The 228527-nt window shown below is 66.7% G+C and carries 212 protein-coding genes and 1 pseudogene (2 of these 213 cut by a window edge); 75 read left to right on the top strand and 138 right to left on the bottom strand.

Going from position 1 to position 228527, the window contains the following annotated elements; genetic code table 11:
* The 3 genes from FPY90_RS03680 to FPY90_RS03670 form a co-directional block, all read right to left on the bottom strand.
* Window positions 1–107, bottom strand: the 5' portion of a protein-coding gene (locus FPY90_RS03680) for an SPFH domain-containing protein (protein WP_071215003.1). Its footprint begins 829 nt before the window's first position; only the first 107 of its 936 coding nucleotides appear in the window; its start codon is at window positions 105–107; the stop codon falls past the left edge of the window.
* 59 nt (window positions 108–166) lie between these two features.
* The gene (locus FPY90_RS03675) at window positions 167–634 is read right to left on the bottom strand and encodes an NfeD family protein (RefSeq protein ID WP_071215004.1); all 468 of its coding nucleotides are present in this window, start codon (window positions 632–634) and stop codon (window positions 167–169) included.
* Window positions 635–795: 161 nt separating this feature from the next.
* The gene (locus FPY90_RS03670) at window positions 796–1668 is read right to left on the bottom strand and encodes a methyltransferase domain-containing protein (protein ID WP_498683890.1); all 873 of its coding nucleotides are present in this window, start codon (window positions 1666–1668) and stop codon (window positions 796–798) included.
* A 40-nt stretch (window positions 1669–1708) separates the two neighbouring features.
* Here FPY90_RS03670 and FPY90_RS03665 point away from each other — a divergent pair, with 40 nt between their 5' ends.
* On the top strand, window positions 1709–3748 hold the full coding sequence (locus FPY90_RS03665; protein WP_498683888.1) for a S9 family peptidase: 2040 nt from the start codon (window positions 1709–1711) through the stop codon (window positions 3746–3748).
* A 187-nt stretch (window positions 3749–3935) separates the two neighbouring features.
* Here the strand turns inward: FPY90_RS03665 and FPY90_RS03660 are convergent, their stop codons facing one another.
* Together FPY90_RS03660 and zapE are read right to left on the bottom strand one after the other, a co-directional pair.
* Entirely contained in the window at window positions 3936–4613 is a 678-nt protein-coding gene (locus FPY90_RS03660; protein WP_498683887.1) for a peptide deformylase, read from the bottom strand.
* Entirely contained in the window at window positions 4610–5791 is a 1182-nt protein-coding gene (zapE, locus tag FPY90_RS03655) for a cell division protein ZapE (RefSeq protein ID WP_498683886.1), read from the bottom strand. Before zapE ends, FPY90_RS03660 begins: the two co-directional genes overlap by 4 nt.
* A 969-nt stretch (window positions 5792–6760) precedes the next feature.
* Here zapE and FPY90_RS03650 point away from each other — a divergent pair.
* Window positions 6761–7207, top strand: a complete 447-nt coding sequence (locus FPY90_RS03650; protein WP_498683883.1) for a dihydrofolate reductase family protein — start codon at window positions 6761–6763, stop codon at window positions 7205–7207.
* A 1412-nt stretch (window positions 7208–8619) separates the two neighbouring features.
* Here the strand turns inward: FPY90_RS03650 and FPY90_RS03645 are convergent.
* Both FPY90_RS03645 and FPY90_RS03640 read right to left on the bottom strand, forming a co-directional pair.
* Window positions 8620–8871, bottom strand: a complete 252-nt coding sequence (locus tag FPY90_RS03645; protein WP_498683881.1) for a hypothetical protein — start codon at window positions 8869–8871, stop codon at window positions 8620–8622.
* A 661-nt stretch (window positions 8872–9532) separates the two neighbouring features.
* Window positions 9533–10372, bottom strand: a complete 840-nt coding sequence (locus tag FPY90_RS03640) for an EamA family transporter (protein WP_498683880.1) — start codon at window positions 10370–10372, stop codon at window positions 9533–9535.
* Window positions 10373–10487: 115 nt separating this feature from the next.
* Between FPY90_RS03640 and FPY90_RS03635 the strand changes: the two genes are divergently transcribed.
* From FPY90_RS03635 to FPY90_RS03620, 4 genes are all read left to right on the top strand, one after another.
* Window positions 10488–10988, top strand: a complete 501-nt coding sequence (locus FPY90_RS03635) for an Lrp/AsnC family transcriptional regulator (RefSeq protein ID WP_498683879.1) — start codon at window positions 10488–10490, stop codon at window positions 10986–10988.
* Between the two features lie 501 nt (window positions 10989–11489).
* On the top strand, window positions 11490–12629 hold the full coding sequence (locus FPY90_RS03630; protein WP_498683877.1) for a serine hydrolase domain-containing protein: 1140 nt from the start codon (window positions 11490–11492) through the stop codon (window positions 12627–12629).
* Between the two features lie 335 nt (window positions 12630–12964).
* Window positions 12965–14098 carry a glycosyltransferase family 4 protein gene (locus FPY90_RS03625; protein ID WP_498683876.1) on the top strand — a complete coding sequence of 378 codons (1134 nt, stop codon included), beginning with the start codon at window positions 12965–12967 and terminating at the stop codon, window positions 14096–14098.
* Window positions 14099–14418: 320 nt separating this feature from the next.
* On the top strand, window positions 14419–15216 hold the full coding sequence (locus FPY90_RS03620; protein ID WP_498683874.1) for an SGNH/GDSL hydrolase family protein: 798 nt from the start codon (window positions 14419–14421) through the stop codon (window positions 15214–15216).
* 173 nt (window positions 15217–15389) lie between these two features.
* On the opposite strand, the gene FPY90_RS03615 is transcribed toward FPY90_RS03620, so the two are convergent.
* Entirely contained in the window at window positions 15390–15908 is a 519-nt protein-coding gene (locus tag FPY90_RS03615) for a GNAT family N-acetyltransferase (RefSeq protein WP_498683873.1), read from the bottom strand.
* 362 nt (window positions 15909–16270) lie between these two features.
* The gene (locus FPY90_RS03610; protein WP_498683872.1) at window positions 16271–17617 is read right to left on the bottom strand and encodes a hypothetical protein; all 1347 of its coding nucleotides are present in this window, start codon (window positions 17615–17617) and stop codon (window positions 16271–16273) included.
* Window positions 17618–18194: 577 nt separating this feature from the next.
* On the opposite strand from FPY90_RS03610, the gene FPY90_RS03605 reads away from it, so the two are divergent.
* The 8 genes from FPY90_RS03605 (at window position 18195) to FPY90_RS03570 (ending at window position 24405) form a co-directional block, all read left to right on the top strand.
* Window positions 18195–18704, top strand: a complete 510-nt coding sequence (locus FPY90_RS03605) for a 2'-5' RNA ligase family protein (RefSeq protein WP_498683870.1) — start codon at window positions 18195–18197, stop codon at window positions 18702–18704.
* 631 nt (window positions 18705–19335) lie between these two features.
* Window positions 19336–19965, top strand: a complete 630-nt coding sequence (locus FPY90_RS03600) for a biotin transporter BioY (RefSeq protein WP_498683869.1) — start codon at window positions 19336–19338, stop codon at window positions 19963–19965.
* Window positions 19962–21047 carry an AMP-binding protein gene (locus FPY90_RS03595; protein ID WP_498683867.1) on the top strand — a complete coding sequence of 362 codons (1086 nt, stop codon included), beginning with the start codon at window positions 19962–19964 and terminating at the stop codon, window positions 21045–21047. The genes FPY90_RS03600 and FPY90_RS03595 overlap by 4 nt, the downstream gene beginning before the upstream one ends.
* A complete protein-coding gene (locus FPY90_RS03590; protein ID WP_498683866.1) occupies window positions 21037–22161 on the top strand; it encodes an acetyl-CoA C-acyltransferase in 1125 nt (374 codons plus the stop codon). Before FPY90_RS03595 ends, FPY90_RS03590 begins: the two co-directional genes overlap by 11 nt.
* Complete coding sequence (locus tag FPY90_RS03585) at window positions 22158–22850, top strand: energy-coupling factor ABC transporter ATP-binding protein (protein WP_498683864.1); 693 nt, start codon at window positions 22158–22160, stop codon at window positions 22848–22850. The genes FPY90_RS03590 and FPY90_RS03585 overlap by 4 nt, the downstream gene beginning before the upstream one ends.
* Window positions 22844–23455: an energy-coupling factor transporter transmembrane component T gene (locus FPY90_RS03580; protein ID WP_498683863.1), complete on the top strand. Its 612-nt coding sequence runs from the start codon at window positions 22844–22846 to the stop codon at window positions 23453–23455. Before FPY90_RS03585 ends, FPY90_RS03580 begins: the two co-directional genes overlap by 7 nt.
* Complete coding sequence (locus tag FPY90_RS03575; protein WP_071215021.1) at window positions 23452–23778, top strand: CHY zinc finger protein; 327 nt, start codon at window positions 23452–23454, stop codon at window positions 23776–23778. The genes FPY90_RS03580 and FPY90_RS03575 overlap by 4 nt, the downstream gene beginning before the upstream one ends.
* Window positions 23779–23910: 132 nt before the next feature.
* Complete coding sequence (locus FPY90_RS03570) at window positions 23911–24405, top strand: DUF2199 domain-containing protein (protein WP_498683861.1); 495 nt, start codon at window positions 23911–23913, stop codon at window positions 24403–24405.
* A 518-nt stretch (window positions 24406–24923) separates the two neighbouring features.
* Here FPY90_RS03570 and FPY90_RS03565 read toward each other — a convergent pair.
* The 3 genes from FPY90_RS03565 to FPY90_RS03555 all read right to left on the bottom strand — a co-directional run bounded on the left by FPY90_RS03565 (window position 24924) and on the right by FPY90_RS03555 (window position 28131).
* Window positions 24924–25610 carry a hypothetical protein gene (locus FPY90_RS03565; protein ID WP_498683859.1) on the bottom strand — a complete coding sequence of 229 codons (687 nt, stop codon included), beginning with the start codon at window positions 25608–25610 and terminating at the stop codon, window positions 24924–24926.
* A 216-nt stretch (window positions 25611–25826) separates the two neighbouring features.
* Entirely contained in the window at window positions 25827–26264 is a 438-nt protein-coding gene (locus FPY90_RS03560; protein WP_498683857.1) for a VOC family protein, read from the bottom strand.
* 94 nt (window positions 26265–26358) lie between these two features.
* A complete protein-coding gene (locus FPY90_RS03555) occupies window positions 26359–28131 on the bottom strand; it encodes an MFS transporter (protein ID WP_498683854.1) in 1773 nt (590 codons plus the stop codon).
* Between the two features lie 317 nt (window positions 28132–28448).
* Here FPY90_RS03555 and FPY90_RS03550 point away from each other — a divergent pair, with 317 nt between their 5' ends.
* The 4 genes from FPY90_RS03550 (at window position 28449) to FPY90_RS03535 (ending at window position 30909) form a co-directional block, all read left to right on the top strand.
* Window positions 28449–29327 (top strand): class II glutamine amidotransferase, encoded by an 879-nt coding sequence (locus FPY90_RS03550; protein ID WP_498683852.1) that lies wholly within the window; start codon window positions 28449–28451, stop codon window positions 29325–29327.
* A gap of 165 nt (window positions 29328–29492) precedes the next feature.
* Window positions 29493–30050 carry a dihydrofolate reductase family protein gene (locus FPY90_RS03545; RefSeq protein WP_071215038.1) on the top strand — a complete coding sequence of 186 codons (558 nt, stop codon included), beginning with the start codon at window positions 29493–29495 and terminating at the stop codon, window positions 30048–30050.
* A 139-nt stretch (window positions 30051–30189) separates the two neighbouring features.
* Window positions 30190–30573, top strand: a complete 384-nt coding sequence (locus tag FPY90_RS03540; RefSeq protein WP_498683850.1) for a DUF3054 domain-containing protein — start codon at window positions 30190–30192, stop codon at window positions 30571–30573.
* Between the two features lie 57 nt (window positions 30574–30630).
* On the top strand, window positions 30631–30909 hold the full coding sequence (locus FPY90_RS03535; RefSeq protein ID WP_307579894.1) for an Lrp/AsnC family transcriptional regulator: 279 nt from the start codon (window positions 30631–30633) through the stop codon (window positions 30907–30909).
* 442 nt (window positions 30910–31351) lie between these two features.
* On the opposite strand, the gene trpD is transcribed toward FPY90_RS03535, so the two are convergent.
* The gene (trpD, locus tag FPY90_RS03530; RefSeq protein WP_498683847.1) at window positions 31352–32302 is read right to left on the bottom strand and encodes an anthranilate phosphoribosyltransferase; all 951 of its coding nucleotides are present in this window, start codon (window positions 32300–32302) and stop codon (window positions 31352–31354) included.
* A 248-nt stretch (window positions 32303–32550) separates the two neighbouring features.
* On the opposite strand from trpD, the gene ctaE reads away from it, so the two are divergent.
* The 5 genes from ctaE (at window position 32551) to FPY90_RS03505 (ending at window position 37570) form a co-directional block, all read left to right on the top strand.
* On the top strand, window positions 32551–33189 hold the full coding sequence (ctaE, locus tag FPY90_RS03525) for an aa3-type cytochrome oxidase subunit III (RefSeq protein WP_071215042.1): 639 nt from the start codon (window positions 32551–32553) through the stop codon (window positions 33187–33189).
* A gap of 66 nt (window positions 33190–33255) precedes the next feature.
* Window positions 33256–34044 carry a cytochrome bc1 complex diheme cytochrome c subunit gene (gene qcrC / locus FPY90_RS03520; RefSeq protein ID WP_071215043.1) on the top strand — a complete coding sequence of 263 codons (789 nt, stop codon included), beginning with the start codon at window positions 33256–33258 and terminating at the stop codon, window positions 34042–34044.
* A gap of 69 nt (window positions 34045–34113) precedes the next feature.
* Window positions 34114–35157, top strand: coding sequence for a cytochrome bc1 complex Rieske iron-sulfur subunit (qcrA, locus tag FPY90_RS03515; RefSeq protein WP_083411255.1), 1044 nt, complete (start codon window positions 34114–34116; stop codon window positions 35155–35157).
* 3 nt (window positions 35158–35160) lie between these two features.
* The gene (gene qcrB, locus FPY90_RS03510) at window positions 35161–36837 is read left to right on the top strand and encodes a cytochrome bc1 complex cytochrome b subunit (protein ID WP_071215045.1); all 1677 of its coding nucleotides are present in this window, start codon (window positions 35161–35163) and stop codon (window positions 36835–36837) included.
* Between the two features lie 325 nt (window positions 36838–37162).
* Window positions 37163–37570 carry a VOC family protein gene (locus tag FPY90_RS03505; protein ID WP_498683845.1) on the top strand — a complete coding sequence of 136 codons (408 nt, stop codon included), beginning with the start codon at window positions 37163–37165 and terminating at the stop codon, window positions 37568–37570.
* Between the two features lie 201 nt (window positions 37571–37771).
* On the opposite strand, the gene FPY90_RS03500 is transcribed toward FPY90_RS03505, so the two are convergent.
* The 6 genes from FPY90_RS03500 to FPY90_RS03475 form a co-directional block, all read right to left on the bottom strand.
* On the bottom strand, window positions 37772–38557 hold the full coding sequence (locus tag FPY90_RS03500; protein WP_071215047.1) for a GntR family transcriptional regulator: 786 nt from the start codon (window positions 38555–38557) through the stop codon (window positions 37772–37774).
* Window positions 38558–38715: 158 nt separating this feature from the next.
* Window positions 38716–39117: a cytochrome c oxidase subunit 4 gene (locus FPY90_RS03495; RefSeq protein ID WP_071215048.1), complete on the bottom strand. Its 402-nt coding sequence runs from the start codon at window positions 39115–39117 to the stop codon at window positions 38716–38718.
* A 2-nt stretch (window positions 39118–39119) separates the two neighbouring features.
* The gene (gene ctaD / locus FPY90_RS03490) at window positions 39120–40838 is read right to left on the bottom strand and encodes an aa3-type cytochrome oxidase subunit I (RefSeq protein ID WP_071215049.1); all 1719 of its coding nucleotides are present in this window, start codon (window positions 40836–40838) and stop codon (window positions 39120–39122) included.
* Between the two features lie 6 nt (window positions 40839–40844).
* On the bottom strand, window positions 40845–41720 hold the full coding sequence (gene ctaC, locus FPY90_RS03485) for an aa3-type cytochrome oxidase subunit II (protein ID WP_071215050.1): 876 nt from the start codon (window positions 41718–41720) through the stop codon (window positions 40845–40847).
* Window positions 41721–41925: 205 nt separating this feature from the next.
* Entirely contained in the window at window positions 41926–42300 is a 375-nt protein-coding gene (locus tag FPY90_RS03480) for a HesB/IscA family protein (RefSeq protein WP_071215051.1), read from the bottom strand.
* A 109-nt stretch (window positions 42301–42409) separates the two neighbouring features.
* Window positions 42410–43819 carry a dipeptidase gene (locus FPY90_RS03475; RefSeq protein WP_498683842.1) on the bottom strand — a complete coding sequence of 470 codons (1410 nt, stop codon included), beginning with the start codon at window positions 43817–43819 and terminating at the stop codon, window positions 42410–42412.
* Window positions 43820–43988: 169 nt separating this feature from the next.
* Here FPY90_RS03475 and FPY90_RS03470 point away from each other — a divergent pair, with 169 nt between their 5' ends.
* On the top strand, window positions 43989–44471 hold the full coding sequence (locus tag FPY90_RS03470) for a DUF3043 domain-containing protein (RefSeq protein WP_498683840.1): 483 nt from the start codon (window positions 43989–43991) through the stop codon (window positions 44469–44471).
* 227 nt (window positions 44472–44698) lie between these two features.
* On the opposite strand, the gene FPY90_RS03465 is transcribed toward FPY90_RS03470, so the two are convergent.
* Window positions 44699–45790 carry a quinone-dependent dihydroorotate dehydrogenase gene (locus FPY90_RS03465; protein ID WP_498683839.1) on the bottom strand — a complete coding sequence of 364 codons (1092 nt, stop codon included), beginning with the start codon at window positions 45788–45790 and terminating at the stop codon, window positions 44699–44701.
* A 61-nt stretch (window positions 45791–45851) separates the two neighbouring features.
* Here FPY90_RS03465 and FPY90_RS03460 point away from each other — a divergent pair, with 61 nt between their 5' ends.
* A complete protein-coding gene (locus FPY90_RS03460; protein WP_498683838.1) occupies window positions 45852–47051 on the top strand; it encodes an alpha/beta hydrolase in 1200 nt (399 codons plus the stop codon).
* On the opposite strand, the gene FPY90_RS03455 is transcribed toward FPY90_RS03460, so the two are convergent.
* The 7 genes from FPY90_RS03455 to FPY90_RS03425 form a co-directional block, all read right to left on the bottom strand.
* Window positions 47048–47866, bottom strand: a complete 819-nt coding sequence (locus tag FPY90_RS03455; protein WP_498683837.1) for an isoprenyl transferase — start codon at window positions 47864–47866, stop codon at window positions 47048–47050. The genes FPY90_RS03460 and FPY90_RS03455 overlap by 4 nt on opposite strands.
* On the bottom strand, window positions 47863–48615 hold the full coding sequence (recO, locus tag FPY90_RS03450; protein ID WP_071215055.1) for a DNA repair protein RecO: 753 nt from the start codon (window positions 48613–48615) through the stop codon (window positions 47863–47865). The genes FPY90_RS03455 and recO overlap by 4 nt, the downstream gene beginning before the upstream one ends.
* Window positions 48616–48703: 88 nt before the next feature.
* Window positions 48704–50443, bottom strand: a complete 1740-nt coding sequence (gene leuA, locus FPY90_RS03445) for a 2-isopropylmalate synthase (protein ID WP_071215056.1) — start codon at window positions 50441–50443, stop codon at window positions 48704–48706.
* Between the two features lie 270 nt (window positions 50444–50713).
* Window positions 50714–51685, bottom strand: coding sequence for a GTPase Era (gene era / locus FPY90_RS03440; protein ID WP_071215057.1), 972 nt, complete (start codon window positions 51683–51685; stop codon window positions 50714–50716).
* Window positions 51682–52992, bottom strand: a complete 1311-nt coding sequence (locus tag FPY90_RS03435; protein ID WP_071215058.1) for a hemolysin family protein — start codon at window positions 52990–52992, stop codon at window positions 51682–51684. Before FPY90_RS03435 ends, era begins: the two co-directional genes overlap by 4 nt.
* Window positions 52992–53465 (bottom strand): rRNA maturation RNase YbeY, encoded by a 474-nt coding sequence (gene ybeY / locus FPY90_RS03430; protein WP_307579943.1) that lies wholly within the window; start codon window positions 53463–53465, stop codon window positions 52992–52994. The genes FPY90_RS03435 and ybeY overlap by 1 nt, the downstream gene beginning before the upstream one ends.
* Window positions 53462–54577, bottom strand: coding sequence for a PhoH family protein (locus FPY90_RS03425; RefSeq protein WP_083411257.1), 1116 nt, complete (start codon window positions 54575–54577; stop codon window positions 53462–53464). The genes ybeY and FPY90_RS03425 overlap by 4 nt, the downstream gene beginning before the upstream one ends.
* Window positions 54578–54974: 397 nt before the next feature.
* On the opposite strand from FPY90_RS03425, the gene FPY90_RS03420 reads away from it, so the two are divergent.
* Window positions 54975–55904: a GerMN domain-containing protein gene (locus FPY90_RS03420; RefSeq protein ID WP_498683834.1), complete on the top strand. Its 930-nt coding sequence runs from the start codon at window positions 54975–54977 to the stop codon at window positions 55902–55904.
* Between the two features lie 108 nt (window positions 55905–56012).
* On the opposite strand, the gene FPY90_RS03415 is transcribed toward FPY90_RS03420, so the two are convergent.
* The 3 genes from FPY90_RS03415 to hrcA are packed head-to-tail and all read right to left on the bottom strand — an operon-like array spanning window position 56013 to window position 59009.
* Window positions 56013–56816, bottom strand: coding sequence for a 16S rRNA (uracil(1498)-N(3))-methyltransferase (locus FPY90_RS03415; protein ID WP_071215061.1), 804 nt, complete (start codon window positions 56814–56816; stop codon window positions 56013–56015).
* Window positions 56813–57946: a molecular chaperone DnaJ gene (gene dnaJ, locus FPY90_RS03410; protein WP_071215062.1), complete on the bottom strand. Its 1134-nt coding sequence runs from the start codon at window positions 57944–57946 to the stop codon at window positions 56813–56815. The genes FPY90_RS03415 and dnaJ overlap by 4 nt, the downstream gene beginning before the upstream one ends.
* Window positions 57947–57995: 49 nt before the next feature.
* Window positions 57996–59009, bottom strand: coding sequence for a heat-inducible transcriptional repressor HrcA (gene hrcA / locus FPY90_RS03405; RefSeq protein ID WP_071215063.1), 1014 nt, complete (start codon window positions 59007–59009; stop codon window positions 57996–57998).
* A 280-nt stretch (window positions 59010–59289) separates the two neighbouring features.
* Between hrcA and FPY90_RS03400 the strand changes: the two genes are divergently transcribed.
* Window positions 59290–60144, top strand: coding sequence for a DUF3097 family protein (locus FPY90_RS03400; RefSeq protein ID WP_498683831.1), 855 nt, complete (start codon window positions 59290–59292; stop codon window positions 60142–60144).
* Window positions 60145–60363: 219 nt separating this feature from the next.
* Complete coding sequence (locus tag FPY90_RS03395) at window positions 60364–60777, top strand: DUF4870 domain-containing protein (protein WP_083411259.1); 414 nt, start codon at window positions 60364–60366, stop codon at window positions 60775–60777.
* A gap of 103 nt (window positions 60778–60880) precedes the next feature.
* Here the strand turns inward: FPY90_RS03395 and hemW are convergent, their stop codons facing one another.
* A complete protein-coding gene (gene hemW, locus FPY90_RS03390) occupies window positions 60881–62110 on the bottom strand; it encodes a radical SAM family heme chaperone HemW (protein ID WP_498683829.1) in 1230 nt (409 codons plus the stop codon).
* A 2-nt stretch (window positions 62111–62112) separates the two neighbouring features.
* Complete coding sequence (gene lepA, locus FPY90_RS03385) at window positions 62113–63957, bottom strand: translation elongation factor 4 (protein WP_498683827.1); 1845 nt, start codon at window positions 63955–63957, stop codon at window positions 62113–62115.
* A 134-nt stretch (window positions 63958–64091) separates the two neighbouring features.
* Between lepA and FPY90_RS03380 the strand changes: the two genes are divergently transcribed.
* Window positions 64092–64679, top strand: coding sequence for a type II toxin-antitoxin system PemK/MazF family toxin (locus tag FPY90_RS03380; protein WP_498683825.1), 588 nt, complete (start codon window positions 64092–64094; stop codon window positions 64677–64679).
* 24 nt (window positions 64680–64703) lie between these two features.
* On the opposite strand, the gene FPY90_RS03375 is transcribed toward FPY90_RS03380, so the two are convergent.
* The gene (locus tag FPY90_RS03375; RefSeq protein WP_498683823.1) at window positions 64704–65657 is read right to left on the bottom strand and encodes an AraC family transcriptional regulator; all 954 of its coding nucleotides are present in this window, start codon (window positions 65655–65657) and stop codon (window positions 64704–64706) included.
* A 384-nt stretch (window positions 65658–66041) separates the two neighbouring features.
* Between FPY90_RS03375 and FPY90_RS03370 the strand changes: the two genes are divergently transcribed.
* From FPY90_RS03370 to FPY90_RS03360, 3 genes are all read left to right on the top strand, one after another.
* Entirely contained in the window at window positions 66042–67886 is a 1845-nt protein-coding gene (locus FPY90_RS03370; RefSeq protein ID WP_498683821.1) for an FAD-dependent oxidoreductase, read from the top strand.
* 315 nt (window positions 67887–68201) lie between these two features.
* Window positions 68202–68462: a 30S ribosomal protein S20 gene (gene rpsT, locus FPY90_RS03365; RefSeq protein ID WP_071215068.1), complete on the top strand. Its 261-nt coding sequence runs from the start codon at window positions 68202–68204 to the stop codon at window positions 68460–68462.
* A gap of 200 nt (window positions 68463–68662) precedes the next feature.
* Window positions 68663–69445 (top strand): phosphatase PAP2 family protein, encoded by a 783-nt coding sequence (locus FPY90_RS03360; protein ID WP_498683817.1) that lies wholly within the window; start codon window positions 68663–68665, stop codon window positions 69443–69445.
* Window positions 69446–69481: 36 nt separating this feature from the next.
* Here the strand turns inward: FPY90_RS03360 and holA are convergent, their stop codons facing one another.
* From holA to FPY90_RS03345, 3 genes are all read right to left on the bottom strand, one after another.
* The gene (gene holA / locus FPY90_RS03355) at window positions 69482–70480 is read right to left on the bottom strand and encodes a DNA polymerase III subunit delta (protein WP_498683815.1); all 999 of its coding nucleotides are present in this window, start codon (window positions 70478–70480) and stop codon (window positions 69482–69484) included.
* 96 nt (window positions 70481–70576) lie between these two features.
* Complete coding sequence (locus FPY90_RS03350; protein WP_498683813.1) at window positions 70577–73048, bottom strand: ComEC/Rec2 family competence protein; 2472 nt, start codon at window positions 73046–73048, stop codon at window positions 70577–70579.
* A 576-nt stretch (window positions 73049–73624) separates the two neighbouring features.
* On the bottom strand, window positions 73625–74827 hold the full coding sequence (locus FPY90_RS03345; RefSeq protein WP_498683812.1) for a Fic family protein: 1203 nt from the start codon (window positions 74825–74827) through the stop codon (window positions 73625–73627).
* A gap of 681 nt (window positions 74828–75508) precedes the next feature.
* Between FPY90_RS03345 and FPY90_RS03340 the strand changes: the two genes are divergently transcribed.
* Window positions 75509–76000, top strand: coding sequence for a hypothetical protein (locus FPY90_RS03340; protein WP_498683810.1), 492 nt, complete (start codon window positions 75509–75511; stop codon window positions 75998–76000).
* Between the two features lie 615 nt (window positions 76001–76615).
* Here the strand turns inward: FPY90_RS03340 and FPY90_RS03335 are convergent.
* The 6 genes from FPY90_RS03335 to FPY90_RS03310 all read right to left on the bottom strand — a co-directional run bounded on the left by FPY90_RS03335 (window position 76616) and on the right by FPY90_RS03310 (window position 85516).
* Window positions 76616–77407 (bottom strand): ComEA family DNA-binding protein, encoded by a 792-nt coding sequence (locus FPY90_RS03335; protein ID WP_498683806.1) that lies wholly within the window; start codon window positions 77405–77407, stop codon window positions 76616–76618.
* A 118-nt stretch (window positions 77408–77525) separates the two neighbouring features.
* Complete coding sequence (locus tag FPY90_RS03330) at window positions 77526–78713, bottom strand: DegV family protein (RefSeq protein ID WP_498683804.1); 1188 nt, start codon at window positions 78711–78713, stop codon at window positions 77526–77528.
* Between the two features lie 25 nt (window positions 78714–78738).
* Window positions 78739–81255, bottom strand: a complete 2517-nt coding sequence (gene leuS / locus FPY90_RS03325) for a leucine--tRNA ligase (RefSeq protein WP_498683803.1) — start codon at window positions 81253–81255, stop codon at window positions 78739–78741.
* Window positions 81256–81486: 231 nt separating this feature from the next.
* Complete coding sequence (locus FPY90_RS03320) at window positions 81487–81999, bottom strand: hypothetical protein (protein WP_498683801.1); 513 nt, start codon at window positions 81997–81999, stop codon at window positions 81487–81489.
* A 195-nt stretch (window positions 82000–82194) separates the two neighbouring features.
* Complete coding sequence (glpK, locus tag FPY90_RS03315) at window positions 82195–83709, bottom strand: glycerol kinase GlpK (RefSeq protein WP_498683799.1); 1515 nt, start codon at window positions 83707–83709, stop codon at window positions 82195–82197.
* A 100-nt stretch (window positions 83710–83809) separates the two neighbouring features.
* Window positions 83810–85516, bottom strand: coding sequence for a glycerol-3-phosphate dehydrogenase/oxidase (locus FPY90_RS03310; RefSeq protein WP_498683797.1), 1707 nt, complete (start codon window positions 85514–85516; stop codon window positions 83810–83812).
* A gap of 195 nt (window positions 85517–85711) precedes the next feature.
* Here FPY90_RS03310 and FPY90_RS03305 point away from each other — a divergent pair, with 195 nt between their 5' ends.
* Window positions 85712–86773, top strand: a complete 1062-nt coding sequence (locus FPY90_RS03305; protein ID WP_498683795.1) for an alpha/beta fold hydrolase — start codon at window positions 85712–85714, stop codon at window positions 86771–86773.
* On the opposite strand, the gene FPY90_RS03300 is transcribed toward FPY90_RS03305, so the two are convergent.
* From FPY90_RS03300 to pyrR, 13 genes are all read right to left on the bottom strand, one after another.
* Complete coding sequence (locus tag FPY90_RS03300) at window positions 86770–88866, bottom strand: primosomal protein N' family DNA-binding protein (protein ID WP_498683793.1); 2097 nt, start codon at window positions 88864–88866, stop codon at window positions 86770–86772. The two genes, FPY90_RS03305 and FPY90_RS03300, sit on opposite strands and share 4 nt — an antisense overlap.
* Before the next feature lie 144 nt (window positions 88867–89010).
* Window positions 89011–90216, bottom strand: a complete 1206-nt coding sequence (metK, locus tag FPY90_RS03295) for a methionine adenosyltransferase (protein WP_071215079.1) — start codon at window positions 90214–90216, stop codon at window positions 89011–89013.
* 181 nt (window positions 90217–90397) lie between these two features.
* On the bottom strand, window positions 90398–91645 hold the full coding sequence (coaBC, locus tag FPY90_RS03290; RefSeq protein WP_498683790.1) for a bifunctional phosphopantothenoylcysteine decarboxylase/phosphopantothenate--cysteine ligase CoaBC: 1248 nt from the start codon (window positions 91643–91645) through the stop codon (window positions 90398–90400).
* A gap of 109 nt (window positions 91646–91754) precedes the next feature.
* Window positions 91755–92018, bottom strand: coding sequence for a DNA-directed RNA polymerase subunit omega (gene rpoZ, locus FPY90_RS03285; protein ID WP_071215081.1), 264 nt, complete (start codon window positions 92016–92018; stop codon window positions 91755–91757).
* 109 nt (window positions 92019–92127) lie between these two features.
* Window positions 92128–92706 (bottom strand): guanylate kinase, encoded by a 579-nt coding sequence (gene gmk, locus FPY90_RS03280; RefSeq protein WP_071215082.1) that lies wholly within the window; start codon window positions 92704–92706, stop codon window positions 92128–92130.
* Between the two features lie 11 nt (window positions 92707–92717).
* Window positions 92718–93122 carry an integration host factor, actinobacterial type gene (gene mihF / locus FPY90_RS03275; protein ID WP_344032252.1) on the bottom strand — a complete coding sequence of 135 codons (405 nt, stop codon included), beginning with the start codon at window positions 93120–93122 and terminating at the stop codon, window positions 92718–92720.
* Between the two features lie 334 nt (window positions 93123–93456).
* Entirely contained in the window at window positions 93457–94320 is an 864-nt protein-coding gene (pyrF, locus tag FPY90_RS03270; protein WP_498683787.1) for an orotidine-5'-phosphate decarboxylase, read from the bottom strand.
* Window positions 94313–97651, bottom strand: coding sequence for a carbamoyl-phosphate synthase large subunit (carB, locus tag FPY90_RS03265; RefSeq protein WP_498683785.1), 3339 nt, complete (start codon window positions 97649–97651; stop codon window positions 94313–94315). Before carB ends, pyrF begins: the two co-directional genes overlap by 8 nt.
* Window positions 97651–98850: a glutamine-hydrolyzing carbamoyl-phosphate synthase small subunit gene (gene carA, locus FPY90_RS03260; protein ID WP_071215086.1), complete on the bottom strand. Its 1200-nt coding sequence runs from the start codon at window positions 98848–98850 to the stop codon at window positions 97651–97653. The genes carB and carA overlap by 1 nt, the downstream gene beginning before the upstream one ends.
* Window positions 98847–99407 carry a PH-like domain-containing protein gene (locus FPY90_RS03255; RefSeq protein ID WP_498683783.1) on the bottom strand — a complete coding sequence of 187 codons (561 nt, stop codon included), beginning with the start codon at window positions 99405–99407 and terminating at the stop codon, window positions 98847–98849. The genes carA and FPY90_RS03255 overlap by 4 nt, the downstream gene beginning before the upstream one ends.
* The gene (locus tag FPY90_RS03250) at window positions 99408–100739 is read right to left on the bottom strand and encodes a dihydroorotase (RefSeq protein WP_498683782.1); all 1332 of its coding nucleotides are present in this window, start codon (window positions 100737–100739) and stop codon (window positions 99408–99410) included.
* 20 nt (window positions 100740–100759) lie between these two features.
* Window positions 100760–101764 (bottom strand): aspartate carbamoyltransferase catalytic subunit, encoded by a 1005-nt coding sequence (locus tag FPY90_RS03245; protein ID WP_071215089.1) that lies wholly within the window; start codon window positions 101762–101764, stop codon window positions 100760–100762.
* Window positions 101761–102351, bottom strand: a complete 591-nt coding sequence (gene pyrR / locus FPY90_RS03240; protein WP_071215090.1) for a bifunctional pyr operon transcriptional regulator/uracil phosphoribosyltransferase PyrR — start codon at window positions 102349–102351, stop codon at window positions 101761–101763. Before pyrR ends, FPY90_RS03245 begins: the two co-directional genes overlap by 4 nt.
* A gap of 94 nt (window positions 102352–102445) precedes the next feature.
* On the opposite strand from pyrR, the gene FPY90_RS03235 reads away from it, so the two are divergent.
* The gene (locus tag FPY90_RS03235; RefSeq protein WP_498683779.1) at window positions 102446–103681 is read left to right on the top strand and encodes a PrsW family intramembrane metalloprotease; all 1236 of its coding nucleotides are present in this window, start codon (window positions 102446–102448) and stop codon (window positions 103679–103681) included.
* A gap of 152 nt (window positions 103682–103833) precedes the next feature.
* Here FPY90_RS03235 and FPY90_RS03230 read toward each other — a convergent pair whose 3' ends face one another.
* From FPY90_RS03230 to FPY90_RS03150, 17 genes are all read right to left on the bottom strand, one after another.
* On the bottom strand, window positions 103834–103995 hold the full coding sequence (locus tag FPY90_RS03230; protein ID WP_498683777.1) for an MFS transporter small subunit: 162 nt from the start codon (window positions 103993–103995) through the stop codon (window positions 103834–103836).
* A complete protein-coding gene (locus FPY90_RS03225) occupies window positions 103996–105390 on the bottom strand; it encodes an OFA family MFS transporter (RefSeq protein WP_071215091.1) in 1395 nt (464 codons plus the stop codon).
* A gap of 277 nt (window positions 105391–105667) precedes the next feature.
* Entirely contained in the window at window positions 105668–106078 is a 411-nt protein-coding gene (gene nusB / locus FPY90_RS03220; protein WP_071215092.1) for a transcription antitermination factor NusB, read from the bottom strand.
* Window positions 106078–106638: an elongation factor P gene (gene efp, locus FPY90_RS03215; protein WP_071215093.1), complete on the bottom strand. Its 561-nt coding sequence runs from the start codon at window positions 106636–106638 to the stop codon at window positions 106078–106080. The genes nusB and efp overlap by 1 nt, the downstream gene beginning before the upstream one ends.
* 215 nt (window positions 106639–106853) lie before the next feature.
* On the bottom strand, window positions 106854–107456 hold the full coding sequence (locus FPY90_RS03210) for a tetratricopeptide repeat protein (protein WP_071215094.1): 603 nt from the start codon (window positions 107454–107456) through the stop codon (window positions 106854–106856).
* Complete coding sequence (gene aroB, locus FPY90_RS03205; RefSeq protein WP_071215095.1) at window positions 107453–108544, bottom strand: 3-dehydroquinate synthase; 1092 nt, start codon at window positions 108542–108544, stop codon at window positions 107453–107455. The genes FPY90_RS03210 and aroB overlap by 4 nt, the downstream gene beginning before the upstream one ends.
* Window positions 108545–108740: 196 nt before the next feature.
* A complete protein-coding gene (locus tag FPY90_RS03200; RefSeq protein ID WP_498683772.1) occupies window positions 108741–109292 on the bottom strand; it encodes a shikimate kinase in 552 nt (183 codons plus the stop codon).
* Window positions 109289–110491, bottom strand: a complete 1203-nt coding sequence (gene aroC / locus FPY90_RS03195; RefSeq protein WP_071215097.1) for a chorismate synthase — start codon at window positions 110489–110491, stop codon at window positions 109289–109291. Before aroC ends, FPY90_RS03200 begins: the two co-directional genes overlap by 4 nt.
* A gap of 32 nt (window positions 110492–110523) precedes the next feature.
* Window positions 110524–111447 carry a shikimate dehydrogenase family protein gene (locus tag FPY90_RS03190; protein WP_071215197.1) on the bottom strand — a complete coding sequence of 308 codons (924 nt, stop codon included), beginning with the start codon at window positions 111445–111447 and terminating at the stop codon, window positions 110524–110526.
* The gene (gene mltG, locus FPY90_RS03185; protein WP_498683770.1) at window positions 111444–113669 is read right to left on the bottom strand and encodes an endolytic transglycosylase MltG; all 2226 of its coding nucleotides are present in this window, start codon (window positions 113667–113669) and stop codon (window positions 111444–111446) included. The genes FPY90_RS03190 and mltG overlap by 4 nt, the downstream gene beginning before the upstream one ends.
* Before the next feature lie 172 nt (window positions 113670–113841).
* A complete protein-coding gene (ruvX, locus tag FPY90_RS03180) occupies window positions 113842–114366 on the bottom strand; it encodes a Holliday junction resolvase RuvX (protein WP_286135380.1) in 525 nt (174 codons plus the stop codon).
* A gap of 5 nt (window positions 114367–114371) precedes the next feature.
* On the bottom strand, window positions 114372–117053 hold the full coding sequence (alaS, locus tag FPY90_RS03175) for an alanine--tRNA ligase (RefSeq protein WP_498683769.1): 2682 nt from the start codon (window positions 117051–117053) through the stop codon (window positions 114372–114374).
* 146 nt (window positions 117054–117199) lie between these two features.
* A complete protein-coding gene (locus FPY90_RS03170) occupies window positions 117200–117433 on the bottom strand; it encodes a hypothetical protein (RefSeq protein WP_498683767.1) in 234 nt (77 codons plus the stop codon).
* Between the two features lie 130 nt (window positions 117434–117563).
* Window positions 117564–117935, bottom strand: a complete 372-nt coding sequence (locus FPY90_RS03165) for a DUF948 domain-containing protein (RefSeq protein WP_498683765.1) — start codon at window positions 117933–117935, stop codon at window positions 117564–117566.
* Between the two features lie 158 nt (window positions 117936–118093).
* Window positions 118094–118720 (bottom strand): 30S ribosomal protein S4, encoded by a 627-nt coding sequence (gene rpsD / locus FPY90_RS03160; RefSeq protein WP_071215103.1) that lies wholly within the window; start codon window positions 118718–118720, stop codon window positions 118094–118096.
* Between the two features lie 242 nt (window positions 118721–118962).
* Window positions 118963–120603, bottom strand: coding sequence for a replication-associated recombination protein A (locus FPY90_RS03155; protein WP_498683762.1), 1641 nt, complete (start codon window positions 120601–120603; stop codon window positions 118963–118965).
* A gap of 290 nt (window positions 120604–120893) precedes the next feature.
* Window positions 120894–122807, bottom strand: coding sequence for an HNH endonuclease signature motif containing protein (locus FPY90_RS03150; RefSeq protein ID WP_498683761.1), 1914 nt, complete (start codon window positions 122805–122807; stop codon window positions 120894–120896).
* A gap of 217 nt (window positions 122808–123024) precedes the next feature.
* Here FPY90_RS03150 and dtd point away from each other — a divergent pair, with 217 nt between their 5' ends.
* Window positions 123025–123465: a D-aminoacyl-tRNA deacylase gene (dtd, locus tag FPY90_RS03145; protein ID WP_071215105.1), complete on the top strand. Its 441-nt coding sequence runs from the start codon at window positions 123025–123027 to the stop codon at window positions 123463–123465.
* 28 nt (window positions 123466–123493) lie between these two features.
* On the opposite strand, the gene FPY90_RS03140 is transcribed toward dtd, so the two are convergent.
* The 4 genes from FPY90_RS03140 to hisS form a co-directional block, all read right to left on the bottom strand.
* A complete protein-coding gene (locus FPY90_RS03140) occupies window positions 123494–124606 on the bottom strand; it encodes a hypothetical protein (RefSeq protein ID WP_498683758.1) in 1113 nt (370 codons plus the stop codon).
* Between the two features lie 61 nt (window positions 124607–124667).
* Window positions 124668–124994: a PadR family transcriptional regulator gene (locus FPY90_RS03135; RefSeq protein ID WP_498683757.1), complete on the bottom strand. Its 327-nt coding sequence runs from the start codon at window positions 124992–124994 to the stop codon at window positions 124668–124670.
* A gap of 497 nt (window positions 124995–125491) precedes the next feature.
* On the bottom strand, window positions 125492–127294 hold the full coding sequence (gene aspS, locus FPY90_RS03130; RefSeq protein ID WP_498683756.1) for an aspartate--tRNA ligase: 1803 nt from the start codon (window positions 127292–127294) through the stop codon (window positions 125492–125494).
* A 210-nt stretch (window positions 127295–127504) separates the two neighbouring features.
* The gene (gene hisS, locus FPY90_RS03125; protein ID WP_498683754.1) at window positions 127505–128839 is read right to left on the bottom strand and encodes a histidine--tRNA ligase; all 1335 of its coding nucleotides are present in this window, start codon (window positions 128837–128839) and stop codon (window positions 127505–127507) included.
* 275 nt (window positions 128840–129114) lie between these two features.
* Between hisS and FPY90_RS03120 the strand changes: the two genes are divergently transcribed.
* Together FPY90_RS03120 and FPY90_RS03115 are read left to right on the top strand one after the other, a co-directional pair.
* A complete protein-coding gene (locus tag FPY90_RS03120) occupies window positions 129115–130806 on the top strand; it encodes a DUF349 domain-containing protein (RefSeq protein WP_498683752.1) in 1692 nt (563 codons plus the stop codon).
* Window positions 130807–130963: 157 nt separating this feature from the next.
* Window positions 130964–131626, top strand: a complete 663-nt coding sequence (locus FPY90_RS03115; RefSeq protein ID WP_071215111.1) for a type IV toxin-antitoxin system AbiEi family antitoxin — start codon at window positions 130964–130966, stop codon at window positions 131624–131626.
* A gap of 38 nt (window positions 131627–131664) precedes the next feature.
* Here FPY90_RS03115 and FPY90_RS03110 read toward each other — a convergent pair whose 3' ends face one another.
* The 10 genes from FPY90_RS03110 to FPY90_RS03065 form a co-directional block, all read right to left on the bottom strand.
* Window positions 131665–133956 carry a RelA/SpoT family protein gene (locus FPY90_RS03110; protein WP_083411265.1) on the bottom strand — a complete coding sequence of 764 codons (2292 nt, stop codon included), beginning with the start codon at window positions 133954–133956 and terminating at the stop codon, window positions 131665–131667.
* Between the two features lie 239 nt (window positions 133957–134195).
* On the bottom strand, window positions 134196–135179 hold the full coding sequence (secF, locus tag FPY90_RS03105; RefSeq protein WP_071215112.1) for a protein translocase subunit SecF: 984 nt from the start codon (window positions 135177–135179) through the stop codon (window positions 134196–134198).
* On the bottom strand, window positions 135172–136905 hold the full coding sequence (gene secD, locus FPY90_RS03100) for a protein translocase subunit SecD (protein WP_071215113.1): 1734 nt from the start codon (window positions 136903–136905) through the stop codon (window positions 135172–135174). The genes secF and secD overlap by 8 nt, the downstream gene beginning before the upstream one ends.
* Before the next feature lie 224 nt (window positions 136906–137129).
* Window positions 137130–137591: a preprotein translocase subunit YajC gene (gene yajC / locus FPY90_RS03095; RefSeq protein WP_286135381.1), complete on the bottom strand. Its 462-nt coding sequence runs from the start codon at window positions 137589–137591 to the stop codon at window positions 137130–137132.
* A gap of 173 nt (window positions 137592–137764) precedes the next feature.
* On the bottom strand, window positions 137765–138823 hold the full coding sequence (ruvB, locus tag FPY90_RS03090; RefSeq protein ID WP_498683747.1) for a Holliday junction branch migration DNA helicase RuvB: 1059 nt from the start codon (window positions 138821–138823) through the stop codon (window positions 137765–137767).
* A gap of 9 nt (window positions 138824–138832) precedes the next feature.
* Window positions 138833–139450 carry a Holliday junction branch migration protein RuvA gene (gene ruvA, locus FPY90_RS03085; RefSeq protein WP_071215115.1) on the bottom strand — a complete coding sequence of 206 codons (618 nt, stop codon included), beginning with the start codon at window positions 139448–139450 and terminating at the stop codon, window positions 138833–138835.
* 150 nt (window positions 139451–139600) lie between these two features.
* Complete coding sequence (ruvC, locus tag FPY90_RS03080) at window positions 139601–140209, bottom strand: crossover junction endodeoxyribonuclease RuvC (protein ID WP_071215116.1); 609 nt, start codon at window positions 140207–140209, stop codon at window positions 139601–139603.
* A gap of 7 nt (window positions 140210–140216) precedes the next feature.
* Window positions 140217–140972 carry a YebC/PmpR family DNA-binding transcriptional regulator gene (locus FPY90_RS03075; RefSeq protein ID WP_498683744.1) on the bottom strand — a complete coding sequence of 252 codons (756 nt, stop codon included), beginning with the start codon at window positions 140970–140972 and terminating at the stop codon, window positions 140217–140219.
* A 2-nt stretch (window positions 140973–140974) separates the two neighbouring features.
* Entirely contained in the window at window positions 140975–141685 is a 711-nt protein-coding gene (gene pdxT / locus FPY90_RS03070; RefSeq protein WP_498683742.1) for a pyridoxal 5'-phosphate synthase glutaminase subunit PdxT, read from the bottom strand.
* A gap of 98 nt (window positions 141686–141783) precedes the next feature.
* The gene (locus FPY90_RS03065) at window positions 141784–143037 is read right to left on the bottom strand and encodes a CapA family protein (RefSeq protein ID WP_498683740.1); all 1254 of its coding nucleotides are present in this window, start codon (window positions 143035–143037) and stop codon (window positions 141784–141786) included.
* 79 nt (window positions 143038–143116) lie between these two features.
* On the opposite strand from FPY90_RS03065, the gene FPY90_RS03060 reads away from it, so the two are divergent.
* A complete protein-coding gene (locus tag FPY90_RS03060) occupies window positions 143117–145138 on the top strand; it encodes a M3 family metallopeptidase (protein ID WP_498683738.1) in 2022 nt (673 codons plus the stop codon).
* Window positions 145135–145893 (top strand): GNAT family N-acetyltransferase, encoded by a 759-nt coding sequence (locus tag FPY90_RS03055; protein ID WP_071215121.1) that lies wholly within the window; start codon window positions 145135–145137, stop codon window positions 145891–145893. Before FPY90_RS03060 ends, FPY90_RS03055 begins: the two co-directional genes overlap by 4 nt.
* Window positions 145894–146172: 279 nt before the next feature.
* On the opposite strand, the gene pdxS is transcribed toward FPY90_RS03055, so the two are convergent.
* The 3 genes from pdxS to thrS all read right to left on the bottom strand — a co-directional run bounded on the left by pdxS (window position 146173) and on the right by thrS (window position 150214).
* Window positions 146173–147021, bottom strand: coding sequence for a pyridoxal 5'-phosphate synthase lyase subunit PdxS (pdxS, locus tag FPY90_RS03050; RefSeq protein ID WP_498685494.1), 849 nt, complete (start codon window positions 147019–147021; stop codon window positions 146173–146175).
* Between the two features lie 576 nt (window positions 147022–147597).
* Window positions 147598–148206: an HIT family protein gene (locus tag FPY90_RS03045; RefSeq protein ID WP_498683735.1), complete on the bottom strand. Its 609-nt coding sequence runs from the start codon at window positions 148204–148206 to the stop codon at window positions 147598–147600.
* A gap of 4 nt (window positions 148207–148210) precedes the next feature.
* Complete coding sequence (gene thrS / locus FPY90_RS03040; RefSeq protein ID WP_498683733.1) at window positions 148211–150214, bottom strand: threonine--tRNA ligase; 2004 nt, start codon at window positions 150212–150214, stop codon at window positions 148211–148213.
* A gap of 290 nt (window positions 150215–150504) precedes the next feature.
* On the opposite strand from thrS, the gene FPY90_RS03035 reads away from it, so the two are divergent.
* From FPY90_RS03035 to FPY90_RS03025, 3 genes and pseudogenes are all read left to right on the top strand, one after another.
* Complete coding sequence (locus FPY90_RS03035) at window positions 150505–151557, top strand: site-specific integrase (protein ID WP_498683728.1); 1053 nt, start codon at window positions 150505–150507, stop codon at window positions 151555–151557.
* Between the two features lie 39 nt (window positions 151558–151596).
* Window positions 151597–151891 (top strand): annotated as a pseudogene (locus tag FPY90_RS03030) (IS3-like element ISAar4 family transposase); the annotation flags it as partial.
* Window positions 151892–152041: 150 nt separating this feature from the next.
* The gene (locus tag FPY90_RS03025; RefSeq protein WP_071215126.1) at window positions 152042–152305 is read left to right on the top strand and encodes a DUF4190 domain-containing protein; all 264 of its coding nucleotides are present in this window, start codon (window positions 152042–152044) and stop codon (window positions 152303–152305) included.
* Between the two features lie 141 nt (window positions 152306–152446).
* On the opposite strand, the gene FPY90_RS03020 is transcribed toward FPY90_RS03025, so the two are convergent.
* From FPY90_RS03020 to FPY90_RS03010, 3 genes are read right to left on the bottom strand one after another with little or no spacing between them, the layout of a single operon-like run.
* Complete coding sequence (locus tag FPY90_RS03020) at window positions 152447–152875, bottom strand: hypothetical protein (protein ID WP_498683727.1); 429 nt, start codon at window positions 152873–152875, stop codon at window positions 152447–152449.
* Window positions 152872–153105: a PxKF domain-containing protein gene (locus FPY90_RS03015; protein WP_498685493.1), complete on the bottom strand. Its 234-nt coding sequence runs from the start codon at window positions 153103–153105 to the stop codon at window positions 152872–152874. Before FPY90_RS03015 ends, FPY90_RS03020 begins: the two co-directional genes overlap by 4 nt.
* A gap of 54 nt (window positions 153106–153159) precedes the next feature.
* Window positions 153160–153423: a nidogen-like domain-containing protein gene (locus FPY90_RS03010; RefSeq protein WP_498683725.1), complete on the bottom strand. Its 264-nt coding sequence runs from the start codon at window positions 153421–153423 to the stop codon at window positions 153160–153162.
* Window positions 153424–154380: 957 nt separating this feature from the next.
* Between FPY90_RS03010 and FPY90_RS03005 the strand changes: the two genes are divergently transcribed.
* Entirely contained in the window at window positions 154381–154833 is a 453-nt protein-coding gene (locus FPY90_RS03005) for a carboxymuconolactone decarboxylase family protein (protein ID WP_498683723.1), read from the top strand.
* On the opposite strand, the gene FPY90_RS03000 is transcribed toward FPY90_RS03005, so the two are convergent.
* Together FPY90_RS03000 and FPY90_RS02995 are read right to left on the bottom strand one after the other, a co-directional pair.
* Window positions 154830–155480: a response regulator gene (locus tag FPY90_RS03000; protein ID WP_498683722.1), complete on the bottom strand. Its 651-nt coding sequence runs from the start codon at window positions 155478–155480 to the stop codon at window positions 154830–154832. The two genes, FPY90_RS03005 and FPY90_RS03000, sit on opposite strands and share 4 nt — an antisense overlap.
* Entirely contained in the window at window positions 155471–157432 is a 1962-nt protein-coding gene (locus FPY90_RS02995; protein ID WP_498683720.1) for a sensor histidine kinase, read from the bottom strand. The genes FPY90_RS03000 and FPY90_RS02995 overlap by 10 nt, the downstream gene beginning before the upstream one ends.
* A gap of 149 nt (window positions 157433–157581) precedes the next feature.
* Between FPY90_RS02995 and FPY90_RS02990 the strand changes: the two genes are divergently transcribed.
* Window positions 157582–158322 (top strand): hypothetical protein, encoded by a 741-nt coding sequence (locus tag FPY90_RS02990; protein ID WP_071215132.1) that lies wholly within the window; start codon window positions 157582–157584, stop codon window positions 158320–158322.
* 72 nt (window positions 158323–158394) lie between these two features.
* On the opposite strand, the gene FPY90_RS02985 is transcribed toward FPY90_RS02990, so the two are convergent.
* From FPY90_RS02985 to FPY90_RS02925, 13 genes are all read right to left on the bottom strand, one after another.
* Window positions 158395–159591: a type II toxin-antitoxin system HipA family toxin gene (locus FPY90_RS02985; protein ID WP_498683718.1), complete on the bottom strand. Its 1197-nt coding sequence runs from the start codon at window positions 159589–159591 to the stop codon at window positions 158395–158397.
* Complete coding sequence (locus FPY90_RS02980; RefSeq protein WP_498683716.1) at window positions 159588–159833, bottom strand: helix-turn-helix transcriptional regulator; 246 nt, start codon at window positions 159831–159833, stop codon at window positions 159588–159590. Before FPY90_RS02980 ends, FPY90_RS02985 begins: the two co-directional genes overlap by 4 nt.
* 114 nt (window positions 159834–159947) lie before the next feature.
* Window positions 159948–160325, bottom strand: coding sequence for a glyoxalase superfamily protein (locus FPY90_RS02975; protein ID WP_071215201.1), 378 nt, complete (start codon window positions 160323–160325; stop codon window positions 159948–159950).
* A 109-nt stretch (window positions 160326–160434) separates the two neighbouring features.
* The gene (locus tag FPY90_RS02970; protein WP_498683714.1) at window positions 160435–162075 is read right to left on the bottom strand and encodes an ABC transporter permease; all 1641 of its coding nucleotides are present in this window, start codon (window positions 162073–162075) and stop codon (window positions 160435–160437) included.
* The gene (locus FPY90_RS02965) at window positions 162072–163028 is read right to left on the bottom strand and encodes an ABC transporter ATP-binding protein (protein ID WP_071215135.1); all 957 of its coding nucleotides are present in this window, start codon (window positions 163026–163028) and stop codon (window positions 162072–162074) included. The genes FPY90_RS02970 and FPY90_RS02965 overlap by 4 nt, the downstream gene beginning before the upstream one ends.
* 10 nt (window positions 163029–163038) lie before the next feature.
* A complete protein-coding gene (locus FPY90_RS02960; RefSeq protein WP_071215136.1) occupies window positions 163039–163713 on the bottom strand; it encodes a TetR/AcrR family transcriptional regulator in 675 nt (224 codons plus the stop codon).
* Window positions 163714–163999: 286 nt separating this feature from the next.
* The gene (locus tag FPY90_RS02955) at window positions 164000–164671 is read right to left on the bottom strand and encodes an alpha/beta fold hydrolase (RefSeq protein ID WP_071215202.1); all 672 of its coding nucleotides are present in this window, start codon (window positions 164669–164671) and stop codon (window positions 164000–164002) included.
* Window positions 164672–164723: 52 nt separating this feature from the next.
* Window positions 164724–165248, bottom strand: a complete 525-nt coding sequence (locus FPY90_RS02950; RefSeq protein WP_498683711.1) for a hypothetical protein — start codon at window positions 165246–165248, stop codon at window positions 164724–164726.
* Between the two features lie 87 nt (window positions 165249–165335).
* Complete coding sequence (locus FPY90_RS02945) at window positions 165336–167651, bottom strand: FdhF/YdeP family oxidoreductase (RefSeq protein WP_498683709.1); 2316 nt, start codon at window positions 167649–167651, stop codon at window positions 165336–165338.
* A 284-nt stretch (window positions 167652–167935) separates the two neighbouring features.
* Window positions 167936–168979, bottom strand: coding sequence for a GTP 3',8-cyclase MoaA (moaA, locus tag FPY90_RS02940; protein ID WP_498683708.1), 1044 nt, complete (start codon window positions 168977–168979; stop codon window positions 167936–167938).
* Window positions 168980–169416: 437 nt separating this feature from the next.
* Window positions 169417–172986, bottom strand: a complete 3570-nt coding sequence (locus FPY90_RS02935; RefSeq protein WP_498683706.1) for a DNA polymerase III subunit alpha — start codon at window positions 172984–172986, stop codon at window positions 169417–169419.
* Window positions 172987–173241: 255 nt separating this feature from the next.
* Window positions 173242–174606 carry a dihydrolipoyl dehydrogenase family protein gene (locus FPY90_RS02930; RefSeq protein ID WP_071215142.1) on the bottom strand — a complete coding sequence of 455 codons (1365 nt, stop codon included), beginning with the start codon at window positions 174604–174606 and terminating at the stop codon, window positions 173242–173244.
* Between the two features lie 141 nt (window positions 174607–174747).
* Window positions 174748–175059, bottom strand: coding sequence for a hypothetical protein (locus tag FPY90_RS02925; RefSeq protein WP_071215143.1), 312 nt, complete (start codon window positions 175057–175059; stop codon window positions 174748–174750).
* 205 nt (window positions 175060–175264) lie between these two features.
* Here FPY90_RS02925 and FPY90_RS02920 point away from each other — a divergent pair, with 205 nt between their 5' ends.
* Complete coding sequence (locus FPY90_RS02920) at window positions 175265–175705, top strand: VOC family protein (RefSeq protein ID WP_071215144.1); 441 nt, start codon at window positions 175265–175267, stop codon at window positions 175703–175705.
* 15 nt (window positions 175706–175720) lie between these two features.
* Window positions 175721–176443, top strand: a complete 723-nt coding sequence (locus FPY90_RS02915; RefSeq protein WP_071215145.1) for an AAA family ATPase — start codon at window positions 175721–175723, stop codon at window positions 176441–176443.
* A 50-nt stretch (window positions 176444–176493) separates the two neighbouring features.
* Here FPY90_RS02915 and FPY90_RS02910 read toward each other — a convergent pair whose 3' ends face one another.
* The 5 genes from FPY90_RS02910 to FPY90_RS02890 all read right to left on the bottom strand — a co-directional run bounded on the left by FPY90_RS02910 (window position 176494) and on the right by FPY90_RS02890 (window position 179655).
* A complete protein-coding gene (locus FPY90_RS02910; RefSeq protein ID WP_175475474.1) occupies window positions 176494–176667 on the bottom strand; it encodes a hypothetical protein in 174 nt (57 codons plus the stop codon).
* An 80-nt stretch (window positions 176668–176747) separates the two neighbouring features.
* Window positions 176748–177569 (bottom strand): DUF1206 domain-containing protein, encoded by an 822-nt coding sequence (locus tag FPY90_RS02905; protein WP_071215146.1) that lies wholly within the window; start codon window positions 177567–177569, stop codon window positions 176748–176750.
* A gap of 344 nt (window positions 177570–177913) precedes the next feature.
* Window positions 177914–178336 carry an alternative ribosome rescue aminoacyl-tRNA hydrolase ArfB gene (gene arfB / locus FPY90_RS02900; RefSeq protein ID WP_071215147.1) on the bottom strand — a complete coding sequence of 141 codons (423 nt, stop codon included), beginning with the start codon at window positions 178334–178336 and terminating at the stop codon, window positions 177914–177916.
* Between the two features lie 96 nt (window positions 178337–178432).
* Window positions 178433–178825 carry a VOC family protein gene (locus tag FPY90_RS02895; protein WP_071215148.1) on the bottom strand — a complete coding sequence of 131 codons (393 nt, stop codon included), beginning with the start codon at window positions 178823–178825 and terminating at the stop codon, window positions 178433–178435.
* A 425-nt stretch (window positions 178826–179250) separates the two neighbouring features.
* Window positions 179251–179655 (bottom strand): VOC family protein, encoded by a 405-nt coding sequence (locus tag FPY90_RS02890; RefSeq protein ID WP_071215149.1) that lies wholly within the window; start codon window positions 179653–179655, stop codon window positions 179251–179253.
* A 76-nt stretch (window positions 179656–179731) separates the two neighbouring features.
* Here FPY90_RS02890 and FPY90_RS02885 point away from each other — a divergent pair, with 76 nt between their 5' ends.
* Both FPY90_RS02885 and FPY90_RS02880 read left to right on the top strand, forming a co-directional pair.
* Window positions 179732–179977, top strand: coding sequence for an LbetaH domain-containing protein (locus FPY90_RS02885; RefSeq protein ID WP_071215150.1), 246 nt, complete (start codon window positions 179732–179734; stop codon window positions 179975–179977).
* A gap of 7 nt (window positions 179978–179984) precedes the next feature.
* Entirely contained in the window at window positions 179985–180527 is a 543-nt protein-coding gene (locus FPY90_RS02880) for a TetR/AcrR family transcriptional regulator (protein ID WP_071215151.1), read from the top strand.
* Here the strand turns inward: FPY90_RS02880 and FPY90_RS02875 are convergent.
* From FPY90_RS02875 to otnK, 7 genes are all read right to left on the bottom strand, one after another.
* Entirely contained in the window at window positions 180524–180937 is a 414-nt protein-coding gene (locus tag FPY90_RS02875; RefSeq protein ID WP_071215152.1) for a helix-turn-helix domain-containing protein, read from the bottom strand. The two genes, FPY90_RS02880 and FPY90_RS02875, sit on opposite strands and share 4 nt — an antisense overlap.
* A 147-nt stretch (window positions 180938–181084) precedes the next feature.
* Window positions 181085–181681 carry a 3-oxo-tetronate 4-phosphate decarboxylase gene (otnC, locus tag FPY90_RS02870; protein WP_498685491.1) on the bottom strand — a complete coding sequence of 199 codons (597 nt, stop codon included), beginning with the start codon at window positions 181679–181681 and terminating at the stop codon, window positions 181085–181087.
* Window positions 181682–181753: 72 nt separating this feature from the next.
* Window positions 181754–183205, bottom strand: a complete 1452-nt coding sequence (locus FPY90_RS02865; protein WP_498683700.1) for a GntP family permease — start codon at window positions 183203–183205, stop codon at window positions 181754–181756.
* A gap of 27 nt (window positions 183206–183232) precedes the next feature.
* Entirely contained in the window at window positions 183233–184195 is a 963-nt protein-coding gene (gene denD, locus FPY90_RS02860) for a D-erythronate dehydrogenase (protein WP_498683698.1), read from the bottom strand.
* Between the two features lie 14 nt (window positions 184196–184209).
* Window positions 184210–184956: a DeoR/GlpR family DNA-binding transcription regulator gene (locus tag FPY90_RS02855; protein ID WP_498683696.1), complete on the bottom strand. Its 747-nt coding sequence runs from the start codon at window positions 184954–184956 to the stop codon at window positions 184210–184212.
* A 32-nt stretch (window positions 184957–184988) separates the two neighbouring features.
* On the bottom strand, window positions 184989–185768 hold the full coding sequence (otnI, locus tag FPY90_RS02850; RefSeq protein ID WP_071215156.1) for a 2-oxo-tetronate isomerase: 780 nt from the start codon (window positions 185766–185768) through the stop codon (window positions 184989–184991).
* 17 nt (window positions 185769–185785) lie between these two features.
* The gene (otnK, locus tag FPY90_RS02845; RefSeq protein ID WP_071215157.1) at window positions 185786–187033 is read right to left on the bottom strand and encodes a 3-oxo-tetronate kinase; all 1248 of its coding nucleotides are present in this window, start codon (window positions 187031–187033) and stop codon (window positions 185786–185788) included.
* A 409-nt stretch (window positions 187034–187442) separates the two neighbouring features.
* On the opposite strand from otnK, the gene FPY90_RS02840 reads away from it, so the two are divergent.
* Both FPY90_RS02840 and FPY90_RS02835 read left to right on the top strand, forming a co-directional pair.
* Window positions 187443–188012: a winged helix-turn-helix domain-containing protein gene (locus FPY90_RS02840; protein WP_071215158.1), complete on the top strand. Its 570-nt coding sequence runs from the start codon at window positions 187443–187445 to the stop codon at window positions 188010–188012.
* Between the two features lie 138 nt (window positions 188013–188150).
* Window positions 188151–189290 (top strand): MFS transporter, encoded by a 1140-nt coding sequence (locus tag FPY90_RS02835; protein ID WP_071215159.1) that lies wholly within the window; start codon window positions 188151–188153, stop codon window positions 189288–189290.
* A gap of 12 nt (window positions 189291–189302) precedes the next feature.
* Here FPY90_RS02835 and FPY90_RS02830 read toward each other — a convergent pair whose 3' ends face one another.
* The 4 genes from FPY90_RS02830 to FPY90_RS02815 all read right to left on the bottom strand — a co-directional run bounded on the left by FPY90_RS02830 (window position 189303) and on the right by FPY90_RS02815 (window position 191763).
* Entirely contained in the window at window positions 189303–189872 is a 570-nt protein-coding gene (locus tag FPY90_RS02830; RefSeq protein ID WP_071215203.1) for a DapH/DapD/GlmU-related protein, read from the bottom strand.
* A gap of 132 nt (window positions 189873–190004) precedes the next feature.
* Window positions 190005–190427 carry a (R)-mandelonitrile lyase gene (locus tag FPY90_RS02825; RefSeq protein ID WP_286135391.1) on the bottom strand — a complete coding sequence of 141 codons (423 nt, stop codon included), beginning with the start codon at window positions 190425–190427 and terminating at the stop codon, window positions 190005–190007.
* A gap of 5 nt (window positions 190428–190432) precedes the next feature.
* Entirely contained in the window at window positions 190433–191329 is an 897-nt protein-coding gene (locus FPY90_RS02820; RefSeq protein ID WP_498683690.1) for a helix-turn-helix transcriptional regulator, read from the bottom strand.
* Between the two features lie 137 nt (window positions 191330–191466).
* Window positions 191467–191763, bottom strand: a complete 297-nt coding sequence (locus FPY90_RS02815) for a hypothetical protein (protein WP_071215205.1) — start codon at window positions 191761–191763, stop codon at window positions 191467–191469.
* A 133-nt stretch (window positions 191764–191896) separates the two neighbouring features.
* Between FPY90_RS02815 and FPY90_RS02810 the strand changes: the two genes are divergently transcribed.
* Together FPY90_RS02810 and FPY90_RS02805 are read left to right on the top strand one after the other, a co-directional pair.
* Window positions 191897–192967: a helix-turn-helix transcriptional regulator gene (locus FPY90_RS02810; RefSeq protein ID WP_071215161.1), complete on the top strand. Its 1071-nt coding sequence runs from the start codon at window positions 191897–191899 to the stop codon at window positions 192965–192967.
* A gap of 123 nt (window positions 192968–193090) precedes the next feature.
* A complete protein-coding gene (locus FPY90_RS02805) occupies window positions 193091–193942 on the top strand; it encodes a helix-turn-helix transcriptional regulator (RefSeq protein WP_498683686.1) in 852 nt (283 codons plus the stop codon).
* On the opposite strand, the gene FPY90_RS02800 is transcribed toward FPY90_RS02805, so the two are convergent.
* Together FPY90_RS02800 and FPY90_RS02795 are read right to left on the bottom strand one after the other, a co-directional pair.
* The gene (locus FPY90_RS02800; protein WP_071215163.1) at window positions 193879–194367 is read right to left on the bottom strand and encodes a hypothetical protein; all 489 of its coding nucleotides are present in this window, start codon (window positions 194365–194367) and stop codon (window positions 193879–193881) included. The two genes, FPY90_RS02805 and FPY90_RS02800, sit on opposite strands and share 64 nt — an antisense overlap.
* Window positions 194368–194485: 118 nt before the next feature.
* A complete protein-coding gene (locus FPY90_RS02795) occupies window positions 194486–195223 on the bottom strand; it encodes an SOS response-associated peptidase (protein ID WP_071215164.1) in 738 nt (245 codons plus the stop codon).
* A 538-nt stretch (window positions 195224–195761) separates the two neighbouring features.
* Here FPY90_RS02795 and FPY90_RS02790 point away from each other — a divergent pair.
* Entirely contained in the window at window positions 195762–196358 is a 597-nt protein-coding gene (locus FPY90_RS02790; protein WP_071215206.1) for a GNAT family N-acetyltransferase, read from the top strand.
* A gap of 128 nt (window positions 196359–196486) precedes the next feature.
* Here the strand turns inward: FPY90_RS02790 and FPY90_RS02785 are convergent, their stop codons facing one another.
* A complete protein-coding gene (locus FPY90_RS02785) occupies window positions 196487–197071 on the bottom strand; it encodes a hypothetical protein (protein WP_498683685.1) in 585 nt (194 codons plus the stop codon).
* 352 nt (window positions 197072–197423) lie between these two features.
* Between FPY90_RS02785 and FPY90_RS02780 the strand changes: the two genes are divergently transcribed.
* From FPY90_RS02780 to FPY90_RS02770, 3 genes are all read left to right on the top strand, one after another.
* Window positions 197424–198302, top strand: coding sequence for an arginase family protein (locus FPY90_RS02780; RefSeq protein WP_498683683.1), 879 nt, complete (start codon window positions 197424–197426; stop codon window positions 198300–198302).
* The gene (locus FPY90_RS02775) at window positions 198299–198967 is read left to right on the top strand and encodes a DUF459 domain-containing protein (protein ID WP_071215166.1); all 669 of its coding nucleotides are present in this window, start codon (window positions 198299–198301) and stop codon (window positions 198965–198967) included. Before FPY90_RS02780 ends, FPY90_RS02775 begins: the two co-directional genes overlap by 4 nt.
* Before the next feature lie 235 nt (window positions 198968–199202).
* Window positions 199203–199604 carry a hypothetical protein gene (locus FPY90_RS02770; protein ID WP_498683679.1) on the top strand — a complete coding sequence of 134 codons (402 nt, stop codon included), beginning with the start codon at window positions 199203–199205 and terminating at the stop codon, window positions 199602–199604.
* A 188-nt stretch (window positions 199605–199792) separates the two neighbouring features.
* Here the strand turns inward: FPY90_RS02770 and FPY90_RS02765 are convergent, their stop codons facing one another.
* Window positions 199793–200356, bottom strand: a complete 564-nt coding sequence (locus tag FPY90_RS02765; RefSeq protein WP_498683677.1) for a GNAT family N-acetyltransferase — start codon at window positions 200354–200356, stop codon at window positions 199793–199795.
* A gap of 867 nt (window positions 200357–201223) precedes the next feature.
* Complete coding sequence (locus FPY90_RS02760; RefSeq protein ID WP_498683675.1) at window positions 201224–201670, bottom strand: cytidine deaminase; 447 nt, start codon at window positions 201668–201670, stop codon at window positions 201224–201226.
* 425 nt (window positions 201671–202095) lie between these two features.
* Between FPY90_RS02760 and FPY90_RS02755 the strand changes: the two genes are divergently transcribed.
* The gene (locus FPY90_RS02755; protein WP_498683672.1) at window positions 202096–203421 is read left to right on the top strand and encodes a hypothetical protein; all 1326 of its coding nucleotides are present in this window, start codon (window positions 202096–202098) and stop codon (window positions 203419–203421) included.
* A 689-nt stretch (window positions 203422–204110) separates the two neighbouring features.
* A complete protein-coding gene (locus FPY90_RS02750; protein WP_498683671.1) occupies window positions 204111–204749 on the top strand; it encodes a LysE family translocator in 639 nt (212 codons plus the stop codon).
* A gap of 218 nt (window positions 204750–204967) precedes the next feature.
* Here FPY90_RS02750 and FPY90_RS02745 read toward each other — a convergent pair whose 3' ends face one another.
* Together FPY90_RS02745 and FPY90_RS02740 are read right to left on the bottom strand one after the other, a co-directional pair.
* Entirely contained in the window at window positions 204968–205474 is a 507-nt protein-coding gene (locus tag FPY90_RS02745; RefSeq protein ID WP_071215173.1) for a GNAT family N-acetyltransferase, read from the bottom strand.
* Between the two features lie 549 nt (window positions 205475–206023).
* On the bottom strand, window positions 206024–206755 hold the full coding sequence (locus FPY90_RS02740; RefSeq protein WP_071216502.1) for an alpha/beta fold hydrolase: 732 nt from the start codon (window positions 206753–206755) through the stop codon (window positions 206024–206026).
* A 109-nt stretch (window positions 206756–206864) separates the two neighbouring features.
* On the opposite strand from FPY90_RS02740, the gene FPY90_RS02735 reads away from it, so the two are divergent.
* The 5 genes from FPY90_RS02735 to FPY90_RS02715 all read left to right on the top strand — a co-directional run bounded on the left by FPY90_RS02735 (window position 206865) and on the right by FPY90_RS02715 (window position 210445).
* Window positions 206865–207527 (top strand): helix-turn-helix transcriptional regulator, encoded by a 663-nt coding sequence (locus tag FPY90_RS02735; protein ID WP_498685490.1) that lies wholly within the window; start codon window positions 206865–206867, stop codon window positions 207525–207527.
* Between the two features lie 207 nt (window positions 207528–207734).
* Entirely contained in the window at window positions 207735–207911 is a 177-nt protein-coding gene (locus FPY90_RS02730) for a hypothetical protein (protein ID WP_175475547.1), read from the top strand.
* A gap of 396 nt (window positions 207912–208307) precedes the next feature.
* Complete coding sequence (locus tag FPY90_RS02725; RefSeq protein ID WP_498683668.1) at window positions 208308–208877, top strand: dihydrofolate reductase family protein; 570 nt, start codon at window positions 208308–208310, stop codon at window positions 208875–208877.
* Between the two features lie 337 nt (window positions 208878–209214).
* Entirely contained in the window at window positions 209215–209751 is a 537-nt protein-coding gene (locus FPY90_RS02720; protein ID WP_083411494.1) for a GNAT family N-acetyltransferase, read from the top strand.
* A 316-nt stretch (window positions 209752–210067) separates the two neighbouring features.
* A complete protein-coding gene (locus tag FPY90_RS02715) occupies window positions 210068–210445 on the top strand; it encodes a RidA family protein (RefSeq protein WP_498683666.1) in 378 nt (125 codons plus the stop codon).
* Between the two features lie 453 nt (window positions 210446–210898).
* On the opposite strand, the gene FPY90_RS02710 is transcribed toward FPY90_RS02715, so the two are convergent.
* Window positions 210899–211168 (bottom strand): PhzF family phenazine biosynthesis protein, encoded by a 270-nt coding sequence (locus tag FPY90_RS02710; protein WP_498683664.1) that lies wholly within the window; start codon window positions 211166–211168, stop codon window positions 210899–210901.
* Between the two features lie 182 nt (window positions 211169–211350).
* Between FPY90_RS02710 and FPY90_RS02705 the strand changes: the two genes are divergently transcribed.
* From FPY90_RS02705 to FPY90_RS02685, 5 genes are all read left to right on the top strand, one after another.
* Window positions 211351–211848: a DUF1801 domain-containing protein gene (locus FPY90_RS02705; RefSeq protein WP_071216497.1), complete on the top strand. Its 498-nt coding sequence runs from the start codon at window positions 211351–211353 to the stop codon at window positions 211846–211848.
* A 192-nt stretch (window positions 211849–212040) separates the two neighbouring features.
* A complete protein-coding gene (locus FPY90_RS02700; RefSeq protein WP_071216496.1) occupies window positions 212041–212313 on the top strand; it encodes a glutaredoxin domain-containing protein in 273 nt (90 codons plus the stop codon).
* Window positions 212314–212420: 107 nt separating this feature from the next.
* A complete protein-coding gene (locus tag FPY90_RS02695; protein WP_498683662.1) occupies window positions 212421–213506 on the top strand; it encodes an S-(hydroxymethyl)mycothiol dehydrogenase in 1086 nt (361 codons plus the stop codon).
* Window positions 213506–214135 (top strand): MBL fold metallo-hydrolase, encoded by a 630-nt coding sequence (locus tag FPY90_RS02690; protein WP_071216494.1) that lies wholly within the window; start codon window positions 213506–213508, stop codon window positions 214133–214135. The genes FPY90_RS02695 and FPY90_RS02690 overlap by 1 nt, the downstream gene beginning before the upstream one ends.
* Before the next feature lie 112 nt (window positions 214136–214247).
* Window positions 214248–214484, top strand: a complete 237-nt coding sequence (locus tag FPY90_RS02685; RefSeq protein ID WP_071216493.1) for a hypothetical protein — start codon at window positions 214248–214250, stop codon at window positions 214482–214484.
* A gap of 78 nt (window positions 214485–214562) precedes the next feature.
* Here the strand turns inward: FPY90_RS02685 and FPY90_RS02680 are convergent, their stop codons facing one another.
* From FPY90_RS02680 to FPY90_RS02665, 4 genes are all read right to left on the bottom strand, one after another.
* A complete protein-coding gene (locus FPY90_RS02680; protein ID WP_498683659.1) occupies window positions 214563–215600 on the bottom strand; it encodes a phosphotransferase in 1038 nt (345 codons plus the stop codon).
* A gap of 223 nt (window positions 215601–215823) precedes the next feature.
* On the bottom strand, window positions 215824–216945 hold the full coding sequence (locus FPY90_RS02675) for a zinc-binding dehydrogenase (RefSeq protein WP_498683658.1): 1122 nt from the start codon (window positions 216943–216945) through the stop codon (window positions 215824–215826).
* A complete protein-coding gene (locus FPY90_RS02670) occupies window positions 216945–217727 on the bottom strand; it encodes an SDR family NAD(P)-dependent oxidoreductase (protein ID WP_498683657.1) in 783 nt (260 codons plus the stop codon). Before FPY90_RS02670 ends, FPY90_RS02675 begins: the two co-directional genes overlap by 1 nt.
* Window positions 217728–217835: 108 nt before the next feature.
* On the bottom strand, window positions 217836–220742 hold the full coding sequence (locus tag FPY90_RS02665; protein WP_498683656.1) for an FAD-binding and (Fe-S)-binding domain-containing protein: 2907 nt from the start codon (window positions 220740–220742) through the stop codon (window positions 217836–217838).
* Between the two features lie 123 nt (window positions 220743–220865).
* Here FPY90_RS02665 and FPY90_RS02660 point away from each other — a divergent pair, with 123 nt between their 5' ends.
* Window positions 220866–221594, top strand: a complete 729-nt coding sequence (locus FPY90_RS02660) for a GntR family transcriptional regulator (protein ID WP_071216489.1) — start codon at window positions 220866–220868, stop codon at window positions 221592–221594.
* 39 nt (window positions 221595–221633) lie between these two features.
* On the top strand, window positions 221634–221933 hold the full coding sequence (locus FPY90_RS02655; protein ID WP_139194979.1) for a hypothetical protein: 300 nt from the start codon (window positions 221634–221636) through the stop codon (window positions 221931–221933).
* A gap of 21 nt (window positions 221934–221954) precedes the next feature.
* Here FPY90_RS02655 and FPY90_RS02650 read toward each other — a convergent pair whose 3' ends face one another.
* The gene (locus FPY90_RS02650; protein WP_071216487.1) at window positions 221955–222692 is read right to left on the bottom strand and encodes a lipoate--protein ligase family protein; all 738 of its coding nucleotides are present in this window, start codon (window positions 222690–222692) and stop codon (window positions 221955–221957) included.
* 37 nt (window positions 222693–222729) lie between these two features.
* On the opposite strand from FPY90_RS02650, the gene FPY90_RS02645 reads away from it, so the two are divergent.
* On the top strand, window positions 222730–223341 hold the full coding sequence (locus tag FPY90_RS02645; protein ID WP_071216486.1) for a uridine kinase family protein: 612 nt from the start codon (window positions 222730–222732) through the stop codon (window positions 223339–223341).
* Here FPY90_RS02645 and FPY90_RS02640 read toward each other — a convergent pair.
* A complete protein-coding gene (locus FPY90_RS02640) occupies window positions 223338–223838 on the bottom strand; it encodes a hypothetical protein (RefSeq protein WP_071216485.1) in 501 nt (166 codons plus the stop codon). The genes FPY90_RS02645 and FPY90_RS02640 overlap by 4 nt on opposite strands.
* Before the next feature lie 397 nt (window positions 223839–224235).
* On the opposite strand from FPY90_RS02640, the gene FPY90_RS02635 reads away from it, so the two are divergent.
* Window positions 224236–224865, top strand: coding sequence for a hypothetical protein (locus FPY90_RS02635; protein ID WP_498683655.1), 630 nt, complete (start codon window positions 224236–224238; stop codon window positions 224863–224865).
* Window positions 224866–224965: 100 nt separating this feature from the next.
* A complete protein-coding gene (locus tag FPY90_RS02630; RefSeq protein ID WP_498683654.1) occupies window positions 224966–226603 on the top strand; it encodes a S53 family peptidase in 1638 nt (545 codons plus the stop codon).
* On the opposite strand, the gene FPY90_RS02625 is transcribed toward FPY90_RS02630, so the two are convergent.
* On the bottom strand, window positions 226572–227402 hold the full coding sequence (locus FPY90_RS02625) for a thioesterase family protein (RefSeq protein ID WP_083411492.1): 831 nt from the start codon (window positions 227400–227402) through the stop codon (window positions 226572–226574). The genes FPY90_RS02630 and FPY90_RS02625 overlap by 32 nt on opposite strands.
* A gap of 193 nt (window positions 227403–227595) precedes the next feature.
* Here FPY90_RS02625 and poxB point away from each other — a divergent pair, with 193 nt between their 5' ends.
* Window positions 227596–228527 carry the 5' portion of a ubiquinone-dependent pyruvate dehydrogenase gene (gene poxB / locus FPY90_RS02620; RefSeq protein ID WP_071216482.1) on the top strand. The gene runs 793 nt beyond the window's last position, so 932 of the gene's 1725 nt are visible here — the first part of the coding sequence; it begins with the start codon at window positions 227596–227598; its stop codon lies off the right edge, out of view.

Raw genomic sequence — 228527 nt, 5'->3', positions numbered from 1 at the left:
CCGGCCCGCGCCTGCGGCACGATGCGCACGGAGCGCAGCAGCACGATGATCACGAAGATTGCCAGTACTACCAGGACGACCGTGAGGCCAAGGCCCGATGTTTGCATCTCTTCTCTCTTTCGTTGGGGCGCCATGTTCCAGACGCCGAAAACTTGTCTGGGAGTTGCTAGTCCAGGCCGGGCATTTGGGTGCGCAGCGTGATGTAGGCCGTTGCCCCTTCGATGCGGACCACCGAACCGTAGGTTCCCGGCTGCAGCGCAACATCGTCGTCGGTTCGCGCCGACCAGGTCTCTCCGCCGATCTTTGCGCGTCCATTCATCCTGGAGGTGGGCTCCAGGACCAGTGCGTCTTCACCGATGAGCCGATCGACATTGGTGCGCAGCCCTTCGGGATCCTTGCGCAGGTGCCGCAGTGCGATGGGACGCACGAGCATGATCATGAGCAGGGACGTAATGCTGAAGACCACCATCTGCAACCAGAATTCCCCGCCAAGCAGCGCAACGGCCACGCCGCCCAGGGCTCCGACCCCAAGCATGATGAAGTACAGGTCAAGGGAGATCATTTCGATGATGGCCAGCAAGAGGAAGAGCGCCAGCCAAACGACCCATGCGTTCGTTATGAGCCAGTCGTACATTGTTGCCCCCTAAGTCAAGATGTGTTGGATACACACCAACCTCCATGCCTTCCATTTTGCCCGATGGGCATGCCAAATCGAATCAGCACAAGGGACGATGTTCCCGAGCTGGCCCCTCATCACTGCGATGAGGGACCGCCCGGCGACGGCGTTATGGGCGCTTAGTCGATCTTGCGGAATTCCTGGATGCGGAACGCCGCGGTGACCAGGGTGGCACTTCCGGCATCCGCCAGTCGGATGCGCAGGGTTTCGGGGTCCAGGTGGTGTCCGGCCGGGCCCATCATGGCCAGCTCGAAGGCGGCCTCCGGATCCAGCACCAGGGGGATCTTGACCTCCTCGGTGGCACGAAGCTCGAAGCCCCCGCCCATCGAGGCCACGACGCCCGCGGCCTTGTCGGCGGCGATCCCCAGCAGCCCCAGCAGGGCCGCGCCCTCGGCCAGGTGGCCGGGCAGCGGGGTCACGACCAGGGCGGTTCCGCCCGGACGCAGCACCCGGGCGAATTCGGCACCGTTGTGCGGGGAGAAGATGTTGAGCACGACATCGAAGGATTCGTCTTCCAGCGGCAGTTCGCGCCACAGGTCCCACACCAATGCCAGGGTGTCGGGGAGCTTCGCCGCGCGGCGCATTGCGTAGCGGGAGATGTCCAGGGCCACGGCGCTGGCTGCCGAAGTCCCGGGCAGGGCCTGGAGAACCTGGCGGAGGTAGTAGCCGGTCCCGGCACCCGCATCGAGTATCCGGGGGTGCTCGATTCCCTGCAGGGCGTTGCGGACCCGGTGGCCCAGGGCCTCGGCCAGGGACTCGTAGTGCCCGGCGTCCAGGAAGGAGGCCCGGGCGGCGACCATGGGGGCCCCGTCCTCGGTGAAGTTGGTTCCCTTGCCGGTGAGCAGGTTGAAATAGCCCTGCTTCGCGGCGTCGAAGCCGTGCCCGGCCTCGCAGCCCAGGCGCGCCGGGCGGCCCGGCTGGTGCTGCAGGGACAGCCCCGACTTGCAGACGGGGCAGCGAAGCCCCGAATCGAGAGGTGTTGGCTGCTGCACGTGTGTCCTTCGTCTCAGGTGAATTCGATAGGCTAGCGCAGTGAAACCAGAGCAACTAGAACTACTGACTACTGTATCTGCGCCCAGCCTGAGCCCGGATGCAGGCCGTGCCGTGGTGTCCGCCTCCCGCCCCAGCTTCGCCTCCGATTCATACGTGGGCCAGTTGTGGTTGCTGGAGCTCGACGGCTCGGCCCCGCCCCGGCGCTTGACCCGCGGAGAATCCGACAGCGGGCCCCGGCATTCCCCGGACGGCATGTGGATCGCCTTCCTGCGCGCCGATGCGAAGGGCGTCGCCCAGCTGGCGGTGGTCGAGGCGGCCGGCGGCGAGCCGCGGGTGCTGACCGAGCGCACGCTGGGCGTTGGCGGTTTTGTCTGGTCCCCGGACGGCGGCTCGATTGCTTTCCTCTCCCGCACCCCCGAACCCGGCCGCTACGGCTCCATCGACGATGTCGGAGCCGGGGCCGAGGCCCCGCGGCACATCACCACCTTGAACTACCGCGGCGACGGCGTGGGCTTCACCGGGGACAAGGTGCAGGAATTGTTCACGCTGGATGTTCCGGGCCTTGAGCAGGAACCCTTTGTCCGGCCCCGGGGCCGGGCCGCGCACGGGCTCCACAAGGTGCCCGGTGGACTGCCCGAGGCGACGGCGCGCGCACTGGCCGGGCAGGATGTGGCCGATCCCTGCTACAGCCCCGATGGTCGGTGGATCTACTTTGCCGCCGCGCTGCACGAGGGACACGACACCGACCTGCGGTCGCAGCTCTACCGCGTGCCGGCGGTCGGGGAGGCGCCGGCGGTGCCCGAGCTGGTCCTCGGTGCCGCGGACTCACCCTGGGCCTACCGGGCCCCGCGGTTCAGCAACGACGGGGCAACCCTCTTTGCCCTCGGCCAGTTCGTGGGGGAGTCGGGCACAGACTTCCTGGCCCGGCAGGTCGCCGTCTGTGCCATGGATGCCCGGGCTACGGGCGTGCGCGAGGCTGCGGTGCTGACCGACACCGACGCCGTCGACTACACCGAGTGCGAGCAACTGGTTCCCCACGGATGCTCCGGGGTCCTGGCACTGGCCAGGGTGCGCGGCACCGGGGAATTGCACCTGGTCACCGCCGGCGGCAACAGCTCTGTGTTGGGCTCCGGCCCGCAGGTCATCCACGGGGCGGCCTCGAACGGTGCGACCATCGTGGTGTCCTACGCGTCCCCGGACTCGCCGGGGGAGTGCGCCGCACTGGAGGGCGGTTCGCTGCGCCAGCTCACCGGGTTCGGGAACACCCTGCGGCGGCAAACCACGCTCAGCGCCCCGCGCGAGGTCAGCTTCACCGCCCCTGACGGGTACCCGGTCCACGGTTGGATCCACCTGCCACAGGGCCCCGGCCCGCACCCGGTGCTGCTGAACATCCACGGTGGCCCGTTCTCGCAGTACGGGCCCGCCTACTTTGACGAGGCACAGGTCTATGCGGCGGCCGGGTACGCGGTGCTGCAATGCAACCCGCGTGGCAGCTCGAGCTACGGCCGGGCGCACGGGACGGCCATCAGGCACGCGATGGGCACCGTGGACCTGCAGGACGTCATGGCCTTCCTTGACGGCGCCTGTGCTAGCGAGCCCGACCTGGACGAGGGGCGCGTGGGCGTCCTGGGTGGTTCCTACGGCGGCTACCTGACCGCCTGGACGATTGCCCATGAGCATCGCTTTGCCGCTGCCCTGGTGGAACGCGGGTTCCTGGATCCGCTGTCGTTCGTGGGCACCAGCGACATCGGCTGGTTCTTCGCAGATGCCTACACCGGGTCGGATCCCGAGCGGGTTGCCGCCCAGTCGCCGATGGCCAAGATCGGGCAGGTGCGCACCCCGACGTTGGTCATCCACTCCGAGGGCGACTACCGGTGTCCGGTGGAACAGGCCCAGCGGTACTATGTGGGTTTGAAGCAGCGCGGGGTGCCGACCGAGTTCGTGCTGTTCCCGGGGGAGAGCCACGGGCTCAGCCGGGGAGGGTCCCCGTGGCACCGCCGCCAGCGCTTTGAGGCAATCCTGCGGTGGTTCAACCGGTATCTGCCGGTTGACGGATCCTCGAACCAAACGGCCCCGTAACCACCCGAAGGTGCTCGGCGTCGGTGGCGGGGGCCCGGTGAACGCCGCCTTGCCACCGAGGGTTTTACCGGGCTCGGCGGAAGTCGTTGCTGGCTACGCACGATCCGGCTCCGAGCTTCACCGGCGCTTCGAGCACCCTGCCGGGCTTTGGGAGAGCGTTGCGGATCGTTCACCCCAAGCCCGGGAGCTAAAAGCCCAGCGCGTGGCGTGCCTGGTCGATTCCGGGATTCGCCCAACGCGGATATTCGTGGTTGGCGCACAGCGACCGGGTCAGTGCCTTGTCGATGTAAACGGTGCCATCCAGGTGGTCCGTCTCGTGCTGGAAGATCCGCGCTTGCCATCCGGAGAAGTTCCTCCGCCGGGGGATTCCGTCGGCGTCAAGAAAACTGGCGGAAATGTCGGCTGGCCGCTCCACCACGCCCTGGTATCCGTTGAACGACAGGCAGCCCTCGTAGAAGGCGGCCGTGCGGTCGCCGATCGGCTCGTAATGCGGATTGATGATTTCCAGGTAGTCCAGCGGCTCGCGCTCTCGCACCGTTGAGATTTCGGGGCTGGTTTCGTAGAGATCCTGAAGCACGGCAATCCGCAAGGGGATGCCCAGCTGCGGTGCGGCCAGGCCGACGCCCGGAGCATCGAGCATCACTGCGCGCATTGTCTCCAGGAATCCTCGCAACAGTTCGGGCCCGAGTTGGACGTCGAGCTCTTTGGCCTGCATCCTCAACACCGGGTGCCCGAGCTGGACGATCGGCGGAATCTCGCCAGAGTCCCTGAGGCCAACGAGGCGGGTGACTTCGCTCCGGATCCATGCGGGGGAGTAGATGGCTGATTCCTCGTCATGGAGGTCCGCCATTGATTCGTTGCTCATGCGTTGGCACCTTGGGTGATTGGTCGTGTGGCGGTGGTTTGCAAGGCGTTCAGCCGGCTGGCCAGGCGTGCAGCGTCCAGTTCCGGGAGGTGGCTCAGCGACTCCGAGAAGTCCTCCTGCGCGAGCAGGTCGAGGCGGATGTTGTGGTCGTACAGGACGTCGATGGCGTTGGCGAGACGGCGCAGCCCAAACGGGGTCATGGCGGCAGCACCCGGTACTCCGGAAATAACCCAGTGGTTGAATTCCTTGGCCAGCTCCAGGTAGTCAAGCGTCGAGGTCAACGATTCACACAGATCGCCAAATTCGAACCAAAGTTGCCCGGGAACAGCCCGGAGCGCACGGATGTCATGGCTGGTGGGTTTGAGAGTAGCCACCTCGTGTTGCGCCGGTGCCATGAGTCCAATCCGGTGCAATTCAGCGGCGGCCGGGGCCACCAGGAGGCTGCCGGTGTTGTAGCCGTGGCGCTGGGCATCGTCGACATCGATGCTGCGGTAGTCCCGGTGGGCATCGAGCTCGTGGACATCCATGTGCTCGCGGATTTCGGCAATGATCGGCAAGATCAGGTGGTGATAGTACTCGTCGGCCAGAAGTTCCTCGGGCGGATAGTTCGAGGTGGTGACCAACAGGATCCGACGGCCCATGATGAATTTGAACATCCGCGCCAAAAGCATCGCATCGCCGGGGTCGTTGCAGTGGAACTCGTCGAAGCAAAGAACCTCAACGTTGCCCAGGATCGACTCGATGGATTGTTCAATGGCGCTGGTGCGAGCCACCACCCGGTCCATGCGCCTCCGGTCACTGCCGAGCGCCTCTGGCTCCTCGATCTGGGCCAAGGCCGTCGCCGTGGCCTTGTGCGCGGTGGCGTGTAACTCCCTGAAGAATTCATGGAAGTGGAATCGACGTTTGTTTTCTGTTGGAAGGGCGTCGAAGAAGGCACCCAGGATCCAGGTCTTTCCCCGGCCGGGAGGTCCCCAAAGGTACATATGGTCACCGGAGGGGGAGCCATGCTGCCGGGACAGGTGACGCTCCGCGTTTCGTGCCAGTAATCCGATCGTGCCGAGTTGCTGCGGATCGATCTCCAAGCCCTCGACCACGGCATGATCGAGAATGACGTCCTGGATTCCTCGAGTGGCGCCGGTATGTGCACCTGCATGGACGTCTGAATATTGATGTGGCATACCATCGAGTTTCCCTGAATAACTATGCAAGCGCCAAAACAGGCCGAAAAGTAGTTATGTCAACCAATAGTTATCCTTCCCAAAGACACGGAGGAGCGGCAGGAACACGAAGATTTCACCGAGATACTTCGGGATTTTCCACTTTCGGCCAGCTTCGGGTGCCGGCGTGCATCGAAATCCGTGGGTGCGCTCGGCGCCGGACCCCGGGCGGTTGCCGACGAGCCACGAGCCGGACGCGCGAAAACGGAAATTTCGGGGGAGTCGGACGCAGTCGAGGCGGGCAGCTAGATGTGCTGGAATGTGCGAATTTCACCACTTTCAGAACCATGGATATTTCGCCGATAATCTACATTATGTCAACTTGGCTTTTGAGGGCACTCCCCTAAGTCGCTGAAGGGCCTGATTCCAGTCTCATGACAGGTAATGCATTCTCACTAGACCTGAGGTATTTGGTTGTTTTGCTTCTACACTGGGTGCCATGGCATGCGCACCGTTGAAGCCGGGCCCAAGTCTCCTGCCGGCTCCTTCATGTTCAGGGAGCAATTTTCCGCTGTGCCGATGCGAGATTAGTGACCATCGCGTTGTGATCCTCTGGAAGTGCAACCGCACTCAAACGACTGGGGGCAGTCCATGAGCCTCTAGCCAGCCACATGTGCGAAGTCGATGCGAGCCAGTTCCGATCGGCTACGTCACCTTCCCCCAAGGCCTGTCCCTGAAATGGCCAGCGAGTTCGCGAACTTCCTCGGCCTTGGTCAATTGCCCGCATGAAGCTACCAATAAGTACCAAGCGTCATTGTCACACTAATGAGTCAATCTATCTGAGGAGTCCCCATGCGTGTTCTGGTCGTGAATCACGTCAGCCTTGACGGAGTCCTGCAAGGTCCGGGCCGACCTGACTAAGACACCAGAGGCGGCTTCCGGTACGGCGGCTGGGCCGAACAAGACAACGACCCAGCGATGCGTGCGACTATGGGCGAGCGGATGGGTCAAGACTTCTCCTGGCTGTTTGGCCGACGCAGTTATGACGATATGCTCACCCACTGGAACCGGATCGGCGGACCATTCAAAGACGGCCTAACCCAGACAAGGAAATACGTCGCATCTTCCAACCCCGATGCCGAACTCCCCTGGCCGAATTCCACGCTACTAAGTGGCGATGTCCCAGCTCAGGTGGCTGCGCTACGAAAGCAACCCGGCGGCAATCTCGTAATCATGGGCAGCGGTCAGCTCATCCGTTCCCTACTTCCCCACGGTCTCGTTGACGAGCTGCTTCTTATGATTCACCCGATTGTGCTCGGCTCCGGCCACCGCCTGTTCGGTCCGGACGACGAAGCGCACCGGATGCGGCTGGTCGCCTGCACTCCCACCGCTTCTGGCGTATTGATGGCGATTTACCAATCGACCCAGCTGGCTTAGGTAGGCCAATTATTCGCGAGTCCTATTGTCGCAAGAAGGCGTTCGCAAAGTTCGCGGTAGTTTCGTTGCCAGTTGCCATCAAATGCCCCTCAGCCCGGCAAGCGTTCAGCTTGTGGGCGACCAGTTGTGCTTGCCCACCGAGTTCTCCAATGACACGCACGGCTCGCAAATTCGGCAAGCTGCCACGTGGGCTCCAAAGCAGGCCAAATTGGAAAATTTGGTTCGGCTTTAGTGAAAAATGGGCAGGATCGATTCGCTACGGTTGAACCAAAACCCTAATTTTGGGGTCTTTCGTGTTTCAAACTTTGGTGACAATGGACTGTCTTCATGCCGCTCCCGAGTTCTTGGGCAGAGCATCCTTTAGTCGGGATGGCTCGGAATTTCAGCGCGCAATACTCCCCAGCCCGAGCCACCGGCCGGGAACACAGCCCGAACCCGAGATCGTCATGGCGACCGAGCCACTACTGGTTGGACCCAACTCGGTAACCCAACAAAAACTCGTCGCCCGCCCAGTCCGCAAAATCCATGCCTCTCCAGGCAAAGATGTGCCTTAGCCCGAGGCATCGGAATCCATGTGGAGACCCCAGACCACCCGCGAAAGCGTTATCAGCACCAGCACTTCGCCCTGGATCGGTGATGTCGTCGCCGGTAAAACGATAAGTTCAGATTTCTAGACTTCCAGCGAAACGCAATGTCAGCGCGTCACCAAAACAATGTCACCACCCGACTCAGAAACTTGCAGGCTGTTAAGAACTTCGAAAACCTGAGAGCCTTATCAATTTATCGCGCTACGAGCGCTTTCAATATTTCACCTCAGCCTCGGAAATCAATGGCGATCTGGCAGCACCACTCCCCCAGCAGGCAAACATCCAATCGTTCGCGGCCGTGGCGGACTAACCGTCGATGGTCTTGTTCGCCGCCGCGATCGCGTCACCGCATTGGACACGTGTCGCGTGCGCGCCTCATACCGGAGTCTTCCGCGAGCGGATTAGCCACGAAAATAGCGATCACCGGAAACTGCAGGGGTCGCCGATCGAATGCGTCACAGATTGAAAACGAGCTGATGCTTCCGGAAGCACCGGTTCCAGCGCCATCCTTCAGCGCAGCCTCACTTGATGTGATCGGCTAATGTGGTTCCTTGGATGGCCTCAGTTATGTAAACCGTATGGGGGCGGTCTTACACCACGCTTTTTGCTGGCGTATCTTATGAGCCAACTTAAATTCTGTGGATTCAAAGATTCACGTCAGTGAGCAATTGGGCCGTTAGAGGATCGCTATGCGGGACTGTCTCGGAATGCAAGTACGACACGTCCATTGCAGAACGGCCACTCGCCATATTCGAAACACTGCACGAGATGATTCACCAACCGCTCCATCACCCACTTGCACGGAGCAGGATGCACCCGTTTGGGTCAGCCCACGGCGACGAGCGTCGCCCAGGCAACGTCGACCACACAAAGCCTATCGTCGGTCTCTCGGTAAAAGACGTCTCCCGGATAGCGGCTCCCGGGCACTGCGCCTTCGGGGAAGCCCTCCAGGTTAATGCTCCACTGAGGACCGAGCGCCGCTTGGTCGGCCCAATACCCCGCGACAAACTCTTCCGGCTCGCGCGCGGAAAGCCCTGACCAATCGCTGGGCGCACCGAGATCCGCCACGGAATCCATGCAGGTACCCCCTGACGTTCCACCCGAAGCTAAGTCACTCACGAGCTTCTCGGTCCTTTGAATCACCTGGGCACCATCGTTCGCCCAGATCGCTGCGTCAACCGAGCACCCAGTCAGCAGAGACGCGAGGGCGCTGGCCGAAAGTACGCAAACCGCTCGCCGAATCGATCTCATCCTTCAAATCTACCGTCCCACCTATCGGACCTGTGCACGAACAGTCGAGGAGTGGCTCCTGTTCGGATCACTGTGCCCTCCTGACACCCTGCCCACGAGGCACTGCAACGATTGCCGACGACTATGCCGCTGCCACCGCGGTGTACGTGGTCCTACCGCTGGCAAGAGCACCGTTCCTCAGCATTCCGGATACAAATACGGAGCCTTACTGATCCTGCACCGCCCGCAGAGCGTTCCCCATCTGGGGCTGCGGTGACGCCAATTTGCAAACAACAGAACCTCGCCGATTCGACAAAAAATGCAGCCTTCTGCCTTGGCGGATAGGCATCCCGTGCGGGCGCTGGCTCGAGCACGGTGCGGCTCAGCGGAACCCCGAAGGGATCCCGCCTCTTGCATGGTGCTATCCGAGATGGATAGCCAAAATTCATCGATTCTGAGCAATTCGAACCGCAGGCTAGACGCTCTGATTGACGCCGGTTTCTGCCGCTCATTTGCGTTCGTGGTGCAGCGCAACTCCAAAGATCACAAGGAGCACCCCTGCAAGTTCAGGAATCGTGGGGATCTGTGAGAGCACAGCGATTCCAATGGCCGTCGCCGTCGCAGGCAATAGCGAGACCATGATCGAGTAGCGGGCACGGCTCAGCCGCTTCATCGCAAGTTGGTCGCACACGTACGGTATAACCGAAGAAGTCACTCCCACTCCTACCGCCGCGGCAAGCAGCCACGGATCGGTGAATGCCGGGAGGGCTTCCGCAATCCCAAAGGGGAATGCGACAGCTGCCGCGATGATCATTGCCAAGGCAAGCCCGTCGATCCCGCTCAGCTGAGTATTGCGGGCGACCCGGTGGCCGAAAATTATGTAGAGCGCGAACAGGGACGCGTTTGCGGCAGCAAAGGCGAAGCCTATCGGTTCAGCGATGAGGCGAACATCCGTAAGCAGACAGACACCGGCTACGGCGGCCAGCAATGCGAGTCCGTTTCGTGGGCTTCGGACAGCGATCGCAGCGAGCAGAATCACGGGGAGAAATTCTATTGCGGCAACAGTGCTCAATGGCAGTCGGTCGATTGCAGAGTAGAAACTTAGGTTCATCACTGCCAAGACCGCGCCCCAGCCTGCCAGGAGGAAACGCGTCGTTCGGTCGAGCTTTCGCCATGTGCGCCAGGGTCTGCGCCAGATTGCAAAGATCATTGCCGCTGAGGCGATGCGAAGCCAGGCGACGCCGAGCGGCTCGACGCTGGCGAACAGGAGAACCGCGAAGGCCGGACCGAGGTAGTGGTGTACGGCGCTGACGATGAAGTAGGCGTGAGGTGGAATTCGATCCACCATGGCACGAATGGGTCTGACAGTAGAACTTCTTGAACTGGATGTTGGCACATTCTAAGTATCGGAGGCACTATTGAAGTAGACCAGTATGTAATCTAAGTGAAATACAGTGATTCCCATGGAAAGTAAAGTAAAAGTGCCGACAGGCTTTAGCCTCAACACGGAGCTACTGGATGAGGTGAATCGTCACATCATTGGCGAGCTGGCTATGGACCCGCGAATGACCGTGGCCGACCTCGCCCGTCGAGTTGGCATGTCGGCCCCTGCAGTACGCGAGCGGATGACCAGGCTCGAAATCGCTGGAGTCCTTAGGGGCGTCAAACTTGATATCGACCCTGCGAAGATCGGCCTACCGGTGGCCGCCTGGGTGCGAGTACGACCCGGTCCCGGACAGATAAGCAAGATTGCAAACCTCGCTGCCAACACCCCACAGGTGAGCGAGTGCTATCGGATCTCAGGCGAAGACTGCTTTCTCATGCAGATACACGTCCCATCTATAGAAAACCTCGAGGAGCTTCTGGACCAATTCCTCATTTTCGGGCAGACCACCAGCAGTTTTGTCATTGCAACCCCCGTCGCAAAGCGGCCCGTGCTACCAGGCCGAACAACCACCCCATAGGACGTACCGCCGCGCTCATCGGGGAAGCCGGCTTACCGGCGAACCCAATTCCGACACCTCGGCCGCATTGTGATTGCGGCCGAGGGCGCACGGAGGTCTGACGCCCGGTCCCCTCGTCAACTATGGAAAAAGCGAAGCTCAGCAATCAGAGGCGGCAACTTGTTGTTCAAACGGTCGAGCCACTGCTGCGAAATGGGGCGTCGATGGTGCCAGACGGGAAGCGGACCAACCCGGAGCTAGCGGATGCAATCCAAGAATTCTCCTATAAGCCTCAAGCAGTTCTAGCTAGGCCAGCGGATCCACGCCGATGCTGATCCATCCCGGAATCGCTTCCAACCGGCGGCACATTGTCCCGCCCAAGGCCGTTATCGGGCATCCCAGGTTGATCGGTAGACCTGTGTGCCCCAAGCAAGCGCCCAACCCCGGATGCGGCGTTGATTGCCACATGGATGGTCAGAAATCCGGCGGCTGCGCACGGAGCATTATGGTACTTTCGTGAGCATGGCAAGCAGCGAGTTTGAACCATCAAGGACGCACGCCGCGAGGATCCTTCAGATCGAGGGCGCACGGTCGCCTGACCGCCAGCGGTCCTACGCCTTGAGCATTCCGCAATTGTTGGACCGTAACCAAGTCCCTGGTGTCGGTGTGGCCGTCGTACACGACTTCGAAGTTGCGTGGACGAAGTCGTGGGGCGTGGCGGACGCCCAGTCTGGCATGACCGCCACCGACCAGACGCTCTACCAGGCAGCATCGATTACTAAACCACTGGCAGCGATGGCGTCGCTTAAGGCCGCTCAGCTCGGGCTGTTCGATATCGACCAGGACATCAACACAATCCTCAAGAGCTGGAAGCTTCCGGATGCTCCGTTCGGCGGAGAGGTCGCCGTCACACCGAGGATGCTAATGAGCCACACCTCCGGCCTCGGCGACGGATATGGTTTCCCCGGATATGAACCGGGCAAGCCGCTACCGACTGTGCTGCAAATCCTCGACGGCCAATCGCCCTCGCCATTACCTGCTGTGCGGCTGGTTCGTCCGGCCATGACGGCCTACCAGTATTCAGGCGGTGGTATCGAGGTACAGCAACTCGCGCTCACCGACACCGTGGGGGCACCCTTCACACAGATCATGCTCGACTGGGTCCTTCGACCGATCGGCATGACCAACAGCACCTACGAGCAGCCTTTGCCGGCCGAGCTCGAACTCGGGGCTGCCCGCGCCCACAACCACACGGGTGCGACGATGGGTGCACCTTGGCACGTCTATCCGGAGCAGGCTGCGGCCGGGTTGTGGACGACGCCCGGCGACCTCGCCAAATTCGTCGTCGAGATTCAACGGACGCTGGCCGGACGGTCGTCGCTTGTCCTGAACCAATCGACGATGCGGAACATGGTCACACCGGTCGGCGTAGGCCCATTCGCAGTCGGCTTCATCGTGTCCAAGAAAGGTGAGGGCTGGTACTTCGAGCACGACGGCGACAATTGGGGCTTCAAGGCTCAACTCATCGGACACGTCGCCAAGGGCTACGGCGCGGTGATCATGACCAACGGCGACAACGGCCTACCGGTGATAGCGGAGATCCAAGACCGGATCGCCAAAACGTACGGCTGGGACCTACCCGACCGGGCCTCGGATGGTTGAAGCCAGGCAATAACCGGCCCCTGATTCGCTCGACGATGACCACGCTGCGGGTTCTCGGGTTCGGGGCGGGATCGCTGTCCCGCAGGAAGTTCCCCTTGCGGGACTCGCGCCCTGCGCACGGGGTACGAGGGCCAACTTCGCTTGGCAGCTGGAATCGGGGTCCCTGCTTGTCCATGGCCAGGAGTTCTCCTGCCCTCACCCGGAGGTCAACCCGCCGCCGGGTCGGTGCAAGGTACCCGGAAGGTGCAGCTCCGGGTGCTGCCGTTCACCCACTTTTCACCGCCATGTACCTAGGGCAACGCTCGGTGGCAACCTTCGGCGGTCATGGTTGAGGCGTGAAGGTTGCCATAGTTGCTGAATCGTTCTTTCCCGAGATGAACGGGGTCACCCATTCGCTGCTGAAGGTCTTGCAGCACCTGGATGCCCGCGAGGACCAGGTCTTGGTCATCGCCCCGTCGACGCTGGAGAATGCGCCTCCCACGGTGGAAGGCGCAACCGTGAGGCGGCTGCCGGCCGTCCCACTGGCCGGATACCGGAACATCCGGGTTGCCTTTGGTGGGGTGGTGCGGGTGAAGGCCCTGCTGGCCGAGTTCAATCCCGACGTCGTCCACCTGGCATCGCCATTTGTTCTGGGCTGGCGTGCCGTCAGGGCCGCCGCGGCCCTGGGTATTCCCTCCGTGGCTGTCTACCAGACCGACGTTCCGGGCTACGCAGCCCGTTACGGCATGCCGTTCTTGGAAAACTGGGCGTGGCAGCGGGTGAAGCGGATCCACGTGGCAGCGACCAAGACTCTTGTCCCCTCGAGCGACTCGATGCAAAAGCTGCGGGGCCACGGCATCCCGCGGCTGGAGCTGTGGCGCCGCGGTGTGGATACCGCACGCTTCCACCCCGACAAGCGAAGCGCGGATTTCCGCCGCAAGGTGGCGCCCCAAGGACAAAAGATCATCGGCTATGTGGGGCGTCTGGCCCTCGAAAAGCAGGTGGAAGACCTGGCCATCCTGTCCGAGATCCCCGACACCCGGCTGGTAATCGTCGGCGACGGTCCGCAGCGCGAGGCGCTCGAGTCGCTTCTTCCGACGGCCCATTTTGCGGGCTTCCTGGGCGGTGAGGAACTAGCCACCGCCATGGCCTCCTTCGACCTGTTTGTGCACCCGGGGGAACTCGAAACCTTCTGCCAAACCATTCAGGAAGCCATGGCCTCGGGGGTCCCCGTCGTCGCCACCGGGCGGGGCGGCCCCGTGGATCTCGTGGATTCCTCGCGCACGGGCTGGCTATACGCACCGGGCAACCTGGAGCAAATGCGAACCTACGCCATGGACCTCATCGGTGACGACGCCAAACGTTCGGCCTTTGCGGCCGCAGCTTTCCAGCAGGTCCAAGGCCGCAGCTGGCACGTGGTGTGCGAACAGCTCATGAACCTCTATGCCGAAGCCATTGCCGAGCACCCGCGGCTTCGGCTCGCCCTGTGACCATGCAAATGAGAATTACAGGTAGCGGTGCAGGATTTCTTGGCCCGGGGCGCGCCCTCACGCTGCCCCAAACTCAAGTGGGTCAAGGGAGCGTTGGTGCCGACACGGATGCGGTTCGAGGCGCGCAGACGGGCCGGGGCGCAGTTTCCTTCCTTCCGCCCGGCGTTGCCGACCGGTTGGAGGAGGTGCACGTCCTGTGCATTGGGAATCTGCGGCTCAAGGCGGCTGACGGGAGTGATTTGCAGTTCCTGGCGTCTTCGATTGACACTCGGTTGCCGCAACCGAAGGCGCCGGCGTCACGGCCAGCCGGCTAGCCCCGCATGCTTGACCATGAACCGGGCCGCTACGTAGCCCTGGGCGATTCCTTCACCGAGGGAGTCGGGGATATCAGCAAGCGGCGTCCCAACGGCGTCCGGGGCTGGGCCGACAGGGTAGCCGAGGCCCTCGCGAGCGATTGTCCGGGCTGGGAATACGCGAACCTCGCCATCCGCAGCAAGCGGCTTCGGCACATCATCGCGGAACAGCTGGAACCGGCCATCGCCTTGGAACCAACGCTCATCACGCTGTACGCCGGAGGCAACGATGTCATGGACCTTGGGACGAAGATTGCCGACATCTTGGCCGACTATGAATTATTGGTCCGCCGGCTGGCACGCACGGGTGCAACACTGGTCCTTTTCACGGGTTACGACGTGGAGGTTTCACCCATCTTGGGGCCCTTGCGCCGCAAGAACCATGCCTACAACGACGGCGTCCGGCTCATCGCCGCGAAGTACGGTGCCGTCCTGATGGATTACGCGACCTTTGCCGCCTATGCGAACACCCGCATGTGGGGTCCCGATCGGCTGCATATGTCCAAGGCCGGGCACAAGTACATGGCAGCGAGGGTCCTGGATGTCCTTGAGGTGCCGCACGGCATCACGCATCGGGACAAGCGGAAGGCACCGCGCGGCGTCCGGCAGCGGGCTCGGGAACACCATGCCTGGGTTACCCAGTGGGTGCTGCCCATGTTCGGGCGCAAGCTCCGGGGCACCACGCTGGGCGACGCCCTGAGCCCCCGGTGGCCCGATCCGGTGCGGGTGCCGCCGAAGAAGGGCCTGAAGAAACTGACCCGATAAGGCGGTGCCTGCACGGCGTACCGTTGCCGCTCGTGCCCTGCCTGCGCCCCGATCCAGTGGTGCCGGGATTTCTTGACAGGGTCCCGCCCGTCGCGGCCCGGTCCGCCCAGGTAAAGTTCCGCGCGGCGACGCCCGGTCCCGGGGAAGGTCGCCTTCTCCCGGGCTGTGAAATCCTATGCCGAGCGAAGTATTCCCATGATGACGATATCCTCGTACTTTCCGCGAACCCAGGCGTGCTGGCGCTGACGACCCTCGACCACGAATCCCGCCTTCTCATAGGCGCGGATCGCCCCAAGGTTGGACTCGATCACTTGCAGGTGGACTCGACGCAGGTTGCAGCGCACGAAGGCAAAGTCAACGATTTGTGCGATGGCTGCGCTCCCGATGCCTTGTCCACGAGCTTCGGGAACCAATGCGATACCGACTTCCGCGTGGCGGGCGAGCTCGTCGAAATCGAATAGCGAAACACTGCCGACGGCGGCACCGTCCACGTCGACCACGAAACGCACGTTCTGGCTTGAATCATCAGCATCGCCCTGCGCCAGCCGGCTCTTGAAGGCCTCCCTGGTCAGCGGCCCAGGCGATGTCGCGCTGCGCTCCTCCCAGGTGGCTAGATCGTCAGCGATTCGGAACAAGACGTCAAAGTCGTCTGCGGAACGGGATCGAAGCATGACTGCTCGCGGTCTGGACATGCTCAGGATCCTATCAATCAACGCCAGCGGCCCGACAGCAATGGGCCTAAAAGCTGTGGACAAGACCCAATGGCCGCCGGTTGGGTCGCGACAGTTGTCGGCAGGTTCTTTGAAATTGTCCTGCCACGCGACATTCCTGGTCGCCTCCGGAAGGCAGGGGCGGTGCCGCCTGTGTCGGAGCCGCCATGGTCCCGGCCGATGACGCCATCGGTGTTGGACGACGGCGCTTTGGAAACGCCGGCTCCAAGCCTCCGGGGAAATCCGAACCCTGTGCAGGCAAGCGGCCCTTCCGCAGGCCTCTCACCGTGTCAATGCCTCTTTTGAAGGTTTCGGCGGAAGCCGCACCTTCAAGAGAGGGACGTTCACTGGTAGGAAACGAACCACGGCTTCGGGTCGATATCGAAGGTCTTTTTCGGGGTGAACGTCGGCGAGTCCTCGTCGATGAAGTTCTTCCACCCCATCCAGATCCCGTCGGGCAGGTCGAGGCGCAAGTTCTTCCACGTGGCCATCTTCATCCCCGGTGTCCCGTTGCCGTCGGCGTGCACGACCATCGCCAGTTCGGGGTGCGATGTGTCCAGCGCGGCCCGGTCGCGAATCATGCTCCGCGTGAATTGGTGCAGGATGACGATTTTCTGCGGCAGTTTTTGCTTGCGTGTCAGCTCGGCCAGCCAGTCATTGGCGCGGTTGAGCTCGGCGGCATCCACGGAGCCGATCTGGACCATGTGGCGCTGGCCGGGCTTGAGCCTCCACTCGGGGTCGTAGGCGATGCCGACGTTGGGGTAGGTGAGCAGCTTTTCGTAGTGCTTGGCCTGGGTCAGGAAGTCGTTGCGGCCCGGCTGCAGGTCAAGCACCACGTACACGCCGGCTTCCTGGGCGGCTTTCACCCAGGGCTCGAGTCGCTCCACGGGAACGTAGCTGGAGTACTTCCCGTCCTTGCCGGCGGACGCCGAGGCAACGGTCGCGATGATCTCGAAGGCAGGTTGGACCTTTTCCTTGCTATGGGGCTGGTATTCCTCCGCGTACTTCTTGGCGCGCTTGATGGCCCCGTCAATGTCTTGTTCGCCGAGCAACCCCAGGGAAGCCGTTCCTGGTGTCCCGTACAGCGCGACCATGCGCCGGTCCGGGAACACGATCTGCCCGCCGCCCGGGAGCTGCTTTCCTTCGGCAGCCGTTGCCGCCAGTGCCGAGAAATCCTTGGTTTTCCCGAACCCGTTGCCGATGGCATACAGCTCCGAGGCCGCATGGTTCTGGAAGAATTCCTGGTTCTTCGCAGCCCGCGGGTCGTCCGAGTCCATGGTGTGGAGGTCCGCCCCTGCTGCTTGGGCCGTGGCAAGTGCGGGACCTGCAGCTTTCGCAGCCTTCTCCCCCGCGCGCACGACGACGGCGAAGCCTGACTCCGTGGTGCCTTCGGCGTGGTCGACTTCAGGCAGGTCGGCGTTGGAGGCCGACCCGTCGACGACGTCCAGGCCGCCCGCCAACGAATCGGACAGGGCTCCGTAGGCAATGAGGGTGCGTGCGCCCAGACGCCCTAACTCGGAGCCAAAGTCCTGCTGATCCGAAGCATCTTCCGGTGCGCCGTCGGGTGCCACGAGCAACGGGACACCTAACGTGCGGGCCATTTTGGCGGCGTCGTCCTGCGCACCGTCCTTGCCCAGGACGACAACAGCGGGTGCTTTCTCGAAGAACGCCTGGCTGGATTCCAGGGCCATGTCTTCGGTGTCCCCGCCAATCCGGCCGAAGCCAGGCACGGGATCGGCCAACACCACGACGTCGCGGGTTTTCTCCGATTGTGAGCCGAAGGCTCCTGCCTCGCCCCTCGGATCCGCTGCCGTGCACCCGGCCACTACGAGAACAAGGGCTAGTCCGCAACTGGCTGCACGGAGACCATTCTTGGCCCAATTAACCATTTCTTTCCTCTCCCGTTGACCTTGGCCATGGATTTTCATCTGTCCCGCCATAACGTGGCTTCCTGGTCGGGAAGATCCCCCGGGCCGTTGGTGCGACCCGGAGTACGGGATCCCCCGTCAAGGGATGTCCACCAGGCACGAGCCTAGCAACAATGCTCCGGTGGCACCCGATTGTTCCGGACCGGTGCCGAGCGCGTGGCAGCCATGGTGACCCTGCTCGTTGGTCACCGTGCGGAGGGAAGATCCGACCGCCCGCGAACCGCCCTGCACGTTGCACGCCGCGGGCTGCCTGCCCATCGCCAACGCTTCGCCCCGCCGGCCATAGAGCGCTTGGGCTATTGGCCGGGTCCGCACGGTGGTCGGAGGCCTATCCTGAAGCATGGGTGCATTTGTTCTGGTGGCCTTTGTGGTCCCCGTGCCGGTAGGTCTGGTCTTTCCCCGGAGCAGTTGGCCGCTGCACATCACCGTGGTGCGTTTTGATACGCGGGAATCCGCCGACGTCGTGCGCGCCCGTCTGGATGTTGCGCTGCCGGCGTTGCTTGGCTTCGGGGTTCGCATCGGACCGGATGCACAGTTCGGCCGAAACGCGTCGGTGCCGGTATCGCTGGTGGAGCCGGAGCCGGCCATGCAGCGTCTCCACAACGCCGCGCTGGATGCCTTGGGGCCGCAGGTCCACCTGCCCGGCGCGCAGCACAACGGACCGAATTACCGCCCGCACGTCACCCATGCCGAAAGCCGTCTGCGGCCCGGGGGCCGGATCCGGATTCGGCAGGCGGCGCTGGTGGACATGCGTCCGGACAACGACCCGCGGCTGCGCCGGGTCCTTGCCGTCTGGGAGCCGGCCCCTGGAGCGCCCGGCATGGGCGGACACCAAGTGGACCGGTCCTAGATATCGCAAATGGACGAGATCGGGGCCCACTGTGCTGAAGCGATGCCCAATGCGGCTCCATTCGGCGTTCGGTCCGCGTGGGGTGGGATCGCTGCAACGGGTTCGGCACAGCGCATGCGGTCCGACCCACCGGGCCCGCGCCTTCCATGGCTCGGCTTGGACGTAAGCGGCCATGGGTCGCCGGCGGAGAGGCCTGCGTGGGGCATGGCCACGACCGTGGGGGTTCGTTCTGGGTGGCGCATCACCGTGCGCCAACAAATGCTCTTCCCCCGGCCCGCAATTTGTAGTAGCACTCCCCCGCCCGCCGACTGCCACGTTGCACCGCCGGCTCGGTTGAAAGGGCCTCGTTCGTCGATGTTTCACGAGGTTGGAGCATGGTTTGGGGGCTTTGGCACAAGCTTGCCACTCCGGCACCGGCTTGCGGGTATCGCCGGCTATGGGGCCCATCCCGGGGATTGGCCGGCCCGTCTTCATCGAGAACGCGCGGGGCTGTGGGGCCGAAGTGTTGCCGCGGCCATTGTGGCTTTCGCCATGGCTTAACTATAGTGGACACCACCCCTTTGAACACCGTTCAATTGGGCGGTGTTCAACTGGACGCCGGCCAGGGTTGAAACCCAGAAAGATCCTTCCCATGACCAAGAACTGCCTCCTTCCAAATCGCCCTGCCCCGCGGCGTCTCGACGCCACCAGCCTCGCACGGGTCGCCATCTTTGCGGCGATTGTCGCCGTGATGGGCATGCCCGGCGGGTTTGCTGTCGCGGGCGGCGTATCCATCACCCTCCAGACCCTCGGCGTGATGATCGCCGGAGCCATTCTCGGGCCGTGGCTTGGCGCCCTCTCGATGACGGTGCTGATGGCACTTGTCGCGATCGGCCTGCCCCTGCTGGCAGGCGGCCGCGGTGGCATCGGAGTGTTCTTCGGGCCTTCGGCGGGATACCTTGCCGGCTGGATCCTTGGCGCCTTTGCCATCGGCCTCATCGTGCATGCGGGGGGACGCAAGCCGGTGCTGTGGCGGACCCTCCTCGGCATGCTGGTCGGCGGCATCCTGGTGATCTACGCCGTGGGGGTCCCCGTGCAGAGCCTGGTGACGCGCCTCCCGCTGGGCGAGACGGCGGTGTTGAGCCTGGCCTTCATCCCCGGCGACCTCATCAAGGCCGTGACCGCGGCGGCTATCGTGATGACGTTGGTCCGGGCCTACCCGCGTGCCTTCAACCGCGTGTGGGCCACGAAGAAGCCCCCGGTGCTGGAGCCGGCCAAGTGATCACCACGGTCGACGGCGCGGATCCCGGCCTGCTCGAGCAACTGAGGCGGATCCGCGAAGCGGGAAACGTTCCGCTGGTCACGGATCCCAGATGGACGCCGGCGCACCGCGCCGCCATGGCCGCCGCGGCCGCGAAGGCGGAGCTCCCCGGGGAAACCGCGTGGGCGACGCTCACCTCCGGCAGCAGCGGTGCGCCGCGCATCGTGCTGCGCAGCGCGGAATCCTGGGCGGCCTCGTTCGCTGCCGTGTGCGGATTCCTGGGTGCCGGAAGCGGTCAGCACGTGGCGCTTCCGGCGCCGCCGTCCTCCTCGCTCACCCTGTTTTCGCTCGCCCACGCCCTTGCGGGCGGCCCCCGCCCGTTGCTGCGCATCGGCCCGGACGCCGATGCCTTGCACGGCACTCCGCAGGCGCTTCGGGCCGTGCTCGACGCCGGCGCGCCCCCGCGGCTGCGTGCGGCGCTGGTCGGCGGTTCCCACCTCGACCCGGCGCTGCGCGAGCGTGCCGAAGCCGCGGGCATCCGGGTCACGGCCTACTACGGCGCCGCCGAGCTGTCCTTCGTGGCCTGCGACACGGGCGACGGGCTGCGTGCCTTCCCCGGGGTCGAGCTGGACATCCGCGATGGCGAGTTGTGGGTGCGCTCGCCCTTCATCGCCTCCGGGTATGCGGGCGCGCCCGGCCCGTTGCGCCGGGACGGGGCCTGGGCCACGGTCGGGGACCGGGCGGAACTCCTCGACGGCCGACTGCGCCTGTTGGGACGGGCCGACGACGCGATCCTCAGCGCCTCGGCGACGATCGTGCCGGAGGAAGTGGAGGCGGTGCTGCGCGCGATCCCGGGCGTTCGCGATGCGCTCGTGTTCGGGCTGCCGCGCGGTCTCGTCGGCGCCCTGGTCTCGGCGTTGCTGGAACTGGACGGCGAGGCACCGGTCGATGTCCGGCAGCTTGCCGCCGGCCGGCTGGGAGCGGCGCACCGGCCGCGGCGCTGGTTCACCGGCAGGATCCCGCGGACCGCCTCGGGCAAGCCCGCACGCGCCGAGGCCCTGCGCCTGGTCCTCGCCGGGGAGGTGCAGTCCCTTGCATGCTGAGAATGATCCGGTGGTCATTTCCGCCCGGCGCACCCCGATCGGCACCCGCGGCCGTGCCCTGGCGCGCCTGCGCGTCGAGGAGCTGGCGGCCCCGGTGATCCGGGCGGCCCTGGAAGATGCCGCAGCGGCGCACGGCGCGCCGGTCACGGTGGCCGATGTCGTCCTCGGCAACTGCATGGGACCGGGCGGGAACCCCGGCCGCATCGCCGCGCTGGCCGCCGGGCTGGGCCACGAGGTTCCCGGCGCCACCGTGGACCGGCAATGCGGCAGCGGGCTGGCCGCCGTGCTCGATGCCGCGGCAGCGATCCGCGCCGGGGACAGGCGGATGCGGGTCGCAGGAGGCGTGGAAAGCGCCTCGACGGCTCCGGTGCGCTCGGTGGACGGCGTTCCCTACGACCGGGCGCCGTTCGCCCCGGCGGGCTTCAGCGACCCGGGGATGCTCCGGGCCGCCGAGGACCTCGCCGCGCGCGACGGGATTTCTCGCGCCCGGCAGGATGCGCATGCCGCACGCAGCCACGCCCGCGCCCGGGCGGCACGGGACGCCGGCCGCTTCGACGCCGAGCTGGTGCCGCTGGCCGGGCTGCGGCACGACGACGCGATCGGCGGCGCCGAGCGCCTGCTCCCCCGCCTGCCCGCGCTGTTCCCCGGCGGCACGCTCACCGCCGGCACGTCCACGCGGATCGGGGACGGTGCCGCCGCCCTGGTGCTCGCGCCGGCCGGGGCCGGGCCGGGTCTCGCCATCCGGGCCTCCGCCGTGGTGGGCTGCGATCCGGCATATCCGGCCATCGGTGCCGCAGGTGCCATCCAGGCGGCCCTGGAATCGGCCGGAGTGGTCCTGGCGGACATCGCGGCACTGGAAATCGTGGAGGCGTTCGCCGCCCAGAGCCTGGCGGTGCTGGATCGGATCGGTCTCGCCGGGGACGATCCGCGGTTGTCGGCCGACGGCGGCGCCCTGGCGCTCGGCCACCCGTGGGGCGCCAGCGGTGCGATCGCCGTGGTGCGGCTCTTCAGCCGCCTCGTGCGCGCCGGGGCACCGGCCGGGACCCGTGGCATTGCCGCGGCGTCCATCGGCGGCGGCATGGGGATCGCCGCCGTGCTGGAGGTCGTCCGATGAGCCGGAACGGACTCCACCTCAAGAACGTCGGGGTGCGCCTGGGAGACACGGACGTGCTGCACGACGTCTCCCTGGATCTCGACGCGCGCACCGTGGCGGTCATCGGGGAAAACGGCTCGGGCAAATCCACCTTCGCCCGGTTGGTCGGCGGCCTGCTCCCCCGGGCCTCGGGCGAACTGGGCGTGCTGGGGCTCGACCCGGCCCGCCGGGCAGCCGAGCTGCGCCGCCGCATCGCCATCGTCTTCAGCAACCCGGACGCCCAGATCATCATGCCCACCGTCGCCGAGGACGTCGTCTTCTCGCTGCGCGCGGACCGGCTCCCCACGGCAGAGCTCGAGGAGCGGGTGGCCGCGGCGCTGGAGCGGTTCGGCCTCACCGACCTGGCCGAGCGCGCCTCCCACGACCTCTCCGGCGGGCAGAAGCAGATGCTCGCGCTGTGCGGCGCGTTCGTGCGCAACCCGGAACTGGTCATCGCGGACGAGCCGACCGCCTATCTGGATGCGCGCAACGCCCGGAGGGTCGCCGACCACCTCTTCGAGGACACCGGCCACCGCCTGGTGCTGGTCACCCACGATCTCGCGCTGGCCGCGCGCTGCGACCAGGCGGTGCTTTTCGCCGGCGGTTCCCTGGTTGCCCACGGCGAACCGGACGGGATCATCGCCAGGTACGAGGCGGTGCTGGCATGCTGACGCTCTACAAGCCGGGAACCGGATGGCTGCACCGCATGCCAGCCGGCCCGAAGCTGCTGCTGGTCCTGTCGGTGGTGCTCGGAGTGTCGCTGCTGCCATCGCACTGGTTCTCGGCGGGCCTCGCCGCGGCGGCGGGCATCCTGGGCTATGCGTTGGCCGGACTCGGTCCCGGGCTGCACGGGATCCGGGAACTGGGCCGCCAGGTGTTCGCCATCCGCTGGGTCATCGTGGTCACGCTCGCCAGCCAGCTGGTCTTCATGGGCCCGGAACCCGCGCTGGCCAACGCCGCCCGGGTCGGGGCCGCGATCGTGCTCGCCGCACTGCTCGCGCTCACCACGCGGGTCACGGAGCTGCTGGACGCCATCGAGACCGGGCTGCGCCCCCTGGCACGGCTGGGCCTGGACCCGCAGCGGATCGCGTTGCTGCTCACGGTGACCATCAGCACCATCCCGGTGCTCGGCCGCCGGGCGTCCGAGGTGCGGGATGCGCAGCGGGCGCGGGGTGCACGGAACAACCCGCGCACCTTCGTCGTCCCGTTCCTGATCGTGGCGCTCAAGCACGCGGACGAGCTGGGCGATGCGCTCACCGCCAGGGGCGTGCGATGAGCCCGGACCGGCCGAACGTCCTTGGTCCGGTCGTCGATGGCCAGACGCGCTGCGTGCACTACCGGACCGAGCTGGACGTGATTGCGGTCAAGTTCGCGTGCTGCGGCGAGTTCTACCCGTGCCACCTCTGCCACGCCCAGACAGCCGACCACCTCGCAACGCAGTGGCCGCTGGATTCCCGCGGCGAGCCGGCCGTGCTTTGCGGCGTCTGCGGGCACCTGCTGGCGATCACCGAGTACCTCGGCACCGACTCGTGCCCGGATTGCGCCGCATCGTTCAACCCGGGATGCAAGCTGCACAGCGAGCTGTACTTCCAGGGTTGAAGAGGGAAGCCTGGATCGCCGTTGTCGAGTTGGGCAGCGGCGGTCGGTGCTTGTGCGGAGCATCGCAGGCTTCCAATTTTCCCGATTCCGGATAGGGTTCAAGCAGGAGCCGATCGGCAGGGGCACTGGATCATGGCAGCCGAACATTCTTGCAGCGCCTGCGGTCGCGAGGTCAGCGACCACGATCGGCACATCCGCTTTGCGCTTCCCGATCCCGTACTGCACACCGCCGAGCAACACCACGCCCCGGGATCCTGGCTGAGCCATGACACACCGAACACCTCGGTCATGATGCAGATCCAGGGAATCGGTGCGTTCGTCAGGGCGCTGCTGCCGGTCTCCCTCAGCGGGGGCCACCGGCTCACCTTCGGCGTATGGGTGGCGATCAACCCCGCCGAATTCTTGGAGACCTTTTCGACCTGGTGGACACCCGAATACGCGGATCTGCACCTTCAGGGGTACCTGGCGAACGCCGTCGGCCCGTGGGGGCTGCTGGGGGCGCCGGTTGTCTTGGAGGTCAAGGACATTGACCACACCCCCTATTGCGTGGAAAGCGAGCAGTTGGACCTGGCAGAGGTCCTGCACAAGGAATGGCCGCACGAAATCCTCGACGGGCTCCCCGCGTAGAGCGCGATGCGCCTGCCTCCGGCGGCCCAGCGGTCCCTGGCCTGGGCGTTGGCGTTTGCCCCGGCAATTGCCGTGCGATCCTGGCCAAGAACACCCAGTGCGCCACCCGGCACCGGGTAGACCCTGGCCCGGTTCTCACCAATCAAACCCATCGTTGCCGCCCGGGCGGCAAGTGTCGCGTCGCCGATCGGGATGCTGCACGGCCCCTTGCCCACTCGCGCCTGGCGCGTTCAAGCAACAGGTCCTGCCCTGCACTCCCCCGGTGCAACTTCGTCTCGTTCGGCCTGCGTCCAAATAGGTGGAGGCCATCCCTTCGAACCCCGTCCATGAGGGAGCGAAAAATTTCGTCTTCGGGCGCCGTCCAGCCGAAACGCCCATCGAATCGGTCACCCCGCGCGTCGGTTCCACGCTGCTCCCGCGCGATGCCGGCAGCCAGGGACAGACAAGGAACCCACCTCATGCCGAGCCAATGCCCCTGTGGACTGCGGGCATCCGTCCGGTGCACGCAGCAGTGACTCCTATTTCCTCGTCGTGAACTCGATGCGAATCCGCCCAAGCTCGGCGCGCGGGAGCACCGCAGTCACCACGGCTCCCCCTTCGAGTGCCGCGCCGATGCCGTAAACGAACGGATCCGTGTCGATCTCCGCGGCCGGCGCCTCGACACCATCGACCAGGACCGTGACCCGGCCGTTAACCGAGCCGGGGGTCACCTCGGGGGCCGGGTGGTCCCACGGGTTGCCTCCAAGCCCACGTTTCTCGCGGAACTGGTTCACGCGGATGTAGTTGACGTGCTCGACCAGCACGCTGCCGACCGAAGAACGGTCGGAGGAGTCGCGGTTCCAGGTGGTTCGCACGGCCTCCCAGAGCTGCGGATATCGCATGCGTTCCACGTGCTCCAGCAGCCATGCGGGACGGGGCCACGGCGGGACGTCCTCGATGGCCAGGCGCGTCTGTTCGTCGAGGTCCGCGAGATTGACCGGGTCCGAGCGGTCATCCGGGTTCCGCCACAGAACATAGCTGAGGCTCGCCGTCATGTCGCTGTACCCGCGATCGTCCAGGCCGGATGCCAGGCCGACCCAATCAGGGTCCTCCAACGAGGGCTGGGGAACGAGCCCCATCACCGGGACCGGCATGAGCTTGAGTTGTTCCGCCTGTTCGATCCGCGGATCGGGTGCGTCTTCGGGAAGGATGCCATCCATTCTCATGCTCCGAGTATGGGCCACGGACGTGCCCCTTGGACCGAAACGCGAAGAAATGGTTTCCGGCGCCCATCGGTCCGCGGGACGTTCCCCCAAATGCACCGGCACAATTCCGGTGCCACATGTGGGTGTGGCACCGGGTCGAACCCTGGGGTCGAGACCCTCAGCAATCCCGTACAGGAAGCTCGTGCCTCGCACGCAAGGTGAGGAGGAGCGCCGTTGTCAGTGGATCCTTTCGGTCAGGGAAACGATGATCCCCTCCGGTCCCCGCACGTAGGCCATGCGCCAGTAATCCTCGTACTCGCCGACGCCGCCGACCAGCCCGTATCCCTGCGCGGCCAGCCGATCGACCAGCACCTGCAGGTCGTCGACCTCGAAACACACGTTGCGCAGCCCCAACTGGTTGGCCATCGCGTCCGGGGATCCCGGCACATGGTCGGGCCGGACGAAACGCGCCAACTCCAGCCGGGCGCCGTCCGGGGACCGCAGCATCAGGATCTCCGTGCGGGAATCGGGTATGCCGCACACCGTGTCCAGGAACTCGCCTTCGACGAATGTGCGACCCTCGACCTCGAGACCAAGGTCGACAAAGAACTTCGCCACGGTATCAAGGTCCGCCACGGTGACGCCGACGTGGTCGAAACGTTCTATCCGTGCCATGCGATGCTTCCTCCGGTGTTCGTCGCGTCGAGGCTTTTTGGGGTCATCATGCTACGCAGCGACGGGGCCCTCCGTCCATGGTCGTGGCGGCCGTTCAGTGTGCGTCGGGCGAGGCCGCCGGGTCTTGGACCGCGGCGGAAACCTCGCCATTGGGATCCCCATAGGCGTACTTGCCTCCGCGCAGCGCCGAGGCCACCGCCGCGACCAGGCAGGCCACGATGGCGAACCCGAAGGCCACCGCCAGCCCGTCGGAGAACGGTCCGGATATCAGGGTGGGGAAGAAGCCCCGTCCAGTCAGATAGGCGGAGTCCGCCGGAGGCAGCTGCGCCAGCGCGGTGGGCCCCACCAGGGACTGCACCGGGTTGTAACCCAGCAGGGAGGCGAACAGCACGGAAACCGGCGGCAGGCCGGCGACCCGGCGGGCATCGGCAATGCCGACCCCGTGCGCGGTGAGCCCCGACACCAGGGTGCTCGGCAGGTCGCGTGCCAGGCCGGTGATCATCAACGAGAAGAAGATCCCGATGGAAAGCACCATGGCCGAGTTCTGGAAGGTGGTGCTCATGCCCGCACCGACTCCGCGGCGGTTGGCCGGCAGGCTGTTCATGATTCCGGCGCGGTTCGGGGCGGCGAACAATCCCATGCCGATGCCGTTGAGCAGCAACGCCAGGGCAAAGGTCCAGTAACTGAAATCCACCGGCAGCACCAGCAGCCAACCGAAGCTCAGCGCGGCCACCACCATGCCCCCGGTGGCCAGCAGCCTGGCCCCGTGCTTGTCCGAGATCGCCCCGGACACCGGTCCGGCCATCAGGAAGCCCGCCGTCAGGGGCAGCATGTAGATTCCCGCCCACAGCGGGGTCTGGGAAAAGCCGTAGCCGTGGCGCGGAAGCCAGATGCCCTGGAGCCAGATGATCAGGATGAACATCAACCCGCCCCGCCCGATGGCCGAGAGCAGGCTCGCCAGGTTGCCGGCGGTGAACGCCCGGATCCGGAACAACGAGAGTTCAAACATGGGCTCGGCGACCCGGTGTTCGACGAGGACGAACACCACGAGCACCAGCGTGCCACCGACCAGCGCGCCCAGCACCCACGGGTTTTCCCAGCCCATGGTGTGCCCGGCATAGGGCTGGATTCCGTAGGTGATCCCGACCAGCACGGCGATCAACCCCGCCGCGAAGCTGACGTTCCCCCACCAGTCGAGCCGGGCGGGTTCGCGGATGCCGTTGTCATGGAGCTTCAGGTAGGCCCAGACCGTTCCGAAGATGCCCACCGGAACCGACACCAGGAACACCAGGCGCCAATCGATGGGGCCCAGCAACCCGCCGATGACCAGCCCCAGGAACGATCCGGCGATGCCCGCGACCTGGTTCAGCCCCAGGGCAAGGCCCCGCTGGTCCACGGGGTAGGCATCGGTGATGATGGCGTTCGATGTGGCGAAGAGCATTGCTCCGCCCACGCCCTGCAGGACCCTCATGAAGATCATCCAGTACACGGCCGCAACGCCGTGCATCCAGGTCACGGCCAGCATGACAGAGAACACCGTGAAGATGGCGAATCCCGCGTTGTACATCCGGACCCGGCCGTACATGTCCCCCAAGCGGCCGAAGCTGACCACCAGCACCGCGGTGACCACCATGTACCCCATGATCAGCAACAACAGCAGGCTGGTGTTCTCCGGCTGCAGCGGATCGATGCCCACCCCGCGGAAGATGTCGGGCAGGGCTATCAGCAAGATCGAGGCGTTGATCGAGGCCATGAGCACGCCCAGGGTGGTGTTGGACAGGACGATCCACTTGTAGCGTGGATTCCCGACGTTCCTCGAACGCCGGCTCGATGTGTGCCCTTCGGTTCGAACCTTGTCCTGAAACACTCTTGACGGCCCCTTTTCCAGATTTCGGGGCAGGGGCGATCGCGCGCCGCTGTCACTATCCAACGTTAGTCCTGCCCCTTGGCGATGAACCCAAGAATCACCTGTGCGACCTGGACCTCGACCCCGGCCTGGAAGGCAGGCATCCGTGGACCGGCGTCTCGGTCCTCACCCGTGCAGCCGGAACCGCAGGTCAACAACTTCCGCACCGGAGTCGGCCTCCGCTGCCCCTTGATATGTCCACCGGCATCATCCAAGGTGGGGAATGGGGGCAATCCGGCGGCGGGGTGCGGGTCCCTGGGCAGGGGAAAGCAGGAATCATGTGTCGACTTTTTGGACTGCACGCCGGACTGGACCGGGCCAAGGCCACCTTTTGGCTGCTCGAGGCGCCCAACAGCCTGTCCCTGCAAAGCCACTACGAACCGGACGGCACCGGCATCGGTACCTTCGATGTCCGGGAGAAGGCCATGGTCAACAAACAGCCGCTCACGGCCTGGCAGGACCGGGAATTCGCGGCTGAGGCCCGGCGCCTGGAAAGCACGACGTTCCTGGCGCATGTGCGCTACGCCAGCACCGGCGGACACACCCGGGTGAACACCCACCCGTTCGAACAGGACAACCGGCTCTTCGCCCACAACGGGGTGCTGGGCGGCATGGCCATGCTTGAGGACCGGCTCGATTCGGTCGGGACCCGGGACCTGGTCCTGGGGCAAACCGACAGCGAGCGGATGTTCGCGTTGGTGACCGCGGAAATCCGCCGCGCGGACGGGGATGTCGCTGCCGGGATCACCGCCGCCGTGAACTGGATCGCGCAGCACCTGCCCGTCTACAGCCTGAACTTCATCCTCACCACCGCCACGGACCTGTGGGCCCTGCGCTATCCCGAGACCCACGAACTGTACGTCCTGGACCGGCCCCCGGGTCCCGTGGCCGACGCCGAACCACTTGTCGCACACAGCCGCAGGATCCGCGCCCACAGCCGGCAACTGGCCACGCGGCGCGTCGTGATCGTGGCGACGGAAATCATGACGGCCCATCCGGATTGGCGGCTGCTGGAACCGGGCGAATTGCTTCATGTCAACCAAGACCTGGCGATTGGCTCGCACCTTTCCTTCGCGCAGCCTCCACGCCGGAAGATCCGGCTCGAACAGCTTGGCGCCGCGGCCGCCGCCTCGCAACATCCCCAGGTGCCGGCATGATCCGCGTGCCGAAAGCCTCAGAGGCGGTGTCCCGCAACAGGCCTTAGGCCGTGCCCCCAAGGCCTGTTGCGGGCAATCCGCCGCAACGGGTTCCCCTGCGGCCTGCCGCGTGGAAGCCTTGCGGTATCCGATGCACGCTCGGCATCACCCAAGGAGGCGCTTCCCATGCGACGGATCATCAATTCCACCTATGTCACGCTCGAGGGGATCATCAGCAACCCGCAGGATTGGCCCGCCCTGGATGACCCCGGCGGCGAGAGTGCCGGGATCCAGCAAGAGTTGATCGACCAATGCGATGCGATCCTGCTCGGCAAGGACACCTATCTCAGCTTTGCCGGGGTCTGGCAGGGACGAAACGGGGACCCGTTCACCGAACGCATCAACGCCGTGCGCAAGCATGTGGTCTCCACGACGCTGACCCAGGCGAGCTGGGAGAACAGCGCCATCATCGGCGACGACGTCCCCGGCGCCGTTGCCGCGCTCAAGGCCGACCCCGGTCAGGACATCCTCTCCTATGGGTTCGGCCGCCTGGCCCGCACGCTCATGGACCACGGGCTGCTGGACGAGCTTCGGCTCTGGATCCACCCGTTCTTCATCGGCCCCGGCCCCGGCTCCGTGTTCCTCCACGACCAGGCACCGGCAGCGCAGCTGCGGCTGAAGGATTCCCGGACGATGGCCAACGGGATCGTCATCCATTCCTACGGCGTGGAGCCCCGGGGGTAGGAGCCGAGCGTGTCACCCTTCCTGGCTGCCGGCAGTCCTCTCCCCCGTGCCCGCATCGGGCACGGCATGGGGTCGTGTTCCGGCCCGCGCCGCGGAGCCGGGTGACGAACACGTGTTTTACGAGCGGTAGAATCGATCCATGACCTCTCGTAAGACCTGGATCGCGTATTTCGCGGTCGACGTGGTCCTCGTCCTGATCTTTGCCTTGAGCGGACGGGGTTCCCACCAGCATTCACTGACCGTCCTCGGAGTGCTCCGGACCGGTGCCCCGTTCCTGTTGGCGCTGGCGGCGCTGACGTTGCTCTCGCGCCCCTGGACCAACCATTCGCGGATCTGGCCCACCGGCGTGCTGGTCTGGCTCGGCACCGTTGCCCTGGGCCTGGCGCTGCGTGTGCTGTTCGGCGCCACGGCCGCGGTGCCTTTCATCATCGTGGCAACGATTGTGCTCGGAGTGTTCCTGCTGGGCCGCCGTGTCGTCACCTCGCTCGTTGCGCGCCGCCGCGTGCGCAACCTCGCGTCCTGAACTAGGCTCAACGCAAGTTCGGGGAACCACCACCCATAACCAACTGGAGGTACCAACGTGGTCACTGCATTCGTCATGATCCAAACCGCTTCTGACAGCATTCCCGAGTGCGCCGAAAAGATTTCGGACATCGAGGGCATTTCCGAGGTCTATTCGGTCGCCGGCGACTGGGACCTGATCGCCATCGCGCGGGTCCGCCAGCACGAGGACCTGGCCGAAGTCATTGCCAACAAGCTGTCCAAGGTGCCCGGAATCACCGGCACCCAGACGCATATCGCGTTCCGCGCATATTCCAGCCACGACCTGGATGCGGCGTTCTCGCTCGGTCTCGAGTAGCCCGGAGGCGTCCGCACGACGCAGCAAACTCCCCGCGGGTGTCTCGCGGTCCCTCGACGGGGCCGCCAGGCACCCGCCGTTGCGTTAACCGCCGGCCACCGTGGCCGCGCTGAAGCCGTCCGGAGCGACCGGGGCCCGGCTTTTTGCGCGGAACGGGAACCGGGTCCGCAAACGAGACTAAAAGAATTTCAGCGATGGCCCTTTGTTACGTGGATTTGGCCTCAAGCGGGCTGTCCGCCCCGATTCTCGATCCAGCGGACCTTCTGACGGGGAAGGAGTCGAAGGCTCCCCCACGGGGCCGCCAGCGTCCGCAAAACCGATCCCCGGGTCCATGGGGGCGAAAGTGCCGCCGGGCCGTAGAAACAGCACTGGCGCCCTTGCCGTCCCGTAGGGATGGCAAGGGCGCCTGTCCGCGTGCACAGGTACACGCAGGAAATTGAGACTAGGCCGTCGCCTGGATCCACTTGTCCAGAACCTGGCGGGCGGAGCCGGAGTCGATCGACTCGGCTGCCCGGACAACCGCCCGCTCGATGCGCTCGGACAAGGAACCGGACCCGTCCGGATCAAAGGCGACCAACCCGGCAGCGGCATTGAGCAGCACCGCATCGCGCACCGGACCCCGGGCGCCGTCGAGCACATCGCGCACCACCTGGGCGTTGTACCGGGCGTCGCCACCGCGCAGGTCCTCGATCGTGACCCTCGGCATGCCGATGGCCTGCGCATCGAACCTCGTTTCCACCACTTTCCCGTCGCGCACTTCCCAGACCCGGTTCTCGGCGGTGGTCGTCAACTCGTCCAGCCCGTCCTCACCGCGGAACACCAGGGCGCGCACGCCGCGGGCAGCCAGGACTCCGGCCATCAGCGGCGCCATGCGCAGGTCAGCGCAGCCGATGGCCGATGCGGTGGGCTCGGACGGGTTGGTCAGCGGACCCATGAAGTTGAACGCGGTGGGCACGCCCAGCTCGCGCCGCGGCACGGCGGCATTGCGCATCGAGGGATGAAAAAGGTTGGCAAAGCAGAACGTGATGTTGGCTGCGTCGAGCACGTCGTGGAGGCGTTCGATCGGGACGTCCAACCTCACGCCCAGCGCTTCGAGGACATCGGCCGAACCCGAGGATGATGAAGATGCCCGGTTGCCGTGCTTGACGATCCGGGCGCCGGCGCCGGCACAGACCATCGATGCCATGGTGGAGATGTTCACGGTGTTCTGTCGGTCACCTCCCGTGCCGACGATGTCCAGGCACTCGCCCTCGACCGCCAGGGGCATCGCATTGGCGATCATCGCCTCGACCAAGCCGGTGAGTTCGTCAACGGTTTCGCCCTTGGAGCGAAGCGCGACAAGGAAACCGGCTACTTGCGTATCGGTGGCATTGCCCGTCATCACCTCGCCCATGGCCCAATACGCTTGGTCCCTGTCCAGGTCGCCTCCGGCGATCAGGATAGAGAGAATTGTCGGCCATGTGGGGAACTTTTGCTTCGTTCGAATCGTTGACACGCCACTAGGTTATCTACGAATCGTAGAAAATCTGAAATGTTAATCCCGCGTGTTTCCGCGGCTGTAGGCGTGAAGCAGTGAAATTTCCCGCCACGCGGGGCCCAATGCATTGGTGTCAGAGGGACTTTTATAGACATAATGGCTCTGTGACAACTGCGACTCATGCCCTAAATGCCCCGGCGCAAGCTGCGCCGAACCGTCCCAACATGGTGTCGGTAGGAACTGTCGTCTGGCTTGCCAGCGAGCTGATGTTCTTTGCCGCGCTTTTCGCCATGTACTTCACACTCCGTGCTGCATCGCCGGAGATGTGGGCGACCGAAACCGAGAAACTCAACGTTCCGTTCGCACTCGTTAACACGATCATCCTGGTCTCGAGCTCATTCTCCTGCCAGTTGGGTGTCTTCCGTGCCGAGGATCTTAAGCCTCGCCGCACCGGCGGACTGTTCAACTTGAAGGAATGGGGAATGGTGGAATGGTTCGTCCTGACCGTCATCCTCGGTGCCATCTTCGTTTCCGTGCAGGCCTACGAGTACACCGAACTGGTGGCTCACGGCATTGCCATGAACTCCAACGCCTACGGCTCCGTCTTCTACATGACCACCGGCTTCCACGGCTTGCACGTGGCTGGCGGCCTCATTGCCTTCATGATGATCATCGGACGTGCGCTCATTGCACGTAAGTTCGGTCACTACGAGGCAACCGGTGCGATCGTTGTGTCGTACTACTGGCACTTCGTCGACGTCGTGTGGATCGCACTGTTCGCGATCATCTACTTCCTGAAGTAGCGCAACCCACATCGTTGCCTACCAATGGCAACTCCCCGTTCTAAGAAATAAGTGAGGAACCAGCAAGTGAAGGCTCTTTCGCAAAGGCGCCGCCATCCACTCGCCGCCGTCGCACTGCTGTTGATGGGATTGCTCATCACTGGAGGCCTGTACATGGCCGCCGGCAGCGTCAACGAGGCCAAGGCGGCCACAGGATACAGCGCAAGTGACATCGAGGAAGGCAACAAGCTCTTCATCGCAAACTGCGCTACCTGCCACGGTTTGAATGCTGAAGGATCGGCTGACGGTCCTTCGCTGATTGGCGTTGGCGCCGCTGCAGTCGACTTCCAGGTCGGTACCGGCCGTATGCCGATGCAGATGCAGGGGCCGCAGGCTCAGGCCAAGCCGGTACAGTTCGATGACGCCCAGATCTCCCAGCTCTCCGCATTCGTGGCCAGCCTGGGCGCCGGACCGGCTATCCCGTCCGAAGACATGCTCGATACGTCCCATGGCGACTCCGCCGCGGGCGGTACGGTATTCCGCGTGAACTGCGCAATGTGTCACAACGCCGCCGCTGCCGGCGGCGCACTAACGCGCGGCAAGTTTGCCCCGGCCCTGGCCGGCGTATCGGAAAAGCACATCTACGAGGCCATGATCACCGGTCCGCAGAACATGCCCGTCTTCAACGACTCGAACATCACCCCCGACGAGAAGCGTGACGTCATCACCTTCCTGAAGGAAATTGAATCCCAGGGCTCGCCGGGCGGAGCCAAGCTTGGCTCCCTTGGTCCGGTCGCTGAAGGTCTCTTCATCTGGACCGCTGGTTTGGGCATCATCATCGCCTTCACCATCTGGCTCACTTCGCGTCCTTCATAGGCCGCTGGCGGCTAGCGCCGCCAACATCACTACGTACTAATGAATCTTGAGAAAAGGATGAGAGACAACATGGGCGACCATAGTCACGGCAGTCCGGACGACTCGGGCACCGTTGCTAAGGCTGGCACGGGAACCCTGGATAAATTCCAGGACCCCGGCCTTCCGCCGCATCGGAAGCGCTTGGCAGATACCGACCCGCATGCAGAGAAGCGAGCAGAGCGTCAGGTAGCGCTGCTGTTCATCATCTCCATCATCGGAACACTGTCGTTCTTTATTGCTTACTTCGTTCTCGGACGTCCGGAAAACATCTCGGAAATCCGTGTCCAGAACGCGATGCTCGGCCTTGGCACCACATTTGCCATGCTCGGCATCGGTATCGGCATCGTTCACTGGGCAAAGACCCTGATGCCGGACCACGAAATCTCGGAGATGCGCCACGAGATCACCCCAGAGGCTGATCGCAAGGACGCCGAGGAAATCATCAACCAGGTGATCGAAGAGACCGGCATCAAGCGCCGTCCGCTCATTCGCAACACCCTCATTGGTGCCATTGCCTTGGCCCCGATCCCGGCCATCTTCATGTTCCGCGACCTCGACCGCACCGGCAAGAACGCCGGCGAAATGGTTGAGCAGCTGCGCCACACCATGTGGGACACGGACGTTCGCCTCACCCGCGATCCCTCCGGAACCCCCATCAAGGCCTCGGACGTGCAGATCGGTTCGGTCTTCCACGTCATTCCCGAGGGCCTGGACGAGGCGGAAGACGTACTCAACGAAAAGGCGAAGGCCGTTGTGCTGTTGATGCGCCTGGATCCCGACAAGATGGAAATCTCCGAGGGCCGCGAGGACTGGCACTACCAGGGCATCGTTGCCTACTCGAAGATCTGCACCCACGTCGGTTGCCCGGTTGCACTTTACGAGCAGCAGACGCACCACCTGCTGTGCCCGTGCCACCAGTCGACCTTCGACCTGACGCAGGAATGCAAGGTCATCTTCGGCCCGGCCGGACGCGCATTGCCGCAGCTGCCGATCAAGGTTGACGCCAACGGCTTCCTTGTCGCCCAGAGCGACTTCCACGAGCCTGTTGGTCCGAGCTACTGGGAGCGTGGCTAATCCATGAGCACCACTACTGAGTACACTCCGAAGACTTCGACCGGACGGATCGCCCACTTCGTCGACCAGCGTGTCGGCGGTTCGGGAATCGTCAAGGAATTCGGTCGCAAGATCTTCCCTGACCACTGGTCCTTCATGTTCGGCGAGGTGGCACTGTACACCTTCGTCCTGCTGCTGATCTCGGGAACGTTCCTGACGTTCTTCTTCGACCCGTCGATGGCACACGTCATCTACAACGGTTCGTACAACCCGCTCCGGGGCATTGGCATGTCCGCCGCCTACGCCTCGACGTTGGACATCTCCTTCGACGTGCGTGGCGGCCTGTTCATGCGCCAGGTCCACCACTGGTCCGCGATCCTCTTCGTTGCCGCCGTGTCGGTCCACATGCTCCGCGTGTTCTTCACCGGCGCATTCCGCAAGCCCCGCGAACTGAACTGGGTTGTCGGCGGCGTGCTGCTCATCCTGGCCATGGCCGCGGGCTTCACCGGCTACTCGCTCCCCGATGACCTGCTCTCCGGCAACGGCCTGCGCATCATCGACGGCGTCGTGAAGTCGATCCCGCTGGTTGGCACCTACATTTCGCTGTTCCTCTTCGGTGGGGAATTCCCGGGCACGCTGATCATTCCGCGCCTGTACTCGCTGCACATCATGATCGTTCCGGCGATCATCCTGCTGATGGTCGGCATCCACCTGTTCATGGTGGTCGTGCACAAGCACACCCAGTACCCCGGCCCGGGCCGCACCAACGACAACGTCGTTGGCTTCCCGGTCGGCCCGGTGTACGCAGCGAAGGCCGGCGGATTCTTCTTCATCGTCTACGGCATCGTCGCGGCAATCTCCGGATTGCTGACGATCAACCCGGTCTGGAACTACGGGCCTTACGACCCGTCACCGGTTTCGGCCGGTACCCAGCCGGACTGGTACATCGGATTCGTCGATGGCGCCTTGCGCCTGATGCCCGGCGTGCTGGGGAACTTCTCCTTCGAGTGGAACATCCCGTTCCCCTGGGGCGTGAACACGCTGAGCCTCAACGTCCTGGTTCCGGCGCTTATCCCGGCCGGCATCATGTTCACGATCATGTTCGCATGGCCGTGGATCGAAAGTTGGGTCACCAAGGACAAGCGCGAACACCACCTGCTGGATCGCCCGCGCAACGCCCCGTTCCGTACGGGCATGGGTGTTGCCGGCGTTGTGTCCTACTGCGTGATGTGGGCAGCTGCCTCCTCCGACTTGATCGCCACGCACTTCCACGTCTCGCTGAACGACGTCACCTACTGGTTGCGCGTGCTGTTCATCCTCGGCCCGATCCTGGGCTTCGTCGTCGCCCGCCGCATCGCACTGTCGCTGCAGCGCAAGGACCGCGAGATCGTGCTGCACGGTCGCGAGACCGGCGTCATCGAGATGTCGCCCGAAGGCGCCTTCTCGGAGCGCCACGCGGACATGGACGTGTACAAGCTGCACACGCTGGTGAACTACGAGGACCGCAAGGTCATTCCCGCACAGCCGAACGCCGCCGGCCACATCAGCCGCAGCGAGAAGCGCCGCGGCGCCCTGTCCAAGTTCTTCTTCGAGGACCGCGTTGCCCCGGTGACGCCGTCCGAGTTGGCAGCACTGAAGGCAGAGCACGGACACGGTCCGGCAGAAATCGAAGGTTCCTCCACGGAGTCCATCGAGAAGTAGCACCTGCCAGGATTCATTCCTGGCCGCTGGGGCCCGCCAATTGGCGGGCCCCAGCGGTGTTTAAGGCGTCTTTTCCGTCTCACGGGCCATTTCCGCGCCGGCTGGGTGCACCGCCATGCAGGGCCCGCTCCCCCGCTCCGGGGCCGGTGTCGTTGACGGGATCGGGATTTCCCGGCTGCGCGGGATCCCCTCCGGCGGCTCCGGTGACAAGATGGGGTGAGGGGCAACAACGTCCACACCCTGCCAGGCGGCGGCGCGGGCCCGGCCCACGGATCCGGGCACCGCGTCCACCATCCGGGCACCACCACGCAATGGGACAACGACCATGGAACAGGCAAGCATCCGCTATATCGTTCACGACGTCGATGCCGCGATCGCCTTCTACGTCGGGGATCTTGGGTTCTCCACCCTGATGCACCCGGCACCGGGTTTCGCGATCCTTGAACGCGGCGCCTTGAGGCTGCTGCTCAGTGCTCCCGGGTCCCGGGGGCCCGATGGGACTCCCGGTGGCGGCGGCAGCGCCATGGCCGACGGCACGATGCCCGCCCCCGGCGGCTGGAACCGGATTTCCCTGGAAGTCGCGAACCTGGCGGCCCTGGTTGGGAGGCTGGTGGCGCGTGGGGTTCCCTTGCGCATGGATGTGGTTGTCGGCGTCGGCGGAAGCCAGGCCCTGGTGGAAGACCCCTCGGGGAACCTCGTCGAACTCTTTGAACCGCTGGCGGAAGCCGGCTGAGCGCGCCGCGCCCTCGTCCCGGCCGGGCATTCGAACCCCGGCTTCGCACGGCCTGGCTGCCAGCACGGCACGTGGTTGCCGGGAGCGGCGCTCCCCCTGCGGAGAGCACGGGCGGCAAGCGCGCGCGGGAGCCGAAGCGGCCCGCGCACTTGGCGGGATGGCCCGTGTGCGGCCGCCCACGGCCCCCTGTGCGACCCGGAACTACCTGAGGGTGGTGTAGCGCGGGCTGCGGCTCCCCTGCCGTTCCAGCGGCACGAAGAGCTTGTAGCGGTCCGAACGGTAGAGCGAGATCGAATAGTCCACCAGCCCCTCGCCCACGAAGGCGTACCGGGTGATGCGCAGCAGCGGGAACCCGACATCGACCTGCAGCAGCCCGGCGTGCTCGCTGGTGGCCGCGGTGCTTTCGATCTGGTCCTCTCCCCACTCCAGGATCAGGTTGTAGCGTTCGTGCAGCGACTGGTAGAGGGAAATCGGCGGCGGGTCGTTCAGGAACCCGGGCACCAGCTCGCTGGGCATGAAGTTCTCATCCAAGCTCATCGGCTTCCCGTCGGCCAGCAGCAGGCGGCTGAAGCGGATCACCGGAGCTCCCTCGTCGATCTCCATGTGCCGCGACAGCGAGCCGGAGGCCGGAACCTCCTCGAAGCGCAGCACGTGCGCATCGGGGACCATCCCGCGGCGCACCATTTCCTCGCTGTAGGAGTTCAGCCGGACCTGCAGGTCGACCTTCGGGTGCGCGACGAAGGTGCCAACCCCGACAACGCGCTTGAGGACCTGGTCCTCCACCAGCGAGTCGATAGCCTGGCGCAGGGTCTTGCGCGCCACGTTGAAGCCCTCGGCCAGTTCGCGTTCGGGCGGGAGCCGGTAACCGGGTTGGCAGACGGTCCGGGCATGGGTGCGAAGGATCTCCCTGATCTGCCGGTACTTCCCGAGCGGAGATTCCGGGTCCAAGGTGCCCTGGACCTTGGGCTGCGGCGCATAGGGTTTCACTGTTGCTCCATTGTCCCCGGGCCGTCACCCGGCCCGTCCTGCTTCCATTCTCGCGCATCGGGGCCCGGAGCTTAAATGCCGGAAGCGGTGTTCCGATTCCCCCGAGGGGGAAGGAAACACCGCTTCCGATGATTTAGCGTGCGTGCGCCATGCCCGTGTTAGTGGGCGTGGTTGCCGCGGCTGAACTCGTAGACCCAGCCGACGAGGCCGATGATCGTGAAGCCGACGCCGATGTACAGGACCCAGAAGCCCACGGCCAGGCCGAGGAAACCGACTGCGGCACCGGTGCCGAGGACCAGCGGCCACCAGCTCCACGGAGCGAACAGGCCAATGGCGCCCGCGTTCTCGTGGATGTCGCCGTCAACGCGGTCCTCGGGACGCGCGCCAACCCGACGGGAGGTGTGCAGCAGGTACCAACCGACCATGAGCGTCATACCCACAAGCATGAACGTTGCCAGTACGCCAACGGGTTCATTCCACTTGGTCATGATCCCGTAGACGATGGCCACCGGCGTGAAGAAGAACACGCCGCCAAGGAAGAGCCAAGATTCTACTTTCATCTCTACTTGTCCTTCTGGTCAGCCGGGCCGAAGATCTTGGCCACCGCGGTTTCCGGGGTCGAGCGTGCGCTCAGTTCCGGGTGGTGGAGGTCAAGAGCCGGGCGCTCGGAACGGATGCGCGGGATCGAGTGGAAGTTGTGGCGCGGCGGCGGGCAGGAGGTTGCCCATTCCAGCGATGCACCGAAGCCCCACGGATCGTCCACGGTGACCTTCTTCGCGTGGCGGTGCGTGGTCCAAACGTTCCAGAAGAACGGGATCATCGACATGCCCAGGATGAAGGCGAACACGGTGGAGAACTGGTTCATGGTGGTGAACCCGTCTTCGGGCATGTAGTCCGCGTAACGACGCGGCATGCCGATGACGCCCAGCCAGTGCTGGATCAGGAACGTGCCGTGGAAGCCCACGAACAGCAACCAGAAGTGGATCTTGCCCAGGCGCTCGTTGAGCATCTTGCCGGTCCACTTGGGCCACCAGAAGTAGAATCCGGCGAACATCGCGAACACCACGGTGCCGAAGACCACGTAGTGGAAGTGTGCGACGACGAAGTAGGTGTCCGAGACGTGGAAGTCCAGCGGCGGGGCCGCCAGGATGATTCCGGTCAGGCCGCCGAAGAGGAAGGTCACCATGAAACCGATGCTCCAGAGCATCGGGGTTTCGAAGGTGATCGACCCCCGCCAGAGCGTGCCGATCCAGTTGAAGAACTTCACGCCCGTTGGCACCGCGATCAGCATCGTCATGAAGCCGAAGAACGGCAGCATGACCTGGCCGGTCGCGTACATGTGGTGCGCCCACACCGAGACGGACAACGCCGCAATGGAGATGGTCGCGAAGATCAGGCCCTTGTAGCCGAAGATCGGCTTGCGGGAGAACACCGGGAAGATCTCCGAAACGATGCCGAAGAACGGCAGCGCAATGATGTAGACCTCGGGGTGCCCGAAGAACCAGAACAGGTGCTGCCACAGCATCGGGCCGCCGGCTTCGGGATCGAAGACGTGGGCGCCGAAGCGGCGGTCCGCTCCCAGTGCGAACAGCGCGGCTGCCAGCGGCGGGAAGGCCATCAGGACCAGGATCGAGGTGATCAACGCGTTCCAGGTGAAGATCGACATGCGCCACATGGTCATGCCAGGTGCACGCAGGCAGATGATCGTGGTGATGAAGTTGACCGCGCCCAGGATGGTGCCGAAGCCCGACAGGGCCAGGCCGAAGACCCAGAGGTCACCGCCGACGCCGGGGCTGAAGGTGGTGTTCGACAGTGGTGCGTAGGCGAACCAGCCGAAGGAGGCTGCACCCTGCGGGGTCAGGTATCCGGCCAACGCGATGGTCGAGCCGAAGGAGAAGAACCAGAAGGCCAGGGCGTTCAGTCGTGGGAAGGCCACGTCCGGTGCGCCGATCTGCAGCGGCATCATGACGTTCGTGAACCCTGCGAAGAGCGGGGTGGCGAACATCAACAGCATGATGGTGCCGTGCATGGTGAACAGCTGGTTGTACTGCTCCTTGGTCTGCAGGATCTGCATGCCCGGTTCGAACAGCTCGGCGCGGATGACCAGGGCCATCACACCGCCGATGCAGAAGAACACGAAGGAGGAAATCAGGTACATGTACCCGATGGTCTTGTGGTCAGTGGAAGTGATCCAGTTGACGAAGATCCGTCCCTTGGAGATCGGAACCACGCGAGGCGCAAGTGTTTTGGCCTCGTCTGTAGCGTATTCATAGGTAGTCACGACGGATTACTTTCCTTCCGAGGTGTGGGCCGAAACCTGGTTGACCTCGCCCGGCTTGCGGTCTTGGTCTTCACCGATGTGGCCATCCTTCAGGGTGGCCAGGTGGTTCAGGAATTCGCCTTCGGACACTACCTTCACGTTGAAGAGCATCTCGGAGTGGTACTCGCCGCAAAGCTCGGCGCACTTGCCGTCGAACTGCCCTTCGACCTGCGGGGTGAGGTAGATGTAGTTGGTGTGGCCCGGGAACATATCCATCTTCTGCAGGAACGCAGGAACCCAGAACGAGTGGATGACATCACGGCTGTTCAGCTCGAGCGTGACGGTCTTTCCAACCGGCAAGTACAACGTCGGGAGTTCGGCCTTGCGGCCGGCCTCACCGGTCAGGTGGGCCTGAACGGTTGCGTCGTACTTTTCCTGGCCCATGTAGCTGTAGTTGTAGTCCCATGCCCACTGCTTGGCACGGACGTCGACGACGAGCTCGGAATCCACCGGGGCGTTGATGGCCTTTTCCGTGTGGTCGGAGAACGTAAAGAACGTCAAGACCATTACGAGAGGCACAGCCGTGTAGAAAATTTCGATGGGCAAGTTATAGCTGAGCTGGCGCGGGTAGCCAGTGTCATTCTTGCGGCGGCGGTAGGCAATGATGCACCAAAGCATCAGGCCCCACGTCAGGATACCGATCAGAAGTACGGTAATCCACGTGTTGACCCAGAGATCCTGGATCATACCGGTGTGGTTGGTGGTGTCACGTTCGACGTTTGGGAGCCAACCTCGCTGGACTTCCGCTGAACATCCCGTCAACAACAACGCGCCGGAGCCGGCAATAGCCAAGACTTTGGCTACGCCTTTCCGGCGGCTGCTGGTTCGGTCTTGCGAACTCACAGACGGCCCTTCCTCTTTGTTGGTGCTGAATGAGTCTTCGACGCCCAGCGGCCGGACTCAAGTGAATCAACGCTGATGAGGTCGAAGAAAACCATAGTTTTACTACTTATCGTAGAGCTTACCCTCTCGGGCACGCGAATGCCGACCAAAACACCGCCCAGGGACGAAGATGTCTCAACGTTTGGGCGGTGCATTTGGTTCCGGGTTAGTGGAAGGAATCTCCACAGGCGCAAGAGCCTCCGGCAGCTGGATTGTCGATGGTGAAGCCCTGCTTGGAAATCGTGTCTTCGAAGTCGATCGAAGCCCCGTCCAGGTAGGGAACGCTCATCTTGTCCACGACAACTTCAACGCCGTCGTAGTCCTTCACCGCGTCGCCTTCAAGCAGGCGCTCGTCGAAGTAGAGCTGGTAAATCAGGCCCGAGCATCCCCCTGGCTGAACGGCGACGCGCAACCGAAGATCGGTGCGGCCTTCCTGTTCAAGCAGTGAACGGACCTTTTCTGCTGCGACCTCCGAAAGCTTGACCTCGTGGCTCGGAAGCTCGGTGGTGTCTGCGGTGGTCTCATTGGCTGCAGTTGTCATGCGTGATCCTCCATATACTGCTCACTTGGGCTACGCCTCAAGCGCGGCCCCTCACCTTCCAATGGTACGGCGTTGCAGCAAATGATGTCGCGGCACCGCCCCCCGGGCCTCAGAGCCCGTGGTTGTTCAAGCGTGCCAAGAGCAACGCCTCAGCCAAAATTGCGTGACGGAAATCGCCCAGGTGCAGCGACTCATTGGCCGAATGCGCCCGCGAATCGGGGTCTTCCACGCCGGTGACCAGGATCTGTGCGGCAGGGAAGACCTCCAGCAGGTCCGAGATGAACGGGATGGAGCCGCCGATGCCGGTCTCCACGGCCGGTACGCCCCAGGCCTCCCCCAGCGCCCAGAGGCTCGCCTGTGCGGCCGGGGCCGAGGTGTCTGTGGCAAAGGACTGCCCGGCCTCGTCCGACTCAAAGGTGACCTGCGCGCCGCCCAGGTCCTGGGACATGATGTGTGCGCGCACCGCCTCGGTGGCGGTCTCCGGGTCCTGGCCCGGTGCCACGCGCAGGCTCAGCTTGAAGCGCGTGGAAGGCAAGAGGGTGTTGGAGGAAACCGCGACGGAGGGGATGTCCATGCCGATGATGGACAGTGCCGGCTTGTTCCACAGCCGGTCGGCGATGTTGCCGGACCCGGCCAGCGCCACGGAATCCAGTACCGAGGAGTCCGCGCGGAACGCGTCTTCGGGGTAGTCGACGACGGCGTTGTCGTTGGAGACCAGCCCCTTGATCGCGACATTGCCCTGCGCGTCGTGGAAGGTGGAGATCAGCCGTGCCGCCACCGTCGGCGCATCGAGCACCGGCCCGCCGAACATGCCCGAGTGCACCGCGTGGCCCAGGGTGCGGACCTCGACCACTCCCCCGACCATGCCGCGCAGCGACGTGGTCAGGGCCGGGACCCCGACCTTCCAGTTGGAGGAGTCGGCCACGACGATGACATCCGCCTCGAGGCGGTCGCGGTGGGTCTCCAGGAACCGGCGGAAGCTCGGCGATCCGGCTTCCTCCTCCCCCTCCAGGAAGAAGGTCACGCCCAGGCCGAAGTCCGCGACGGTGTCCAGCACCGCGCGCAGGGCGGCAATGTGCACCATGATCCCGGCCTTGTCGTCGGCGGCGCCGCGGCCGTAGAGCCGCCCGTCGATTTCCGTCGCTTCGAAGGGCTTGGTGTTCCACAGCTCCTCGGCCCCCGGGGGCTGCACGTCGTGGTGCGCATACAGGAGGATGGTGGGCTTGCCGTCGGCGGCCGGTCGGTTGGCCACGATGGCCGGGCCGCCCATCGCGCCGGAGGCAGTGGGCACGCGCAGGATCTCGACCTGCTCCATGCCCGCGTCGCGCACCAGCTGCGCCACTGCCTCGGCACTGCGGTCAAGCTGGTTCGGGTCGAACGATTCCCAGGCGATCCCGGGGATCGCCACCAGGTTGCGCAGTTCGGTGACAATGCGGTCGAAGTCGTGGTCGACGTGGGTGCTCAGTGCATCGCGATCCACGCCGAAAGACGCCGGGTCGGCGGTGTTCTTGGTAGTCATACCAAAGAGCCTACAACCGCACCGTGTGGCCGATGCCGGCGGCATGCCGGGCGCAAGCTAGACTGGCAAGGTGTTTGGACGCAAGAAAGATACGGCAGCTTCCGCGGAAGCGCCCACAGATGAGACCACAAAGCCCGTAGGCAAGAATGCCCCTACCCCGAAGCGCAGCGTGCAGCAGGCGCAGAACCAGCGACCGCTGGTTCCCACCGACCGCAAGCTGGCGCGCGCGGCCGAGCGCGCCCAGCGCCTCGAGGCGCAGAACCGCATGCGGCTGGCCAACGAGACCGGCGACGAACGCTTCATGGCGGCCCGCGACCAGGGACCGCAGAAGCGCTTCGCCCGCGACTTCGTGGACCGCCGCTTCATGGTCGGCGAATACCTGATGTTCGCGGTGTTCGCCTTCCTGATCGTCTCGCTGAGCCTCTCGAAGTTCCCGCAGGTGACGGTCTACGTGACCTTCGCCCTGTGGATCCTGGTGGGCCTGGTGGCCATCGATTCGTTCATCATGACCCGGATGCTGAAGAAGGCGCTGGTTGCCCGCTTCGGTTCCGTCGAGCGCGGCGTGATGTACTACGCCGTCATGCGCGGCATGCAATTCCGCAAGTTGCGCCTGCCCAAGCCGCAGGTCCGCCGCGGCGAGGCCCCGCGCTAAGGAGACGCACCAGCGTTCAGGAAACCACACCAAGGCGTGTGGCGCCCGGCCCGGGAACACCGATTCCCGCCCGGAGCGCCACACGCCTTTTCGCTGCCCGGCTGGCGGCCCTGCCTCTGGGCCGGGGGCGCCGGGCGACCGGTGCCCATCCGGGCACAGTGCCCCCAAACACCGCGGGCCCGTTGCACCGACGGTTCGGTGCAACGGGCCCGCGAGGGTGTTGGACGCTACTTCCTGGCCAGCGACCGGCCCTGGGCCTGCGCCTCGGCCAGGGCCTTGTTGATGCCGCGGACCCAGAACGGGCCCTCGTAGAGGAACGCGGTGTAGCCCTGGACCAGGTCGGCACCGGCCTCAAGGCGCTCGATCACGTCCGCACCGGTGCTCACCCCGCCGACGGAGATGATCGCCATGGAGTCGGGCAGCTTCTCGCGCAGCACCTTGAGCACCGCGAGCGAGCGGGCCTTCAGCGGGGCCCCGCTCAATCCCCCGGCACCCAGCTCGGCGACCTTGAACGCGTCGCTGGCCAGCGGTTCGCGGGCAATGGTGGTGTTGGTGGCGATGATGCCGTCCAGCTTCAGCTCGGTGGCCAGGGTGGCAACGTCGGCGATGTCCTCGTCGTTCAGGTCCGGGGCGATCTTGACCAGCAGCGGCACGTGGCGGCCGGCGACCCGGTCGGCCTCGGCGCCCACGGCGGCCAGCAGCGGCCGCAGCGTCTCCACGCCCTGGAGCAGGCGCAGCCCCGGGGTGTTGGGCGAGGACACATTGACCACCAGGTAATCGGCGTGGACGGCCAGTTCGCGGGTGGAGACCAGGTAGTCCTCGATGGCGTCCTCGAGCTCGACGACCTTGGTCTTGCCGATGTTCACGCCGATCACCGGCCGACGCGCGCCGTAGCGGCCGGCCAGTGCCAGGCGTGCGGCGCGGATGCGCGGGGCCACCGCGTGCGCCCCGTCGTTGTTGAATCCCATGCGGTTGATGACCGCCTTGTCCTCCACCAGGCGGAAGAGCCGCGGCTTCTCGTTGCCGCTCTGCGCGGCACCGGTGACGGTGCCGACCTCCACGTGGCCGAAGCCCAGGTCCGCCAGCGCCGGGATGCCCGCGCCTTCCTTGTCGAATCCGGCGGCCAGGCCGAAGGGCGAGGGGAAGTCGATGCCCATCACGGTGCGGCGCAGCGACGGGTCGGGGGCACACAGTTTCCGGTAGATGCCCGAGACCCCGAGCTTCTCTGCCAGCCGCAGGGCGTCGAAGGAAAAGTGGTGTGCCTTTTCGGGATCCATCTTCGTGAAAACGAGGCGGAAAATCGTGGGGTAGATGCGCATGGTTCCTAGTCTTCCCCGCAACCACGCTTCCTAACAACTTCAAGTTCGTTATGCTCGACACATGTCGCACGCCTCCTCCCTCGGTTCCAGGTCCGTGCCCCCGCCGGAGAACGACCCCAGCGCCGCCTGGCCGGACTTCAGCTCAACGACCCGGCCCGGCGCCTGGGAGCCCGACATCCTGGGCGAGGGGTTCAGCTACACGACCCTGCCGCTGGGCGCCGATGCGGAGGGCGAATTGTGTGCCACGCTGGTGCGCCACCGGCTCCCCGCCCCGCAGCCCGCGCACGTGCGCCCCACCGTGGCCTCCCGGCTCGGCGCGGCCCTGGAGAGGTGGTGGCCCCGGCCGGTCTCCGCATCACCGGCCCGGGCGACGGGCGCCCCCGGGACCTCCGGATTCGTGCTGGCGGTGCATGGCTGGAGCGACTACTTCTACAACGCCGAACTGGCGCGGTATTGGACAGACCGCGGCTACGCGTTCTATGCGTTGGACCTGCGCCGCTACGGGCGCAGCCTGCGCCCCCATCACCTGAACCCCGGCTTCACCGCTTCCCTGGGTGAATACGACGAGGACCTGGCCGCGGCCCTGGACATGATCCGTTCGCTGGAAGGCGCGGACGCGACGGGGATCTGCGTGGCGCATTCGACCGGAGGGCTGGTGGCAAGCCTCTGGGTCAACCGCAACCCGGACGCGTTCCAGGCACTGATTCTCAACAGCCCGTGGCTGGAGATGCAGGGCAGCTACCTGGTGCGCTACGCCGCCCAGGGCGTGGTCGAGCCCATTGCACGGCGGCGCCCGCGGGCCAAGCTGCACCTGCCGGAACTGGACAACTACTGGCGCTCCATGAGCCGGCAGGCCCAAGGTTCCTGGGACCTGCATCCGCTGTGGCGTCCGGCCGTGGCCTTCCCGGTGACCGCCGGCTGGATCACCGCGGTGATGGCCGGGCACCGCGAGGTCTCACGGGGCCTGGACATCAAGGTGCCGGTGCTCGTGCTGACCTCGAAGACTTCGCACCTGGGCACCAACTTTGACGAGTCGATGCTTCACCACGACTCGGTGCTGGAGGTGCAGGTGGTGCGCGACCGATCCCTCCGCCTGGGTTCCGAGGTGGCAAACACACTCATCGCCGGGGCCATGCATGATGTGTTCGCGTCCCAGCCCGAACCGCGGGCCGCGGCCTATGCGGCGATCGACCGCTGGGGAAACGGGTACCTGCCCGGGCACGGCGTGCGCGCCGCGGCGAGAGAACGCCCTGCGGGCTAGCTTCCGGGCGGCACCGCGGGCTTGTCCACCGCTCCCCCGTAGCGCCGGTCGCGGCTGGCGTATTCGCGCACCGCATCCCACAGCGTGGTGCGGTCCACGTCGGGCCACAGCTCGTCGATGAACACCATCTCGGCGTAGGCGGACTGCCAGAGCAGGAAGTTTGAGGTGCGCTGCTCGCCGCTGGTGCGCAGGAACAGGTCGACGTCGGGCATCTCGGGTTCGTCCAGGTGCCTGGCCACGGTCTTCTCGGTGACCTGCGAGGGCTTCAGGGTTCCGGCGGCGACCTGTTCGGCGATGGCCTTCACGGCGTCGGCGATTTCCGCCCGGCCCCCGTAGTTCACGCACATGGTCAGCTGGCAGGTCTGGTTCAAGGCGGTGAGTTCCTCGGCGGCCTTGAGCTCGTTGACCACGGAGCGCCAAAGCCGCGGTTCGCGTCCCGCCCAGCGGATCCGCACGCCCCAGCCGTCCAGGGTGTTGCGTTGGCGGCGCAGCACGTCGCGGGAGAAGCCCATCAGGAAGCGGACCTCCTCGGGGCTGCGCTTCCAGTTCTCGGTGGAGAAGGCGTAGACAGAGACGTACTTGATGCCCATCTGCACGGCCCCGGCCATCACGTCCAGCAGTGCCGCTTCCCCGGCACGGTGGCCCTCGGTGCGGGGCAGGCCGCGCGCGTTGGCCCAGCGGCCGTTGCCGTCCATCACGATCGCCACGTGCTGTGGGATCAGCTCGGGCTGGATGTAGGGCATCGGGGCGTCGCCCGGGCGGGAGGCCGGGACGCCGGGTCCGGGCTTGCCGGTGATCTTGGGGGGTTTGCTCATTGTCGCTCCACGAGTTTGAGGGATTTGACGGCTCGTTCAAGGTGCCATTGGAGGTAGTTGGCCGTGATGGTCCCGGCCTGGGCGCGGGTGGGCGCATCGGCGGCGTCCACGGTTTCCCAGTCGCCCTCCAGCAGCGCGGCAAGCAGCGTGATGGTGGCCGCGGAAGGGGACATCGAGCCGGCGGGCCGGCAGTCGTGGCAGACCACCCCGCCCAGGGGCACGTTGATGGCCTGGTGCGGGCCCACCGCCCCGCAGCGCACGCAGTGGGTGAAGCTCGGCGCCCAGCCCGCGGCGGCCAGGGCGCGCAGCAGGTAGGAGTCCAGCACGGTGCCCGGTTCGTGCCCGCCGCGGGCCAGGGTGGCCAGGGCCCCGTGCAGCAGCCGGTATTGCGCGCCGAGGGAATCGGCCTCGGAGTCGGTGAGCCGTTCGGCGGTCTCCAGCATGGCCGCGCCGGCGGTGTAGGCCGAGTAGTCGGCCACGAGTGCCTGCCCGTAGGGGTGGCGCAGCTGGGCCTGGATGATGGTGTGAAGCGAGCGTCCGGCGACGATCTGCGCCTCGACCTCCATGAAGGGTTCCAGGGTGGCCCCCAGCTTGGAGCTGGTCCGCCGCACGCCCTTGGCGACCGCGCGCACCACCCCGAGCTCGGGGCTCAGCAGCGTGATGATCCGGTCGGCCTCGCCCAGTTTGTGGGTGCGCAGGACAATGCCGCGGGTGCGGTAGCTCTTGGCTGCGAAAGTTGAACGTGACACGTATACATGATCCCAGACAAAGCCGGCCCCGGGCGTGCACGGGAGGTGTGTCCGTGTGCACGCCCGGGGCCGGGGTCGTCGATGGGGTCTAGGCCAGGTCGCGCACCGCGCGGTTGACCGCGGAGATCAGTGCCTTGAGCGAGGACATGGTGGTGTTGGTGTCAACGCCCACGCCCCAGAGCACGCGCTCGCCCACGGCCGCCTCGACGTACGCGGCCGCGGAGGCGTTGCCGCCCTCGGACAGGGCGTGCTCGGAGAAGTCCAGCACGCGCACGTCCACGCCCTCGTTGCCCAGGATGTTCACCAGGGCGTTGATCGGGCCGTTGCCGGTGGCCGAGCGGCGGTGCGGAACCCCGTCGATGACCAGCGTGGTGGTCAGCTCGAAGCTTCCGTCCTCGGCGGTGTCAGCGGTGGCCGAGCCGAGCTTGAAGCGGCCCCACGGCTCGTGGTCCGAGCCCTCGGTGACCGGCAGGTACTCGTCCTGGAACACGTTCCAGATCGCGGCCGAGGAGATTTCCCCGCCCTCCCCGTCGGTCTTGCGCTGGATGACCCCGGAGAACTCGATCTGCGCGCGGCGCGGCAGATCCAGCGAGTGCTCGTTCTTCAGCAGGTAGGCGACCCCGCCCTTGCCGGACTGCGAGTTCACGCGGATCACGGCCTCGTAGGATCGGCCTATGTCCTTCGGGTCCACCGGGAGGTAGGGCACGCCCCAGGTGATCTCGTCGATGGTCTTGCCAGCCGCCTTGGCGTCGGCCTCCATGGACTCGAAGCCCTTCTTGATGGCGTCCTGGTGGGAGCCGGAGAAGGCGGTGAAGACCAGGTCCCCGCCGTAGGGGGAACGTTCCGGGACCGGCAGCTGGTTGCAGTATTCGACGGTGCGGCGGATCTCGTCCATGTCCGAGAAGTCCAGCATCGGGTCGATGCCCTGGCCGAACATGTTCATGCCCAGGGTGACCAGGTCGACGTTGCCGGTGCGCTCCCCGTTGCCGAAGAGGCAGCCCTCGATGCGGTCGGCGCCGGCCAGGTAGCCCAGCTCGGCGGCGGCGACGCCGGTGCCGCGGTCATTGTGCGGGTGCAGGGAGAGCACGATGGAGTCGCGGTTGGCCAGGTTGCGGTGCATCCACTCGATGGAGTCCGCGTACACGTTGGGGGTGGCCATTTCCACGGTTGCCGGCAGGTTCAGGATCATCTTGTTTTCCGGGGAGGCCTCGAGGACCTCGGCCACGGCATCGGAGATGCGCTTGGCGAATTCCAGCTCGGTGCCGGTGAAGGACTCGGGCGAGTATTCATAGGTGATCTTGGTGCCGACCAGTTGTTCCTCGTACTTCTTGCACAGCCGCGCGCCGGTCAGCGCGATGTCGACGATGCCGTCCTGGTCCTGGTTGAACACCACGCGGCGCTGGAGCACCGAGGTGGAGTTGTACAGGTGCACGATGGCCTGCTTCGCGCCCTCGAGCGCCTCGTAGGTGCGCTCGATCAGGTGTTCGCGGGACTGGGTGAGGACCTGGATGGTCACGTCGTCCGGGATGCCGCGCTCGATGAGCTGGCGGACGAAGTCGAAGTCGGTCTGCGAGGCCGAGGGGAACCCGACCTCGATCTCCTTGAAGCCCATCTTCACGAGCAGGTCGAACATCTTGTGCTTGCGCTCGGGGCTCATCGGGTCGATCAGCGCCTGGTTGCCGTCACGCAGGTCGACTGCGCACCAGCGCGGGGCCTGGGTGATGTACTTGTCCGGCCAGGTGCGGTCGGGCAGCGAGACGTTGATCTGGTCCTGGAACGGCACATACTTGTGGATGGGCATTCCGGAGGGCTTTTGCATGTTTTGCATTTCTGGTGGGCCTTTTCCTTGGTGGTGCGAAAGTGGGCCGGGACAATGGGTGACTCCGCAGCGAGGGGTCGGCCGAAGGACGCGTTAGAGTCCTGTCTGGGTCTCGCCGCGGCGGCTTAGTAGAAGTAGTCCGAAATGCACAAGATCACCATAACATCGACCTCCGCCCGCCCATGAAGCAGGTCACCTAATTGTTGCGGGTGCGTGTCACATAGCAAGGGGTGCCCCGGAAAACCGGGACACCCGTTGCGCCCGGGTCCGCCGGGGTGGCTAGAAGCCGAGCTTGCCCAGCTGCTTGGGGTCGCGCTGCCATTCCTTGGCGATCTTCACGTGCAGGTCCAGGTAGACCCGGGTGCCCAGCAGCGCCTCGATCCCCTTGCGCGAACGGGTTCCGACGTCGCGCAGGCGCGCCCCGCCCTTGCCGATGATGATGGCCTTCTGGCTGGGGCGCTCCACGTAGAGGTTCACCCGCACATCCAGCAGCGGGCTGTCCTCGGGGCGTCCCTCGCGCGGAACCATTTCCTCCACGACCACGGCCAGGGAGTGCGGAAGCTCGTCGCGCACGCCCTCCAATGCGGCCTCGCGGATCAGCTCGGAGACCATCTTGGCCTCCGGCTCGTCGGTCAGCTCCCCGTCCGGGTACAGCGGCGGGGACAGCGGCATCTGCTTGACCAGCACGTCGGCGACCTCGGAGACCTGGAAGTCCTTGGTGGCCGAGACCGGCACGACCGCCGCCCAGCCGCCCTCGCCCAGGGTGTCGACCCCGAGCTGGGTGACCGCGAGCAGCTGCGCCATCAGCGCGGCCCGGTCCACGGTGTCGGCCTTGGTCACGATCGCGACGATGGGCTTCTTCTGCAGCTGCGCCAGCTGGGTGGCGATGAACCTGTCGCCCGGGCCGATCTTCTCGTTGGCCGGCAGGCAGAAGCCGATGGCGTCGACCTCGGAGAGCGTGTCCGCCACCAGGTCGTTGAGGCGCTGGCCCAGCAGGGTGCGCGGGCGGTGCAGGCCCGGGGTGTCGACCAGGATCAGCTGCGCGTCCTCGCGGTGCACGATGCCGCGGATGGTGTGCCGGGTGGTCTGCGGCTTGGCCGAGGTGATGGCGACCTTCTGGCCCACCAACGCGTTGGTCAGCGTCGACTTGCCCGCGTTGGGGCGGCCCACGAAGGAGGTGAACCCGGCGCGGAAGTCCTCGGGCCAGCCTCCGGTGGGCAGCATCTGTGGCTTCTTGATGTTCCGGCTCATGATTGCTCCTTGTGATGCCCTGCATCCTTGTCGGCGAGGTGTTCGCCGGTCTTGGGTTGTTCTTCTGCCTTGCGCACCAGGATCTTGCCGATCCGGTTGCGTCGTCCGCTCAATGAGAGGACCTTCATCTCGATGCCCTCGAAGCTGGCGTGCGATCCGAGCACCGGCACCGATTCGAGCACCTTGCCCAGCAGCCCGCCCACCGAGTCGACCTCGTCTTCCTCGATGTCGATGTCGAAGAGCTCGCCGAGGTCGTCGATGGAGGTGTGGGCGCGCACCACGAAGCTGCCGTCGCCCAGGTCCTCGATCTCAATCTTGGCCCGGTCGTATTCGTCGTCGATCTCCCCGACGATTTCCTCGATGAGGTCCTCGAGGGTGACCAGTCCGGCGGTGCCGCCGTACTCGTCGATGACGATGGCCATGTGCGTAGATTCCTGCTGCAGCTCGGGCAGCAGTTCGGCCACGGACTTGGATTCCGGGACGTAGCGGGTCTTGCGGGCCAGGTCCTCGACCTTGTCGGTCGAGTCCGGACTCAGGTGCAGCCGGTAGGCCACGTCCTTGAGGTAGACGATGCCGAAGATGTCATCGGCGTCCTCCCCGATCACCGGGACGCGCGAGCAGCCCGAGGCCAGGAACAGGTCCATGGCCGCGTTGAGCCCCTCGCCCTTGTCGATGGTGACCATGTCGGTGCGCGGGACCATCACCGAGCGGACGTAGGTGTCTTCCATGTCGAAGACCGAGTTGATGATTTCCGCCGCATCGTCCTCCAGTTCGTCGCCCTCGGTGGCACGGTCCACCAGGTCGCGCAGGCGCTCCTTGGACAGGAAGCCCTCGTCCTCGGCGACCGAGCGCGGGCTCATGGCCTTGCCGATGCCCACCAGCCAGGCCGGGATCGGGCCCAGGAGCACGCGCAGGAACCGGACCAGCGGCGCGGTGTGGCGCACCACCGATTCGGCATGGGAACGCCCGTAGCGCCGCGGGGAGACGCCGACCAGCACGAAGCTGACCGCGGCCATGGTGACGGTGGCCAGCAGGCCCACGACCCAGATGTTGTCCAAAAGGTCGTGGTAGAACAGCGCGACCGCGACCGCGGAAGCGGTCTCGAACCAGATGCGCCAGAAGCGCACGGCGTGGGTGTGGCTCAGCGATTCGGCGAGGATGTTGCTCAGGTGCTTCTGGCCGTATTCGCTGCGCAGCGCCTCGGCCTGCTGGCGCGAGAGGTAGAGGTAGGCCGACTCGGCGGCCGTGAGCATGGCGGCACTGAGGATGAACACCAGCGCACAGATCGCGAGAATGGTCGCGGTCACTAGTCCATCGTCTCCCGGGGTGCGGGGCGGCCCAGGAAACCTTCGAGCAGCGCCCGCTGCAGGGAGAACATGACTTCTTTTTCATCGGGTTCGGCGTGGTCGAAGCCCAAAAGGTGCAGCATGCCGTGGGTGGCCAGCAGCAGGATCTCGTCCTCCACCGAATGTCCCCCGGTGGCGGCCTGGGTGGTGGCGACCTGCGGGCAGATCACGATGTCCCCAAGCATCCCGGCCGCGGTGGGCGAGCCGGGGGTGCCGGGGCGCAGCTCGTCCATGGGGAAGCTCATCACGTCGGTGGGGCCCTCGAGGTCCATCCACTCCACGTGCAGCGCGCTCATCGGCTCCTCGTCGAGCAGGATGATCGACACGTCGGTTTCCGGGTGCACGTACAGTTCGGCCAGGATGTGGCGACCCAGCGCGCTGATGCGCTCCAGGTCCGCGGCAATCGCGGACTCGTTGTTGACCTCTACGCTCATGGGGCGTGCTCCTGGTTCGCGGGCGCTGTGCCCGGCTGCTTCGTCTCTGTGGGGTGTTCGGGGTTCCGTCCGCCGCCGGCGCGCCGCCTGGCGCGGGCCTTGGAACGGTTGAAGTTGGGGTCCTGGCGCACGGTCCAGCGCTCGTAGGCGCCCACGATCGCGCCGACCAGGCGGTGGCGGACCACGTCGGTGGCGTCGAGTTCGCAGAAGGCGATGTCGTCCACGCCCTCGAGGATCTCGGTGACCACGCGCAGCCCGGACTTGGTGCCCCCGGGCAAATCGACCTGGGTGATGTCGCCGGTGACCACGATCTTGGAGCCGAAGCCCAGGCGGGTGAGGAACATCTTCATCTGTTCGGGCGTGGTGTTCTGCGCCTCGTCGAGGATGATGAACGCGTCGTTCAGGGTGCGCCCGCGCATGTAGGCCAGCGGGGCGACCTCGATGGTGCCGGCGGCCAGCAGCCGGGGCATCGAATCCGGTTCGATCATGTCGTGCAGAGCGTCGTAGAGCGGGCGCAGGTAGGGGTCGATCTTGTCGGTGAGGGTGCCGGGCAAAAAGCCCAGCTTCTCCCCCGCCTCGACGGCCGGGCGGGTCAGGATGATGCGGCTGACCTCCTTGGCCTGCAGCGCGGCGACCGCCTTGGCCATGGCCAGGTAGGTCTTGCCGGTGCCCGCGGGCCCGATGCCGAAGATCACGGTGTTGGTGTCGATGGCATCGACGTAGGACTTCTGGTTCACGGTCTTGGGGCGGATGGCCTTGCCGCGGCCCGAAAGGATTTTCAGGCCCAGCACCGACGATCCGTTCTCGGAGCCGGAGCTCTCCAGCATGCGCACGAGCTGCTCGATGGTGTGGGCGGAAATGCGGGTGCCGTTGCCGGCCAGCGTGCGGGCCTCGGTGATGACGCGCAGGGCCTTGTGGGCCTGGGTCGCGTCCCCGGAAACCCGCAGGTCGTTGCCGCGGGCGTGGAGCTCCACCTGCGGGTAGGCCCCGGTGATCACGCGCAGCAATTCGTCGTGCGCGCCGAGGGTGGCGACCATTTGGTCCGAACTGTCGAATTGGACCAGCGCGTCGGTTCCCCGGGGCCGGTCCTCCTGGCTCACTTGTTGGTCCATACGACTGTTGCAGCCTCCGCATTCCGTGCCGGCGAATGGCGCCCGCGGTCCTTCCGCTGCCATGGTTCCCTGCACAGGCTCAATCCTATCGTGGATGGCCGCGCCCCGACCGGCGGCCGGTGTGCCTTCGAAGCCGGGCGGGGGCTCCGGAACCCGCGGCAAGCGGGACGGAAACCTGAGCGCGAAAGGTATCTGAAGCAAATGTGCAACGATTCGGGCACAACTTCGGTTGGCAGATATCAATCAGGCAACAGTCCTGCGGATCGACGGGTTTTGCTGCCTACCGTTCATCAAGTTATGCCAAGCTGGGTTGGAACCGGAAGCGGGTCTCCCCCTCGCGAATCCGGCTTCACCGGTTCCCCCGCCCAGCAACTTGCCAGAGAGCTTTCCCATTAAGATGTCCTGTTCACGTAGTTCCTCCCGGACCCGCCTTGCGGTGCTGGGCCTCACCGTGGTGCTCGGCACCCTTGCGGCCTGCGGTCTGGGCTCGGCGACCGACCAGTACTCGATGCCGAAGGCCGCCACCAGCGTGCAGACCCCCACCCCGCTCTCGAGCGTGGAAATGGAATCGTTGAACACCAACCCCCACGTCCCGGTGTACTGGTTGGCGGAGAACGACGGGACCGTGTCCCTGTACCGCGAGTTTGTCCGGGTCAAGGACGCCGCCGACCCGATCGCCGATTCGGTCCGCTACATGCTCACCCAGAAGCCCGCAGACCCGCGCTACTTCAGTGCCTGGCGACCCAGTGCCGCGGTGGGGGCCTCCGTCAGCCCCGACAACGTGATCACCGTGGACCTTTCGGCCAAGGCCTTCGGCTCGGAAGTCGATGCGGGCCTGGCCGAGCGTTCCATTGCCCAGCTGGTCTACACCGCCACCGCCGCCGCCGCGAATGCCGGAATCCTCGCCGAGGGCCTGGAGCCAAGCGTGCGGATCCTGGTCGACGGGGAATCGGGCTACGAGGCCTTCGGCCAGATCCCGCTCGACCACAACTTCGTGCGTGACGTCCACCTGGCCGCCCCGCTGTGGATCATCGACCCGCAGTTCGGCGGCACCGAGAAGGCCGGCCAGGTCACCTTCCACGGGGTCAGCGCATCGTTCTCCGGCGGGGAGTCCTGGGAGATCACCCGCCGCGGGGAATCCCCCGAGGACAACCAGGTCGTGGCCTCCGGCGACCTGCACACGGGCGGGGATTCGCTGGGCCACAACGAGTTCTCCTTCACCTATGTGCTGGCGCCGGGCAACTACACCTTCTCCGCCTGGGGAATCGACGCCGCCACCGGTCGCCACGCCGGCACCGAATCCAAGGACTTCACCGTCACCAAGTAGCCGGACCGCGGCAACGATACCCACCACATGCACGGAAGGGATCCCCCGAAAAGGGGGATCCCTCTGTGCATGTTGCTTCTTCGTCGGAGCGGGCCGGCAGCCGGCTCCCTAGAGCTGGCCGAGCAGGTGGCGCACCAGCACCAGCGCGGCAGGGCCGGCGGTGGAGGCCCGCAGCACGTGGCTGCCCAGCAGCGCGACCTTGGCCCCGGCCGCGATGAACTTCTCAAGCTCGGCATCGGAGATCCCGCCCTCCGGGCCCACCACCAGCGTGACTTCCGGTCGCGCGCCGGCCCCGGCGGACGGTGCCGGCGGGTTGACTTCAAGCCATTGGGCCACCACCGCTGCCAACGAGTCGGTTCCGGCTTCGTGCAGGATCACCACCAGGGTCGGCACCCCGGAGGAGGCGCGCGCGGCGATGTCCCGGGCCAGCCCGGAGCTGGTGAGCATCGGGCGGACCTCGGGCAGGAAGGTGCGGCGGGATTGCTTCAGCGCCGCCAGCACCGTGGATTCCCACTTGCCCAGCGCCTTGGCCGCCTTGGCCTCGTTCCAGCGCACGATCGCGCGGTCCGACTGCCAGGGCCGCACCGCATCGATGCCCAGCTCGACCGCGGATTCCACGGCCTGCAGGTCGCGGTCGCCCTTGGCCAGGGCCTGGACCAAGGTGATGCCCACCGGTGCGGCGGCCTCGACCTCCAGGGCGCGCACGATCGCCTCGAGCGCGGACTTCTGCGTGTCGGTGACCTCGGCGATGGCGCGCACCCCGGACCCGTCGACCAAATCGATCAGTTCCCCGGCCCGCACGCGCTTGACCGTCACCGCATGGTGGCCCTCGGGCCCGTCCAGGTGCAGTTCGGTGCCCGTGCGCGCACCGGCAAGCTCACCGGCGGGAAGGAAGAAGCACTGGTTGCTCATGCGCCCAGGTTGCCCAGCTTCCCGCGCAGGCGGGAGAACATGCCGCCGCTGTTTTCCATGCGGCCCTCGGCGAATTCCTCGCCGCGGAGCTTGGCCAGCTGTTCGAGCAGCTCGCGCTGCGCCGCGTCGACCTTGGTGGGGGTCTCGACGTGCAGGTGCACGATGATGTCCCCGCGCTTGCCGCCGCGCAGGCGCGGGACGCCGAGCCCGGGAAGGCGCACGGTGTCACCCGACTGGGCACCGGATTCGACCTCGATGACCTGGGAACCGTCGAAGGTCTCCAGGTCCAGGTCCGCGCCCAGGGCGGCGGCGGTCATCGGCACGTTCATGCGCGCGTGCAGGTCCACCCCGTCGCGTTCGAAGATCTTGTGCCGACGCACCTCGATCTCCACGTAGAGGTCGCCGTTGGGGCCGCCGCCGGGGCCCGCCTCGCCCTGGTTGGCCAGATGGATGCGGGTGCCGCTGGCCACGCCGGCGGGAATCTTCAGCTGCTTGGAGATGCGCTCGCGGACCCGGCCCTGGCCGCTGCAGTCGATGCAGGGGTCTTCGATGGTGGTGCCGAAGCCGCGGCAGGCGGCACAGGTCTCCACCGTCATCATCTGGCCCAGGAAGGAGCGCACCGGGCGCTGGATCTGGCCGGCGCCGTGGCAGATGGTGCAGGTGACCGGGGAGGTGCCCGGGCGGCAGCAGCTGCCCTGGCAGGTGGAGCAGGTCACGGCCGTTTCCATCTCCAGCGGGTAGACCGTTCCGGCGACGGCGTCGCCCAGGTCGATGGTGGCGGTGATCAGCGCGTCGCGGCCGCGCTGGGTGCGCGAGGCCGGGCCCTGCGCCCCGCCGCCGCCGCCGAAGAACTGCTCGAAGATGTCCCCGAACCCCCCGCCGAAACCGCCGCCGCCGCCGAAACCGGTCTGGCCGTTGCCGTTCTCGTTGCCGGTGGCGTCGTAGTTGGCGCGCTTGTCCGCATCCGAGAGCACCTCGTAGGCGCGGGTGACCAGCTTGAATTTCTCGCTGGCATCCTCGCCGGGGTTCACATCCGGGTGCAGCTTGCGGGCCAGCTTGCGGTAGGCCTTCTTGATTTCCTCGCCGGTGGCGTCCTTGCTGACGCCCAGGACTTCGTAATGGGTGCTCACAGTGCTCGCTGTGTCCTTTCGTACTTCAAAAAATTGCTGGCGACCCGCATCAGCCGGCCAGGATTCGTGACAGGTATCGGGCGACGGCACGCACGGCGGCCATCGAGGTGGGGTAGTTCATCCGGGTGGGGCCCAGCACGCCGATCATGGCCTGCTCGCCGGGGCCGTAGCCGGTGGCGACGACCGAGGCCTCGGTCAGCGCACCGTACTGGTTCTCGGCCCCGATGCCCACAGCGATGCCATGGGCGTCCTGCTCCAGCTCGGAGAAGAGGCGCAAGAGCACCACCTGCTCCTCCAGGGCCTCGAGCACCGGGGTGATGCTCAGCGGGAAATCAATGTTGGCGCGTGCCAGGTTCGCGGTGCCCGCAGTGAGGATCCTGTCCACCGCGGAATTGCGTGCCAGCGCGCCCAGGGCCTCGCTGACCGTACGCACCGCCGGTGCCAGGCGCGGCTCCACGAGATCCGGAATGCCCTGGGCAAGCCGGGCAACCTCGGCAATCGGCTTGGCGTCAAGCGCCAAGAGCAGCACCTGGCGCAACCGGCCCAGGTCTTCATCGCCCAGGGCGCCGGGCAACAGGACCACGCGCTGCTCGACCTTGCCGCTGGAGGCGATGAGCACCACCAGGGTCTGCCCGGCACCGAGCCCGACCAACTCGATGTGGCGCACGGTGGCGTTGGAGAAGTGCGGGACCTGGATCAGGGCTACCTGCCGGGTGATGCTCGCCAGCAGCCGCACGGTGTTCTCCAGCACGTCGTTGACGTCGTGGGAACCCTCGAGCAGCGCGGCAATGGCGCGGCGTTCGGCGGCAGAGAGCGGCTTGATGTCGCCGATCTGGTCGACGAAGTGCCGGTAGCCCTTTTCCGTGGGGATCCGCCCGGAGGAGGTGTGCGGGGCAACGATCAGCCCCTCTTCCTCCAGGGAAGCCATGTCGTTGCGGATGGTGGCCGCCGACACGCCCAGGTTGTGGCGATCGAGCAGGGCACGCGAACCGACAGGTTCGCGCGACTGCACATAATCTTCAACGATGGCTCGAAGGACCTCGAGCCGACGCGGTTCGGTCATTCTCACCTCTCCTGACAAGCCGGTTCACCATGGTCAAGGGATGGCATTGCACACGCCCCGGCCGGGTTCCGGGGTTCGGGGGCGCGCATTGGCACTCGACACGTTCAACTGCTAAGTCTAATACGTTCCGAACCTCTTGTTAGCATGGTTTGGTCCCTGGCCGCGATGCCGCGTTCGACACACCTGCCGATTGCACCAGGCCCGTGGCTCCGGTCCCGAGGCCGGGGCCCGTGCGCGCAGCGGACCAAGGACCTGTGAACCCATAGGTGAAAGTGACACGATGAGCTACCACGGCTGGGGCGCCCAGGACATCAGCGCCCCCAAGAAACGCGTATTGCGCAAGGTCCCGATCGCCCTGGGCCTGCTCCTCGAGGACGTCGAGAGCGGCTGGGTCGGCGAGGTCGTGCGAAGCGAGAAGGCCGGCGGCATGCGGGTGCTGGTCCTGGAGGACCGGCATGGCCGCACCAAGTCATTCCGCGCCGGCTTCGGCTTCCTGCTCGAGGGCGAACCGGTGGAGATCATCGAGCCGGCCGCGGCTCCCGCCGTTCCCCTGGGCACGGCCCGCAGCGCCTCGGGCTCGCGCATGGTCACCGACCTGAAGGCCCGCACCGCCCGGGCCAGCCGCATCTGGGTCGAAGGCAAGCACGATGCCCAGCTCGTCGAGAAGGTCTGGGGCCACGACCTGCGCGTCGAGGGCATTGTGGTCGAGCCGCTGCACGGCGTCGACGATCTGGCCGGCGCCATCCGCGCCTTCGCCCCCTCCCCGCAGCGCAAGCTCGGCGTCCTGGTCGACCACCTGCTGCCGGGGACCAAGGAGGCAAAGATCGCCGCCGAGGCCATGCGGGTTCCGGGGGCCGCGGGCAACGTGCTGATCGTCGGTCACCCATACGTCGATGTGTGGCAGGCCATCCGGCCCTCCGTGCTGAAGATCCGCGCCTGGCCGGTGGTCCCGCGCGGAACCGACTGGAAGACCGGCATCCTCAAGGGACTGGGCTGGCCGCACGCCGAGCAGGTCGATGTGGCCCAGGGCTGGGAACGCATCCTGGGGCAGGTTCGCTCCTATGCGGACCTGGAGCCCTCGCTGCTGGGCCGGGTCGAGGAAGTCATCGACTTCCTCACCGCCGGGGACCACTGACCGGATCCCGCAGGTCACCGGCCAGGTTCCTCGGGTGAGGTTGCTCACCCGAGGACCGGTGAACGGGCACGTGGAGATGCGGGGATGGTTACGAATCAACAACAAAGGCATCCCGTTGCCCCGAATGCGGGCCAAACGGCATTTCGCGTTCATCGGCGATCCCCGTTTGAGGATAAACTGGCCAACGGTTCACCCAACGCAACGAAGAGGACATCAGCAGTGGCAAACGAGGCACGAAATGCTCCCGGTGGCGACAGCCAGCCGGATCGATTCGAAGGTTCCTCGGCCGCACCCCTGCCCCTGACGCCTTCCGAGGACCGGCAGTGGGCCATGATCGCCCACTTCGGGGCGATCCTGGGATGCATCCCCTCGTTGATCATCTACGCGGTCTTCCGCGCCCGCGGCCCGTTCACCGCCCAGGAATCCAAGGAAGCGCTGAACTTCACCTTCCCGCTGACCGTCCTGGCGATCGTGCTGCACCTGTTCTCGCTGCTCCCCGGCATCGGCTGGGTCTTTGCGATCCTCGTCGTGGCCATCTGGCTCTTCCTGACCATCAGCGGCGTGCGCGCCGGCATCAACGCGAACAAGTCGCGCCCCTACCGCTACGGGCTGAACCTGCGCCTCTTCCGCTAGACCGGACCACCACCAACCAGCAAATGCAAAAGACGGTGTGTGTACCGGCCCCCATGGGTCCGGTACACACACCGTCTTTTCTGTTTCCCGGGCCGGGCAGGAGCTAGAAGTCCAGCAACCGCCGCAGCACCGCATCGGCCAGCAACCGGCCCTGCAGGCTCAGCACGACCTTCTTCGCAAACGCTTCCTCGGGAACGACCAGCCCGTCGGCGATCAGCCCGGCGATGGCCTTGCGGCCCTCGGGCAGCAGCTCGGCGGTGTCCATGCCATCCACGATGCGGGTCAGCAACATGGCCTTCTCCAGGTAGCGCGCCTCGGCGTCGGGGGTTTCCCGCCCGGCCGCCGGCGAGGTCCCGGCGTCGATGCGCTGCTGATAGGCGGCCGGGTGCTTGACGTTCCACCAGCGCAGCCCGCCCACGTGGGAGTGCGCACCGGGGCCCGCTCCCCACCAGTCGCCGCCGCGCCAGTAGGCAAGGTTGTGCAGGCAGCGGGTGGATTCGTCCTTGGACCAGTTGCTGACTTCATACCAGTTGTAGCCGGCGGCGGCAAAGAGCTCGTCGGCGATCAGGTACTTGTCGGCGTGGTCGTCGTCATCGATGTTCGCGACCTCGCCGCGGCGGATCTGCCCGGCCAGCCGGGTGCCCTCCTCGATGATCAGTGCGTACGCCGAGATGTGGTCCGGATCGTAGCCCAGCGCGGTTTGCACGCTGGTGCGCCAATCCTGGATCGACTCCCCCGGCGTGCCGTAGATCAAGTCCACGCTCACCTGCAGGCCGGCTTCCTTGGCCCAGGCCACCGCCAGGCCCACCCGCTCGGGGTTGTGCGTGCGGTCCAGGGTCTTCAGCACGTGCGGGACGGCCGACTGCATGCCGATCGACACGCGGGTGAACCCGCCGTCCTTCAGCACCTGCAGCGACTCGCGGGTGACCGAGTCGGGGTTGGCCTCGGTGGTGATCTCCGCGTCGGGCGCCAGGTCCCATTGGGTGCGGATTTCGGCCAGCACCCGGACCAGGTCGCTGGCGGGAAGCAGCGTGGGGGTGCCGCCGCCGAAGAAGACGGTGGACACCTCGCGGCGGGGAACCCCGGATTCCTCCAGGACCTTCGCGCCGAAGGCGATCTCCGCGGAGACCGCCTCGGCGTAGGTGTCCTGGCTGGATCCGGAGCCCAGCTCGTGCGCCGTGTAGGTGTTGAAGTCGCAGTAGCCGCAGCGCACGGCGCAGAAGGGAATGTGGACGTACACCGAGAAGGTGCGCTCCGCGGCGCCGTCGAGGCAGGTTGCCGGAAGCAACCCGTTGGACGGCGCCGGGTCCCCGAGGGGCAAGGCAGAAGGCATTGCTACTTCTTCTTGGGCTCGTCGGATGACAGGGCGACGATGAAGGCTTCCTGGGGAACCTCCACGCGGCCGACCATCTTCATGCGCTTCTTGCCGGCCTTCTGCTTTTCCAGCAGCTTGCGCTTGCGGGAAATGTCGCCGCCGTAGCACTTGGCCAGGACGTCCTTGCGGATGGCGCGGATGGACTCGCGGGCAATGATGCGCGAGCCGATGGCTGCCTGGATCGGCACCTCGAACTGCTGGCGGGGAATCAGTTCGCGCAGCTTCTGGGTCATCATCAGCCCGTAGGCGTAGGCCTTGTCACGGTGGGTGACGGCGGAAAACGCATCGACCTGTTCGCCCTGGAGCAGGATGTCGACCTTCACCAGGTCCGAGACCTGTTCGCCGTCGGCCTTCCAGTCCAGCGAGGCGTAGCCGCGGGTCTTGGACTTGAGCACGTCGAAGAAGTCGAAGACGATCTCGGCCAGCGGAAGCCAGTAGCGGATCTCCACGCGTTCCTCGGAGAGGTAGTCCATGCCGCGCATGACGCCGCGGCGGGACTGGCACAATTCCATGATGGCGCCGACGAATTCGTTCGGTGCCAGGATCGTGGCAGCCACCATGGGCTCGTGGACCTCGAGGATCTTCCCGTCGGGGAATTCGCTCGGGTTGGTCACGGTGCGCAGCTTCTTGTCATCGGTCATGACCTCGTACACCACGTTCGGCGCGGTGGAGATCAAATCGAGGTTGAATTCCGCCTCGAGGCGCTCGCGGGTGATTTCCAGGTGCAACAGGCCCAGGAAGCCGACGCGGAAGCCGAAGCCCAGGGCCACGGAGGTTTCCGGGACGTAGGTCAGTGCCGCGTCGTTGAGCTGCAGCTTGTCCAAGGCATCGCGCAGGGCCGGGTAGTCCGACCCGTCGATCGGGTACAGGCCGGAGAAGACCATGGGCTTCGGGTCCTGGTAGCCGCCCAGGGACTTTTCGGCCGGCTTGGCGAAGTTGGTGACGGTGTCGCCGACCTTGGACTGGCGCACGTCCTTCACGCCGGTGATCAGGTAGCCGACCTCGCCGACGCCCAGGCCCTTGCTGGGCTTGGGCTCCGGGGAGGAAACCCCGATTTCCAGCAGCTCGTAGGTGGTGCCGGTGGACATCATCTGCACCTTCTCGCGGGGCGAGATCTTCCCGTCGACCACGCGGACATAGGTGACCACGCCGCGGTAGGTGTCGTAGACCGAGTCGAAGATCATCGCGCGGGCGGGGGCGTTTGCATCGCCCACGGGGGCGGGCAGGTCGCGCACGACCTTGTCCAGCAGCGCCTCGACTCCCATGCCGGTCTTGCCCGAGACCTGGAGGATGTCCTCCGGGTCGCAGCCGATGAGCTTGGAGATCTCCGCGGCGTACTTCTCGGGCTGTGCGGAGGGAAGGTCGATCTTGTTGAGCACGGGAATGATCGTCATGTCATTCTCCATGGCCAGGTAGAGGTTCGCCAGCGTCTGGGCCTCGATGCCCTGGGCGGCATCCACCAGCAGGATCGCACCTTCGCAGGCTGCCAGCGAACGCGAAACCTCGTAGGTGAAGTCGACGTGTCCGGGGGTGTCGATCATGTTCAGTGCGTAGGACTGGCCATCGACCTCCCACGGCATGCGTACGGCCTGGGACTTGATGGTGATGCCGCGTTCGCGCTCAATATCCATGCGGTCCAGGTACTGGGCCTTCATGTCGCGTGAGGAGACGATTCCGGTGAGCTGCAACATCCGGTCGGCCAGGGTCGACTTGCCGTGGTCGATGTGGGCGATGATGCAGAAATTTCTGATGATCGCCGGATCAGTCGCGGCAGGCACCGGTGCGGTGCGGGCCATGGGTGACACGTAAGGGACCTCGCTAAGGGGGACGAAAATGTTAAGTGGGGTGCAAAATACTTCGCACAGGCCATTCTCCCATGATTGGGGCCACGCTGTCGCACTGCGACTCGGGTGCGGGACCCAGCTGGTAGTTTGTGCACATGAAGTTCAACTCCAACTCGGTCCTTCGTTTCCTGGGCCGCGTGCTCGAATCCGCCCTGAAGGGTGCCTCGAAGCAGCAACGCGGCACCACCCGTCCGACCGGCAAGCGTCCGGCGGCACCCTCGACGCGCAGGCCCGCCCCGCACCGCCCTGCTTCGACGTCCCCTGCGACCGGGGCATCCGGAACCTGGGAATTCGGCGGCTACCCCGGCGACTTCACGGGAGCCGTGCGGGCGCATTACGCCCCGAAGGCCGACGGACGCCCGGATCCGGGAGAAATCGTCTGGGCCTGGATCCCCTACGAGGAAGACCATGCCCAGGGCAAGGACCGCCCGGTGCTGCTGGTGGGCCGCGAGAACGGCTACCTGCTGGCCTTGATGCTGACATCCAAGGACCACAGCAACGAGCAGGTGCGGGACCGCGACTATGTCGACATCGGCACCGGGCCCTGGGACAGGCAGGGCCGACCCAGCGAGGTGAAACTCGACCGGGTCATCCGCCTGCGCGAAGCCGGGATCCGCCGGGAGGGCGCAATCCTGGACAGCAAGCGCTTCGCCCTGGTCGCCGGGAAGCTCTCCGGCAACTAACCCTGTGCATCGTGCTGGGCACCGCTAGATATCGGTGCCACGCAACGCCTCCTGGCGCAGCGCCAGCGGTGTAATACCGAACCGCGCCTTGAAGGCGCGCGTGAAGTAGCTCTGCGAGGCAAAGCCAAGCTCCCCCGCAATTCGGCCCACCGACCTGGAACCCTGGGCGGGATCGGCCAGCAGGTCCCTGGCCGTTTCCAGCCGCCGTTGCCTGATATAGCCGCCGGGCGGTTCCCCCGCCTCCGCGAAGATCCGCGACAGCTGGCGTTCGCTGATGCCGATGGCCGCGGAAATCCCTGCGACGTCCAGACCCGGATCGTGCAGGTGTTCCTCGATGTAGTTGCGCGCGGCGAGAAGATGCCCCGGCCCGGCGCCGCCTCGGCCCCCGGATGCCAACTGGGCCAGCATGTCCAGGGCGGAGCCCTCCGGGCACGCGCCGGCCAACGATTCGCCCCAGGCCTGTCCCGAGAGGCTGTCGCTGACCAGCCGGGCCAACGCCCGCATCTGCTGGTTCACCGCCGCACCCTGGTTGAAGTCCACGACGCGCGGACGCAGCAGCGGCGTGCCTCCGGAAAGTTCCAGGTAGTCGTCCCGCGGAATCGTCAGGACCAGTTCCTTCAGCCCCTTGCTGAAGCCCCGCATGAACGGCAGATCGGCATCGTAGATGACCGCTTGTCCCGGCTTCAGCAATTCGTGGCCGTCGCGGTGGTAGAAGAATGCCTCCCCTTCCAGCGCGAAGAAGATGGCCACCACACCGGTGGGATTTTGCCGGATGAAGCGCTCATTGCGCTCCACGACCTGCGCGCTGCCCCTGACCCCGGCAAACCTCAGCGATCCGTAGCGCAGGCTGACTTCCCTGGCCTGCAATGGGGATTCATCCATGGTGCGGATATCCAGCGGTATCAACGCCTTGGCATTGTGGTGCTCCCACAACTCCAGCCGGTTGCCCGAGGGAATCCCGGTCGTGCTGAACTTCACGAGCCTGGCCGTCCTGGCCGCGGGCGGAACAGTGCCCGGAGCGAGGGGGTCCCGCCCCCTGGCGGCAGCCTGCCGCACGGCATTGTCTTGGTTCTTGTCCATGGCCCCAGCAGTGTAGCGGAAATCACAAACCGTCGAAAGTCCACGCGCCGTCCCGCCTGCCGGTCGCGACCCCTACCCCGCCCCGAGTGGCGGCCCGGCATCCCGGCGCGCGACCCATGCCCCGGGCCACCGCTTTTGCCCCCCGTCGGACGGCTTTTGGCACTATCCGGCCATGAATGCAGGCAGTCGGCCCGCGCCTCCCTGTGAGCTGCAACACTCGAGTCATTCCCCGCACTTCCCGCCACGGGCAGTGAGCAAAAGTCCAAGCAAGGGAGGCACCCAATGCCTGTTTTCAACGATGGAATCACCGAAACCGCTTCGCCCCAGATCCCGAACGTCGTCAAGACCGACGTCCTGATCGTCGGCTCCGGGCCGGCCGGCAGCTCCGCGGCGCTGTTCCTGTCCAACCAGGGCATCGCGAACATCATGATCACCAAGTACCGCTGGACGGCCAACACCCCGCGTGCCCACATCACCAACCAGCGCACCATGGAGGTGCTACGGGATGCGGGCATCGAGGACCAGGTCCTGGCCGAGGCGACGCCGCACGAACTGATGGGCGACACCGTCTACTGCGAGTCCATGGCGGGCGAGGAAATCGGCCGCCGCCCCACCTGGGGGCTGCGCCCCGACCGCCGGGCCGACTACGAGCTGGCCTCCCCCTCGATGCCCTGCGACATCCCGCAGACGCTGTTGGAGCCGATCATGCTCAAGAACGCCACCATGCGCGGCACCCAGACGCAGTTCTCCACCGAATACCTCAGCCACACCCAAGACGCCGAGGGCGTGAGCGTGCAGGTGCTGAACCGGCTCACCGGGCACGAATACACGATCCGGGCCAAGTACCTCATCGGCGCCGACGGCGCCCGCTCCAAGGTGGCCGCGGACATCGACCTGCCCATGGAGGGCGCCATGGACATCGGCGGCTCCATGAACATCACCTTCAAGGCCGACCTGGCCCACCTGGCCGCCCACCGCCCGTCGATCCTCTACTGGGTCTTCAATCCGGGCTCCAACATCGGCGGCCTGGGCGCCGGGCTGATCCGCATGGTCAGGCCATGGAACGAGTGGCTGATCTGCTGGGGTTTCGACATCAACGGAGAGCCCCCGGTGCTCGACAACGACGAGGCCATCCGCGTCATCCGCAACCTGGTCGGTATCGAGGACCTCGAGGTCGAGATCCTGGGGTACTCGTTGTGGGGCAACAACGAGCAATATGCCACACACCTGCAGAAGGGACGCGTCTTCTGCGCCGGAGATGCGATCCACAAGCACCCGCCGAGCCACGGGCTGGGTTCCAACACCTCCATCCAGGACGCCTACAACCTGGCGTGGAAGCTGGCTGCCGTGCTCAAGGGGCAGGCCGGCCAGGAGCTATTAGAGACCTACTCGGTGGAACGCGCCCCGGTCGCCAAGCAGATCGTCACCCGGGCGAATGATTCCGGACGCGAGTACAAGCCGATCTTCGACGCCCTGGGAGTCACCGACGCCACCACCGACGAGGAATTCGTCGCGAAGCTCAAGCTGCGCAAGGAAAACTCGCCCGAGGGCGCCGCACGCCGCAAGGCCCTGCGTGCCGCCCTGGACAACAAGGACTACGAGTTCAACGCCCAGGGCACGGAGATCGGCCAGTTCTACGAGTCGAGCGCCGTGGTTTCCGACGGAGGCGCACGCCCCGAAGCCACCCAAGACCCGATGCTCCACCACCAGAAGTCCACCTATCCGGGCCTGCGCCTGCCACACGCCTGGATCGGGGACCGGGACGCCAAATTCTCCACCCACGACATCGCCAAGGGCACCGGGTTTACGCTCTTCACCGGCATCACCGGTCAGCCGTGGGCCGACGCTGCGGCCGAGGTCGCTGCGGGACTGGGCATCGACCTGGTGGCCGTGGTCATCGGCGAGGGCCTTGAAGTGCAGGATCTCTACGGCGATTGGATGCGCCAACGCGAGGTCGACGAGGACGGCGTCATCCTGGTCCGACCGGACAAGCACATCGGGTGGCGGTCCCATCAGATGGTTGCGGATCCGCAGTCCGCGCTTTTCGAGGTGCTGTCCTCGATCCTGGGGCGCCCGGCCCCGGATGCCGGCATATCGATCGGCGACCTGATGGAGCTTGCGCACTAGATTCCGGGAAAACTGCTGTGCACCCGGCGCCCTGCCTTTCCAGGTCGGGTGCCGGGCTTTCCGTTTCCGGGGTGCTGCATTGCGTGGGGAATCCCGTGAACACCGCTTCGCCGCGCCAGGCGCAGCTCACACTCCTGCCGGCCGTATCGACTCGTGATGGCCATCCGAACCTGCTAGTATTATTTCTTGTGTGTCCGCGCAGGTCGACGGGCACTTCTCCCGGGTCGCCATAGGTATCCCCACGCCGCTCAGTCAATGGCCCGGAAGATATCCCTCACCGACCATTACAAGCGATGAGCAAGAGAGTTTAATACAGTGGCTAATATCAAGTCCCAGAAGAAGCGCATTCTCACCAACGAGAAGTCGCGCCAGCGTAACGCTGCCGTCAAGTCCGAGCTTCGCACCGCAATCCGCGCAGTGAACACTGCCGTTGCAGCCGAAGACAAGGATGCAGCAGCAACCGCGCTGGTTGCAGCTGGCCGCAAGATCGACAAGGCCGCCACGAAGGGTGTGCTGCACAAGAACAACGCAGCAAACCACAAGTCGGCCATCTCCAAGAAGGTTAACGCCCTCTAAGGATTGCGTCACTGAAGCAAAAGGCTTCCTTTCCTCCATATCTAGGGGAACGGAAGCCTTTTGTGTCTTAACCCGATTTCCGCTTCTTTCCCCACGGTGCTTGCAGGAAACACCCTGCCGGCCCGGATAGGCTCGGTCCGGTTCCCGTTCGGGGGCCGCCTCGAGCAGCAACGGAGCCGGAAGCGAGTTACCACCGATCCATGAGCGATGACACCGCACCGCGACGGGAACCCGCCCGAACACATCCGGCCTTGCGACTGGAATCCCTGCCGCAGATCCGGCGATGGATCATCGTTCCCGGCATGCTTGGCGCCGCGGTGCTGGTCCTGGGTTTCAGTGCCCGTTTCATCCCGGGCTATGCGGGTGCGGAATTGGTGGTGGACCAGGAGCTCAGCCGGCACCACGACGGGGTGCTCAACGCGGCGGCCATGGCCCTGAGTGGGATTTTCAGTCCCGTGGGCGGGTCTGTACTGTTGGCGCTGGCCTGCCTGTTCCTGTTGGTCGTGCGCCGCGCCCCGGTCAATGCGCTGGCTTTCGGGTCCGTCGCCTCCGTGGGCTGGCTTTCAGCCCAACTGGTCAAGGTCGTCGTGGAACGGCCGCGGCCGAACCCGGCCCTGCTCGCTGACCCGCTGGCACCCGAAACCGGCTTTGACTCATTCCCCTCGGGGCACGTGAGCCTGGCCGTGGGCCTGGCCTTCGCCATCTGGTTCCTGGCCCGCGGAACCCGACGGGAACGGTTCTCGGTGGTTCTCGGCGCCGTGATGGTGGTCGGACTGGCGCTTTCGCGCCTTTACGTTGGGGTTCACTATCCCTCGGATGTGCTGGCCGCGATGGTGAGTGCCAGTGCCGCGGTCCTGTTCTTTTGTGGACTATGGAACCGCTACGCCATGGCGTTGGTCTCCCGGCTGGGGTTCCTGCGCCCGTTCGGTCCCTTGCCCCAGAGACCCCCGGCAGCCGGTCCGTTGCCGCGGTCCGGGACCTGAGGCTCGTCCGGCTTCGCGGCTCCGCGTGTGGCCTGCCTAGCGGCGTGCTGCCAACGATATCTGGGTCACGGCCCGCTCCACGGCGTATTCGGGGTCGCGCGACGCGCCCTTGACCTGGGCATCGGCCTCCGCGACCAGCCGGATGCAGCGGGCAATGTCGTCGACGTTCCAATGCCGGGCCTGTTCCTGGGCCTGCTGGACCTGCCACGGCGGCATGCCCAACTCGCTGGCCAGCTGGCCTGAGGACTTGCGTGCCCCGGCTACCTTGGCGACCTGGCGCAGCTTCATGGCCAGGGTCGCGACGATCGGCACCGGGTCGGTCCCCGTGGCCAACGCGTGGCGCAGCGTGCTCAGGGCGATGTCGGCCCGGCCCGCCAAGGCGGCATCGGCAACCTTGAACCCGGTGGCCTCGACGCGGCCGCCATAGTATTTGTCGACCATGTCCTGGTCGATGGCCCCGGTGGCGTCCTGCAACAGCTGGGAGCAGGCGGCAGCCAGTTCCGAGAGATCGCTGCCCAGTGCGGCAACCAGGGCGCGGGCACCCTCGGCACTGAGCTTGCGCTTGGCCGCCCGGAATTCCTGGGTGACGAAGTCGACCTTCTCGGAATCCTTTTTCAGCGGCTGGCAGTCAACGAGGACCGCTCCGGCGGCCTTGAGCGCATCCAGCAGCTTCTTCCCGCGCACTCCCCCGGAATGGTGCATGACCAAGGTGGTATCCGGCGCCGGGGACTTCGCGTAGGCCAGGGCGTCGTTGAGGAAATCCTCGTTCATCGCGGCCATCGAGCGTACCTCGATGAGCTTGGTTTCGCTGAACAGCGAGGGGCTGGAGGCCAGCAGCAGTTCGCCGCGTTCGTAGCTGTTGGCTTCGAAACGGACCAGCTCGATCTCGGGACCGGCACGCAGGGCCGAACGCACGGCATCAAAGGCGCGGCTGGCCAGCAATTCCTCGGAACCCTGCAACAGGACCAGTGGCGCGGGAGCCACGGACCGCCATGAAATGCCCGCGTTCTTGGATGTGCCTCGTGGCGCTGCCATGACCGACCTTTACCTAGTGTTTGAACAACCCCATCGATCCTATCCCCAAGCCCGGAAAGCGGCATATCCCCTATGGTTGTCCGGTATTCGTGTCGATCACGGTCCCGATGCCGGGCCCGGCCCGAGGGAGGAAACCGCCAACCCCTTTCCGTCCCAGCCCACGATGATGGTCCCGCGGATATCGGTGCGCAGCGCCACCACGTGGTTCTCCTCCAGCGCCCGAAGCGCCGTGTCGGAGGGGTGGCCATAGGTGTTCTCCCTGCCCACGCTGATCAGTGCGACCGCCGGGCGGACGATCGACGCCGTGCGCACCCCGCCATTCTCGGCGCCGTGGTGAGAGACCTTGAGCACGTCCGCGTGCCCGATCAGCCCCTGGTCGATGAGCTGGCCCATGGCTTCGTCCTCCATGTCCCCGGTTGCCAGGATGGAGATTCGGCGTGGGTTGCCGGGCACCTCGACCTCGAAACGGATCACCAGCGAAGCGTCGTTCTCCCCCGTGAACACCCCGTGGGGTATCGGGCCCAGGACCCGCCAGTCCACGGTCCCGGCCCTTCCCGTCGCCCCGGAACCGAGCTGGCTGGCGGTCGGCTTGGTGCCGCGGGAATCGGTGAGCCGGGGCGGATCCGCCGGGTCATCGGCCGCCGAGTAATAGAGGTCCTCCACGGGCCGCCGCTCGCCCACCCCGGAAATCCCGCCGTCGTGGTCCGCATGGCGGTGGGTGATGAACAATGCGGCCACCTTCCTCACGCGCATCCGCTGCAGGCAGGCCGCGATGTCCTCCGGGGTCCTGCCGGTGTCGACCACCACCGCCCCGGCGTCCCCGGCATTGATCAGCAGCCCGTCGCCCTGGCCGACATCGCAGGCAACCACCAGCCAGTCGACGACGGGTGCCGGCACCAGCGCGGTGACCGGCAACAGCAGGCCCAGCAGCACCCCGGTCACCACGCCCTGGGCGGCCAGGGCCGTGCGCGATCGCCACGATCCGGTGGACGGATGCACGTGGCCCAGCGCCACCAGCGTTCCCAGGACGATTCCCCACGCAAGCAGGACGCCGGCCACCCCGACCGGCCACGGACGCAGCGCCCCGGGCAGCGCGGCGATCCAGGTTCCCACCAGACCCACCAGCATGGTGGGCATCCCGGCCACCCACACCAGTGCCATGCCCGCCAGCGGGAAGATCATCAGGACCACCACGGCCAGCGTCCCGGCCACGGTGATGAGGGCGATGAACGGCGAGACCAGGAGATTCGCGGGGACCGAGTACAGCGAGAATGCCGGATTCAGCACCACCAGGACCGGCAGGCAGGCGATCTGCGAGGCCAGCGCAATCGCTGTCCCCTCCGCCAGGATGGCCGGCATCCACCGGTTCAGCCCCGCGGCCATCCGCCGGCCGATGACCACGATGCCGGCAGTGGCCAGGACCGAAAGCTGGAACGCGGGCTCGCCGGCCAGCCAGGGATCGGTGGCCAGCAGCAGCACGACGGCGAGGAGCAGGGCCGCGAGGGCGTTCCTGCCGCGGGAGGCGTGCAGGCCCACCGCGGCGATGGTGCCCATCACCGCCGCGCGCAGGACACTGGGTTCGTAGCCCACCAGGAACACGAATCCGAGCAACGCCGCCAGGCCCAGCCCGAGCGTGGGCAGGCGTCCGAGTCCCAGCAAGCGCCCGAGGGACATGACGAAACCCAGCACCATGGCACAGTTTGCCCCGCTGACCGCGCTGAGGTGGGAGAGACCCGCGACCTTCATCGCCTCGCCCAGTGCCTCGTCCATCCCGCTGCGGTCCCCGAACACCATGCCCGGAAGCAGCGCCCGGGCAGGCTGTGGCAACACCGCGGCGGCGGAGACAAAGCGTTCCCGCATGGCTTGGAACACCCCCGGGGCAGGCGGGTTGCCCACCGGCTCAAGGCCGGCCGCGGCATTGAGCCAGAAGTGCTGCCTGTCCCCCGGTTCGCTGGCGGCAACGGTGGCCAGCACCTCGACGGTGCTTCCGCCGGCCAGCGGGATCCTCGGGCTCCCCGATTCGGGCCAGCTCAGCCGCACCGGCACCCCGGAGACCCTCCATCGGCCATTGCCGGCAACCACCAGGGCACGCGCGTCCACGGTGAACTGCCGGTGCGGCCGGGCATCCTCGGAGAACCTGTCCGTTTGCATCGATGCCCGCGGGGCCTCGGTGAACGCCAGCTGTATCCGCACCGGGGACCCGTCGCGGGCCGCCTCTTCCAGCGCGTCGGGGTTGGTCCCGGCACCTGTCAGCACCAGCTGCGTGAACACCAGAGCCGCTGCGGCACAGCAGAGGGCGGGAGCCGCAAAGCTGGGCGTCACAGCCGGCCCCAGGCGCCCGTGCCGCGGGCGCAACAAGGCCAGCAGTCCGGCACCCGCAAGCAGCCACAATCCCACCGCCCAAAATACCTGGTGCAGCTGTCCCAGCTGCACCCCGCCGAGCGCCGCACTCCAGGCACCGGCCAACGCCCAGCACCCGCGCAGGTCAACCCGGCCGGGCTCCCGATCCGGCTCCCCATTCGAACGCCGGGCCAAGGCTGCCTGCATCAGGCCCGCGAGCCCACCCATGGCGCGGGCCGGCTTCCGCTTTCCTCCAGCGGCTTGTTCACGCCGCTTATAAGAGCCCATGCCCTCCAGTGCACACGATCCCGCTGCCGTGCGTTCAGGGTCGGTGCCCGGCTGTGGAGAAACACGGCCGATAACCCGGAGGCCGACAGCAGGGGTGCTGGTCGCTTCCTGCACTCCCGGGGCTGGCCGGTTCCATGGGCAATTTTGGTGGTTGTGTCGGGCGCTGCTCCACCGCGTGGTTCACCCACGCTCTCTTTTGGTGACGCTATCGCCTGCAGTAGCAAACCTGCCCAGGGCAAGACCCATGCCACCAGTGAATTCGTCCGGACCGGAATCGTCGCCTGATCATCAACCGCCGCGCCCCTCAGCACGGCTCCTTGCGAGTGCTTGACACCACCAGGGGTTGGGAATTCCACGCATGGCAATCGACCATACGCCTGACGTTGCATGCTCGCGGGGCCAGTGCTGGGTGGCATAAACCCATGGTGGCGGGACGACACACGAATACTGCTCCATGACCCGATGCGTTCTCCGCGATAGCAGGCGGAAGCGCAGGCCCGGACCCTTCTGCGCCTCTCAGCCGCGGCGACGCCGGGCTCGCGCGCCGAATGCATCGAGTGCGGCGAGGATTTCCGTCGCCTGCCAGATGCGGTTCCGTCGGCCGCTGCTGATCTGGGTGAGCACCTCGGCGTCGACCAGCCGGTCGATGGCTTTCTGGGCCGCGACGTCGCTGATCTGCAACTCACCGGCCAGGGTCTTTGCGTTCACCACGGGTTGGCGGAGCAGGTAGCTCTTCGCCTTGTGCACGGATGAGTCGCTTCGGGCCACGACCAAGTCGTCCCAGCGCGCAGCAGCGTCTTGGATGTCCCTCACGAGTACGCGCCCGTTCCGGATCGCGGCAAAGGATGCCTCGGCCACGGCGGTGACGATGGCGCTTGTGTTCCCGGCCCGATACTCGGTCAGCGCGCGGAAGTAGGCATCGGTGTCGTGGAGGAGCCCAGCTGAGACGGGCACGGTGACATTGCGGGTCAGGCCGCCGTGGCGGAGCATGCCCTGCAGGAGTGCCCGCCCGGTCCGGCCGTTGCCGTCGGGGAAAGGATGGATGGTCTCGAATTGCGCGTGCGCAATCGCCGCCTGGATGAGCACCGGCACGTCCGTGCGCCGGGCGAATGCGACAACGTCGGCCATCAGGCTCGAAACGCGGGTGTGGTGGGGCGGCACAAACGCTGCGGCGTGCGGCGAAATGCTGCCGCCGCCGATCCATACTTGTTCGTTGCGCCAGTCGCCGACATATTCGGGCGCAGTGTCCCGCAGCAACGCATCGTGCATCGCGATGATCGAGTGCTCATCCAGTTGGTCGGACAGCGCGATGGCCGCGGTCATCGCGCGAACGTTTGCAACGACCAGGCGCGCGTTCCCTGACTTCGACTCGCCGATCTCCGCGAGGGCCACCTGCTTGGCGCTGGAGGTGAGGTTCTCCACTTCCGAGCTGGAAGCAGACTCGCTGCGCAGCAGGATGGATGCGAACGGGGCGGCGATCGTTCCGGCCTCGGCGTCGAATCGGGCGAGTTCCTGGCTCGCATCATCGGCCAGGGCGATCGTCTCGGCGGGCAGTGCAACCGGTGTTGCAGCGATGAGCGGCGGGACGGCGGCCCGGTAGTCGCCGCGGGCCTGGAGCTTGGCCCTACGTGAGGCTACTTCGTTCCCGGCGCGCACCCACGGGCGTGCTTCGTATCCGGTCGCCGGCCAGACGCCGGACTGCTGCTTATCTGCGGTCACCACCCAAACATACCAAAGGCTATGCACTTAGCCTTTGGTATGGACGACGCTTGACAACTCTATCAAGCGGAAACAGCCACACACCCACCGCACAGAACACCTGGTGCAGCTGCAGTCCTCCCAGCGCCGCAACCCAGGCACCGGCCAACGCCCAGCACCCGCGGAGATCAACCCGACCGGGCTCGGGATCCGGCTCCGCTTGCGTCCGCCGGGCCATTCGGGCGCGCAAGGCATCCGTACGCTTGCCCCTGGCGGAAGCCGGATTCCGCTTGCGGCCCGCGGCATGATCGCCCCACTTGCGAGAACCCACGCCCCCAAGTCACATGATCCCCGTTGAGGTGTGCTCCATAGGGTGCCCGCATGTGGGGAACGCCTGCAGCCTGTCCTGCACGGTGGAACGGGGGTCTTGGCCGGTCCGGCTCAACGGTCAATGTTGGTGCATGCATGCCGGGGTTCCGTGCCGTGGCGGCGAGCGTGGAGGCGCGGATCTCTCGCGCACGGGCTCAGCGCATCTCGTCACGTCTTGCCAGGGCGTCACCGCCGATGGATCAGATTCCCTGAACCGGGCCGCGGGACAGCCGGCCATGCGCCGCGGGATATCAACAGGATGGGCGGGCAAAAAAATCCCCAAACGACCGACCGTCCACAGGTTCACGGATCCCGTAATAAGCTACAAGGGATATGAAACAAGAAGACGGAGTGCTGCACCATTCCAACGGGAATGGTGGAGTAATTTTTTTCGCGGGCATGTTCATCTTTTTCACGGTGATGGCCATTGATGGGGGGACGACAACTCCCGGTGGGCGGATATTCACCGGAGTCGTTGCCCTTGGATGCCTGTGTCTAGCTGTTGCTTTACACGGTCATTCCGAGACGCTCTACGCGGATCGGCTGGAATTGACCAGGACCTGGCGACGCGAACCCGAAGTGATCCCGTTCTCCGGTATTGACCGAGTTGTGCTTCGCTCGATCCATAACGGCCTGTACCTGGAAATTCATGCCGGCAAACGGAAACTGCGGTGGGAAACCAAGCACATAGGCTACATGGGCGAGGAAGTCATCAGATGCATTCATGACACGCTGATCGCCGCGGGGGTCGAGATCGACTCGTTGAACCGCATGGGCAACGGCCCCTTCACGGCGTGGGCGGTCACCAAGCAGCCGGAAGAGTAGCCTGCGAAGTCGGAAGCGCCACGTATTCCTGGCCAAGAACCATCAACGCAAATTCGAGCGCTGCCGCCATAACTAACTCACCTGTTGTTCTCTCGCTACTCCTGGTCGAACGAGCATCGGTGCCGCATTCATTGGTGGGATCTGGCCCGGCTCCGTCATGGTGGACGTCATGGTCGGTACTGGAATCCGTATCAACCCACGAGTCAATTGGTTTCCCCTCAGCCGCGAATTCCGCTGCCCACGGCGCCAGGTGTGCGCCGCGGCAACCCTGGCCGTCATCGCAGCGATCAACCGATTCAACGACCGATCAGTTCGGCAGCGTCTTGACACGCGCCGGACTTAGATATTTTCCGCCACTCGATTCGTTGCACCGATCGCCTCGGCCGCATTGCGACAGGCCACGAGTTGCCGGTCCGCCGAGCATCGGCCGGCTGACCCGACGCGACGTGCGCAGCCTTCCACTCGCCCGCCGTCGACGAGCGGCACGCTGCAACGGGTTGCCTGCACGCTGGGCACCCCCTGCGCTTGAGCGCGCAATTTCCGGCCAGCACCCCGTCCTACAGTGCCCAAGGAACCCGGTGACCCCGCCTCCGACACGGCCACGGCCCGGGACACTCATTCAAAGACCACGTGTTCGCGCAGGTTCCCCATCAAGGCCGGTCCGATGCCGCTGACGGCATCAAGTTCGCCGAGGTTCTTGAAGGGCCCGTTGGCCTGACGGAACTCCAGGATCCTCCCGGCCAGTGCCGGGCCGATGCCCGGCAGCTCCTCCAGTTGTGCTAGATCGGCGGTGTTTACATTGACCTTCCCCGGCGGCGCGTCTGGCCCGCCCGTGCCGTCCGATCCGCCGGAAGCATGGGTCCCGGGCGCCGAGACTTGCCCGGTCTCGCCACGGCGCGGGATGCGGAGTTGTTCGCCGTCACGGATCTGTGCAGCCAGGTTGATCGCCTCGGACGCCGCATCCTTCGCCAGACCGCCGGCCAGTTTCACCGCGTCAAGCACCCTGGAGCCCAGCGGCAGGGAATACACCCCGGGATTCTTCACGGCTCCGACCACGTGGACCACTGCAGTGGCGCCATTGCCCGACGTGCCGGAGGCTTTCGGTTCCGCCGGGTTTTCTTCCATCTCCGGGTTCCCCCGCGGCTCGGCCGGGGAACCCTGGGCGTCCTGGACACTCGGATCCACCGCGGGCCCCGCTTTACCGGTCTCTGCCACTTCCAGGGGGATGGACTCCGCTCCGCTTGGCGCACGCGGGGGCGGGTTGAACAGCAGCGACACCGAGATCCACGTCAGGGCACCAAGGATCAGGACGATCGCCGCGGATCTGCCGATGAGCACACGCAAGTGCCCGGGGGCCGGGCCCAGGTTGGTCCTGGCGGATTGATCCGCCCATTCGTGAGAGCCCATGCAATACATTGCACCCGAGCTGCATTGTGGCGCGCCTGGCTCGGTGCCCGGCTGTGGAGAACCCCCTGGTTGCGGGGACCCATCCTCCGGCTGCGGCCCGGACCTGCCGGCCGCGGTGCTAGCGGGTTTCGGGCTGCTCCGGGCCGGGCGCCGAGGGCGGGGTGTGCGCGCTTGGTGCACCTTGCCCCTGCGCCGCGGCCGTGCGGCGGCGTGCCTCGCGGCGCGGGGCCTCGTTGCGGGACTTCGGCTCCGGCTTGGGCCTGGGTTCGGGTTTCGGCCTGGGTGCCGGCTTGGGTTTCGGTTCGGGGCGGACCGGACCCGGCGCGGCAGGTTCCCGGCCGCCGCCAATCGCCACGGCCAGCACCCCGGCACCGGTGTGGGCGCCAAGCACCGCGGGCACCGGGATGGCCAGGACCTCGAATACGGAGGCACCGGCCAGTTCCTGCACGATTTCCTCGGCGGCTTCCTGGTTGCCGAAGTAGTGGACCGCCAGGCGGACCTCCGCTCCGCGCTCGGCGGCCTCTTGCCGGGCGATGGCCACCAGGCGGGCCAGCGTGCGCGAATGCGTGCGGACCTTTTCGTGGGCGATGATGTGGCCGGCGGACACCGACAGGATCGGCTTGACGTTCAGCAGCGTGCCCAGCACCGAGGCCAGGGCCCCGATCCGTCCGCCGCGGCGCAGCTGCTCCAGCGAGGGCACGGCAAAGTACACGTGGTTCTCCGCGGCCCTTTCGGCCACGGCCCGCAATTCCTGCAGCGGGGCTCCGGCGGCGGCCAGTTCCACCACGTCCATGACCGCGAATCCCTCGGCCAGGGCCACGGTGAGCGTATCGACGACGGTGACGGGCACCGGGGAGGACTCGGCGGCCAGGCGTGCGGCCTCCACCGTCCCGGACAGCGCGCCGGAAAGGTGGATCGAAATGATTTCCTTGACCCCGGCCGCTGCGAGATCCTGGTAGGCGCGCAGCATCTGCCCCGGCGCCGGGCGCGAGGTGCGCACGGACTTGCCCATGGCCAGGCCCAGGGCCAGTTCGGTGGGCACGTCGTCGGTGCCCTCGGAGAAGATCTGGTCATCGACCATCACCGGCATCGGCACCACGCGCAGGAACCGCGCGTGCTGCCCCACCCAGTCCTCGGGCAGCGCGGCGGCCGAGTCGGTCACCACGCCCACGGGCACCGGGACCGCGTTTTGGGCCTTGCCCTGCCCCGGAACGCCGGGGCGTTGCCTCCGGCCCCGCAGCCGACCGATCCAACCGCCGGGGCCCGGGGGCCGCGGCGGTTGGTGGTCGGGCTGCGATTGGTCCATGGAAGACAGGCTACCTTGCGGGTGCCTAGGAGGCAGGGACCACGTTGACCAGCTTCGGCGCGCGCACGATCACCTTGGCGACCGCCGCACCGTCGAGGTAGCGCACCACTGCCTCGTCGGCCATGGCCAGCGCCTCGAGTTCCTCGGCGGTGATGTCCACCGAGACCTGCAGCCGGGCCCGGACCTTGCCCTTGATCTGCACCACGGCGGTGATGGTGTCTTCGACCAGCAGCGCCTCGTCGACCACGGGCCATCCGGCGTTGGCGACCGAGGGCTCGTGCCCCAGCGCCGCCCACATGTCTTCGGCCGTGTACGGGGCGAAGAGCGAGAGGATGATCGCGACGGCCTCCGCGGCCTCGCGCACCGCCGGGTCGGCCGCGCCGGCGCCGGAGTCGATGGCCTTGCGGGTCGCGTTGACCAGCTCCATGGTCTTGGCGATGACCACGTTGAACTTGCCGGTGTCCAGCATGCCGGCGGCCTCGTGCACCGCCTTGTGGGTGACCGAGCGCAGCGCCTTGTCGCCGGTGGCCGGATCGACTCCCGGCGCGCTGGCGACGTCCTGCGCCACGCGCCAGGCGCGGGCCAGGAACTTCTGCGAACCCGACGGGGACACGTCGGCCCAGTCCACGTCGTCCTCCGGCGGGGAGGCGAAGATCATGGTCAGGCGCACGGCGTCCACGCCGAACTTGTCAAGCTGCTCGCCCAGATCCACGCCGTTGCCCAGCGACTTGCTCATGGCCTTGCCGCCGTTGAGCACCTGGCCCTGGTTCAGCAGGGCGGAGAAAGGCTCCTGCACGTCGATGAGGCCCAAATCGAAGATGACCTTGGTGAAGAAGCGCGAGTAGAGCAGGTGCAGGATCGCGTGCTCGACCCCGCCGACGTACTGCCCGACCGGCATCCAGTCGCGCACCGCCTGCGGGTCGAAGGGACCCTCGGTGTAGTTCGGGGAGACAAAGCGCAGGAAGTACCAGGAGGAGTCCACGAAGGTGTCCATGGTGTCGGTGTCGCGCTTGGCCGGTGCCGCACACTTCGGGCAGGGCACGTTGACCCAGTCCTCGGCGGCGGCCAGCGGGCTGGTTCCCTTGGGGGCCAGGGCCTCGCCGCGCAGGTTGTCGGGCAGGCGCACCGGCAGCTGGTCGTCCGGGACCGGGACCTCGCCGCAGTGCTCGCAGTGGATGATCGGGATCGGGGTGCCCCAGAAGCGCTGGCGGGAAAGCAGCCAGTCGCGCAGGCGGAAGTTCACGAACTTCTCTCCGGTGCCCGCGGCCTCGACGATCTCGATGGCGCGGGCGATACCCTCGGCCTTGGGCAGGCCGTCCAGCTCGCCGGAGTTCACCAGGGTGCCTTCACCGGCGGTGGCGATGCCGGTTTCGGCCGGATCCTCGGCGCCGGTGTCAACGACCACGCGCACCGGCAGGTCGAAGGTGCGGGCGAAGTCAAGGTCGCGCTGGTCGTGCGCGGGCACGGCCATGATCGCGCCGGTGCCGTATTCGGCCAGCACGTAGTCCGCTGCCCAGACCGGCAGCTTTTCCCCATTGAGCGGGTTGATGGCGTAGCGGCCGGTGAACACGCCGGTCTTTTCGCGCTCGGTGGCCTGGCGTTCGATCTCGCTCAGCGCCTTGACCTGCTCCTGGTAGTCCTCCAGCGCCTGGCGGTGCTCGGCGGTGACCAACTCGTTGGCCAGCTCGGCGTCGGCGGCGACGACGAAGAAGGTGGCGCCGTGCAAGGTGTCCGGGCGCGTGGTGAAGACCGTGGTCTTGTGTGCTTCCTGGGTGTCGGTGGCCTCGACGATGAAGTCGACGTGCGCGCCCTCGGAGCGTCCGATCCAGTTCTTCTGCATGGCCAGCACGCGCTCGGGCCAGTGCCCGTGCAGCGCGTCCATGTCATCGAGCAGGCGGTCGGCGTAGTCGGTGATCTTGAAGTACCACTGGTTCAGCGATTTCTTGGTCACCGGGGTGCCGCAGCGTTCGCAGGCGCCGTTGACGACCTGCTCGTTGGCCAGCACGGTCTGGTCCTTCGGGCACCAGTTCACCGGGTGGTTCTTGCGGTAGGCCAGGCCCTTGTCGTAGAAGCGGGTGAACAGCCACTGGGTCCAGCGGTAGTACTCCGGGTCCGAGGTGTGGATGCGTCGTTCCCAGTCGGCGGAGATCGCATAGCGCTTGAAGCTGGCGGCCTGGGTGTCGATGTTGGCGTAGGTCCACTCCGAGGGGTGGGCGTTGCGCTTGATCGCGGCGTTCTCGGCGGGCAGCCCGAAGGAGTCCCAGCCGATCGGGTGCATGACGTCGTATCCCTGCTGGCGCCAGTAGCGGGCGACGACGTCTCCCATGGCGAAGGCCTCGGCGTGGCCCATGTGCAGGTCGCCGGAGGGGTACGGGAACATGTCCAACACGTAGCGGCGCTCGGCACTGCCGTCGTCCTTGGGCGTGAAGACCCCTAGTTCGTCCCACACCGGAGCCCATTTGGCTTCCATGTCCTGGAAGCTGTAGGCCGCTGCGGTGGAATCGTTGTCCGCGGTTTCGGTGCCGGTGGGCTGAGTGCTCACTATCGTGTTTCGCCTTCTTTTGTCGTGCGCCTGTGGGGGAACGTCTCTTGGCCAGCTGAGCCGAGTGGGTGTGCCTGGCGCAAATGCCCGTGACACACAAAAGCCCCTTGGCAATCAAGGGGCGGCCGTACGGGGAGTATCCCGTACGGCTAGGTTAGCAAGAGCGCAACGTTCATGTCGCCAATTCTACCGCACGAACCGTGCCGGGCGCGGGTCCGTGTCCCGGACCCCCTAGGGCACGGGGCGGCGGTAGGCCGCCGTGTCGTCACGGTGCAGCGCTCGGGCCGGTGCCGGGCGCCGCGACAGCAGTGCGACGCATCCCAGCACGCCGATCGCCGCGTAGCTGCCCGCGTTCGATGCCCCATGCCACAGCACCCGGGCGAACAACGGGGGTTGGACGCCGAATGCGGGGTCCAACCGTGCGGCCTGCTGCGCCCCGCTGGTCCCGAAGAGCACGATGCAGGCGGCCAGGACCACGACCGCCGCCGCCACCGCGCCGACCCCGGGATCCGTCGCGGAGCGCAGATGCCGCACCGCGGCCCAGCCGGCCAGGGCCACGGTCAGTGCGATGGCGGCACCGAACTCCCAGGCGCTGCGTGGCAGCAGCACGTGGACCGGAATCCCGGCCGCATCCATCCGGACGCCCCGATTGAGCCAGTCGAAATGCATTCCCAGGTAGCCCAGCAGCGCGAACAGCGCCAAACCCGCGCCCGCACCGCCAAGGATCCGCGCCAATGCCCGCATGCCGTGCCCGCCTGTCCGTTCGGCTTCCGGCCCTTAGGGGCGGAAGCGTGGGAGGGCCCGATCACCGAAGCGGGCGGGCCGAGGTTCCTTCCACCCTAGCCACGGGTGCATCGCGCGGGGCGTTTTGTCCCACAACGTTATGCAGCCGAGACGCTGCGGCGCCGGCCTGCGTGGTTTCGCTGCCGACGCTGCCGCTTAGCGCACGTCCTCGTCGACCCAGTCGAAGGTGCGGGTGACGGCCTTCTTCCACAGCCGCATCTGCCGCTCCCGTTCGGCCGGCTCCATGGCAGGTTCCCAGCGCTTGTCCTCGGACCAGTTGGCCTCCAGCTCCCCGAGGTCCCTCCAGAACCCCACGGCCAGTCCGGCGGCGTAGGCCGCGCCCAGCGCCGTGGTTTCGGTGACCGTCGGCCGGACCACCGGGACCCCGAGCAGGTCGGCCTGGAACTGCATCAGCGCATCGTTGGCCACCATCCCGCCGTCGACCTTCAGCTCGGTCAGCGGGACCCCCGCGTCCGCGTTGACCGCGTCGAGCACCTCGCGGACCTGGAAGGCGGTGGCTTCCAGCGCGGCGCGGGCGATGTGGTGCTTGTTGGCGAAGCGGGTCAGCCCGACGATGGCGCCGCGGGCCTCGGCGCGCCAGTACGGGGCGAAGAGCCCGGAGAAGGCCGGGACGATGTACACCCCGCCGTTGTCCGGCACGCCGGCGGCCAGGGTTTCGACCTCGGCGGCGGTGGAGATCATGCCGATGTTGTCGCGCAGCCACTGGACCAGGGAGCCGGCCACGGCGATCGACCCCTCCAGCGCATAGACCGGGGCCGCGTCGCCGAGCTTGTAGCCCAGGGTGGTCAGCAGCCCGTTGCCGGAGCGGACGATTTCCGTCCCGGTGTTGAAGATCAAAAAGCAGCCGGTGCCGTAGGTGTTTTTCGCCTCCCCCGCGCCGAAGGCCGCCTGCCCGAAGGTCGCGGCCTGCTGGTCGCCCAGGATCCCGGCGACCGGCACCTCGCGCAACAGCTGGGAGGAGGCCACCTTTCCGTAGACCTCGGAGGAGGACTTGATGGCCGGCAGCATCGAGGCGGGCACGCCGAAGTCCGCGAGGATCTCCTCGTCCCAGGCCAGCGTCGCCAGGTCCATGAACAGGGTGCGCGAGGCGTTGGTGACGTCGGTGACGTGCACCCCGCCGTGGGTTCCGCCGGTGAGGTTCCAGGTGACCCACGAGTCGGTGGTGCCAAAGAGCAGGTCCCCGGCCTCGGCGCGTTCGCGTGCCCCGTCGACGTTGTCCAGGATCCACTTGACCTTGGTGCCGGAGAAGTAGGGTGCCAGCGGCAGCCCGGTGCGTGCCTTGTATCTGTCCGTCCCGCCGTCGGCGGCCAATGACTGGACGATGTCCTGGGTGCGGGTGTCCTGCCAGACAATCGCGTTGTAGACCGGTTCGCCGGTGTGCCGGTCCCACACCACGGTGGTTTCGCGCTGGTTGGTGATCCCGACCGCGGCGATGTCGTGCCGGGTCAGGTTCCCGCCGGCCAGGGCGACGGCGATGACCTCCCGCACGTTCCGCCAGATCTCGTGCGCGTCGTGTTCCACCCAGCCGGGGTGCGGGAAGATCTGCGCGTGCTCCAGTTGCCCGGTGGAGGCAACGGTGCCGGCGTGGTCAAAGACGATGGCGCGGGAACTGGTGGTTCCCTGGTCGATCGCGATGACGTAATGGTTCATGGGGGGGTGCCTTTCAGCGTCGGGTGGGGGCGGTGCGGCGGGCTCGGGCAGGGGGGGGTCGAAGCGTGTTCGATGCCACGCTGCCCCCCTGCGCGGAATCCTACGCGTTGGACAGCGCCGGGTGCGCCCCGTGGTCCTCGGTGAGCAAACGGCGGCACTCGGCGACCTGCGCGGCGGCCTGGTTCCGGTCCCAGCCAAGCACGGGGGCCAGGGCCGCGGCGACCTGTTCGAGCAGCTCCTGGGTGACCAGCCCGCGGAAGGCCAGCGAGGTCCGCCGGATGAACACGTCGGTGAGCGATCCCAGGTGTTCGTGGGTGCCCAGGTAGGCAAGTTCGGCAGCGGAAAGTTCGTCGCACCCCGGCAGCGTCGGGTCATCGGGACCGATGAACCCCAGGACGGTGTCGGCGCGGGTGCCGTAGCGTTCCAGCAGCACCTCGAGCCGCCGGCGTCCGGCCAGCGGGGCGCGGGCGGCATACCAGGCCTCGAGCGCGGCGGGGGTGCCGGGGTAGTTCCGCCCGCCGCCGATGGGCAGGTTCCTGGTGGTCGGTCCCGGGGCCACGCCGAGCTCGGCGAGCACCTTCTTGCCCAGGGTCTCCCCCAGCGCGCGGAACGTCGTCCACTTCCCGCCCACCAGGGACAGCTCGGTGGTGCCGCCGGGCAGCACCGTGCGTTCGATGCGGTAGTCGCGGGAGACGAAGCCGGGGGCGGTGTCGTCGTGGCGCGGCAGCGGGCGCACGCCGGAGAACCGGTAGACGATGTGTTCCTCGCGCACCTCGAGGGACGGGAACACGTGCCGGATGAGGTCGAAGAAGTACGCCACCTCCGCATCGGTGCAGCGTGCCGGCACGCCCATGTCCGCGTCGATGTCGGTGGTGCCCACCAGCACCCGGTCCCCCAGCGGGTAGATCAGCACGATCCGCCCGTCGGAGTGCTCGAAGAAGATCTCCCGCCCGGCGCAGGCCTCCAACAATTCCCGGTGGTCCAGCACGATGTGGCTGCCCTTGGTCCCGCCCATGAAATTGCTGGGGGCGCCGAGGGCCTCGTTGGTCAGATCCACCCAGGCGCCGGTCGCGTTGACCAGCACGTCGGCGTCGAAGTCGAATTCCTCCCCGGTGAGTTCGTCGCGCAGCCTGGCGCCGCCGGCGCCGAACCCGGCCAGCGCGACGTAGTTGCTGGCCCGGGCATGGGGGTTGGCCTCCAGTCCGTCGCGCAGCACATCCAGGGTGAGGCGCTCGGGGTTGTGCACCGAGGCGTCGAAGTAGGTGGCCGTGTACTTCACGTCACCGCGCAGCAGCGGCAGCTGCGCCAGCGAGGCCTTGGCGCCGCGGAACTTGTGCCACGGGGTGTTGCGCCCCACGGCCCCGGCAAAGACGTCGTAGAGCACCAACCCGGCCTTGATCAGCACCGCGCCGCGCTCGGTGGACCTGGAGCTGCGGTGGGTGAGGAAGCGCATGGGGGCCGAGAGGATCCCGGAGAAGGTGGAGAAGATCGGGATGGTGGTGCGCAGCGGCTTGACGTAGTGCGGTGCGAGCTCCAGCAGCCGGTTCCGTTCCCGCACGGACTCGTGGACCAAGCGGAACTCGCCGTTTTCCAGGTAGCGGATGCCGCCGTGGATCATGTGCGAGGAGGCACCCGAGGCGCCCTGGCAGTAGTCCCCGCGTTCCACCAGCGCCACGTCCACGCCCTGCATGGCCAGGTAGCGGAAGGTCGCCACGCCGTTGATGCCGCCGCCCACGATCAGGACCTTGGCTCCGGGGCGGGCGCGCAGCGCGGCCAGTTCGGATCGGTGGGACGCTGTGGCTGCCACGATGGGGCCATCCTTCGGTGTTGCAGTGGGCGTAAAGCGTGCTTCACATGGTCTTCTCGACATTACCGGGGCTCCGGTGCCGGTGCCTAGCCCAGGCGGTGAAGCGTAAGCGAATCGTTGCCGAACCCCGGCCGGACCGCGGCGGGCCCCGCGTATGTCCGGCGGCCGTCCCGTGGCCCGGGATAGGCTGGGAACATGCCCCTTTCCCCGCCGCAGACCCCGCGCCGCGCCCTGAAAAGCCTCCACCACGTGCATGGTTCGGAGGTGTCCTGCTGGACCTACCCGGCCACGGCACCCTGCCGCGGCGTCGTCCTGGCGGTGCACGGATTCCGCGGCGACCACCACGGCCTGGCGAGGATCATCGAGCAGCTGCCGGGCCACACGATCATCGTTCCGGATCTGCCCGGGTTCGGCTCCTCGACACCGTTTTCCGGCGTGTCGGCCCACGGCGCGCCGGACGGTGCCCCGGGGTTCCCGGCGCCCGGCCGGGCCCCGGAAGCCGGCGGGCCGCTCCACGACGTGGCCGGCTACGGCGAGGTCATCGGCGCGCTGCGCGGGGAGCTGGACCTGGGGCCGGAGACCATCTTGCTGGGCCATTCCTTCGGCACCATCGTCGCCGCCGCCTACCTGGCCCGGCACCCGGGGTCCTTCGGGCAGCTGGTGCTGGTCAACCCGATCTGCGAACCGGCCCTCGAGGGCAGCCAGGCGCTGATGTCCCGCGCCGCGGGCGCCTACTACGCCGCCGGAGCTCGCCTGCCGGCCACCCTGGGAGAGGCGCTGCTGCGCTCCCGGCTGGTCACCGATGCGATGTCGCTGGCCATGCTCAAGTCCAGGGACCGGGAGATGCGCGACTACGTCTTTGACCAGCACCGGCGCTATTTCTCCGGGTTCACCTCGCGCTCCACCCTGCGCGAGGCCTATGCGGCATCGGTCACCGCCACGGTGCGCGAGGTGGCGGCCCGGATCAACGAGCCGACGCTGCTGGTGGTCGGCGAGCAGGACGAACTCGGCTCGGTGCCGGCCCAGCGTTCCCTGGCCCGCACCTTCCCGCGCGCCACGCTGCGGGTGATCGGGGACGTGGGGCACCTGATCCACTACGAAAAGGCGCCCGAGGCCGCGGCGCTGATCGAGGAGTTCCTGGGCGCGGAGCACCCGTGGGTGCCGCGCGGGATGCCGCGCACGCCCTACCCGGCCAACGGGCGAAGGAACCGGCCACGGCAGTCGGATCAGCAGGACGCGACGACCCCGACGAGCTAGAGGACCCCGTCCGGGTCGATGCGGACGGCCACGACCGGTTCCTTGGCGGCGCTGAAGGTGGCGCGCAGCGCACGCAGCGCCGCGGTCACGGCCGGCCCCTGGGCGTAGGAGAAGAACAGCAGCCAGCGGTGCTCGCCCTCCCCCAGCAGCACCGGACCGTGCCGGCGCACCTGATCGCCCAGCACCAGGGCGTCCATGAACTTGTCCGCGGTTCCCGCCGGTCCCTTGACCATCGCGGTGCGCACCGCCGGGGGCAATCCCAGGGCGCGGCGCTCATCGAGCTCCGCCTGCGCATAGGCCGCGGCGTCAAAGCGCACCAGCGCGCGCATCGGCTCGGTCGGCTCCCCGGCCACCACCACGGTGCCGCCGCCCGGGTGCCCCTCGGTGGCATCCCGGCCGCGGGCCAGGGAAGCGGCGCCCATCCAGCGGTTGAGCACCTCCTCGCCGGTGCGCAGCCCCTCGCGGGCCATCATCCGGTCCCCGTCCAGCAGCAGCACCGCGGCGTACCCGTTGGCGGCCACCGGTTCGGCGCCCGGGGTCGCGACCACCAGTGCCGGGGCATCGGACACGGTGTGCAGCGGCTTGGCCCCGGTCGCGGCCACCACCTTGATGCCCGGGAAGGCCCGGCCCAGTTCCTCGGCGGTGCGGTCCGCCCCGATCGAGGCGGCGCGCAGGCGCATGAATCCGCATTCCGCGCAGTTCCAGTCGTGGGCGACCAGCCCGCACCAGCCACAGGCCGGGGCCCCGCGGGCATCGCCCAGGGCCAGCGGCCCGTTGCAGGCGGTGCAGCGGGCCGGGGTGCGACAGCGTTCGCAGCGCAGCGCCGGCATGAACCCGGTGCGGGCGACCTGCACCAGCACCGGCCCGCGGGCCAGCGCGGCCTTGGCCTCGCGCCAGGCGGCGGCCGGAAGCCGGGCGGCGTGCAGCAGCGGGTCGCGTTCGGCCTCGAACTCGTCCGAGGCGGCGATGACCCGCGGCGCGTGGGCGCGCAGCAGCTTCCGGTCGGCCTCGAGTTCGTGGGCCCAGCCGCTGCGCACCAGGCGCTGGGCCTCGGCGCTGCGCCCGGGGGCGGCCAGCAGCAGCCCGGCGTTCTCGATGCCGCAGCGCAGCAGCAGCACCTCGCGGGCGTGGTGGTAGGGGGCGCGCGGCTCGGCGTGGGAATTGTCCGCGTCGTCCCAGATGACCGCCAGGCCGAGGTTCTTTACCGGGGCGAAGGCGGCGTTGCGGGTACCGACCACCAGCCGCGCGGACCCGCGGGCCACGCGCAGGAAGTTCCGGTAGCGCGGGGTGGCGCCGTCCTCGGCGGTCAGCCGGGCATAGGCGTGTGCGCCCAGCCGCTCGTCGAGCACGGCGCAGAGCCTGGCCAGGTCGCGGGCGTCGGGGACCACGATCAGCACCCCGCGCCCGGAGGCCAGGACCAGTTCGGAGGCCTCGAGCAGCAGCCCGGGCCAGTCCCCGGGGCGGTTGGGCACAGCGGAGAGCACGGCGCGCGGGGATTGGCCGGTGCGCAGCATCCGGGCGTAGTCGGCTCCGCCGTGGTATTCGGACAGCAGCGGCGCCGCCGGGTCGCCGCCGGGGTCGCCGGCCGGGCCTTTCACGGCGGGCGCGTCAATGGCGGGGTCGGTCACGGGCGGTTCGCCGCCGTGTTCGCCATCCCCGGTCTCGGTTTTCTCGGTTTCCACCCGTGCCATGCGGGCCGGGACGGCCGAGCGCAGCACGTCCCACACCCCGCCGGCGTATCGTTCGGCCACGGCGCGGGCCACGGCCAGCACCTCGGCGGAGAGCACCACCTCCGGGGACACGACCGCGCGCAGCGGCTGCAGCTTGATCCCGGGCTCGGAGTGCTCGAGGCGTTCGACGAGGAATCCGGCAAGCTCCTGCCCGCCGAAGCGCACCTTCACCCGGACCCCGGGTTGCGCCGCCGCATCGAGTTCAACGGGGACCAGGTAGTCGAAGGGCCTGTCCAGGTGCGGGAGGGCCGAATCGATCACCACCCGGGCGACCGGGAGCGTGCTGGCCATGTGCGGGATTCCGGGCAGCGGCGCGGACAGGTCGAAGCCGGCCAGCAGCGAGGGCTGCAGTGACTGGTCCACGCACCCCACCTCCCGTTTCTACGCCTTGAGAATCACACTACCGCCGACACCCGGGCGGCCGGGGAACGGCCAGGAACGCATCGGGTGCCGCACCCTGCCCGGCGCGGCACCCGATGCCCGGCGGATGTCCCGGCCGTAACGGTGCTAGGCGTTGAAGTACGCCTTCAGCGCGTCGACGCGGTCCAGGTTCTCCCAGGTGAAGTCCGCATCCTCGCGGCCGAAGTGGCCGTGCGCGGCGGTCTTTTGGTAGATCGGGCGCAGCAGGTCAAGGTCTTCGATGATACCCAGCGGGCGCAGGTCGAAGACCTCGTTGATGGCCGCGGTGATCTTCGCCGGGTCCACTGTCTCGGTGCCGAAGGTCTCCACGTACAGGCCCACCGGGCGCGCCACGCCGATGGCGTAGGCGACCTGGACCTCGACGCGGCGCGCCAGCCCGGCGGCCACCACGTTCTTGGCGACCCAGCGCATGGCGTAGGCGGCCGAGCGGTCGACCTTCGAGGGATCCTTGCCGGAGAAGGCGCCGCCGCCGTGGCGGGCGAAGCCGCCGTAGGTGTCCACGATGATCTTCCGTCCGGTCAGCCCGGCGTCCCCGACCGGGCCGCCGATGATGAACGGTCCCGAGGGGTTCAGGATGATGCGGGTGTTGGAGGTGTCCAGCCCGGTGCCCTCGAGCACCGGGGTGACGACCTCGGCCAGCAGGCCGTCCTTGAGGTCCTCCAGGGAGAACTCGGCGGCGTGCTGGGAGGAGACCACGATGGTTTCCACGGAGACCGGGGTGTCCCCGTCGTAGCCGACGGTGACCTGGGTCTTGCCGTCGGGGCGCAGCAGCGAGAGCGTGCCGTCCTTGCGGACGGCGGTGAGGCGCTCGGAGAGCCGGTGCGCCAGGTGGATCGGGGTGGGCATCAGCGTGGCGGTCTCGTCGGACGCGTAGCCGAACATCAGGCCCTGGTCGCCGGCGCCCTGCGCGTCACGGGGGTCCACGGCGGTGCCCTCGCGGACCTCCAGGGAGTTGAAGACGCCGTCGGAGATCTCCTGGGACTGCTGCCCGATGGACACCGAGACCCCGCAGCGCGCGCCGTCGAAGCCGTTGGCCGAGGAGTCGTAGCCGATGTCCAGGATGGTGCGCCGGACGATCTCCGGGATCTCCACGTACCCGTCGGTGGTCACCTCGCCGGCCACGTGCACCAGACCGGTGGTGGTCAGGGTCTCCACGGCAACCCGGGAGTTGGGGTCCTGGGCCAGCATGGCATCGAGGATGGCGTCGGAGATCTGGTCACAGATCTTGTCCGGGTGGCCCTCCGTAACCGATTCGGAGGTGAAGAGGCGTAGCTGCGGGGATTCTAAAGTCACCCAGCCACTCTACCGGTAACCGGGCCCCGGGTCAGATTCGCGGTTCCGCCCCGTCACATGCCCGCTTGCGGCCGCCTGCGTGACCGATTGCGGCGCCGTGCGACGCGTTCCGGCGACAGATGACGGACCGGGGTGTGCCAAGGATCGCAGCCGGCCCCCGCGGCCTGCCGGCCGGCCTCGGTTACCCGTCGCCCAGCGCGCCGGCGACGGCGTCGATGACCGTGGCCGCGACCCGGTCCTTGGACCCGGAGGCGTGCACGGGCTGTGCGCCGTCGGCGAAGAGGATGGTCACGGTGTTTTCGTCGGTCCCGAAGGTCAGGTTCTCCCCGACCTCGTTGACGACCAGCATCTCGCAGCCCTTGCGTGCCAGCTTGGCGGCCCCGTATTCCAGCACTCCGGCTTCGGCGTCGCCGGTTTCGGCGGCAAATCCCACCACCAGCTGCGGGAGGTCCCCGGAGCGTCCTTCCGCGGCGCGCTGCGCAATGAGCATCGCCAGGATGTCGGGGTTGCGGACCAGGGTGATCACCGGGTCGGCGTGGTCGTCGGACTTCTTGATCTTCGCGTCCACGTATTGCGCGGGCCGGAAGTCGGCGACCGCGGCGCTCATGATCAGCACGTCGGCCCCGCGCGCGGCCTCGGTGACGGCGCCCTGCAGCTGCCGTGCGGTGGAAGCGGTGATCAGCTCCACGCCCTCGGGCGCGGGCAGGTCCATGTGTGCGGCGATGAAGCGGACGGTGGCCCCGGCGGCCAGGGCGGCCTTGGCCAGGGCGATGCCCTGCCGGCCCGAGGACCGGTTGCCCAGGTAGCGGACCGGGTCCAGCGGCTCGCGGGTGCCACCGGCGGATATCGCGACGATTTTCCCGGCCAGCGGACCGGAACCGGAGGCGCGCGACGGCGCCTCGTCCTCCAGGTATCCGCGAACGGCGGCGAAGATCTCCTCGGGGTCCGGAAGCCGTCCGGCGCCTGAGTCCTTGCCGGTGAGCCGGCCCACGGCCGGTTCGATGATGTGCACGCCGCGGGAGCGCAGCGTCGCGACGTTGGCGACCGTGGCGGGGTGCTCCCACATCTCGGTGTGCATTGCCGGGGCCATGACCACCGGGGCTCCGGTGGCCAGCAGCGTGCCGGTGAGCAGGTCGTTGGCCATCCCGGCGGCGGCGCGGGCCAACACGTCGGCGGTGGCCGGGGCGATGACGACCAGGTCGGCCTCCTGCCCGAGGCGCACGTGGTTGACGGTGTCCACCGCCTCGAACACCGAGGTGTGCACCGGGTTGCCGCTCAGGGCCTCCCAGGTGGCGGCGCCGACGAACTGAAGCGACGCGGTGGTGGGGATGACATCGACGTGATGCCCCGCCTCCTTAAACAGCCGTAGCAGCAAAGCTGCCTTGTAGGCGGCGATCCCTGCGGATACACCTAGGACAATGCGCTTCACTGCTACCACCGATGCTAGTGCGTGGCGCCGGGCCCGGGCCGCCCGGTGAGGGGTCGGGTGTCGGGGTGCGCCGGCGCCTACGCGTCGTAAATCGTTTGTGTCCGAGTTTCTACTCGGCGACTTCCTCGATCTTCGTGACGCTGAGCATGCCCTCGTTGATCTCGCGCAGGGCGATGGACAGCGGCTTCTCGTTCAGGCGGGTGTCGACCAGCGGGCCGACGTACTCGAACAGGCCCTCGTGCAGCTGGGCGTAGTACGCGTTGATCTGGCGTGCGCGCTTGGCGGAGTTGATCACCAGTGCGTACTTCGAATCGGTGGTGGTCAGCAGCGAGTCGATGGACGGGCTGATGATGCCTTCAAGGTTCGTGTTCACGAAGCCTCCAAATAACTAGTTGGTGGATCAAGACGATAAGTACTGCACCCGCTTGCTCCCCCGGGTGCCGGGCGGCACCAAGGGGTCAACGGGTCTGACACAAAAGTTTTTAGCGTGCGTGCGGGGTCAACCCCATGAGGGTCACCAGCTCGTCAGCCGCCCGCGAAATCTCGTCGTTGACGATGGTCACGTCAAATTCGGATTCGGCAGCAAGCTCCAGTTTAGCGGTTTCCAGCCGGCGCTGCTGCTCCTCGGGCGTTTCCGTGCCGCGGCCCACAAGCCGGCGCACCAATTCGTCCCAGCTGGGAGGAGCCAGGAACACGAATTTCGCCTCCGGAAGGTTGGCCTTCACCTGGCGTGCGCCCTGGAGGTCGATCTCCAGCAGCACCCGCTTTCCCGCGGCCACCGCCTCCTCGACCTTGGTGCGGATGGTGCCGTAGCTGTTCTGCCCGTGCACGACGGCCCATTCGAGCATTTCCCCGTTTTCGACCAGTTCGCCGAATTTTTCGGGGCCGACAAAGAAGTAGTGCACCCCGTCGACTTCGCCGGGGCGCGGGTTGCGCGTGGTGGCGGACACCGAGAGCCACACCTGGGGGTAGTTGTCGCGAATGTAGGTCGAGATCGTTCCCTTACCTACGGCCGTGGGACCGGCGAGGACTGTGACCGTTGGGTGGGGGCTAACCGTCATGGTGTGCTTCGTTACTCTTTCGTTTTGGGGGGCGATTGCTGGAAATGTTCCACCAATGCGATGCGCTGTTTGCGCCCCAGCCCGCGCAGGCGCCGGCTGGGTGAAATACCTAGTCTATCGATAAGCGTGTGGGCGCGGATCTCGCCGACGCCGGGAACGGACTCCAGCAGGTCCATGACCCGCAGCCGGCCGATGGCCTCGTCGTCGGGTACCAGCTCCAACAGGTCGGTGATGCTGAGCTTGCCGGCGCCGAATTGGTTCTTGATCTCGGCCCGTCGCGTGCGTGCCGCCAACGCCTTTGCCCGTGCGCGAATACGGTCCTCGTCTGAGAGTTCTCGCAGTACCATGCCTCTTGCCGCCAATCCATCCATAGGGTCAAGCACCAGGGCAAACAGCCCTGAACTGAAGATAACCAATCGAGCGCCTCGATGCAATGGTTAATCGCGCTGTGGCTACCACAAATGCGTGAACAACGGGAAAATTCGGGTCATCGGGGGGAAAGCGGCGCCACGGGTGTAACCAAGATCATCCCGGGATTGCCGCTTCCCGTCCGATCCCGGCCCCACATGCACCGATGCGTCCGGGGCGGGCGCCTGGCCATGGATCGCGCCCGCCCGGGCCAACGCGGGTCGCCCAGGGGCCACCGGTGCCGACCCGGGCGGGACAACGACGCCCCCGGCGCGACCCCTTTTGGGGGGTCGCGCCGGGGGCGTCGAAAGCAGCCGGTTGCCGGTGCTTCGCTTCCCGTGCCTAGAGCAGGGAATCCCGGGTGGCGGCGGCGGCGGCCCGCAGGGCGTCGGCGTCGGGGCCGGCCTTGAGCACGTCGCGGCTCGAGGTTCCCAGCACCTGCGGCCAGAAGGCCCCGAAGGACGCCTTCATGTCCGCGCCCGTCGCGCCCTGGGCACCCAGGCCCGGGGCCAGGATGGGTGCGGCGGAGGCGGCCAGGTCGATGCCCAGCTCCGCCAGCGCGTCACCCACGGTGGCGCCGATGACCAGGCCGGTGGAACCGAACGGGGTGGCCCCGGCGTTCTCCGCGCCCACGGCACCGATGATGCCCTTGGCCACGGAGTCGGCGCCGCCGACGTGCTGCACGGTCTTGCCTTCCGGGTTGGAGGTCAAGCCCAGCACGAACACGCCGCGGCCGGTGGCCGCCGCAAGGTCCAGCGCCGGGCGCAGCGACTCGTAGCCCAGGTACGGGCTCAGCGTCACCGCGTCGGCGGCCAGCGGGCTGCCCTCCCCCAGCCAGGCGTCCGCGTAGGCGGCCATGGTGGAGCCGATGTCCCCGCGCTTGGCGTCGGCGATCGACAGCACGTGCCCGGCGGCGCACAGCGCCAGGGTTTCCTCCAGCACCGCCATGCCGCGCGATCCGTGGCGCTCGTACAGGGCAACCTGCGGCTTCAGGGCCGCGACGTGCCCGGCCAGGGCCTCCACGACGGTCAGGGAGAAGCTGCGCAGCCCCGCCACGTCGTCGTCCAGGCCCCAGGCGGCCAGCAGGGACGGGTGCGGGTCGATGCCCACGCACAGCGGACCGTGCGCGGCCATCGCCGCGGCCAGGCGCTGCCCGAAGGCGGGGCGCCCGGCCGCGGCGGCGGCCCGTGCCTCGGGGCTAGGCATTGGCGCCGTCCTTGGCAGCGGCCGCTGCGTCGGCCTCGGCGATGCCGGCGGCCCGCAGGGTCTTGGCGTGCTCCTGCAGCGAGGTCACCGACCATTCGAAGTGGCGCATCGCGTCGATGGCCTGGATCGCGGCGCCGAACTCGGCGACCGTGGTGATGATCGGGGTGCCCACGGATACCGCTGCGGCGCGGATCTCGTAGCCGTCCCCGCGCGAGTCGCCGCCCGAGGGGGTGTTCAGGATCAGGCTGATCTCCCCGTCGGTGATCAAATCGACGATGTTGGACTCGCCCTCGACCTGGCCCTCGCGGACCTTGCGGACCACGGTGGAGGGGATGCCGTTGCGGCGCAGCACCTCGGCGGTGCCGCCGGTGGAGACGATCTCGAAGCCGATGTCGGCCAGGTGCTTGACCGGGATCACGATCGAGCGCTTGTCGCGGTTGGCGACCGAGACGAAGACCTTGCCCTTTGTCGGCAGCGGCGAGTTGGCCGCGGCCTGCGACTTGGCGAAGGCGGTGTCGAAGTACTTGTCGATTCCCATCACCTCGCCGGTGGAGCGCATTTCCGGGCCGAGCAGCGAGTCGACGACCTTGCCCTCCGGGGTGCGGAAGCGGGCGAAGGGAAGCACTGCCTCCTTCACCGAGACCGGGGCGCCCTCGGGCAGGTTGGCCCCGTCGCCGGATTCCGGCAGCAGGTGGTGCACCGAGCGCAGGTGGGCGATGGACACCCCGACCCCGATCATCGCCGCGGCCTTGGCCAGCTGCACGCCGGTGGCCTTGGAGGTGAACGGCACGGTGCGGCTGGCGCGCGGGTTCGCCTCGATCACGTAGAGCACGTCGGACGCCAGGGCGAACTGGATGTTGATCAGCCCGCGCACGCCCACGCCCTCGGCGATGGCGCGAGTGGCTTCGACCACGCGGTCGCGCACGTCCTGGCCCAGGGTGATGGGGGGAAGCACGCAGGCGGAGTCGCCGGAGTGGATCCCGGCCTCCTCGATGTGCTCCATGATGCCGCCGACGTAGAGGTCGGTGCCGTCGAACAGCGCGTCGACGTCGATCTCGATGGCGTCCTCGAGGAACCGGTCAACCAGCACCGGGTGGTCGGCGGTGATCTCGGTGGCGTTGGTGATGTAGCGGGCGAGGTTGGCCTCGTCGTACACGATCTCCATGCCGCGGCCGCCCAGCACGTAGCTGGGGCGCACCAGGACCGGGTAGCCGATCTCGTCGGCAATGCGCTTGGCCTCCTCGAAGGACACCGCGGTGCCGTTCTTCGGGGCGATCAGCCCGCCGGCATCCAGCACGCGCTGGAAGGCGCCGCGGTGCTCGGCCAGGTCGATGGCCTCCGGGGAAGTGCCCAGGATCGGCACGCCGGCGTCGGCCAGCTCCTGCGCGAGCTTCAGCGGGGTCTGCCCGCCGAGCTGCACGAACACGCCCAGCACCCCGCCGGTGGATTCCTCGGCGTGGATGACCTCCAGCACGTCCTCGAGCGTCAGCGGCTCGAAGTACAGGCGGGTGGACACGTCGTAGTCGGTGGAGACGGTTTCCGGGTTGCAGTTGACCATGACGGTCTCGTAGCCGGCATTGCGCAGCGCCATGGTGGCGTGCACGCAGGAGTAGTCGAACTCGATGCCCTGGCCGATGCGGTTCGGGCCCGAGCCCAGGATGATCACCGAGGGCTTTTCGTGCAGCGCGACCTCGGTCTCCTCGTCGTAGGAGGAGTAGTGGTACGGGGTGAAGGCCTCGAACTCGGCGGCGCAGGTGTCAACGGTCTTGAACACCGGGCGGATGCCCAGCGCGTGGCGGATGCCGCGGACCACCGCCTCGGTCTTGTGCGTGAGCTTGGCGATCTGCGCGTCGGAGAAGCCGTGGCGCTTGGCCTCGCGCAGCACCTCCTCGTTCAAATCCGGGTTGGAGCGGATCATCGCGGCGGTCTCGTTGATCAGCACCAGCTGGTCCAGGTACCACGGGTCGATGGCGGTCTTCTCGAAGACCTGCTCGATGGAGGCGCCGCCGAGCAGGGCGCGCTGCACGTTGTACAGGCGGTCGGTGGAGCCCTTGACCGAGTCCTCGAGCAGCTGCTCGATCTCGAAGTCCATCGGCTTGGTGAACTCGATCTCGGACCCCTTCTGCTCCAGGGAGCGCAGGGCCTTCTGCAGGGCCTCAGTGAAGTTTCGGCCGATGGCCATGGCCTCGCCGACCGACTTCATCGTGGTGGTCAGCGTCGCGTCGGCCGCCGGGAACTTCTCGAAGGCGAAGCGCGGGACCTTGACCACGACGTAGTCAAGGGCCGGCTCGAAGGCCGCGGGGGTCTTGAGCGTGATGTCGTTGGGGATCTCGTCCAGCGTGTAGCCCAGGGAGAGCTTGGTGGCGATCTTCGCGATGGCGAATCCGGTGGCCTTGGAGGCCAGTGCACTGGAGCGCGAGACGCGCGGGTTCATCTCGATGACCACGATGCGCCCGGTGGATGGTTCGATGGCGAACTGGATGTTGCAGCCGCCGGTGTCCACGCCGACCTCGCGGATCACGGCGATGGAGATGTCGCGCAGGCGCTGGTACTCGCGGTCGGTCAGCGTCATGGCCGGGGCCACGGTGATCGAGTCGCCGGTGTGCACGCCCACGGGATCGAAGTTTTCGATGGAGCAGATGACCACGACGTTGTCGTTCTTGTCGCGCATCATTTCCAGCTCGTACTCCTTCCAGCCCAGGATCGACTCCTCCAGGAGCACCTCGGTGGTCGGCGAGTACTGCAGGCCCTGCCCGGCGATGCGGCGCAGGTCCTCGGCGTCGTACGCCATGCCCGAGCCCAGGCCGCCCATGGTGAAGGAGGGGCGCACCACCACCGGGTAGTTCAGTTCCTCCACGGCGGCGAAGGCCTCATCCATGGTGTGCACGATGACGGACTTGGCGGATTCGGCGCCGCAGCGCTCCACGACGCCCTTGAACTTCTCGCGGTCCTCGCCGAGCTCGATGGCCTCGATGTTCGCGCCGATCAGCTCGACGTTGTACTTTTCGAGCACGCCGGCCTTGTCCAGCGCGATGGCGGTGTTCAGGGCGGTCTGGCCGCCCAGGGTCGGCAGGATCGCGTCGGGGCGTTCCTTGGCGATGATCTTCTCCACGACCTCCGGGGTGATCGGCTCGACGTAGGTGGCGTCGGCGAACTCCGGGTCGGTCATGATGGTGGCGGGGTTGGAGTTGACCAGGATGACCCGCAGGCCCTCCTCCTTGAGCACCCGCAGTGCCTGGGTGCCGGAGTAGTCGAACTCGGCTGCCTGGCCAATGACGATCGGCCCGGAGCCGATGACCAGGACCGACTTGAGGTCTTCGCGCTTCGGCATTACTTCTCTCCCTGGGTGGAATCTGCGGTGGTTGCGGCGGCGTTCTTGGCCGCTGCCATGTTGGTGATGAACCTGTCGAACAGGTGGGATGCATCGTGCGGCCCGGAGGCGGCCTCGGGGTGGTACTGCACCGAGAAGGCCGGCAGGTCCAGGCAGTTCAGGCCCTCGACGACGGAATCGTTCAGCGAGATGTGGGACACCTCGACGCGGCCGAAGCGCTCCAGCGGGGCGTTTGCGGCGCCCTCGCGGGGGGCGTCGACGGCGAAGCCGTGGTTCTGGCTGGTGATCTCCACCTTGCCGGTGGCCTTGTCCAGCACCGGCTGGTTGATACCGCGGTGCCCGAAGCGCAGCTTGTAGGTGCCGTAGCCCAGGGCGCGGCCCAGGATCTGGTTGCCGAAGCAGATGCCGAAGTACGGGATCCTCGCCTCGAGCACCTGGCGGACCAGGTCCACCTGCACGTTGGCGGTGGCCGGGTCGCCGGGGCCGTTGGAGAAGAACACGCCGTGGGCGCCGGTGGCGGTGACGTCCTCGAAGCTTGCGTCGTGCGGGAGCACGTGGACGCGCACCCCGCGCTCGGCGAAGCGCTGCGGGGTCATCGCCTTGATGCCCAGGTCGATGGCCGCGACGGTGTACCGGACCTCGCCGGTGTAGCCGTGGTCGGCCGGCTCCACGGTGTAGGCCTCCTTGGTGGAGACCAGCTCGGAGAGGTTTGCGCCCTCCATGGACGGCTGGGCGTTGACCGCCTTCACCAGTTCCTCCACGGGGGCCTTGGCGGCGTCCCCGGAGAAGATGCCGGACTTCATGGCGCCGCGGTCGCGCAGGTGGCGGGTCAGCGCGCGGGTGTCCACCTGCTGGATGCCGACGATGCCGCCGGCAACGAGGTCCTCGTCGAGGGTGCGCTGGGCGCGCCAGTTCGAGGGGATGCGGGCGGCCTCGCGGACCACGTAGCCGGCGGCCCAGATGCGGGAGGACTCGGCGTCCTCGTCGTTCACGCCGGTGTTGCCGATGTGCGGGAAGGTCTGCACGATGATCTGGCGCGCGTAGGAGGGGTCGGTGAGGGTCTCCTGGTAGCCGGACATGCCGGTGGAGAAGACCGCTTCGCCCAAGGCGGTTCCGATGGCGCCGTAGCTACGGCCGCGGAAAACCCGTCCGTCTTCGAGCACCAAGAGGGCTTGCTCGGTTCCCTGTACTGCTGTCACTGGTTTTCCTTTGTTTCGGCGGGTGGTTCTTCGTTGTTGTCTGTTCCGGCAGTGCCCAGCGCGGCGATGCGCGCCAGGATCCCGGGGAGTTCTGCGTGGTAGCGCGGGCGGAACCCGGTGTCCACGGCCATGGTGCCCAGCATCCAGCCGATGACCAGCAGGCCGTCCTTCTCCACGAATTTCCCGGCCATGCCGCTGGAGCGGGTCGTCCCGGTGATGGCGGCGGCGGGGATGAACACGTCGGGGGCGCCGTGGCGGGCCAGCAGCACGCCCTCGGGGTGGATGGACAGGTCTGCGTTGGTGCGGATGCCCAGGCGGTGGGCGGCGATGCGGTCCAGCCAGTCCCCGGCGGTGGTGGTGCACACGTACACGCCCTGCGCCGGTTCCCCGATGAAGTCGCCCAGCTCCGGGTCCCCGGCGGCGTCCAGCGGGATCCGCGGCGGGGCCGGCACGTCGGATTGCCGGCGCAGGCGGTTGCGCCAGCCCAGCAGGATCAGCGCCACCACCAGCACGATGACCGCCAGGGTGATCAGGACGGCGCCGGTGTACTGGCCCATCTAGAAGGCCTCGGAGACGCGCGGGGTGGCCAGCTTGCCGCCCAGCACCGTGGGGTGCCCGTGGAAGAACACGGCGGTGACCTTGCCCGGCAGCTCCAGGCCCTTGAACGGGGAGTTCCGCCCCTTGGTGGCCATCGCGAACGGGTCCACGATCCAGCGGGCCTCGGCGTCCACCAGCGTGATGTTCGCCGGTTCGCCCACGGCCAGTTCGCGGCCCTGGTCCGCGACGCGGCCGATGGCCGCCGGGGCGGTGGAGGTGATGCGGGCGAAGTCGGCCCAGGTGATCATGCCGGTCTCGACCATGGTGTGCTGCACCACCGAGAGCGCGGTTTCCAGCCCGGTCATGCCCATGGCGGCCGCCGCCCACTCGCATTCCTTGGCCTCGGAGGGGTGCGGGGCGTGGTCGGTGCCGATGATGTCGATGGTGCCGTCGGCCAGGCCGGCGCGCAGCGCCGCCACGTCGGCCGCGCGGCGCAGCGGCGGGTTGACCTTGTAGACCGGGTCGTAGCTTTGCACCAGTTCGTCGGTGAGCAGCAGGTGGTGCGGGGTGACCTCGGCGGTGACGTTGACCCCGCGGGACTTGGCCCAGCGGATGATCTCCACGGAACCGGCGGTGGAGACGTGGCAGATGTGCAGGCGGGACCCGACGTGTTCGGCCAGGAGCACGTCGCGGGCGATGATCGATTCCTCGGCGACGGCGGGCCAGCCGGCCAGTCCGAGGACCGCGGAGACCTCCCCCTCGTTCATCTGGGCGCCCTCGGTCAGGCGCGGTTCCTGGGCGTGCTGGGCGACGACGCCGTCGAAGGCCTTCACGTATTCCAGCGCGCGGCGCATCAGCAGCGGGTCGAAGACGCAGATGCCGTCGTCAGAGAAGACGCGGACCTGGGCGCGGGAGTCGGCCATCGCGCCGATCTCGGACATCTGCGTGCCGGCCAGCCCGACGGTGACCGCGCCGACCGGGCGCACGTCGACCCAGCCCGAGCGCCTGCCCAGCGACCAGACCTGCTCGACGACCCCGGCGGTGTCCGCCACGGGGTTGGAGTTGGCCATGGCGTGCACGGCGGTGAATCCGCCCAGCGCCGCGGCCCGGGTGCCGGTTTCCACGGTCTCGGCGTCTTCGCGGCCCGGTTCGCGCAGGTGGGTGTGCAAATCGACCATGCCCGGCAGGGCGATCTGGCCGGCGGCCTCGATGACCGTGGCGTGCGCTGCGGCCGGGTGGGTGGCGGCGTCGGCGCCCAGGGCGGCGATGGTGCCCTCGTGGATGAGGATGTCGGTTTCCTGGTTGCCCAGCGGCTTGGCGCCGCGGATCAGGTAGCTGGTGTTGGTGCTCATGAGGATTGACTCCCGTTTCTTTACAGGCCGGCCGGACGGGTGGCGTCCGAGGGGGCGGGACGCTGCTGGTCCCCCGATAGCAGTAGGTACAGCACGGCCATGCGCACCGCCACGCCGTTGGCCACCTGGGCCAGCACGGTGGAGCGGGGCGAGTCGGCCGCGGCGGAGGAGATTTCCAGGCCGCGGTTCATCGGGCCGGGGTGCATGATGATGGTTTCGCCGGTGTCGCGGGCATCCAGTGCCGCGAGCCGCGCGTCGTCGAAGCCCCAGAGCCGCGAGTACTCGCGGGTGTTGGGGAAGTAGGAGTCGTGCATGCGTTCGCCCTGCACGCGCAGCATCATCACCGCGTCGGTGCCGGAGGCCAGCGTGGCGTCCAGGTCGTAGCTGATGGTGCACGGCCATGCGTGTGAGCCGTGCGGCAGCAGCGTGGGCGGGGCGACCATGGTCACCTCGGCGCCCAGGGTGCGCAACAGCCAGAGGTTGGAGCGGGCGACCCGCGAGTGCAGGATGTCCCCGACGATGGCCACGCGCATCCCGGAAAGGTCGGAACCCAGCGAGGTGTGCCCGTGCAGCGCGGACCAGTGGGTGCGCAGCGTGAACGCGTCCAGCAGCGCCTGGGTGGGGTGCTCGTGGGTGCCGTCCCCGGCGTTGACCACCGGTGCGTCGATCCAGTCGGTGGCGGCCAGGCGGGCCGGGGCCCCGGAGGCGCCGTGCCGGATGACCACCGCGTCGGCGCCGATGGCCTGCAGGGTCTGGGCGGTGTCCTTGAGCGATTCGCCCTTGGAGACCGAGGAGCCCTTGGCGGAGAAGTTGATGACGTCCGCGCTCAGCCGCTTGGCGGCGGCCTCGAAGGAGATGCGGGTGCGGGTGGAGTCCTCGAAGAAGAGGTTCACCACGGTCCGTCCGCGCAGCGCCGGGAGCTTCTTGACCTCGCGGGTGCCCACGGCGGCCATTTCCTCGGCGATGTCCAGGATCCGGATGGCGTCGGCGCGCGACAGGTCAAGGGTGGAGAGCAGGTGCTTCATGCGTGGGCCTCGATGACGACCTCGTTGTTGTTTTCCCCGTCGACCTCGGCCAGGTGCACGCGCACCTTCTCGGTGGTGGCGGTGGGCAGGTTCTTGCCGACGTGGTCGGCGCGGATGGGAAGTTCGCGGTGGCCGCGGTCCACCAGGACCGCCAGGCGGACGATGCGCGGGCGGCCCAAATCGGCGATGGCGTCCAGGGCGGCGCGGATGGTGCGTCCGGAGTAGAGCACGTCGTCCACCAGCACCACGACCTTGTCGTCGATGCCGGAGGCCGGAAGGCGGGTGGGCACCGGGGTGCGGGTGGTGGAGCGGCGCAGGTCGTCGCGGTACATCGTGACGTCGAGCTGTCCGGTGATGGAGGCGGGGTCAAGGCCCGGGGTGGTGGCGGCGATGCGCTGCGCGAGGCGTTGGGCCAGCGGGAAGCCGCGGGACGGGATGCCCAGCAGCACCAGGTCCTCCACACCCTTGTTCGCCTCGATGATCTCGTGGGCGATGCGGGTGAGAACGCGGTCGATGTCCTCGCTGGAGAGGACTATCCGGGCACTGACGGGCGCTGTGGCACGGGCATGGTTCTGCTCGTTGCTCATGTGCGGCCTCCTTCCCCGCCTCACTGGACGGAATTTAAAGGTTGCTTGCTGGATCAAAATTATCACAGGCCGTGCCGCACGTAGGATTTGAGTCATGCGCGTTACCTCACACCCCCCGCAATCGTCCCCGCACTCGGCCCCGCAGGATCCCTGGGCCTCCGCCGGCTCCCCCGCTTTCCCGGGCGTGCCCGGTGTGCCCGGTGTGCCCGGGTCCGCTCCCTTCGGTTCCCCGCCGGGGCGCCGGCACCGCTCCGGGTCCACGGCGGTGACCCTGGCGCTGCTGGCCTGCACCGTGGTGCTGCTGGGTGTGGGCTTCTTCCTGGCCGGGGTCTTTGGTTCCGGCACGGTGCTGTGGCTTGGCGCCCTGGCCATGGTGCCGCTGGCGCTGTGCCTGCTGGGGCTGCGCTGGGTGGACCGCTGGGACCCGGAGCCGCGCGCCCTGCTGGCGCTGGGGCTGTTCTGGGGCGCCGGGGCCTCGGTGGCCGGGTCCCTGCTGGTCGGGGACGTGTTCATGGAGCTGTTCTTCGACCCCGCCGGACGCCTTGACCTTGACCTCTTCGGCGCGGTGGTGCAGGCCCCCATCGTGGAGGAGCTGGCCAAGGGCGCCGGGGTGCTGCTGATCTTCTGGATCAACCGCTCGCATTTCGACGGTCCCATTGACGGGATCGTGTACGGCGGCATCGTCGGTGCCGGGTTCGCGTTCACCGAGAACATCTTGTACTTCGCCTCCAGCTACGTCGACCCGGCGGCACCGGGCGAGCTGGTCTCGGTCTTCGTGCTGCGCGGGCTGTTCTCGCCCTTCGCGCATGTGATGTTCACCGCATGGACGGGTTTCGCACTGGGGCTCTGTGCCGCGCGCGGCAAACGCGGGCGCTGGCCGCTGTACCTGGTGCTGGGCCTGCTGCCGGCGATGGTCGGCCACTTCCTGTGGAACGGCGGGGTCGGGATCTTCTTCGACAACTTCCTGAGCTTCTACTTCGTGCTGCAGGTGCCCTTGTTCGTCGCCTCGATCGTGGCCGTGGTGCTGCTGCAGCGCGGGGAGCGGAAGCTGACCGAGCAGCGCCTGGACGAGTACCGGGCCAGCGGCTGGTTCACCGCCGCGGAGGTGGCGATGTTTGCCACCCGTGCAGGCCGGCGCGATGCCCGGCGCTGGGCGGCGGGCATCGGGCGCCGCCGGCAGATGAAGGAGTTCACCGCCACCGCGATGAACCTGGCCGCGGTGCGCCAGCGGATCGTGGCCGGACACCCCACGGGCACCGATTTCGCCCGGGAGCTGGCGTTGCTGCACAAGTCGCACCTGCAGCGGGCGCAGCTGCTGAACGTGGCCTGAGCCCGGGGCGGCCGGGACAGTGCCGGCCGGTGCCGGGCCGCCGGGGTGTGCGGGCCCCGCCGGGAGGCCAACCGCCACTCATGGGTCGGGCGTTCGGCGTGTCGCGGTGCAACACGCCGAACGCCCGATGCCTTGCCCGGCGGCCGCCGGGGCTACTGGAAGAGCTGGCCGACCCGCGACAGGGTGGTGATGACCCCGTAGGCCAGCGGGATGCCGACCAGCAGCCAGCCGAAAACCAGCCGACCGGTGGCGGGATTCACCGGGACGTCGGTGCCGCCTGCGGGGTTCACTGCGTCATGTGGTCGCGCTGGCATCTAGGATCCTTTCCTGGCGGAAGCGAGTTCTTCCTCCGGCTCGTGGTACTTCGCGTCGACCGGGCGGATGAGCGTGCTGGCGACGAAGCCGATGACCAGCAACCCCACCATGGTCAGCAGCACCGGCAGGTAGTTGTGCGCGTTCATCGTCCCGGGCTTGCCCTGGGCGTCCAACAGCCCGTTGACGATCAACGGCCCGGCAATGCCGGCGGCGGACCAGGCGGTCAGCAGGCGACCGTGGATCGCGCCGACCTGGAAGGTGCCGAAGAGGTCCTTGAGGTAGGCCGGCGCGGTGGCGAAGGAACCGCCGTAGAAGCTGATGATGACCACGGCCATCGCCACGAAGAGCAGCATCGAGCTGCCTCCGAAGAAGGCCAGCACCACGTAGAAGAGCGCGCCGGCACCGAGGTAGACCATGTAGATCCGCTTGCGGCCGATCACATCCGAGGTGCTGGACCAGATGAAGCGCCCGGCCATGTTGCCGATCGAGAGCATGCCCACGAAACCGGCGGCCACCGCGGCGTTGACCGCGGAGTTCCCGTCGGCGCCGCGGAAGAAGTCCTGGATCATCGGGGAGGCCTGTTCCAGGATGCCGATGCCCGCGGTGACGTTGAGGAACAGCACGGCCCACACCAACCAGAAGCTGCGGGTCTTGATCGCGTTGGCCGCCGAGACGTGGGCGGTGGTGACCATCGCCGAGACCTTCGCCTTCGACGGGTCCCAGCCGCGCGGCATCCAGCCGGGGGCCGGCACGCGGATGTTCAGCACCCCGTACATCATCACCGCGAAGTACACGATGCCCAGGGTGAGGAAGAGCTTGCCGACCGAGGTTCCCGAGGCGATCCAGTCCGCACCGTCGACGGCCGGGTCAAATCCGTCGAAGAACTTCAGCAGCGCGCTGGACATCGGGGAGGCGATCAGTGCGCCCCCGCCGAAGCCCATGATCGCCATGCCGGTGGCCATGCCGGGGCGGTCCGGGAACCACTTCATCAGCGTGGACACCGGGGAGATGTAGCCGATGCCCAGGCCGATGCCGCCGATGAACCCGTAGCCCAGGTACACCAGCCAGAGCTGCGAGGTGAAGATGCCGGCCGCGCCGACCAGGAAGCCGGCGCCCCAGAAGGAGGCGGCGACAAACATCGACTTGCGCGGCCCGCTGCGTTCGACCCAGGTGCCCATGATGGCCGCCGAGAGGCCGAGCATCACGATCGCGATGGAGAAGATGATCCCGATGGCGGTCTGCGAGAGGCCGAAGTGGCCGATCAGCGCGGACTTGTACACGCTGGTGGCGTAGGCCTGGCCGATGCACAGGTGCACGGCCAGGGCGGCGGGCGGGATCAGCCAGCGGTTGAAGCCGGGCGGGGCGATGGAGCGGGAGCGGTCGAGCCAATTCAACGTGTTCTCCTCTGTTCTTAGGTGGGCGCGAGTGACACGGGGAACAGAAACCACGTGGCTGTCGGATTCTGCGACCCAAGCACACAGTGTGGCACGATTCACGGGCGTCGCGGCGGCCCCCACGCCGAAGCATGCGGCCCCGCGGCCACGGGGAGAAGAGAAAAGCGCCCTGCCGGGCCGGCCGCGGGCGCGTTCGGCGGTTAACGCACCGCGGCCGGCGGGAGCCCGAAAAGTGCGGGTTCCCGCCGGCCGGCGGAGAGGTGCGATGCGCGGGCCGCTAGGCCAGCAGCGTCGGCTTCATCTGCTGGATGCGTCCGAGCAGTCCGTTGACGAATTCCGGGGACTCGTCGGTGGACAGCTCGCGGACCAGCGAGACCGCCTCGGCGACGGCAACGCCGTCGGGAACGTCGTCGTTGAACAACAGCTCCCAGGCGCCGATGCGCAGCGCGGTGCGGTCCACCGTGGGCATGCGCTCCAGGGTCCAGCCCTTGGAGTAGGAGGAGAGGATCTCGTCGATCCGATCCAGCTCGCCCATGACGCCCTCGATGAGGGTCACGGTGTATTCGTTGATGGTGATGTCCGTGGCTTCACGGCGCAAACGCATGGCCGCCAGCGGCGAGACATCGCGTTGTTCGGCTTCAAAAAGGATGTCAAGTGCCCGGCGGCGGGCCTTGGCGCGGGCGCTCACTAGGAGACACGCCCCAGGTAATCGCCGGTGCGGGTGTCGACCTTGACCTTGGTGTTCTGCTCGACGAACAGCGGCACCTGGATCTCCTTGCCGGTTTCCAGCGTGGCCGGCTTGGTGCCCGCCGAGGAGCGGTCGCCCTGCAGGCCCGGCTCGGTGTAGGTGATTTCCAGGACAACCGACGGGGGCAGCTCGACGTACAGCGGGGAGCCCTCGTGCATGGCGATGGTGGCGTTCTGGCTTTCGAGCATGTAGCCGGCGGCGTCTCCCACGGTGGCACCGGCGACGGTGATCTGGTCGTAGTCGCTCAGGTCCATGAACACGAAGTCTTCGCCGTCCTGGTACAGGTACTGGTAGTCGCGGCGGTCAACGGTGGCGGTCTCGATCTTGGCGCCGGCGTTGTAGGTCTTCTCCAGGACGCGCCCGGTGATGACGTTGCGCATCTTGGTGCGCACGAATGCGCCGCCCTTGCCGGGCTTGACGTGCTGGAAATCGATGATGGTCCAGAGCTGGCCCTCGATCTTGAGGACCTGTCCGTTCTTGATGTCGGTGGTTGATGCCACGATCTACTCTTCTTCCGTATGTCGCCGCCGGCTCGCCCGGCGCGGAGTCGCGTCGGCGGGCCCCAGCCGCCGCAAAGCGGCAACCCCGGGCGTGTTGTCAAAAATCCAAGATTCAGTTTAGCGCACCGGGGCGGTTGCCCGGGTAACACCCGATGGTGATCTGCCGGACGTCGGCGCCCGGCCGGCGCACCTGGGGTGCTCCGGCGGGGCCGGTGCTACGGCGCGGGGTGCTGGTGGGCCGGCTGAGCGGTCCCGGTTCCGGTGTGCTCGAGCACCGAGGCCAGGCAGGCGCGCGAGGATTCGACCAGGTGGGTGTCGGCCCCCGCGGCGGTGCGCAGGTCAAGGGCCTTGCGGAAGCGGTTGGCCGCGGCCAGCAGGTCCCCGGATTCCACGTAGGCGAAGCCCAGGTGCTGCTGCAGGATGGCCTCGTGCTCGGTGTCCTTGAACTCGGTCAGCAGCGCGCGCAGGCGGTTGATGGCCCGCGGCGCGTCGCCCGCGGCACGGGTCAGCGAGGTGTCGAGCACGCGCATGGCGAAGTCCTGCGGGTCGCTCAGGCGGGTCTCGGCGACCAGTTCGCTAGCGGCGCGCAGCTCGCCCTTGGCCAGCAGCACCACGACCTGCCAGGCGGCGGAGCCGGTGCGCAGGGTTTCCTCGGCCAGGGCCGCGTCGGAAATCTCGTGGCGCATCAGCGACGGGTTCAAGCGCACCCCGGGGATGCCCGATTCGATGTTTTGGCGCGGGGCGCTGTCCAGTCCCCCGACGGGTACCTGCAGCAGTGCCTGGGTGTGGGTCAGGTCCCAATCCGGTGCGGTGATCATTGTGCAATCTCCTGGTAGGCGGCGAACAAGAGGGAAGTGTCGGGCACCTCGAGCATGCGCGGGCTGCCGACCCCGTCGAGCACCACGAAGCGCAACAGGTCGCCGCGGGTCTTCTTGTCCCGGCGCATCCCGTCGAGCAGGGCCTGCCAGCGGTCCCCGCGGTAGGTGGTGGGCAGTCCCAGGGACGTCAGGATGGCCAGGTGGCGGTCGGCGACCGCATCCGAGGTGCGTCCCACGCTGCGGCCCAGCTCGGCGGCGAAGGCCATGCCGATGGACACCGCGGCGCCGTGGCGCATCGAGTAGCGCTCGACCAGCTCGATGGCGTGGGCCAGGGTGTGCCCGTAGTTCAGGTATTCGCGTTCGCCGGATTCGCGCAGGTCGGACGAGACGACCTTGGCCTTGACGGCGATGGCGCGCTCGATCAGCTCGCGCAGGCGGGCGGAGGTGGCGTCGGTGGCGTCGGCAGGGTCTTCCTCGATGAGCTCGAGGATGCGCTCGTCGGCGATGAAGCCGCACTTCACGACCTCGGCCAAGCCGGTGACCAGCTCGTTCTTCGGCAGCGTGGACAGCGTGTCCAGGTCCACCAGCACCCCGGCCGGCGGGTGGAAGGCGCCGACGAGGTTCTTGCCCTCGGCGGTGTTGATGCCGGTCTTGCCGCCCACGGCGGCGTCGACCATGCCCAGCAGCGAGGTGGGGATGTGGATGACCTTGGTGCCGCGCAGCCAGGTGGCGGCGACGAAGCCGGCCAGGTCGGTTACGGCCCCGCCGCCCACGGCCACGATGGCATCCGAGCGGGTGAAGTCGTTTTTGCCCAGCACCTGCCAGCAGAAGGAAGCGACCTCGATGTGCTTGCCTTCTTCGGCATCGGGGATCTCGGCGACCATCGCGGCGTAGCCGGCGGCCTCGAGGTCGGCCTTGACGATGTCGCCGGTGGCGCGCAGCGCCCGCGGGTGGATGATCAGCACCTTCTTGACGCGCTGGCCCAGCAAGCCGGGCAGTCGCCCAAGCAGGCCGTTGCCGACGATCACCTGGTAGTTCTCGGCAGGAGCCGATCCGGTGACGTTGATCGTCGTGGGTGCGGGGTTCATCGTTGGATCCTCCATGTGCTGCGTGGCGCGCCGGGCCCCCTGCACCGACCGGGGTCGGTGCGGTTGGGGGCTTGGGCGCGTGGGTGAATACGCGTCAACCGATTCTTCGCCGGTGACCAATTAGCCGTGCAGTGGGCGCGTGGATGCGCCCGTTGCTTGGCTTAAGCCTACGCGTTTGGGTGTCCGAGTTGGGGTTTCAGTGTCCGGCATCACGGTATGCGGTGAGGATCGCCTCGGCGATTTGTGCCGCGGTCCTCCCCCGGGTGTCGATGCACAGCGTCGCTGTCGCCTCGTAGAGTTCGCTGCGTTCGGCGAAGATCCGGCTCCACGATTCCAGCGGGGTGGCGCCGAGCAGCGGACGGGTGGTGTCGGCGCCGATGCGCGGGCCGACGGTGGCCGCATCGGTGAGCAGGTACACCGAGAAGCCCGTGGCGATCAGCTCCCGGTTCCCGGGCGCGAGCACCGAGCCTCCCCCGGTGGCCACGACCGCCGGGGCGCAGGGCCCGGCCGGGTCGGCACCGGGCGCCACCTTGGCGTGGGGGCGCACGGCCTCGGCCAGCGCCTGGGACTCGAAGCGGCGGAATCCCGCCTCGCCGTGGGCGGCGAAGATCTCGGGGATCGTGCCGTGGGCCGCCACGACGCGGGCGTCGGTGTCGATCAGGGTGGTTCCCAGCAGGCGCGCCAGGATCGCCCCGACCGCGCTCTTGCCGCTGGCCATCGGCCCGATCAGGAAGATCGGCGTGCTCATGGGGTGCGGACCGACCCCAGGTTCTGCGGGATGGCCCCGAGGTAGTTTTCCACGTTGCGCTTGACCTCTGCGATCGAGTCGCCGCCGAACTTCTCCAGCATGGCCTGGGCCAGCACCAGGGCGACCATGGCCTCGGCGACGACGCCGGCGGCCGGGACCGCACAGACGTCCGAGCGCTGGTGGTGCGCGGTGGTTTCCTCACCGGTGGCGGTGTCGATGGTGCGCAGGGCGCGCGGGACGGTGGCGATCGGCTTCATGGCCGCGCGCACGCGCAGCACGTCCCCGATGCTCATGCCGCCCTCGATGCCGCCGGCCTTGTTGCCGGAGCGGTCGATGACGCCGTCCTCGCCGCGGACGATCTCGTCGTGGGCGGCGGAGCCGCGGCGCGAGGCGGTGAGGAAGCCGTCTCCCACCTCCACGCCCTTGATGGCCTGGATGCCCATCAGCGCACCGGCCAGGCGCGCGTCGAGGCGGCGGTCCCAGTGCACGTAGGAACCCAAGCCCGGGGGCAGGTTGTAGGCCAGCACCTCGACGATGCCGCCGAGGGTCTCGCCCTCCTTGTGGGCGGCGTCGACCTCGGCGACCATGGCCTCGGAGGTCTCCGAATCGAAGCAGCGCAGCGGGTCGGCGTCCAGCGCGCGCACGTCGGCGGCGCGCGGCAGCGGCGAATGCTCCGGGGAGGAGACGGTGCCGACCGACACGGTGTGGGAGACCAGCTGTACGCCGAGCTGGGCCAGGAAGTTTGCGGCCACCGAGCCCAGGGCGACGCGGGCGGCGGTTTCGCGGGCGGAGGCGCGCTCCAGGACCGGGCGGGCGTCGTCGAACCCGTATTTCTGCATGCCGGTGAAGTCCGCATGCCCGGGGCGCGGGCGGGTCAGCGGCGCGTTGCGCGCCATCGATGCCAGTTCCTCGGGGTCCACCTCGTCGGGGTTCATGACCTTTTCCCACTTGGGCCACTCGGTGTTGCCGACCTCGATGGCCACCGGGCCGCCCTGGGTGAGTCCGTGGCGGACACCGCCGATGAAGGACACCGCATCCTGCTCGAACTTCATCCGGGCACCGCGGCCATAGCCGAGGCGGCGGCGTGCCAGGGCATCGCGCACGTCCTGTGAAGAGATGGCAATGCCCGCGGGCAGTCCCTCGATAATTCCAACCAATGCGGGGCCGTGTGATTCGCCCGCCGTCAACCAACGCAACATGCACTCCATCTTGCCATGTCCCGGGGCCGTGATCAGGGCCGGGAGAGCCCCACTGCGTCGCACATCACATTTGTGACGTGCTCCCAGTCCGCATGCTGGACACCGGAAAAGAGCTTGACCTGCTCCACTCCCTGGTAGAGCAGCATCGAGAGCCCGGAGACCACGGTGCCGCCGGCGCGTTCCCAGGCGGTGGCAAGCACCGAGGGCCAGGGGTCGTAGGCGACATCCAGCAGCACGGCGCCGGGAGCCAGCATGCCGGGCGCCGCGAGGCCGGGGTCCGGGCTGTGTTCCGGGTCCAGGCCCAGGGGGGCCACCAGCCCGTCGGCGGCGTGCGCCGGTAGCGTGGAGATGACCGCCTGGTAGTGCGCCAGCCGCTGACCGGCGACGGTGCTGTCGATCGCCTCGCAGTCCAGTCCCAGGGTTTGGGCCAGGTCCAGGGCGGCGACGGCGCGCAGCGGTTTGCGCACCACGAGGTCCACCTGGGTGAGCCCGAGCTCGGCGCAGGACTCCAGCGCGGCCAGCGCCGTGTTCCCGGCACCCAGGATCGCGGCGCGGCGACCGGGAGCAGGCGTGTCGCCGGGGCGGCGCGCGGGGAGCACCCCGGCCATCGCCCCCACGATCCCGTCGACGTCGGTGTTGTGCCCGTAGAGGTGAACGGCCCCGTCACGGTGCTGGACCACCACGGTGTTCAGTGCCCCGAGCCGCTGCACGCGCTCGGAAAGCTCGTCGAGGTGCGGGATCAGCGCGTCCTTCAGCGGCATGGTCACCGAGACCCCGACCCAGCCCGGTTCGGTGCGCAGCCGCCGGGCGAAGGCCTCGGCCTGCCCGGGGAGGGTGTCGATCGCGGTGTAGGCGATGTCCACGCCCAGGGCGCGGTAGGCGCTCGAGTGCAGCAGCGGGGAACGTGAATGGGAGATCGGGTGGCCGAGCACCGCCGCGCGGCGCGCCGCGGTCACTTGCACACGTCCGTGTTCGCGGCGCACCAGGAACGGAATTCGTTCTGGTACACGCGGTGTTCGGCGTAGGTCCTGGCGAACTTCGTTTCACCGGTGTTGGTGTTCACGGTGACCCAGTAGTAGTAGTCGTTGGGCGTCGGGTTGGCCGCGGCCTTGATGGCCGGGTCCCCCGGGGAACCGATGGGGGTCGGCGGCAGCCCCTTGTGCACGTAGGTGTTGTAGGGGTTTCCCGCGTCTACCTTCTCCGCCCCGCTGATCTGCAGGGTGTAGCGGTCCAGCCCGTAGATGACGGCCGAGTCGACTTGCAGCAGGCCGTTGGTCTCGGTGTTGCTCGGGTGCAGGCGGTTTTCCAGTGCCCCTGCCACGGTGGCGTAGTCGTTCTGGCGGGCCTCGGCCTGCAGGATCGAGGCGACCTTGAGCACGTGGTACTGCTGCTTCGGGTCGGTGACGCCGTTGGCCTTCAGTGTCTTGGCGGTGGCATCGACCATGGCCTTGAGCACCGTCTTGGCGTCGGCATCCAGCGGGAAGCGGTATTCGCCCGGGTGCAGGTAGCCCTCGAGGTTGCTGGCCCCGGACTTGATGCCGAAGGCCTGGGGGTCCTCGGACAGGGCTTGGAGGTCCTCGAGCTTCAGGCCGGTGGACGTGGAGATTTCCTCGAGCACGCCGGCCAGGCGGGTGTTCTGCTTGATGGCCACGTAGGAGACCTTGGCGGCGGGCTCGCCGATCAGGATCGAGGCGGCATCCAGAGCGGGCATCTGTTGGCGCAGGTCGTAGGTTCCGGGGTGGATCTCGCGGTTTTCGGTGTCCACCAGCTGGATGGCTTCGAGGAAGAGCTTGTCGCTGGCGACGATGTCCCGGTTTTCCAGTTCGCGCCCGATTTGCTTCGGGCCCCAGCCGGGCTTGACGTCAAAGGAAACGGCCGCGCCGCCAGGAGCCGGGTAGTCCGCAGGGTTCAGGCGTTCCATGAGTCCCTGCAGGAAGAGAACGACGCCGAAGATGACGGCGCAGAAGCCCAGCAGCACCACGAGCACGATCCAGTTGCGCCGGCGGCGGCGGGTCTTGCGCGCCTTCGGGTCTGCCTCCATGGTGGTCAGGAACAAGTTTTCGCGTTCCAGCGATTCGTCGGCTGCCGCCGGATAAGCGGTGGTGCCGTCGTAGTGACCCGCGGCCAGGAATCCGGCCTCGGGCTGCCCAAGGTCCGGGTGCCCCGCGTCGTAGTGGCCGGCATCTTGGTATCCGGCTTGGTGGGGATCGATGGCATGTTGATCCGTGTCGGCATTTTCCATGCCGGGTCCCGCGGCGTAGGCCTCGGGGTGGGCGCCGGGGTCCTCGTGGGCCTCCGGCCGCGCGTGGACCCCTGCACCGTGGGCATCCGGGAACTGCAGGTGTTCGGGGTCGGGGGCCGGGTAGGCGGAACCGGCCGCGGCGGCCTGGTCCGGGCGCGTTTCCCGGGTCTGCTGCTTCTGCACGGCCGGCAGCAAGGTCGGAGGGACGGCCGGGTGGGCTGGAGGCCCCTGGGCGCCGGGAGTCGACAGGGCCTGCGCCTGGGTTGCCGCCGGATCCGCTGCTCCAGGGGTGGCGCCGGTGCGGTGCCGCGACGCGTCCTGGTCGAACGGTGCGGCGGCCGGGACTACGGGTTGTCCGGTGGACTGCGCGGCGTGCGATGAATCGGGGGTCATGGCGCTTCGGGCCGCGGCGGACCTGTCACGCAACGGCGCGGCGTTGGCCCGCAGCGTTTGGCGCACGCGCTCGGCGGCGGCGCGCTGTGCCTCGATGGCTTCCTTGCGTGCCCGCTGCGCGCTTTGGGTCCGCGCCTTTTGTGCGGCATCCAGCGCTGTGGCGCGTTCCGCGGCGGCGGTCCGCGCGCGTTCCTCCGCAAGAACCTGTGCAGCGGCGGCGGCCCTTGCGGCTTCTTCGCCGGCTGCGGTTGCGGCAGGCAACTCCAGGCCGTGTTCCGTCGGCGTGGCGTCGTCCGGGGCCCGATGCCCCGAGGCGGGCGCAGCGTGATGGTGCGCCGTGCCGTGGCGTTCGGGCAGGGCTTCACCGGCAGGGTTGTTGCCGGTGGCGGTTGCCGCCGCGGGGTCGGGGGACGGATCCCCCGTGCCCGGTGCCTGGGCCGTGGCGCGTTCGCGCTCGGCGTTTTCGCGCGCGGCGCGGGCGGCACGCCGGGGTGAAGTCCCGGGTTCGTGGCGCGGAGAATCGTTGGACGATTCGTGTGTCATGCGGTTTTCTCCCTTGCCCGCAGGCAACGTAGTAGCCGAGGGGCGACGCAGGCCCGTGTCTTCAGCCGAATGAGATGTTATGCGATCGTAACCCAAAGCGGGGCCGCCGGGCACCACCCCGGGGGCAGCGCGGCGTGCGCTCCCCGGTTCGGCGCTGGCGGTTTGTCCCGGTTCAGCTGCCATCGCCCGGCCCTAAGGTTCGGCCGTCGGCAAGCTGCCCGGGCGAGTGCTGCCCGTTGCGGCGCATTTCAAGCACTTGCTGGAGAATCTCCACGGCGGCGACCTGGTCGACCACCGCCCGGTGCTTGCGCCCGTCCAGACCGGCTTCGTGCAGGGCACGGTGCGCGCTGACGGTGGTCAGTCGCTCGTCGACCAGCCTGACTTCCGCCCCCACATGGGCACGGGTCAGGGCGTTAGCCAAGTCTCGTGCATAATCGCGGGCCATTGTCGTGGAGGCGGTCTCCCCGCCGGACATCGACCGTGGCAGCCCGACAAAGATCTGGGCGACCTCACGCTCGGCGGCCAGCTTGACCAGCACCGAAATGTCGCTGGACTTCTTCAGGTCGCGCTTGAGCGTCTTGACCGGGGTGGCCAGCACCCCGTTGCGGTCGGACGCCGCGACGCCGACGCGGGCCATGCCCACGTCGACGCCCAGCAGCACACCGGCTACCCCGGAAGGTGCGCTTTCGCCTGGCACCGAGGTTATGACAGCTCCCGGATCGAGCGGACCATGGCTTCCAGGGCCTCGGCGGTCTTGGAAACGTCCTGGCCGCCGCCCTGTGCCACATCGTCCTTGCCGCCGCCGCCGCCGCCGAGGATCTTCGCGGCGGTGCGCACCAGCGCCCCGGCCTTCGCGCCCTTGGCGCGGGCCTCGTCGTTGGTGGCCACCAGCACCAGCGGGCGTCCGTTGGACGCACCGGTGAGGGCAACGGTGGATGCCTCCGAGCCGAGGCGGTCGCGCAGGTCCAGGGCCAGGGTGCGCAGCGCTTCGGCCGAGGGGACCTCGCCGACATCCTGGGCCAGGACCTTAATGCCGTTGACCGTGGCGGACTTTGCCGCCAGGGCGCCGGCCTGGGCGGCCAGTTGGGCCCCGCGCAGCTTCTCGATTTCCTTTTCGGCGTGGCGCAGCTTCGCGACCGTGTCGGAAATGCGTTCGTTCAGCTGTGCGGCCGGGACCTTGAACATGGCCGAGAGATCCGAAACCAGTGCGCGCTCTGCCGCCCCGTGGCGGAAGGCCTCCATGCCGACCAGAGCCTCCACGCGGCGGTTGCCCGAGCCCACGGAGGCTTCGCCCAGCAGGGTCAGCGAGCCGATCAGTGCGGTGTTGGCCACGTGGGTGCCGCCGCAAAGCTCGCGGCTCCAGGCGTCGTTGATCTCCACCATGCGCACGGTGTTGCCGTACTTCTCGCCGAACAGGCTCATGGCGCCGGCGGCGCGGGCCTCGGCCAGCGGCATGACGTTGGTGCGCACCTGGTGGTTGTTGCGGATGGCCAGGTTCACGACCTCTTCGATCTCGTTGCGGGCCGCGGCCGACAGGGCCTCGGACCAGGAGAAGTCGAAGCGCAGGTAGCCGGCCTTGTTGAAGGAGCCGGACTGCAGGGCATCGGGGCCCAGGATCTCGTGCAGCGCCGCGTGGACCAGGTGGGTGGCGGAGTGCGCCTGTTCCCCGGAGTGGCGGCGGGTGCGGTCGACCTCGGCCAGCACCGAGGCGCCGGCGGGCAGTTCGCCCTCGCGCACGATGACCTGGTGGACGTTCAGCCCGCGGATCGGGGCCTGGACGTCCAGGACCTCGAGCACGAAGCCGTCGCCGGTGATCAGTCCCACGTCTCCGGCCTGTCCGCCGGCCTCGGCGTAGAACGGCGTCTCGTTGAGGACCAGTTCGATCTGCTGGCCCTGTTCGGCAACCTCGACCAAGGAGCCGTCGCGCACGATGCCGCGCACGGTGGATTCGCTGGTGAGTTCCTCGTAGCCGGTGAAGATGACGTCGCCGCGCTCATGCAGCTGGGTGAAGACGGTCAGGTCCGCATGTCCGGCCTTCTTGGCCTTGGCGTCCTTCTGCGCGCGGGTGCGCTGCTCGTTCATCAGCTCGCGGAACCTGGTTTCGTCGACGGCCAGGCCTGCCTCGGCGGCGATTTCCAGGGTGAGGTCGATCGGGAAGCCGAAGGTGTCGTGCAACGCGAAGGCATCCTCGCCGGAGAGCGAGCCGCCCTTGGACTTGGAGGCCTTCAGCGCCTCCTCCAGGCGGGTGGTGCCCGAGGCGATGGTGCGCAGGAAGGCGCGCTCCTCGGCGTAGGCGATGCGGGCGATGCGCTCGAAGTCGGTTTCGACGATCGGGTAGACGCCCTTCATGGCGTCGCGGGAGGCCGGCAGCAGCTCGGGGAGCACCGCGGTTTCCACGCCCATCAGGCGCATGGCGCGCACGGCGCGGCGGATCAGGCGGCGCAGCACATAGCCGCGGCCCTCGTTGCCCGGGGAGACGCCGTCGGAGATCAGCATCAGCGAGGAGCGGATGTGGTCCGCGACCATGCGCATGCGCACGTCGTCCGCGTGGTTCGGGTCCTTCGGGTCCTCGGTGGAGGTGTAGGCCTTGCCCGCCAGCTCCGCGGCCTTGTCGAGCACGGGACGGACCTGGTCGGTCTCGTACATGTTCTCGACGCCCTGCAGGATCATGGCCAGGCGCTCGAGGCCCAGTCCGGTGTCGATGTTCTTCTTGGGCAGTTCGCCCAGGATCTCGAAGCTGTCCTTGCCGGTGCCCTCGCCGCGCTGGTACTGCATGAACACGAGGTTCCAGATTTCGATGTACCGGGTGTCGTCGGCCTCCGGGCCGCCCTCGATGCCGTACTCGGGTCCGCGGTCGTAGAAGATCTCCGAGCAGGGGCCGGCCGGGCCGGGCTGGCCGGTGGACCAGTAGTTGTCCTCCATGCCCATCTTCTGGATGCGGTTCTCCGGGATGCCGATCTTGTCGCGCCAGATCTCCAGTGCCTCGGTGTCCTCGTGGAAGACGGTGATCCACAGCTTTTCCGGGTCCAGGCCGTAGCCGCCGTCCTCAAGGGAACTGGTCAGCAGCTCCCAGGCGTAGGAGATGGCGCCTTCCTTGAAGTAGTCGCCGAAGGAGAAGTTTCCGGCCATCTGGAAGAAGGTGCCGTGGCGCACGGTCTTGCCGACCTCTTCGATGTCGCCGGTGCGGATGCACTTCTGGACGGAGGTGGCGCGGCTGTACGGCGGTTCTTCGCGTGCGGTCAGGTACGGAATGAACGGCACCATGCCGGCGACGGTGAACAGCAACGACGGGTCGGAGGAGACCAACGAGGCGCTGGGAACCGCGGTGTGGCCCTTCGACTCAAAGTAGTCGACCCACCGGCGTGCAATTTCCTGCGATTTCATCGTTCCTCTTCGATCCCTTCGAGCTTACGGGCGCTGTGCTTGGATGTGGCTTCCAGTTCCGGTTCCCCCGAGGCCGGTTGGCCGGGGAACGGCGTGCTGCCGGGTTCCGCCATCGTGGCGGTCACCGGAGTGCCACGTCAATAAGTTTAGTGGTGGCTTGCGCCGGTTGTTTCATCCAGGCCCAGGGCCTGGCGCAATTCAGTTTCACGTTCGTTCATGCCGGTGCGGAAGGCCTCGGCCACTTCGTGCAGCGAATCGCTGATGCGGCCCACGGTGCGGTTCAGTCCGTCGGCGCTGGCAAGGTCCCTGGCTTCGGAAAGCTTGCGGGCGGCCAGCACTCCGACGCCGATACCGATGCCGACCCAGAATAGTTTCTTCATCTGCGGTTTCCTCGTTTCGTGGATGGTGGATCGTGCGCTGCACGGCAACTGCCGGTTGCCGGCAGCCTCCGCTCCCCCGACGGGACCGGGTGGTTGCGGGGCAACAAGCCCGGTGCTGCCTCGGTGCCGGTCAGCGCGAGCGTCGGCCCTTGCCGGTCGGCTTGGTGCCAAGGGCCGAGCGGACCCCTGCGGAGAAGGCCGCGACCTTGATCAGGGGACGGCCGACGGTGGCCGCGGCCAACGAGGACAGCGCGCTGATGTTGGCAGACGCGTCGGAGACCTGCGAGGTGATGCCATCGACCTTGCGCAGCTGGTCATTGGTGGTGGCCACGGTGTTGGTGACCTCGGACAGCAACGGGGTGGTGCCGTCGGACACTTCCCGCACGGCTCCGCGCAGCTCGTCGAACACCTTTCCGAGCTTCCAGATGGGGATGGCCAGCAAGGCCACCAGTACGGCGAAGACGCCTGCCGCAATGAGTCCGGCGATATCCGACCCTGTCATGTGCTTTTCCTCTACCGTTGGTGACGTGTGCTTTTCCACCTTACCGAATGGTTGGCTGTAGCACGGAACCGAAACGTCTTGGATAACACGAAGCCCGCGGCGCGGGGCCACGGGCTTCGTGTTGCAAACTGCATTCGCTGGGTGTGAACCCGGTGAATTTAGCGTGCGTAGTACTCGACGACGAGGTTCTCTTCGCAGGTTACGGGAACCTCGGAGCGCTTCGGCTTGCGGACGAGCTTGGCCTGGAGGGCTTCAAGCTTGACGTCCAGGTAGGCCGGAACGGCGGGGAGAACATCGCGGTGGGCGCCTGCAGCGGCGATCTGGAACGGGCCCATCTTCTCGCTACGCTCGTGAACGTGGATCAGCTGACCCTCAGACACGCGGAACGAGGGACGGTCCACGCGCTGGCCGTTGACCATGATGTGGCGGTGCACAACAAGCTGGCGGGCCTGGGCGATGGTGCGGGCGAAGCCTGCACGCAGAACCAGGGCATCCAGACGCATTTCCAGGAGGGCAACCAGGTTTTCACCGGTCTGGCCCGGAGTGCGCTTGGCTTCCTCGAAGGCACGGGTCATCTGTGCTTCGCGGATGCCGTACTGGGCGCGCAAACGCTGCTTTTCGCGCAGACGCACTGCGTAGTCGCTGTCCTGCTTCTTGCGGGCACGGCCGTGCTGGCCGGGACCGTACGGACGACGCTCCATGTACTTTTCAGCTTTGGGGGTCAGGGCAAGGCCGAGGGCTCGCGAGAGGCGAACCTTGCGGCGGGCACGAGTGTTGTTAGCCACGAGTGTCCTTATCTTTTGTGAGCGGTTGTCATTGGGTCTGGCCTCCATGATGGAGAGTTGTGGGAAACCGCATCCCTAGTCACTACAACTGCCGCGGTGCGCACCGTCCGGGACCGGGGTTCCGGGTGGTTTGCGGTTGGGCAGCTTGCCAGCCAAGGATCAATCCTACCACCGTGGACAAACCCAAAGTGCACCCCGGGTGGCGGTCTGCCCTGTGGGATGCGTCGTCTTCGCGCGTCGGATTACGTGCGTCGGCGGTCCTTGGCGCGGATGATGCCGCGGATGCGTTCGACGCGTTCGCCGATCCCGCGTTCGGCCCCGTTGGCGGTGGGCTTGTAGTAGTCCACTCCCAGCAGGTCGTCCGGCGCGTACTGCTGGGTGGCGACCGAGTGCGGCGCATCGTGCGAATAGATGTAGCCCTTGCCGTGGCCCAGCTGCTGGGCGCCGGCGTAGTGGGCGTCGCGCAGATGCTTGGGCACGCCCCTGCCCCGGCCTGCCCGGACGTCGGCCACCGCGGCGTTGATGGCGTTGTAGGCCGCGTTGGATTTGGGTGCGGTGGCCAGGTGCACCACGGCGTGTCCCAGGATGAGCCGGGCCTCGGGCATCCCGATCAGCTGCACCGCCTGGGCGGCTGCCACGGCGGTTTGCAGTGCGGTGGGATCGGCCATGCCGATGTCTTCGGAGGCACTGATCATGATGCGCCGGGCGATGAAGCGCGGGTCTTCCCCGGCCTCCAGCATCTTGGCGAGGTAGTGCAGCGCGGCGTCCACGTCGGAACCGCGGACCGACTTGATGAAGGCGCTGATGATGTCGTAGTGCTGGTCCCCGGCCTTGTCGTAGCGCTGGACCGCGGCATCCATGGCGCGCTCGGTGTGCTCGATGGTGATGACGATCTGCCCCTCCGGGGTCAGCGCACCGGTGTCATCGGCGTCGCCATGGGCGGCAGCGGTGTCTTGGGTTGCGTCGGCGTCAGGGGTTGCCTCGGCGGGTGGGGCTCCGTCGGCGGGATCGGCGGGTTCGCGGTCCGCGGCCTCCTCGTCGGGCCGGGCCGCGGGTGGAACCGGGGCCGGCGTGTCGACAGTGTCCGCGTCCGGGAGCTCCGCGGTGTTATCCGAGCGGACGGCCTGCAGCAACTTGGCGCGCTTGGCGAGTAGTCCGTGGGCCTCGGCGGCGCTCCAGGCCACGCCTGCCGCAGCCTCCAAGGCCGTCAGTGCGCGGCGGGCATCTCCCCCGGCCATGCGCACGAGGTGGTCGAGTGCTCCCGGGTCCAGGACCAGCTCGTCGTTGAACCCGCGCACGTCGGCAAGGGCCCGGGTGATGAGCGCGGCGATGTCTCCTTCTTCCAGGGGACGCAGGGTCAGCAGCAGGGAACGGGAGAGCAATGGGGAAACGACGGAGAAGGACGGGTTTTCCGTGGTGGCGGCGACCAGCACGACCCAGCGGTTTTCCACCCCGGGCAGCAGCGCGTCCTGCTGCGCCTTGTTGAACCGGTGGATCTCGTCGAGGAAGAGCACGGTGGTGAAGCCACGCAGGTCGCGGTCCTCGAGTGCCTGGTCCATGACGCGGCGGACGTCCTTGACGCCGGCGGTGATGGCGCTGAGCTCGACGAAGCGGCGGCCCGGGGATCGGGCGATCACGTGCGCGATGGTCGTTTTTCCGGTGCCCGGTGGGCCCCAGAGGATGATGCTGGAGGGCCCCGACGGGCCCGGCCCGTCGACGCCGGCCAGTTGCCGCAGGGGCGAACCCGCCTTCAGCAGGTGTTGCTGGCCGACGAGCTCCTCGACCGAGCGGGGGCGCATGCGCACGGCCAGGGGTGCGCGCGGCCGCACATGTTCTTCGTCGTTTTCCTCGTCGTCACCCAAGGCACTGAGCAGATCGTTCACTCCCCCAGCCTAGTTGAGCATCCGGGTGTCCGCTTCCGGCGTTGCCGACGAGGCGGTTTGCCGCTTCGCCGGGGCACCCGGTTACCCGGGCGGCGTGCCAGGGAGGGCGTGCGTCCGGGCGGTTCACCCGCGGGCCGGATCATCGGAGCGCGGCCGGGATGAAGGTGGCCCGGGTGCTGTCGTGGCGTCCCGCCGGTGTGGCATGGGGGCGGCCCCGCCGGCGGGAAGACAGCCCCCGGGAGCTTGGCGTGGAACGGTCGGCGCCTGTTCGCCGAGCTCAGCGCCCGGCGCTAATCGAAAAGTGGCGCCTGGTAGCCCGCGGTGCGAAGCTCGGGATGCCAGTACAGGTTTCGCTGCGGGGCGCCGCGCGGCTGGCCTGCAATTTCAACGACGTACGGCACGCCGTTGATCGAACGGAGCTTGATCAGCCCGGCATGCACTTGCAAATGATGGAATTCACAGAGCATCGCCGAATTGCCTACGCTGGTTGGTCCGCCCTCGCTCCAGGGAATCACGTGATGGCATTCGGACATGGACGCCGGATGCTTGCATCCCGGGATGATGCAGCCGCGGTCCCGGATGGCGATGGCCCGGCGCTGGGCCTTGGTGAAGCCGCGGATCTCGCGGCCCAGGTCCAGGACGGCGCCCTCGTCTCCCATGACCGCCGGCAGGATGTCGCCGTTGCAGGCGAGTCGCCTGACGTTGGCCGCGGAGATGGGGCGGTTGTGGTCGGTCAGTCCGGCGTCCTCGCATTGCCCGAGCAGACTGCGGTAGCCGATCAGCACACCGATCTTCACGCGCATCCCGCCGGATTCTGCGATGTCTGCCCCGTTCATGCCCCCTGCACAGGCGGCGATCAGCGCGTCGAGCAGTAGCTGGGGGTTGGTGCGTGGATCTTGGCTGGTGGGTTGCTCCGGGTCCCAGCGGTCGGGAGGCAGGCCGCAGGCGAACTCGCTGAGCGGAACCTGCGAGCCGCTGGCACCCGGCGGCCTGGCCCATTCCGGGGCGGGGACGCCGGCCGGGGAAAAGGTCGGCGTGCCGGAGGGTGAGGCATCCAGGGGCTCCGGCTGCAGGGCCTCGCCCGTGGTTCCTTCGCCCGTGGCGGCTGCGTTTGGGGCGACTTTCATTGCCGGGTCCGGGTTGGCGCCGGCCTGGGGCGGAACATCGTCGCCGGTGTCGGGACCCGGTGCGGCCGGACGTTGCCCCCGGTCGGCTTCGGGCAGGGGCTTGCCTGCCGGCTGTTGGCCGTCGATGGGCCAGGTCGGGCTGGTCGGCACGACCGGCAGGGTCGGGAACTCGCCGGCCGGAGGCCGAGGCGTGGTGGAAGCGGAGAACGGCGGGGACTTCGTCGAGCGTGGATTGGTCCACGCCTCGCAGTAGGAGAAGAGCACCTCCGAGTCCTCGGGATCGCAGCGCAACAGGTACTCGTCGCTGCCGTCGCGGAAACCGCGGTAGAACATCCCGCGCCGGGCGCGGATTTCCTCGTCGCTGATGGGTGTGCCGTTTTCGGCCAGGAAGCCGCCCCAGTCGCGCAGTGCCTGGCCGCACGTCTTCGGGTCGCCGGTCCTGGCCTCGTGGGCCAGGGAGTCCTCGATGGCGGTGTTCACGTTTTCGGCGTCGAGCCGCGTCTTGATGCGTGGCTGCATGGACTCCAGCTGTCCGGCCATGGAAGCGAGGTTGGCGACATCCGCGCTGCCGTCGGAGGCCGCCTGGGCCAGGATCGGGTAGCTGGGGGCCGGTGGTGCTTCGCCGGTGCCCGTGGGCGGGGCGACCAGGAGCTTGGATCCGTTGATGCGTCGGCGGGCTTCGCTGGTGGATATGTGCAGGTGGGCCTGCATGTAGGCCTGGGTGTTGCGGTGCGGGGCCATGCCCTGGCGCAGCTCCTCGGGTGGGATGCCCGCGGTTCCGTCGGCCAACGGGCCGGGCTGCGCGACAAGCTGGTCGATGTGCTGGGCGGTCACCGGGTCCAGCCGGTGGATCTCGGCCTCGCCGGCTCGCCGGGTGATGAGCAGTTGGGCGTAGGCGATGGTCCGGTGGCTGCGTTCGAGAAGGCCCATCATGGCCGCGGCCGCGGCGGCATCCAGCGGCGCCAGGGACAGTTGCCCGGTGGCGGCGGACAGGGCAAGAGCCGCGGCGGCCAGTTGCTGGCCGAGATCCGCGGTGCTCATCTGCCCCGTCCGGGGCGTGGATAGTGGTGTGCCCATGTCCACGAGTCTGCGCCCTGGGGGCTGCGCGCGCCTCCGATAGCGGCCAGATGTGAGGGGAAGCGGATGGTTGTCCCCCGGCGGTCCGTGAGTGGGTGGACGGGGACGCGAATCGGTAGAGTCGATACGTCCGCGCTCGTGCGGGCGACACATGGTGCCGCGACGGCGGGCCATGACGTGGAGAACCAGATGGACGTGAAGAAGCAAAGGTGGATGCGTGAAGGCAGTGTTGCAGGTGGTTTCCCGGGCCTCGGTCGAGGTGGAGGGCTCGGTCGTCGGGAAGATCGACGGCCCCGGACTGGTGGTGTTGCTGGGCGTGACCCACGGCGACACCCCTGCCCTGGCGGCGAAGCTGGCCGCGAAGGTCTGGCGGCTGCGGATGCTCGAGGGGGAGAAGTCCTGCGAGGACCTGGCCGCCCCGCTGCTGGTGGTCAGCCAGTTCACGCTCTACGGGGATGTGCGCAAGGGGCGCCGCCCGGGGTGGACGAATGCCGCGCCGGGCGCGGTGAGCGAGCCTCTGTACGAGGAGTTCATGGCGCAGCTGCGCGCGTTGGGTGCGCATGTGGAGTCGGGGGTGTTCGGGGCGATGATGGAGGTCTCGCTGGTGAATTCGGGGCCGTACACGCTGATCGTCGACACCGACGAGCTGCCGGGCTAGGTTTCTCCGGGCCCCCGCCGGCCATCGATCAGTCCTCGTCGTGGCCCGCCAGGGTGCGGGCATCGGCCCGGCGTTCGTCCTGGCGTTTGGTGGCCTCGGCGTTGATCCGGGCCGGGCGCCAGGAGAACACCACCATGACGGCCAGGCACAGCCACATCCCGGACTGGATGACCAGCCAGGCCGTGACCGGGCCCTCGAGGTAGGCGGCACCGATGGTGAAGCCGAAAAATGCCACGACCAGGCTGAATCCGGCACGGCGCAACAGGATTCCGCGCGTGGGGGCCGCGCGTTCGGCGGCGGCCAGTTGCGCGGCGAAAAGCTCGACGTTGCCGAATTCGGCGGCCGCGGTGCCGGTGCCTGAAAGCCTTCGATGGCTGCGGGCCTCGGCCAGGGCGCGGCCGGCGCGGGCCCTGGTGAAGAGGTAGCGTCCGCGCAGCAGGTTGGCCGCATGGGTGAAGTACCGTGCATCGTCCCAGTGCGTGTCATTGAGCAGCGCCCGCGGCCTTGCCTCGGGCAGTTTCACGGCCGCCAGCACCAAGGCGAGACCGACCGGGGCGATGGCCCAGTTTGGCGGGCCCGGCGCCTCGAAGCCGCCCAGGCCCGACATCAACGCGATCGTACCGGCAGCGCCTGCCAGGGTTGCGCCCCAGATGGCCAGCGGGGCATGAAGGTGTCCCCGGGTGCGCAGCACCCAGCCCCAGAAGCCGATTGCCACCAGCACGGTGAGCATCGGGAAGAGCAGCATGACCGGGCCGGCGAAGGTGTGTGCATTCCATCCGTCGGAGAACCCGATCCAGATGCCGAGCACCAGCAGCAACATGCCCAGGGTCGCGAGCATCACGGTGATGGCTCCCGAGGCGCTGTTGAAGGGCAGGGCGCCCTCCAGGATGTCGGAAGGCCGGCGCAGCCGCCTGCCGCCCGTGCGGCCGAACTCAATCGCCTCCCCGAAGAGTTCGGTCGGGCTTTGGCCGCTGGTGGCAACGCTTTCGCGCACCTGGGCCAGCGCCGGTGCGACGGCCTCGTCCGGCGCATTGGCGAAGATCATGGCTCCCGCCGCCAGTTCCGCCCAGTCCCGGTAGGCCTCGGGCCACAGCTCGACCTCCGCGCTCCACGCGGACTTCTTGCGGTTCTGGTTTCTCATGCCGGTGCTCCTGCCCTGGTGGTTCTTCCAACTTCCGTATCCATGTCCCCGTGGGTGCCGCTCATGCGCGCAGCACCGCATCCTGGAAAAAGGCCCACAGCTCGCGCTGGGATGCCAGGTGGCCGCGGCCGGTTCCGGTGAGCGTGTAGACCTTGCGCCCCGGCGCCCCGTCGCCGTCCTCCCAGGCGCTCTCCATGTACCCGGCGGCCTCGAGCTTGACCAGGGCCGGGTAGAGCGTGGCGCCCTTGATGGGCGAGAACCCCCGGGCCTCCAGGATCTGGCCGAGGGCGTAGCCGTGGTTGGGGCCCGCCTCCAGCGCGTCGAGCAGGCTCAGCGGGAGCAGCGCGCGTTGCCAGGTGCCGGGGAATTCCTTGCCGCCGCCTAGCATGGCCGCTCCCCCGCTCCCGGCAGTCTGCGCGGGCCCGGGCGGGGCGTCAGGTGGCCGCCGTGCGGCGGGTTTGGGGTCGTGATGTCGTGGCCTTCCTTGGAGGGTGCGTATCGTGGGTGACGCACGCCGTGAAAATCCGGACTAAGTCAAAAATCGATCTAGATTTAAAACAATAGCAAGGTTGTGCACATTTGGGGACGTTTTTCCACGACGTGTCTGCGGCCACCGCCACCCGCCCGAATCCCGTTGTCGCGCCCGACCTGCCGGCGGGGCCGCGCCCGGAACGGTTTGCGGCGGCAGGGTGGAGGCACCGCGGGTGCAGGGCTGCAGCATGGCGGCACCGGTGCGGGTTCCCCCTTCCCCACTCCCCCGGGCCGGGACCCGGGCGGCACACCCGTCGGGCCGCACCCAGTCACTTGGCCCCGGACATACGCATGGGGGCGCCCACCGGGAATGGTGGACGCCCCCATGGAACCGCCCGAAGGCGGTGCGTGGAACTACTTCGCGTCGGCCGTGGCCGGCTCGTTGGACTCGGCCTTATTGGGCTCGGGCTTCGAGTCGACTCCGGCTTCCTTGCGCTGCTGCGCGGTGATCGGTGCCGGGGCACTGGTCAGCGGGTCGAATCCGCCGCCGGTCTTCGGGAAGGCGATGACGTCGCGGATCGAGTCGGAGCCGGTGAGCAGCTGCAGCACGCGGTCCCAACCGAAGGCGATGCCTCCGTGCGGCGGGGCGCCGTACTTGAAGCCCTCAAGCAGGAAGCCGAACTTCTCCTGGGCGGATTCCTCGTCGATGCCCATCATCTTGAACACGCGCTGCTGCAGCGCGGCCTGGTGGATACGGATCGAGCCGCCACCGATTTCGTTGCCGTTGCACACGATGTCGTAGGCGTAGGCCAGCGCGTTTTCCGGATCCGTGTCGAAGGTGTCCATGAATTCGGGCTTCGGGGAGGTGAAGGCGTGGTGCACGGCGGTCCAGGCGCCGGTGCCCACGGCCACGTCGCCCGAGGCAACCGCCGCGGCGGCCGGCTCGAACATCGGGGCGTCGACGACCCACACGAAGGCCCAGTCGCCTTCCTTGATCAATCCGGTGCGGTGGCCGATCTCCACGCGCGCGGCGCCCAGCAGGGCGCGGGCCTCGTTCTTGGTGCCGGCTGCGAAGAAGATGCAGTCGCCGGGCTTGGCGCCGGTGGCCTCGGCCAGGCCGGCGCGCTCGGCATCGGTCAGGTTCTTGGCCACCGGGCCGGCCAGCTCGCCGTCCTCCTTGTAGAGCACGTAGGCCAGGCCCTTGTGCCCGCGCTGCTTGGCGAATTCCTGCCAGCCATCCAGGGTGCGGCGGGGCTGGGAGGCGCCGCCGGGCATGACCACGGCACCGACGTGCGGGGCCTTGAAGACGCCGAAGCCGGTGTCCTTGAAGAACTCGGTCATGTCGGTCAGCTCGAGGCCGAAGCGCATATCCGGCTTGTCCGAGCCGTACTTGGCCATGGCCTCGTGGTAGGTGATGCGGGCGATCGGGGTCGGGATCTCGACGTCGATCAGCTTCCACAGCTCCTTCACCAGGGCCTCGCCGAGCTCGATGATGTCGTCCTGCTCGACGAAGGAGGCCTCGATGTCCAGCTGGGTGAACTCCGGCTGGCGGTCGGCGCGGAAGTCCTCGTCGCGGTAGCAGCGGGCGATCTGGTAGTACTTCTCGAATCCGCCGACCTGCAGCAGCTGCTTGAACAGCTGCGGGGACTGCGGCAGCGCGTACCAGGACCCGGGGGCCAGGCGCGCGGGGACCAGGAAGTCGCGGGCGCCCTCGGGGGTGGAGCGGGTCAGCGTCGGGGTCTCGATTTCCACGAAGCCGTCGTCGTGCAGCAGGTTGCGGGCGATCCGGTTGGCCTCGGAACGCAGGCGGATGTTGCGGTTCGGGGTGGGGCGGCGCAGGTCGAGGTAGCGGTGGCGCAGGCGCGCCTCTTCGCCGACCTCGACGTGCTCGTCGACCTGGAAGGGCAGCGGCGCGGCGGTGTTCAGCACGACCACCGTCTCGGCGATGACCTCGATCTGGCCGGTGGCCAGCGCGGGGTTCTCGTTGCCCTCGGGGCGGCGTTCGACCTTGCCGGTGACCTGCAGCACGAATTCGTTGCGCAGCGGGTGGAAGACTTCCTCCTCGCGCACCACGACCTGGGCGAAGCCCGAGGCGTCGCGCAGGTCAAGGAAGGCGACCCCACCGTGGTCGCGGCGGCGCGCCACCCAACCGGTGAGGGTGACGGTTTCTCCGATGTGCTCGGCGTTCAAGGTGCCGAGCTGATGAGTGCGTAGCACTGCATTCCTTTCTACAAAGGTGCGAATTTCCGCGGGTGTCCCGAAGTTCTTGTGACGCCGGTGGCGCGTGGGGTTCGGTGCGGAAAAGGGAAGAATCTATCTGCGAGTTTACCGGCAGCGGTGCACCCGCGGCACCGGAACCCCGGCGGTTGTGCCCTGACTCACGTGCGGGGCGCGCCGGGAGGGGTTCCGGTGGCGGTGCCCGGGCCGCTAGCCGGCGGCGGTGATGCGGTTGTCGAGGTCCTCGGCCGACGGGCTCCAGCCGGCCGGGTCGGCGGAAACCTGCTCGCCGCTGCGGATGTCCTTGACCTCGTGGGTGCCGTCCTCGGAGGTGAACCAGACAAAGGGGATGCCGCGCTTGTCGGCGTACTTGATCTGCTTGCCGAACTTCTCCGCCTTCGCGGCGACCTCGCAGGCGATGCCGCGGGCGCGCAGCGCGGCGGCCACGTCCTGCGCCTCGTTCCAGCTCTCGTCGTTGGCCAGGGTGACCAGCACCGCGGAGGGCACGGTGCGTGCGGCGGTGGCGGTTTCCTCGGCAAGCATCCGCGAGACCAGGCGGGTGACGCCGATGGACAGGCCCACGCCCGGGTAGTTCTTCTTGCCGGTGGAGGCCAGCGACTCGTAGCGCCCGCCGGAGCAGATCGACCCGAGGGACTCGTGGCCCACCAGCACGGTCTCGTAGACGGTGCCGGTGTAGTAGTCCAGGCCGCGGGCGATGGACAGGTCGGCAACGACCTTGCCCGGGGCGCGGCGCACGGCGGCCTCGATGACCTGGGCCAGTTCGTCCAGGCCTTCCTCGAGCAGCGGGTGGGTGATCCCCAGCGCGCGGACCTGCTCGACGAAGGAGGTGTCTGCGGTGCAGATCTGCGCCAGGGCCAGGGCCGCTGCGGCCTGCTGGGCGGTGGCGCCGAGTTCGGTCTGCAGCAGTTCGGCGACCTTGGCCGCCCCGATCTTTTCCAGCTTGTCGATGGAGCGCAGCACCCCGGCGGTGTCTTCCAGGCCCAGGCCCAGGTAGAAGCCCTCGGCGAGCTTGCGGTTGTTCACGCGCAGCCGGAAGTCCCCGATCGGCAGGGCCGTCAGGGCCTCGGCGATGACCAGGGCGAGCTCGACGTCGTAGCGGAAGGGCAGGGTGCCGTCGCCCACCACGTCGATGTCGGCCTGGGTGAATTCGCGGAAGCGGCCGTCCTGCGGGCGTTCGCCGCGCCAGACCTTCTGCATCTGGTAGCGGCGGAAGGGGAAGGCCAGGTGCCCGGCGTTCTCCACCACGTAGCGGGCGAAGGGCACGGTCAAATCGAAGTGCAGGGCCAGCGCGTTCGGGTCGGACTTGGCCGACTCCTCGGCCGCCAGCCGGGAAAGCCCGTAGACCTCCTTGTCGATTTCGCCCTTGCGCAGCAGCTGCCCGACGGTTTCCACGGCGCGGGTCTCGATGTTGGCGAACCCATGCAGCTCGAAGATCCGGCGCAGCGTGTCAAGTACGTGCTGCTCCACCGCACGCTCCTGCGGGAGCCATTCGGGGAAACCGGATAGTGAGGCCTTGCGTGCCATGAAGTCTGTACTCCTGTATGAAAGGGGGAAAGCGATGGTGGTTGCCACGTCCCTGGCAGCGGCGGGCCCGCCGGGGGCGGGTGCCGCGCCCAGCGGGCACGTAGGGAACCAAGTCTACTGGCGTGTCGGTGCGCCGAGGGCGAAACGACGCGAATGCGTCGCCGATTCGGGGCGGCAGAGTACCGGTGGGCGGGCCATGGCGGGTAAAGTGGCGGTGACAGTTGTGTCCTGAGCGCATAGTCTCTGGGCCGATCCTTAGCGAAAGAGTTTCAGCGGTGACCACCAGTCAGCAATCCGACGACAATCTCCAGCCAGCAGCAGTGGCCGAGGAGCAGCAAACCGAAGGCACCCCGGCGCCGGTTGAGGCGCCAGCCGCGCCTGCACCCGACGCGGCCCCTGCAAGCGAGGCAGCCGAAGCCACCGAGCAGCCGGCCGAAGAAGCCCCCGCGGCAGAGGAAGCGCCGGCAGCAGAGGCCCCCGCGGCAGAAGAAGCCCCCGCGGCCGAGGAAGCCCCGGCGGCAGAAGCAGCCGCAACCGAGGCTCCGGCCGAGGAAGCAGCTCCCGCCCCGGCACCGACCCCGGCCGCAATGCCGACACCCGCAGCAGTGCCGACCCCGGCCGCCATGGCCCCGTCGCCCGGCGCACCGCGCCCGATGGGCAAGCACGCCGCCAAGGCCGCTGCGCCGGTTGCAGCTCCCCCGAGCTTCACCACCCCGCTGGAGGAAGCCGCGAAGATCAGCCGCGTTTCCGAGGACGGCCACGTGTTTGTCATCATTGACGGCACCGAGCACCCGGTGGGCCAGTACCCCGACGCCACCGCCGAGGAGGCCCTGGCCTACTTCGTGCGCAAGCACGACGAGGTCGTCTCCTCCCTGATGCTGCTCGAGCAGCGCGTGGCGGCCAAGGCGCCGAGCTCGGACATGAACAAGACCCTGGACCACCTGGCCGCCACCGTGGCCGAACGCGCCATGGTCGGCGACATCCCGGCGCTTGAGGCACGCATCGAGACCGCCCGCGCGGCCGTCGCCGAGCTGGTCGCCGTGGAGCGCAAGGCCAACGAGGAGCTGCGCGCCACCGAGCTCGCCGCCCGCGAGGCCATTGTCGCCGAGGCCGAGGCCCTGGCAGCGCTGGACCCGACCACCGTGCAGTGGAAGCAGGGCTCCAACCGGATGAACGACCTGTTCGATGCCTGGAAGACCGCGCAGAAGTCGGGCGTGCGCCTGGGCCGTTCCACCGAGGATTCGCTCTGGAAGCGTTTCCGCGGGGCCCGGACCACCTTCGACCGCCACCGCAGGGCCTACTTCTCGCAGCTCGATGCCACCAACGCCGAGGCCAAGTCCGCCAAGGAAGCGTTGATCGCCCGTGCCGAGGAACTCTCGCACTCCACCGACTGGGGGGCAACGGCCGGGGAATACCGCCGCCTGATGGACGAGTGGAAGGCCTCCAAGCGCGCCTCGCGCAAGGACGACGACGCCCTGTGGGCACGCTTCCGCGCCGCCCAGGACGTGTTCTTCGAGGCGCGCCAGTCCGCAAACGCCGCCATCGACGAGGAGTTCGGAGCGAACCTCATCGTCAAGGAGGCGCTGCTGGTCGAGGCCAAGGCATTGCTGCCGATCAAGGACCTGGCCACCGCCAAGCGCCTGCTCGATTCGATCCGCGACCGCTGGGAAGCCGCGGGCAAGGTCCCGCGCGCCGACATGCAGCGCGTGGAATCTGCGCTGCGCCAGGTCGAGGACGCCGTTCGTTCGGCGGAGGACGACCAGTGGCGCCGCTCCAACCCGGAGACCAAGGCACGGTCGAACTCGATGCTGACCCAGCTCGAGGACGCCATTGCCGGGCTCGAGGACGACCTGGCCAAGGCGAAGGCCAAGGGCGTGGAGTCCAAGATCAAGGCCGCCCAGGAAGCCCTGGACGCCCGCCGCCTGTGGCTCGAGACGCTGCAGAAGTCCTCGGCCGACTTCCAGTAACAGCCTCACGGCAGCATGGCGCCGGGCGGGTGTGGTTCGCAAGAACCGCAGCCGCCCGGCGCTTTTTGCTGCCCCGTGCAATGCGCGCGGGCACAGTTATCCACAATTTCGGCCTCTCCCCTGCCGCCGGGGCACCGTGGCCTGTGAGAGTGGAGGAATGGAAAGCACAAACACCGGCCGCAACCGCGTCCCGGGCCCCGCAGCACCGGCCGCACCACCACAGATTCCGTCCCGGGCACGCGGGGGCCCGCAGGTGGTCCTGGTCGACGAGCCGTTCACGCTCAACGAGCTGCAGGCACTGCGGCTGCGCGGGTCGTTGCGGGAAGTCTTGCCCGGGGCCTACATCGCCGCGGTGCATCCGGAAAACCCGGTGACCCGGGCGCAGGTGGCCGCAGCGGTGGCCGGGGAGCAGCTGGTGCCCGGCAGGGCCCTGTGCAAGGGCACCGCCGCCTGGGTGTACGGCTGCGCGCCGATGCCGCGCGAACTGGACATCGTGGTCCCGCGCTACCACCGGCCGTGCGCCCCGACGGCCCGGATGCTGCTGCGGTTGAGCGAGGGCGTGCTGGACGAGGAGCAGATCTGCACCGTGGGAGGCGTGGCGGTGACCTCGCCGCTGCGCACCGCGATGGACATCGCCTTCAATTCCGAGTGGCGTGAATCGCTGCCGGTGCTCGCGGCCATCGATGCCTCCCCGCGTCTGCGCTGCGGGTACCGGCAGATGCTGGATTCGATCAACGAGCAGGTCCGCCGGCCCGGGCGGCGCCGCGCGCTGGGCGCGGTCACCCGCCTGATGGACGCAAGCCTGCCCGCGGCGGCCTGAGCACCGCCGCGGGTCCTCCCCGCCGGGTGGAAACCGTCCTAGGAGCGGCGGTTGCCCCCGGAGGTGCGGTACACGTCGTACACCCCGTCGATGCGCCGCACCGCGTTCAGCACGTGGCTGAGGTACTTCGGGTCGCCCATTTCGAAGGCAAAGCGGGAGAAGGCCACCCGGTCCCGGGAGGTGGAAACGCTCGCGGCCAGGATGTTCACGTGGTTCTCCGAAAGCACCCGCGTCACGTCCGAGAGCAGTGACTTGCGGTCAAGCGCCTCGACCAGGATCTCCACCAAGAAGACGCTGGACTTGGTCGGGGCCCACTGGACCTCCACCAGGCGGTCGGGCTGCTGCTCGAGCTGCTTGAGGTTCACGCAGTCGGTGCGGTGCACCGAGACGCCCGAGCCGCGGGTGACAAAGCCGCGGATCGGATCCGGCGGCACCGGGGTGCAGCAGCGGGCCAGCTTCGCCAGCACCTCGCCGGCACCCGGGACGACGACCCCGGCATCGGATTCGGTGGCCCGCCCGGGCACCGCGTAGATGGGGGTTTCCTCCAGCACCTCCGCGACGGATCCGTTTTCTCCGCCGACCAGCGCGGTGAGGTGCTCGATGACATTCTGCGCACTGGTGTGCCCGTCGCCGACCGCGGCGTAGAGCGCGGAGATGTCGTGGTGGCGCAGCTCCTGGGCGACGGCGGAGAGCACGTCGTGGGTCATGAGCTTTTGCAGCGGAAGGTTGTTCTTCCGCAGCGCCTTGGTCAGCTGCTCCTTGCCCTTCTCGATGGCTTCCTCGCGGCGTTCCTTGGTGAACCACTGGCGGATCTTGTTCCGGGCGCGCGCGGACTTCACAAAGCCCGCCCAGTCCTGGGACGGGCCGGCGTTCTCCGCCTTGGAGGTGAAGACCTCCACCATGTCGCCGTGGTGCAGTTCCGAGTTCAGCGGGACCAGCTTGCCGTTCACCCGGGCGCCGATGGTGCGGTGCCCCACGTCGGTGTGCACCGCGTAGGCGAAGTCCACCGGGGTGGAGCCCACCGGCAGGGACATGATCTGGCCCTTGGGGGTGAAGACGAAGACCTCGGCGGTGTTGATCTCGTAGCGCAGCGAATCCAGGAATTCGTTGGAGTCGGAAGTTTCCTTCTGCCAGTCCATGAGGCTGCGCAGCCAGTCCATGTCCTGTTCCTCGACCGAGCGGGAGTCCCCGCCGTTGCCGTGCTTGTACTTGAAGTGCGCCGCCACGCCGTACTCGGCGCGCTGGTGCATGTCGTGGGTGCGGATCTGGATCTCCACCGGCTTGCCGTCGGGCCCGATCACGGTGGTGTGCAGCGACTGGTACAGGTTGAACTTGGGCAGCGCGATGTAGTCCTTGAAGCGCCCGGGCAGCGGGGTCCAGCGCGCATGCATCAGCCCCAGCACCGCGTAGCAGTCCTTGACCGTGTCAACCAGGACCCGCACGCCCATCAGGTCGTGGATGTCGTCGAAGTCCTTGCCGCGCACGATCATCTTCTGGTAGATCGAGTAGTAGTGCTTCGGCCGGCCGCTGACGGTGGCCTTGAGCCTGGCGGCGGTGATGTCCTCGGTGATGGCGGAGCGCACCGTGGCCAGGTATTTCTCCCGTTCCGGGGTCCGCTCCCCCACCATCCGCACGATTTCCTCGTACACCTTGGGGTGCAGCGCGGCGAAGGAGAGGTCCTCGAGCTCCCACTTGACGGTGTTCATGCCCAGGCGGTGGGCCAGCGGGGCGAAGATCTCCAGGGTCTCGCGGGCCTTCTTGGCGCTGGACTCCGGGGAGACGTAGCGCCAGGTGCGCGCATTGTGCAGGCGGTCGGCCAGCTTAATCAGCAGCACCCGGATGTCCTTGGACATCGCGATGACCATCTTGCGCACGGTCTCGGCCTGCGCGGCCTCACCGAACTGGACCTTGTCCAGCTTGGTGACCCCGTCGACCAGCTTCGCGATCTCCTCGCCGAACTCGCGGGTCAGCTGCTCCAGGGAGTAGTCGGTGTCCTCGACGGTGTCGTGCAGCAGCGCGGCGGCAAGGATCGCCCCGGTCATGCCCATCTCGGCAAGGATGGTGGCCACGGCGACCGGGTGGGTGATGTACGGGTCCCCGCTCTTGCGCTTCTGGCCCTCGTGGTGGTGCTCGGCTACCGCGTACGCGCGGGCGAGCAGGTCGATGTCGGCCTTGGGGTTCTGCGCGCGCACGGTCCGCAGCAGCGGTTCCAGGGTCGGGGGCTGGGCGGTGGAGCCGCGTCCGGCCAGGCGGACCAGCCGGGAAATGGTCCCGCGCTTGGGTGCGGGATTCGGGGCCCCGGGCATCATGACACCGTGGTTCTCTGCCATGGGGTGCCTCCTATCGATCGGGATCCGTCGCGTGGGCGCGTGGCGCGCCGTGTGGCCCGGACGTGGCTTGCGGCACCGGCCCCGGGAAGGGGGCCTGGCACCGCGGGACTTTCACCACGCCCAAGTTCCTCTTGCTAGGTTATAGCACTTCGCGCCCAAAGTCGGACGGCGGGGCCCCGGAGTCCGCCTCCGGGGTCCCGCCGTCGCCGTGCCCGCAAAGTGCGGGCCCGGGCGCGTGCCTAGGCGTTGGCCAGGCGGTGCACCGCGATCTTCTTGTTGTGGCGCTCGATCTCCGGCTCGCCGTCACGCAGCAGCGAGTACAGCGGGGCCTGGACAAAGAGCGTGGACAGCGCCGAGACGATGATGCCGATGAACAATGCCAGCGACAGGTCCTTGAGCGTTCCCGCACCCAGCAAGTAGGAGCCGATGAACAGGATCGAGGCCACCGGAAGCACGGCAACCACCGAGGTGTTGATCGAACGCACCAGGGTTTGGTTGATGCCCAGGTTCACCAGCTCCTCGAAGTTGCGCTTGGTCTGTGACTCGAAACCGGCGGTGTTCTCCCGGACCTTGTCGAAGACCACCACGGTGTCGTAGAGGGAGTAGCTCAGGATCGTCAGGAAGCCGATGATCGCCGAGGGGGTGACCTCGAATCCGGAGAGCGAATAGATCCCGGCGGTGATCACGACCACCTGGAGCAGCCCGATGATCGCGGCGAGGGACATCTTCCAGGTGCGGAAGTATGCGGCCATGAGCAGCGCCACCAGCACCACGAAGACGACCAGGCCGATGATTGCCTGCTTGGAGATGTCCGCGCCCCAGGTCGGGCCGACGAAGGTCGAGGTGACCTCCGACTTGGTCACCCCGTACGCGGTGGCCAGGGCCTCGGCGAGCGACAGCGTCTGGTCGTCGGTGAGCTTGTCGGTCTGCACGCGCATGGTGTTCGGGGCGATGTTGGTGACCCGGGGGTGGTGGTCCGGCGCGATCGCCACCACGGCATTCTCGCCGGTGGGAACGTCGGTGTGGTCGACCTTGGAGATGGTGAACTCGGATCCGCCGCGGAACTCGATGCCGAGGTTGAACCCGCCCTTGACAACGGGGACCAGGATGGCGAGCAGGACCAGGACCGCGGAAACGGACAGCCACAGCTTGCGCTTGCCCGTGAACGGGTAGGACCGCTTGCCGGTGTAGAGCTCGTTGCCCCAGGTTGCGAGACTAGCCATTTGATGAATCCTTATCCGCACGTTCGTCCGACTTGGTGGGCGCCGCGGTGGTGGCCGCGGCCTTGCGTCGCTCGGCGATGGTCTGCCGGCGTTCGGCCTCGCTGGCCGCCTTGGCGTTCTTCTTGCCGCGGGCGACTTCCGCCTCGGTGCTGAAGCTGCGGATCCTGCCCGCGCCCTGGTACAGCGGCACAGCGCCAAGCAGCGAGGGATCGAGCCCGGAGAACCGGTGCCCCTCGCCGAAGAACTTGGTCTTGCCCAGCAGCTGCAGCGTCGGGTGGGTGAGAAGGAAGACCACCACGATGTCCACCACGGCGGTCAGGCCCAGGGTGAAGGCGAAGCCTCGCACGTTGCCCACGGCCACGATGTACAGCACGATGGCGGCCAGGATGTTCACGGCCTTGGAGGCCAGGATGGTGCGCTTGGCGCGCTTCCAGCCGATCTCCACGGCCGAGTGCAGCGGGCGCCCGTCACGCAGTTCGTCACGGATGCGTTCGAAGTACACGATGAAGGAGTCGGCGATCAGGCCGATGGACACAATCAGGCCCGCAACACCTGCCAGCGAGAGCCGGTAGTTCATCGACCAGCCCAGCAGCACCAGCGCGAGGTAGGTCAGCACGCCGGAAACCAGCAGCGAGACGATGGTGACCAGGCCCAGCAGGCGGTACTGGAAGATCGAGTAGATCGCCACCAGCCCCATGCCGATGAGCCCGGCGATCAATCCGCTGCGCAGCTGGTCCGTACCCAGGGTCGCGGAGATCTGTTGTTCGGACTGGATCTCGAAGCTGATCGGCAGGGCGCCGAACTTCAGCTGGTCGGCCAGGGCCTTGGAGCTCTGTTCGGTGAAGTTGCCGGTGATTTCGGCGCGGCCGTCGGCGATCACCGCGTTGGACTGCGGGGCGGAGATCACGGTGCCGTCAAGCACGATCGCGAATTGGTTCTGCGAACCTTGCATGGGGGTGATGCGCTTGGTGACCTCGGCGAACTTCGTCTTGCCCTCGGCGTTGAATTCGAGGGTCACTGCCCACTGCCCGGTGACCGCGCCCTGCTGGCCGCGGGACATGCCGAAGGAGGCATCGGTGATGTCGGCGCCGGGGACCTCGACCGGTCCCAGGATGTATTTGGAGCCCGTATCCGGTTCGCAGGAGATCATCGGCTTGGCCGGGTCGTGGACCTCTTCCGCACCCTGTCCGAGCTCCGTCGGGCAGTCGTAGGCCTCGAACTTCTGGTACAGGGCCGCGTCGATCCAGTTCATGTCCGAGGCGTTCTCGGGCTTGGCGCTCGGCTTGGGCAGATCCGCCTTGGCCAGTCGCTGTTCCTTGGGAACGGCGGTGTACGGCCCGGCCAGGATGACCGGGCGGAACTCCATGTTCGCCGAGGCCTGGATCAGCTCGCGGGTGCGGGAATCGGGGATGCCGGGCATGGAGACGACGACGTTGCGGCCGGACTGCGTGGTGATCTCGGCTTCCGAGACACCGGTGCCGTCCACGCGCTGGCGGATGATTTCCACGGCCTGGTCCAGCTGCTCCTGCGTTGCCGCAGCACCGCCCGCCACCCGTGGTGCCAAGATCATTTGGGTGCCACCCTCGAGGTCGAGGGCAAGCTTGGGGGCAAAAGCTGCTTTCCCGCTCAGCACGCCGGTAATCAGGATGGCGGCCGAAATGAGGAAGATAACGCCGAGCCACAGCAGGGATTTGCGCGCCTGCTTGATCGGACCAGTAGATGACATCGTGAGGCTTTCTGGTTGTTCCATCGCCCCTGGGAGATGGAGATTCCGCGGAAAACCCGGAGCCTGCCTGCAACCCGCCCCTGCGGGGTGGGGGTTGGGGCTGCTCCGGGCCGCATGGTGAAGGTCAATCGAAAGCCGGATCGCTCACCGGCGGGTCTGTGTGGCCCGCGGAAATCCGGCTGCCGTTCACTGCTGGGTTGGCGTGCCCGAAGGCGCCAAGCGGACTAGGCCTTGGGGCCCTTGTCCTCGTTGTTCAGGCGGCGCAAGGTCTCTTCCGGGGTTTCGTTTTCCGACCCCGGGGCCTCTTCGGCGCTCTCGACCGAGGCCGAGGTCAGCGAGGATGCGTCGTTGGGGACCTCAACCGAGGCACCAGCCTCTTCCGAGGCGACGACCTTGGCGACAACCTGCGAGTGGACGGTGACGAAGCTGCCCGGGGAAACCTCCAGGACGATCTTGTTTTCGTCGGTGTCGATGCTCGCAATGGTGCCAAAGAGACCGAACTGGGTCATCACCTCGGCACCCACGGCAAGGTTGGAGCGGATCTCTTCCTGGGCCTTGGCGGCCTTCTTGCGGCCACGCATCATCATGAAGATCAGCAGGCCGAAGGCGGCGAGCATGATCAACATGGTCGGGTCGAATGGGGCCTTTTCGCCGGAAGCGGCTTGGGCCAAAACGTATTCGGTCACGTGTGGATACCTGTTCCTAAGTCATTGTCAGCGGCGCGCACAATCGCGATTGCGCAGCCGGTGGGCCTATCCATACTATAGGGAGTTCCTGACCAAACCCCGACCACAACGCAGTTTTGGCCTGCGAATGTCCTTGGAATGCTCCGTCGCGCCCCAAGGTGAGACACTGCCGGCTACTCGGCTTCTTCGTCGTCAAGCTCAAAACCGGACCGGCCTGCGAAGATGGCATCGGCCGGCATGCGAAGCCCCAGGTGGTTCCAGGCCTCCGCGGTGGCGATCCGGCCGCGCGGGGTGCGTCCCAGCAGGCCCTCGCGAACCAGGAACGGTTCGGCGACCGTCTCCACGGTCTCGGGCTCCTCCCCCACCGCAATGGCCAGGGTGGACAGGCCAACCGGCCCCCCTCCGAACTTGGTGCACAGGGCATGGAGCACCGCGCGGTCCAGCCGGTCCAGTCCGCGGGCGTCGACCTCGTACATGTCCAGGGCCGCGGAGGCGGCCCGTGCGTCGATGCTTTCGAGCCGGTTCACCAGCGCCCAGTCGCGCACGCGCCGCAGCAGCCGGTTGGCAATGCGGGGGGTGCCGCGCGAACGCGAGGCGATCTCGCTGAAGGCCGCGGAGTTGACCTTCAGCGAAAGCATCATGGCCGAACGGCGCAGCACCAGCTCGAGTTCCTCGACGCTGTAGAACTCCAGGTGCCCGGTGAACCCGAACCTGTCGCGCAGCGGGCCCGGCAGCAGCCCGGCGCGGGTGGTGGCACCGACCAGTGTGAAGGGGGGAAGTTCCAGCGGGATGGCGGTGGCCCCGGCTCCCTTGCCGACGATGATGTCGACACGGAAGTCCTCCATGGCCATGTAGAGCATTTCCTCGGCGGGGCGGCTCATCCGGTGGATCTCGTCCAGGAAAAGCACCTCGCCCTCGGTGAGGGAGGAGAGGATCGCGGCCAGGTCCCCGGCGTGCTGGATGGCCGGGCCGGAGCTGATGCGCAGCGGCGCGTTCATCTCGGCGGCAATGATCATCGACAGCGTGGTCTTGCCCAGGCCGGGAGGGCCCGAGAGCAAGACGTGGTCGGCGGTCCGCTCGCGGATCTTGGAGGCCTCGAGCACCAGGGAGAGCTGTTGGCGCACCCGGTGCTGTCCGACGAAATCGTCCAGGTTCTTGGGCCGCAGGGCCGCCTCGAGCACCCGTTCCTCGGGCTCGGGGCCGGCATTGGTCAGCTCGCCGGTGTCTGTCATGTCGTACTCCTAGTTTCCGGGCCGGTTCCCGCGCCCCAGGGAACGCAGCACCGCCCGCAGGATTTCCGGCACGCTGCCGGTGGCAACGATTTCCGGGTCGTTCTTGGCCAGTGCTTCCAGCGCCTTGTTGGCGTCCTTCTCGGTCCAACCCAGGCCGGTGAGTGCCTCGAGGACCTGGGGCTCCCAGGTGGGTGCCGCCGGGCTTCCGGCCGGAACCGGTGCGCCGGTGGGCACCAGCTTTCCATTGAGCTCGAGCACGATGCGCTGGGCGCCCTTGGGCCCGATGCCCGAGACCTTGGTGAAGGCCTTGGTGTCCTTGGTGCTGGCGGCGATGCGGACTTCCTCCGGGGTGTGCACCGAAAGGATGGCCAGGCCGGTGCGCGGTCCGATGCCCGAGACCCCGGTAAGGACCTCGAAAACCTCGCGTTCGTCACCGGAGGCGAAGCCGAAGAGCGTCATGGAGTCCTCGCGCACCACCATGGAGGTGTGCACGAACGCCTCCCGGCCCACCTGCAAGGTGGCCAGCGTCTGCGGGGTTGCCTGGATCAGCATGCCGAAGCCGCCGACCTCGATGACCGCGTTGTTCAGGTTGACCTGTTGAGGCACTCCTCGCAGCGTACTGATCATGGGGGTGTTCCTCCGTGGTGCCGGGCCGCGCCGGTGGTACCCGAAACACGCAAGCCATACGAATATATCTACGAACAGCTTACAGGTTCCTTGGCGCACACCCGCGGACGCACGCAGCGCAGGACGTCAGCGGCAGGTTCCCTCCGGTCCCTAGCGTGCCTTGACAGCTCGGGCCTTGGCCTCGGCGGCGATCCAGGCGCGCTGGGCGGGCGTCAAGCCCGAGGATCCGCCGGAGGGCCGCGGGGCGGAGGCCGAGGCTGCGGCACCGGCGGCACCGAATGCGGCGCCGCGCCAGCCGTGGGTGATGGCCAGCGCCGCGGCGTCGGCGGCATCGGCCGGGGACGGCGGGGCGTCCAGGCGCAGGATCTTGGCGACCATCTTGCCCACGGCCAGCTTGTTGGCCGAGCCGGAGCCCGTCACCGCGGCCTTGACCTCGGTGGGGGTGTGCAGGGCCACCGGGATGTTCCGCCGGGCCGCGGCAACGATCACCACGCCCGAGGCCTGTGCGGTGCCCATCACCGTGCTGACGTTCAGTTGGCTGAAGACCCGCTCCAGGGCAACGACGTCGGGCTTGTGCTCATCGAGCCACGCATCGATGCCGTCGGCGATGGCCAGCAATCGCTGGTCCAACGGGGTCCCCGGAGGGGTCCCCACCACCGAGACATCGATGAGCGTGGCCCGGCGGTTGGGTTCGACGTCGACCACGGCCAGGCCGCAACGGGTCAGGCCCGGGTCGACGCCCACCACTCGCAGGGGCATGTGGTGGCTAGTCCTCTTCGAGTTCTGCCATGACCTCGGCACTGATGTCCGCGTTGGAGTAGACGTTCTGCACGTCGTCCAGCTCCTCGAGCGCGTCGGCAAGCTTCAGGAACTTGCGGGCCGCCGCTGCATCAAGCTGGACCTGCATCGAGGGCACGAATTCGACTTCGTCGGTTTCGTATTCGATTCCGGCTTCCTCGAGCGCGGCAACAACCGCACGCAGGTCGGTCGGCTCCGAGTGGATCTCGAAGTGGTCCCCGGATTCCTTGACCTCGTCGGCCCCGGCGTCCAGCACCGCCATGAGCAGGTCGTCCTCGGTGAGGTCCTTCTTCGGCAGGCCGACGACACCCCGGCGGGAGAACAGGTATGCGACCGAGCCGGGGTCCGCGACGGTGCCGCCGTTGCGGGTGATGCCCAGGCGCACCTCGGAGGCCGCACGGTTCTTGTTGTCGGTCAGGCATTCGATCAGCAGGGCCGAGCCCTGGGGTCCGCGTGCCTCGTAGATGATCTCGGTGTAGTCGATGACCTCGCCGGTCAGGCCGGCGCCGCGCTTGACCGCGCGGTCGATGTTGTCGTTGGGCACCGAGGTCTTCTTGGCCTTGGAGACAGCGACCTCGAGGGCCGGGTTGCCGGCCAGGTCGGCGCCGCCTGCGCGCGCCGCAACCTCGATGTTCTTGATCAGCTTGGCGAACGCCTTGGCGCGCCTGCTGTCGAGGATTGCCTTCTTGTGTTTCGTGGTTGCCCATTTGGAGTGGCCGGACATGCTTACGCGTCTCCTCTGATCATTTGAATGAAAAGTTCATGGATCCGGCGCTCCCCGGCCACCTCGGGGTGGAAGGAAGTCGCCAGCAATTTTCCAGAACGTACTGCAACAATTCTAGCCACCCTTGTCCCGTCCACGCCCAGGGGCGTGTTTTCGGCGGGGATGGTGGCCAGCACCTCTACGGACGCCCCCACGCTTTCCACCCAGGGTGCGCGGATGAATGCCGCGCGGACCGGCGCCGTGGCACGGTCCGGGTCCTGGCTGGGAAGGGCGTTCAGTCCCTTGATCGCAAGGTCGACCTCGAACGAGTCGACCTGTCGCCCGAAGGCATTGCGCTTGACCACCATATCGATTCCCCCGAAGCTTTGCTGGGGCTCGCCCTTCATGTTGGTGGTCGGATCGGCAATGGTGTCGGCCAGGAGGATCATTCCGGCGCACGATCCATAGACCGGGAACCCGTCGGCAATCCTGGCCTTGAGCGCCTCGGCCACCCCGTACATGCGGGCGAGCTTGTCGATCACCGTTGACTCCCCGCCGGGGATGACCAGTCCGTCCAGGTCCGCCAGTGCGCCCGGTGTCTTCACCGGCAGCGCAAGGGCACCGAGTGATTCGAGTGCTTGCAGGTGTTCGCGTACATCCCCTTGCAGGGCAAGGACTCCAATTCGTGGCGCCAAGGTGGATCGCTTTCTGGTCTCGTGGAACGGATCATGCATGCCGCGCGCACCGAGATGAAGTACGTGGACAGCTCAGGATAAACCCGCCGCACCCCGTGGGAATATTTTCGTGACACGCCCGGGTGCCCGGCGGCCGGTCAGCGGCTTCCCAAGGACCACATTCTTGCGCCGTCGGCCTTGGCGTCCATGGAGTTCACGGTGTCGGTGGTGCGCTTGAGCGAGGCGGCATCCTGGGCCTCGGTGGTGCAGGGGGCCGAGGCCTTGGTGGGCAGTGCGCACCAGCGCAACGGGGATGGTTTCATGATGTGCGGCGCCCACACCAGGTCCCCGGGCTTCCAGGTGTCTCCGGTGCGCACGAACTGCATCTTCACCGTGAGCCCCTCCTTGTTCAGCGGGGTCTTGGTCGCATGCTTGGCCACGGAGTTGCCCAGCCCGTACACGATCCAGGTGCCCTGGTGCTTTTCGATCGGCAGCACCGAGTGTGTGTGGTGGGAGTAGATGAAGTCGAACTCGCCGCTGGCCGCCAGCGATCGGTACAGCGCCAGCTGGGAGGCGGTGGGTGCGCTGGTGTATTCGGCGCCGTCGTGGATCGCGGCGAGCACGATGTCCGCCCCGGCCGCGCGTGCCGCCTTGGCCCGGGCCACCAACGAGGCCTGCTCGATGTCGTCGACCCGCCACGGGGCGTCCTCCTTCATCCCGTTCAGCGAGTAGGTGCCGGCGATGACAGCGACCTTGGCGCTGCCCGCCGGGACCAGCAGCGGCTTTTGGGCCTCGGCCTTGCTGCGGTAGGAGCCGGTGGAAACCATCCCGGCCGCCTCCAGCGCATCCAGGGTCCGTTCGACCCCGGCAACCCCGGCGTCCATGGAATGGTTGCTGGCGGTGGTGCAGCCGTCATAGCCGACCTTCTTCAGGGCCGGGATGATCTGCGGCGGAACGTTGAACATCGGGTACCCGCCGAACGGCCCGTTCGGAGCCGCAACCGGGGTTTCCAGGTTGCACAAGGCCAGGTCGCTCTGGTCAAGGTAGGGGGCGATGCCCGCCAGCAGGGGGCCGAAGTCGTATTTCCCCTTCCCGTCGCGCTCTGCCTGGGCCCACAACGCCGGGTGCAGGAGGATGTCCCCCGCCACCGCGATCTCGATGCACTCGTCCCCCGGGCACGACGGGTCCGCGGGGTCCGCGGCAGCCTTGGTGGCGCCCGGGGACGGGGTGGCCGAAGCCGCCGGGGTTTCGGGGCCGGAGGCCGCCGGAGTGGTGGCCGCCGGCAGGCTGGCCGCGGCGGGACCCGGCGGCGGGGCGGGAGTGCAGGCAGCCAGCGATGCCGCCAGCAGCAGTGCGGTGCCGATGGCTGCACGTTTCCGGGCCCCGGGCCCATGCGCTATTCGATCAAACATGCTCCGAGCCTAACCTTTGCCGCGGGCATTCCGGCGCGGGATACCCACAGTGCCGCGGGCTTATGACAGGGTTAACACCATGCATAATCCGTTGCTTGAGCGAAGCACCTTGCCGTTTGAATTCCCAGATTATTCAGCCCTGGAGGCAGCCCACTACCTGGATGCCGTCCAGCAGGGTGTCGCTGGGCACCTGGAAGAACTTCGGGCCATCGCGCAAAACACGCAGGCCCCGACCTTTGAGAACACCTTTGTGGCCATGGAACGCAGCGGCGCGCTGCTGCGGCGCGCCGTGATGGCGTACTGGACGGTCTTCTCCGCCCATGGCACCGACGAACTGCGCGAGATCGACCCGCAGATCCAGTCCCTGGTTTCCGGCCACCAGGATGCCATCCACCTTGACGGGGAGCTTTTTGCGCGTCTGGCCTCCTTGGACGCCGATGCGCTCGACGGCGAGGACAAGCGGCTGGTCGCAGAGACGCTGCGCACCTTCCGTGCCGCCGGCGCCGAACTCGATGCGAAGCGCAAGGAGCAGTTGCGCGCACTGAACAGCGAGATCACGGACCTGTCCAGCGAATACTCGCGCAGGCTCCTGGGCGCCATGAACGAGGCCGCCGTACACTTCGCCGATCCGGGGGAACTGGCCGGGCTCAGCGACGGGGAACTGGGCTCCGCCGCCGATGCGGCACGCGACGCAGGATACCCCGACGGCTACTTGTTGACCCTGGTGCTGCCCACCGGACAGCCGCTGCTCGAGCGACTCGAACTTTCCGCTTCGCGCCGACGGCTCTTCGAGGCCTCGGTGAACCGCGGCCAGGAAGGCGAAAACCGGACCCTGGACCTGGCGGCGCGGATGGCGTCGCTGCGCTCGAAGCGTGCGGCCCTGCTGGGCTTTGCGACACACGCCGATGTGGTGCTGCAGGAGGCCACCGCCCCGGACCTGGCTGCGGTGCGCGGCCGCCTGGCCGAGCTCATCCCGGCGGCCGTGGCCAATGCCCGGGCCGAGGCCGGGGACCTGGAGAAGATTTCCGGATCCCCCGTCCAGCCGTGGGACTGGGCGTACTACTCCGCCGCCGTGGCGCGCGAACGCCACGCGCTGGACCGCGGGGCGTTGCGCGAATACTTCGAGCTCAATGCGGTGCTCAAGCGTGGCGTCTTTGCCGCAGCCTCCCGCCTCTACGGGCTGGGCTTCACCGAGCGTTTCGACTTCCCGCTCTACCACCCCGACGTGCGCACCTGGGAGGTCTTCAACGAGGACGGCTCCACGCTGGGCCTGTTCGTGGCCGACTTCTTTGCCCGTCCCACCAAGGCCGGGGGCGCGTGGATGAACTCCATCCGCGAGTCCGCATCCCTGCTGGGCGAGCGTCCCGTGGTCACCAACACCCTGAACATCCCCAAGCCGGCGGACGGCGAACCGGCGCTGGTGTCCCTGGACGAGGTCAACACGTTGTTCCACGAGTTCGGGCACGCGCTGCACGGGCTGTTTTCCGCCGGGATCTACCCGTCGCTGGCCGGCACCAATGTGCCGCGCGACTTCGTCGAGTACCCCTCGCAGGTCAACGAGATGTGGGCCCTGCACGCCGAGGTGCTGCCCGGCTATGCCGCGCACACGCGCACCGGGGAACCGCTGCCGGAGGGCACGGTCCAGGCCTTGGAGGCCGCGGCGCTGTGGGGCGAGGGATTCGCCACCACCGAGTACCTCACCGCAGCCGTCCTGGATTTGGCCTGGCACTCGCTGACCGACGGGGAACTGGTTTCCGATCCGCTGGCCTTCGAGCAGCGCGTGCTCACCGAGGCCGGATTGATCCCGGAGCTGGTGCCCTCGCGCTACCGCACCGGCTACTTCAAGCACATTTTCGACGGCGGGTACTCGGCCGGCTACTACTCCTACATCTGGTCGGAGGTGCTGGACGCCGACACCGTCGAGTGGTTCACCGAAAACGGCGGGCTGAAGCGGGAAAACGGCGAAAGGTTCCGCACCGAGCTGCTCTCGCGCGGCAACACCCGCGACCCGCTTGAATCCTATGGGATCTTCCGCGGCCGCGAAGCACGGATCGAACCGCTGCTGGTGCGCCGCGGACTGGCAAGGAGCACGAACGCGTGACAACCATTGGTTTTGCGCAGGACGCGCTCTCGCACTGGCACCAGGCCATGGCGATCGCCACCGGCGGCAAGCTCTTCACAACTCACGGCTGCTCGTGGGCCTGGCAGCCGGCCCGCGGCCGGCTGGTGCTGCTCTTCCCCGCCCACGCTCAGGAGGCCGGGCTGCGCCCGGGCCTGGCCGAAGGCACGCGCCTGGGTGCGCGCCGGGTCGAGGCATGGGTCAATTCCGGTGCGCCCTCCGGCCCGCTGGAGGCCGCAGGGTTCTCCGATGCCGCACAGATCTCCTGGCATGCCGGCGAACTGGTGGGACCGGCGGAACCGTGGGACGGGCGGGTGCGCCTGGGCACGGAGATCCCCGAGGCCAGCGGCGCAGACGCGAAGGAATTGCAGGTCGCCAACCTGTGGCGCGATCCGGCCGCTGCCGGGCTGAGCGCCGGGCACCCGGCGTTGCGCCGCATCGAACAGGCCACCGCCCGCACCCTCGAGGGCGAGTTGGTGGGCCGCGCCTTTGCCCAGCAGGCCTTCGGCGGCCAGCTGGCCATCCACGGCCTGGCCGTGACCTCGGCACAGCGCCGGAGGGGCGTCGGCTCGGCCCTGCTCAACGGGCTGGCCCGCGGCATGGTCAATCCACTGGGGCTGGAGGAAGACACGCCCATCGAACTGATTGCCGCCGCTACCCCGAGCTCGGCACCGTTCTTCGAGGCCAACGGGATGCGTTTGCTGGGTCGCGGCCGCCACCTGGTGCTGCGCCAGTAGCCGCCCGGTGCCGCGGCGCCCGGCACGCCGGGTTCGCGGCCGCTTCCCGCGCTCTTGCCCCGAGGCGGGCGGCATCGACGTCGTCGCGATCGAACCCGGCGGCATTTCCACCGGGTGGGGATCCATCGCAGGGGTTCCGGAGGGCAACCACGCTCCCGCCTGCAGGCAACGGCAAACGGGCCGGGTGCTTTCCGGATTCAGGATTCCCCTCCGTTTGTTGAAGGGGAATCCTGAATCCGGTGCACCCGGCCCGCTGCTTGTCAGGCTATCGCCCGGAACCTACCAGCCGCGCTCGGCCAGGCGGTGCGGGGCAGGGATGTCGGCGACGTTGATGCCGACCATGGCCTCGCCCAGGCCGCGGGAGATCTTGGCCAGCTCGTCCGGATCGTTGAAGAAGGTGGTTGCCTTCACGACGGCAGCGGCACGCTGTGCCGGGTTGCCGGACTTGAAGATGCCCGAGCCCACGAACACACCGTCGGCGCCCAGCTGCATCATCATCGCGGCGTCGGCCGGGGTGGCGATGCCGCCGGCGGTGAAGAGCACGACCGGCAGCTTGCCGGTGGCGGCAACTTCCTTGACCAGTTCGTACGGGGCCTGCAGCTCCTTGGCTGCCACGTACAGCTCGTCCTTCGGAAGTGCCGCAAGCTTGGCGATCTCGGAGCGGATCTTGCGCATGTGGCCGGTGGCGTTGGAAACATCTCCGGTGCCGGCCTCGCCCTTGGAGCGGATCATCGCGGCGCCCTCGTTGATGCGGCGCAGGGCCTCGCCGAGGTTGGTGGCGCCGCAGACGAAGGGAACCTTGAAGTTCCACTTGTCGATGTGGTGCTCGTAGTCGGCCGGGGAGAGGACCTCGGACTCGTCGACGTAGTCGACACCGAGGGACTGCAGGATCTGTGCCTCGACGAAGTGCCCGATGCGGGCCTTGGCCATCACCGGGATGGAAACCGCGGCGATGATGCTGTCGATCATGTCCGGGTCGCTGGCGCGCGAAACGCCTCCCTGGGCACGGATATCGGCGGGAACGCGCTCGAGGGCCATGACGGCAACGGCGCCGGCATCCTCGGCGATGCGGGCCTGATCCGCCGTGACAACATCCATGATGACGCCGCCCTTGAGCATGTCGGCCATGCCCCGCTTGACGCGATCGCTACCTACGGTGGTTGCGGGGGTGGGGACGCCTTGGTTTTCAGACACCTTGGGGGTTCCTTTCAATAAGGTGAGCAGTACGCGAATCATCGTAGGTCCGCCGCGTCACAAAGGCCGCGGGTGTGTCGTCACAATTCAAAACTAGGTGCAAACACACCTAATGTCCAGCGCGTAAAGCCGCCGGGAAAACGATGCGTCAACTCGACGACTTTAATGAAACATCCTAGTGGGAGCTTCTATTTAGGACTGCGCACCGGTTTCCGGCCGCACCCCGGATCTCGAGGGCGGAAAATGCGGAAAATCAAATGCCGTCCTGGCCCCTGCACCCCCATCGGGGCAACGGGGCACCGGGCCCTTCCATGCCCGCGCAGGATTGCCTGTCTCCCGGTTGACGGCACCCGCACCCGACAGGTCGCCCGCAACCGCGGGAATGCGGGAACATGGCGAACGCAAAAGAGACGAACAGCCGGTGCAATGGCGGCAACGGCGAAACGCGCATTAAACGGATCGGCCGCCGGGGTTGTCCCCGACGGCCAATCCATGAAGTGCCTCGTCGCCTTAGTCCAGTTCCGCCCAGCCGGCGGCAAGGTCAACGCGGATGTCGCCGAGCGTTGCCGGAATGGCCTTGGTCTCGGCGATGATCGGGAAGAAGTTCCCGTCCCCCGCCCAGCGCGGCACCACGTGCTGGTGCAGGTGGGCGGCAATCCCCGCTCCCCCGGTGACGCCCTGGTTCATGCCCAGGTTGAAACCGGTGGGACGCGAGACGTGGCGCAGCACGCGCATGGCCTTTTGGGCCAGCGCTGCCATCTCTGCGGTTTCCTCTGCCGTGATGTCCGTGTAATCCGGCACGTGGCGGTACGGGCAGATCAGCAGGTGCCCCGGGTTGTACGGGAAGAGGTTAAGGATCACGTAGGCGGTCTTGCCGCGGTGGATGATCAGCGAATCCTCGTCGCTGCGGGTCGGCCCGGCGCAGAAGGGACAGGACTCCTCGTCCTTGACCTGGTCCTGGCCGGCCTTGATGTAGGCCATCCGGTAGGGAGTCCACAGGCGCTGGAACGAATCGGGCACCCCGGCGAGTTCGAAGTCGTCGGTGATGGCGGCATCGGCTGCTTCCTGGGACGCGCCACCCGGATGGGTGGATGCGTAGGCGTTCGTGGACTCCCCCATGGATCTAGGCTTCCCGGTTCTTCACGGCCGCGACGATGCGGGCAACCGCCTCGTCGACCGGCACGCCGTTGTCGGTGCTGCCGTCCCGGAAGCGGAAGGACACGGCCCCGGCCTCGGCGTCCTCGCCGCCGGCGATGAGCACGAACGGCACTTTTTCCTTCGACGCGGTGCGGATCTTCTTCGGGAAGCGGTCGGAGGAGATGTCCGCCTCGGCGCGGATGCCCGCGGCCTTGAGCTTGTCGATGACATCGAACATGTACTCGTTGAAGGCCTCGGCCACCGGGATGCCCACGACCTGGACCGGGGAGAGCCAGGCCGGGAAGGCGCCTGCATAGTGCTCGGTGAGCACGCCCATGAAGCGCTCCACGGAACCGAACAGGGCGCGGTGGATCATCACCGGGCGCTGGCGGGTGCCGTCGGCGGCCTGGTACTCGAGCTCGAAGCGCTCGGGCAGGTTGAAGTCCAGCTGGATGGTGGACATCTGCCAGGTGCGGCCCAGCGCGTCCTTGGCCTGCACGGAGATCTTCGGTCCGTAGAAGGCCGCTCCGCCCGGGTCCGGGACCAGTTCCAGGCCCGAGGCCTCGGCGACCTCGGCCAGGGTGCGGGTGGCTTCCTCCCAGACGTCGTCGTCGCCGACGAACTTCTCCGGGTTCTTGGTGGAGAGCTCCAGGTAGAAGTCATCAAGGCCGTAGTCCTTGAGCAGCCCGAGCACGAAGTTCAGCGTTTCGGTCAGCTCGCCCTTCATCTGCTCCTTGGTGCAGTAGATGTGGGCGTCGTCCTGTGTCATGCCGCGCACGCGGGTCAGCCCGTGGACCACGCCGGACTTCTCGTAGCGGTAGACCGAGCCGAACTCGAACAGGCGCAGCGGCAGTTCGCGGTAGGACCGACCGCGCGAGCGGAAGATCAGGTTGTGCATCGGGCAGTTCATCGGCTTGAGGTAGTAGTCCTGGCCGGGCTTGCGCACCGTGCCGTCCTCGTTGAGCTCCGCGTCAACGTGCATCGGCGGGAACATGCCGTCGCGGTACCAGTCCAGGTGCCCGGAGACCTCGTAGAGGTGGCCCTTGGTGATGTGCGGGGTGTAGACGAACTCGTAGCCGGCCTCGACGTGGCGTGCACGCGAGTAGTCTTCCATCTCCTTGCGGATGATGCCGCCGCGCGGGTGGAACACCGGCAGGCCCGAGCCCAGCTCGTCCGGGAAGGAGAAGAGGTCAAGCTCGACGCCGAGCTTGCGGTGGTCGCGGCGTTCGGCCTCGGCGATGCGCTCCTGGTAGGCCTTCAGGGCATCCTTGGTCGGCCAGGCCGTGCCGTAGATGCGCTGCAGCTGCTGGTTGTCCTGGTTGCCCAGCCAGTAGGCGGCCGAGGTGCGGGTCAGCGCGAAGGCGTTGGAGATCAGCTTGGTGTTGGGCAGGTGCGGGCCGCGGCACAAATCGCACCACACGGTGTCGCCGGACTTGCGGTCGACGTTGTCGTAGATGGTGATTTCGCCGGCGCCGACCTCGACGTTGACGCCCTCGCCGGCCGAGTCGGCCTCGTTGGCCTTGTTCAGCAGCTCGAGCTTGTACGGCTCGTTGGCCATGGCCTTGCGGGCCTCGTCCTCGGTGACGACGCGGCGGGCGAACTTCTGGTTCTGGTTCACGATCTTGAGCATCATCTTCTCGAGGGTCTTCAAATCCTCGGGAGTGAACGGCTCGGCGACGTCGAAGTCGAAGTAGAAGCCGTCGGTGATGTACGGGCCGATGCCCAGCTTGGCGTCCGGGCGCAGCTGCTGCACGGCCTGGGCCATGACGTGCGCGGTGGAGTGGCGCAGTACCTCGAGCCCGGCGGGCGAATCGATGGTCACGCGCTCGACGGCGGTTCCGGCCTCCAGCGGGCGGGACAGGTCGCGCAGCACCCCATCGACGTGCATGACGACGACCTCGCGGTCGTCGAAGTACAGCTCGGCCCCGGTAGTGCCGGCATTCACCTCGCGTTGTTCGCCATCGACGGTCAGTGTGATTTGCTCAAGCACTACGGCTCCTCGTTTCGTGGTTCGGCTTCATGGCTTGTGGCGTACGGTGGCCACAGCCAGCCAACCACCAGCTTAACCGACGCCCGCCGGTGCCAACCAATCGAAAACCGCGCAAGTCATCGTGTCCGGTCAGGGAAGTGCGAGTCGCGGGCGCGCTCCCAATGCACGGGCGGGGCCAGGTTGGGAGCCAACCTTGGTCGAAACAACTGCTATTCAAGGTTAGGTACCCAACGTTGGATAACGGACTCACTATCCAAGGTTAGGGCCTAAGGCCCCACAGCTATGCGACCTTGTTCGGGCTGATCGCCGGCACCGGCATGCGGACCAGCGAAACGTTGGCGCTGAAGTGCGACGACGTGGATATGAATAATGGCATCATTACCATCCGTGCCGGCAAGCGAGGCCGGGTGCGACTGGTGCCCCTGCATCCCAGTGCCTTGGAACCGTTGGGAACATATGCCGCGGATCGAGAGCACCGTTATGGTCTGGCCGAGGGGGACGCCCCTTTCTTCCGCACCGACCGAAGTAACCGCATTAGCTACGGCGCCGCAGATCACACGTTCAGTGTCTTGCGGCGGCAGCTGGGCTGGAGCGCTGTCGGGCGCACGCGGACACCACGTTTCCACGACCTGCGTCATCGCATGGTGGTGCGGCGTGTTGAGGCCTGCCACGCCCAGAACCTCAACGTTGATGCCAAGATCCCGGTGTTGGCAACCCATTATGGGCCACGAAGAGGTGAGAAACCTTTACTGGTATTTTTCTGCCGCACCCGAACTGATGCAAATCATTTCAGGGCAGTTCGAAGCCTTTTCCGATCCCGGAGTCGGTGCATCATGATGTCCGTGCAGATCCGATTCCCGCAGCTGGTCCAGGATTTCTTCCTCCAACGACTGATCACCCAACGCGGGCTCAATGCCCGTACGATGGAATGCTACCGCGATGCGTTTGAATTGCTTTTCTGCAACATTGAGGGCAGGACCGGCTCCCCGCCCTCAATGTTGCAGGTGACTGACCTGGACGTTCCCATGGTGCTCGATTTCCTTGACCATCTCGAAAACGAACGTCAGAACAGTGTCCGGACCCGGAACGCGCGGATGGCGGCAATCCACTCCTTCATGCGCTATGCGGCGGTGCGGGATCCAGCGTCGTTGCCGATTCCCGCCAGGGTGTTGGATATCCCTGCCAAGCGATTCGACCGGCCCGTGCTTGGCTATCTGAGCAGGGAACAGATAGCAGCAATATTGGCCGCCCCGGATCGCTCCACCCGGAGCGGGCACCTCGACGCGGCCATGCTCACCACCGCCTACAACCCCGGGCCCGCGTTTCGGAGATCACCGCACTGAGTGTCACCGTCCGAGTTAAGCCGATTGCGGCTTAATGCGGACCGTGGCAGCGTCTACACCTCGGCCTCCTACGGAGCGCTGGTCGCCAGGCTGGGCATGCATTCCTCCCTGGGCAATACCGGGATTTACGCAGGACTTCAGCCAGGCCGAGACCTTCTTTTCGGCCCTGAAAAACAAGCGCGTCTCCCGCACGACCTACGCCACCAAGGACCGCAAGGACGTCATCCACTACATCGAGGGCTTCTAGAACAGCCGCAGGCGCCATTCCGCGCTCAATTACCGGAGTCCGAACGAAGTCCACCATGGTTACCAGCAGCCACCCTTGGCAGCGTAGAGAAGCCACTAATCCGCTGCCCTAGGAACTCTAGGCAGCCCAGTCGCTGCAGCCTTCGAACCTAGATACAAAAAGCCCGCCACTTGGTACTCTGTGGGTGTCGTCCAACATGTGCGATGTCTAGACCCGCGGACTTGAAAGGCGTAGCCCATGAGCGTCCCCCTGAACCGGACACCGCCACGCCAGGCCCGCGGGTCCCTGCCCGCCAAGACCAACGCTCTTGCCATCGCCGCCTTCGTCACGTCGTTCTTTATCGGCATGGCCGGCGTGATCATGGGGCACGTCTCCCTGCACCAGATCAAGACCACCGGTGAAGGCGGCAGGTGGTTGGCCATCGCCGCGCTGGCGATCGGCTACTCGCTCACGGCGATCGTGGCTTACTACGTCGTCTCCCTCCTGTCGTCATTCAGCTGAGGCCGGACGAACTCCCCCAGTGCCGCAACTCGTGTTCGTGTGTGAATGAGCGAGGCCGGGATCCCCACTCCGCGCGGGTTTGCATGCGGGCACGAAAAGGATGGAGCCCCCGAATTCGCGGGCTCCATCCTTTTCCTTTTGCTATCGGGTTCTGCGGTAACCCCGGTCCAGGAGGCCGCCGATCAGTCCCGCCACCGCGCCCGGCAGGGCGACTGCTGCCACAATGTGGCGGAGTAGGCTATGCGGCTGCACCAAAGCGACTCCACCAATCAGGACGGCAGGCGCCGCCACACACGCGGTGACCCAGTGCGGATGCCCGCGCTGGAACGACCAGAACGCTGCGACCAGGGAGGCCGCCGAGCCGCCCAGCAGGTAGAGGCCGCCGACGCGGGCGTCCTCCTCGAGACCTGGCACCGCGATGTATCCGATGAACGTCGATATCCACAGGCCTCTGGCCATCAGGACGATGGATGCCACGATCAAGAGGGCCCATGGAATGACGCCCAGCCACCCCCGGCGGCTGAGGGAAGCGCGGCCCCGGCGCGTCCCCGCGGCTCCGTTTCCTGTCATCGGACAAACCTGAATGTTGCCCGATGCGAATTGCCGTCGCTCAGCACCTTCTGGAACACCCGGCAGGTCCCGGCCCAGCTCGGCTCGGTCTTCCACACGTAGTTGTAGGTCTGGGTATCCACGTCATAGCTGAGCGAGCTGGCCCCGGCTGTCGCGGCCTCCTCCACGGCAACAATTTGAGCGTCGGACGGGCAGCTGACACGGGCCGAGGTGGGCGACCCTTCCTTGATGACGTCGAGCCCGAAGTCCCCTCCGAGGCCTTCGTACGTGGTTTCGCCCCAGACTTAGGCAACGGGCTGGGATCCGGCGCTGCGGGTGTCTGCGTCCGCGAAGAACGGGGCGATGATCTGGGAGCTGGTACCCGCCAGTCCAATTGGGGTGTAGGTGGAGAGGGGCCCATCGAAGGTGACGTTGCCGTTGTTGTTCACCCAAAGGCTCTGGAATGACGACCCGTAGAAGTTGACGCCGAATGGAAGCGGGACTGGCGCCGTCGATGAGTCGTCGTTGGCATTCAAAACGTTTTCGTTGCAATCGGTGGTTTTGTTCACCGCCACTGGCCTTCAGGAACGGTCTGCGCCACAACCGGTTGGGCAACGAGCGTTGCCGCAAAAGCAATGGCTGAATTCTTTCCCCACGCACGACTGTGCATTTCTACTCCCCCAGAGATACGATGACGAGCCTAAAGCTACCATCGCCAACTCAACAGCGTCCATCGGTTTTCCCAATGAGTTTACGTTGGCTGTGCTGGTCAGCGCGGACCGCCTCGACCGGGGAAGGTTTCCTCCAGGTGTCGGCCCCGAAGGATCCAGGGTGCCATCCCCCCCCGTCTGCGCATGTTCGTCGGCCGCGACCCGCAATCACGAGACGGCGGCAGTGGAGAAAACCTCCAACCACTTCATTTCCGCCGGCCGCCGGCCCTCCGCAACACCCGACGATCCGGTGAGCGAGAGCTCGGGTTATTACTGGTCCAACAGCGCACTTCCCATGCCTCCGGGGCGATGGGCCCCTTCCGGGCCAAAGCCCTGGACCAACTTCTTTCCGGGTGGCTGCAGACCACGGACGAGGCATGGGCCGATCGGGCCCGTGAGCTCTCGAGCTTCGTGCCTGAACACGGACGGATGCCGCAGGCCGGGCCGAAAAACTGGGTGCACTGTGGCTCCGCACGCAACGGGCACACCAGAATATGGGGGCCTTCCGCAGCGACCGGGACGCGTGGCTACATAACCCTGGCCAACCCTTGGTCACGGTTCAAACGACCGCACGGCGCCCTCATCTCAGCGGAACCGCCGCCAACTCGGGGATCCAGAAGCTCGTTGATGCGGGAGCCCTTCAAATTCGTGGGGCGCGGGAAACGCGGTCAAGCGTCAAGTGCATCGGCGAACACCGCGAAGACCTGTTGACACCGAATGCAGGTGCCCATCTGTCCAAACACGGCCCGCCAGGGGTTCTGGGGCCCGTTGTCAACCCCCTAGCTACTTGTCGGCAAGCCGGGCTAGCATCTAGTCATGGAACCCAGGGTGAATCTCAGCAAGTCCGATCCTGCTGCGTATGCGGCGTTGTTGTCCATGAACAAGGCCGCCAGCGATTCCGCCGACGCCGCAGGAATTGATCCCAAGCTTCGCGAGCTGCTCAAGGTGCGGGCTTCGCAAATCAATGGCTGCACCTATTGCCTGCGCATGCATACCCGCGATGCCCTTGCACTCGGGGAAAGCACCGACCGGCTGGCAGTGGTCTCGGCGTGGGCCGATTCCGAGTACTTCACCGCTGTGGAACGCGCGGCCCTGGCTTTGTGCGAATCCATCACGATGATCTCGGTGGACCACGTCCCGCATGGGGTGTACACGATGGCCCGGGCGGTGCTGTCCGACGAGCAGATCTCGGCCGTCGCCTGGCTGAGCGCGGCGATCAACATGTTCAACCGGGTCGCGATCACCTCCCGTTACCCGGTCAAGCCCTAGTTGCTTCCCTGCGCCTGCAGGTAGGTGACCACCGCCAGCACCCGGCGGTGGTCCTGCGGGGCCACGGGCAGCTCCAGCTTGGCGAGGATGTTGCCCACGTGGGTCTCCACGGTGCGTTCGGTCAACCACAGCCGCTGGGCAATGCCCAGGTTGGTGCGCCCCTCGGCCATCAGCGCCAACACCTCGCGCTCGCGCGCGGTCAGTGCCTCGACGCGGCGGTTGGTGCGTGCGGCTCCGATGAGTTCAACAACCATTTCCGGGTCCAGTGCCGTGGCGCCTTGGCGCACCCGGCGCAGGGTCTCGAGGAATTCGTTCACATCCAGCACCCGGTCCTTGAGCAGGTAGGCGAAGTACCCGCCGGGGACCAGCCGTGCGGTGTGCGTGGTTTCCATGTGCTGGGACAGCAGCACGATGCCCATCCTGGGGTACTCGCCGCGCAGCAGCACCGCCGCACGCGCCCCGTCGTCGGTGAGGTCCGGGGGCATGCGCACGTCGCAGACCAGCACGTCAGGTTCCAGTGCCCGCGTCCGCGCCAATGCGGCCGCGGCATTCCCGACCGCGGCCACCACTTCGTGTCCCGCATCCTCCAAAAGGTTCGAGAGCCCCTGGCGAAAGAGCGCGGAGTCCTCGGCGATGACTATGCGCATGGCAGCACCGCCTCGATGACGGTGCCGCGGCCGACTTGGCTGTGGATGTTCATTGATCCGCCCAACGCCCCGACCCTGTCGGCCAGGCCCGCCAGTCCCCCGCCCGGGGTGCGCATGGCCCCGCCGCGGCCGTCGTCGCTCACGCTCAGGCGGACCGATTCGCCTTCCCGCCCCAGCCTGACGGTGATGCGCCGGGCCCCGGCATGCTTGACGGCATTGTGCACCGCTTCGGCGGCGACGAAGTAGGCGGTGGCTCCCACGAGCTCCGGGACCATGCCCAGGGAATCCCCGATCCGCAGCTGCACCGGCGTCGGGGAGCGGCCGCTGAGTTGCCGCAGCGCAACTTCCAGGCCCTCGTCCAGGGCGCTGGGCCTGATGCCATGGGCGATCTGCCGCAATTCGGCCACGGCCGTGCCGAGCTCGGCCACCGATTCGTCGAGCATCCCGCGCAGGGCCTGCTCACGTGGCGGCAGCTGCCGCTGGATCAGGCGAAGCGCCATGCCCAGGGCCACCAACCGTTGCTGGGCGCCGTCGTGCAGGTCGCGCTCGAGGCGCTTGCGTTCGTGGTGGGCGGCCAGCAGGATCCGGATGCGGCTGGCATCCGTCTCCGCCAGTGCGGTTGCCAACTCGAGTTGTTGCCTGCCCATTTCCAGCGGCAGCGCCAGCGCCCGGGTGACATGGGTGTTAAACACGGCCCGGTGTCCCGGAGAGGGAAGCACCACTCCGATCCTGCGCCCGGCCAGGTCCACCGGGACGCCCCCGCCGGCCTCGATCCGGTGCCCGGAGGCGTCCAGGTATGTCGAACCGCCGGACGTTGCGTAGCCAAGGCGCAAGGAAAGGTCCCCGGTGGCGGTGCGCAGCACCGCTTCCAGGTCCGTGGGCCGTGCCGCATCCGCCAGGACCTGCCGCTGGAACATCGACAGGGCATCCATGAGCCTTTCGTGTTCCGCATGGAAGATTCGGCCGATCGCGCGCAGGATGCGCGGCCGCAGCCCGGCCAAGAACAAGGTTCCGGCGGCCACCCCGACCAGGGACAGGACCGCGGCGGCCGGGCTCCCCACACCCGGCCAGCGCAAGAGCAACAGCGTCAGCGCCATGACCAGGCCGCACATCACCGTCAGGCCCAGCAGGGCGACCAGGACCCGGCCGGCATCAAGGAGATCCGAACGCAGGATCCCCACGGCGATGGCGGCGGGGATCAACAGGTTCATGGCAGCCAGGCCCAGCAGTACCGGCCACTGCCGCCCACCCATCAGGTAGCCCGCCCAGCACAGCAACAAGGCCGCCGGCACAATGGCCCCGGCAACGGCCAACCAGCGGATCTGCGTCCTCGTTGCCGGGTCGGCCGCGCGAAAGCGCTCGAGCAGTCCGTAGGCGCTGGCGAGCAGCAGCACCAGGAACACCGGAAGCAGGGCGGCGGCCGCGATGTCGGCGCCCTGCACCGGCGCCATCGCGCGGTGTTGCTGCTGGAAACCGCTGGCGTAGGGCCCGGGTCCCAGGCCCGCCAGCACCGTGAAGGCCGCGGTGACGGCGCAGAGCCCGCGGGCCAGGTTCCGTGTGGCCCGGCTCCCGAACCGGCCCGCGGGGAAGAGCAACAGCATCAGCGCCCATGGCAGGTACAGCAGCATCCAACTGCCCTGCGCCAGGGACACCAGCAAGCCGCTGAGCGGAAGCCCCGGATGCAGTTGGGCTGCGGCCATCCAGGTGTCATTGGTGCCGACCGCCAGCGTGGCAAGTCCCGCGCAGCACAGCAAGGCGCCCACGGCCTGGGCCGGGAACCTGCCGGTGATGGCTTGTCCCAAGACGAGTGGTGGAAGGGCGAATGCGATGCTCAGCACGAGCCAACGCGCCGCTGCGCCGTCGAGGCCCAGCAGCACGGCAGTGGCGTCCACCGCCAGCAGCCCAGCTGCCAGTGGAAGGACGGCTATCGATACCGCACGCGCCCATGCCATGGAGCAAGCCTAAACCTGTGGCGTTGCCCCGTTCGTCCGTGCTGGCACGGGGATTCTTCCGGTGTTCCCCACGATCCGCGAACCACGGTTCAGGCCCATGCTGGATCCATGGTCCACGAGCGTGGACCTGCGTTTGAAAGGGGAAGAACATGACCAAGACCAGTGAGGTGCGGCCCGGCATCGCGGATCGGGGCGCGGGGCGCGATATGCGTGGGGTGTGGAGGATCCTGGCGGCCCTGGTGATCACCCTTGGGCCCCTGAGCATCGCGGTGGGCCGGGGCGTCATGCCGTATTGGACCACAGACGACGCCGCCGCCATGGTCTCCGGGGTCCTGGAGCACCAGCAAACCATGGACGCCCTGCTTTGGGGCGGCATCATCGTCTCGCCGGCGCTGCTGCTGGGCGTGTTGGCCATCGCCCATGTTGCCAGGCGCGGGGCGCCGCTGCTGGCCACCCTGGGTGCAGCCTTCGGCTTCCTGGCCTGGACCATGGGCTCGGCAACCGCAAACATGGACTACTTGGTGTCCCGGCTGGGTGCCAACGGATTCGACCAGGCCACGATCGTGCGCATCGGCGACGCCGTGCAGAACAGCGCGTTTGCCGCGACCTGCGGCATCATTTGGCTCATCGGGCACATTGCCGGAATGGTCTTGACCGGCGTTGCCCTGGGCAGGGCCGGGATCATCAATTGGTGGATCGCCGGCGCGCTAATCGTCTCCCAACCCATCCACTTCATTGCCGCTGTCGTCATTCCCAGCAGGTTGCTGGATGTGACGCTCGGTTGGGGACTGACCACGATTGCCAGTGCCTTCGTCAGCCTGGCCGTCCTGCGGATGTCCAACGACCAATGGGACCTGGGGCCCGCGGCCAGGATTCGAGCAATGCGCTGAGGGGAAAACCACAAACACGGATCGTCTCGGCGTCCATGGTGCAGATGATGCCCCGTGGACGCCGGGGCGGTGCTATGCCTGCAGCTCGTGCCGGCGGAAGCGCAGTTCCCGCTCCGTCCCGCGCAACGGGGAACCCTCGAAAGGCAAGGCAGCCAGGTCCACCGAGGCCGCCGCCTTGAGTGCGAGCCGGTTTGCCGACGCCGCGGCCCTGGGCGGCAGGCCGAGGGCGTCGGCAAATTCCGCCCAATGCCTGGCCTTGAGGTTCTTCAGTTTTCCCGCAATCGGAAGTGCCATGGTTTCATCGCCGTACAACAGTGTGCAGGGCAGGTCATACATGGGCGAGATCTCGAAACCGCCGGCCTGCCTTCCCAGCACGGAGAGGTTCTTGGCATGAAGGTCGCCGTTGCCGGTCAGCCAGCCAAAGGCAAATTGCAGGTACAGGTTTCGGCGGGCCACCACAGGGGCAATGCACAAGCGGGCCAGGGCCAATGCAAGGTCCTCGGCCGCCACACCGTACTTCGCGGCCGGGGGCAGGCCCATGACCTGTGTTCCGTCCTCGAGGGCCATCCGGTGCCAGTGGCCGTCGGTTCCCTTCCGGCGGTCGAACCTCTCGACCAGCAGGCCGGCCAGTCCGTGCTTGTCATGGATGATCCGGTTGCCAACCACCGGGAGGTTCAGGTTTCTTGCCCCGGCCAGGTGCGCGGCCTCGTTGGCCACCAGATGGGGGTTCTGTGCGGGATCGAGCTTGAGCAGATAGCGCCGGCCCCGCGTCGCCAATGGCGTGGTGAGCATCGAGGCGCTCGCCTTGTCCTGGACCCCGGGAAATGCGTGCAGGTCCACCGAGTTCGCCAGGACGGCGAAGTCCAGGTCTTCCGGTGTCGAGGTGTCCGCCAGCGCCTCCGGTTCGGCGGGAACGTCCCCCGCGGGAACCACCTGTACGTCGCCCGGGACATCGGCACCCACGGCGAGCAGCAAGGTCAGTTCGTCGTCGAAGCTGGTCTTGGTCGCATTCTTCAACACCGTCAGCCGGTGTCCCTCGGGAAGCAGCCCCGCAAAGAACGCGGGAAGGGCACCATTGGGCGTTTCGACTGCGGCGTTTTCCAGCGGAAGGGAAAAGGCCACCGGCGCCTTGCCGCCGGCCAGGTAGCTGTCTAGGTAGCCGAAGCGGATGCCCCCGGCAGCCGTCCGGGTTAGCTCCCCCGCGTGGACACCGTTCTTGTAGACGTCGGCACCCTCGATGAACCTGAGCCGGTGGAGGTCCGGGGTCATCGACCGACGCCAATCTTGAGCCCCAGCACGTTGAGGACGGAGGCCACGGCGCGCAGGGACGGATTGCCGGTGGCGGTTTCCAGCGCGCGCACGGTCCGTTCGGAGACCTCGGCCAAGTCGGCCAGTTCCCCTTGGGTCAACCCGGCGTCCTTGCGGGCCCGGCGGATCTCCAGCGCCAGTGCCGATACGGTGTCAATGCCACTTCCTGCACCGGCAAGATAATGCCGCTCTTGATGCTTCATCATCCCATGATCCACGGAAAACCCGTTTTCGGCAAGATCTTGCCGAAAACGGGTTTCTGAGCGGGCCCACCCGCTACAGGGCGGCTGATCGGCAATTTGTTGCCGGTTGGGCGTCTACCCGTTCGGGCGCTGCGGCAGGTACTGCACCGCCCACTTGTTGCCGTCCGGATCGGCGAAGTACACGAAGTGCCCCCACGGCTGGATGTCGACGTCGCTTACGTCCACGCCGTTGGCCTTGAGCTGGTCGTGGGCCTTGCGGATGTCGCTGACCACCATCTGCAGGCTCGGCGCCGTTCCGGGGGCCGCGTCGTTCAGGCCCTCGCCGATGGTGATGGAGCAGGCGGATCCCGGCGGGGTCAGCTGGACGAAGCGGATCGCCTCGGTGGGTCGCTCGTCGTAGTCGGCGTTGAACCCGACCTTGTTCACGTAGAAATCCTTGGCGCGGTCCACATCGGACACGGGGACAAATACCAGTTCCAGTTTCCAGTCCATGGCGCCCACGCTACTGCCGCAACAAAACCCGTGTAAAGGGGTTGCAAGGGCCCTACCCCTGCCGGGGCGCAGCACCCGCACAGGGGAACGGGGCACGCGCCCCGTTCCGCTATTCGGGCATCAGGTCCCTGGCCCGGAAGCGCCAGAACCCGATCGTGGCCAGCACCAGGGCGATGACGCCAAGGACCACCAGGGGCAGCAGGGCGAAGTCCTCGGCCGGGAGCCTCGGGACCGCCCCGAACGGGGTGGCCTTGATAACGTCCTCGGAGAGCGAAAGCAATCCGCCGAACATCGCGGCCATGACCGAGAGCCCGTAGACCGCCCACGCGATGCCGGTGCTGGGACGCGGGATGAATCCCTGACAGAAGAGCAGCACCCCGAGCATCAGCAGCACCGCCGGCCAGTAGGCGAACGAGGCGGCGGCCATGGATCCGCCGGTCGCCGCGCCCTGGGACGATGCCCCGGTGAGGTAGCCGCCGACCAGCAGCATCGCCGCGGAGCCGGCCCCCGCCACCAGGACGTGCGCCCACAGCCAGCCGAAGCGCGAGAGCGATCCGGCCAGCTGGCTCTCCAGCCGCCCGCTTTCCTCCTCGCTGCGTGCCCCGGCCAGCGCCTGGACGGCGAACGCCCCGGCCAGCAGCCCGTTGAAAAGCACGAAGATGCCCATCACCCCGTCAAGCATGTCGTGTCCGGGGCCCACGAAGGACTTGGCGAACGGGTTGTCCGGGTCCAGCACCGAGGTCATGGCCCGGGCCACCGACCCGAAGAAGAGCCCCGCAACCACCGCGCCCAGGAACCAGCCGAGAAGCGAGCCGCGTTGCAGCCGCAGCACCAGGCCCAGCGGGTTGGCCAGCAGCGCCGAGGCGGTGGCCGGGCCGGCGCGCTCGGGCAGGATGCCGGAGCCGAGGTCGCGCCGGGTTTCCAGGCGCAGCGCCAGCGCGCATCCGAGCACCGCCAGCCCCAGCAGGGCCGTCAGCGGCCACCAGTTGTCCTGGCCGAAGGAGCGCATGTTCTGCGCCCAGCCAATGGGCGAGTACCAGCTCAGTGCGCTCGGGTCGGTGCCGTTGGCCTGCAGGTCGGCGCCCGCGCGGATGAAGTAGAAGAGCGCCAACAGTGCCACGGCCAGCGAGTTTGCCCCGCGGCTGGTGGTCGCCAGCTGGCCGCAGATCGCCGAGACCGCCACGAAAGCCAACCCGGTTCCGGCGATGGAGGCGCCCATGGTCCACGATCCGCCGGTCGGCAGCTTCAGGCCCAGGCACAGCAGGGAGATCAGCAAGCCGGTGACGACGGACAGCGATCCGGCCACCAGGTAGTTGGCCACGGGGTAGGCGTGCCGCCCCAGCGCGGCCGAACGCAGCAGCTCGGTGCGCCCGGTCTCTTCGTCGGCCCGTCCGTTGCGGGTGACCAGGAAGATCGAGGCGAAGCCCAGGGCCACGGCCAGGGTCATCCAGATCTTGATGACCAGGATGCCGCCGAGCGAACCTGCCGCGTAGGGCAGGCCTGTCATGGCCGCCACCGCCGGGGTGTTGGCCACCTGGGCATAGGCGTCGCGGGACTCCTGGGTCGGGAAGGCCTCCTGCTGGGAGCCGTAGACGATCGGGATCATCACCGCCAGCACCCCCGCCCAGATGAGCAGCCGCAGCCAGTTGCGGCGCAGGATGAATCCCGCGGCCGTGCCCACCCCGGCCAGGGAACCGGTGGAGGCGGAGGTTCGGCGCGTGGCGCGGCCCGGGGCCGTTGCGCTGCTCATCGCGCACCTGCCGCAGGTGCGTGGGCGTGGCGTCCGGGCCTGGCGGCTGCCGGCTGTAGCGGCAGCCCCCCGTAGTGGCGCAGGAACAGGTCCTCGAGCGACGGCGGGGTCGAGACCAGGGAACGGGGCGAGTACCTGGAAAGCGCCTCGAGCACGCCGCCCAGGTCTTCCTCGCCGACGGTGAAGGTGGCCTTGGGACCGTCCATGACCAGGTCACCGATGCCCGGGACCGCGGCAAGTGCGGAGGTGTTTCCGGCCAGCAGCACCGAGACGGTGGTGCGGTGCAGGTGGCGCAGGGATTCGAGGCGCCCGGCCTCGACCGTCTGGCCCTCGCGGATGATGGTGACGGTATCGCAGAGCTTCTCGACCTCGGCGAAGATGTGGCTGGAAAGCAGCACCGAACGCCCCTCGGCCTTGACCTCGCGGATGCAGGCGGTGAAGACCTGTTCCATCAGCGGGTCTAGGCCCGATGTCGGCTCGTCCAGCAGCAGCAGCTCGGCGTCCGAGGCCAGGGCCGCGACCAGGGCGACCTTCTGCCGGTTGCCCTTGGAGTAGCTGCGCGCCTTCTTGGTGGGGTCCAGGTCGAAGCGTTCGAGCAGCGCGTCGCGCTTGGTGGCATCCACGCCGCCGCGCAGGGACGCCAAGATGCCGATGGCCTGGCCGCCGGTGAGATTGGGCCACAGGGCGACCTCTCCGGGCACGTAGGCGATGCGCCGGTGCAGGGCCACGGCGTCGTCCCACGGGTCCCCGCCCAGCAGCTTCACGCTGCCCGAATCGGCACGCAGCAACCCGAGCAGGATGCGGATGGTGGTCGACTTGCCCGACCCGTTGGGCCCGAGGAATCCGGCGACCTCTCCGGCCTCGACCTGCAGATCCAGTCCCGCCAGGGCCGCGGTGCGCCCGAAATGCTTGTGCAGGCCGGCCACCGAGATGGCCTGGGTGTTGGTGGACATGGTTTTCTCCTTACCGTGTCACGGTTTCTCCCGCGAGGCCCGCGGGCGGGTTCTTGGTGCCGGCCAGGAAGGCCAGGTATTCATCGAGGTATTCCCGGCTGGTGAACAGCCCCTCGGTGTACAGCTCGAGGGTTGGCAGCACTGCCTCGGCGTAGTAGCGTTCCATCACCGCACCAAAGTCCTCCAGCGGCGTCCCGGGACGCATGGCGAAGCTGACCACCATGGCGCCGATCGACTGCTGGACCAGGAAGCGCACGCGCGCCTCCTCGTCGCGGCTGGGAATGATGATTCCCCGCTCCACGGCGTCGCGCGAGAATTCCAGGGCCTCGACGACCATGTGCTCGATAAAGTCCCTTCCCGCCTCCCCGCCCTCGCGGACCGAGCGCAGGATGTAGACCAGCAGGATCCCGCCCTCGCGCGATGACGGGAACTGTGCAAAGAGTTGCCGGGGCGAGGCCTTGAGGCTTTCGTTCTTCAGCGCGCGGTAGCGTGCAAGCACCGTGACGTCGCATTCGGCGCGCAGCGCTTCCTTGGATCCGAAGTGGTGGCGGACCAGGCCGGCGCTGACCTCGGCGCGGGCGGCAATGGCGCGCAGGGATTCATCGAACCCGTGCGCCGCGAAGCACTCGATGGCGGCGTCGCGCAGCCGGGCCCGTCCGGTCAGATCCTCTCGGGCTGTACTCATGTATAGGACGCTACTCGCGTGTATAGCGCTCGGCAATAGGTCGAAGGTCCCGATTTTCCCTTCGTCCTCCGCCTCGGTTTTTGCCGCGGGGGCCCGGCGTTTTCGAGGTAGGGCCGGACGGCCGGATCAAGGTGCCGCTCGCGGATCCGGCGGCGCGAACACCTCATTGCCGAGGACGGGGGCGGCACGGACGGATGTGCCGGCTTTGGCTTGCGCAAGGGGCGGCGCACGACCGGCCCGTGCGTGGACCCGGCGCTCCTTGCCGGCCGCCGCACCGGCGACGGCCTTAGAGGGAGGCCTTGCAGGCGCCGTCCAGAAAGACGGCCACCTCGCGAGGGCGGGAGAGCAAGGGTGCGTGGCCGGAATCGATCTCCGTCACCGCAGCGCCCATCCGTTCGGCCATTTCCCGCTGCAGCGTCGGAGGCACGGCACGGTCGGCGGTGGCAACCAGGTAATGCGCCGGCAGATCCAGCCATGCCGGCCGCCCCACCGTTGCCTTGTCCAGCCCGATGCGCGTCAGCTTCTGCACGGCCGCACCCAGCGCGGCATCCTCGGAGGACAGCTCCCCCGCCATCACCTCGCCGAAGTGCGCCCGGTCGATGTAGGTGTGGTTTCCGGCGACGACCACGTGCTGCGGGATCATGCTGCCCGGATGCAGCCTGGACAAGCGGCTCACGGATTCGCCCTCGGCCGGTGCAGACGCCGCGACATAGGCCAGCGCCCCCACGTTTCGGGCCCCGCGTGCCGCCTCGCCAATCACTGCCCCGCCGTACGACCACCCTGCCAGCAGGACCGGTGCACCCACGGTGGCCAGGGTCCGGCGCACGCTGGCCACGTCGTCGTCAAACGATTCGAGGCCGAGCTGGGCGGCCACGGGGTCATGGCCAAGGGCGCGCAGCTCGGCGATGACCCGCAACCAGGCCGAACCGTCGGACCACAACCCGTGCACCAGCGCCATGACCGCCACCGAAACCCCGTTTTCCCGTAGTTGGCTTGCCCGCAGCAACACCCTACAGGGGCAGTGTCATGCCCAGGGAGAAGTTCAGGCTCGTGGCAAAGGTCAGGTACATCAGCCAGAGGCCCGTGACCAGGTGCCACAGCCCGAGCGACCGCTCGCCCCATGCCTGCCCAATGCTGTGGAAGAAGTCGCTGATGTAGATCAAGGTCAGGCCCACGAACAGCAGCCCGACGGGCCAGTCTCCGGCGTTGGTGCGCGGGTCCACACCCTGCCAGCGGTTGTAGCCCAGTGCGAACCAGTGGATCCCGTATGCGGAGAAGGCGAGGGCTGCCATGTACAGCGGCGCGTCCTTGAACACCTGGAACCATGTCAGGCCGACGAAGAGGATGATGCCGGTGACCAGCTGGCAGAAGCCCGGGAGCCAGATGCCCCACACGCCTGTCGACCTGTCCACGGATTCGTCACGCTTGGGCCAGTGAAACAATTCCTCGGGACCGTAGATCAAGTAGCCGGTCCCCAGGCCGCAAAAACCCAGCGCCAGCGGCGCAAACGCCGATGACCGAAAAATTAGGTCCATTGCCGTACTCCTTGGCAAACTGAAAAGCCGTTAACAATCCAGGCTGGGTCATAGGCTTGCCCTTCCTCGCTTCCCGGAGGTGTTTGCTCAGGAACCTACGGCGTAGGCGGGCTCGGCTGCCTTTTCCAGGCGCACGACGACGGACTTGGACACCGGGGTATTGGAACCCTCGGCCGTGGCGTCCAGGGAGACGAGCACGTTTGCTTCGGGGAAGTACGCGGCCACGCAGCCACGCGCGGTGGGGTAGCCGATGATGCGCTGCTGGCGCAGGACCCGGTCGATGCCGTCGGGCGACTCGCTGTGGATGTCCACGTAGCTGCCGTCGGCGATGCCGAGTTCGGCCAGGTCGGCCGGGTTCACGAACAGGACGTGACGGCCCTTCTTCACGCCCCGGTACCTGTCGTTGAGGGTGTACATGGTGGTGTTGAACTGGTCGTGGGCGCGGACGGACTGCAGCAGCAGCCGCCCCTTGGGGACCTCCACGGTTTCCAGCTCGCTGACCGTGAAGATGGCCTTGCCCGAAGGTGTGGGGAACGTGCGGCTGTCGCGCGGCGGGTGCGGCAGGACGAAGCCGCCGGGACGGCGGACCTTGGCGTTGTAGTCCTCGCAGCCCTTGCAGACGTGCCCGATGTGCTCGCGTATGGTGTCGTAGTCGGCCTCGAACCCGGCCCAGTCGATGGGGTGATCGCGGCCCAGGACGGCCCGGGCAAGCCGGCTGACGATGGCCATCTCGGAGAGCAGGTTCGTCCCGACCGGCTCCACCTTTCCGTGCGAGGCATGCACGGCACACACCGTGTCCTCGACGGTGACGAATTGTTCGCCGGATGCCTGCCGGTCGATTTCGGTCCGGCCCATGGTGGGCAGGATCAGGGCCTTCTCCCCCGTGAAGGCGTGGGAGCGGTTCAGCTTGGTTGACACCTGGACCGTGAGCTTCATCTTTTGCATGGCCTCCTCGGCCACGACGGTGTCGGAGATTGCGCTGACCAGGTTCCCGCCCATGGCGAAGAGAACCTTGAGCTTGCCGTCGCGCATGGCGCGGATGCTCTGGACCGCGTCGAAACCGTTCTCCCGCGGCGGGTCGAAATTGAACTCCTTGCCCAGTGCGTCCAGGAAGACCGGCGGCATCTGCTCCCAGATGCCCATGGTCCGGTCGCCCTGGACATTGCTGTGTCCGCGGATGGGCGAGGGGCCGGCCCCGGGCTTTCCGATGTTTCCGCGCAGCAGCAGCAGGTTGACGATTTCCTTGATGGTGGGCACGGCCTTCTTGTGCTGGGTCAGGCCCATGGCCCAGGTGACAATGACTTTGTCCGCCTTCAGGTAGCGGTCGGCGAGTTCGTCGATTTCCGCCGTCCGCAGTCCGGTGGCGGCCAAGACTTCCGCATCGTCGAGGTTGGCGATGTGGGCCCGGTATTCCTCCAGGCCCTGGCAGCTTTCCTCCAGGAACGCGTGGTCCAGGACGGCGCCGGGTGCCGCGTCTTCGGCGGCAAAGACCCGCTTGGCCAGGGCCTGCATCAGGGCCATGTCTCCGGCCAGCCGGATCTGCAGGAACTGGTCGGCCAGATCGGTGCCCTTGCCGACCAGCCCGCGGGGCTTCTGCGGGTTCCTGAAGTTGATCAGGCCGGCTTCGGGCAGCGGGTTGACGGCCACGATCTGGGCACCGGCGAGCTTGGCTTCCTCCAGCGCCGTCAGCATCCGCGGATGGCAGGTGCCAGGGTTCTGCCCCATGATGATGATCAGGTCCGACTTGGCAAAGTCTTCATAGGAGATCGCGGACTTGCCCACCCCGATGGTTTCCCCCATGGCGAGTCCCGTGGACTCGTGGCACATGTTGGAGCAGTCCGGCAGGTTGTTGGTGCCGAAGGCGCGGGCAAACAACTGGTATTGGAAGGCCGTCTCGTTGCTGGTGCGGCCGCTGGTATAGAACGCTGCCTCATTCGGGGAATCGAGGGCGTTCAGCTCACCGGCCACCAGCCGGAACGCGTTGTCCCAGCTGATGGGCTGGTAATGGTCCGAGCCTGCCGGCTTGTAGACCGGATCAACCAGCCGTCCCTGCTGGCCCAGCCAGTACTCGCTGCGCTCCCGCATGGAGGACACCGAATTGGCTTCCCAGAATTCCCGCGGCACCGTCAGCAGCCCCGCTTCCCACGTCACCGCCTTGGCGCCGTTTTCGCAGAACTCCGCCGTCTTGCGGTGCGGCGGATCCGGCCAGGCACAGCTCATGCAGTCAAAGCCGTCCTTCTGGTTCATTGCCAGCAGGGTTTTTGCGGATCGCACGGGGCCCATGGCCGAAAGCGCCTGGGGAAGGGATTCGGTGAGGCCGTGAAGCCCCGCTGCCGCCCGGGCGGGCCGGCCGACCTTCATCTTGGCGTCCGAGTCATCCTGGACCGGGGGCTTGTTGCTCATGGCACACACAACCTTTTGCTTGAAGAATCGACTCTCCGGAATGAAGGGTGTATCCGGTCAATCCGGTTCCACGCCCGGTGTCGTGTGCGCCGCCCCCCACACGCACGACGTTGGGCGTTCATTAGCAGGTAGGACCGTTCTAGCATCGCTACTTGGCAAAGACAACATGGCCATCACGTGACGTGCCTTACACTGGCGGTTGCCCGTCGCAACGGCCAGGCAATCCCCTCGGGAAACCGCGCATCCGCGCACCGCTTGGCAGCCCGGCTGCAGCACTCCGGTCCTCAGCCGCCGATGTAGTTCATCTCGATTTTTTTCATGCCCGGCTTGGCCACGCCGGGTGTTCTGGAACTGCGCAGTTCCGAGTACCTGTCCGTCCGGGCGCCCCACAGGGCCGCGAGTGCAGTGGCCAAGTCTTCGTCCGTGGCACCGGCGCGGAGCAGTGCCCGCAGGTCGGTGCCCCGGGTGGCGAACAGGCAGGTAAACAGCTTGCCGTCGGCGGAGAGCCGCGCCCGGGTGCATCCGCCGCAGAAGGCACGGGTAACACTGGAGATCGCGCCGATCTCGCCGGCGCCGTCCGCATACCGCCAGCGCTGGGCGGTCTCGCCCGGGTAGTTTGCCTCCAGCGGCTCCAGCGGAAACACGCTGCCGATCCGTTCAACCACCTCCGCACTCGGCACCACCTGGTCCATCTTCCAGCCGTTGGAGGTTCCCACGTCCATGTATTCAATGAAGCGCAGGATGAATCCGGTGCCCCGGAAGTGCCGGGCCATGTCAACGATGCTGCCATCGTTCAGGCCCCGCTTGACCACCATGTTGACCTTCACCGGGCCCAGACCCGCGGCTTGGGCCGCGTCGATTGCGTGCAGGACTTTCGCCACGGGGTACTCGACGTCGTTCATGGACTGGAAGACGGCCTCGTCCAGGGAATCCAGCGACACCGTGACCCGGTCCAGGCCGGCGGCCTTGAGTGCCTCCGCCTTCTGCGCCAGGACGGAGCCGTTGGTGGTCATGGCGAGGTCGGGCGGTTCGCCGCCGGGCGTGCGCAGTGCGGCGAGCATGGCGATAAGGTCCTCGATGCCGCGGCGCAGCAGCGGCTCGCCACCGGTCAGCCGGATCTTGCGCACGCCGTGGTCCATGGCGATCCGGGCCAGCGTGGTGATCTCCTCGAAGGTGAGCAGCTGGTCATGCGGCATGAACACGAAATCGCGGCCGAAGATTTCCTTGGGCATGCAGTAGACGCAGCGGAAGTTGCAGCGGTCCGTGACGGATATCCGCAGGTCCCGCAACGGGCGCTGCAGCGTATCGGTCATCTGTGGGGCAGCCATTGTTCAACCTCCAACACGGGTCCGGACCTTGGCCGGAACCCTGTTTCCACCATAGGCCTGCACGAAGCCGACGTCGAGGATGGGGAGTGCGAGTGCGACGGCCGCCGCGCCCATCCCCGGGATCGGTGCTGGCCGGAATCGCCAATTGAACCTGGTCTTTGCCTTCACCCGAAGAGGCCGGCCGGTTTCGCGGGTGGCCTTTGACCCGGGCCGTGGGGTGATGGGTCCGGGCACGATCATGAGGGAAAGCACTCCCGCCGCCTCCTTGCCCGCCTCGGGTTTGCCGTTTTCCGTCCGCCCCGGTCAACCAGCGCTCGCGTCCCCGGCCGAATCGCGGGGGAAACGAGTCGGCGCAGATCCCGGGCGCCATGTGTATGCGTGTGAAAAGTGTTTATTGATGCCTTTCGCATCAATCCAGGGGTTGTCCTTCGGTGCGTTCAGGCACCCAGGTAGCCGCGGGTGTCCAGGTCCTCGGCGGCCATGCGCGCGGCCAGGGATTTTTCCGCCTCCCGCACCGGCCGGGCGGCGGAGGACCCGAAGCTCTCGTTGCGGGCGCGTGCGGGGTCGGACAGGTGGCCGGGGGCCGGCAGCGCGGATTTGTCCGACAGGTCCCAGGCGTCCAGCGCCTGCAGGCTGATCCCGCGCGGTCCGGTGCGCCGGGTGAGCCCGTGGATCAGCAGCAGCCGGGTGGAGAAGAGCAGCGGGCCGCAACGCTGCTGGGCCTCGTGGAAGAACGTGGCATCGACGCAGCCGGTCCCGTCGTCAACCGAGATGAACACGACCCGGCGCCCGCCGCGCATCGGCGGGGTCTGGGTGGCCACGCGCACCCCGGCCACCAGGACCTCGGTGCCGTTGCGCATGCCCAGCAGGTCCGCGGAGCGAGACACGCCCAGGGACCGCAGCAGCGGGGCGTGGGATTCCATCAGGTGGGCGGTGACATCCAGGCTCATCAGGTCCAGTTCGGTGCGCACCACCTCGTCCAGCGGCGTTGGCGCCGCCCCGATGGCCATGTTGGCAAGGTCCAGGTCCCCCAGCGGCAACGACAGCTGCCCGGGGATCGGCCGGTGGCGCTGCGGCAGCGCCCTGCCGGCCGGTGCCCGCAGGTGCTCGATGAGATCGGCCCGGTTCCCGCGCCCGGTGCGCGCCTGCAGCGAGTCGAAGGCGCCCAGGGCCGCGAAGTGGTTCAGCGAGGTGCGGGTCAGCCCGGAGCGGGCGCGCACATCGGCGATCGAGTCGTAGGGCTGCCCGGCCGCCACCCGGGCGACCTCGCGCTCGGAGACCGAGCGGATCCCGCGCAGCGAGAGCCTGATCCCGTACCTGCCCGGGGGCGCGGCCCCCGCGGCGCGCGGGACCACCGGAAGCTGCGCGGGGGGCAGCAGCCCCTCGAGCCTTTCCACCTTGTAGCCGGGCGCGGAGCGGTTGATGTCCAGCGGCAGGATCGCGATGCCCATGCGCCGGGCCTCGGCGACCAGCAGCCGCTTGGGGTACATGCCCGGGTCGTGTTCCCAGATCCCGGCCAGGAAGGCCTCCGGATGGTGGGCCTTGAGCCAGGCCGAGTGGTAGGTGGGCACGGCGAAGGCGGCCCCGTGGGCCTTGCAGAACCCGAAGGACCCGAAGGCCGCCAGCGTGTGCCAGACCTCGTCGATGACCTCCAGCGAGTAGCCGCGGCCCAGCGCCCGGGAACGGAAGAGCGCCTCGACAGCCGGTTCGGCGTGCGGGTTTCCCAGCAGCCGGCGGTAGACATCGGCCTGGGCCAGCCCGCAGCCGGTCATCTTGTCGAAGATCCGCAGCACCTGTTCGTGGAAGACGGTGACCCCGTGGGTCTCGGCGAGCGCCGGCGCAAGGTCGGGGTGGGGGTATTTTTCGGGTGCGAAGCCGTGGCGGTTTTCCAGGTAGGGCTTGACCATGTTGGATTTCATGGGTCCGGGGCGGAAGAGGGAGATGTCGATGATGAGGTCGTTGAATTCGCGCGGGGCGAGCTTGCCGATGAGTTCGCGTTGTCCGGGTGATTCGATCTGGAAGCAGCCCAGGGTGTGGGTGGAGCGGATGAGTTCGAAGGTGGGTTCGTCGTCCAGCGGGACCAGGGCGAGGTCGATGGCTCCGTTGGGTTGGATGTAGCCGGGGATTTCCCCGGGCTTGCGTCCCCGGTGCCCGCCTGCCTTGGCGACGGCTTGTGCGTCGGGGTGCAGGCGCTGGATTTCCTCCAGTGCGTAGGTGATGGCCGATTGCATGCGCACCCCCAGGACGTCGAGCTTGAGCATGCCCATGGGGTCCATGTCGTGTTTGTCGAATTGGCTCATGGGCAGGGAGATGCCGCTGGGTTCGACGGGGGTGCGGTCCCGCAGCTGCGCGTCGGAGAGGATGACGCCGCAGGGGTGCATGGAGATGTGGCGGGGCAGCCGGTCGAGGCGTTCGGTGAGGTCCACGAGCAGGTCGAGTTGTTTTTCGGTGCCGAGGCGGTCGGCGAAGGGTGCGAGCTCGGGTTTTTCCTCCAGGGCTTCGCGGAAGGAGGAGGCGGAGAAGCGCCAGAGTTGCTTGGCGATCGTATCGATGTCTTCTTCCTCCATGCCCAGGGCGGCTCCGGCGTCGCGCACCGCCCCCCGGGCGCGGTAGCCGTTTTGCATGCTCATGAGGCTGACGCGGTCGGCTCCGAAGCGTTCGAAGATCTTGTGGTAGATCTCGTGGCGCCTGGCGGATTCGACGTCGATGTCGATGTCGGGCAGGGTGGCGCGGTCGCGGGAGAGGAAGCGCTCGAAGAGCAGGTCGTGGGCCAGGGGGTTTACCTGGCTGATGCCGATGAGGTAGTTGACCAGTGAGGAGGCTCCTGACCCCCGGGCGGCGGAGCGTATTCCCAGGCGGGTGATCATGGAGCTGACTTCGGCGACGGTGAGGAAGTAGGGGGCGAAGCCGAGGTCGGCGATGGTGGACAGCTCGGCCTCCAGGCGGTGGCGCATCGCGGGGTCGTTGGCCTGGGCGGGGATCAGGCGGGTGATGCCTGCCTCGGCGCGGGAGGCGAGTTCGTTTTCGGGGTTTCCGGTGATGCCGATGATGTGGGCCTCGGGGACCACGGGGATCGACCATCCTGTGTCGGGGACCGGGTCAAGGCGCGCCCAGTCGGCGAGCGCTGCGGTGTTGCGCAGCAGTGTGGCTGCCAGGGGGGTGTCGGAGGCGGAGCGGGCGATTTCGGTGGCGAGGTGGTGCATGTGTTCGGCGGGTTTGAGCCAGCCCTGCCCGTTGGGCTGGATGTCGTTGAGGGTTTCCAGGGAGGACAGGGCTCGTGCGGAGTCCAGGACATCGGCGGTTGCCGCTCCGTCGGGGTCGGCGTAGCGCACGGCGTTGGTCAGGACGGGGGCGATGCCCGTGTCGGTGGCGCAGCGCAGCATGCGGATGGCGTGTGCGGTGCTGAGCTTCTCCCCCGGGCTATTCAGGTGCGTGGTGATCTCCACCCGCAGGGCGCTTGCCCCCAGCAGGGAGCGCCAGGTGCGCAACAGGGTGCGGGCCTGGGTGTAGTGGCGGTGTCCGGTGGCCAGGCCGATGTCTGAGCCCGGTCCCAGCAGGATGGTGAGCAGCGCTTCCCCGTCGGGGCCCAGTGCGTGGGTGCCCAGTTCCTCGCGGGTGATCCCCACGGCTGGCTTGGCGACCCCGGCGGGTGTGTTGGGTTGGTGTGCCGCGGTGACCAGGTGGCAGAGGGCGGCGTATCCGGCGCCGTTGCTATGCCCCTTGGCCAGGGCGACGATGCGTCCGGCGGTGCGCATCGGTGGTGGCTTGCCGTGGGGAGCGGGGCGGGGTGCGGGTTCGAGGATGGCCAGGTCCACCCCGAGGATGGGGTCGATGCCGTGTCCGATGCAGGCCTTGAGGTGCTTGACGCTTCCGTAGAGTCCGTCGCGGTCGGTGATGGCCAGGGCGTCCGCGCCGTCGGCGAGCGCGGCGGCGACCAGGTCCTTGGGCCAGGAGACCCCGTAGTGTGCGCTGAAGGCGGAGGCGACGTGCAGGTGGGTGAAGCCCATGGTGCCTGCCCCTCCCCTGTCCCGCGGCGCGCCCCGGTCCCCCGGCGGGTTGCGCCTGCGGGCACGTGCCTTGGTGGTCCTCGGTGCCGGGGTTCGTGTGGCCGGGCGAGGAGGGGGACGAATTCATTCTATTAGAACATGCGTTCTAATCAAGTCCCGTGGCAGGACCGCGCGGAGGACTCCCGGACACCGGGGCCCCCTCCCTGCGCTGACCTGCGGCGGGAAGGGGGCGGTGAGAAGGCCCACTGGCGCGGCCTAGATTCCTTCGTCGCTTCGCAGCCGGTCCAGGGCAACGAGGTAGGCCTCGGTGTAGCTGGGGAATTGCGGGGCCATGTCGCGCAGGACCTCCAGCGGGGTCTCCGCCCTGATGGCCAGGGATGCCAGGTGGATCCATTCGCTGGCTTGCGGGGCGATGGCCCAGGCCCCGATGACGACCCTCCGGTGCCGGTCCACCAGCAGGCCCAGGTCCCCTCGCGGATCCTGCTCGTAGGTCCAGGGCCGGGCGAGGGTCTCGGGCAGGTTGACCTGGATGTACGCCGCGTCGATTCCACGCCCCTCGGCCGTCTCCCGGGTCAGGCCCACGGCGGCGATCTCCGGGCTGGCGAAGACCACGCGCGGGATCCCGTCGTAGCTTGCACTTCGCTCCCTGCCCAGGATGCAGTCGGCCACGATGCGGCCCTGGTACTTGGCCACATGGGTGAAGGGCATGATCCCGGTGACGTCCCCGATGGCCCAGAGCCCCTCGGCGGCCCAGCAGTGCTCGTCAACCCGTACCCCGCCCTTCCCGTCAAGGGTCGCCCCGGCGCGTGCCACATCCAGGCCGTCGGCACGCGGGACCCTTCCTGTGGCGAAGAAGACCGCATCGACCGCGACCTCCCCGCCCGCCTGCAGCTGAAGGATGCTGGTCCCGTCCTCCCCGCGCCGCCCGCTGGTCACGGTGCTGTTGGCCAGCACCTTGACCCCGAGCCGGCGCAGGTGCTCCTCGGCGAGCGCGGAGACCTCGGGCTCCTCGCGCCGCAGCAGCCGGGCGCTGCGGTTGAGCACGGTGACCTGGACCCCGAATCCGGCCAGGAAGAAGGCGGCCTCCAGCGCCACCGCGGATCCGCCCACGATGGCCACGGATTTCGGCAGCGTCGCCAGGGTGTAGAGCTCGCGGTTGGTCCAGGCGGTGATTTCCCCGCTCCCCGGGAACTCGGGGACCACGGGGACGGTTCCCGTGGCGATGACGATGTGGTGAGCCAGGTATTGGTTCCCGTTGGCGCTGAGGTGTCCCGGTCCGGTGATTGTCGCCTTGCCGCGCACCACGGTCGCCCCGCGCTTGGCGTACCCCTGCTCCTGGGCGCTGTCGTCGAGGTGCCGGGCCATGTAGTCGCGGTATTCCCGGGCCTTTTCCCAGTCCAGGGCGCTTTCGGCGGCTCCGGCCGCACCTGCCGCCTCGATGTTCACCTCTGGCCCGCGCAGGACGGTCTTGGAGGGGACGCAGGCCCAGTAGGCGCATTCCCCGCCAATGAGCTCGGATTCGAAGACCACGACCTTCTTGCCGGCGGTGAGCAGCCGGTCGGCGGCGACTTCGCCGCCGGGTCCCATGCCGATGATCGCGGCATCGAATACTTCTTCCATTAGAGCGCTCCCGTGTTCGTGTTCCTCGCGGCCGCCGTCCAGGCACCTGCCCCCAGCCTTTCACCTGGCGCGGCCGACGGCCAGAGCCCGCCGTGCCCAATGATGGCACCAACCCGGTTTCGGGCCGGCCGGCCCGACGCGCTAGGCGCTTTCCCGGTAGGCCTCGGGCATGCGGATGATCCGCCAGCGGCCGGTATCGGCCTGGCGGGAAACCTCGAAGGTGCGCAATGGGCCCACGCCGGCGAGCTTGACCTGCAATTGCCAGACCTCGTAGTCCACGAGCCCCGGGCCGCGGCCGCGTTCGGCACGCAGCTCCTCGGTCCACCAGTTCCGTCGCTCGAACCAGCGCACCGGCTCGGCCGCGAGCCGGTATTCGCGGCCCTGCCAGCGCATGCGGATCGGCACCCCCGCCGGTGTGCAGTCAACCTCGATCGACTGGGTAAAGATTCCCATTCGCTCGCCACCCTTCCCGTTGCACAGGCGGGCCCGACACCTCCCTTGCCCCAGGGGCATGAAAGGCGGTTGCGGGTTGCGCCCGTGCATTCACCAGTTTATTAGAAACTTTGTTCTAGACAAGACGAGAGTAGAACATGCGTACTACGGTTTGTTGTTGAGGGGTCCTCTTGATGCCCATTCACATGGGCCTATGCTTGGGTGCATGAGCATAGACACGCCCCCGGCAGTCACCGCGCTCACCCTTGGGGTGCGCGATGTCCAGCGGTCACGCGACTTCTACGTCACGGGCCTGGGTTTCCGCGAAATCAATTTCATCCCCGGCGAGATCCTGTTCGTCCAGGCCGGCCACGGGCTCATGCTCGCGCTGTGGAACGTCGAATCGATGCCCGGCGAATACGGGGAAGTCGGGCACGGCCCGCTGGCCCCTCCGGTCTCCCTGGGCCACAACACCACCAGCGTCGCCGAGGTCAACGACCTCTACGCCCGCGCCCTGGACGCCGGCGCAACCCCGATCGGCGCGCCAACCACCCGGGAATGGGGCGGCACCAGCGCGTGCGTGGCAGACCCGGACGGCTTCCGCTGGGATTTTGTGCACAACCCGTCCTTCGCCATCGACGACGACGGAACCGTCACCGGTGTCTGAGAACTCCCGCCACCGATGAGGCTCTCCAGCTTGCCGATCCGCCGGATCGCCGAACACGAGCTTTCCCCCGCACCGCGCAACCAGTGGCCCCAGACGCTCCCGCCGGTGCGCCAGCTGCTGGACCAGGGTCTTGACTTCGGTGCAGCCACGGTCTTCGTGGGCGAAAACGGTTCGGGGAAATCCACGCTTATCGAAGCCATAGCGCTGGGCTACGGGCTGTCCCCGGAGGGCGGCTCCACCGGGGCGCAACACAGCACCCGTGCCACCGAATCGGGCATGGAGAAGCACCTGCAGCTGGTGCGGAACATCGGTGCCAGCCGCCGCGGATACTTCCTGCGCGCCGAAACCATGCACGGTTTCTATACCTACCTGGAGGAAAATCCCACGCTGCGGCGCAAGGATCCGGAATTCCATACCATGAGCCATGGCGAATCGTTCCTCGAGCTGATCGTGGACAGGTTCCGCGAGGGCGGGCTGTGGGTTCTCGACGAGCCCGAGTCCGCACTCTCGTTCTCCGGGTGCCTGGCCCTGGTGGGAATCCTGAAGGACCTCATGGCGCAGGGCGATTCGCAGGTCATCATGTCCACGCACTCGCCGCTGCTCGCTTCCCTGCCCGGGGCCGACATCTACGAGGTCGGCCCGTGGGGGCTGCGGCACAGCGCCTGGGACGAGCTGGACCTGGTGACCAACTGGCGCTCCTTCATGAACCTGCCCGAACGCTACCTGCGCCACCTATAAAAAAGGTGTGCAGGGCACGTGGCCCTGCACACCCGGCAAGCCCCCGGCGGTTACTGCCCGGAGTCGGACGGCGCCGCATCCGGGTCGAAATCCTCGGACAGGGCACCGCCCTCGCTCTTCCACTTGGACAGCTGCTTCTCGCTGACTTCGCGTTCGTCGGTGTTGGGTGTCAGGTTGTTTCCGGGCTCTTCGTTTTCGGCCATGTTCCGGTTCTCATCACTCATGAGGCCCACGCTAGCCGCTTCGCGGAGTGCAGGCCAGCCTTCCGTCGGCCTCCGCGCGCCGCACGAAGCCGCGCAGGCATTCAGTCCATCTTCGCCAAGCGGGACTTGGCGATCTGGAACAGCCCGTAGCACCCCAGGCCAACGCCGATGAAGACCAACGCGTATACGCCGAAGGGTTGGCTGCGCAGCGCCTTGAGCGCACCATCGAGCCCCGTGGATTCCTCGGGATCCGCCTGCACCGTGGCAACGATGACCAGCAGCCCCACCAGGAACAGGGCCACGCCCTTGGCAACGTAGCCCAAGACGCCCAGCACCACGGTTGCCTGCCGCAAGGCCTTCGAGGCAGGAAGGGACAGCTGCTTGGCAAACGACTTCAAGATGCCCCTGGCCGCAAAGACGATTCCGGTCACGGCAATGCCGGCTCCGATGAGCAGCAAGAGCGCGGGGCCGAAGGGCATGGACATGATGCCGGCCGTGGCGTCGCTGGTGGACTCGCTGCTGTCCTTGCGGTTGCCCAAGGCAAAAGAGCCGAACCCGACGGAGAGTGCGAGAAAAACGATGCCCTGGCCGGCGGCGGACAGCTTTTTGCCCAGCTTCGTCCTTGCCGGGGCGCGGCGGTATCCAAAAAGGACTTCGCTTATCTGCCACAGCCCCAGGGCCAGGCAAGCGATGCTGCCGATCCACACCAGGGCGTACCCGGCAGGTTGGGCCGCCAGCTGTGCCATCGCGCCGCTCTGCTCGGCATCCTTGGAATCCCCGAAGGCCAGCCTGACCGCAATGATCCCGACCAGGACGTGCAACAGGCCGCTGACGGCAAAGCCGGCCCTGGCGGCAATCACGAATGCCCGGGAATTCGAGGCATCTTCGGCGGCGTTGGCGACGTCGTTCAGTTCTTTCTTCATGCGGGTCCCCCTTGGCTGCGCCCACGTGGGGAGCTGCGTGTCGGTAACGACATCCTGCCACCGTTCGGGGCGGACGCATACATTTTCCCCCATCCCCGAACCCGGTGGGGTCAACCACCTGAAGCTTCCGGCCACGGGCCTGGAACGCAGCCGCACTTGACAGGCCGGCAGGCCCGGGTTTCGGCAGCTGATGGAAGTCGGCAACGAGGGAACCTCCGTCGGGCTGGCCACGCAACATCCGCGCGGAGGACCTGGGCCGGGCCTGTGGCTCGACCGGACGGGCACGATCTACGCCGCCTCCACTGCTGGCCATGAGCCCGGCACAACGCACCGCGGCAGGACCGCTACTCGGCCGAGGGCCGCTGCCGCTGCTGCTTCGTGGCCGAGCGCTGCGACTTCGCGGCGAGCCGGCGGCGTTGGGAGCCCTTGGTCGGCTTGGTGGCACGCCTGCGCGGCGCATCCGGCGCCAGCGCCGAGGCCAGCATCCCGGCGAGCTTCTGCAGCGCAATCTCGCGGTTGCGCAGCTGGGAGCGCTGTTCGGAGGCCGAGATGGTGAGCACGCCGGAAACGAGCTTCGAATCCAGGCGCGAGACCAGGCGCTCGCGCTGCGCGTCGGTCAGCACGCGGGAGCCGGCAATGTTCCAGGACAGCTCGACGCGGCTGTCCGAGGTGTTCACGTGCTGACCGCCGGGCCCCGAGGAACGTGAGAACCGCCAGTCGAGCTCGGATGCCGGAATCGACAGCGCCGGTGAAATCTCCAGATCCATGCTTCAAGCATCGCATGGTCCGGGGACGCTCATGCCCCTGCGCCGGGCAGGGGGCACCCGGTCCCTGCCGGCAGGGCAGGGACCGGGCGGGGCCACCTATGCCTGTGCGTGCTCCTCGTGGAGACACAGGATGTTGCCGTCGGGGTCCTTGAACCACGCGGCCTTCTCCGATCCAAGGACACAGACGTGGTCGACGGTCTTCAGGTCCGGCAGGTCGTAGTCCTCAAAGACCACGCCGCGGCCATCGAGGTCGCCGATCGCGTCGGCGATGTCGTTGACCTCGAAGCTGGCAGCGGTGTGGGTGGAGGGCTTGGCCTGCGGATCGCTGAGCAGGGCAATCGAACCGGCACCGGCGAGGGTGAAAACGAGGTTGCCGTCCGCTGCCTTGCCCCGGAAGGGAAGGCCCAGGGCATCCTCGTAGAACTTCCGCGACCGCTCGGCATCGGTGACGGGAATGATGGTGGTCAATGGGCTGGTCGAAAGTGACATGGGGAACCATCCTCGGGTGGAAATCTGGCCCTCCAATTTTACGTCCGGATCCGCGAAAAAGAGGCCCGGAAGCGTGAGCGCAGGTGTGGCGCGCGGGGGGGTATCGCGGCACGTCGGCACGTCATACACTGGGCCTGCAACCACCATCGACGGAAGTGAGCGGCCATGACCATCCCACAGCCTCCCGAGCCCCCGGACCGGCCGGCCGAGCCCGGCCGTGTTCCGCCGACTCCACCGATTCCGCCCGGGCCTCCCGTGCCGCCCTACGATCCGCCGCCGGACCCGGGGCCGTTGCCGCCCCGGCCCGATCCGCAGCATCCGTATCCGCCCGTTGAACCGGACCCGATCGGACCGGTTCCGCCAATCAGGTAGGCACGGGGCCAACAACAGCGGGCCCGCTGCGCTTGGTCCGCCGAAGGGTTAGGCTACTGGCGCTGCGAGAGCCGGATCAAGTTGCCCGAGGGGTCCCTGAACGCGCAGTCCCGCGGGCCCCACGGCTGTTCGATGGGCTCCTGGAGGACCTCGGCCCCGGTGGCCCGCACCTGCTCGAAGAGTCCGTCCAGGTCGGAGGTGGAAAAGACCGTCATCGGCAGCACCCCCTTGGTGAGCAGTTCCTGGATGGCGTTGCCGTCGGCCTCCGAGCGCCCTGCGTGCGGGTCCGAGAGCACGATGCCCAGCCCCGGCTGGGTGTCGGAGCCCAGGGTGACCCAGCGGTGCTCTCCCGAGGCGACGTCGTTTTCCACCTTCAGGCCCAGCCCGTCGCGGTAGAAGGGAATGGCCGCGTCGACGTCGTTGACGGTGATGTGTGAGTACTGCAGTGAAATATCCATGGCTCAACCATAGGTCCGGGTGGACCGGGGGCGCTTCTTGAATCCTGCTCGATGCCAACATGCCGCCAGGCACGTCATGGTCGATTTCGTGGGGCATCTGGGCGAGCACGTGGAGATCAAGCCACCGCCGTTCGTGGACTACGGGACCCAGCTGTCGATCGGCGAGCGCACCTTCACCAGCCACAACCTCACGACCCTGGACGCCGTCCCGATCAGCATCGGGAACAACAGCGTCATCGGCGCCGGTTCGGTGGTCACCGGGGACGTTCCGGCCAACGTGGTGGCGGTGGGCAATCCCGCCCGCGTCATCAAGAACCTCTAGGTCCTAGGTGTCCACCCGCAGGGTCGATCCGGACCGCCGCGAACGCATCATCGACTGCGCGGTGGAGCTGATTGCCTCCCAAGGCGTGGCGGGCACCTCGCCCCGCAAGGTCGCGGCGCTCGCCGATGTGCCGCTGGGCTCGATGACCTACCATTTCCCCTGCATGGACGAGCTGCTCGAGGCGGCTTTCACGCGCTTTGCCGCCGAGGTCGGCGAGCGCTTCGCCGCGGGGCTTGCCGGTGAATTTGCCGGCGCGAAGCTGGTTGCGGCGTTGGTGGAGCTGATCCACGACGATGTGCTGGATTCCCGCCGTTCCCTGGTCCTGACCATGGAGCTGTATGCGCTGGCGGCGCGCGATGCGCGGTTCAGGAACATCACCCAAGGCTGGCTCGAGATCAGTGCCCGGGCCCTGGAACGCCACATGGACGCGGCAACGGCGCACCAGGTTGATGCACTCATCGAGGGGATCTCCATCCACCGCGCCCTGGGCACCGCACCCCCGTCGCGGGAGCTGACGGCCGAGGCGCTGCGCAAGATCCTGGGGGCCTAGTACCGGGGCGTCCTGGTGCTCTTGGGGCGGGTAACGGACTTGGCGATGCAGGCGGGCATGGCTTCCACCGCCGCATGTTCCCGGTTGCGGTAGCCGCTTGGGCTTTCCCCGGTGATTTGGGTGAAGCTGGTGCTGAAGGAACCCAGCGAGGTACACCCCACCTCCATGCAGGCGTCGGTGACGCTGACCCCGGCGCGCAGCAGGGCCATGGAACGCTCGATGCGCCGGGTCATCAGGTACGCGTAGGGGCTCTGCCCGTAGGCGGCCTTGAACTGCCGGGAGAAATGCGCCGGGGACATGAGGGCCTTGGTCGCCATGGTGGGTACATCCAGGGGTTTCGCGTATTCGCGGTCGATCATGTCCTTGGCCCTGCGCAGGGCGGTGAGCGTTTCAAGCTCGGATTGCTTCATGGAATCGAGGCTATCAGCGCTTCCCTTACTCGACGTGGCAGCCCGTCAGGCCGCTGGCCACGAAAAGGCCCGTAGCCGGCGACTGCATAGCAATCACCGGCCACGGGCCCTTTATCGCCCAGATAGGACGACCACAGCCGACCGGTGCTACCGGTTCATCAAGGCATCAATCTCTGCTGCTGTCAGCGGACGGGTATCCCGCCCGCGAAGCAACAGCGCCAGCTGCGCGGACACTTCCAGTTCCTCGGCGGAATCCACCGCATTAACCAGACTCTTCCCAGCGACAATGCTTCCGTGGTTGCCCAGGATAATGGCTTTGGCCTCCCGGGCGGCTTCAAGGATGTCGCGCTCCATGCCGGGGTCCCCCGGCTTGTAGTAGGGAACCAAGGGAATGTCTTCGCCCAAGCGCATCACCAAGTACGGGGTGTGTGGCTTGATCAGAGGCCCGTTGCTGGGTGCCAGGCAGCTGAGCGCTGTCACATGCGTGGAGTGCAGGTGGACGATGGCCCCGGTATCTGGCCGTGCCTCGTACATGGCGCGGTGCATAACGACTTCCTTGGAGGGGGCGTCGCCCGAAATGTGGTTCCACCCGTGGTCCAGGAGCGACAAGCTCTCGGCGTCCAACCGCCCCAGCGATGAGTTCGTGGGTGTCATCAGGTAGCCATCGGCCACGCGGACACTGATGTTGCCGGCGCTGCCCACCGAGTATCCACGCTGGAAAAGGCTTGCCGACAACTCCACCATTTCTGCTCTAGTCTCGAGAAACTTCACTTACTGCCCTTTGCTTTGGAATGTTGGTGGATGGGTGAGTACCCATCAGAGGAAGATGTCGGCGACCAGGATCGTGACCAGGGCCGTGGCCCAGGCCACCGTGGTCGGAATGGACCAGGTCAGGATCTGCCGCTTCACGTCGGTGACTCCAAGCATGCGGTTGACGACCCAGAACAGGCTGTCGTTGAAGTAGCTGAACACCATGGCGCCCAAGCAGGCAGCCTGTGCGGCCAGGACCATGTTGACGTCGGGGATCTGGGCAAGGATCGGCGCAGAGAGTGATGCCGAGGTGATGATGGCAACGGTTCCGCTGCCCTGCACCAGGCGGACCATGGTTGCGATCAGGAACGGGATCAGGATGCTCGGCAGCGGGAGGGTCGAGACCCACTGGCCGATGGCATCGCCAACACCGCTGTCTCGCAGCACCGCGCCGAGCGCTCCACCGCCACCGGTGACCAGCAGGATGATGCCGGCCGATTCAACACCCTTTTCCATCTCGGCAAGAACGGAGTTGCGGTCCATCTGGCGGGCCAGCCCGTAGATGGCCAGCAACACGCCGATACCCACAGCGATCACCGGGTTGCCGATGAATGAAGCGATTTGGACAACCATGTCCGGGATGGCTCCGTCGGTGGCCTTGGCAACAGCCGAGATGCCGGTGTTCAGGAAGATCAAGACGATGGGCCCGAGAACCGGAAGCAGGGAAAGGAACAGGGAAGGGAGTTCCTTCAGGCGTTCATCCGCAAGCTCGTTGAATTCCTTGAAGGCTTCCTTGGCGGTGGTCTTGTCATCGGCGACGGGCAGAATGCTGTCCCCGCCTCCGGTCGCCACAGACACCGAAACCGGTGCCATGGCCTCGATCTTGGGGCCAGCGAAACGAGCGTAGAGCGTGACGGTCACCAGCGCAGGCAGGGTCAGCAGCAACCCGTAGAGGATCATGTCGCCAATCGACACGCCGTAGATGCCTGCGGCACCCAGCGGGCCCGGAGTCGGCGGGACCGCGTGGTGGGTCAGCACCATGCCGCCGGCCATGGCGATGCCCAGCGTCAGCTTCGAGCGGCCGGTGCTGGTGGACAGCGCCTTGACCAGCGGGGTGAGGATCACGAATGCGCTGTCCACGAAGATCGGGATGGAGATGATGTAGCCTGCGACCGACAGCGCCCAGTCTTCACGCTTGCTGCCAAGCCAGCGGATCATGGAGATGGCCAATTTCTCGGCGGCCCCGGAAACTTCCAGGATGCGGCCCATCATCACGCCGAAGCCGACGACCAGGCCAATGGTGGCAAGGGTGGAGCCGAATCCGGCGGTGATCGAGGCGACCGCCGCTTCGGGTGTCATGCCGGCGGCCAGCGCGGCAATGGACGCCGCGATGATCAAGGCCAGCAGTGCATGCACCTTGGTCTTGAGCACAAGGAAGATAAGCACTGCGATGGCAACCACAAGCCCGACGATGGCCGCCGGGCTGGCAGTTGCGATTGTTTCAACCGCAAAATTCATGGTGGTGTTCCTAGGATCTGGGGAGAGTTAGTTCGCGATGAAATCGTCGCGGTATTGCTGGACGACTTGGTCGAAGTCGGTGTCGGAGACGAAACCGAGGCTGCGCGTGCGTTCGACGTCGAAAGCACCAGGCCAGGAGCCGACGATCGCATCGATCTTCGCGTCGTAAGCGATCTCCACCAGGTCCCGCGCCTGTTGGCCACCGACACGGGCCAGGCTTTCGAGCATTTCCCCGGCTGTGACGCTCAGTCCCGGGACGTTGAGCACCCGCCAGCCGCCGAGCAGCTCTCCACCAAGCTCAAAGGCATGGACCAGGTTGGCCACCGCGGCGTTGGGCGAGGAAAGCCACATCTTCGTTTCAACCGGCACCGGGCACACCGATCCGGTGCCGTTCAGTGGTTCGCGGATGATCGAGCTGGCAAAGGACGATGCCGCGGAGTTCGGCTTGCCCGGGCGCACGGAAATGGTCGGCAGGCGGCAGATGCGCCCGTCGATGTATCCCTTGCGGGTGTACTCGTTGACCAGCAGTTCGCCGATGGACTTGACCATGCCGTAGGTCGACTCCGGCTGCGTGGCCAGGTTCTCCGGGACGGTCTGTGGCATTTCCCCGCCGAAGACGGCCAGGGAGCTGGTGAACACGAAGCGCGGGGCGGCCTTGGTTTTCCGGGCCGCCTCAAGCAGTGCCCGGGTTCCGTCGACGTTGACGTTCATCGCCAGGTCGAAGTCTTCCTCGGAGCCGCCACTGAGTACGGCAGCGAGGTGGAAGATGCCCACGGTGTCCTCTGTGACCAGCCCGTGGAGCAATTCAATGTCGCCGATGCTTCCCTTGACCGAGGTGACGCGCGAATCGTCGACCGGGCATTCTGCCAGGTCCAAGGATACGATCTGGTCGAATTCCACGGTGCCGGTGCCTGCATCCTTGCGCTCCAGGAGCAGCTGGATGACGCGGCTGCCGAGGAATCCGCCTCCGCCGGTAACTATGATTTTCATCTTTGAAACTTTCTTTAGTTGGGGAATTCGAGATGGGGGTCGACCAGGGTGAGGGGAATACCCAGTTCCTTGATCTTCTCGACCGCCGAATCGGCAAGTCCGGAATCGGTGATGATTCCGTCGATGTCGGTGAGCTTGACTGCCTGCAGGCTAGCCACCCGGCCGTACTTGCTGCTGTCGCTCACCAAGATGGTGCGTGCGGCGGTCTCCTTGATGGCCCGTTTGACCGCCAGTTTGGCGTCGGTGGGCACGGAGGTTCCGCGCAGATCAAAGGAGGAGGTGGACATGAACGCCACATCGACGTTGAACTGGGCAATCATGCGTGCGGTCAGTGAACCGTCCGACGAGAGGTTGGCACGGTCCAGGGCGCCTCCGGCGAAGTAGAGTTCATTGCTCGAGCGTTCGGAGAGGCTCAGGGCAATCGACAGGTCGTTGGTCACGAAGACCATGTTCGGCATCGGGGCCAGATATTGGGCGATGGACAGCGTGGTAGTTCCGGCGTCAAGGAACACCACGTTGCCGGGCTGGACCTGCTCGGCGGCAGCCCGTGCGATGGCAAGCTTCTGCGCTTGCTGCAGGCCTTCCTTGACCGTATGCGACTGGTCCAGGGCCAGTCGCTCGGGCCTGCTCACTCCTCCGGGGACAGAGACGACACGGCCGAGTTCCTCGAGCCGGTGGATGTCGCGGCGCACCGTCATGTGAGATACGCCCAAGACCTCGACAAGGCTGGTGATGCTGACGCTTCCTTGTTCTTGAAGCATCTGAAGGATGGCGCGCTGGCGCTCGAGGGGAATCACTTGGCGTCGCTTCGGTACGCGGCGAGCCATCCCAGGCCCGCGGTGGTTTCCCCTGCCGGCCGGTATTCACACCCCACCCATCCGCGATATCCCGCGGCATCCAATTCGGCCAGCACGTAGGGGTAGTTCAGCTCCCCGGTATCCGGTTCGTTGCGCTCGGGCACCGAGGCGATCTGGATGTGGCCGATGGAATCGATGGAATCGCGCATCAGCATGGTGACATCGCCCTCGGTGATTTGGGCGTGGTAGTAGTCGAACTGCAGGCGGGCGTTTGGCCGGTCGATCCGCTCAAGCAGGTCGACAGCCTGGGCAACGCTGCCCAGGAAATATCCGGGCATGTCGCGGGCGTTGATCGGTTCGATCAGCACCTCGATGTCAAGCTCGGTCGCCAGGTCGGCCGCATACCGCACGTTCTCGACATACAGGGCCTCGGTCTCAGCGGTGACTTCGCTGATTCCTGCCATGATGTGGATCTTGGGGCAGGCGAGGGCCCGGGCATAGTCCAAGGCCTGGGTGATCGAATCCCGAAAGTCCTGTTGTCGTCCTTCCAACGTGGCCAGCCCGCGCTCGCCGCCGCCCCAGTCCCCCGCGTGGGCGTTGAAAAGGGCTTGTTCGAGAGAGTGGGCCTTTAGCTTGTCAGCGATCTGAGACTTCTCGAAGTCGTAGGGGAAGAGGTACTCGACGGCGTTGAAGCCAGCGGTCGCCGCGGCCTCGAAACGCTCCAGGAACGGCAATTCGGTAAACATCATGGACAGGTTCGCGGCAAATTTCGGCATGATCGGCTTTCCTGGTCCTACTGGGCTTGGCTGAAGAAATCGATGGTTCCGAAGTTTCCCGATTTCAAGGCCAGGTCGACCTGTCCATCAAGTGACCGGACCCAGGGAACGCCCGGGGCGATCGGTTCTCCCACCTCGAATCCCGTGACGCCCAACGCGGTGGTGACCGAACCGGAGGTTTCGCCGCCAGCCACCACCATGCGCTGGATTCCGTCCTCCACCAGACGGATGGCGATTCGGCCGAAGAATCCCTCGATGGCCTGGCTTGTTTCGACCGAACCGTAGGTCCGCTGGAGACGCTGCACTTCTTCAGGACCAGCAGTGGCGAAGATCAGCGGAGCAGGGCCGGTGGAGGGCTGATCACTGAACCACGCCAGAACATCCGCGTCGTAACCAGTTGGCGAGGTCAGCAGTCGGTCGACATCCACGGCGAGACAAGGGCCCTTGGTCTTGTAGTCGGCGACCTGGTCATTGGTCATGACCGAGCAGGAACCCGACAGGATCACGGCCGACCCGGCCTTTGGAGTGAAGGACGAGCGTTCACCCTTGGCTGTGGCCGGGAGCGCCCGGGCGATGGCTCCACCAAGTCCCGAGCCGCCAGTTACCAGGCGCATCTCGGCAACGGCCTCGCCCAGTACATTCAGGTGCCGGTCGTTGAGGGCATCGAGCACCGCATAGCGGTTTCCCGCGGCCTTCAGTTCGGCCAGGGCCTCGCCCACTGCTTCGCGACCCCGTTCAACGGTGTCCACAGGAACCAGCCCGGTGGTCCCCCGGGACTGGCCGTCCATGAGACGAACCAGGCTTGAATCGGCCATCGGAGTGACCGGGTGGTTGCGCATTCCCGATTCGTGGAGTGGCACGCCGTTGACGAATAGGTACCCCTGGTAGGTGGTGCGCCCGTTGACCGGCAGCGCCGGGCAGACGACGGTGAAGTTCTCGTTTAAGGCGTTCAGGAGCGCATCGGTGACAGGACCTATGTTCCCCTGGGCGGTGCTGTCGAACGTTGAACAATATTTGAAGAAGATCTGTCGGGCACCGGCGGTCTTGAGCAGTTCAAGGGCCTGCAACGACTGTTCAATGGCTTCATATACTGGATTCGAACGGCTCTTGAGGCTGACCACTATTGCCTGCACGTCATCGGCAATGGCGTCGAGCGATTGGATGCCCGATAGCTGGATGGTCTTCACCCCGTTGGCCACGAGAAAACTCGCGATGTCGGTCCCACCCGTAAAGTCATCGGCGATTACACCAAGCTGAACACCCATGTTCACTCCCCGTCTGCCGCGGCGCCTTCACCGCTATTTACAATGTTTCACAAAAGTTACCATATTCACACACCCAGGAGCAATGGCACGCTTGACAGGCGAGATTGTGGCCCGGTGCAAAACTCACCAATGGCCAAGGATCAGCAACACCCGGGCCGGCCCGACATGGCCAATGGGATCATTGTGTTCACAAATATTCCCATCATCCGCAACCGCGTCACATGCCCAAGTAACGCGCACCACAGGGGGTCTTCGCCGTGCGCATGCCCCGCGCCCCGAGGCCGGTGGCCACCGAGAGGGGGTCCCGCACGGCCCGCGGCCTGCCCATCGCGCAATGCACTCAGCAGTCGGCGGACGCCATATCGAAAGAACTCTTGCGAAAGGGTTCTTTCGATAGTACATTTGGCGCATGGACATCACCGACCCCAAGGCCATGCGGGCACTGGCCCATCCCCTGCGCATCCGGCTCCTGGAGCTTGTCGGCACCCAGGGCCCGATCACCGCAGCCCGCTGCAGCGAGTACGTCGGCGAAAGCCCGGCCAACTGCTCGTTCCACCTGCGCACCCTGGCCGAGCACGGTTACATTGAGCGCGCACCCGGAGCCACCGGTCGCAACAGGCCCTGGCAAATCACCGACGTCACCCAGAACCTGGACCGGAACAAGGTGGACCCGGATTCCCTGTCGGCAGCCCTGGCCCTTGGCGACATGCTCCAAAACTGGGAATTCGAACGCCTGCGTGCCGGACGGCACCTGCCGGTTCCCGAAACCTGGAAGGGGCACCTGTTCGAGGCCGGTTCGACGCTGTTCCTGACCCCCGAGGAAGCCGACACCCTCAATGAGCGGTACAACGAACTCATTGCCCCGTTCCTGGATCGCATCACCGACCCGACCCGGCGCCCAGCTGCGTCCGCCCCCGTGCGCGTCTTCATGGCCACCACCCTGGCCCACGACCTCATCCGCAAGGGCGATGAGTCGTGAAAGCGCTGCTGTCCATCCTGGTCTTCCGCAGGTTCACCGGCGTCTGGACCATCGGCAACCTCGCCGACAGCGCCCTGATTCCTGACCCTGTCCATCTGGGCCAAGGACATCTGCGGTTCCTCGAGCGCGGCCGGCCTCGTGTTCCTGGCACTGGGACTGCCCATTGTCTTTTCCCCGCTGGTCGGAACGCTCGCCGACAGGTTCGAACGCCGCAGGCTACTGGTGGCGGGCAACGCGCTGTCCGCCGGCAGCGCCCTGCTGCTCCTGCTGGTCGCCGGACCCGGGGACCTCTGGCTGATCTACGCGGTGGCATTCAGCTATGGACTGCTGGGAATCCTCAACGGCGCAGCCCAGTCCGGGCTGGTGCGCGACATGCTCGATGACGAGCACCTGGACAGCGCCAACGGGATGCTCTCCACGATCGACCAGGGGCTGCGGATCTTCACTCCCCTGCTGGGCGCGGCCCTCTACACGGTGTGGGGCGGCGACGCGCTGGCCCTGGGCGTCGCCGGGGTGCTGTTGCTCACCGCACTCCTGTTGCTGACGGTCTCCGTGCAGGAATCGGCCCCCGAGGCGGCCTCCGAACGCGGCGGGTTCTGGCACGAGAACTCCGCCGGGTTCCGCCACCTGGTCCGGATCCCGTTGCTGTGGCGCATGGTGCTGGTCACCGCAACCGCGCTGGGCGTCATCGGGATGTTCGACTCGGCACTCTTCGAACTTATCGACAAGGGCCTGGGCCTGGAACCGGCATTCTTCGGGGTGCTCATGAGCCTGCAGGGAGCAGGGAGCATTCTTGGCGGCCTGACCGCGGCTACGCTGATGCGCAGGGCCGGGCCGGGCCGGGCAGTCGGCCTGGGGCTGGCATTGGTCGCGCTGGCGGCGTTTGCCGCGGCGTCCGATCTGGTGCCGCTGGTCGCCGGCCCCGGGTTGCTGCTGGCCTTCGTCATCCCCGCGCTGTTCCTGGCCGGCGTGGGTGTGCCATGGATCTTCGTGGCGCTGGTGACCACCCGCCAGCGCATGACCCCTGCGCGGCTGCAGGGCAGGGCCGCAGCCGCCACCAACCTGGTGCTCAACGTCCCGCAACTGGCGTCGATCGCGGCGGGCGCACTGCTGGTGGCGGTGGTGGACTACCGCTGGCTGATGCTCGTTGCCGGCACGGTGGTCGCCGCCTGTGCGCTGGCCATGCTGCGGCGCGGGCACCCCGGGGCCGTGCCCGGCCCCGGGGTGCCGGACACCGCAGCCGCGGCGGCAGGCGAAGAACGGCAACGCCCCCGGTGACTCCGGTGCACGCTACCCGGTGACGGTGCGCACCACCCGTGCGGGGGAACCCACCACCACGGCTCCGGCCGGCACGTCCCTGGTGACGACGGAGGCGGCAGCCACCACGGCGTCGTCCCCGACGCTGACCCCGGGCAGGATGGTGGCGTTGGAGCCGATCCACACGTTGCGCCCGATCACCACGGGTGCCGGATGCATGTCCGCGCGGCGGCTCGGGGCGAGGTCGTGGTTCAGCGTTGCGATCACCACGTTGTGCCCGATGAGCGTGCCGTCCCCGATGGTTACCCCGCCCTGGTCCTGGAACTTGCACCCGGCGTTGATGAAGATCCGCTTCCCCAGGGTGATGTTCCTGCCGAAGTCGGCGTTGAAGGGCGGGAAGAGGGTCACGCTTTCATCCACCGGTTTCCCGGTCAGCTGCGCGAGCAGCTCCCGGACCCGCTCCGGCTCGTGGTAACCGCCGTTGAGCTCGCCGGTGATGCGCAGCGCTTCCTGGCTGACCCGGTGCATGATGCCGTGCAGGGGCGAGTCCCCCGTGATGGTGTGCCCGGCATCCAGCTGGGCGATCAGGTCGTTGAGTTCCATGGTGTCCTTGTCATTCGGGTGGCGGTTCAAGTTGACCGCACCGGTTGATGCCTTCGAGTCCGGCAAAATGCAGGGGCGCGCTGCTCCCGGACCGCGCGTCACGCCTTGCCCCATCCGTGCCCCTGACAGTGTCTAGGCCTTGCCGCTGCCCGGGCGGCGGTAGTCGCCCTCGGCGACGTGTTCGAGCCACCGGGTGGTCTGCGAAGGGTCATCCGCGTTCTCAAGCATCGCCAGGTGCTCCATGAAGTCTTCCGGCGTGGCGCCGTGCCAGTGTTCCTCCCCCGCGGGGCAGTACACGGTTTCGCCGGGCACAGCTTCCACGACCGTGCCGTCGCGCGTGCCGAACAGGGCGACACCACTGGTCACGTGCAGGGTCCGGCCCCTGGCGTGGGAGTGCCATGCCGTGTGGGCCCCGGGGGCGAAGCGGACCCGGGCGACGATCATCCCTTGGCCTTCCTCCTGCGGAGAGGCGATGGGGTCCACCCAGACGTCGCCGGTGAACTGCTCCGGGCCGTTCTTGGTGGTCGGGGCCTTGGGCAGGAATTTGTGTGCCACGGTTTCTATTTCCTTTCCCCTGCGCGAAGAGCGGGGTTGTTGGCGATGCGGGTCTTGTTCCATGAACCGAGCAGCTGGAGCTTCTGGTGGGATTCCGAGCCCGGTTGTGCCGTGTAGACCATGAGCTTCAGCCCCGGGTCTGCGGTGATGGCCAGTTCCTCGTAGGCCAGGACCAGCTCCCCCACCTCGGGGTGGTTGAACCGCTTGGTTCCCGTGCCGTGGGTGCGCACGTCGTGGGCGGCCCACAGGGTGCGGAAGCTCCCGCTTTGGGTGGACAGTTCGCCGACCAGATCCTGGATGCCGCGGTGCTGCGGGTCCTTCCCCGCCTCGTTCCGGATGATGGCTACGCACATTTGCGCGAACAGCTCCCAGTCCGGGTAGAAGTCCTTGGACGCGGGGTCCAGGAACTGGAACCTGGCAAGGTTCGGCGTCCGTCCGCCGCCGTCGCCGATCACCGGCGAATAGAACGCGCTGCCCAGTTCGTTGACGGCCAGCAGGTCCTGGGCCTCGTTGCGCACGAAGGCCACGGAGTCCTTCATCGAGTCCATGACCCACTGCAGGGATTCACGCGGCGGCCGGGCAGGGGACGCGGGGCGGCGTTGGCGCCCCGAGGTCGGTATGCCGTCGGCGGCGCGGGCCAGGTCGAACAGGTGCGCCCGCTCGGTCTCGCTGAGCATCAGGGCGCGGGCCAGTGCGTCCAATACCGACGACGAGGCCCCGGCAATCGCTCCGCGTTCAAGCTTCGCGTAGTACTCCACGCTGACTCCTGCGAGGCTTGCCACCTCGCCGCGGCGCAGGCCGGCAACCCTCCGGTTGCCGTACACCGGCAGGCCGGCACGCTCCGGGGTGACCTTGGCCCGGCGCGACATCAGGAACTCGCGCACTTCCGACCTGTTATCCATGTCCTTAAGCGTACGGGTGGCCGTCCGGATGAGGGATACCCTCCCAGGGCGCCTTTCCTTTTCGCGTGCCGCAGGGCTGGATGCCCCTGGATCCGACGGGCGAGCCGCCGGGTCCGGAGGGGCATCCGACAGGTCGCTTAGGCCCGGCTGTCACCATCCACCTGCTCCACGATCCGCGTCTTGGGTCCCGAGGCCAGCGCGGGCGAAGCCGAGGGAATGGCCCAGACATCCGACCGCAGCCGGTCCAGGAACTCCTGGGCCTGCGCGTGCGAGGCGAAGTCGAGGTCCAGCACCACGTAGTGCCGGTCATCGACGGGACGGAAGATGCGTTCGGCCAGGACGCCGGAGCGGATCCGCCCCAGCGGGTCGTTGCCGTACGCCCCCTTCCACATCTCGAAGTCCTTCACTCCGTGTTCTATCTGAAGCGTATACATCGTGGCTTCCTTTCCCTTGGTGCCGATGGCCTGAGCGTAGGCGCAGCCCCCGGTGGCCCGCCATCCCAGTTTTCTGGGGTCCACCCGCACCCGGACATCCTCCCGGCATGGGGCCGGCGCGCATACTTGTCACATGGGAAGCAGGTGGGCCGCCGAACGCCTTATCCAACGTGTCACGGCGCTCGATGAGGCACGGCTCGAGAGCCACGCCTACCGCCGTGAGGTGCTCGAGGAACTCTCGGCCTCGATCGGGCATGAGGCCTGGGTGTGGCCGTTGGCCGACCCGATCACCACTGTCGGGATCTCCCCGATGGCTCAGGTCCCGGGCACAGCGGAACTGCCCCTGTTGATCACCCTGAAGTACGCCACGGCGCTGAACCGGTGGACCACCCTGCCAGCTGCCCCGGCGCGCGCCGTCTCGCTGGCCGCGGCCACCGACGGCGAGCTGTCCCGCAGCGAGTCCTGGGCCGGGGTCCTGCGCAGGCACTCGATCACCGATGTCCTGTCGATTGTTTTCGCGGACAGGTGGGGCACCTGGGGCTGGCTTGATTTGTGGCGGGGCCACGGGGACGGCGTGTTCACCGCCGCCGAGGCGGAACAGCTGTCATCGCTGGCCCCGGCGATCACCGCCGGCCTGCGGCATTGCTCGGCGAGGCAGTTCCAGGCCGGCAACGGTGGCGCAGCACCGCCCCACCCCCAGGCGGTGCTGGTGCTGGCCGAAAACCTGGGCATCATCAGCCAGACCGAAACCGCGAACCTCTGGCTGGAGCTGCTGCAACCCGGGCCCCGCCCGCACCAGGGCATCCCGGCGGAGGTGCTCAACGTGGCCGCCCAATTACTGGCCCAAGAGCGCGGCATCGATGCGCACCCGGCCGGTTCGCTGGTCCACGTGGGCTCCGGGGTCTGGGCGCGCTTGTCGGCAACCCGCATGAACACTCCGGCGGACAGGGCTCCGGCACCCATCGCGGTGACCATCCAGGACGCTTTGCCCGCCGAGCGCATGGCGGTCTTTGGGAGGTGTTTCGCCCTGAGCCCGCGCGAAAGCCAGCTGCTCGGACTTGCCGCGAGCGGGCTGGACACCGCTGCGTTGGCCCGCGCCCTGGGCATCGGCAGGTACACCGTCCAGGACGACTTCAAGTCCCTCTTTGCCAAGTGCGGGGTGCAAAGCCGCGGCGCCCTGGTGGCCATGGCCGCCGGCCACTGACCCAGCGGCGCAACGGCACAGCGGGAGGCACCGCCCAGCGCCCCTCCCGCCCGGGCTCGGGGCAGCGTAGCATGTCCCCCAACGGGTACTTCGTCGCAGCGTGCTTGGGAGGGGACCACCTGCATGGACAACATTAGCCGCCTTCGTGAACGATGGCTCGACACCGCCGCCGGGATACTGCAGGAAACGGACCCGGGAACGGCCCGGAAACTGTTGAACGAAGCCCTGCTGGAGTCGTTTCACGCGTTTGCGGCAGTGAAGGCCCCGCTGGCTGCCCCGGGCGGACTCAGCGAGGTCTCGATCTTCGGGAACTACCCCGTGCTCGACACCGCGGCCTGGGAACTGGCTGCGCAGCGGGCAGGTGCCGACCACCCGATGTTCGCGTACCACAACACCACCTCCGACACCGCGCCGGTGACCCTGCTTGAGGTCTGCGAGCGAGGCTGGGCGATCTCCGAGTTCGCCGACTCCATGATCGAGCGGCTCGGCGTGGGCCGGCACCAGCTCTCGCTGCCGCTGGGCACGGCCGAAACGCAGTCTGCAACCTACGGCTTCGTCAGCGACGGGGTCTACCGGGATTCCGACCGCCAGTCCGCACGCTTCCTCCAGCCGATCGTGCGCGGCCTGGATACGCACATCCACCTCCTCGAATCCCTGCTGCCCGGACCCGCGGCCGAACCGGAGCGCCCACTGACCGCGCGCGAGCTGTTGGTCCTTGCCCTGGTGGCCCGGGGCTGCACGGCCCACGGCATCGCCACCCGGCTGGGCGTCTCGCACCGCACGGTGCACAAGCACCAGGAGAACCTGTACCGAAAACTGGGCGCGGTGGACCGCCTGTCGGCGGTCCTCCGCGCCCAGCAATGCGGGCTGCTCCCCCGGCAGCCCGCCGGTGCCGATGTTCGTCCCGGAGTCTACGCCGGGAATTCACACACCCCGCTTGACACCGCATCGCCCAGCGCCTGGCCCAGCAGCTGATCCAGGGCACCGATGTGGTTCCCGATGTAGCCGATGGCACGGCTCTCCTTGCCCGAGCCGAGCAGTCCCGGGCCCGAGTTCCCGGACGCGTTGGCCCAAGCGGCAAACGAGTTCTCCGAGATGCTCGAGTTCATATAGATCAGCGGCACATGCGAGATGCCCTCGGCTTCCATCCACGGCTCCAGGTAGGGGGCCAGATCGATCTTGCCCACGCAATCCGGGGCAACCTCCGCGATGATGAACTGCTCGGCCAGCACGTCCAGCGGCATCCAACGCTTTTGTTGCAGCTGCTGTGCGTAGGCCGCATCGCTCCACTGCTTCTTGAAGCATTCGTGCGCCAGCGCCGCCGGCGCCGCCACCACCGACACCAATGCCACGGCCCCGGTGGCCGCAGCCGCCCGGATCCCCCAAGTCCTGATACCCATGTTGATTCCTCCAAGGTTGGTGGCGCGTTCCCTTCGCACCGACAGGCACCAGTCTTCCCCGGGGGCGCGGCCGGGGCCATACGCAGTCGTACGTAGCCGGCGGGAGGCGGGCTCAGCCTCAGAACAGTCCCGAGTGCTCCTCTACGAGTTCAGGCCCGTCGTTGCGGACGTTGCCGACCGCGGAATCGACCTCGCGCAACTCCCAGCCTGAGGCAACCTCGTCGGCACCGGCGCGCGCCATCTCCACGAGCTCGGCCGCGCTCTTGTCCTCGGGGTCCAGCCATTCGGCCATGGCGTCCTTCGACAGCGGGATCGGCAACCTGTCATGCAGGCCGTGCAGCTTCGCCAACACCTCGGATTCCGAGTCGGCTGCCGGGGACGGGCAGGTGAGGATCGTGGTGGAGAGCAGCCACTGGTCAGGGTCGCCATCCTCCTTGGACGGGTCCTTCCACCATTCGTAGAGCCCGGCAAAGAAGATCAAGGACTTGTCGGCGGGGTGGACGTAGAACGGGCGCTTCTTGGCCTTGGGGGTGTCCCCGGCCAGCCATTCGTAGTACCCCTCGGCCGGGACCGCGCAGCGCCGGGCCTTCGCCGCGGCACGGAAGGTCGGCTTCTCGGTCACGGTCTCGCTGCGGGCATTGAACGCCCGCACGCCCACGGATGCTTCCTTGGCCCACCCCGGCACCAGCCCCCACTTGGCCACATGCACCTGCCGGTGCAGCTTCCCGTCGATCAGCCGCTCCAGCACGATCGGCACGTCGGTGGTCGGGGCGATGTTCCAGGACTGCCGCAGCTCGAGGTTTGCATCCGCTTCGGCCTCGGCCTCCGCGACAAGGTCTCCGATGGCCTTGGCCATCACGTACCTACCGCACATTTCCATCGCCCCTTCATATTGCATTTCGCTTGATCGAAACAGCTCCGGGGCTATGGCACCTCGGAACCACTGCACTCCATAGACACCGTATCGTTTACGCGGTTCCACCGAAACGTCGCCGCGCTACCTCCCGAATATGTGGGCTTGTTCGGTTCGTCGGATCGCGGCGATGCCATATTGCGGAAGATATCGAATCCGTCTGTCACATCTCACCTCAAGTGGACCGATTTCACGACGCCTGGACCGTTTGGCAATACCTCGCTAAACACGACCCACCGGAACAGGAACCGATCACGCCCGTGCGTCTTCAGATCTCGCTCCCTTTAGGGCCCGCTCGCCGGGCATCTGACCGGACATCTCACCGGACGGGCCTTACGAGTCGGTATCTTCCTGTGAATCGCGAATTTCATGAAGCTTCAGGTCAACTCATGGTGCGTTCCGTTAGAGGACCGTCATACGGGACACATCCAGTCTTCATTCCGAACAACGTCTTGATGTTGAGCCACGCTAGACTCAAGTGGTGGACTTTACAGACGTAGCCCTGCTTGAAAGCCCGTTCATTCGACTCGAACCGCTTTCCGAGACACACCATGACGACCTCGTCGCAGCGGTTGAAACCGATGAACTTTGGCGGACGTGGTACACGCATATCCCCTCTCCTGCGACCATGGAAAAGGAAATCAAACGCCGGATCGCCTTGCACACCGAGGGTCGGATCGTTCCCTGGGCCATCATCGATCCACGGACTTCTCGCGCGGTGGGAATGACTACGTACTTGAACCTGGAACCAGCCAATCGTCGTCTGGAAATCGGGTCAACCTGGATCGGATCGAAAGCGCAAGGAACGGGCATCAACACCGCAGCCAAAATGCTCTTGCTCCAGCGAGCGTTCGAGGAACTGGGGTGCATTGCAGTTGAGTTCCGGGCGCATTGGCATAATCACCAATCCCGGCGCGCAATCGAACGACTCGGTGCCAAACAAGACGGCATTCTTCGCAATCACACGATCTTCGAGAACGGTACCGTCCGTGACACCGTGGTGTTCTCCATCATCGAAGCCGAATGGCCAACCGTCAAATTCGGGCTTGTCGAAAGGCTTAACGTCTACCAGAGATAGTCGCCCTCAGCGCCGCGTTGGCAGGGTCAGTGTCCCAGTTAGCGTTCCTCTTGCGGACGGCACTGCGCGGTGCAGAGGACTCTGGACCCGGTGCAGTCGACTGCGGGAAAGACAGGCAACAGCTTTCGCTACTCCGGAGGGGAAGCCGGGGCTACCAACCGTGGATCAAAGTGAGCGGTGGCACCGGGCGGCCCCTGCCATATCTTGATGAAACGCGGCAGGTCCTTGCCTCGCTCTGATCCGGAGGACAGGGCAAACGCCGGTGATGGCGGTTCCCTCCAGAACTGGACCAAGTGCCGTTCGACGGGAGATTCCACGGCGAGGTCAAAGGCCGTGTCGCGGCCCGTGGCGTGGAGCCTGGCCCGGTAGCTGCCCTTCTGATCACCCACGATGCTGCCGACGTTCTTCATCTCCCAGCCGGTGGGCGTGGTGAAGTACGCTCGGCCCTCCGGGAGCATCAGGGACACCTCGTGGATGTCTTCCCATCCTAGCGGGGTGGCTTCCGGCCTCGCTCGAAGGACCTCCACCGTCAGGCCAATGGGCCCTGAATGCACTCCGGTGTAGACCAATGGAACCGCCAGCCGAGTCTCCTGTCTCTCCCCGCGCATGGCCGCCCGCAGGGCCGCTGCGGGGTCCGCCGGAGGAAAGGGCTCCACGACAAAATCCACGACATTACCCCACGCATTGATGACGAAGGCTCCCGATTCGAACACAGGCCCTGCCTTTCAAACAACATGGAACGGACCCTTCCTGCTTCGATCACTCGCATTGAGCATAGGAGAGACCGGCGAATACAGAGCATGTTCGCGTGTGGATCGGCAGCAGGGATTCAGATGGACAGTCGACATACCGCCGGTTTCTGTACCGGCTCCAGCGGGGAAGCGCTGGTAGGTGGACTACCCCGTAGAGGGTTCCCCTCTTGCGGACTGCGAGTCGACTTTCAGAGTCTCCGACCGTGGGAAATAGCGGCCGTCACGTTGACACTCCTAAATTCAGTCATCGCCGGACACTGCCCTAGCATGGGAGCAACCGAACGCGATTGTAGCAGATGAGGTGGGGATTGTGGTGACCGATTGGGACCTTCAACTGGTGGTGCCGTTGTGGCAGGGCAGCGGTGAGCCCGGGATTGCGCAGGGCGCCACTTACCTGGCCGAGATGCTCGCTCCCTCGACAGTGCGGCACGTCGTGGAACCGGACCTTGGAACCCTCGATACGCACCCCAACCACGGGGACACCTCCTTGATCGAGAGCCACGATGCCGTCGAGGCCCACCTGGTCGCGGCCTCGAATCTCTTGCGGGCCCTTGGGCCGAGCAGCCTGCTAACCCTGGGCGGGGACTGCACCGTGGAAGTGGCCTCGGTGTCACACATGGCCTCGATCCACCCGGACCTACGCGTGGTGTGGATTGACGCCCACGCCGACTTGAACACCCCGGAATCCAGCCCCAGCGGACACGCACACGGCATGCCGCTGCGCACCCTGTTCGGCGAGGGCCACCCGGACTTGGTCCCGTCCACCACCCTGTCACCGCAACGATGCGCACTGCTGGGCACCCGCTCCATGGACCCGCCCGAGCAGGCATTCATTGCCGCGCACGAGCTGCCAGTAATCAACCCCGAGCAACTGCAAAACGAACCGGACCTCCTGGAAGAACTTCTGGTCCGGTGGCTGCCCGACGGTGCACCGCTCTACGTGCACCTGGACCTGGACGTCCTGGACCCCATGGTGTGGCCAGCGGTGGCTGTTCCCGAGCCCGGTGGGCTGGCCATCGCCACCTTGGTCGCGGTGATCAACAGACTTCGGACCCGGGGCACACTCGTCGGGGTCGGCATCACCGAATACGTGCCGGGAGTGGACCACATCGCCTCAATGCTCTGGCCGGTGCTGGACGCGTTGGGCATCACCGTCCAAGGCTGCAACAACAACGAAGCCCAGGAGGGATGACGGTGGTTCAGGTGAATACCGAGGATCCTGGGGAGCAGCCGGAACCGGATGTGCGAGTCTGCTTTATCGGCGACTCCTTCGTGGCCGGAGTCGGCGACGCCAGACACCTGGGCTGGACCGGACGCCTGGCAGCGCGCAGCCATGCACAAGGACATGCCTTGACCGCCTACAACCTGGGTATTCGCCGTGACACCAGCGCCGACATTCTTCGCCGCTTCCGGGCCGAATGCACGCCTCGGCTTCCTGCCGGAAGCCATGCGGGTGTTGTATTGTCCTTCGGCGTCAACGACACCATGAACGAATCCGGCGTCACCCGAGCCGCATCCGAGGCGTCGGTATCCCATTTGCGTGAGCTTTTGACGCAGCTCGGCAAATCGGGGTGGCCCGCCCTGATGGTCGGTCCGCCAGCGGTTGACGACGACGCGCACAATGAACGCATCATTTCCCTGGATGCCTTGTTGGAAGCTGAATGCGCCCGTCATTCAGTTCCCTACGTGGGTGTCGTGAGGCAGATGCAGGACCATGATGTATGGCGGCGCGAGGTGCGCGAGGGCGATGGGGCCCATCCAGGAGCCGGAGGCTACGACGCCCTGGCCGCGCTGCTTCGGCCCACCTGGGACAGCTGGCTTGCTGCCCTGCGGGCTGGCCAGCCCAGCATCCAGTGACGGCGGGCCGGCAGCGTCGCCCTTGCGAGGTCCGGCGCAAATACCGACCTTGCCGCATCCAAATCGCTTCGGAGAACCGGCATGCATCATCCGATGTCCCCAAGCGCTCATTACCGTCCCGTAGAGCGTTCCTCACGCGGAATAACCCCTCCCAACTGCAGCGGAGGATCATCTCGTTCCCAAGGCATGGCAGACTACTGCCGTGTAAGCCACTTCGTGAAGCAGAGGAGAACCGGTGGAACTGAACAGGGAGGCACGTTCCCTTGAAAACCAGATGCATGCTCGGTTCGCCAAGGCATTTCGGGTCACCACGCTCTCGGACTTCGAAGCCGGTGTCCTCAGCAAGGGCTACGTCACTCGCGAAGACTATGTGGAAGCGTATCGGCTCTACGTCGAAAAGATGACCGCTGCTGATTTCAGCGTGGAGGAAATAGTTGATGACAGCGGCTACTACGTTCGCAACTACTCATCGCGCCGCATGGACGAGTTCTACGCTCAGGACGCACCCGCCTCTGAGGTCTCTCGCTGCGAGGAGGAAGAAAGGTCTCTGAGCCGGGAATGCGAAGTAGGCACGTTCCAGCTCATTTCCACGATTTTCCGCGAGCAATCCAAACCCAGCAGTCGGTTCGACGATTAGTTCGATTCTCAGGTTTGTATTCCCCGTGGACCATTGACTGGGTACCCGTCAGCGGCACCAACGACAACAGTCCCGTTCAAGGTTCCCCTGCGAAACATCATGAACCGAGAGCCAATGCGTTTGGGGTTACGACATTTAGCTCTGCAGAAAACGCGTCTTTTAGCGTTGAAAGCCATACGGCTGGATGGCTAGGCCGTCCATGGAAGCTTGTGATGCAAGGCATGCATGGTCACAGTTCCGCCGTAGATGGGAGAGGTGCCGAGCTCCGAAAAACCCCAGTGTCTATACATCTCTCGGACTTGGGACGCTTGGCCGAAAACACCCAAGATGGCATCCTGTTCGGCTCGGCTCGACAGGAGTTCACGGATGCACTGTTTGGCTATCCCCCGGCCGCGAAAGCTTTCGTCGACAGCGAGTTCCTGGACGATAACAGTTCTCGAAGGCGAGATTACCGCGTCTAGCGTTGACAGCATCGTGTCTAGTCGTCGCCGCCAGGAGCTGTCCTGGTCAAGCCTCTGAGATAAAGCAAAACCGACCAGGCGTCCATTGTGTCTCGCCGCAACGAGTCGCCCACCAGGGCTAGCAAGTTTGTCGGGACCCCATTGATCAATGCTTTGTAGTTCGTCTGGCGATTCGTTGTAAGGAGGGGCTGCGAAGCTCAAGACGAAGAGACTCGCTACCTCAACCCAAATTTCCTCCGGGGCCACATGCTCGAACCGGAAGTAATTAACTTCAAGGTCGGTCTCTCTCATAGTGGCTCAGTCTATTTCCTGTTTTCTCAGAAGTTTGCCAGGCGAGGAAGTCCGGTGAGCGTTCCCCTGTGGGACGGCCATGCAGTGCAGCGTGGATTCCTTCCACGTCATGAACCGGCGGTCGGTCCAGACCCACCAGCGGGACCGTCCACGACGCTTGCCCTATGCCCCCTCGGAAAAGGGTGCCCGGGTGCGAGGTTACAAGATGTCTGGTGTCTGCCCGTACGCTGTGAGAGCGCCGACGATTATAGACGTGAGAGCCAGGGCGAGGAGCGGTACCCAGAACGCGATTCGGCGCGTGGCGAGCATCACGATCGTGACCACAGCCGCAGCGAACGGAATTAGGAAGACCAGAAGGATGGCAGCCGTTGCCGCCCAATGCGGTACTGAGCGGGTTCCATCCGGCCAGTCGGACTCGGTGAGGGCAACAAAAAAGAAATTCGCGACGGCGACAACCGGCTGCGCGACCAAAAGGATGGTTGAAAAGACGCGGTCGATGATTATTAGAGGTTGCCGGGTGTCCGGCTCATTGACCTGTGCTTTTGTATCCTCTAGTCGTCCCAACGCTGGCTCGGAGTAGCTCCGCTGCCGTTGGAGGAGTCTATCGGGTCGCGGCGCCTTCGAGCAGCTCCCTACGACACGACAAAATCCTTTTCTGCACCGACTTCTACCGTGAGATCAGCTTACATCGGCAGATTCTGAGAAACCGATACAGCGCGCGTGAAGCAGAACAGCAGCGCACCCAAGCACCGTCACCAGGGCTGAGAGTTCAAAACGTCCGATAAACGTTCCCGCCAACCGGAACCTACTGCGGCTTTTGGCAGGTTCGGTCAATGAGTGGTGCCCCGCCGGGTAGGCCCCGTTCTCTTACCCGATATGGTCGGCGGCAGACGGCCACTGACCGCCATCCGTAAATTGTGTGGCCCAGTAATACGGATTGACCTCGAGCAAAGTCCGGGTGGTCCACCCCTCGGCCGCAACCGAATCCGGGACTGCTACTTGAACCTCCGGTCCCCACAGTGCAAACCTTTCCTGGCAGAGACCGCACGGGGCAAGAATCGCAACCCCGTCGCGACCAGGCTCCCGGCTCACGCACACCGACGCGGTCACCCGCCGATCGATGTTGTAGGCATGGCAGATGGCACCCGTTTCCGCGCACAGGTTCGCCGCCGCGTTGAAGTTGTCGAGACTGACGCTGGTCAGTATTTGCCCGTCGTCGAGGTACAGGGCCGCTGCCACTGCTTGCTCCGCATCGGGCCAGCGACGATCCAATTGGTCGATTGCGGCATTGACGAGCTCTTGGTCAAGGTTCATGTCTGCAGTCTGGCATGAATCACACGGTAAATACGTCGTTGACCGACACCGGCCCTATTGTGCTTCGTACCGAGCCCGGAGGCATCCGGGGTCTCCCGCGTTCGAGACCTCCGCGCGTCGCCAAGAGGGTGCCGGCATAGGTTCCCGCTACGGACAGGCTGTGGGTGGCTTCCATTGTCGAGCTGCAGTCCAGAGACTATCTGGCTCAACTCGCCCTTGGCGCAGCATTTTTCCGTTTTCTGTGGTGCCCCCAAAGTTCACGGCGCCCCGTCCCATTAGTGGCGGCGGGGCATCGTGTGTGGGAGTGGAAAATATTCAATATTTGGTCGTTGGGCGCAGGCCACGCCCCGCCGATTGCCCAGCGGTTCATTCATTAATTTATTCGTTAGAGTTATCTTAAGAACCATTGCCGACTTGGAGATACCGTGAAAATCGACAGGCCCCTGAAAGCAGTTCCGCTGGCCGCCCTTTCTCTTGTTTTGCTCCTCTCCTCATGCGCTGCGCCGACCCTCGTGAGCGCGCCAGGATCAACAGCCCCTTCAGGGGCTCCTTCAGCGTCTCCGTCGAATACCCGATCGCCGGCCACCAGCCAGAGCGCCGACTTCACCACAGTGGTGACCGCCGACTTGAAGCCCTTCGTTGATGCCGGAAAGGCTTGGGCCATCAAGACCAAGGGTGAAATCTTCTTCGCGAGCAACAAAGCCGTTTCCGTGGAGAGCACTGATCTCTCGGCCGACATCAAGGTCACGGTGGTCAACCTCAACGATGGTTCAACGGTTGGAACCGCAGCGGTCAAGCGCATTGCCCAGGTGGGCGAGTCTGAGAATGACTTCCCGACCGCGTTCAGCATCGTCCGACACGAAAGAAAAGACTTCCTGTCGGTGACACAGATGGGCGTTCTGCCAACTCGGGACGGGCTTGTCCCCGAGAGCGTCTCCGACGTCCAGGTCACATTCCTCGGACTTGACGACCCCGCAAAGATCAGTTCCTTCGGGCAGGAGGACGCCTACGCTTGGGGCGAGGACCCATCGAGCCAGAATGACATCAGGCACATGGTGCCGCTCACTGGTGACACCGACGGCAACGGGGAACCGGAAAGCTTCTATGCCACCCCGGTCGGCATAACGAAGGTCAAAGGACCCAGCCAGAATGTCATCGCACTGACCCAGGGCGAGCCACTCGTGCAGGGCCAACTCGGGATCGGAGCATACGAGATGCGGGTTCCCGGCGGCTGGGACGTGCTGAACACCCTGAGCGGCGGGGAAAAAGACCCGCTGGGCGAAATGCAAGTTCTAGCCGTTAGCGGGAACTTCATCTCCTTCGACTACAACTTTGCCATCGAGAAGCCGTACCACGGCAGCTACCTGGTGGATCTAGAACACCGCAAGATCCACCAGACCAGCAGCGTTGACCGCAAAGCAGACGGCTACACCGTCAAGGGCCTTCAAGGCTCCCTGGATGGGGACTTCCTGGTTATGAAAGATTCCGCCTACAACAAGCGAACCGGCAAGCTCGTGAGCTTCAGAGGCACCGAACGGATCTCGCTCGGCGTCGCCAACAAGGACGGCACCCGGGCATACGGAACCCGGGCCGCGGACCAGACCAGGGTCTTGGTGGACCTAACCACCAAGATGATCCAGGATGTTGAGAACGCAGGCGATGAAACTAGCGAACTCCCGGACTGGATCACCCCCGAGAACACCGTCGTGTTCCGCGACCACGATATCCTTTCCGGGGTGCGCACGAACTAGGGGCAGGACTGAAGAAGGCGACTCAAATCCGGGTCGCCTTCTTCGTGTTTCACAGGTTGCCGGGAACCCGCCCATTCCACGACGTCGTCGGCTTTCAAGTACTTCAGCAAGGCGGTGGCCTTCGGGTCATTCATCGCTGGATAGGTATGGGGAGGACGTCGGGATTTGCATCAAGGCAAGCCTGCCGATGTCTCGCAAGAGAAATGCTTACCCGAAAATTTTGAACCTATCGCCGATAATTCATTTTATGACACATAGTTTTTCAATATTTATAAAAAATATAAATATTTTGCATATACCTTCCAATTGCCCCATCTCACCGCAACTAGACCATTAGCAAGATCTCACTCAACATGGACCACCGAAACACGGCAATACGCTGCCCCGTAACTAACTGGGACAGTCCCAGTAGAGGTTCCCCTTACGGGCGCTCTAGACGAAGCGCAAAGGGCTTCGGGCACTCAGTGCAGTCGCCTTCGACAGTCACCGGTCGATATTCGATTAGTCCGTTAAGGAACCGGCTTTCGAGACTGAACACCCATCCAAATACGCCCCGTGCAGGACGCTGCGACTGTTCCAGCGGTGAAGAAGAACTCATGCGGGTTCCCCGCAGACGAGCGCGTGTCGCCGCAGTGCGGTTGGATTTCCGATAGATTCGACGCATCAACGCACCGTGAAATGGAGTCGACATGCTACCTGCGGCCAACGGCTGGGCCTTCGCTCTCGCCGCCTTCGCCCTCATCCTCATTCCCGGCCCGAGCGTGCTCTTTGTCATCGGCCGGTCGCTCTCCCTGGGCCGCAAGGGCGGCTTTCTCAGCGTGATCGGGAACGCACTCGGGGCACTCCCGGCCATAGCCCTCGTGTCCCTCGGCGTCGGATCCATCGTCGCAGAATCCGTGGTCGTCTTCATCATCATCAAATTCGTCGGAGCCGGCTACTTGATGTACCTGGGAGTGCAGGCGATCCGCCACCGCAACGACCACACCGACACCGCCGCCTCGCCAAGGGCTCGACCGTCGTCGTTCCGCCTCCTCCGCGAGGGATTCTTCGTCGGGGTATCCAACCCCAAGACCATCGTGTTCTTCGTGGCCGTGCTCCCGCAGTTCGTCAGCTACGAAAACGGTGCCATCCCGCTGCAAATGGCGACCCTCGGGATGATCTTCTTTGGAATTGGCCTGGCCAGTGACAGCGTCTGGGCACTCACGGCCGGCACGGCACGGGCGTGGTTCGCCCGCAACCCGAAACGTCTCTCGCACATGGGTGCCGGCGGCGGCGTGGTGATGATCGGCCTTGGCGGTTCGCTCGCGCTCACCGGCAGCAAGACCTAGTTTCGCATCGAACGAAGCGGCCTCATCGGGTGCGCAAGCCACCTCGGGCCCATCCACCGTGCCCCAGCCGGCACCTCGTTTCCGTAAGCTTTCGAGGCCATGCGTTGCGGCGGCCCGCGGCGTTCAATTGTCCATCACACGTCCCGCGAAGCGTTCCGCATACGGAGATTCAGCTACGCCTCCGGTCGCGGAGGTTCGTTGACGTGAAAGCCCGGGGTTTAGTCGTGGAGGACCACTTGGTAGAGGTTGTGGTCTTGCCATTCCCCGGCAATCTGCAAGTACCGCGGAGCCATACCGATCAACCGGAAACCCGCCTTCAATAGCACCCGTTGCGATCCGGCATTGTGCAAAAGCGTGCTCGCTTCCAAGCGGTGCAGTCCGAGTTCGTCGCGTGCTGTTTCGACGATCACCTGAACTGCCGCAGAGGCAAGTCCGCGGCCCGCGTAGGCGCTATCGACCCAGTAACCCAGCCCCGCGCTCTGGAAGGGGCCGCGCACGATTCCGGCCACGTTGAAACGGCCCACAAGGGTATCGTCGAAAAACAAACCCAAGGGATATCCCTCGCCGGATTTCTCCGCAGCGAGGCGCCGGGCAATGTCTGCGGCCTGCCACGCCTCGGTGTAGTACTCCTCGGGACGCACCGGCTCCCATGGAGAGAGGTACTCGCGGTTACGCACATACGCAGCGGCAAGCGCTGGCCCATCGCTCGAGCGCAGTAGGCGCATGCTGACATCTTCACTAAGCTGACGCGGTTCAAACACCAGTCAACAATACTCGCGGCCGACCCCATACGTTGCCCGGTCGGGGTTCCCCTTCGGGCACGTCGAAAACGATCGATGCGGTGCACCTGCGGACCGCCTCGAGGTATTTCCACCGGGAGCCGTGGCTAATTTCGGCTACGGCCGGTATACGACTACATGGAGTCGCTACTTGTTCGGGGCATCGATCGTGTTAGGCCTGGTTGGGATCGTATTTGCCGCTCGGCTGCCGGAATGGTGGGGGCCCGTGTCAATTCTTCTGATGATTGTGGCTGCCACTGCGTTCTTGTTTCATTCCATCGTCCACCGCCGGCAGAGGAGCGTAGCGGTCTAGATCGCCGCCACAAACGGTCGTTTTCGGTCGTCATGACCGGCGGCAATCCGTCACCGTTAGCAACGCCAGCGGTTTCCAATCAGCGGTGCCGCGCTAGTGCAGCCATACGGTGCGACATGGATCCTTTCAGTAGCGCGAGCGGGTCAGCCGCATTCAGCCGTTCCTTTCCCGCTACTTGCGGTTCAGTTGTCAAGTGAAGTCGCTGAGTCAATGATCTTGGCGAGGTCGAGGGGGCGGCTCCACATGGGCCAGTGCCCTGTGGGGAGGTCCAAGACATTGAGGTGCTCGAGGTTCGCAACTTCGGCAAACATGGGATGGCCTGCCCGGGCCAGCTCCATCACCTGTTCACTCGAGATCGAGCAGCACACCAGGGTGGTCGGGACGTTGCGGCGGGCCTCGTTCGTGAGTTCGACGGGCTGACGAAGCACAGGGCCGGGCTCCGGTACGGCAAGTGCGCGAAAGCGTTCGAGGACATCTGCGCTCAGGCCTTCGAGACTAGCCTGCTGCGCGAGCACATCGAACGACGGCAGCGGCAACTCATGGGATTCATCCGGGAATTCGGGGGCGAAGACACTGCCCGCCCCCACAGGGCCGGAGTCGACCCACACCACTCGGCGGACAAGCTCTGGGTGCTGGTCAAGGACGAGGCTGACGGGGGCGTTGGCCCCACTGTGGGCAACAAGAATCGCGGGCAGATTTCCGTGTTGAGAAATGACGCCAAGGATCGCGTCTGCCTGGTCGTCAAGAGTCTTCGCAGAACGTTCAGAATCATCCCCGTCAAGACCAGGCAGCGTCATTGCGATGGCACGATAGTGGTCGGTCTTCAGGTGTTCAAGGACTTCATTCCACGCCCAAGCGCCCAGCCAGTGGCCGGCGATGAGAATGATGGTCGGACTGTTCTTAGCGGTTGTCATGTCACAACTCTCGCAGGCTCCGCGGACAATGGTGTGTCACTATTTATGTCATGAATTCACCGGGATTTGAACTGTGAAACGAGCCGAACGGCTCCATGCCCTATCCGAGATGTTGCGCCGCAGCGGCGCGCGGGGGATCTCTGCCGAACGGTTGGCGAGAGAGTTCGAGGTGTCCGTGCGCACGATCAAGAGGGACCTCGATGCGTTAGAGAACAGCGGTGCGCCTTTATGGTCGCGGCCAGGTCCGGGCGGTGGCTACGGCTTGACCGTCGGCGCGTCCCTGCCGCCTGTCAGCCTGTCCCCGGCACAGGCCGTGGCGCTCATGGCAGCCGTGTCCGCTGCCCCCGATGCCCCCTACGCCGATCTGGCAGCAGCCGGTATCCAGAAGATCCTGGACGTCCTCGATCCCGGAACCCGAGCAAGGGCCGACGAGCTGGCCCACCGAGTCTGGGTCAACAAGCTTCCCTCTTCTTCTCGCGCAACCAGGTCGGCCCTGGAGGAGGCGATGGTCGAGCAGCGGGTAATCCGCATTCGCTACTCATCGGGAGACGGCACCACGACCACCCGCGACGTCGAACCTGTGCTGTTCGCCTCCACGAACGGCCAGTGGTATCTAGTTGGGTGGTGCCGAATGCGCAACGCAGTGCGATGGTTTACCGTGTCGCGCATCGAGCGGGCCACCGTAACCAAGACGGCCTGCAGCGGCCACACCATCCACGAGGTCGGCGTACCGCCGGCGAACGCTAGACCGGTGCACGGTCGGGGCGAGTGAATCACTGGGGTAACGTGTTCGGTCTATTTCAATAGCGACCGCTCCATGCCTGAAACGCTCGTTTTCGCTCACCCCAACACACTGCCGTGTGTTCGTTCGGCTTAGACGCAGTTCGATATTCGATTGCCATTGCGGGCAACTTCACATACGTACTGTTACCGTAAAGACCCTCGGCACGAATCCGAGTCATCGACCAATGGAGACATCTTGGCCGCTCGCATCAGCCGAAATCAGGCCGTTTGGATCCTGCTCGCCATTGCTGCTGCCGGGTTTGCGGTAGCAATCGTCGGCTACGGCTACCTAATTACCAACGGTTGCGGCTCAGCCGGGGTATCCGAATTCTTCTCCGGGTTCCGTGCCTTCCATACCCAGGGTGGATGCTAAGACCGGCATTCTTGGTTTAGCTACCGATAACGGGAGAATATACAGAACTTTCCCAGGCCTGTTGAAAAAGGGCGACAGAGGACTTCTTTCCAACACGACGAAGTCCCGTTGAGGGTTCCCTGACGCGCTTTCAGAACAGGAAAACGATATTGCGCTGCGCTTCCAGAGCAGCATCCCGTTGGCCGACTCCCAACTGCGACGGTTCACCCGGGGTTGAGAACGAGGCCAAATGCGTGACTCGCGGCGGGCTCATCCAGACCGGGTTCGCGCGCTGGCACTTCCGCTACACCGCGAGGCTGCCTATCCTCGGACCATGGACGGTTCAGGCGCAGCAGTGACCTGGTTGGTGGACGGTTCTGTGAAACTCACTGCTCGTATCAAAGGGAGAGCAACGAGATGAGAGAACTTCGATACTCGATCAACGTCACGCTCGACGGCTGCTGCCATCACGAGGCAGGGCTCCCACCGGACGAGGAATCGATGAGCTACTGGACCGCCGAGATGGAGCGAGCCGATGCCCTGCTGTTCGGCCGGGTGACCTACGAGATGATGGAGTCGGCGTGGCGGAAGCCGGACACGGGCACGTGGCCTGGCTGGGTGGATGCGTGGCAGACCCCGTTCGCCGAGGCCATCGACCGGGCGAAGAAGTACGTCGTGTCGAGCACGCTTGGCGGGGTCGATTGGAATGCCGAGCTGCTAAGAGGCGACTTGGGGCAAGCGGTGCAGCGGCTCAAGCAGGAGCCAGGCGGTGGCCTGTGGGTCGGTGGCGTGACGCTCCCCCTGGCGTTGGCGAATCTGGGACTGATCGACGAGTACGAGTTCCTCGTGCAGCCGGTCCTTGCCGGACATGGGCCGACGTTGCTCGCCGGTCTGCGCGAGCGCATCCAGCTCGAGCTCGTGGATCGCCATGATTTCCGATCGGGGGCGATCGCCCTGCGATACCGGACTACGCAAATAACGGCATGATGTGAGTTGTCCTGGCGAGTACACCGCTGCCTCGCCTTCGAAGCAACGATTCTCGCGCCTGGGATGAACGCTTCGTTCTCGGTCGCCAGCGGAAACGCTTGGGACAAAGCCCCGACCCCGAGGACTTCATCGACGCCCAAGCCGTAACGACACACGCGGCATCCGAACGACGCCTGGAGCGTCCCGGAGATGTTCCGCCTTCGGAACGAGCACGTATCGAAATCCGGGCCACGCCGCGTCATGAATCTGCCAGCCAGCCAGGCACGCGCTTACGGAGAAGTCTTGGCGTCGTAGATTTACGGAGTTCGTCGTCACCCAGGACAGTTAGGCTTTCTGAATGGACCCTCTGAACCAGCCCGTTTTGGATGCCTTGGATTATCGTCTACGCCCATTCGATGTGAAGGATGCTGGGTTGGTTCGAGAAGCCTCGATCGATCCATTAATTCCCTTGATCACGACTGTTCCAGCGAATGGTTCGGACGAGGAAATACTTGATTTCATCAACCGGCAGCACCATCGGCTTGTAGATCGATCCGGCTATTCATTCGCCATCGCGGATGCACGCTCTGATCAGGCACTGGGCCAAATCGGACTCTGGCTGAAAAATTCTGGTCAAGGCCGCGCCAGCGTCGGATATTGGATTGGTCCGTCTCATCGAAACAAAGGAATAGTCTCCGCCGCCCTGGATGCCGTATCAGGGTGGGGGCTTGGCTTGCCCGGTATACATCGGTTGGAACTTTACGTTGAGCCCTGGAATGAAGGATCTTGGCGAGCTGCAGAGCGCTGCGGCTACAGTCGCGAGGGGTTGCTGCATGGTTGGCAGGAAGTCGGCGGGCAGCGAAAAGACATGTATATGTACTCCCGTCTCAATTGACGTGAATGCGATCTGGGAAATATCCAATGTCGCTGAATTCGAGTGCCGTCCCCGAGCCCGGTAAGGGTTCCCCCAATTCTCGGGTCAACTCCTCCAATCCGATGGAGCGTTTTCGGCACATTATTGAGGCCCCCATGGAACGTTTCCATGGGGCTCTTCCATTAATGTCCCATTGGGGTTTCCCTTGGGGAATATCCCGTCTGACGTGTTCAGCCGACGGCTAGTGCGGCACGTAGGCGATGCCACGCGGCATCAATGTAACGTTGCAACCATCGTGCCGGCCGTTTCTTCCCAAAGAAAGTCGAGAGAATTCTCCATGCCTGAACACCACTTCAGTCCGCTTCTCCACCAGTCCACGGCACCGTTCTCGCACTTCGTGCGGCATGGGAATACTGGCTACACCGCCGGAATCATCGGTCAGCGAACCGATGACGGTTCTCTTGTCTCAGAAGACGTTGCTCTGCAGTGCGAGGCGATGATGAACAACCTGAAAACGCTGCTGGGTGAGCTCGGCCTGGGCCTTTCGAATATCCTGCGCACCACGATCTACCTGACCGACTACATCGACTTTGAAGCGGTCAACGCCGTCTATGCCAGGCACTTGCATGAGCCTTTCCCTGTACGCACCACTGTCCAGGTCGCGGCACTCCCATCGGGTGCGAAGGTTCAGATCGACACCGTCGTCGGGTTTTAGAACGCGTCCGGTCAGAGTTCGGCCTACGGGTATACAGCAGCCGTGCGGGCGACGGCGGACGCCAAAGCTCGTTGCAATCACTTCGCGTAGGCGCCCGGATCACTCATATGGAGGTTCATTCTTCCGAGACTTCTCATAAAGATTGGTCGTGACTCCGTGTTTGCCGGCCAGCATCATCGCGGCACCGGCGGGGAGGAGCAACAACAGCGGAAGCCACTGAGTGAAAGCGAAAACAACCAAGACAACTATCAAGACGATAAGCGGAGCGCTTTGGTACATCTTCGGCATTACGCCACCTCCATCGAAGTAGAACTGCCCTTGACTTGAGCCTACGCGCTATCTGCCCCGACAGGACTGACTTCCCGGAATCTGTCTCCCCTGCCTGTCCACAAATCCGGCACCGCATTCTTGGACGATCTACTCCTGCGGCTGCGGAGCACCGCCGAGATCCAGTCAGGCACACGCCGATCCGAGCATCAGATGACCGGCGAAGGACAGTGCATTGCCCGCAATGAAGATCCTGACCCGATAGTTGGCGGTCGTAGTTGTGGGTTCAAGCAGAAGTGTTGTTTTGCTCAGGCTTGTCCAACGGGCAAACGCCGCCATCCGGTCTTCGTTCAAGCTGTCGGCTCCGTGAACCAAGCCCGTGGGATTGCCCAACGTCAGTTCGGTCGTGAACACATCAATCGGCTCAAATGGAAAATCAACGCGACCCGGCTCCAAGCAGAATCGCCATCGCCGGGACCGGCAAAGCGTGTCGATGTTCGACTAGCGAGAACAGCAGCGGGAGCAAAAAGCGAGCCGCCCGCTGCCGGAGCAACGCGCCCTATCCTTCGCCGCGGCGGGTCAAGCACGCCTGAGCACGGCCGGTGCATTTTTCCGCGGCGCAGGGGATAATTCCGTCCATGAGCAGCACGGAAAACGGGAAGCCGAAAGTCCTGAAACCTGCCACACGCCTTGCGCCGCCGGTCGACGCCACCATCACGCTGCCGGAAGCCATGACCGGCAGGGCCAGCCCCGCAAAAGCGGCGGTCGGCGACAAGCCGGTCTTCGCCTACCTCGCCAGCCTTCCACAGCCACAGCGCGGCATCGCCGAGGCGGTCGATGCGCTGGCCGCCAGGACGCTGCCCGGCCTGCAGCGCTCGGTGAAATGGGGCATGGCGTACTACGGTGTCGGCGACGGGTGGTGCTTCAGCTGCGGCGGCTTTGCCCGGCACGTCAAGCTCATGTTCGTCAACGGCACGGCCTTGGAACCCGTACCGCCGGTGACGCCGGTGGGGATGGGCAAGGCGACGCGAGGCGTGGAGCTTGAATCCATTGACGACATCGACGAACCTCTGATCGTGGAGTGGATGAAGCAAGTCACCTCGGTGCCGGGTGTGGGCGGAGCCAGGAAACCCTGAAGGCCCAGCAGTCGCCAAGAAATGGTTCGCCTCAAATCCATGGCACGTCAGCCGAAAAGCACCCCAAAGGTGGAGGCCATCGGCGCAACCGTACCGGAGCAGGTTGTCATGCGCCGGCAGGGGAACGCGTGCTTTCCCGCTGCACGTGAAGGAACCTGAAATAAGACTCCCATGTCCGTGGTTACATCAGGTATGAGCGAAAATGAAAAAATTGCCCCATACATCCCCGAAGCCGGTGCGGTCACGATGTTCACCACCTCGTGGTGCGGCTATTGCCGCAACCTCAAGCGCCTGATGGATGCCAAGGGAATCGGCTACACCGAGGTAAACATCGAGGAAGTGGAAGGCACCGCGGAGCTGGTGGAATCCTTCAACGGCGGGAACCAGACGGTCCCGACCCTGATCTTCCCGGACGGGACCTCCGCAACAAACCCGCGGATTGAGGAAGTTGTCGAGCGGGTCTAGTCGGGCTGTGATTGGATGGAGGGGTGCCCCTCGCCGAAAGGCGGACGGCGCCCCTTCCTCGTTAAGCTTTGCGTCGCATGATTGCGACCGCGCATGAATGGAGTGACATGTCACAAAAGGTCCAGGCCGTCATTGTCCGTGCCAAGGACGCCCCCGTCGAGACGGTGACCATCGTGGTTCCGGACCCGGGTCCGGGCGAGGCAGTCGTTGACATCCTCACCTGCGGCGTCTGCCACACCGACCTGCACTACAAACTCGGCGGGATCGGCAACGACTACCCGTACCTGCTCGGCCACGAGGCCACCGGCGTGGTCTCGAAGATCGGCGACGGCGTGGCCAACGTCGCCGTCGGCGACCGGGTGATCCTGAACTGGCGCGCGGTCTGCGGGCAGTGCCGCGCCTGTGCCAAGGGCCAGGCCCAGTACTGCTTCAACACCGCCAACGCCACCCACAAGATGACCCTGGAGGACGGCACCGAGCTCTCCCCCGCCCTGGGCATCGGCGCGTTCGCCGAAAAGACCCTGGTCGCCGCCGGCCAGTGCACCAAGGTCGATGAGGATGTCGACGCCGCCGCCGTGGGCCTGCTGGGCTGCGGCGTCATGGCCGGCATCGGTGCGGCCATGAACACCGGAGAGGTCAAGCGCGGCGAGTCCGTGGCCGTAATCGGCTGCGGCGGCGTCGGCATTGCCGCGATCGCCGGGGCGAAGCTGGCCGGGGCGACCACCATCGTGGCCGTGGACATCGACGACGACAAGCTGGCCATGGCCAGGAACATGGGTGCCACGCACACCGTGAACTCCAAGACCACCGACGCGGTCGAGGGCATCAAGTCGCACACCGGCGGCTTCGGTGCCGATGTGGTCATCGAGGCCGTGGGCCGCCCGGAGACCTACAAGCAGGCGTTCTACGCCCGCGACCTGGCCGGACGGGTGGTGCTGGTCGGGGTCCCGACCCCGGAGATGAAGCTGGAGCTGCCGCTGCTGGATGTCTTCGGCCACGGCGGATCGCTGAAGTCCTCCTGGTACGGCGATTGCCTGCCCTCGCGCGACTTCCCGATGCTGGTGGAGCAGTACAAGCTCGGCCGCCTGGACCTGGATGCGTTCGTCTCCGAACGCATCGGGCTCGGCGATGTGGAGGCCGCCTTCACCAAGATGGGCGAGGGCAAGGTCCTGCGTTCGGTGGTGGAACTCTAATGTCGGCACAGATCCAAAACATCGTCACCTCCGGCACGTTCTCCCTGGACGGGGGCACCTGGGAGGTGGACAACAACGTCTGGATCATCGGGAACCAGGATGAGGTCTTCGTGATCGACCCGGCCCACGAACCGGCCAAAATCAAGGAAGTGGTGGGCAACCGCGCGGTCAAGGCCGTGCTGCTGACCCACGGGCACGACGACCACATCCGCTACGCCCGCGAATTCGCCGACCTGGTCGAGGCACCGATCCACCTGAACCCGGCCGACACGATGCTCTGGGAGAACGTGTTCCCCGGAACCACCGCTGACCACGAGATCACCGACGGGCAGGAGTTCGAGGTTGCCGGCACCACGCTGGTGGCCCTGCACACCCCCGGGCACTCCCCCGGTTCCACCTGCTTCTACGTGGAATCGCTGGGCACCCTGTTCTCCGGGGACACGCTGTTCAACGGCGGCCCGGGTGCCACCGGGCGCAGCTATTCGAGCTTCGAGACGATCATCGACTCGATCCGCGAACGCCTGCTCACCCTGCCGGCGAGCACGGTGGTGAACACCGGCCACGGGGATGCCACCACGATCGGTGCCGAGGCACCGAACCTGGACGAGTGGATCAAGCGCGGCCACTGACCGGCATTGATCCTCGGTGTGGGCGGCGAAGGCACGGTTTCCGTGTTTTCGCCGCCCACACCGTTGTTCAAGGAATGATGAATCCTCCCAACTACCGAGAAGGACTTAGGCAATGGACCTGATCATCACGTGGGTACTTTTTGTTGTGCTTGCGGCGGTCATTGTCCACTCCATCAGGACGGAACGGCCCACCCGCTCGGAGCCTGCACACCGTGGCGGAAAGCCGCTGCCTCGCAACCGCGTCGCAAGAGTGTTCGCGTCCTTCCAAGTCATGGCCTGGTGCTTGATCTTCTGCGCGGTGGCGTTCCTCATCTCGGCCGTCATCGGAACCGCCGACGCATTGTTCTGACCGGCATCCGCGAGGAAGCACTTGGATCCTGGATATCGAAAGTCCAACAAACACCGTCGACCCGGGATGGCAAGGGCTTCAAACTCCCAGGTCACCGATCGTGCTGTCGTATCGGGTAGCGGACGCATCGTTCATGAGGATGCCGAACATCTCGGTGACGTAGACGGCTACGGCCGCATGCCGGGCAATCAGGTCGGCGCTTTCGCCGAGCGCCACGCGTACCGGGTCCAGTGCCTGCGTGGCAGGGTCGGCGGCAGCGGCACGAAGCAGTTCCAGGCGCTGCGCACCGGAGGTAAGGCCGAGCTCGAAAAGCACCCAGTGGAACAGGTGCATCAGGGCTGTATCACGGTCAAAGCCTGCATGCGCGACCATGGAGTTTTTTTCCTCCACGGTGAGCTCGAACCCGCGGTAAAGCGCGAGGCCGAAGTCCGTGAACAGCAACCTGCCCTCGTGCACCAGGATGTTGCCCGGATGTGCATCGAAGTGCTGGAACCCTTGCGTATCCATCCATGCCGCGGCCTCCATGAGCTGGGCGACCACGTCGGCGAAAACGCTCGCCCCGGTTCCGGCGGCCAGACTCCTGTGCAGCCAGGCGCCCAACGTCTCCGGCACGTGCTCGAGGAAGAGCACCATGCTCTTGCTTGCGTCCTTCATCGCGGTGAGTTCCCGCTGGACCTCGGGCCAATGAGTCCCCCATCGGCGCTGCGGAGCATCGCCGTCAAATTCATGCAGGTCCGATGCGGACTTCAGGTCAATGACTCTCCACTCCAGCAAAAGCGGGAAGAAGTCCGCCGATCCATCGCGAACCCACCCGGTGGTCGCCTGGTGTGCCGCCAGTTCCCGGCCGACTCCGTGGGTCGGGCTTCCTATCCCGTAGTGGCAGGTGAAGGGAAGCCGGAGGCGGATGGCCGTGGAGGTCGGGTCCGCCTCTTCGCTGCGGGTCAGCGGGAGCTGTTTCACAAACACGGCCGTTCCGCCGATGCTGGCCGTCTTGGTGGTTCCCCCGATGCCTGTGCCAACGGGCTGTGCGGTTTCGAGGAGCCGCCGCACACCGGCATCGTCGAGGCTTGCGAGCACGTCGGAGAGCCTGCCTGCCTTGTCAATGCGTGCCGTCATGACTTCACCCTACGGGCCTGCCCCTGCCGCGCTCGGCATATCGGTGGTTCCGGCCCCGGGCGGCTGGAGCGTCGGGCTGCCACGCGCGGATCGTCGCGGTGGCGGTGCTCCCGAACGAAACGCCTCGAGTCCCCTATCGGGCATTCCGGCCGCCAAGGACACTCCTGCGGGCGCCGTGGCGCAGTGCGGACGACGTGGGGACGCAGACACAACCCCTGCCGTACTACGGCACCAGCAGCCGGCGAATGACCCTGCCCTCGCCCAGCGCGTCCAGCGCCTCGTTGATCCGGTCCAGCGGGCGGGTGTCGGTGTGCAGCAGGTGCACCGGAAGCCGGCCCTCGCGCCAGGCCCGGACGTAAAAGGCGATGTCCTCGGCCGGGCGGGCGTCCCCCATGTAGGACCCCAGCAGTCGTTTTCCCGCGCCGGCGAAGCCCAGCGCCGGCACGGTCAGCTGCGCCTCCGGGTGCGGCAGCCCCACGCAGACCACCGCACCGCCGCGGGTCAGCACACCCAGGGCCTGTCCGATCACTGCCGCGGAGCCGGAGGCCTCGATCGCGACGTCGACCCCGTCGCCGGTGGCCGCGGCGACCAGGTCGCCGGCTTCCTCGGGGGTGCCGACGGCGGTGGCTCCGCAGGCCAGCGCCAGGGCGTGCTTGTCAGTGTTCGGGTCGATGGCGATGATGCTGCCGGCGCCCTGGAGCGCCGCGCCCATGACCGCCGCCAGCCCCACGGCACCCAATCCGTAGACGATCACCGATTGGCCCGCCTCGAGCCGCGCGGTGTGGCGGATCGCGCCGATGCCGGTGAGCACGGCGCAGCCGAACATGGCCGCGACCTCGTCGGGCACGTCCTCGTCGATGGGCACCAGTGACTCGGCGGCCACCACCGCGTGGCTGGCAAAGGCCGATACGCCCAGGTGGTGGTTGATCCGCTCCCCGTGTGGCCCCCGCAGCAGTGCCGGGCCGTGCAGCAGGTTCCCGTCGGTGTTGCTGGCCGCGGCCCGGTGGCACAGCGCCGGGCGCCCGGCCGCGCAGGCCCGGCAATCCCCGCAGCTGGGCACGAAGACCAGCACGACCTTGGCGCCGACCTGCAGGTGGTTCACCCCCTCGCCCAGGCTGGCGACCCGGCCGACGGCCTCGTGACCCAGGGCCATGGGCAACGGCCGGGGACGGGAGCCGTTGACGACCGAGAGGTCCGAGTGGCACAGCGAGGAGAGGATGATGTCCACCCCGACCTCACCGGCGCGCGGGCGCGGGCTGTCAAGCTCCTCGATCCCCAACGGGCGGCTTTGGGCGTAGGGAACGGTCGCGCCGGCGGGCAGCTCGCGCAGGATCGCGGCGCGCATCACGCGTTCCACCCGCCGTCGAGCACGTAGGAGGCCCCGGTGACCATGGCGGCCTGCTCCGAGGCCAGGAAGGCAACGAGCGTTGCGACCTCGTGCGGTTCAACGAGCCGCTTGATCGCGTTCCTGGCGAGCATGACCGTTTCCAGCACGGCACCCTCGCCGATCCCGTGGGTGGCGGCTTGGTCCTTGACCTGTCCTTCGACCATGGCGGTGCGCACGTAGCCGGGGTTCACGCAATTGCTGGTGACCCCGTGCGGTCCGCCCTCCCGGGCGGTGGCCTTGGAGAATCCTTCCAGCCCGTGCTTGGCCGCCACGTAGGCCGACTTGAACTCGGAGGCGCGCAGGCCATGGATGGAGGATATGTTGATGATGCGCCCATATCCCTGCCGGTACATGTGCGGCAGGGCCGCCCGGGTGAGCAGGAACGGGACCTCGAGCATCAGGGTGAGGATCCGGCGGAAGGCTGCGGGCTCGAAGTCCTGGATCGGGGCGATGGTTTGGACCCCGGCGTTGTTGATGAGCACGTCCACCTCCAGCCGCGGCGATTCGAGGGCGGCGGTGTCCAGGAAGTCCATTTCCCACGTTTCCCCGTTGATCTCCCGCGCCAGCGCGTCGGCCGCGGCCCCGTCGCGATCGGCAACGACCAGGTGCGCACCTTGGCCGGCCAGCGTACGGGCCATGGCCGCGCCCAGTCCCCCGGCACCTCCGGTGACCAGGACGCGTTTGCCGGCCAGTCCGGTGAGCATGGGCGGATAGTGCGTGGGTGCCGGCATCTCGGCCATGTCGTGTACCTCCGGGGTCGGGCAATGCTCGGTGCATTAGGCCGAGTATTGCCCGGTCCCTCCCGCCACGCAATGCCCACCCGCGCACAGTGCGTGTGCGTGCGGCGCCTAGGGCTCCAGCCGCGCCGCGGCGAGCACCTGGGCCAGGTGCATGCCCCTCGCCTCGGTGCCCTCGGAGATCTGGGTGCGGCAGGAGAAGCCGTCGGCCAGCACCAGGTCCCCCTCGGCCCGCCCGCGGATCGCCGGGAAGAGCTCGCGCTCGCCGAGGGAGCGGGAGAGCTCGGCGTGCCCGGGCTCGAAGCCCCAGTTTCCGGCCAGCCCGCAGCACCCGGTGTCGATCTCCCGCTCGTCTATCCCCACCGAGGCCAGCACCCTCGCGGTTCCGGAGTGGTCACCCAGGGAACGTTCGTGGCAGTGGACCTGGGAGACCGCCCCGGCGCCCAGCACACCGAAGGGCCAGGCGGCGCCGGGCTTGCCGTCCTCCGGCAGGTGTCCGGCGACCAGGTCGCCGAAGGGCACCACGGCGGCGGCCAGGGCGGCTGCGGGCGGGTCGTCCGGGAGCAGCTCGGTGATTTCGTGTCCCAGCATCACGGTGCAGGAGGGCTCTAGCCCGATGACCGGGTAGCCGACATCCAGCAGCGGTTCCATGACCGTCAGCGTGTGCCGGATGACCCGGCGGGCGGCCTCCAGCTGGCCGGTGGAGTGCCAGGTCAGCCCGCAGCAGACGAAGCCGTCGGGAACGATGACCGTGTAGCCCAAGGCCTCGAGCACCTCGACGGCGGCCTTGCCCGGGGAAGTGTCCAGGTGGTTGTTGAAGGAATCCGGCCAGAGCACCACGGTGGAGCCGGCGGCACCGGCCGCGGCGGTGCTCTTCGGGCGCTTGGCGAACCAGCGCTGCAGGGATTCGGGGGCGAAGGTGATCATGGTGCGGGTCGGCTCGATGCCGCCGAGCCTCTTCACCAGCTTCTCCACCGGCTTGAGCCGCAGCAGCGCGTTGGCGGCAACGGCCGCCCCGGGGACCGCATGCAGGATCCGGGTCAGGACCGGCAGCCAGCCCATGGTGTAGTGGGCCATGGGGCGCAGCCGCTTGGCGTAGAAGCGGTGCAGGAATTCGGACTTGTACGTGGCCATGTCCACGTTGACCGGGCACTCGGAGGCGCAGGCCTTGCAGGACAGGCACAAGTCCAAGGCCTCCCTGACCTCCTCGGAGCGGTAGGCAGAGGGCAGGGATTCGCCGCGGAACATTTCGGAGAGCACCCGGGCCCGTCCCCGGGTGGAGTGCACCTCATCTCCGGTGCCCTGGAAGGAAGGGCACATCGCCCCCTCGTCGGAACGGCACAGCCCCACCCCGACGCAGCGGTTCACCGCGTTGAGCAGTGATCCCTTGTCCCGGGAGAGCGCATGGACCGGCGAGAGCTCGAAGGTGCGCTGCCCGGGCCCGGGGCGCAGCCTGTCATCGATCCGCTCGGGGTCGATGAGCACCCCGGGGTTGAACAGCCCGGTGGGATCGAAGATGTTCTTGAAGTCCTTGAAGGCGCCCATCGCTGCCCCGCTGTACATGGTGCCCAGCAGTTCGGAGCGTGCGCGGCCGTCCCCGTGTTCCCCGGAGAGCGATCCGCCGTAGCGGGCCACGGTTTGTGCGGCGGCTTCCATGAAGGAGCGGAAGACCGCCACGCCTTCCTCGGCGCCCAGGCTGAAGGAGATGCGAACGTGCACGCAGCCCTCGCCGAAGTGGCCGAACGGGATTCCGCGCAGGCCGTGCGTCTCCATCAACGCGTAGAGGTCGCGCAGGTAATCGGCCAGGTGTTCGGGCGGCACCGCCGAGTCCTCCCAGGAGGGCCAGGCCTCGCCGCCGTCCGGAAGCCGGGTCACGATGCCGGCGGCCGCCTCGCGGATCCGCCACAGCGTGCGGGCCGCTGCAGGATCCGTGACGACTTCCGCGTCAATGGCGTTGACCGACTCCGCGGCCAAGCATTCGCTGGCCAGGGCCACGGCAAGGGCCCGCGCCGCCTCGGGGGTGTCCCCCGCGGTTTCGCAGAACAGCCAGCCACCTGCCCGCTCGATCCGCCCGTAGGGTCCGCCCATGCCGGGAAGGTCGGATCCGGCCAGTTCCTGTCCGGGGCGCGAGCGCAACGCGTCGAGCAGGTCCCCGCCCATGCCCTCGGCCGTGGTGATGCCGGGGCGGCGCATGGTGGCGGCCGCCGCCGCGGCGTCGAAGACCGTTGCGAAGGCTAGCACCGCCAGGGCCGTGGCCCGCGGTTTTTCCACCAGCTTCACGGTGAGCTCGGTGATGATTCCGCAGGTGCCCTCGGTCCCGGCGAAGGCGCGGGCGGTGTTGAACCCGTTTTCCGGCAGCAGGTGGTGCAGCCCGTAGCCGGAGACCTGCCGGGGGAAGCGGCCGAGCTCGGTGCGCAGCACCGAGAGGTTCGCATCGCGCAGTTTCTTCAGCCCCACATCCAGCTCATGGTCGTCGGTTCCGTTGGCGCCCAGGGTTGCGGTGGACCCGTCGGCGAACATGACCTTGACGGACTCGACGTTGTCCGCCGCGGTGCCCCAGGCCAGCGAGTGGGAGCCGCAGGCGTTGTTGGCGACCATGCCGCCGACGGTGCAGCGGCTGTGGGTGGAGGGATCGGGCCCGTAGGTCAGCCCGAACTCCGCCGCCGCGTCGCGGAGCTTGTCGCACACGACCCCGGGCTGGATGCGCGCGGTGCGTGTCTCCGGGTCGATCGACAGGATCTTGTTGAAGTAGCGCGAGGTGTCCAGCACCAAGCCCTCGCCGATCGCGTTGCCAGCCACCGAGGTTCCGCCGCCGCGACTGGTGACGGACAAACCCTCGGAGCGTGCGTAGGCCAGGGCCAGGGCGATGTCCGTCTCGCTGCGCACCTCCAGCACCGCTGCCGGGATACGCCTGAAGATCGAGGCGTCCGAGACATAGGCGGCCCGCGTTCCCATGTCGGTGCGCAAGCGCGAACGCATCTCGGCAACCGCATCAACCGTGGTGGGCATGGTTTCCATGGGAAGGACCTCTCATCCGGGGCACGTGAAGCCACAGTAGCATGTTACGTACAATTAACGATATGGTTGCTGCCAGAAGCTCCCATCCGCCCGCTTGCGCCCGAAAAATGAGAGAATCAGACCATGACCATTCCCCATTCACGCACCTTGCCCCAACTCGGGCAGTCCCTGACCGACCAGGTCATGAACCACGTGCGCCACTCCGTGGGCAGCGGGGAGATGGAAGTCGGACGGCTCTACAGCGTCTACCAGCTCGCCGAGCAGCTGGGAATCTCGCGCTCGCCGGTCCGCGACGGACTGCTGCGCCTGGAAGAGGCCGGGCTGATCGAATTCTCGCGCAACCGCGGATTCCGGGTCATCCCCACCAGCCCGCACGACGTGGCGGAAATCTTCTCGCTGCGCCTGGCCCTCGAGGTTCCGGCTGCGCTTCGAGCCGCCCATGCCAACACCCCCGCATTGGCTGCCACGTTCAACGACCTTGAGGCCCACATGCGCTCGGCCGCCGAACGCGGGTCCCTCGACGAGTTCTTCGACCTGGACCAACAGGTGCACGACACCATCCTGAGCGCCGCGGGTTCCAACCGCGGCCGCGGCATCGTGAACCGGCTGCGCGATTCCACCCGGCTGCTGGGGGTCTCAACGGCCGGGAAGGAGCGCTCACTCACCGAGATCCTGGGCGAACACGCTCCCGTCATCGAAGCCATCAAGGCCGGCAAGGGCCAGGAGGCAGCCGCCGCCATGCGCGAACACCTCACCCGCACCGGGCAGCTGCTGGTATCCCAGGCCATCACCGCCCAGCACCTCGATCTTGACCCCGACGAGCTCTGGCGGGAATACACAACCGGATACTGACCAGCGCTTATCGGACTTGGCCATGGCATACTGATGCCCATGGACGACACCACTCCCACCTCGCAAGTCCCCTCACGTGCACAGCTGACCAGGCTCCCGGTGTTCGCCGCGGTCCTGGCTGGATTGCTGCTGCTCGCCGGAATCCTGGTCTTCGCACTCGGCCCCCGGGAGGCGGACACGTTCGGCTGGTTCGCCTACGCACCCGTGGGCGAGGCCACCGGTGCGCCGGGCATGCACTTCCTGACCACGTCGCAGGTCACCGGCTGGCTCCTGCTCGCCATGGCCGTCTGCGCGTCCGCGCTCTGGGCGGGATTCATCCTGGGCCGGCGCAACCGCTGACCAACCGGGTTCCGGCTTTGCCTAGGTTTCGACCAGGTCGGCGTGGCGTCCGTATTCGGCCAGCAGGTCCTTGGTGAAGGCTTCGGTGGTGTAGCCGGGCAGCAAATCATCTGCCGCACCGACGGTGGCCGGGTCCATCTCGATCCCCATGGCCCGGTAGACGGAATCCAGCACCGCACGGATCGGTGCCGAATCCTCGATGACGAACACGCTGGAAAACAGCCAGGCCCCCGACACCACCCGCTGGGCGGTGCCCACCAGCTTGACGGGGTTCCGCGCCATGGATCCAACGCCGGGGATGCCGTGGACGCTGTAGTCGCCGGCGCAGTATTCCCCGGGGATCTCCCCCACCCGTGCATCGATCCCCGAGGCTCGCAGGGCATCGGCGTAGAGCTGGCCCAAAACCTTGAAGCGGTGCTGGTGGCCCATCATGGCCTCGACGGCCGGCTCGACGTGGTCCACGATCACCGTGCCCGAGTGGTAGGCCGCAGCCCGTCCCCCTGCCTTGCGCACCACCGGGGCAAAACCCTGCTCCAGGGATTCCGCAACGGCCCGGGCGTACCCCTCCAGTCGCACGTCGCGCTGCCCGAAGGCCACCGTCGGGTTCGGGCGGTAAATCCTCAGCGTCGCCGGCAAGCTGCCCTCGCGCACCGCGTTCAGCAGCGCGACCCCGGCCATCAGATCCGCCTCCGCGTCGCCCGACGACTCCTCAACGCGTACGTGAAGGGCGTGGTCGGCATCGGGATTCCAAAGACTCATGGGCACGATTCTAGGTCCGGATGCCCCGCAGGGAATAATGGGTGTCGTGCCGAAACAACAAACGCCCCTGATACTGCTCGGAGGGGCCTCCGGATCCGGAAAATCCTACCTGGCCCACCGCTTCGGCCGACCCCACATGGAGCTGGACAACTTCTACCGGGAGATCTCCGAGCACACCCCGGCGACGCCGTTGCCGCAGACCGGATACGGGGAAATCGACTGGGACCATCCGGGCACCTGGAACTGCGACAAAGCCGTCGATGCCTTGATTGAGTTGCTGGAATCCGGGCAGACCCAAGTCCCCAACTATTCGATCAGCACCTCCAGCTACGACGGGACGCGCGGGATCGAGCTCAATGGCGGCCCGCTGCTGTCCGAGGGGATCTTCGTGTCCGAGATCTTGGGACCACTGCAGCGCCTCGGCGTGGACGTCCAGGCGTACTACATCGAGGTCTCGCCGCTGTCCACCGCCATCCGCCGCTTCGTGCGCGACATCAAGGAGCGGCGCAAGCCGCTGGGGTTCCTGCTCAAGCGCGGCTACTCGCTGTTCCGTGCCGACCGGCAAATCCGCGGCAGGCACCTGGCCGCCGGGTTCGTCCCGATGAAGAAGAAGTCCGTCAAGGCGATGCTGGCGTCGTTGGCCGGCTAGGCGCGGGCCCGGACAAGATTGGCGAACGGCAAGCACCCGTAATGGTCCTGGAACTGCGCATGGTAGTTCGCTTGGGCTTCGTTGAGCGCCTCCGCAGGCAGTTCCTTCCATGCCACCAGCAGGGACCCCGCTTCGGCCAGCTGCCAGATCAGTCGGCCGTCCCAGTGCCCCGGCGGCTTTCCCTTTCCGAAGTCCACGAATTCCTGGATCTGGCGTCGCAGCCCGCGGTTGCCCTTGCTTCCGGGGCCGGCCTTGCCGATGAACAGCACCTCCGCATCCGCCACCCATGCGGCGGACAACTCGGCGTTGGCCAGCGAGGGGTTCTTCTTCTTGAAAACCCCTGCGGTGCTCTTGGCGAGGAACCGCGGCTCAAATCCCGCAGGACGCAACACGGCGAAGATGCCTTGGTGTTGCGGAATCCGGTTGATTTCAAGGGCCTCGATGGGCCGGAACCCTGCGAATCCATCGTCTTTGAGCGCTTTTTTGTCTAACTTCATCGGAATCCTTGGATCTGGGCGGCGGGATTGTTGTTGGCTTTTTCCCGCAGCTGCGGTGAATCGCACCTCCGATGCTACCGGGCCGGCGTGGCGCAGCACTTCCCGATGCCCGCGAGGAGGCAGAACCCCGGACCGGCCAAACCCCGCGACCGCCCGCCGCCGCCATCAAGCTTCGGACACCTAGCCCCTGCGGTCCCGTGCCATCGCCCCATCGTGCGGGTCTCCGGCCACGGCGGCCGGTTGACCTAGTCCGCTCGGATGAAAAGCCTTGGTGGTGCCACCCAGGTCCGAAGGCGGTACAGCTCCCGGCCCTTGACCAATGCCGCGGGCCGGGTTGCAATGGATGCAGGAGGCCCGGCATCCCAAGAGTCCGGACCCTGGACCCGGAGGTGGCGTGGTGCTCGCCCCAATCCTTGGAGCGCTGGCCATGCTCGCTGGCGTCCTGACGACATGGATCGTCAACACCCGCCCCGCTTCCGAGCAGGATCCCGACGCCCGGTTCTGGTACGTCTTCACCGGCGCCTGCGTGGCGGCACCGCTGGTCCTTGGTGCAACCGTGATCGACCGATGGATCGGCGTCGCAACATTGGCCGCGGTGGCAGGTACCGTCCTGGCCGCAAACAAATATTCCTGCCGCATCTTCCGGATCCGAGTGGCCGCCGAACACGAGTCGATCCTGGCGGCCGAGCACTCGGCCCTGGCCGCACGCCACGAATCGGTGCTCCGGGCCTGGAGCCGCTACGAACTGGATCCCGAGGCGGCCATCAACCATCCGTCAATGAACGATGTCTCCAAGCCGCCGACCGCGGCCCTCGTCCGTGCACTTGCTGCAGCCGAGGACATCCGCCATCACCGCCAGGAACACGCGTCGGGCGGGGCCGATGCCGACTACCGACAAGCAGTCCTCGACCTGGAAGCAGCCTTCCGGCATGCCCAACTGGCCGCTGAACGGATGCCCGGCGACGCAGCAGGCACCCCGAATAACGTCCTGCACATCGAATCGGCGGACCGGCTTCGACCTTGTTGAAAGCCCGCGCCCGGTCGTAGCATCAAGACAGGAGCGGCGATGGAATCTTTGAGCTTGGCAACCCCGTCCATCCCCCCTGCAGCCCGAAACGGTCAACACCATGAACACCGACGCCAACCACTCCAGCCATTCCAAGGATTCACCGGCCTTCGTTCCGCTTCAGGGCAGCGAACGCGGCCCCGAGCCCGGACCCGCTGCCACGCCGGGCCTGCGTGTTTCGGCTCCCGATGACCAGGAAATCGAGATCAGCATCTACCTGCGTCGCCGGCGGCCGGTTTCCGAACAGCATCTTCCCGGCGGCCCACCGGACGGCGACCCCGGAACCGGCCACGGAGCAGATCCCGCGGACATCGAGCTGGCCACCCGAACCCTCAGCGCGTTGGGCGCCCGGATCATCCACGCCGATCCCCAAACGCGCTGCCTTCGTGTCGGAGGAACCACCGGGACCCTGGCGGCGATTTTCGGCACCCGGCTGGAAATCCTCCAGGGCAACGCCCCCGCATCGCGGCGCCGCCGCACCGGCGACCTGTCCGTCCCTGCGGAGCTGGATGGAATCATCACCGCGGTGCTCGGACTCGATGACAGGCCCGCGGCCCGTCCCCGGTTTCATTTCTCCCCGGCAGCCACCCAAAGCGCCAGTTACACCCCGCTCGACTTGGCCCGCATCTACGACTTCCCCGCAGGAGCCGACGGCAACGGAACGGTGATCGCCATCGTCGAACTTGGCGGCGGCTACGGGATGGCCGACCTGCAAGCCTATTTCTCCTCCCTGGGCATCCCGGTTCCGAAGGTCACCGCCATCGGTGTCGACGGGGCCTCGAACGTGCCCGGAGCAGACCCGCAGGGTGCCGACGGAGAGGTGCTGCTGGACATCGAGGTCGCCGGGGCCCTGGCCCAGAAGGCGGAGATCAAGGTCTATTTTGCCCCCAACACCGACGCCGGGTTCATCGACGCCGTGGCCCGGGCTGCCCACGATTCCCCCACCCCGGCGGCAATCAGCATCAGCTGGGGGCAGTCAGAGGACCAATGGACGGAGCAGGCCCGCACCCAAATGGACGAAGCCTTCGTCGACGCCACGCTGCTGGGAGCCACGGTGACAGCGGCCGCGGGCGACAACGGCAGCGCAGACAACGTGCCCGACGGGAAGAACCATGCAGATTTCCCCGCCTCCAGCCCGCACGCCCTGGCATGCGGGGGCACGAGCCTGCTGGCGGATCCGCTCACCGGGAAGGCGGCCTCGGAAACGGTGTGGAACGACTCGGCGCATTCTGCCACCGGCGGCGGGGTCTCGGATGCCTTCGACGTCCCGGCATGGCAGGGCCACCTGAGCGTGGCCACCGGCACCGCACCCGCCACGGCACTGGACGGACGCGGCATTCCGGACGTCTCCGCCGTGGCGGACCCGCGGACCGGCTACAAGGTGCGCATCGACGGCAGCGACATGGTCATCGGCGGCACCAGCGCCGTCGCACCGCTCTGGGCGGCATTGCTGGCGCGGCTGGCCGGGACCTCCGGGCACGGCGGCGGGCTGCTTCAACCGGCCCTCTATGCGGCCGCGCCCGCGGGCACCACGGGTTCCGGGTTCCGCGACATCATCGCCGGAAACAACGGAACCTACCTGGCCACGGCCGGCTGGGATGCCTGCACAGGCCTGGGGGTGCCGATCGGCACGGCCCTGGCCGTTCGGATCCGGGGTTCCGTTGCCGCTATTTCTGCACCGGGGCCGGACGCACCGTGAGGATCTGTTCACTGCGCCCGAAGGGCCCGTGCACATCGTGCAGCACCGCGCTGGTCAGCCCGATGCCATCGGTGCCGTAGGTCTGCTGGGCCTGGATCCCGAGCCACTGGCCCACCGGCCCGCGATGCATGTGGATCTGCAGGTCGACGTTCGGGAACATCCAGGATTCGGGTCCCGGTTCCACGCGGGGCGCCACTCCGTTGGCTGTGTCGACCATGCCCAGCAGCCGCACCAGGTCCGAGGTGTGCGTTCCGGCCACCATCTCGAAGTTGTTGCGCATCCACACGATGCCCCTGCCCGGGCGGTGGCCGTCCGCGCCGCGGAATTCCAGGCCCTCGATGTACCCGCCGGGCCACGGCGTCATGCCGGCGAAGGCCTCAAGCTCCTCGGGGTGCACCACCGCGGCATCCTCGGTGGCTGCCACCGCGGAACTGTCCAGTGTCGTGAGCCTCCAGCCGCGGGCGACGATGCAGGTGCGGCCGCGCGAAACCATTTCCGCCTCGATCAGCTCGATGGTCCGGCCCGGGCGGAGCATGCGGGTTTTGACCTCGAATTCCCCGCCGTGGATGATCCCGTAGATGTCCAGGGACACCCGCGCCATGCGCATGTCGCTGCGCGGGGCGAAAAGTTCCAGTTCGTGCACCAGCACCCCGGTGGCCGGGGCCATGTGCTGCTCATGCGGGTTCCAGGCGCCTTGGGCGTGCACCGTGGACCGGTAGGTGCCCTCCCCTGTTGGCTCGTAATAGAACTCGCCCACCGCGAGTTCCGGAAGGTTCTGCTCGGCAGCCGTATGCGTCATGGTCCTTGGTTCCCTTGTTCCCGTGGCGACGTCGCCACCGTGTTTCCGGGATTCAGCTTAGCCAGCAATGCGACCCGGACCACAATCCGGGCCGGGCCAGGAATCCCGGTGGCCGGCACCGCCCCCTTGGCGGGCCCCGCGCCGCCCGCATAGGGTGGGGAACAATCGTCCCGACCAGCAGGAAGAGATACCGATGGGCACTGTCGCCGAAAACATGATCGCCACCCTCAAGGCCAACGGGGTCAAACGGATCTACGGGGTGGCCGGGGACTCGCTCAACGGCCTGACCGATGCCATGCGCAAGGACGGATCCGTCTCCTGGCTCGGTGTGCGGCACGAGGAAAGCGCCGCGTTCGCCGCCGGGGCCGAGGCGGAGATGACCGGGAACCTGGCCGTGTGCGCCGGAAGCTGCGGGCCGGGAAACCTGCACCTAATCAACGGCCTCTACGACGCGAACCGCAACCGGGTCCCGGTGTTGGCCATCGCCGCCCACATCCCCAGCTCCGAGATCGGCAGCAACTACTTCCAGGAAACCCACCCGGCCGAGCTTTTCCGCGAGGCCAGCGTGTTCTGCGAGGTCGTCTCCACCCCGGACCAGATGCCGCGCCTGCTGGAAATCGCCATGCGGACCGCGATCGAGCGCCGCGGCGTGGCGGTGCTGGTGGTGCCCGGCGACGTCGCCCTGGCGCAGGCAACCGGCACCCGGACCTCCGTGATCACCGCCAGCCGCTCCGCGGTGCTCCCCCACCCCGAGGACCTGGCCCTTGCAGCCGGCCTGCTCAACGCGGGCCGGCGGGTCACCATCCTGGCCGGCGCCGGCGTGGCGGGTGCCCACGCGCAGGTCATGCAGATTGCCGACCTGCTCGGCGCTCCGGTGGTGCATGCGCTGCGCGGCAAGGAGCACATCGAGTACGACAACCCCTATGACGTCGGGATGACCGGGCTGCTTGGGTTCGCCTCCGGGTACCGGGCCATGGACGCGGCGGACACCATCCTGCTGCTGGGCACCGACTTCCCCTACCAGCAGTTCTACCCGCAGGACGCGAAGATCATCCAGGTCGATGTGCGCGGGGAGCAGCTGGGCCGGCGCACCAAGATCGACGCGGGCCTGGTCGGCACGGTGGC

It is taken from the genome of Arthrobacter sp. C2, assembly GCA_024207135.1.
Taxonomy (GTDB): domain Bacteria; phylum Actinomycetota; class Actinomycetes; order Actinomycetales; family Micrococcaceae; genus Paeniglutamicibacter.
Note: the sequence above shows the minus strand (reverse complement) of the source record. Positions and strands in the feature narration are given on the sequence as shown.

Coding starts and splice junctions, on each gene's coding strand:
- FPY90_RS03675 (WP_071215004.1), bottom strand. CDS start 634: ATGTACGACTGGCTCATAACGAACGCATGGGTCGTTTGGCTGGCGCTC.
- FPY90_RS03660 (WP_498683887.1), bottom strand. CDS start 4,613: ATGAGCAACGAATCAATGGCGGACCTCCATGACGAGGAATCAGCCATC.
- zapE (WP_498683886.1), bottom strand. CDS start 5,791: ATGCCACATCAATATTCAGACGTCCATGCAGGTGCACATACCGGCGCC.
- FPY90_RS03650 (WP_498683883.1), top strand. CDS start 6,761: ATGGGCGAGCGGATGGGTCAAGACTTCTCCTGGCTGTTTGGCCGACGC.
- FPY90_RS03645 (WP_498683881.1), bottom strand. CDS start 8,871: ATGGATTCCGTGGCGGATCTCGGTGCGCCCAGCGATTGGTCAGGGCTT.
- FPY90_RS03640 (WP_498683880.1), bottom strand. CDS start 10,372: ATGGTGGATCGAATTCCACCTCACGCCTACTTCATCGTCAGCGCCGTA.
- FPY90_RS03635 (WP_498683879.1), top strand. CDS start 10,488: ATGGAAAGTAAAGTAAAAGTGCCGACAGGCTTTAGCCTCAACACGGAG.
- FPY90_RS03630 (WP_498683877.1), top strand. CDS start 11,490: ATGGCAAGCAGCGAGTTTGAACCATCAAGGACGCACGCCGCGAGGATC.
- FPY90_RS03620 (WP_498683874.1), top strand. CDS start 14,419: ATGCTTGACCATGAACCGGGCCGCTACGTAGCCCTGGGCGATTCCTTC.
- FPY90_RS03615 (WP_498683873.1), bottom strand. CDS start 15,908: ATGTCCAGACCGCGAGCAGTCATGCTTCGATCCCGTTCCGCAGACGAC.
- FPY90_RS03610 (WP_498683872.1), bottom strand. CDS start 17,617: ATGGCCCTGGAATCCAGCCAGGCGTTCTTCGAGAAAGCACCCGCTGTT.
- FPY90_RS03605 (WP_498683870.1), top strand. CDS start 18,195: ATGGGTGCATTTGTTCTGGTGGCCTTTGTGGTCCCCGTGCCGGTAGGT.
- FPY90_RS03600 (WP_498683869.1), top strand. CDS start 19,336: ATGACCAAGAACTGCCTCCTTCCAAATCGCCCTGCCCCGCGGCGTCTC.
- FPY90_RS03585 (WP_498683864.1), top strand. CDS start 22,158: ATGAGCCGGAACGGACTCCACCTCAAGAACGTCGGGGTGCGCCTGGGA.
- FPY90_RS03580 (WP_498683863.1), top strand. CDS start 22,844: ATGCTGACGCTCTACAAGCCGGGAACCGGATGGCTGCACCGCATGCCA.
- FPY90_RS03575 (WP_071215021.1), top strand. CDS start 23,452: ATGAGCCCGGACCGGCCGAACGTCCTTGGTCCGGTCGTCGATGGCCAG.
- FPY90_RS03570 (WP_498683861.1), top strand. CDS start 23,911: ATGGCAGCCGAACATTCTTGCAGCGCCTGCGGTCGCGAGGTCAGCGAC.
- FPY90_RS03565 (WP_498683859.1), bottom strand. CDS start 25,610: ATGAGAATGGATGGCATCCTTCCCGAAGACGCACCCGATCCGCGGATC.
- FPY90_RS03560 (WP_498683857.1), bottom strand. CDS start 26,264: ATGGCACGGATAGAACGTTTCGACCACGTCGGCGTCACCGTGGCGGAC.
- FPY90_RS03550 (WP_498683852.1), top strand. CDS start 28,449: ATGTGTCGACTTTTTGGACTGCACGCCGGACTGGACCGGGCCAAGGCC.
- FPY90_RS03545 (WP_071215038.1), top strand. CDS start 29,493: ATGCGACGGATCATCAATTCCACCTATGTCACGCTCGAGGGGATCATC.
- FPY90_RS03540 (WP_498683850.1), top strand. CDS start 30,190: ATGACCTCTCGTAAGACCTGGATCGCGTATTTCGCGGTCGACGTGGTC.
- trpD (WP_498683847.1), bottom strand. CDS start 32,302: ATGGGCGAGGTGATGACGGGCAATGCCACCGATACGCAAGTAGCCGGT.
- qcrA (WP_083411255.1), top strand. CDS start 34,114: ATGGGCGACCATAGTCACGGCAGTCCGGACGACTCGGGCACCGTTGCT.
- qcrB (WP_071215045.1), top strand. CDS start 35,161: ATGAGCACCACTACTGAGTACACTCCGAAGACTTCGACCGGACGGATC.
- FPY90_RS03505 (WP_498683845.1), top strand. CDS start 37,163: ATGGAACAGGCAAGCATCCGCTATATCGTTCACGACGTCGATGCCGCG.
- FPY90_RS03495 (WP_071215048.1), bottom strand. CDS start 39,117: ATGAAAGTAGAATCTTGGCTCTTCCTTGGCGGCGTGTTCTTCTTCACG.
- FPY90_RS03480 (WP_071215051.1), bottom strand. CDS start 42,300: ATGACAACTGCAGCCAATGAGACCACCGCAGACACCACCGAGCTTCCG.
- FPY90_RS03475 (WP_498683842.1), bottom strand. CDS start 43,819: ATGACTACCAAGAACACCGCCGACCCGGCGTCTTTCGGCGTGGATCGC.
- FPY90_RS03465 (WP_498683839.1), bottom strand. CDS start 45,790: ATGCGCATCTACCCCACGATTTTCCGCCTCGTTTTCACGAAGATGGAT.
- FPY90_RS03460 (WP_498683838.1), top strand. CDS start 45,852: ATGTCGCACGCCTCCTCCCTCGGTTCCAGGTCCGTGCCCCCGCCGGAG.
- FPY90_RS03455 (WP_498683837.1), bottom strand. CDS start 47,866: ATGAGCAAACCCCCCAAGATCACCGGCAAGCCCGGACCCGGCGTCCCG.
- leuA (WP_071215056.1), bottom strand. CDS start 50,443: ATGCAAAACATGCAAAAGCCCTCCGGAATGCCCATCCACAAGTATGTG.
- era (WP_071215057.1), bottom strand. CDS start 51,685: ATGAGCCGGAACATCAAGAAGCCACAGATGCTGCCCACCGGAGGCTGG.
- ybeY (WP_307579943.1), bottom strand. CDS start 53,465: ATGAGCGTAGAGGTCAACAACGAGTCCGCGATTGCCGCGGACCTGGAG.
- FPY90_RS03425 (WP_083411257.1), bottom strand. CDS start 54,577: ATGGACCAACAAGTGAGCCAGGAGGACCGGCCCCGGGGAACCGACGCG.
- FPY90_RS03420 (WP_498683834.1), top strand. CDS start 54,975: ATGTCCTGTTCACGTAGTTCCTCCCGGACCCGCCTTGCGGTGCTGGGC.
- FPY90_RS03415 (WP_071215061.1), bottom strand. CDS start 56,816: ATGAGCAACCAGTGCTTCTTCCTTCCCGCCGGTGAGCTTGCCGGTGCG.
- hrcA (WP_071215063.1), bottom strand. CDS start 59,009: ATGACCGAACCGCGTCGGCTCGAGGTCCTTCGAGCCATCGTTGAAGAT.
- FPY90_RS03400 (WP_498683831.1), top strand. CDS start 59,290: ATGAGCTACCACGGCTGGGGCGCCCAGGACATCAGCGCCCCCAAGAAA.
- hemW (WP_498683829.1), bottom strand. CDS start 62,110: ATGCCTTCTGCCTTGCCCCTCGGGGACCCGGCGCCGTCCAACGGGTTG.
- FPY90_RS03380 (WP_498683825.1), top strand. CDS start 64,092: ATGAAGTTCAACTCCAACTCGGTCCTTCGTTTCCTGGGCCGCGTGCTC.
- FPY90_RS03370 (WP_498683821.1), top strand. CDS start 66,042: ATGCCTGTTTTCAACGATGGAATCACCGAAACCGCTTCGCCCCAGATC.
- FPY90_RS03360 (WP_498683817.1), top strand. CDS start 68,663: ATGAGCGATGACACCGCACCGCGACGGGAACCCGCCCGAACACATCCG.
- holA (WP_498683815.1), bottom strand. CDS start 70,480: ATGGCAGCGCCACGAGGCACATCCAAGAACGCGGGCATTTCATGGCGG.
- FPY90_RS03350 (WP_498683813.1), bottom strand. CDS start 73,048: ATGGGTGGGCTCGCGGGCCTGATGCAGGCAGCCTTGGCCCGGCGTTCG.
- FPY90_RS03340 (WP_498683810.1), top strand. CDS start 75,509: ATGAAACAAGAAGACGGAGTGCTGCACCATTCCAACGGGAATGGTGGA.
- FPY90_RS03335 (WP_498683806.1), bottom strand. CDS start 77,407: ATGGGCTCTCACGAATGGGCGGATCAATCCGCCAGGACCAACCTGGGC.
- FPY90_RS03330 (WP_498683804.1), bottom strand. CDS start 78,713: ATGGACCAATCGCAGCCCGACCACCAACCGCCGCGGCCCCCGGGCCCC.
- FPY90_RS03320 (WP_498683801.1), bottom strand. CDS start 81,999: ATGCGGGCATTGGCGCGGATCCTTGGCGGTGCGGGCGCGGGTTTGGCG.
- glpK (WP_498683799.1), bottom strand. CDS start 83,709: ATGAACCATTACGTCATCGCGATCGACCAGGGAACCACCAGTTCCCGC.
- FPY90_RS03305 (WP_498683795.1), top strand. CDS start 85,712: ATGCCCCTTTCCCCGCCGCAGACCCCGCGCCGCGCCCTGAAAAGCCTC.
- gmk (WP_071215082.1), bottom strand. CDS start 92,706: ATGACGGTTAGCCCCCACCCAACGGTCACAGTCCTCGCCGGTCCCACG.
- pyrF (WP_498683787.1), bottom strand. CDS start 94,320: ATGCCTAGCCCCGAGGCACGGGCCGCCGCCGCGGCCGGGCGCCCCGCC.
- carB (WP_498683785.1), bottom strand. CDS start 97,651: ATGCCGAAGCGCGAAGACCTCAAGTCGGTCCTGGTCATCGGCTCCGGG.
- FPY90_RS03255 (WP_498683783.1), bottom strand. CDS start 99,407: ATGGGCCAGTACACCGGCGCCGTCCTGATCACCCTGGCGGTCATCGTG.
- FPY90_RS03250 (WP_498683782.1), bottom strand. CDS start 100,739: ATGAGCACCAACACCAGCTACCTGATCCGCGGCGCCAAGCCGCTGGGC.
- FPY90_RS03245 (WP_071215089.1), bottom strand. CDS start 101,764: ATGAAGCACCTGCTCTCCACCCTTGACCTGTCGCGCGCCGACGCCATC.
- pyrR (WP_071215090.1), bottom strand. CDS start 102,351: ATGAGCAACGAGCAGAACCATGCCCGTGCCACAGCGCCCGTCAGTGCC.
- FPY90_RS03235 (WP_498683779.1), top strand. CDS start 102,446: ATGCGCGTTACCTCACACCCCCCGCAATCGTCCCCGCACTCGGCCCCG.
- FPY90_RS03230 (WP_498683777.1), bottom strand. CDS start 103,995: ATGCCAGCGCGACCACATGACGCAGTGAACCCCGCAGGCGGCACCGAC.
- FPY90_RS03210 (WP_071215094.1), bottom strand. CDS start 107,456: ATGATCACCGCACCGGATTGGGACCTGACCCACACCCAGGCACTGCTG.
- aroB (WP_071215095.1), bottom strand. CDS start 108,544: ATGAACCCCGCACCCACGACGATCAACGTCACCGGATCGGCTCCTGCC.
- FPY90_RS03200 (WP_498683772.1), bottom strand. CDS start 109,292: ATGAGCACGCCGATCTTCCTGATCGGGCCGATGGCCAGCGGCAAGAGC.
- aroC (WP_071215097.1), bottom strand. CDS start 110,491: ATGTTGCGTTGGTTGACGGCGGGCGAATCACACGGCCCCGCATTGGTT.
- mltG (WP_498683770.1), bottom strand. CDS start 113,669: ATGACACACGAATCGTCCAACGATTCTCCGCGCCACGAACCCGGGACT.
- alaS (WP_498683769.1), bottom strand. CDS start 117,053: ATGAAATCGCAGGAAATTGCACGCCGGTGGGTCGACTACTTTGAGTCG.
- FPY90_RS03170 (WP_498683767.1), bottom strand. CDS start 117,433: ATGAAGAAACTATTCTGGGTCGGCATCGGTATCGGCGTCGGAGTGCTG.
- FPY90_RS03165 (WP_498683765.1), bottom strand. CDS start 117,935: ATGACAGGGTCGGATATCGCCGGACTCATTGCGGCAGGCGTCTTCGCC.
- FPY90_RS03150 (WP_498683761.1), bottom strand. CDS start 122,807: ATGGGCACACCACTATCCACGCCCCGGACGGGGCAGATGAGCACCGCG.
- FPY90_RS03140 (WP_498683758.1), bottom strand. CDS start 124,606: ATGAGAAACCAGAACCGCAAGAAGTCCGCGTGGAGCGCGGAGGTCGAG.
- FPY90_RS03135 (WP_498683757.1), bottom strand. CDS start 124,994: ATGCTAGGCGGCGGCAAGGAATTCCCCGGCACCTGGCAACGCGCGCTG.
- hisS (WP_498683754.1), bottom strand. CDS start 128,839: ATGGCACGCAAGGCCTCACTATCCGGTTTCCCCGAATGGCTCCCGCAG.
- FPY90_RS03115 (WP_071215111.1), top strand. CDS start 130,964: ATGGAAAGCACAAACACCGGCCGCAACCGCGTCCCGGGCCCCGCAGCA.
- FPY90_RS03110 (WP_083411265.1), bottom strand. CDS start 133,956: ATGGCAGAGAACCACGGTGTCATGATGCCCGGGGCCCCGAATCCCGCA.
- secF (WP_071215112.1), bottom strand. CDS start 135,179: ATGGCTAGTCTCGCAACCTGGGGCAACGAGCTCTACACCGGCAAGCGG.
- secD (WP_071215113.1), bottom strand. CDS start 136,905: ATGTCATCTACTGGTCCGATCAAGCAGGCGCGCAAATCCCTGCTGTGG.
- ruvB (WP_498683747.1), bottom strand. CDS start 138,823: ATGACAGACACCGGCGAGCTGACCAATGCCGGCCCCGAGCCCGAGGAA.
- ruvA (WP_071215115.1), bottom strand. CDS start 139,450: ATGATCAGTACGCTGCGAGGAGTGCCTCAACAGGTCAACCTGAACAAC.
- ruvC (WP_071215116.1), bottom strand. CDS start 140,209: ATGCCCCTGCGAGTGGTGGGCGTCGACCCGGGCCTGACCCGTTGCGGC.
- FPY90_RS03075 (WP_498683744.1), bottom strand. CDS start 140,972: ATGTCCGGCCACTCCAAATGGGCAACCACGAAACACAAGAAGGCAATC.
- pdxT (WP_498683742.1), bottom strand. CDS start 141,685: ATGCATGATCCGTTCCACGAGACCAGAAAGCGATCCACCTTGGCGCCA.
- FPY90_RS03065 (WP_498683740.1), bottom strand. CDS start 143,037: ATGTTTGATCGAATAGCGCATGGGCCCGGGGCCCGGAAACGTGCAGCC.
- FPY90_RS03060 (WP_498683738.1), top strand. CDS start 143,117: ATGCATAATCCGTTGCTTGAGCGAAGCACCTTGCCGTTTGAATTCCCA.
- pdxS (WP_498685494.1), bottom strand. CDS start 147,021: ATGGCCGACATGCTCAAGGGCGGCGTCATCATGGATGTTGTCACGGCG.
- FPY90_RS03045 (WP_498683735.1), bottom strand. CDS start 148,206: ATGGGGGAGTCCACGAACGCCTACGCATCCACCCATCCGGGTGGCGCG.
- FPY90_RS03025 (WP_071215126.1), top strand. CDS start 152,042: ATGAGCGTCCCCCTGAACCGGACACCGCCACGCCAGGCCCGCGGGTCC.
- FPY90_RS03020 (WP_498683727.1), bottom strand. CDS start 152,875: ATGACAGGAAACGGAGCCGCGGGGACGCGCCGGGGCCGCGCTTCCCTC.
- FPY90_RS03005 (WP_498683723.1), top strand. CDS start 154,381: ATGGAACCCAGGGTGAATCTCAGCAAGTCCGATCCTGCTGCGTATGCG.
- FPY90_RS03000 (WP_498683722.1), bottom strand. CDS start 155,480: ATGCGCATAGTCATCGCCGAGGACTCCGCGCTCTTTCGCCAGGGGCTC.
- FPY90_RS02995 (WP_498683720.1), bottom strand. CDS start 157,432: ATGGCATGGGCGCGTGCGGTATCGATAGCCGTCCTTCCACTGGCAGCT.
- FPY90_RS02990 (WP_071215132.1), top strand. CDS start 157,582: ATGACCAAGACCAGTGAGGTGCGGCCCGGCATCGCGGATCGGGGCGCG.
- FPY90_RS02985 (WP_498683718.1), bottom strand. CDS start 159,591: ATGACCCCGGACCTCCACCGGCTCAGGTTCATCGAGGGTGCCGACGTC.
- FPY90_RS02980 (WP_498683716.1), bottom strand. CDS start 159,833: ATGAAGCATCAAGAGCGGCATTATCTTGCCGGTGCAGGAAGTGGCATT.
- FPY90_RS02975 (WP_071215201.1), bottom strand. CDS start 160,325: ATGGACTGGAAACTGGAACTGGTATTTGTCCCCGTGTCCGATGTGGAC.
- FPY90_RS02970 (WP_498683714.1), bottom strand. CDS start 162,075: ATGAGCAGCGCAACGGCCCCGGGCCGCGCCACGCGCCGAACCTCCGCC.
- FPY90_RS02965 (WP_071215135.1), bottom strand. CDS start 163,028: ATGTCCACCAACACCCAGGCCATCTCGGTGGCCGGCCTGCACAAGCAT.
- FPY90_RS02960 (WP_071215136.1), bottom strand. CDS start 163,713: ATGAGTACAGCCCGAGAGGATCTGACCGGACGGGCCCGGCTGCGCGAC.
- FPY90_RS02955 (WP_071215202.1), bottom strand. CDS start 164,671: ATGGCGCTGGTGCACGGGTTGTGGTCCGACGGTTCGGCCTGGTTGCGG.
- FPY90_RS02950 (WP_498683711.1), bottom strand. CDS start 165,248: ATGGACCTAATTTTTCGGTCATCGGCGTTTGCGCCGCTGGCGCTGGGT.
- FPY90_RS02945 (WP_498683709.1), bottom strand. CDS start 167,651: ATGAGCAACAAGCCCCCGGTCCAGGATGACTCGGACGCCAAGATGAAG.
- moaA (WP_498683708.1), bottom strand. CDS start 168,979: ATGGCTGCCCCACAGATGACCGATACGCTGCAGCGCCCGTTGCGGGAC.
- FPY90_RS02935 (WP_498683706.1), bottom strand. CDS start 172,986: ATGGGCTTCACCCACCTGCACGTCGCCTCCGCCTTCAGCGCACACTAC.
- FPY90_RS02930 (WP_071215142.1), bottom strand. CDS start 174,606: ATGGAAGAAGTATTCGATGCCGCGATCATCGGCATGGGACCCGGCGGC.
- FPY90_RS02925 (WP_071215143.1), bottom strand. CDS start 175,059: ATGGGAATCTTTACCCAGTCGATCGAGGTTGACTGCACACCGGCGGGG.
- FPY90_RS02920 (WP_071215144.1), top strand. CDS start 175,265: ATGAGCATAGACACGCCCCCGGCAGTCACCGCGCTCACCCTTGGGGTG.
- FPY90_RS02915 (WP_071215145.1), top strand. CDS start 175,721: ATGAGGCTCTCCAGCTTGCCGATCCGCCGGATCGCCGAACACGAGCTT.
- FPY90_RS02910 (WP_175475474.1), bottom strand. CDS start 176,667: ATGAGTGATGAGAACCGGAACATGGCCGAAAACGAAGAGCCCGGAAAC.
- FPY90_RS02905 (WP_071215146.1), bottom strand. CDS start 177,569: ATGAAGAAAGAACTGAACGACGTCGCCAACGCCGCCGAAGATGCCTCG.
- arfB (WP_071215147.1), bottom strand. CDS start 178,336: ATGGATCTGGAGATTTCACCGGCGCTGTCGATTCCGGCATCCGAGCTC.
- FPY90_RS02895 (WP_071215148.1), bottom strand. CDS start 178,825: ATGTCACTTTCGACCAGCCCATTGACCACCATCATTCCCGTCACCGAT.
- FPY90_RS02890 (WP_071215149.1), bottom strand. CDS start 179,655: ATGGATATTTCACTGCAGTACTCACACATCACCGTCAACGACGTCGAC.
- FPY90_RS02885 (WP_071215150.1), top strand. CDS start 179,732: ATGGTCGATTTCGTGGGGCATCTGGGCGAGCACGTGGAGATCAAGCCA.
- FPY90_RS02875 (WP_071215152.1), bottom strand. CDS start 180,937: ATGAAGCAATCCGAGCTTGAAACGCTCACCGCCCTGCGCAGGGCCAAG.
- otnC (WP_498685491.1), bottom strand. CDS start 181,681: ATGGTGGAGTTGTCGGCAAGCCTTTTCCAGCGTGGATACTCGGTGGGC.
- FPY90_RS02865 (WP_498683700.1), bottom strand. CDS start 183,205: ATGAATTTTGCGGTTGAAACAATCGCAACTGCCAGCCCGGCGGCCATC.
- denD (WP_498683698.1), bottom strand. CDS start 184,195: ATGAAAATCATAGTTACCGGCGGAGGCGGATTCCTCGGCAGCCGCGTC.
- FPY90_RS02855 (WP_498683696.1), bottom strand. CDS start 184,956: ATGCTTCAAGAACAAGGAAGCGTCAGCATCACCAGCCTTGTCGAGGTC.
- otnI (WP_071215156.1), bottom strand. CDS start 185,768: ATGCCGAAATTTGCCGCGAACCTGTCCATGATGTTTACCGAATTGCCG.
- otnK (WP_071215157.1), bottom strand. CDS start 187,033: ATGGGTGTTCAGCTTGGTGTAATCGCCGATGACTTTACGGGTGGGACC.
- FPY90_RS02840 (WP_071215158.1), top strand. CDS start 187,443: ATGGACATCACCGACCCCAAGGCCATGCGGGCACTGGCCCATCCCCTG.
- FPY90_RS02830 (WP_071215203.1), bottom strand. CDS start 189,872: ATGGAACTCAACGACCTGATCGCCCAGCTGGATGCCGGGCACACCATC.
- FPY90_RS02820 (WP_498683690.1), bottom strand. CDS start 191,329: ATGGATAACAGGTCGGAAGTGCGCGAGTTCCTGATGTCGCGCCGGGCC.
- FPY90_RS02815 (WP_071215205.1), bottom strand. CDS start 191,763: ATGTATACGCTTCAGATAGAACACGGAGTGAAGGACTTCGAGATGTGG.
- FPY90_RS02810 (WP_071215161.1), top strand. CDS start 191,897: ATGGGAAGCAGGTGGGCCGCCGAACGCCTTATCCAACGTGTCACGGCG.
- FPY90_RS02805 (WP_498683686.1), top strand. CDS start 193,091: ATGGACAACATTAGCCGCCTTCGTGAACGATGGCTCGACACCGCCGCC.
- FPY90_RS02800 (WP_071215163.1), bottom strand. CDS start 194,367: ATGGGTATCAGGACTTGGGGGATCCGGGCGGCTGCGGCCACCGGGGCC.
- FPY90_RS02795 (WP_071215164.1), bottom strand. CDS start 195,223: ATGGCCAAGGCCATCGGAGACCTTGTCGCGGAGGCCGAGGCCGAAGCG.
- FPY90_RS02775 (WP_071215166.1), top strand. CDS start 198,299: ATGACGGTGGTTCAGGTGAATACCGAGGATCCTGGGGAGCAGCCGGAA.
- FPY90_RS02765 (WP_498683677.1), bottom strand. CDS start 200,356: ATGAGAGAGACCGACCTTGAAGTTAATTACTTCCGGTTCGAGCATGTG.
- FPY90_RS02760 (WP_498683675.1), bottom strand. CDS start 201,670: ATGAACCTTGACCAAGAGCTCGTCAATGCCGCAATCGACCAATTGGAT.
- FPY90_RS02750 (WP_498683671.1), top strand. CDS start 204,111: ATGCTACCTGCGGCCAACGGCTGGGCCTTCGCTCTCGCCGCCTTCGCC.
- FPY90_RS02745 (WP_071215173.1), bottom strand. CDS start 205,474: ATGCGCCTACTGCGCTCGAGCGATGGGCCAGCGCTTGCCGCTGCGTAT.
- FPY90_RS02740 (WP_071216502.1), bottom strand. CDS start 206,755: ATGACAACCGCTAAGAACAGTCCGACCATCATTCTCATCGCCGGCCAC.
- FPY90_RS02735 (WP_498685490.1), top strand. CDS start 206,865: ATGTTGCGCCGCAGCGGCGCGCGGGGGATCTCTGCCGAACGGTTGGCG.
- FPY90_RS02725 (WP_498683668.1), top strand. CDS start 208,308: ATGAGAGAACTTCGATACTCGATCAACGTCACGCTCGACGGCTGCTGC.
- FPY90_RS02720 (WP_083411494.1), top strand. CDS start 209,215: ATGGACCCTCTGAACCAGCCCGTTTTGGATGCCTTGGATTATCGTCTA.
- FPY90_RS02715 (WP_498683666.1), top strand. CDS start 210,068: ATGCCTGAACACCACTTCAGTCCGCTTCTCCACCAGTCCACGGCACCG.
- FPY90_RS02705 (WP_071216497.1), top strand. CDS start 211,351: ATGAGCAGCACGGAAAACGGGAAGCCGAAAGTCCTGAAACCTGCCACA.
- FPY90_RS02700 (WP_071216496.1), top strand. CDS start 212,041: ATGAGCGAAAATGAAAAAATTGCCCCATACATCCCCGAAGCCGGTGCG.
- FPY90_RS02695 (WP_498683662.1), top strand. CDS start 212,421: ATGTCACAAAAGGTCCAGGCCGTCATTGTCCGTGCCAAGGACGCCCCC.
- FPY90_RS02690 (WP_071216494.1), top strand. CDS start 213,506: ATGTCGGCACAGATCCAAAACATCGTCACCTCCGGCACGTTCTCCCTG.
- FPY90_RS02685 (WP_071216493.1), top strand. CDS start 214,248: ATGGACCTGATCATCACGTGGGTACTTTTTGTTGTGCTTGCGGCGGTC.
- FPY90_RS02680 (WP_498683659.1), bottom strand. CDS start 215,600: ATGACGGCACGCATTGACAAGGCAGGCAGGCTCTCCGACGTGCTCGCA.
- FPY90_RS02675 (WP_498683658.1), bottom strand. CDS start 216,945: ATGCGCGCCGCGATCCTGCGCGAGCTGCCCGCCGGCGCGACCGTTCCC.
- FPY90_RS02670 (WP_498683657.1), bottom strand. CDS start 217,727: ATGGCCGAGATGCCGGCACCCACGCACTATCCGCCCATGCTCACCGGA.
- FPY90_RS02665 (WP_498683656.1), bottom strand. CDS start 220,742: ATGGAAACCATGCCCACCACGGTTGATGCGGTTGCCGAGATGCGTTCG.
- FPY90_RS02660 (WP_071216489.1), top strand. CDS start 220,866: ATGACCATTCCCCATTCACGCACCTTGCCCCAACTCGGGCAGTCCCTG.
- FPY90_RS02655 (WP_139194979.1), top strand. CDS start 221,634: ATGGACGACACCACTCCCACCTCGCAAGTCCCCTCACGTGCACAGCTG.
- FPY90_RS02650 (WP_071216487.1), bottom strand. CDS start 222,692: ATGAGTCTTTGGAATCCCGATGCCGACCACGCCCTTCACGTACGCGTT.
- FPY90_RS02645 (WP_071216486.1), top strand. CDS start 222,730: ATGGGTGTCGTGCCGAAACAACAAACGCCCCTGATACTGCTCGGAGGG.
- FPY90_RS02640 (WP_071216485.1), bottom strand. CDS start 223,838: ATGAAGTTAGACAAAAAAGCGCTCAAAGACGATGGATTCGCAGGGTTC.
- FPY90_RS02630 (WP_498683654.1), top strand. CDS start 224,966: ATGAACACCGACGCCAACCACTCCAGCCATTCCAAGGATTCACCGGCC.
- FPY90_RS02625 (WP_083411492.1), bottom strand. CDS start 227,402: ATGACGCATACGGCTGCCGAGCAGAACCTTCCGGAACTCGCGGTGGGC.